Origin of the sequence: Cupriavidus malaysiensis (assembly GCF_001854325.1) — a bacterium.
GTDB classification, from domain to species: domain Bacteria; phylum Pseudomonadota; class Gammaproteobacteria; order Burkholderiales; family Burkholderiaceae; genus Cupriavidus; species Cupriavidus malaysiensis.
Genome location: NZ_CP017754.1, coordinates 1,248,683 through 1,479,368, shown reverse-complemented (window position 1 = coordinate 1,479,368; position 230,686 = coordinate 1,248,683). Strand labels below are relative to the sequence as shown.

The 230,686-nt window shown below is 66.7% G+C and carries 190 protein-coding genes, 1 tRNA gene, 1 other RNA gene and 4 pseudogenes (2 of these 196 cut by a window edge); 87 read left to right on the top strand and 109 right to left on the bottom strand.

Translation table 11 applies throughout. From position 1 onward, the window contains the following. From hisC to gyrA, 5 genes are all read right to left on the bottom strand, one after another. Positions 1 to 798, bottom strand: the 5' portion of a protein-coding gene (gene hisC, locus BKK80_RS06355; RefSeq protein WP_071011636.1) for a histidinol-phosphate transaminase. It extends 324 nt beyond the left edge of the window; 798 of the gene's 1,122 nt are visible here — the first part of the coding sequence; it begins with the start codon at positions 796 to 798; its stop codon lies off the left edge, out of view. Positions 799 to 919: 121 nt separating this feature from the next. Continuing rightward, positions 920 to 2,068, bottom strand: coding sequence for a prephenate dehydratase (pheA, locus tag BKK80_RS06350; RefSeq protein ID WP_071011634.1), 1,149 nt, complete (start codon positions 2,066 to 2,068; stop codon positions 920 to 922). Positions 2,069 to 2,165: 97 nt separating this feature from the next. Continuing rightward, a complete protein-coding gene (serC, locus tag BKK80_RS06345) occupies positions 2,166 to 3,320 on the bottom strand; it encodes a 3-phosphoserine/phosphohydroxythreonine transaminase (RefSeq protein WP_071011632.1) in 1,155 nt (384 codons plus the stop codon). Between the two features lie 120 nt (positions 3,321 to 3,440). Beyond that, on the bottom strand, positions 3,441 to 4,004 hold the full coding sequence (locus BKK80_RS06340; protein WP_071011631.1) for a DUF2059 domain-containing protein: 564 nt from the start codon (positions 4,002 to 4,004) through the stop codon (positions 3,441 to 3,443). Positions 4,005 to 4,120: 116 nt separating this feature from the next. Continuing rightward, positions 4,121 to 6,802 (bottom strand): DNA gyrase subunit A, encoded by a 2,682-nt coding sequence (gyrA, locus tag BKK80_RS06335; RefSeq protein WP_071011629.1) that lies wholly within the window; start codon positions 6,800 to 6,802, stop codon positions 4,121 to 4,123. A gap of 457 nt (positions 6,803 to 7,259) precedes the next feature. Between gyrA and ompA the strand changes: the two genes are divergently transcribed. The 4 genes from ompA to ssrA all read left to right on the top strand — a co-directional run bounded on the left by ompA (position 7,260) and on the right by ssrA (position 9,875). Next, positions 7,260 to 7,919 carry an outer membrane protein OmpA gene (ompA, locus tag BKK80_RS06330; RefSeq protein WP_071011628.1) on the top strand — a complete coding sequence of 220 codons (660 nt, stop codon included), beginning with the start codon at positions 7,260 to 7,262 and terminating at the stop codon, positions 7,917 to 7,919. A gap of 115 nt (positions 7,920 to 8,034) precedes the next feature. After that, a complete protein-coding gene (gene ubiG, locus BKK80_RS06325; protein WP_071011626.1) occupies positions 8,035 to 8,784 on the top strand; it encodes a bifunctional 2-polyprenyl-6-hydroxyphenol methylase/3-demethylubiquinol 3-O-methyltransferase UbiG in 750 nt (249 codons plus the stop codon). Continuing rightward, the gene (gene gph / locus BKK80_RS06320) at positions 8,781 to 9,473 is read left to right on the top strand and encodes a phosphoglycolate phosphatase (RefSeq protein ID WP_071011624.1); all 693 of its coding nucleotides are present in this window, start codon (positions 8,781 to 8,783) and stop codon (positions 9,471 to 9,473) included. Before ubiG ends, gph begins: the two co-directional genes overlap by 4 nt. Positions 9,474 to 9,516: 43 nt before the next feature. Further along, positions 9,517 to 9,875, top strand: a transfer-messenger RNA (tmRNA) gene (gene ssrA / locus BKK80_RS06315). Positions 9,876 to 10,035: 160 nt separating this feature from the next. Here the strand turns inward: ssrA and BKK80_RS06310 are convergent. From BKK80_RS06310 to BKK80_RS06300, 3 genes are all read right to left on the bottom strand, one after another. Continuing rightward, the gene (locus BKK80_RS06310; protein ID WP_071011623.1) at positions 10,036 to 10,365 is read right to left on the bottom strand and encodes an RcnB family protein; all 330 of its coding nucleotides are present in this window, start codon (positions 10,363 to 10,365) and stop codon (positions 10,036 to 10,038) included. Positions 10,366 to 10,723: 358 nt separating this feature from the next. Next, positions 10,724 to 11,194, bottom strand: coding sequence for a cyanophycin metabolism-associated DUF1854 family protein (locus BKK80_RS06305; RefSeq protein ID WP_071011621.1), 471 nt, complete (start codon positions 11,192 to 11,194; stop codon positions 10,724 to 10,726). Positions 11,195 to 11,215: 21 nt separating this feature from the next. Next, positions 11,216 to 13,522: a cyanophycin metabolism-associated ABC transporter gene (locus BKK80_RS06300; protein WP_071068750.1), complete on the bottom strand. Its 2,307-nt coding sequence runs from the start codon at positions 13,520 to 13,522 to the stop codon at positions 11,216 to 11,218. A 252-nt stretch (positions 13,523 to 13,774) separates the two neighbouring features. Between BKK80_RS06300 and cphA (BKK80_RS06295) the strand changes: the two genes are divergently transcribed. Continuing rightward, on the top strand, positions 13,775 to 16,417 hold the full coding sequence (cphA, locus tag BKK80_RS06295; protein ID WP_071037309.1) for a cyanophycin synthetase: 2,643 nt from the start codon (positions 13,775 to 13,777) through the stop codon (positions 16,415 to 16,417). Positions 16,418 to 16,448: 31 nt separating this feature from the next. Continuing rightward, positions 16,449 to 19,025, top strand: a complete 2,577-nt coding sequence (gene cphA / locus BKK80_RS06290) for a cyanophycin synthetase (RefSeq protein WP_071011616.1) — start codon at positions 16,449 to 16,451, stop codon at positions 19,023 to 19,025. 108 nt (positions 19,026 to 19,133) lie between these two features. Here cphA (BKK80_RS06290) and BKK80_RS06285 read toward each other — a convergent pair whose 3' ends face one another. The 3 genes from BKK80_RS06285 to BKK80_RS06275 all read right to left on the bottom strand — a co-directional run bounded on the left by BKK80_RS06285 (position 19,134) and on the right by BKK80_RS06275 (position 21,823). Further along, entirely contained in the window at positions 19,134 to 19,793 is a 660-nt protein-coding gene (locus BKK80_RS06285; RefSeq protein ID WP_071011615.1) for an amino acid ABC transporter permease, read from the bottom strand. A 76-nt stretch (positions 19,794 to 19,869) separates the two neighbouring features. Then, positions 19,870 to 20,676 (bottom strand): transporter substrate-binding domain-containing protein, encoded by an 807-nt coding sequence (locus BKK80_RS06280; protein WP_071037310.1) that lies wholly within the window; start codon positions 20,674 to 20,676, stop codon positions 19,870 to 19,872. 220 nt (positions 20,677 to 20,896) lie between these two features. Next, entirely contained in the window at positions 20,897 to 21,823 is a 927-nt protein-coding gene (locus BKK80_RS06275) for a glutamate/aspartate ABC transporter substrate-binding protein (protein ID WP_418235883.1), read from the bottom strand. Between the two features lie 267 nt (positions 21,824 to 22,090). On the opposite strand from BKK80_RS06275, the gene BKK80_RS06270 reads away from it, so the two are divergent. Then, positions 22,091 to 23,056, top strand: a complete 966-nt coding sequence (locus BKK80_RS06270) for a LysR family transcriptional regulator (RefSeq protein WP_071011611.1) — start codon at positions 22,091 to 22,093, stop codon at positions 23,054 to 23,056. Between the two features lie 55 nt (positions 23,057 to 23,111). Next, positions 23,112 to 24,413 (top strand): polyamine export protein PaeA, encoded by a 1,302-nt coding sequence (paeA, locus tag BKK80_RS06265; RefSeq protein WP_071037311.1) that lies wholly within the window; start codon positions 23,112 to 23,114, stop codon positions 24,411 to 24,413. Between the two features lie 43 nt (positions 24,414 to 24,456). Here the strand turns inward: paeA and BKK80_RS06260 are convergent, their stop codons facing one another. The 7 genes from BKK80_RS06260 to dctP form a co-directional block, all read right to left on the bottom strand. Next, positions 24,457 to 24,855 carry a DUF350 domain-containing protein gene (locus BKK80_RS06260; RefSeq protein ID WP_084084507.1) on the bottom strand — a complete coding sequence of 133 codons (399 nt, stop codon included), beginning with the start codon at positions 24,853 to 24,855 and terminating at the stop codon, positions 24,457 to 24,459. A gap of 103 nt (positions 24,856 to 24,958) precedes the next feature. After that, a complete protein-coding gene (locus BKK80_RS06255) occupies positions 24,959 to 25,723 on the bottom strand; it encodes a hypothetical protein (protein ID WP_071068749.1) in 765 nt (254 codons plus the stop codon). A gap of 5 nt (positions 25,724 to 25,728) precedes the next feature. Beyond that, on the bottom strand, positions 25,729 to 26,901 hold the full coding sequence (locus BKK80_RS06250) for a glutathionylspermidine synthase family protein (RefSeq protein ID WP_071068748.1): 1,173 nt from the start codon (positions 26,899 to 26,901) through the stop codon (positions 25,729 to 25,731). Between the two features lie 558 nt (positions 26,902 to 27,459). Continuing rightward, a tRNA-Ser gene (locus tag BKK80_RS06245) sits at positions 27,460 to 27,549 on the bottom strand. An 88-nt stretch (positions 27,550 to 27,637) separates the two neighbouring features. Continuing rightward, complete coding sequence (serS, locus tag BKK80_RS06240; protein WP_071011606.1) at positions 27,638 to 28,951, bottom strand: serine--tRNA ligase; 1,314 nt, start codon at positions 28,949 to 28,951, stop codon at positions 27,638 to 27,640. Positions 28,952 to 29,055: 104 nt separating this feature from the next. Next, the gene (locus tag BKK80_RS06235; protein ID WP_157128386.1) at positions 29,056 to 30,495 is read right to left on the bottom strand and encodes a replication-associated recombination protein A; all 1,440 of its coding nucleotides are present in this window, start codon (positions 30,493 to 30,495) and stop codon (positions 29,056 to 29,058) included. 95 nt (positions 30,496 to 30,590) lie between these two features. Then, a complete protein-coding gene (gene dctP / locus BKK80_RS06230) occupies positions 30,591 to 31,703 on the bottom strand; it encodes a TRAP transporter substrate-binding protein DctP (protein ID WP_236903728.1) in 1,113 nt (370 codons plus the stop codon). Positions 31,704 to 31,926: 223 nt separating this feature from the next. Here dctP and BKK80_RS06225 point away from each other — a divergent pair, with 223 nt between their 5' ends. Further along, positions 31,927 to 32,610 (top strand): hypothetical protein, encoded by a 684-nt coding sequence (locus BKK80_RS06225; protein WP_231907995.1) that lies wholly within the window; start codon positions 31,927 to 31,929, stop codon positions 32,608 to 32,610. Positions 32,611 to 32,631: 21 nt separating this feature from the next. On the opposite strand, the gene BKK80_RS06220 is transcribed toward BKK80_RS06225, so the two are convergent. The 3 genes from BKK80_RS06220 to BKK80_RS06210 form a co-directional block, all read right to left on the bottom strand. Continuing rightward, complete coding sequence (locus tag BKK80_RS06220) at positions 32,632 to 33,033, bottom strand: hypothetical protein (protein WP_071068747.1); 402 nt, start codon at positions 33,031 to 33,033, stop codon at positions 32,632 to 32,634. A gap of 8 nt (positions 33,034 to 33,041) precedes the next feature. Further along, positions 33,042 to 33,701 carry an outer membrane lipoprotein chaperone LolA gene (gene lolA, locus BKK80_RS06215; protein ID WP_083383988.1) on the bottom strand — a complete coding sequence of 220 codons (660 nt, stop codon included), beginning with the start codon at positions 33,699 to 33,701 and terminating at the stop codon, positions 33,042 to 33,044. A gap of 149 nt (positions 33,702 to 33,850) precedes the next feature. Then, complete coding sequence (locus tag BKK80_RS06210; RefSeq protein ID WP_071011603.1) at positions 33,851 to 36,178, bottom strand: DNA translocase FtsK; 2,328 nt, start codon at positions 36,176 to 36,178, stop codon at positions 33,851 to 33,853. Positions 36,179 to 36,347: 169 nt separating this feature from the next. Here BKK80_RS06210 and trxB point away from each other — a divergent pair, with 169 nt between their 5' ends. The 3 genes from trxB (at position 36,348) to BKK80_RS06195 (ending at position 38,957) form a co-directional block, all read left to right on the top strand. Further along, positions 36,348 to 37,295 (top strand): thioredoxin-disulfide reductase, encoded by a 948-nt coding sequence (gene trxB / locus BKK80_RS06205; RefSeq protein WP_071068746.1) that lies wholly within the window; start codon positions 36,348 to 36,350, stop codon positions 37,293 to 37,295. 278 nt (positions 37,296 to 37,573) lie between these two features. Next, complete coding sequence (locus tag BKK80_RS06200) at positions 37,574 to 38,245, top strand: Smr/MutS family protein (protein ID WP_071011600.1); 672 nt, start codon at positions 37,574 to 37,576, stop codon at positions 38,243 to 38,245. Between the two features lie 124 nt (positions 38,246 to 38,369). Beyond that, positions 38,370 to 38,957: a trimeric intracellular cation channel family protein gene (locus BKK80_RS06195; protein WP_071016173.1), complete on the top strand. Its 588-nt coding sequence runs from the start codon at positions 38,370 to 38,372 to the stop codon at positions 38,955 to 38,957. Positions 38,958 to 38,984: 27 nt separating this feature from the next. Here the strand turns inward: BKK80_RS06195 and glnK are convergent, their stop codons facing one another. After that, a complete protein-coding gene (gene glnK / locus BKK80_RS06190; RefSeq protein WP_071011598.1) occupies positions 38,985 to 39,323 on the bottom strand; it encodes a P-II family nitrogen regulator in 339 nt (112 codons plus the stop codon). A 111-nt stretch (positions 39,324 to 39,434) separates the two neighbouring features. Next, positions 39,435 to 41,507: an NAD(+) synthase gene (locus tag BKK80_RS06185; RefSeq protein ID WP_071068745.1), complete on the bottom strand. Its 2,073-nt coding sequence runs from the start codon at positions 41,505 to 41,507 to the stop codon at positions 39,435 to 39,437. A gap of 197 nt (positions 41,508 to 41,704) precedes the next feature. Between BKK80_RS06185 and BKK80_RS06180 the strand changes: the two genes are divergently transcribed. Next, a complete protein-coding gene (locus BKK80_RS06180) occupies positions 41,705 to 42,955 on the top strand; it encodes a GNAT family N-acetyltransferase (RefSeq protein WP_071068744.1) in 1,251 nt (416 codons plus the stop codon). 37 nt (positions 42,956 to 42,992) lie between these two features. Here BKK80_RS06180 and BKK80_RS06175 read toward each other — a convergent pair whose 3' ends face one another. Both BKK80_RS06175 and ppa read right to left on the bottom strand, forming a co-directional pair. Next, a complete protein-coding gene (locus BKK80_RS06175) occupies positions 42,993 to 43,541 on the bottom strand; it encodes a cytochrome b (RefSeq protein ID WP_071011593.1) in 549 nt (182 codons plus the stop codon). 178 nt (positions 43,542 to 43,719) lie between these two features. Next, on the bottom strand, positions 43,720 to 44,247 hold the full coding sequence (gene ppa / locus BKK80_RS06170) for an inorganic diphosphatase (protein ID WP_071011591.1): 528 nt from the start codon (positions 44,245 to 44,247) through the stop codon (positions 43,720 to 43,722). Between the two features lie 216 nt (positions 44,248 to 44,463). Here ppa and BKK80_RS06165 point away from each other — a divergent pair, with 216 nt between their 5' ends. From BKK80_RS06165 to BKK80_RS06150, 4 genes are all read left to right on the top strand, one after another. Continuing rightward, the gene (locus tag BKK80_RS06165; RefSeq protein WP_071068743.1) at positions 44,464 to 45,900 is read left to right on the top strand and encodes an aldehyde dehydrogenase family protein; all 1,437 of its coding nucleotides are present in this window, start codon (positions 44,464 to 44,466) and stop codon (positions 45,898 to 45,900) included. Positions 45,901 to 45,983: 83 nt separating this feature from the next. Continuing rightward, positions 45,984 to 46,226 (top strand): hypothetical protein, encoded by a 243-nt coding sequence (locus tag BKK80_RS06160; protein ID WP_071011588.1) that lies wholly within the window; start codon positions 45,984 to 45,986, stop codon positions 46,224 to 46,226. Positions 46,227 to 46,384: 158 nt separating this feature from the next. Beyond that, positions 46,385 to 47,143, top strand: a complete 759-nt coding sequence (locus tag BKK80_RS06155; RefSeq protein WP_071011586.1) for an SDR family oxidoreductase — start codon at positions 46,385 to 46,387, stop codon at positions 47,141 to 47,143. Positions 47,144 to 47,286: 143 nt separating this feature from the next. After that, positions 47,287 to 48,591: an MFS transporter gene (locus tag BKK80_RS06150; RefSeq protein ID WP_071037319.1), complete on the top strand. Its 1,305-nt coding sequence runs from the start codon at positions 47,287 to 47,289 to the stop codon at positions 48,589 to 48,591. Between the two features lie 54 nt (positions 48,592 to 48,645). Here the strand turns inward: BKK80_RS06150 and BKK80_RS06145 are convergent, their stop codons facing one another. The 6 genes from BKK80_RS06145 to BKK80_RS06120 all read right to left on the bottom strand — a co-directional run bounded on the left by BKK80_RS06145 (position 48,646) and on the right by BKK80_RS06120 (position 59,114). After that, complete coding sequence (locus tag BKK80_RS06145) at positions 48,646 to 54,810, bottom strand: hybrid sensor histidine kinase/response regulator (RefSeq protein ID WP_071068742.1); 6,165 nt, start codon at positions 54,808 to 54,810, stop codon at positions 48,646 to 48,648. Positions 54,811 to 54,868: 58 nt separating this feature from the next. Continuing rightward, positions 54,869 to 57,058 carry a methyl-accepting chemotaxis protein gene (locus BKK80_RS06140; protein ID WP_071011581.1) on the bottom strand — a complete coding sequence of 730 codons (2,190 nt, stop codon included), beginning with the start codon at positions 57,056 to 57,058 and terminating at the stop codon, positions 54,869 to 54,871. 89 nt (positions 57,059 to 57,147) lie between these two features. Beyond that, the gene (locus BKK80_RS06135) at positions 57,148 to 57,702 is read right to left on the bottom strand and encodes a chemotaxis protein CheW (protein ID WP_071011580.1); all 555 of its coding nucleotides are present in this window, start codon (positions 57,700 to 57,702) and stop codon (positions 57,148 to 57,150) included. A gap of 32 nt (positions 57,703 to 57,734) precedes the next feature. After that, positions 57,735 to 58,103 (bottom strand): response regulator, encoded by a 369-nt coding sequence (locus tag BKK80_RS06130; RefSeq protein ID WP_071011579.1) that lies wholly within the window; start codon positions 58,101 to 58,103, stop codon positions 57,735 to 57,737. A 43-nt stretch (positions 58,104 to 58,146) separates the two neighbouring features. Continuing rightward, positions 58,147 to 58,629, bottom strand: a complete 483-nt coding sequence (locus BKK80_RS06125) for a response regulator (protein WP_071068741.1) — start codon at positions 58,627 to 58,629, stop codon at positions 58,147 to 58,149. 314 nt (positions 58,630 to 58,943) lie between these two features. Beyond that, positions 58,944 to 59,114, bottom strand: coding sequence for a rubredoxin (locus tag BKK80_RS06120; protein WP_010813017.1), 171 nt, complete (start codon positions 59,112 to 59,114; stop codon positions 58,944 to 58,946). 215 nt (positions 59,115 to 59,329) lie between these two features. On the opposite strand from BKK80_RS06120, the gene hemL reads away from it, so the two are divergent. Then, positions 59,330 to 60,619 carry a glutamate-1-semialdehyde 2,1-aminomutase gene (gene hemL, locus BKK80_RS06115; protein ID WP_071068740.1) on the top strand — a complete coding sequence of 430 codons (1,290 nt, stop codon included), beginning with the start codon at positions 59,330 to 59,332 and terminating at the stop codon, positions 60,617 to 60,619. A 66-nt stretch (positions 60,620 to 60,685) separates the two neighbouring features. Here hemL and dapA read toward each other — a convergent pair whose 3' ends face one another. Then, entirely contained in the window at positions 60,686 to 61,570 is an 885-nt protein-coding gene (gene dapA, locus BKK80_RS06110) for a 4-hydroxy-tetrahydrodipicolinate synthase (protein WP_236903727.1), read from the bottom strand. A 555-nt stretch (positions 61,571 to 62,125) separates the two neighbouring features. On the opposite strand from dapA, the gene BKK80_RS06105 reads away from it, so the two are divergent. Genes BKK80_RS06105 through BKK80_RS06095 form a run of 3 tightly spaced genes read left to right on the top strand, consistent with a single transcriptional unit; the run spans position 62,126 to position 64,188 of the window. After that, positions 62,126 to 62,734, top strand: a complete 609-nt coding sequence (locus tag BKK80_RS06105) for a LemA family protein (protein WP_071011572.1) — start codon at positions 62,126 to 62,128, stop codon at positions 62,732 to 62,734. 19 nt (positions 62,735 to 62,753) lie between these two features. After that, complete coding sequence (locus tag BKK80_RS06100) at positions 62,754 to 63,644, top strand: TPM domain-containing protein (RefSeq protein WP_071016172.1); 891 nt, start codon at positions 62,754 to 62,756, stop codon at positions 63,642 to 63,644. Positions 63,645 to 63,684: 40 nt separating this feature from the next. After that, positions 63,685 to 64,188, top strand: coding sequence for a TPM domain-containing protein (locus BKK80_RS06095; RefSeq protein ID WP_071011570.1), 504 nt, complete (start codon positions 63,685 to 63,687; stop codon positions 64,186 to 64,188). Between the two features lie 105 nt (positions 64,189 to 64,293). On the opposite strand, the gene BKK80_RS06090 is transcribed toward BKK80_RS06095, so the two are convergent. Beyond that, a complete protein-coding gene (locus tag BKK80_RS06090) occupies positions 64,294 to 65,595 on the bottom strand; it encodes an MFS transporter (protein WP_071011568.1) in 1,302 nt (433 codons plus the stop codon). A gap of 77 nt (positions 65,596 to 65,672) precedes the next feature. On the opposite strand from BKK80_RS06090, the gene BKK80_RS06085 reads away from it, so the two are divergent. From BKK80_RS06085 to BKK80_RS06075, 3 genes are all read left to right on the top strand, one after another. Beyond that, positions 65,673 to 66,611 carry a LysR substrate-binding domain-containing protein gene (locus tag BKK80_RS06085; RefSeq protein WP_071011566.1) on the top strand — a complete coding sequence of 313 codons (939 nt, stop codon included), beginning with the start codon at positions 65,673 to 65,675 and terminating at the stop codon, positions 66,609 to 66,611. 881 nt (positions 66,612 to 67,492) lie between these two features. Beyond that, positions 67,493 to 68,872: a sigma-54 dependent transcriptional regulator gene (locus BKK80_RS06080; protein WP_071011564.1), complete on the top strand. Its 1,380-nt coding sequence runs from the start codon at positions 67,493 to 67,495 to the stop codon at positions 68,870 to 68,872. Positions 68,873 to 68,927: 55 nt separating this feature from the next. Then, positions 68,928 to 69,323, top strand: coding sequence for a GtrA family protein (locus tag BKK80_RS06075; RefSeq protein ID WP_071011562.1), 396 nt, complete (start codon positions 68,928 to 68,930; stop codon positions 69,321 to 69,323). A 195-nt stretch (positions 69,324 to 69,518) separates the two neighbouring features. Here the strand turns inward: BKK80_RS06075 and BKK80_RS06070 are convergent, their stop codons facing one another. Together BKK80_RS06070 and BKK80_RS06065 are read right to left on the bottom strand one after the other, a co-directional pair. Then, positions 69,519 to 70,547, bottom strand: a complete 1,029-nt coding sequence (locus BKK80_RS06070; protein WP_418235882.1) for a glycosyltransferase family 2 protein — start codon at positions 70,545 to 70,547, stop codon at positions 69,519 to 69,521. Positions 70,548 to 70,665: 118 nt separating this feature from the next. Continuing rightward, the gene (locus BKK80_RS06065) at positions 70,666 to 71,904 is read right to left on the bottom strand and encodes a glycosyltransferase family 87 protein (protein WP_071037323.1); all 1,239 of its coding nucleotides are present in this window, start codon (positions 71,902 to 71,904) and stop codon (positions 70,666 to 70,668) included. A gap of 905 nt (positions 71,905 to 72,809) precedes the next feature. On the opposite strand from BKK80_RS06065, the gene BKK80_RS06055 reads away from it, so the two are divergent. From BKK80_RS06055 to BKK80_RS06000, 12 genes are all read left to right on the top strand, one after another. Beyond that, positions 72,810 to 72,986 carry a Flp family type IVb pilin gene (locus BKK80_RS06055; RefSeq protein WP_071011559.1) on the top strand — a complete coding sequence of 59 codons (177 nt, stop codon included), beginning with the start codon at positions 72,810 to 72,812 and terminating at the stop codon, positions 72,984 to 72,986. A 32-nt stretch (positions 72,987 to 73,018) separates the two neighbouring features. After that, positions 73,019 to 73,195: a Flp family type IVb pilin gene (locus BKK80_RS06050; RefSeq protein ID WP_071011557.1), complete on the top strand. Its 177-nt coding sequence runs from the start codon at positions 73,019 to 73,021 to the stop codon at positions 73,193 to 73,195. A gap of 308 nt (positions 73,196 to 73,503) precedes the next feature. Beyond that, a complete protein-coding gene (locus BKK80_RS06045; RefSeq protein WP_071038437.1) occupies positions 73,504 to 74,046 on the top strand; it encodes an A24 family peptidase in 543 nt (180 codons plus the stop codon). A gap of 33 nt (positions 74,047 to 74,079) precedes the next feature. Then, a complete protein-coding gene (locus BKK80_RS06040; RefSeq protein WP_071068738.1) occupies positions 74,080 to 75,528 on the top strand; it encodes an ATP-binding protein in 1,449 nt (482 codons plus the stop codon). Between the two features lie 41 nt (positions 75,529 to 75,569). Next, on the top strand, positions 75,570 to 76,409 hold the full coding sequence (gene cpaB / locus BKK80_RS06035; RefSeq protein WP_071011554.1) for a Flp pilus assembly protein CpaB: 840 nt from the start codon (positions 75,570 to 75,572) through the stop codon (positions 76,407 to 76,409). 117 nt (positions 76,410 to 76,526) lie between these two features. Next, positions 76,527 to 78,488 (top strand): type II and III secretion system protein family protein, encoded by a 1,962-nt coding sequence (locus BKK80_RS06030; protein ID WP_084545499.1) that lies wholly within the window; start codon positions 76,527 to 76,529, stop codon positions 78,486 to 78,488. 4 nt (positions 78,489 to 78,492) lie between these two features. Continuing rightward, on the top strand, positions 78,493 to 78,843 hold the full coding sequence (locus BKK80_RS06025) for a hypothetical protein (protein ID WP_071011551.1): 351 nt from the start codon (positions 78,493 to 78,495) through the stop codon (positions 78,841 to 78,843). A gap of 39 nt (positions 78,844 to 78,882) precedes the next feature. Continuing rightward, a complete protein-coding gene (locus tag BKK80_RS06020) occupies positions 78,883 to 80,091 on the top strand; it encodes a CpaE/TadZ family protein (RefSeq protein ID WP_071011550.1) in 1,209 nt (402 codons plus the stop codon). A 114-nt stretch (positions 80,092 to 80,205) separates the two neighbouring features. Continuing rightward, positions 80,206 to 81,567, top strand: a complete 1,362-nt coding sequence (locus BKK80_RS06015) for a CpaF family protein (protein ID WP_083383987.1) — start codon at positions 80,206 to 80,208, stop codon at positions 81,565 to 81,567. A 66-nt stretch (positions 81,568 to 81,633) separates the two neighbouring features. Further along, a complete protein-coding gene (locus BKK80_RS06010) occupies positions 81,634 to 82,611 on the top strand; it encodes a type II secretion system F family protein (protein ID WP_071011548.1) in 978 nt (325 codons plus the stop codon). A gap of 110 nt (positions 82,612 to 82,721) precedes the next feature. Continuing rightward, the gene (locus BKK80_RS06005; protein WP_071037330.1) at positions 82,722 to 83,678 is read left to right on the top strand and encodes a type II secretion system F family protein; all 957 of its coding nucleotides are present in this window, start codon (positions 82,722 to 82,724) and stop codon (positions 83,676 to 83,678) included. A gap of 219 nt (positions 83,679 to 83,897) precedes the next feature. Beyond that, positions 83,898 to 84,686, top strand: a complete 789-nt coding sequence (locus tag BKK80_RS06000) for a metallophosphoesterase (protein ID WP_071068737.1) — start codon at positions 83,898 to 83,900, stop codon at positions 84,684 to 84,686. A gap of 148 nt (positions 84,687 to 84,834) precedes the next feature. On the opposite strand, the gene BKK80_RS05995 is transcribed toward BKK80_RS06000, so the two are convergent. From BKK80_RS05995 to BKK80_RS05985, 3 genes are read right to left on the bottom strand one after another with little or no spacing between them, the layout of a single operon-like run. Beyond that, on the bottom strand, positions 84,835 to 85,281 hold the full coding sequence (locus tag BKK80_RS05995; protein WP_071011543.1) for a TadE/TadG family type IV pilus assembly protein: 447 nt from the start codon (positions 85,279 to 85,281) through the stop codon (positions 84,835 to 84,837). Beyond that, positions 85,274 to 85,768 carry a TadE/TadG family type IV pilus assembly protein gene (locus BKK80_RS05990; RefSeq protein ID WP_071011541.1) on the bottom strand — a complete coding sequence of 165 codons (495 nt, stop codon included), beginning with the start codon at positions 85,766 to 85,768 and terminating at the stop codon, positions 85,274 to 85,276. The genes BKK80_RS05995 and BKK80_RS05990 overlap by 8 nt, the downstream gene beginning before the upstream one ends. 8 nt (positions 85,769 to 85,776) lie before the next feature. Continuing rightward, positions 85,777 to 87,018 (bottom strand): pilus assembly protein TadG-related protein, encoded by a 1,242-nt coding sequence (locus tag BKK80_RS05985; protein WP_071068736.1) that lies wholly within the window; start codon positions 87,016 to 87,018, stop codon positions 85,777 to 85,779. A gap of 1,481 nt (positions 87,019 to 88,499) precedes the next feature. On the opposite strand from BKK80_RS05985, the gene BKK80_RS05980 reads away from it, so the two are divergent. From BKK80_RS05980 to BKK80_RS05950, 7 genes are all read left to right on the top strand, one after another. Beyond that, positions 88,500 to 89,789 carry a glycosyltransferase family 2 protein gene (locus BKK80_RS05980; RefSeq protein WP_071068735.1) on the top strand — a complete coding sequence of 430 codons (1,290 nt, stop codon included), beginning with the start codon at positions 88,500 to 88,502 and terminating at the stop codon, positions 89,787 to 89,789. Between the two features lie 7 nt (positions 89,790 to 89,796). Continuing rightward, positions 89,797 to 90,873, top strand: a complete 1,077-nt coding sequence (locus BKK80_RS05975) for a Gfo/Idh/MocA family protein (protein WP_071011535.1) — start codon at positions 89,797 to 89,799, stop codon at positions 90,871 to 90,873. A gap of 22 nt (positions 90,874 to 90,895) precedes the next feature. Continuing rightward, entirely contained in the window at positions 90,896 to 91,729 is an 834-nt protein-coding gene (locus tag BKK80_RS05970) for a class I SAM-dependent methyltransferase (RefSeq protein ID WP_231907993.1), read from the top strand. Between the two features lie 12 nt (positions 91,730 to 91,741). Then, positions 91,742 to 92,149 (top strand): GtrA family protein, encoded by a 408-nt coding sequence (locus tag BKK80_RS05965; RefSeq protein WP_071011532.1) that lies wholly within the window; start codon positions 91,742 to 91,744, stop codon positions 92,147 to 92,149. Positions 92,150 to 92,244: 95 nt separating this feature from the next. After that, entirely contained in the window at positions 92,245 to 93,390 is a 1,146-nt protein-coding gene (locus BKK80_RS05960) for a glycosyltransferase family 4 protein (protein ID WP_071011531.1), read from the top strand. A gap of 16 nt (positions 93,391 to 93,406) precedes the next feature. Next, positions 93,407 to 95,092, top strand: coding sequence for a hypothetical protein (locus BKK80_RS05955; RefSeq protein WP_071011529.1), 1,686 nt, complete (start codon positions 93,407 to 93,409; stop codon positions 95,090 to 95,092). Positions 95,093 to 95,369: 277 nt separating this feature from the next. Beyond that, complete coding sequence (locus tag BKK80_RS05950; protein ID WP_071011528.1) at positions 95,370 to 96,038, top strand: methyltransferase family protein; 669 nt, start codon at positions 95,370 to 95,372, stop codon at positions 96,036 to 96,038. A 199-nt stretch (positions 96,039 to 96,237) separates the two neighbouring features. Here the strand turns inward: BKK80_RS05950 and groL are convergent, their stop codons facing one another. The 3 genes from groL to BKK80_RS05935 all read right to left on the bottom strand — a co-directional run bounded on the left by groL (position 96,238) and on the right by BKK80_RS05935 (position 99,501). After that, complete coding sequence (gene groL, locus BKK80_RS05945; RefSeq protein WP_071011526.1) at positions 96,238 to 97,881, bottom strand: chaperonin GroEL; 1,644 nt, start codon at positions 97,879 to 97,881, stop codon at positions 96,238 to 96,240. Positions 97,882 to 98,018: 137 nt separating this feature from the next. After that, positions 98,019 to 98,309 (bottom strand): co-chaperone GroES, encoded by a 291-nt coding sequence (gene groES / locus BKK80_RS05940; RefSeq protein ID WP_071011525.1) that lies wholly within the window; start codon positions 98,307 to 98,309, stop codon positions 98,019 to 98,021. Positions 98,310 to 98,766: 457 nt separating this feature from the next. Further along, positions 98,767 to 99,501 carry a TetR/AcrR family transcriptional regulator gene (locus BKK80_RS05935; RefSeq protein ID WP_083383986.1) on the bottom strand — a complete coding sequence of 245 codons (735 nt, stop codon included), beginning with the start codon at positions 99,499 to 99,501 and terminating at the stop codon, positions 98,767 to 98,769. 86 nt (positions 99,502 to 99,587) lie between these two features. On the opposite strand from BKK80_RS05935, the gene mhpA reads away from it, so the two are divergent. The 4 genes from mhpA to kce are packed head-to-tail and all read left to right on the top strand — an operon-like array spanning position 99,588 to position 104,002. Further along, the gene (mhpA, locus tag BKK80_RS05930; RefSeq protein ID WP_071068734.1) at positions 99,588 to 101,156 is read left to right on the top strand and encodes a bifunctional 3-(3-hydroxy-phenyl)propionate/3-hydroxycinnamic acid hydroxylase MhpA; all 1,569 of its coding nucleotides are present in this window, start codon (positions 99,588 to 99,590) and stop codon (positions 101,154 to 101,156) included. Between the two features lie 25 nt (positions 101,157 to 101,181). Continuing rightward, positions 101,182 to 102,123, top strand: a complete 942-nt coding sequence (locus tag BKK80_RS05925; RefSeq protein WP_071068733.1) for a VOC family protein — start codon at positions 101,182 to 101,184, stop codon at positions 102,121 to 102,123. Positions 102,124 to 102,179: 56 nt separating this feature from the next. Then, positions 102,180 to 103,049 carry a fumarylacetoacetate hydrolase family protein gene (locus BKK80_RS05920; protein ID WP_071068732.1) on the top strand — a complete coding sequence of 290 codons (870 nt, stop codon included), beginning with the start codon at positions 102,180 to 102,182 and terminating at the stop codon, positions 103,047 to 103,049. Positions 103,050 to 103,072: 23 nt separating this feature from the next. After that, positions 103,073 to 104,002: a 3,5-dioxohexanoate:acetyl-CoA acetone transferase gene (kce, locus tag BKK80_RS05915; protein ID WP_071011517.1), complete on the top strand. Its 930-nt coding sequence runs from the start codon at positions 103,073 to 103,075 to the stop codon at positions 104,000 to 104,002. Positions 104,003 to 104,397: 395 nt separating this feature from the next. Here kce and BKK80_RS05910 read toward each other — a convergent pair whose 3' ends face one another. The 3 genes from BKK80_RS05910 to BKK80_RS05900 all read right to left on the bottom strand — a co-directional run bounded on the left by BKK80_RS05910 (position 104,398) and on the right by BKK80_RS05900 (position 108,200). Continuing rightward, positions 104,398 to 105,519, bottom strand: a complete 1,122-nt coding sequence (locus BKK80_RS05910) for a hypothetical protein (protein WP_071068731.1) — start codon at positions 105,517 to 105,519, stop codon at positions 104,398 to 104,400. Between the two features lie 186 nt (positions 105,520 to 105,705). Next, positions 105,706 to 107,400: a beta strand repeat-containing protein gene (locus BKK80_RS05905; protein ID WP_071011511.1), complete on the bottom strand. Its 1,695-nt coding sequence runs from the start codon at positions 107,398 to 107,400 to the stop codon at positions 105,706 to 105,708. 506 nt (positions 107,401 to 107,906) lie between these two features. Further along, positions 107,907 to 108,200, bottom strand: a complete 294-nt coding sequence (locus tag BKK80_RS05900) for an ArsR/SmtB family transcription factor (RefSeq protein ID WP_071011509.1) — start codon at positions 108,198 to 108,200, stop codon at positions 107,907 to 107,909. Between the two features lie 691 nt (positions 108,201 to 108,891). Between BKK80_RS05900 and BKK80_RS05895 the strand changes: the two genes are divergently transcribed. From BKK80_RS05895 to BKK80_RS05885, 3 genes are read left to right on the top strand one after another with little or no spacing between them, the layout of a single operon-like run. Beyond that, entirely contained in the window at positions 108,892 to 110,370 is a 1,479-nt protein-coding gene (locus BKK80_RS05895; RefSeq protein ID WP_084545633.1) for an efflux transporter outer membrane subunit, read from the top strand. A gap of 44 nt (positions 110,371 to 110,414) precedes the next feature. Beyond that, entirely contained in the window at positions 110,415 to 111,614 is a 1,200-nt protein-coding gene (locus BKK80_RS05890) for an efflux RND transporter periplasmic adaptor subunit (RefSeq protein WP_071068729.1), read from the top strand. Continuing rightward, positions 111,611 to 114,772 carry an efflux RND transporter permease subunit gene (locus BKK80_RS05885; protein WP_071068728.1) on the top strand — a complete coding sequence of 1,054 codons (3,162 nt, stop codon included), beginning with the start codon at positions 111,611 to 111,613 and terminating at the stop codon, positions 114,770 to 114,772. The genes BKK80_RS05890 and BKK80_RS05885 overlap by 4 nt, the downstream gene beginning before the upstream one ends. 96 nt (positions 114,773 to 114,868) lie before the next feature. Here BKK80_RS05885 and BKK80_RS05880 read toward each other — a convergent pair whose 3' ends face one another. Both BKK80_RS05880 and BKK80_RS05875 read right to left on the bottom strand, forming a co-directional pair. Further along, complete coding sequence (locus BKK80_RS05880) at positions 114,869 to 115,261, bottom strand: cupredoxin domain-containing protein (RefSeq protein ID WP_071011502.1); 393 nt, start codon at positions 115,259 to 115,261, stop codon at positions 114,869 to 114,871. A 51-nt stretch (positions 115,262 to 115,312) separates the two neighbouring features. After that, positions 115,313 to 116,215, bottom strand: a complete 903-nt coding sequence (locus BKK80_RS05875) for a metallophosphoesterase family protein (RefSeq protein ID WP_071011500.1) — start codon at positions 116,213 to 116,215, stop codon at positions 115,313 to 115,315. A gap of 246 nt (positions 116,216 to 116,461) precedes the next feature. On the opposite strand from BKK80_RS05875, the gene BKK80_RS05870 reads away from it, so the two are divergent. After that, entirely contained in the window at positions 116,462 to 117,088 is a 627-nt protein-coding gene (locus tag BKK80_RS05870) for an RNA polymerase sigma factor (protein WP_071011498.1), read from the top strand. Beyond that, positions 117,075 to 118,049: an anti-sigma factor family protein gene (locus BKK80_RS05865; protein ID WP_071068727.1), complete on the top strand. Its 975-nt coding sequence runs from the start codon at positions 117,075 to 117,077 to the stop codon at positions 118,047 to 118,049. Before BKK80_RS05870 ends, BKK80_RS05865 begins: the two co-directional genes overlap by 14 nt. Before the next feature lie 22 nt (positions 118,050 to 118,071). On the opposite strand, the gene BKK80_RS05860 is transcribed toward BKK80_RS05865, so the two are convergent. The 3 genes from BKK80_RS05860 to BKK80_RS05850 all read right to left on the bottom strand — a co-directional run bounded on the left by BKK80_RS05860 (position 118,072) and on the right by BKK80_RS05850 (position 122,721). Then, positions 118,072 to 119,439 (bottom strand): GGDEF domain-containing protein, encoded by a 1,368-nt coding sequence (locus tag BKK80_RS05860; RefSeq protein WP_071068726.1) that lies wholly within the window; start codon positions 119,437 to 119,439, stop codon positions 118,072 to 118,074. A 573-nt stretch (positions 119,440 to 120,012) separates the two neighbouring features. Next, entirely contained in the window at positions 120,013 to 122,250 is a 2,238-nt protein-coding gene (locus BKK80_RS05855) for a xanthine dehydrogenase family protein molybdopterin-binding subunit (protein WP_071068725.1), read from the bottom strand. A 12-nt stretch (positions 122,251 to 122,262) separates the two neighbouring features. Next, complete coding sequence (locus BKK80_RS05850) at positions 122,263 to 122,721, bottom strand: (2Fe-2S)-binding protein (protein WP_071037370.1); 459 nt, start codon at positions 122,719 to 122,721, stop codon at positions 122,263 to 122,265. A 489-nt stretch (positions 122,722 to 123,210) separates the two neighbouring features. Here BKK80_RS05850 and BKK80_RS05845 point away from each other — a divergent pair, with 489 nt between their 5' ends. Further along, on the top strand, positions 123,211 to 126,606 hold the full coding sequence (locus BKK80_RS05845; RefSeq protein WP_084545498.1) for a diguanylate cyclase: 3,396 nt from the start codon (positions 123,211 to 123,213) through the stop codon (positions 126,604 to 126,606). 55 nt (positions 126,607 to 126,661) lie between these two features. Here BKK80_RS05845 and BKK80_RS05840 read toward each other — a convergent pair whose 3' ends face one another. Further along, positions 126,662 to 127,750 (bottom strand): acyltransferase family protein, encoded by a 1,089-nt coding sequence (locus tag BKK80_RS05840; RefSeq protein WP_071011490.1) that lies wholly within the window; start codon positions 127,748 to 127,750, stop codon positions 126,662 to 126,664. A gap of 718 nt (positions 127,751 to 128,468) precedes the next feature. Between BKK80_RS05840 and BKK80_RS05835 the strand changes: the two genes are divergently transcribed. The 4 genes from BKK80_RS05835 (at position 128,469) to BKK80_RS05820 (ending at position 135,137) form a co-directional block, all read left to right on the top strand. Continuing rightward, positions 128,469 to 129,773 (top strand): dicarboxylate/amino acid:cation symporter, encoded by a 1,305-nt coding sequence (locus BKK80_RS05835; protein WP_071011488.1) that lies wholly within the window; start codon positions 128,469 to 128,471, stop codon positions 129,771 to 129,773. Positions 129,774 to 129,984: 211 nt separating this feature from the next. Continuing rightward, entirely contained in the window at positions 129,985 to 131,904 is a 1,920-nt protein-coding gene (locus tag BKK80_RS05830) for a sensor histidine kinase (RefSeq protein WP_071037372.1), read from the top strand. 109 nt (positions 131,905 to 132,013) lie between these two features. Further along, positions 132,014 to 133,351 (top strand): sigma-54-dependent transcriptional regulator, encoded by a 1,338-nt coding sequence (locus tag BKK80_RS05825; RefSeq protein ID WP_071011484.1) that lies wholly within the window; start codon positions 132,014 to 132,016, stop codon positions 133,349 to 133,351. A 358-nt stretch (positions 133,352 to 133,709) separates the two neighbouring features. After that, a complete protein-coding gene (locus BKK80_RS05820) occupies positions 133,710 to 135,137 on the top strand; it encodes a mannose-1-phosphate guanylyltransferase/mannose-6-phosphate isomerase (RefSeq protein WP_071011483.1) in 1,428 nt (475 codons plus the stop codon). A gap of 109 nt (positions 135,138 to 135,246) precedes the next feature. On the opposite strand, the gene BKK80_RS05815 is transcribed toward BKK80_RS05820, so the two are convergent. The 4 genes from BKK80_RS05815 to BKK80_RS05800 are packed head-to-tail and all read right to left on the bottom strand — an operon-like array spanning position 135,247 to position 141,381. Beyond that, the gene (locus BKK80_RS05815) at positions 135,247 to 137,589 is read right to left on the bottom strand and encodes an alpha-amylase family protein (protein ID WP_071068724.1); all 2,343 of its coding nucleotides are present in this window, start codon (positions 137,587 to 137,589) and stop codon (positions 135,247 to 135,249) included. Then, a complete protein-coding gene (locus BKK80_RS05810) occupies positions 137,586 to 139,001 on the bottom strand; it encodes an O-antigen ligase family protein (protein WP_071011479.1) in 1,416 nt (471 codons plus the stop codon). Before BKK80_RS05810 ends, BKK80_RS05815 begins: the two co-directional genes overlap by 4 nt. A 5-nt stretch (positions 139,002 to 139,006) precedes the next feature. Continuing rightward, a complete protein-coding gene (locus tag BKK80_RS05805) occupies positions 139,007 to 140,032 on the bottom strand; it encodes a CpsD/CapB family tyrosine-protein kinase (RefSeq protein WP_084545497.1) in 1,026 nt (341 codons plus the stop codon). Next, positions 140,029 to 141,381, bottom strand: a complete 1,353-nt coding sequence (locus BKK80_RS05800) for a GumC family protein (protein ID WP_157903164.1) — start codon at positions 141,379 to 141,381, stop codon at positions 140,029 to 140,031. Before BKK80_RS05800 ends, BKK80_RS05805 begins: the two co-directional genes overlap by 4 nt. A 463-nt stretch (positions 141,382 to 141,844) precedes the next feature. Between BKK80_RS05800 and BKK80_RS05795 the strand changes: the two genes are divergently transcribed. Next, a complete protein-coding gene (locus tag BKK80_RS05795; protein ID WP_084545495.1) occupies positions 141,845 to 143,278 on the top strand; it encodes an undecaprenyl-phosphate glucose phosphotransferase in 1,434 nt (477 codons plus the stop codon). A gap of 82 nt (positions 143,279 to 143,360) precedes the next feature. Here BKK80_RS05795 and BKK80_RS05790 read toward each other — a convergent pair whose 3' ends face one another. Together BKK80_RS05790 and BKK80_RS05785 are read right to left on the bottom strand one after the other, a co-directional pair. After that, positions 143,361 to 144,605, bottom strand: coding sequence for a hypothetical protein (locus tag BKK80_RS05790; RefSeq protein WP_157903163.1), 1,245 nt, complete (start codon positions 144,603 to 144,605; stop codon positions 143,361 to 143,363). Positions 144,606 to 144,652: 47 nt separating this feature from the next. Further along, a complete protein-coding gene (locus BKK80_RS05785) occupies positions 144,653 to 145,447 on the bottom strand; it encodes a WecB/TagA/CpsF family glycosyltransferase (RefSeq protein WP_231907990.1) in 795 nt (264 codons plus the stop codon). Between the two features lie 399 nt (positions 145,448 to 145,846). On the opposite strand from BKK80_RS05785, the gene BKK80_RS05780 reads away from it, so the two are divergent. Genes BKK80_RS05780 through BKK80_RS05765 form a run of 4 tightly spaced genes read left to right on the top strand, consistent with a single transcriptional unit; the run spans position 145,847 to position 150,443 of the window. Next, positions 145,847 to 146,674 (top strand): SLBB domain-containing protein, encoded by an 828-nt coding sequence (locus tag BKK80_RS05780; RefSeq protein WP_162287345.1) that lies wholly within the window; start codon positions 145,847 to 145,849, stop codon positions 146,672 to 146,674. Positions 146,675 to 146,726: 52 nt separating this feature from the next. Then, positions 146,727 to 148,430 carry an FAD-dependent oxidoreductase gene (locus BKK80_RS05775; RefSeq protein ID WP_071068722.1) on the top strand — a complete coding sequence of 568 codons (1,704 nt, stop codon included), beginning with the start codon at positions 146,727 to 146,729 and terminating at the stop codon, positions 148,428 to 148,430. Continuing rightward, the gene (locus BKK80_RS05770; RefSeq protein WP_071037378.1) at positions 148,427 to 149,368 is read left to right on the top strand and encodes an NAD-dependent epimerase/dehydratase family protein; all 942 of its coding nucleotides are present in this window, start codon (positions 148,427 to 148,429) and stop codon (positions 149,366 to 149,368) included. The genes BKK80_RS05775 and BKK80_RS05770 overlap by 4 nt, the downstream gene beginning before the upstream one ends. A gap of 58 nt (positions 149,369 to 149,426) precedes the next feature. Then, the gene (locus tag BKK80_RS05765) at positions 149,427 to 150,443 is read left to right on the top strand and encodes a glycosyltransferase family 2 protein (RefSeq protein WP_071068721.1); all 1,017 of its coding nucleotides are present in this window, start codon (positions 149,427 to 149,429) and stop codon (positions 150,441 to 150,443) included. Here the strand turns inward: BKK80_RS05765 and BKK80_RS05760 are convergent. From BKK80_RS05760 to BKK80_RS05745, 4 genes are all read right to left on the bottom strand, one after another. Next, on the bottom strand, positions 150,415 to 151,518 hold the full coding sequence (locus BKK80_RS05760) for an acyltransferase family protein (protein ID WP_071068720.1): 1,104 nt from the start codon (positions 151,516 to 151,518) through the stop codon (positions 150,415 to 150,417). The genes BKK80_RS05765 and BKK80_RS05760 overlap by 29 nt on opposite strands. Then, the gene (locus BKK80_RS05755; protein WP_071068719.1) at positions 151,515 to 152,810 is read right to left on the bottom strand and encodes a lipopolysaccharide biosynthesis protein; all 1,296 of its coding nucleotides are present in this window, start codon (positions 152,808 to 152,810) and stop codon (positions 151,515 to 151,517) included. Before BKK80_RS05755 ends, BKK80_RS05760 begins: the two co-directional genes overlap by 4 nt. After that, positions 152,807 to 154,015, bottom strand: a complete 1,209-nt coding sequence (locus BKK80_RS05750; RefSeq protein ID WP_071037380.1) for a glycosyltransferase family 2 protein — start codon at positions 154,013 to 154,015, stop codon at positions 152,807 to 152,809. Before BKK80_RS05750 ends, BKK80_RS05755 begins: the two co-directional genes overlap by 4 nt. 62 nt (positions 154,016 to 154,077) lie before the next feature. Continuing rightward, entirely contained in the window at positions 154,078 to 155,001 is a 924-nt protein-coding gene (locus tag BKK80_RS05745; protein WP_231907989.1) for a glycosyltransferase family 2 protein, read from the bottom strand. A gap of 553 nt (positions 155,002 to 155,554) precedes the next feature. On the opposite strand from BKK80_RS05745, the gene BKK80_RS05740 reads away from it, so the two are divergent. The 3 genes from BKK80_RS05740 (at position 155,555) to BKK80_RS05730 (ending at position 157,906) form a co-directional block, all read left to right on the top strand. Further along, positions 155,555 to 155,917 carry a hypothetical protein gene (locus BKK80_RS05740; protein ID WP_071011462.1) on the top strand — a complete coding sequence of 121 codons (363 nt, stop codon included), beginning with the start codon at positions 155,555 to 155,557 and terminating at the stop codon, positions 155,915 to 155,917. 550 nt (positions 155,918 to 156,467) lie between these two features. Further along, complete coding sequence (locus tag BKK80_RS05735) at positions 156,468 to 157,271, top strand: hypothetical protein (RefSeq protein ID WP_071037381.1); 804 nt, start codon at positions 156,468 to 156,470, stop codon at positions 157,269 to 157,271. A gap of 281 nt (positions 157,272 to 157,552) precedes the next feature. After that, positions 157,553 to 157,906, top strand: a complete 354-nt coding sequence (locus tag BKK80_RS05730) for a LexA family protein (protein WP_071016156.1) — start codon at positions 157,553 to 157,555, stop codon at positions 157,904 to 157,906. 210 nt (positions 157,907 to 158,116) lie between these two features. Here BKK80_RS05730 and BKK80_RS05725 read toward each other — a convergent pair whose 3' ends face one another. Further along, on the bottom strand, positions 158,117 to 158,800 hold the full coding sequence (locus tag BKK80_RS05725) for a hypothetical protein (protein WP_071011459.1): 684 nt from the start codon (positions 158,798 to 158,800) through the stop codon (positions 158,117 to 158,119). Positions 158,801 to 159,748: 948 nt separating this feature from the next. Further along, positions 159,749 to 160,258 carry a GDP-mannose mannosyl hydrolase gene (locus tag BKK80_RS05720; protein ID WP_071068718.1) on the bottom strand — a complete coding sequence of 170 codons (510 nt, stop codon included), beginning with the start codon at positions 160,256 to 160,258 and terminating at the stop codon, positions 159,749 to 159,751. 546 nt (positions 160,259 to 160,804) lie between these two features. On the opposite strand from BKK80_RS05720, the gene BKK80_RS05715 reads away from it, so the two are divergent. Further along, positions 160,805 to 161,224, top strand: coding sequence for a hypothetical protein (locus tag BKK80_RS05715; RefSeq protein WP_071068717.1), 420 nt, complete (start codon positions 160,805 to 160,807; stop codon positions 161,222 to 161,224). A 254-nt stretch (positions 161,225 to 161,478) separates the two neighbouring features. Here BKK80_RS05715 and BKK80_RS05710 read toward each other — a convergent pair whose 3' ends face one another. The 3 genes from BKK80_RS05710 to BKK80_RS05700 form a co-directional block, all read right to left on the bottom strand. Further along, positions 161,479 to 162,078 (bottom strand): PAS and helix-turn-helix domain-containing protein, encoded by a 600-nt coding sequence (locus tag BKK80_RS05710; RefSeq protein WP_071037383.1) that lies wholly within the window; start codon positions 162,076 to 162,078, stop codon positions 161,479 to 161,481. Positions 162,079 to 162,428: 350 nt separating this feature from the next. Beyond that, entirely contained in the window at positions 162,429 to 165,068 is a 2,640-nt protein-coding gene (locus BKK80_RS05705) for a bifunctional diguanylate cyclase/phosphodiesterase (RefSeq protein WP_236903726.1), read from the bottom strand. Positions 165,069 to 165,276: 208 nt separating this feature from the next. Further along, entirely contained in the window at positions 165,277 to 166,119 is an 843-nt protein-coding gene (locus BKK80_RS05700) for a transcriptional regulator (RefSeq protein WP_156811155.1), read from the bottom strand. 1,091 nt (positions 166,120 to 167,210) lie between these two features. Here BKK80_RS05700 and BKK80_RS37950 point away from each other — a divergent pair. After that, positions 167,211 to 167,825: a LuxR C-terminal-related transcriptional regulator gene (locus tag BKK80_RS37950; protein ID WP_084545494.1), complete on the top strand. Its 615-nt coding sequence runs from the start codon at positions 167,211 to 167,213 to the stop codon at positions 167,823 to 167,825. 1,038 nt (positions 167,826 to 168,863) lie between these two features. Beyond that, on the top strand, positions 168,864 to 170,876 hold the full coding sequence (locus BKK80_RS05690; RefSeq protein ID WP_071068715.1) for a polysaccharide biosynthesis protein: 2,013 nt from the start codon (positions 168,864 to 168,866) through the stop codon (positions 170,874 to 170,876). Between the two features lie 74 nt (positions 170,877 to 170,950). Here the strand turns inward: BKK80_RS05690 and BKK80_RS38110 are convergent. The 21 genes and pseudogenes from BKK80_RS38110 to BKK80_RS36250 form a co-directional block, all read right to left on the bottom strand. Further along, positions 170,951 to 171,061: pseudogene (locus tag BKK80_RS38110) on the bottom strand (IS30 family transposase); the annotation flags it as partial. 60 nt (positions 171,062 to 171,121) lie between these two features. Beyond that, positions 171,122 to 172,137 (bottom strand): annotated as a pseudogene (locus tag BKK80_RS05685) (helix-turn-helix domain-containing protein). Between the two features lie 141 nt (positions 172,138 to 172,278). After that, positions 172,279 to 172,827, bottom strand: a complete 549-nt coding sequence (gene rfbC, locus BKK80_RS05680) for a dTDP-4-dehydrorhamnose 3,5-epimerase (protein WP_071068714.1) — start codon at positions 172,825 to 172,827, stop codon at positions 172,279 to 172,281. 17 nt (positions 172,828 to 172,844) lie between these two features. Continuing rightward, the gene (rfbA, locus tag BKK80_RS05675; protein WP_071068713.1) at positions 172,845 to 173,723 is read right to left on the bottom strand and encodes a glucose-1-phosphate thymidylyltransferase RfbA; all 879 of its coding nucleotides are present in this window, start codon (positions 173,721 to 173,723) and stop codon (positions 172,845 to 172,847) included. Positions 173,724 to 173,733: 10 nt separating this feature from the next. After that, the gene (gene rfbD, locus BKK80_RS05670; protein WP_071068712.1) at positions 173,734 to 174,651 is read right to left on the bottom strand and encodes a dTDP-4-dehydrorhamnose reductase; all 918 of its coding nucleotides are present in this window, start codon (positions 174,649 to 174,651) and stop codon (positions 173,734 to 173,736) included. Continuing rightward, complete coding sequence (gene rfbB / locus BKK80_RS05665; RefSeq protein ID WP_071014928.1) at positions 174,641 to 175,705, bottom strand: dTDP-glucose 4,6-dehydratase; 1,065 nt, start codon at positions 175,703 to 175,705, stop codon at positions 174,641 to 174,643. The genes rfbD and rfbB overlap by 11 nt, the downstream gene beginning before the upstream one ends. A gap of 306 nt (positions 175,706 to 176,011) precedes the next feature. Further along, positions 176,012 to 177,187 carry a DegT/DnrJ/EryC1/StrS family aminotransferase gene (locus BKK80_RS05660; RefSeq protein ID WP_071068711.1) on the bottom strand — a complete coding sequence of 392 codons (1,176 nt, stop codon included), beginning with the start codon at positions 177,185 to 177,187 and terminating at the stop codon, positions 176,012 to 176,014. Next, a complete protein-coding gene (locus BKK80_RS05655; protein ID WP_071068710.1) occupies positions 177,181 to 177,861 on the bottom strand; it encodes an acetyltransferase in 681 nt (226 codons plus the stop codon). Before BKK80_RS05655 ends, BKK80_RS05660 begins: the two co-directional genes overlap by 7 nt. Beyond that, positions 177,858 to 178,451, bottom strand: a complete 594-nt coding sequence (locus BKK80_RS05650; RefSeq protein WP_071068709.1) for a sugar transferase — start codon at positions 178,449 to 178,451, stop codon at positions 177,858 to 177,860. Before BKK80_RS05650 ends, BKK80_RS05655 begins: the two co-directional genes overlap by 4 nt. Next, a complete protein-coding gene (locus BKK80_RS05645) occupies positions 178,448 to 179,566 on the bottom strand; it encodes a glycosyltransferase family 4 protein (protein ID WP_071068708.1) in 1,119 nt (372 codons plus the stop codon). The genes BKK80_RS05650 and BKK80_RS05645 overlap by 4 nt, the downstream gene beginning before the upstream one ends. Positions 179,567 to 179,674: 108 nt before the next feature. Further along, entirely contained in the window at positions 179,675 to 180,874 is a 1,200-nt protein-coding gene (locus tag BKK80_RS36255; RefSeq protein ID WP_162287344.1) for a hypothetical protein, read from the bottom strand. Positions 180,875 to 181,284: 410 nt separating this feature from the next. Further along, complete coding sequence (locus BKK80_RS05640) at positions 181,285 to 182,379, bottom strand: glycosyltransferase family 4 protein (RefSeq protein ID WP_071068707.1); 1,095 nt, start codon at positions 182,377 to 182,379, stop codon at positions 181,285 to 181,287. Next, a complete protein-coding gene (locus tag BKK80_RS05635) occupies positions 182,376 to 183,326 on the bottom strand; it encodes a glycosyltransferase family 2 protein (protein WP_071068706.1) in 951 nt (316 codons plus the stop codon). The genes BKK80_RS05640 and BKK80_RS05635 overlap by 4 nt, the downstream gene beginning before the upstream one ends. Next, positions 183,323 to 184,297 carry an EpsG family protein gene (locus BKK80_RS35370; RefSeq protein ID WP_084545493.1) on the bottom strand — a complete coding sequence of 325 codons (975 nt, stop codon included), beginning with the start codon at positions 184,295 to 184,297 and terminating at the stop codon, positions 183,323 to 183,325. Before BKK80_RS35370 ends, BKK80_RS05635 begins: the two co-directional genes overlap by 4 nt. Further along, a complete protein-coding gene (locus tag BKK80_RS05630; RefSeq protein ID WP_071068705.1) occupies positions 184,294 to 185,559 on the bottom strand; it encodes an oligosaccharide flippase family protein in 1,266 nt (421 codons plus the stop codon). The genes BKK80_RS35370 and BKK80_RS05630 overlap by 4 nt, the downstream gene beginning before the upstream one ends. 10 nt (positions 185,560 to 185,569) lie before the next feature. Beyond that, positions 185,570 to 186,607: an SDR family oxidoreductase gene (locus BKK80_RS05625; RefSeq protein ID WP_071070713.1), complete on the bottom strand. Its 1,038-nt coding sequence runs from the start codon at positions 186,605 to 186,607 to the stop codon at positions 185,570 to 185,572. 5 nt (positions 186,608 to 186,612) lie between these two features. Continuing rightward, a complete protein-coding gene (locus tag BKK80_RS05620; protein WP_071068704.1) occupies positions 186,613 to 187,896 on the bottom strand; it encodes a nucleotide sugar dehydrogenase in 1,284 nt (427 codons plus the stop codon). Positions 187,897 to 187,978: 82 nt separating this feature from the next. Further along, entirely contained in the window at positions 187,979 to 190,228 is a 2,250-nt protein-coding gene (locus BKK80_RS05615) for a polysaccharide biosynthesis tyrosine autokinase (RefSeq protein ID WP_071068703.1), read from the bottom strand. A 21-nt stretch (positions 190,229 to 190,249) separates the two neighbouring features. Then, positions 190,250 to 190,687: a low molecular weight protein-tyrosine-phosphatase gene (locus BKK80_RS05610; protein WP_071068702.1), complete on the bottom strand. Its 438-nt coding sequence runs from the start codon at positions 190,685 to 190,687 to the stop codon at positions 190,250 to 190,252. Then, the gene (locus BKK80_RS05605; RefSeq protein WP_071070711.1) at positions 190,684 to 191,817 is read right to left on the bottom strand and encodes a polysaccharide biosynthesis/export family protein; all 1,134 of its coding nucleotides are present in this window, start codon (positions 191,815 to 191,817) and stop codon (positions 190,684 to 190,686) included. The genes BKK80_RS05610 and BKK80_RS05605 overlap by 4 nt, the downstream gene beginning before the upstream one ends. Before the next feature lie 319 nt (positions 191,818 to 192,136). Continuing rightward, the gene (locus BKK80_RS36250; RefSeq protein ID WP_157903161.1) at positions 192,137 to 192,469 is read right to left on the bottom strand and encodes a hypothetical protein; all 333 of its coding nucleotides are present in this window, start codon (positions 192,467 to 192,469) and stop codon (positions 192,137 to 192,139) included. Between the two features lie 352 nt (positions 192,470 to 192,821). Here BKK80_RS36250 and BKK80_RS05600 point away from each other — a divergent pair, with 352 nt between their 5' ends. Both BKK80_RS05600 and BKK80_RS05595 read left to right on the top strand, forming a co-directional pair. Continuing rightward, entirely contained in the window at positions 192,822 to 193,025 is a 204-nt protein-coding gene (locus BKK80_RS05600) for a hypothetical protein (protein ID WP_071037399.1), read from the top strand. A 522-nt stretch (positions 193,026 to 193,547) separates the two neighbouring features. After that, positions 193,548 to 194,153 (top strand): helix-turn-helix domain-containing protein, encoded by a 606-nt coding sequence (locus BKK80_RS05595; protein ID WP_071037400.1) that lies wholly within the window; start codon positions 193,548 to 193,550, stop codon positions 194,151 to 194,153. A 139-nt stretch (positions 194,154 to 194,292) separates the two neighbouring features. On the opposite strand, the gene BKK80_RS05590 is transcribed toward BKK80_RS05595, so the two are convergent. The 3 genes from BKK80_RS05590 to BKK80_RS05580 all read right to left on the bottom strand — a co-directional run bounded on the left by BKK80_RS05590 (position 194,293) and on the right by BKK80_RS05580 (position 197,607). Then, entirely contained in the window at positions 194,293 to 195,063 is a 771-nt protein-coding gene (locus BKK80_RS05590) for an SDR family oxidoreductase (protein WP_071068701.1), read from the bottom strand. Between the two features lie 457 nt (positions 195,064 to 195,520). Beyond that, positions 195,521 to 196,654, bottom strand: a complete 1,134-nt coding sequence (locus BKK80_RS05585) for an ornithine cyclodeaminase (protein ID WP_084545492.1) — start codon at positions 196,652 to 196,654, stop codon at positions 195,521 to 195,523. Between the two features lie 56 nt (positions 196,655 to 196,710). Continuing rightward, positions 196,711 to 197,607, bottom strand: a complete 897-nt coding sequence (locus BKK80_RS05580; protein ID WP_071068700.1) for a dimethylarginine dimethylaminohydrolase family protein — start codon at positions 197,605 to 197,607, stop codon at positions 196,711 to 196,713. 243 nt (positions 197,608 to 197,850) lie between these two features. On the opposite strand from BKK80_RS05580, the gene BKK80_RS05575 reads away from it, so the two are divergent. Next, positions 197,851 to 198,273 (top strand): Lrp/AsnC family transcriptional regulator, encoded by a 423-nt coding sequence (locus tag BKK80_RS05575; RefSeq protein ID WP_071011419.1) that lies wholly within the window; start codon positions 197,851 to 197,853, stop codon positions 198,271 to 198,273. 205 nt (positions 198,274 to 198,478) lie between these two features. Here BKK80_RS05575 and BKK80_RS05570 read toward each other — a convergent pair whose 3' ends face one another. Next, positions 198,479 to 198,760: a type II toxin-antitoxin system RelE/ParE family toxin gene (locus BKK80_RS05570; RefSeq protein ID WP_071070708.1), complete on the bottom strand. Its 282-nt coding sequence runs from the start codon at positions 198,758 to 198,760 to the stop codon at positions 198,479 to 198,481. Further along, a complete protein-coding gene (locus tag BKK80_RS35365; protein WP_084545491.1) occupies positions 198,760 to 199,047 on the bottom strand; it encodes a CopG family ribbon-helix-helix protein in 288 nt (95 codons plus the stop codon). Before BKK80_RS35365 ends, BKK80_RS05570 begins: the two co-directional genes overlap by 1 nt. A gap of 795 nt (positions 199,048 to 199,842) precedes the next feature. Here BKK80_RS35365 and BKK80_RS05565 point away from each other — a divergent pair. The 3 genes from BKK80_RS05565 to BKK80_RS05555 all read left to right on the top strand — a co-directional run bounded on the left by BKK80_RS05565 (position 199,843) and on the right by BKK80_RS05555 (position 202,362). Next, positions 199,843 to 200,139, top strand: coding sequence for a hypothetical protein (locus BKK80_RS05565; protein WP_071068699.1), 297 nt, complete (start codon positions 199,843 to 199,845; stop codon positions 200,137 to 200,139). A gap of 325 nt (positions 200,140 to 200,464) precedes the next feature. Beyond that, positions 200,465 to 200,830 (top strand): hypothetical protein, encoded by a 366-nt coding sequence (locus BKK80_RS05560; protein ID WP_071068698.1) that lies wholly within the window; start codon positions 200,465 to 200,467, stop codon positions 200,828 to 200,830. A gap of 146 nt (positions 200,831 to 200,976) precedes the next feature. Further along, positions 200,977 to 202,362, top strand: coding sequence for a phosphomannomutase/phosphoglucomutase (locus BKK80_RS05555; RefSeq protein ID WP_071068697.1), 1,386 nt, complete (start codon positions 200,977 to 200,979; stop codon positions 202,360 to 202,362). Positions 202,363 to 202,450: 88 nt separating this feature from the next. Here BKK80_RS05555 and BKK80_RS05550 read toward each other — a convergent pair whose 3' ends face one another. The 5 genes from BKK80_RS05550 to BKK80_RS05540 form a co-directional block, all read right to left on the bottom strand. Beyond that, positions 202,451 to 202,663 (bottom strand): hypothetical protein, encoded by a 213-nt coding sequence (locus BKK80_RS05550; protein WP_071011411.1) that lies wholly within the window; start codon positions 202,661 to 202,663, stop codon positions 202,451 to 202,453. Between the two features lie 360 nt (positions 202,664 to 203,023). Beyond that, positions 203,024 to 203,827: a hypothetical protein gene (locus BKK80_RS36245; RefSeq protein ID WP_157903160.1), complete on the bottom strand. Its 804-nt coding sequence runs from the start codon at positions 203,825 to 203,827 to the stop codon at positions 203,024 to 203,026. Between the two features lie 321 nt (positions 203,828 to 204,148). After that, positions 204,149 to 205,159 (bottom strand): linear amide C-N hydrolase, encoded by a 1,011-nt coding sequence (locus tag BKK80_RS05545; protein WP_071068696.1) that lies wholly within the window; start codon positions 205,157 to 205,159, stop codon positions 204,149 to 204,151. A gap of 205 nt (positions 205,160 to 205,364) precedes the next feature. Then, the gene (locus BKK80_RS37330) at positions 205,365 to 205,724 is read right to left on the bottom strand and encodes an IS4 family transposase (RefSeq protein WP_236903724.1); all 360 of its coding nucleotides are present in this window, start codon (positions 205,722 to 205,724) and stop codon (positions 205,365 to 205,367) included. 113 nt (positions 205,725 to 205,837) lie between these two features. Continuing rightward, complete coding sequence (locus BKK80_RS05540) at positions 205,838 to 206,917, bottom strand: SDR family oxidoreductase (protein WP_071068695.1); 1,080 nt, start codon at positions 206,915 to 206,917, stop codon at positions 205,838 to 205,840. 73 nt (positions 206,918 to 206,990) lie between these two features. Here BKK80_RS05540 and BKK80_RS05535 point away from each other — a divergent pair, with 73 nt between their 5' ends. After that, positions 206,991 to 207,356: a MerR family transcriptional regulator gene (locus BKK80_RS05535; protein WP_071011407.1), complete on the top strand. Its 366-nt coding sequence runs from the start codon at positions 206,991 to 206,993 to the stop codon at positions 207,354 to 207,356. 247 nt (positions 207,357 to 207,603) lie between these two features. On the opposite strand, the gene BKK80_RS05530 is transcribed toward BKK80_RS05535, so the two are convergent. Then, positions 207,604 to 209,739, bottom strand: a complete 2,136-nt coding sequence (locus BKK80_RS05530; RefSeq protein ID WP_084545490.1) for a sensor histidine kinase — start codon at positions 209,737 to 209,739, stop codon at positions 207,604 to 207,606. On the opposite strand from BKK80_RS05530, the gene BKK80_RS05525 reads away from it, so the two are divergent. The 3 genes from BKK80_RS05525 to BKK80_RS05515 all read left to right on the top strand — a co-directional run bounded on the left by BKK80_RS05525 (position 209,738) and on the right by BKK80_RS05515 (position 211,614). Then, positions 209,738 to 210,424, top strand: a complete 687-nt coding sequence (locus BKK80_RS05525; RefSeq protein WP_071011404.1) for a response regulator transcription factor — start codon at positions 209,738 to 209,740, stop codon at positions 210,422 to 210,424. The genes BKK80_RS05530 and BKK80_RS05525 overlap by 2 nt on opposite strands. A 281-nt stretch (positions 210,425 to 210,705) precedes the next feature. Then, positions 210,706 to 211,089: a hypothetical protein gene (locus BKK80_RS05520; RefSeq protein ID WP_071068693.1), complete on the top strand. Its 384-nt coding sequence runs from the start codon at positions 210,706 to 210,708 to the stop codon at positions 211,087 to 211,089. Between the two features lie 111 nt (positions 211,090 to 211,200). Beyond that, entirely contained in the window at positions 211,201 to 211,614 is a 414-nt protein-coding gene (locus tag BKK80_RS05515) for a YcgJ family protein (RefSeq protein ID WP_071068692.1), read from the top strand. Positions 211,615 to 211,780: 166 nt separating this feature from the next. Here the strand turns inward: BKK80_RS05515 and BKK80_RS05510 are convergent, their stop codons facing one another. Further along, complete coding sequence (locus BKK80_RS05510; RefSeq protein WP_071011401.1) at positions 211,781 to 212,098, bottom strand: DMT family transporter; 318 nt, start codon at positions 212,096 to 212,098, stop codon at positions 211,781 to 211,783. A gap of 252 nt (positions 212,099 to 212,350) precedes the next feature. Here BKK80_RS05510 and BKK80_RS05505 point away from each other — a divergent pair, with 252 nt between their 5' ends. Next, the gene (locus BKK80_RS05505; protein WP_071068691.1) at positions 212,351 to 213,199 is read left to right on the top strand and encodes a hypothetical protein; all 849 of its coding nucleotides are present in this window, start codon (positions 212,351 to 212,353) and stop codon (positions 213,197 to 213,199) included. Between the two features lie 526 nt (positions 213,200 to 213,725). Here BKK80_RS05505 and BKK80_RS05500 read toward each other — a convergent pair. Beyond that, a pseudogene (locus BKK80_RS05500) lies at positions 213,726 to 214,778 on the bottom strand (chitinase); the annotation flags it as partial. Between the two features lie 506 nt (positions 214,779 to 215,284). Between BKK80_RS05500 and BKK80_RS35360 the strand changes: the two are divergent. Both BKK80_RS35360 and BKK80_RS05495 read left to right on the top strand, forming a co-directional pair. After that, positions 215,285 to 215,461 (top strand): annotated as a pseudogene (locus BKK80_RS35360) (type II toxin-antitoxin system HicA family toxin); the annotation flags it as partial. A 16-nt stretch (positions 215,462 to 215,477) separates the two neighbouring features. Then, the gene (locus BKK80_RS05495) at positions 215,478 to 215,870 is read left to right on the top strand and encodes a type II toxin-antitoxin system HicB family antitoxin (RefSeq protein ID WP_071011396.1); all 393 of its coding nucleotides are present in this window, start codon (positions 215,478 to 215,480) and stop codon (positions 215,868 to 215,870) included. A gap of 117 nt (positions 215,871 to 215,987) precedes the next feature. Here the strand turns inward: BKK80_RS05495 and BKK80_RS36235 are convergent, their stop codons facing one another. Together BKK80_RS36235 and BKK80_RS05485 are read right to left on the bottom strand one after the other, a co-directional pair. Next, entirely contained in the window at positions 215,988 to 216,410 is a 423-nt protein-coding gene (locus BKK80_RS36235; RefSeq protein ID WP_157903159.1) for a hypothetical protein, read from the bottom strand. Between the two features lie 132 nt (positions 216,411 to 216,542). After that, positions 216,543 to 217,739, bottom strand: coding sequence for a DUF4382 domain-containing protein (locus tag BKK80_RS05485; protein ID WP_071070707.1), 1,197 nt, complete (start codon positions 217,737 to 217,739; stop codon positions 216,543 to 216,545). A gap of 434 nt (positions 217,740 to 218,173) precedes the next feature. On the opposite strand from BKK80_RS05485, the gene BKK80_RS05480 reads away from it, so the two are divergent. Beyond that, positions 218,174 to 219,160, top strand: a complete 987-nt coding sequence (locus BKK80_RS05480; RefSeq protein ID WP_071068689.1) for a LysR family transcriptional regulator — start codon at positions 218,174 to 218,176, stop codon at positions 219,158 to 219,160. A 120-nt stretch (positions 219,161 to 219,280) separates the two neighbouring features. Here BKK80_RS05480 and mhpD read toward each other — a convergent pair whose 3' ends face one another. The 7 genes from mhpD to BKK80_RS05445 form a co-directional block, all read right to left on the bottom strand. Further along, positions 219,281 to 220,078 (bottom strand): 2-keto-4-pentenoate hydratase, encoded by a 798-nt coding sequence (mhpD, locus tag BKK80_RS05475; RefSeq protein ID WP_071070705.1) that lies wholly within the window; start codon positions 220,076 to 220,078, stop codon positions 219,281 to 219,283. 70 nt (positions 220,079 to 220,148) lie between these two features. Beyond that, entirely contained in the window at positions 220,149 to 220,442 is a 294-nt protein-coding gene (locus BKK80_RS05470; RefSeq protein ID WP_071011393.1) for a YciI family protein, read from the bottom strand. 115 nt (positions 220,443 to 220,557) lie between these two features. Next, positions 220,558 to 222,462, bottom strand: a complete 1,905-nt coding sequence (locus BKK80_RS05465; protein WP_071011391.1) for a TRAP transporter large permease — start codon at positions 222,460 to 222,462, stop codon at positions 220,558 to 220,560. 12 nt (positions 222,463 to 222,474) lie between these two features. Then, positions 222,475 to 222,993 carry a PPC domain-containing DNA-binding protein gene (locus tag BKK80_RS05460; protein ID WP_071011390.1) on the bottom strand — a complete coding sequence of 173 codons (519 nt, stop codon included), beginning with the start codon at positions 222,991 to 222,993 and terminating at the stop codon, positions 222,475 to 222,477. Positions 222,994 to 223,186: 193 nt separating this feature from the next. Continuing rightward, a complete protein-coding gene (locus tag BKK80_RS05455; RefSeq protein WP_071011388.1) occupies positions 223,187 to 224,224 on the bottom strand; it encodes a TRAP transporter substrate-binding protein in 1,038 nt (345 codons plus the stop codon). Positions 224,225 to 224,299: 75 nt separating this feature from the next. After that, a complete protein-coding gene (locus tag BKK80_RS05450) occupies positions 224,300 to 224,635 on the bottom strand; it encodes a hypothetical protein (RefSeq protein ID WP_232346280.1) in 336 nt (111 codons plus the stop codon). Between the two features lie 16 nt (positions 224,636 to 224,651). Continuing rightward, entirely contained in the window at positions 224,652 to 224,975 is a 324-nt protein-coding gene (locus BKK80_RS05445) for a hypothetical protein (RefSeq protein WP_071011384.1), read from the bottom strand. A 573-nt stretch (positions 224,976 to 225,548) separates the two neighbouring features. Here BKK80_RS05445 and BKK80_RS05440 point away from each other — a divergent pair. The 3 genes from BKK80_RS05440 (at position 225,549) to BKK80_RS05430 (ending at position 228,140) form a co-directional block, all read left to right on the top strand. Further along, the gene (locus tag BKK80_RS05440; protein WP_071011383.1) at positions 225,549 to 225,794 is read left to right on the top strand and encodes a type II toxin-antitoxin system Phd/YefM family antitoxin; all 246 of its coding nucleotides are present in this window, start codon (positions 225,549 to 225,551) and stop codon (positions 225,792 to 225,794) included. Further along, the gene (locus BKK80_RS05435; RefSeq protein ID WP_071037417.1) at positions 225,791 to 226,180 is read left to right on the top strand and encodes a type II toxin-antitoxin system VapC family toxin; all 390 of its coding nucleotides are present in this window, start codon (positions 225,791 to 225,793) and stop codon (positions 226,178 to 226,180) included. Before BKK80_RS05440 ends, BKK80_RS05435 begins: the two co-directional genes overlap by 4 nt. Before the next feature lie 376 nt (positions 226,181 to 226,556). Continuing rightward, positions 226,557 to 228,140: a methyl-accepting chemotaxis protein gene (locus tag BKK80_RS05430; RefSeq protein ID WP_084545488.1), complete on the top strand. Its 1,584-nt coding sequence runs from the start codon at positions 226,557 to 226,559 to the stop codon at positions 228,138 to 228,140. A gap of 206 nt (positions 228,141 to 228,346) precedes the next feature. Here BKK80_RS05430 and BKK80_RS05425 read toward each other — a convergent pair whose 3' ends face one another. Next, positions 228,347 to 228,619 (bottom strand): metal/formaldehyde-sensitive transcriptional repressor, encoded by a 273-nt coding sequence (locus BKK80_RS05425; protein ID WP_071011378.1) that lies wholly within the window; start codon positions 228,617 to 228,619, stop codon positions 228,347 to 228,349. Between the two features lie 139 nt (positions 228,620 to 228,758). Here BKK80_RS05425 and BKK80_RS05420 point away from each other — a divergent pair, with 139 nt between their 5' ends. Beyond that, positions 228,759 to 229,937: a nickel/cobalt efflux protein RcnA gene (locus BKK80_RS05420; RefSeq protein ID WP_071068688.1), complete on the top strand. Its 1,179-nt coding sequence runs from the start codon at positions 228,759 to 228,761 to the stop codon at positions 229,935 to 229,937. A gap of 200 nt (positions 229,938 to 230,137) precedes the next feature. After that, positions 230,138 to 230,686, top strand: partial view of an SGNH/GDSL hydrolase family protein gene (locus BKK80_RS05415; RefSeq protein ID WP_071068687.1) — the 5' portion only. 192 nt of this gene lie beyond the right edge of the window; the window shows 549 of its 741 coding nt (coding positions 1–549); the start codon lies at positions 230,138 to 230,140; its stop codon lies off the right edge, out of view.

Genomic DNA, 230,686 nt, shown 5'->3' with positions numbered 1-230,686 from the left:
CAGGCTGTTGACGTTGAACGGCTGCCGGATACGGTTGAGCAGGTCGGTCAGCGCGGGCTGGGCGACCGCGTAGCCGACGCGCAGCCCGGCCAGGCCATAGGCCTTGGAGAAGGTACGCGACACCAGCAGATTCGGATACCGGCGCACCCACTCGATGGAGTCGTACTGCTGCGCAGGCTCCAGGTATTCGTTGTAAGCCTCGTCCAACACCACCACCACATGCGACGGCACCTTGGCCAGGAAGGCGGCAATCTGCCCGGCCGGCAGGAAGGTGCCGGTCGGATTGTTGGGATTGGCAATGAAGACCAGCCGCGTGTCGGCCGTGATGGCGGCTGCCATCGCGTCGAGGTCGTGGCCGTAGTCGCGCGCCCGCACTTCGATGGCGCGCGCGCCGACTTCCTGCGTGGCGAGCGCGTAGACGGCGAAGGAGTATTCCGCGTAGACGATTGCTTCGCCCGGCTGCACCAGGGCGTGCGCCGCCAGCTCAAGAATATCGTTGCTGCCGTTGCCGAGCGTCAGCCAGTCGGCCGGCACGCCGAAGCGAGCCGACAGCGCCGCCTTCAGCTCGAAGCCGTTGGCGTCGGGATAGCGCCCGAGGTCCGCGGCCGCCGCCGCGACGGCGCGGCGCGCCGACTCCGGCATGCCGAGCGGGTTCTCGTTGGAGGCCAGCTTGACGATGCCCGCCTCGTCCAGCCCGAACTCGCGCGCCACCTCGGCGATCGGCTTGCCGGCCACGTAGGGGGAAATCGCCCGCACATAGTCCGGCCCGAATCGCACGTTGCCGCCCTGCTCTGCCATGTCTTCTCCTGGTTCTGTTCTGATCAGTGATGCGTGATGGATCGGCAGCGAAACCGCACATCGCCATGCACTGCGGCCTTCCACCGCGCACGATACCCGCCAGCAGCCGATGCGCCGGCGCCTACTTGCTGGACGGGTAGGAACCCAGCACCTTCAGGTAGGCCGCGTTGCGGCGCAGTTCGTCGATCGCCTGCGCCACGGATGGCTCGCGCTGGTGGCCTTCGACGTCGACGTAGAAGTAATACTCCCAGGCACCGCTGCGTGCGGGTCGGGACTCGAAGCGGCACATCGACACACCGTTCTGGGCCAGCGGCGCCAGCAGCTGGTAGACCGCGCCGGCCTTGTTCGGCACCGACAGGATCAGCGAGGTCTGGTCGCTGCCGGACGGCTCGGTCTCGTAGCGACCGATCACCACGAAGCGCGTGCGATTGTGCGGATCATCCTGGATATGGGAGCGCACGATGTGCAGGTGGTAGCGGTTGGCGGCCTGTTCGCCGGCGATCGCCGCCACGCTCGGATCCTCGCTCGCCATGCGCGCAGCCTCGGCATTGCTCGACACCGCCTGCCGCTCCAGGTGCGGGTAGTTGGCGCTCAGCCAGTGCTGGCACTGTGCCAGCGCCTGCGCATGCGCGCGCACCACGGTCACACCCTTCATGTCGGGCGACGAGGCCATCAGGTTGTGATGCACCTTCAGCGCGATCTCGCCGCTGATCTTCAGCGAGGTCTGCAGGAACAGGTCGAGCGTGCGCGATACCGCGCCCTCGGTCGAATTCTCGACCGGCACCACACCATACTCGACGGTGCCGGCCTCGACCGCGCGGAACACCTCGTCAATGCTCGGGCACGGCACGCCGCTGACCTCGTGGCCGAAGTGCGCGTAGAGCGCCTGCTCGGTAAAGGTGCCGACCGGCCCCAGGAAGGCAACCTCCAGCGGCTTCTCCAGGCCGCGGCATGCCGACATCACTTCGCGCCAGATCGCCGCCACGCTTTCACCCAGCAGCGGTCCGGGATTGGCTCCCTGCACCTTGCGGATCACCTGCAGTTCGCGCTCGGGGCGGAACACCGGCGCACCGTACTTCTTCTTCACCTCACCCACGTCCAGCGCGAGCTGGGCGCGGCGGTTGAGCATGGCGAGCAGTTCGCGATCCACGGTATCGATCTGCTCGCGCAGCGGCGCGAGTTCGACCGACAGGGCCTGTTCGGCCGCACTGGGTTGGCTGCCGGCCGGCTGTGTCTCCTCGGCGGCGTCTTGCTTGTCTTGGCTTGTCATGTGTGGAATCTGCTGGCCCGCCCCCGGCGGGGCGGAACGGGAAAGGCCGCGCGGTCCGGCAGCGTGCCGCGGGCACCCGCCCGCGGCTCAGCGGCACTCAGGCCGCGCTGCGCTCGAATTCGCGCATGAAGTCGATGAGCGCCATCACGCCCTCGAGCGGCATTGCGTTGTAGATGCTCGCCCGCATGCCGCCCACGGACTTGTGGCCCTTGAGCTGCACCAGCCCGGCGGCGCGCGCCTGGGCCAGGAAGGCTTCGTTGCGGGATTCGTCGGCCAGGAAGAACGGCACGTTCATGCGCGAACGGCAGCTCGGATCGATCTCGTTGCGGTAGAACGCGCTCTGGTCGAGGAAATCGTACAGTGCCTTGGCCTTGGCGATATTGCGCTGCTCGACGGCGGGCACACCACCTTGGCGCTTGAGCCACTGGAACACCAGGCCGGCAATATAGATGGCGTAGGTCGGCGGCGTGTTGTACATCGAGCCATGCTCGGCGGCCAGTCGCCAATTGAAGGCGGACGGGCACAGCGGATGCGCATGGCCGAGCAGGTCCTCGCGCACGATGACGATGGTCACGCCGGCGGGGCCGATGTTCTTCTGCGCACCGCCATAGACCACCTGCAGCCGCGACCAGTCGACCGGACGCGACAGGATGTGGCTGGATACATCCGCCACCACCACGCGCCCGTGCTTCTGCCCGACCTCGGGCACCTCCTGGAACTCGACGCCGACGATGGTCTCGTTGGTGCACAGGTGGAGGTAGGCCGAATCGTCGGCCAGCTTCCAGTCCGCCACATCGGGGATGCGCACGAACTTCTGCTCGACGCTGGAAGCCGCGATATTGACCTCGCCGTAGCGGCGCGCCTCCTGCTCGGTCTTGACCGACCAGGTGCCGGTCACGACGAAGTCGGCCTTCGGCCGCTCGGCGTCGAGGCGACGCATCAGGTTCAGCGGCACGATGGCGTTCTCGCCGATGGCGCCGCCCTGCAGGAACAGGATGCGGTAATCCTTGGGCACCTGCAGCAGTTCGCGCAGGTCCGCCTCGGCCTGGGCCAGGATGCTTTCGAACTCGCGGCTGCGGTGGCTCATCTCCATCACGGAAACGCCGGAGCCATGCCAGGACAGCATCTCCTCGGCCGCCTGCTGCAGCACCTCGGCCGGCAGCGCTGCCGGACCGGGAGAGAAATTGTAGACACGCTCTGCCACGGCGCGCTGCATCATGGCGGCAAGGGCTGGATTCTGAGGATCGTTCATGAAAGAAAAATGGCTGCCGGTGTTACCCAAGCAGCCATTATCACTCAAACCCGCCCCGCGTTGCGCGGCGCGGCGCCGGAATCACCTGAACGCAGGCCCGGCTCCGGCATCCGCCAGTGCTTACTTCGCAGCAGCGGCGATTTCCTTCTCGGCGGCGTCACGCATGGCCTTGCCGACCTGCGGACCGTACTTCTGCATGGTCGAGCCCCAGATCTCCTGGGTCGCCTTGCCCTGGTTGGTCATGAACTTCTGGCCGGTCGACGACTTCAGGAAGGTGGTCAGGTCCTTGAGTTCCTGGGTGCTGTAGTACTTGCCGAAAGCCTCGTAGTGGGCCTGGATCGCGTCCTTCTTGAAGGCATCGGTGGTGAAGGCCTGGCCCGCGCCGTCGACCATGCGCTGGACCGCGCCGTTCTTCTTCAGCTTGTCGACCACAGCCTGCTTCTGCTTGTCGTTCAGCGTCTTGTTCTCGATCAGCACCTGCTCCAGCACGGCCGGCGCGTCCTGCTTGGCATTCTGCTGGAACATCTCGCCCTGGTTCTTGACGACCTGGTCGGCCTGCATCACCGTCAGCAGTTCCTTGATCGCGGCCGTCTTGTCCGCATCCTGTGCGTGCGCGTACGGCGCCAGCATGAGCGCGGAGACGGAGGCCGCCAGAACGGCGAATTGACGAGTGGTTTTGAGCATTATGACTCCCTGGTAAATATGTCTCGGTTAGTCCGGACCCCACCGGTCGAGTTCCGGTGAAAAGTCCGATTACTGTTTCAAGTCTTTACAGCGTGAACGATGCGGATCCGGCCCGATCAGCTCGCCGCGCCAGGCTCGTCACCGCCCGGCGTCTCGGCATCCGCGTCGTCGGCCCCGGCCTCATCGCCGGCGCCGGCGTTGTCGCCATCCGTTTCCACGATGCGTTGCAGACCCGACAGCTTGGTACCTTCGTCGACGTTGATCAGCGTCACGCCCTGCGTGGCGCGACCCATCTCGCGGATCTCGGCGACACGGGTGCGGATCAGCACGCCGCCGGTGGTGATCAGCATGATCTCGTCCTCCGGCGCCACGAGTGCCGCGGCCACCACCCGGCCATTGCGCTCGCTCGTCTGGATCGCAATCATGCCCTTAGTACCGCGGCCATGTCGAGTGTATTCGGAGATGGGGGTACGCTTGCCGTAGCCGTTCTCAGTGGCGGTCAGCACGCTGCCCACGGTCACTGCCGGAGCCTCGCCGTCGACAGCGTCGGCGGATTCCGCCGGCGCCACCAGCATGGCGATCACGCTCTGGCCTTCCTCCAGATTCATGCCGCGCACGCCACGTGCCTGGCGCCCCATCGGACGCACGTCGTTCTCGTCGAAGCGCACGGCCTTGCCCGCGTCGGAGAACAGCATCACATCGTGCTGGCCATCGGTTACCGCCGCACCGATCAGGAAATCCCCCTCATCGAGGTCGACCGCGATGATGCCGGCCTTGCGCGGGTTGGAGAAGTCAGTCAGCGCGGTCTTCTTCACGGTACCGCGCGCCGTCGCCATGAAGATGAAGTGCTCGGCGTCGAATTGGCGCACCGGCAGGATCACGTTGATCTTCTCGCCGTCGGACAGCGGGAACATATTGACGATGGGGCGGCCGCGCGAATTGCGCGAACCCTGCGGTACCTCGTAGACCTTCAGCCAGTACAGGCGACCACGATTGGAGAAGCACAGGATGTAGTCGTGGGTATTGGCCACGAACAGGGTATCGATCCAGTCGTCTTCCTTCGTCGCTGCCGCCTGCTTGCCGCGCCCGCCGCGCTTCTGCGCGCGGTATTCGGAGATCGGCTGGCTCTTCATATAGCCGCTGTGCGACAGCGTGACCACCATGTCCTGCGGGGTGATCAGATCCTCCATGTCCAGCTCGGTGGCGTTCAGCTCGATCTGCGAGCGTCGCTCGTCGCCGAACTCGGCGCGGATCGCGCCCAGTTCGTCGGAGATGATGGTCGTGATCCGTTCCGGACGCGCCAGGATGTCGAGCAGATCGGCGATGATCGCCATCACTTCGCGGTATTCCTGGACAATCTTGTCCTGCTCGAGGCCGGTAAGGCGCTGCAGGCGCATCTGCAGGATTTCCTGGGCCTGGGAATCCGACAGGCGATAGAGGCCGTCGGCCTGCATGCCGAACACGGCAGGCAGGCCATCCGGACGGTAGGAAGCGCGGCCGCCCGGCGTGTCGCTTTCGGCACGTGCCAGCATCTCGCGCACCAGGCCCGAGTCCCAGGACTTCGCCATCAGTTCCTGCTTGGCGACCGGCGGCGTGGGCGCTGCCTTGATGATGGCGATGAACTCGTCGATATTGGCCAGCGCCACGGCCAGGCCTTCCAGCACGTGGCCGCGCTCGCGCGCCTTGCGCAGCTCGAACACGGTGCGGCGGGTAACCACTTCGCGCCGGTGCGACAGGAAGCACTCCAGCATCTGGCGCAGGTTCAGCAGGCGCGGCTGGCCGTCGACCAGCGCCACCATGTTCATGCCGAAGGTATCCTGCAGCTGGGTGTTCTTATATAGGTTGTTGAGCACCACCTCGGGCACTTCGTTGCGCTTGAGCTCGATCACCACGCGCATGCCCGACTTGTCGGACTCGTCCCGGATGTCGGAGATGCCCTCGATCTTCTTCTCGGTGACCAGTTCGGCGATGCGCTCGAGCAGCGTGCGCTTGTTCACCTGATAGGGCAGCTCATCGACGATGATCGCCTGGCGCTGCCCGCGGTCGATATCCTCGAAGTGCGTCTTGGCCCGCATGACGACCCGGCCGCGGCCGGTGCGGTAACCCTCGCGCACCCCCTGGATACCGTAGATGATGCCGGCCGTGGGGAAATCGGGTGCCGGCAGCAATTCGATCAGGTCATCGACCGTGGCGTCGGGATTGCGCAGCAGGTGCAGGCAGGCGTCCACCACCTCGTTGAGGTTGTGCGGCGGGATATTCGTCGCCATGCCGACCGCGATGCCCGACGAGCCGTTGATCAGCAGGTTGGGGATGCGTGCCGGCAGGATCAGCGGCTCGCTTTCCGAACCGTCGTAGTTCGGACCGAAATCGACCGTTTCCTTGTCGATATCGTGCAGCATCTCGTGGGCGATCTTCGACAGGCGGATTTCCGTGTAGCGCATCGCTGCAGCGTTGTCGCCATCAACGGAGCCGAAGTTGCCCTGGCCATCCACCAGCATGTAGCGCAGCGAGAAATCCTGCGCCATGCGGACGATGGTGTCGTAGACTGCCGTGTCGCCGTGAGGGTGATATTTACCGATCACATCGCCGACGATACGGGCCGACTTCTTGTAGGCCCGGTTCCAGTCGTTGTTGAGCTCGTGCATCGCATAGAGCACGCGCCGGTGTACCGGCTTCAGGCCGTCCCGCACATCGGGAAGCGCCCGCCCGACGATCACGCTCATGGCGTAATCGAGGTAGGAGCGGCGCATTTCCTCTTCGAGGGAGACCGGAAGGGTTTCTTTCGCGAATTGATCCATTGCGGCGTGGTTTATGCGGCGGGTTTAGGCAAATGATGCCCCCCGAAATGACCTTCCCGGGGGCGGCCCCATGACAGGCGGCCAACATGCCATTCTAGCATGCCAGCCACCCCTTCCCGGCGGCCCCGGCACCACCTGCAGCCCCCTCGGGAACGGCGCTTCGCGACCCTCGACAATCCCCTCCCGACCGGCTGCAACCCTGATGGCACAAGGCTTTGCGGGCACCACAAGGTGCATGTTGCACAAACACCACAGGCCCAAAAGCGCCGGATTGAATCGAATATATTTACTTCTTAGGAAACGAGCCTTGTGGCACAATTCCCCAGCGAAGAGCCAGACATTGTTCGAAGTGGAGCATCCGCCACATCGAGAATGTTATACTCCGAAGAATGTATGACTTGTTTTCGTCCATTTGCTCGCAGTAACCCTGCGGTGATCTCATCCTGAGAGGAGAAATATGAAAAAATTTGCCAAGCTCGCGCTCGTTGCAGCTACCGCAGTAATGGCTGCATCCGCTCAAGCCCAGTCCGTGCCCTATGAAAAGAAGGCAGTGAACGATAACTGGGGCAACGGTACGAGCGAGTACGTGTGGAAGAACGGCACGAACGAGCTCTGCTGGCGCGACAGCTCCTGGACCCCCGCCACCGCAAATGCGCAGTGCGACGGCGCGCTGGCTCCGGCAACCGCCCCCGTGGCACAGCCGCAACCGCCGGTCGCCCCGCCGGTCGTTTCGAGCGAGAAGGTCACCTTCGCTGCTGACACCCTGTTCGACTTCGACAAGGCTGTCCTGAAGCCCGAAGGCAAGGCCAAGCTGGACGACCTGACCTCCAAGCTGTCGGGTATCACCCTGGAAGTGATCATCGCCGTTGGCCACACCGACTCGTTCGGTTCGGACAAGTACAACGATCGCCTGTCGATCCGCCGCGCCGAAGCCGTCAAGGCCTACCTGGTGAGCAAGGGCGTGGAAGCCAACCGCGTCTACACCGAAGGCAAGGGCAAGCGCCAGCTGAAGGTCGATCCGAAGTCCTGCAAGGGCAACCGCAAGGCCCAGATCGCCTGCCAGCAGCCGAACCGCCGCGTGGAAGTGGAAGTGGTCGGCACTCGCAGCGCCCGCTAATCGGAATCTCTCCCGATGAGAAGAAGCCCAGCGCAAGCTGGGCTTTTTTTTTGGTACAGTTGCCCCAGACCTGACTCCCTCCCGGCGCCGCCGCTGGCCGCGCCCCAGTTCCCCGATGTCCAGCCCTTCCTCCTCCCACGACACCACCGCCACGCCAGAGCCCGCCACCAATGCCGACCCGAAGGAGATCGACAAATTCAGCGAGCTGGCGCATCGCTGGTGGGATCCGAACAGCGAATTCAAACCCCTGCATGAAATCAATCCGCTGCGGCTCGGCTGGATCGATGGCATCGCCCCCCTCGCCGGCAAGCAGGTCCTGGACGTAGGCTGCGGCGGCGGCATCCTGTCCGAAAGCATGGCCAGGCTCGGCGCCCAGGTGCGCGGCATCGACCTCGCCCGCAAGGCACTGCGCGTGGCCGACCTGCACAGCCTGGAATCCGGTGTCCGCGTCGACTACGAGGAGATCGCGGTCGAAGCCCTGGCGGCACGCACGCCTGCCGCTTTCGACGTGGTGACCTGCATGGAGATGCTGGAGCACGTGCCGGACCCGGCCTCCATCGTGCGCGCCTGCGCCGCGCTGGTCCGCCCTGGCGGCTACGTCTTCTTCTCGACCATCAACCGCAACCTGAAAGCCTATCTGTTTGCCGTGGTCGGCGCCGAGTACGTGCTGAAGATGATCCCGCAGGGCACGCACGATTACGACAAGTTCATCAAGCCGGCCGAACTGGCGCGCTTCGCCCGCCAGGCGGGGCTCGACCTGCTGGAGATGCGCGGCCTCAGCTACCACCCGCTGTCGCAGACCTACGAACTGGGCCGCGACACCGACGTCAACTACATGATGGCCTTCCGCCGGGAGGCCGCATGATCACGGAACTGCAGGCCGTCTTCTTCGACCTCGACGGCACGCTGGCCGACACCGCGCCCGATCTCGCGGCCGCGGCCAACCGGCTCGCCGTCGAGCACGGCCGCGCGCCGGTGGCCTACGAAAGACTGCGCCCGGTCGCCTCGCACGGTGCGCGCGGCCTGATCGGCGCGGCCTTCGGCAAGACGCCGGACGATCCGGAGTTCCCGGCCCTGCGCGATGCCTTCCTCGACTACTACGAGGCCGACATCGCCGCGCGCACGCAGTTGTTTGATGGCATGGAGGCGGTGCTGCGCGCGCTCGAGGCCGCCGGCATCCCATGGGGCATCGTCACCAACAAGCAGACCCGCTTCACCCGCCCGCTGGTGGAAGCCATCGGCCTGACGCCGCGCGCGGCCGCCGTGGTCAGCGGCGACACCACGGCCCACGCCAAGCCCCACCCTGCCCCGCTGCTGCTCGCCGCCGAACTGAGCCGCGTCGCGCCGGCACGCTGCGCCTACGTCGGCGACGACCTGCGCGACATCCAGGCCGGCAAGGCGGCCGGCATGGTCACCGTCGCCGCCGCCTATGGCTACTGCGGTGAAGAAGACCCGCCGGAAGCATGGGGCGCCGACTACCTGATCCGGCACCCCGAGGAACTGCTGCCGCTGCTCGCCCGGGCCGGCATGGCAAAGCCCGGCGGAACTCCCTGACACAGCGGGCGTCCAACGCGGTACAATCTCTCTTCTTCACACTGGGGCCGACCTGGTTTCGACGTGGGTTGCGAAGCAGTGGAGGGCATACCGAGGACCCGTCACCTCGTTAATCAATGGGAATGTAATAACTGCTAACGACGAACGTTACGCACTGGCCGCTTAATTGCGGCCGTCCTCGCACTGGCTCGCTGACGGGCTAGGGTCGCAAGACCACGCGAGGTCATTTACGTCAGATAAGCCCCGGAAGGGTCACGACTCCGGGGACGAAAACCAAGTGACTCGCCGTCGTAGAGCGTGTTCGTCCGCGATGCGGCGGTTAAATCAAATGACAGAACTAAGTATGTAGAACTCTCTGTGGAGGGCTTGCGGACGCGGGTTCGATTCCCGCCGGCTCCACCAGTTTCCAGGCAATATCCGGTAAACGCCGAACCGAAAGCGAAATCGAATGGCCTGGCCATCCGAGCCACCCGCTGAATGGCGGTGATTTTCCCGATAATGCCATCGCTCAAAAAAAGCCCGCCGAAAGGCGGGCTTTTTTACAGGTATTCCCGGACTGTGCTCAGGGCCCGACCTGCGCAATCACCCCATTACCGTTGACCAGGAAGAATTCCGAGCCGACGCCGACCCAATGATGTCCGCGCTTGGGCGCGGGCAACTGGTATTCGCGATAATCGTCGATCGCGTACTGACGGTCGCGGTACTCGGCCGGCAGGCGATCGCCCGCCTTCCACTGCCCCGGCATGTAGTTGAAGGGACCCGCACCGCCGCCGGCCGGCATGGCCTCCTGCTTCATGGCCTTGTGATGCCCGGACGGCTGGGCCAGGCCTGTGCCGGGCCCGAGGACACCGACCGCCAGCAGCAAGCTCAGCAACGCCTTGGTCTTCTTCATTGCGATCTCCTTGCATCAAATGGTTGGTGCTGCCTAGACAGCCCGGCACGCGGCAACTTCCGCCGCCAGGGCAGGCGCCGGCATTGGAATGTGCGCCTGGGCGTCGCTTGCCCTTGCCCATTTCCCGGGAATCCGCCCGCCGCCGCGTTCCGCGTACTGCGCTTCGCCTCAACCAGTTTAGGCGCTGATAGTGCGTCGGCGTATGTTTCCGCGCCACGGGCCGGAAGCGGGGGACGCGCCGGCAGCCGCGCAAGCGGACAGTGCGAGCAGGCGGTAGCAAATGGGCGGTGCACACAGCACATCGGCGCGCCGGAGCGATGGACCGGACGCGGCGGCGGCAAGCGCCGCCCGCACGGCATTAGAGGAAGCGGTCGAGGATCTTGCGGCTGCCGCGATCGAGTCCGGACAGGTCGCGGATCAGATAGTGGATACCATGGCTGTCGGAGATCATCAGCGTGGCACCGGACAGCCGGCGGATGTCTTCTTCGCCGCGCAGTGTCAGCGTGGTTGCACCACGATCGGTCTGCACCGTCCATTCGCTCGGCGTGGCGAACGTCGATACCGAGACGATGCGGCGGATCTCCGGCATGAACTCGCGGCTGGCCAGTTCTTCCGCCAGCAGCGCCCGCTCATTGGCCGGCAGGGCGTCCAGCCGTGGAATCCAAGCCAGTTCGCGGCCATCGGTACTCATCACGCCGACACCGTCGTCCGGCGCGGAAATCGGGAATGCCCGCACGGGCACCACACCTTCGTGGACAGTGCCGTCGGCCAGCGTCATGACCAGGCGGCCCAGCTGGTTGCGCACGAGCGTGAATCCGGTGCTTACCATCGCTCTCTTCCTTTCCTGTTGCTATTGCGCGCTCAGCGGTTCAGCGGCGCCAGCGCTTGCTTCGTCGGCCGGGGATGCATCCTCGACATCGACATTGCGCGCCTGCGCCTGGTACAGCTTGTAATAGGCGCCTTCACGCGCCATCAACTCGTCATGGTTGCCCACTTCGACAACCTGGCCGCGATCCATCACCACCAGCCGGTCTGCCTTGCGCAGCGTCGACAAGCGGTGCGCGATAGCGATCGTGGTGCGCCCCTGCACGAGGTTGTCCAGGGCCTTCTGGATTTCTTTCTCGGTCGCGGTATCGACCGACGAAGTGGCTTCGTCGAGGATCAGGATGCGTGGGTCGATCAACAGGGCCCGGGCGATCGAGATACGCTGGCGCTCGCCGCCCGACAGCGCCTGGCCGCGCTCGCCGACCAGCGAGTCGTAGCCGTGCGGCAGGCGCAGAATGAACTCATGGGCGTGGGCCGCGCGGGCGGCGGCGATGATCTCCTCGCGCGTGGCGCCGGGCTTGCCGTAGGCGATGTTGTCGGCGATCGTGCCGAAGAACAGGAAGGGCTCCTGCAGCACCAGGCCGATATTGCGGCGGTACTCCGACACCGGCAGCGAGCGGATGTCGATGCCATCGACACGGATCCCGCCCTCCGAAACGTCGTAGAAGCGGCAGATCAGGTTGACCAGCGTGCTCTTGCCGGAACCGCTGTGACCGACCAGCCCGATCATCTCGCCGGGGGCGATCGACAGGTCGAGGCCGCGGATCACCGCGCGATTACCGTAGCGGAAACCCAGGTCGCGCAGTTCGATGGCGCCCCTGACCTGCTCCAGGTGGGTCGGGCGCGCCGGCTCGGGCACGCTCGACACATGGTCGAGGATGTCGAAGATGCGCTTGGCGCCGGCGGCCGCCTTCTGCGTCACCGAGACGATGCGGCTCATCGAATCCAGGCGCGTGTAGAAGCGGCTGATGTAGGTGAGGAAGGCCACCAGCACCCCCACCGTGATGGCGTTCTGCGACACCTGCCAGATACCGAAGATCCACACCACCAGCAGGCCCACCTCGGTCAGCAAGGTGACGGTCGGCGTGAACAGCGACCACACCGCGTTGACGCGGTCATTGATTGCCAGGTTGTGCTTGTTGGCCTCGCGGAAGCGCTCCACCTCGCGTTTCTCCTGCGCGAAGGCCTTGACCACGCGAATGCCCGGAATGGTGTCGGCGAGTACGTTGGTGATCTCCGACCAGATGCGGTCGATCTTCTCGAAACCGTGGCGCAGGCGGTCGCGCACCAGGTGGATCATCCAGGCGATGAAGGGCAGCGGCACCAGCGTCACCAGCGCCAGCCAGGGATTGATCGAGATCAGGATGACCGCCGTCATCACGATCATCAGCACGTCGGTGGCAAAGTCCAGCAGATGCAGCGAAAGAAAGACGCAGATGCGGTCGCTTTCCGAGCCGATACGTGCCATCAGGTCGCCGGTGCGCTTGCCGCCGAAGTACTCGAGCGACAGGCGCAGCAGGTGTTCATAGGTGGTGGTGCGCAGATCGGCGCCGATACGCTCGGACACGCGCGCCAGCAGGTAGGTCCGCGCCCAGCCCAGGCTCCATGCCACCAGCGCGGCACCGAGCAGGCCGCCCAGGTACAGCCGCACCAGGCCGTAGTCGATCGGCTGGCCGTTCTGGTAGGGAATCAGCACCTTGTCCATCAACGGCATGGTCAGGTAAGGCGGTACCAGGGTGGCGCCGGTGGACAACAGTGTCAGCACGAAGCCGGTCAGCAGTTCGAAGCGGTACGGCCGGGCGAAGCGCCACAGCCGCAGCAGTGCCCAGGTGGAGGGCGGCGCCTCCAGCTCGCGGCTGCACTGCGGGCAGGATTCCGCCCCGGGCGGCAGCGGCGCCCTGCAGGAAGGACAGGCCTCGCCTTCTTCCTCGCCCTCCTCCCCGGCCGCGGCGCCGCCCGGAGCGTCCAGCACCGCGTCGAACTGGTCGACCAGGCGCAGGGCGGCCGGGTTGTATCCCAGCGTATAGCGCCAGCTGGCCAGGCGCGCCTGGCCCTGCTGCAACTCCAGCATCCCCACGCCGGCATGGTCGCTGTGCACCAGCCGCATGCCGGGTTCGATGCGCCAGGCCTGGACCGCCGTCTGCCCCGGCGCGCGCGCCAGCAAACGACGATCCGTCACAACCGCCCACCCTTTAGTAAAATGCAGCCTCGCATCCAGGTCGAGCACCACCCCGGCTGCAAGCACCTCGCCAGGCAGCAGGGAAGCGCCGAGTTCGGCGCGCCAGGGATCGTCGGCAGGTTGTTGCGGGTCGGGCAAGGCTGGCTGGGTCATGTGGATGCGGCGTGTTATTTCCGCCGGATGCGGATATAACTTGAAACAATTTAGCGCGGAATCGTACTAGCGGTCCGCAATTTCGCCCGCAAGTATACATAAGGCACGCGCATCAGCGTTTTTTGATGCATAGCACAAACACTTTTTCTCTCCCTTGGTCAACCCGCGACACGCCGTAACGTTATTGAAAGGTTACGCCTCAAATTCTCGGGCGCTCGCCCACTGCCTCAAGCACTGCCTCAAGCTAAATCAATGAAAAAGAAGGACATTGAGATCGTCGATGTCATGTCGCTGCGCGGCCCGAATATGTGGACATATCGGCCCGTGCTGGAGGCGTGGGTCGATATCGGGGAACTGGAGGACTACCCCTCCAACACGATTCCGGGCTTCTACGAACGACTCTCCAGCTGGCTGCCGTCGCTGGTCGAGCACCGCTGCAGCATCGGCGAGCGCGGCGGCTTCCTGCAGCGCCTGAAGGAAGGCACCTGGCCCGGACACATCCTCGAACACGTCACGCTCGAGTTGCAGAACCTCGCGGGCATGCCCGGTGGCTTCGGCAAGGCACGGGAGACCCCGGTACGCGGGGTGTACAAGGTCATTGTGCGCGCCTGGCACGAGGAAGTGACGCGCGCCGCGCTCCAGGCCGCCCGCGACCTCGTGATGGCGGCGATCGAGGACCGCCCCTACGACGTCGGGGCAGCGGTCGAACACCTGCGCAGCCTGGTCGACGAGCACTGCCTGGGCCCGAGCACGGCCTGCATCGTCGATGCGGCGGACGATTTCGACATCCCGTCCGTACGCCTGTCGGACGGCAACCTGGTGCAGCTCGGCTACGGCGCGCGCCAGCGCCGCATCTGGACGGCGGAGACCGACCGTACCAGCGCCATCGGCGAAAGCATCTCGCGCGACAAGGACCTGACCAAGAGCCTGCTCGAATCCTGTGGCGTGCCGGTGCCCGAAGGCCGCATGGTCGACGATGCGGACGACGCCTGGAAAGCCGCCCAGGACATCGGCGTGCCGGTGGTGGTCAAGCCCTACGACGGCAACCACGGGCGCGGCGTGTTCACCAACCTGACCACGCAGGAAGAGGTGCAGACCGCCTACGCGGTCGCCATCGACGAAGGCAACGGGGTCATTGTCGAGCGTTTCGTGCCCGGCAACGAGCACCGCCTGCTGGTGGTCGGCGGCCGCCTGGTCGCGGCGGCCATGGGCGAGACCGCCAGCGTGGTCGGCGACGGCAAGTCCACCGTGGAGGAACTGATCGAACTGCAGATCAATTCCGACCCGCGCCGCGGCAGCACCGAGGACCACCCGCTGAACCGCGTGCGGCTCGACTCCGCAGCCCGCCTGGAGCTCAAGCGCCAGGGCCTGGAAGGCAGCTCGGTGCCACCGGAAGGCAAGACCGTGCTGGTCCAGCGCAACGGCAACGTCGCCTTCGACGTGACCGACCGCGTCCACCCCAGCGTGGCGCGCCACGCCTCGCTGGCCGCCCGCATCGTCGGCCTGGACATCGCCGGCGTCGACCTGGTCGCGACCGACATCAGCCGCCCCCTGGCCGAACAAGGCGGCGCGGTGGTCGAAGTCAATGCCGGCCCCGGCCTGCTGATGCACATCAAGCCGGCCGACGGCCAGCCGCGCCCGGTCGGCCGCGCCATCGTCGAGCACCTGTTCAAGGGCGCCGGCCAGCCCGGCGGCGACAACGGCCGCATCCCGCTGGTCGGCATCACCGGCACCAACGGCAAGACCATCGTCGCCAAGCTGGTGGCGCGGCTGCTGCAACTGGCCGGCAAGCACACCGGCCTGGCCTGCAGCGACGGTCTGTTCCTCGACCGCCGCCAGGTGGAAGGCGGCGACCGCGCCAACTGGGACGCCGCGCACCGCATCCTGATGAACCGCGCCGTCGAGGCCGCGGTGTTCGAGAACGACAGCGGCACCATCCTCTCCGAAGGCCTGGCCTACGACCGCTGCCAGGTCGGCGTGGTCACCAACATCGACGAGCCCGACCACCTGGGCCAGTACTACATCGAAGAGCCGGACCGCATGTACAACGTACTGCGCACCCAGATCGACGTGGTGCTGCCCGAGGGCGCCGCCGTGCTCAACGCGCGCGACCCGATGGTGGTGGAAATGGCCGAGTTGTGCGACGGCGAGGTGATCTTCTTCGGCCTCTCGCCCGACCTGCCCGCCCTGGCTGCCCACCGTGCCGCCGGCAAGCGCTCGGTGTTCGTGCGCGACGGCAAGGTGGTGCTCGCCACCGGCGCCGCGGAGGCGCCGCTGGCCGATGTCTCGGCCATCCCGCTGACCTACGCCGGCCGCGTCTCGTTCCAGATCGAGAACGTGCTGGCGGCCGTGGCCACCGGTTGGGCGCTGGGCATCTCGCACGACCTGATCCGCGCCGGCGTGGTGACCTTCGACGTCGGCCAGGTCGACGTGCCGGGCCGCTTCACCCTGTTCGAGCGCAACGGCACCACCGTGGTGATCGACGACGCGCACAATGCGCCCGCGCTGGAAGCGCTGGTCGCCGCGCTCGACCGCTTCCCGGCCGAGCGCCGCATGGTGGTCTACGGCGCCGGCGCGCCGCGCCGTGAGCAGGACCTGGTCAAGCAGGGCAAGGTGCTCGGCGCCGCCTTCGACCGCGTATTCCTGTGCGAGGACCGCAGCGTAGCCGGCGCGCAGCCCGACAGCGAGGCCCGCGCCCTGCTCAAGCAGGGCCTGTACGAAGGCCGCCGCGTCACCAAGATCATCGACGAGGGGATGCGCCGCGAGGCCATCGAAGCCGCGCTGGCGCAACTGGTGCCGGGCGACCTGCTGGTCCTGCAGTGCGACGAGGCCAGCACCGCCGCCACCGTGGACCACGTCCACCAATGGATGGGCCAGGCGGCCCGCCGCGCCTGAGCGCACGCGCTGCCAAGAGGAAACCGATTTCATGGAAGTCTCACGTATCCGGGCCCTGCGCGGCCCCAACCTGTGGTGCCGCCATACCGCGATCGAGGCGATCGTGGCCTGCTCCGACCAATCGCACATGCTGACCGACCTGCCGGGCTTCGAAGACCGGCTGCGCGCGCGTTTCCCGGACATCGGCCCGCTGCGGCCCGACGACGAGGAAGGCATCGTCTCGCTGGCGCACGTGCTGGAAGTCGCCGCGCTGCGCCTGCAGGCCGCGGCCGGCTGCCCGGTCACCTTCAGCCGCACCGCGCCCACGGTCGAGCCGGGCACCTACCAGGTGGTGGTGCAGTACAGCGAAGAAGAAGTCGGCCGCCTGGCCTTCGACTTGGCCGAGGCCCTGTGCAAGGCGGCCCGCGACGACACCCCGTTCGACCTGGACGACGCCCTGCACCGCCTGCGCGAGCTCGACGAGGACGTGCGCCTGGGCCCCAGCACCGGCTCCATCGTCTATGCGGCGGTGGCACGCGGCATCCCCTACCGGCGCCTGACCCAGGGCAGCATGGTGCAGTTCGGCTGGGGCAGCAAGCAGCGCCGCATCCAGGCCGCCGAGACCGACATGACCAGCGCGGTGGCCGAATCGATCGCGCAGGACAAGGACCTGACCAAGCGCCTGCTGCACGCCGCCGGCGTGCCGGTGCCGCTGGGCCGCTCGGTACGCAGCGCCGAAGAGGCCTGGGCTGCCGCCCAGGAGATCAACGCGCCGGTGGTGGTGAAGCCGCGCGATGGCAACCAGGGCAAGGGCGTGGCGGTGCGCATCCGCACCCGCGAGGAAGTGCTGGCGGCCTACAAGGTGGCCGAGGACATCAGCTCCGACGTGATCGTCGAGCGCTATATCCCGGGCCATGACTTCCGCCTGCTGGTGGTCGGCAAGCACCTGGTGGCGGCGGCGCGGCGCGACCCGCCCCAGGTCACCGGCGATGGCGTGCACACCGTGCGCCAGCTGGTCGAGGAAGTGAACCGCGACCCGCGCCGCGGCGAGGGCCACGCCACCTCGCTGACCAAGATCCGCTTCGACGACATCGCGCTGGCCACCCTGGCCAAGCAGAACCTGAGCGCCGACTCGGTACCCGCCAAGGGCACACGCGTGGTCCTGCGCAACAATGCCAACCTGTCGACCGGCGGCAGCGCCACCGACGTGACGGACGACGTGCACCCGGACATCGCCGCACGCGCAGTGGCCGCCGCGCAGATGGTGGGCCTCGATATCTGCGGCGTCGACGCGGTCTGCGAGACCGTGCTGAAACCCTTCGAGGAGCAGGCCGGCGGCATCGTCGAAGTCAATGCCGCGCCGGGACTGCGCATGCACCTGCAGCCTTCGTACGGCAAGGGCCGCGCGGTCGGCGAGGCCATCGTCTCGACCATGTTCACCGACGGCGACGATGGCCGCATCCCGGTGGTGGCGGTGTCCGGCACCAACGGCAAGACCACCACGGTGCGCCTGATCACCCATATCCTGGCCACCAGCGGCCTGCGCATGGGCATGACCGGCACCGATGGCGTCTACATCCAGGGCGAGCGCATCGACACCGGCGACTGCAGCGGCCCGCGCAGCGCGCGCAGCGTGCTGCTGCACCCGGACGTCGACGCGGCCGTGTTCGAGACCGCGCGCGGCGGCCTGCTGCGTGAAGGCCTGGCCTTCGACCGCTGCGACGTCGCGGTGGTGACCAATGTGGGCGAAGGCGATCACCTGGGCCTGTCCTATATCAGCACGGTGGAAGACCTCGCCGTGCTCAAGAGCGTGATCGTGCAGAACGTGGCGCCGCACGGCATGGCCGTGCTCAATGCCGCCGACCCGATGGTCGCGCGCATGGCCGACGCCTGCCCGGGCAGCGTCACCTTCTTCGCACGCGATCCGCAGGAACCCGCGATGGCCACCCACCGCGCCCAGGGCAAGCGCGTGGTCTTCGTCGACGGACAGGAGATCGTGGCGGCCGAAGGGGACAAGGAAGTCCGCATCGCCTTCTCCGACATGCCGCTCACGCGTGGCGGCAGTATCGGCTTCCAGGTCGAGAACGCGATGGCTTCGGTCGCCGCGGCGTGGGCGCTCGGCGTCGACTGGAACGTGGTGCGCCAGGGCCTGATGCACTTCGACAGCGACGCGCAGACGGCCCCCGGACGCTTCAATGTGTTCGACTACAAGGGTGCCACGCTGATCGCCGACTATGGCCACAACCCGGATGCCATCCAGGCGCTCAGCACCGCGGTGCAGAGCATGCCCGGCAAGCGCCGCGTGGTGGTGATCAGCGGCGCCGGCGACCGCCGCGACGAAGACATCCGCCGCCAGACGCAGATCCTCGGCGGCGTGTTCGACGACGTCATCCTCTACCAGGACCAGTGCCAGCGCGGCCGCGAGGATGGCGAAGTGCTGGCCCTGCTGCGCGAAGGCCTGGAAGGCGCCCAGCGCGCCAGCCACGTGGAAGAGATCCGCGGCGAGTTCGTGGCGATCGACACCGGCCTGGCACGCCTGCAGCCGGGCGACCTGTGCCTGATCCTGGTCGACCAGGTGGAAGAAGCGCTCGACCACATCGCCAAGCGTATCGGCGAAGCCCGGGTCTAGGCTCGAGCCTCGGCGACCGGCACAGGCCGGCCCTCTGCGGGCCGGCCTTTTTCATTGGCGCCTCCCCTTTTCACGCCGTACCACTGCGCCGCAACACCGCGCAGTGCCTCAATGCCGCCCCGGCAGCGCAAGCCGGCGCTCGAGCATGTGCTGCAGCCCGGCCAGCAGCGTGCTGAGCACCCAGTAGATGGCGGCCACTGCCAGGTAGAGCGGCAGCGGCTGGTAGGTGGCGGCGATCACTTCCTGCGCCGTGCGCAGCAGTTCGGTCACCGTGATGACCGACACCAGCGACGTGTCCTTGATCAGGCTGATCAGGCTGTTGGACAGGCTCGGCACCGCCAGCCGCAGGGCCTGCGGGCCGATCACGTAGCGCAGCGCCTGCAGCGGCGTGAAGCCGAGGCTGTAGGCCGCCAGCCATTGGCCGCGCGCCACGCCGACAATGGCACCGCGCATGCTTTCCGACAGGTAGGCGCCGACGTTCAGGCTCAGCGTCAGCACGCCGGCCGGGGTCGGTTCCAGCGCGATGCCGATGCCCGGCAGGCCGTAGTAGACGACGAAGATCTGCACCAGCAGCGGCGTGCCGCGCATGATGCTGACGTAGCCGCGCGCCAGGGCCACCGCCAGGCGCTGGCCGCTGATGCCCATCAGCGCCACCAGCAGGCCCACCAGCAGGCCGAAGCCCATCGACCACACGGCGAATTTCACCGTCAGCAGCATGCCCTGCAACAGCACGGGCAGTGAATCCAGCACCAGCTTCAGAGCAGGCATGGCGGCAGCGCGAAAGCCGGCCGCAGGGGCGCGCCGGCCGGCACGCCCGCATGGGCCGGTGAGTTGGCCGGCGCCGCTAACGGGCCGGGCGTGTCACGTCGACGTCGAACCACTTGGTCGACAGGCGGGCCAGGCTGCCGTCCCGGCGCAGGTCCTCCAGCGCCTGGTCGATGGCTTTGGCGAAGGCGGGATTGCCCTTGCGGAACGGAATGGCCACTTCGGCATTGGCACCCGGCAGCACGGCACCGGGCCGCAACGGCAGCTTGGCGGTCTTGACCAGGTAGCCCACCATCAAGCGGTCGTTGAGCGCGGCATCGATGCGCTGCGCGGCCAGGTCGCGCAGGTACTCGGGCGCGCCGGGATAGGTCTTGAGGTCGATGCCCGGCACCGACTTGGCCATCTCGTTGTAGTTGCTGCCCAGGCTGACGCCCAGCTTGAACCCCTTCAGGTCGGCCAGCGAACGGAAGGCACGCTTGTCGTCCTGGCGCTGGATCAGCTGCGCCGCCGAATAGGCGTAGGGGGTGGAGAAATCGAGCACCTCGCGCCGCTGCGGCGTGATCGCGACCTGGTTGACGATCACGTCGAACTTGCCCGCCTGCAGGCCGGCGATGATGCCGCTCCATTCGGTGGTGACGAATTCCGCCTTGACCCCCAGCCTGGCCGCCACAGCCTTCGCCACGTCGACGTCGAAGCCGTCGAGCTGGTTATCCGGGCCGCGGAAATTGAAAGGCGGGTAGGTCCCTTCCAGCCCGACTTTCAGCGCGCCGGCCTGCCGGACCGCATCGAGCAGGTCGGCCGCCCCGGCCGGCGTGCAGAACAAGCCGGCCACCGAGGCCGTCATCGCGAGCAGGAAAGCGGCCCAGCCCCTTCGAAGCGTTCGCATGGCTCCTCCCATCGTTCTGGCAATCGGTCCGGCTCGGCCCGAGGCAGGCCGGCCGCGCCGCGTCCGCAACGGGCGGCACCGCAGTGATGCATGCGGCGCCGCGCCAGCGCAGGCGTGGTCGCATCCATTCTAGGACGTGCCCGCGCAGGATGCGACCCGGACGCCGCAGCAGGCGAGCCGGCGGGCCGCGCAAGCACCGCCCGGCGCGGCCGCGGCGGCGCTACTGGAAAGCCTTGTCGTTGGGCTGGGCGTAGAGCGACTTCATATCGGCCGACAGCGGGTAGTTCAGGTTGAGGCCGCGCGGCGGGATCGGCGACTGGAACCACTTCTTGTAGAGCAGCTCGGCACGGCCGCTGGTCATCAGGTCGGCGATCACGCCGTCGGCCAGCTTCTTGAAGGCCGGATCGTCCTTGCGCAGCATGCAGGCATAGTTCTCCGTCTGCAGCGGCGTGCCGACCACCACCCAGTCGTCGCGGTTCTTGGCCTTGGTCAGTTCGCCGTAGAGCAAGGGCTCGTCCATCACGAAAGCGACGGCGCGCCCGCTTTCCAGGATCAGGAAGGACTGGCCGTGGTCCTTGGTGCTGATCAGGTTCATGTTCATGGCCTTCTCGCCGTTCATCTTCACCAGCAGGCGCTCGTCGGTGGTGCCGGCGGTGGTCACCACATTGCGGCCGGCGAGGTCGGGGAAGTCCTTGATGCCGGAGTCCTTGCGCGTCAGCATGCGCAGGCCATAGACGAACAGGCTGTTGCTGAAGGCGACCTGCTTCTGCCGCTCCAGGTTGTTGGTCGTGGTGCCGCACTCCAGGTCGATGGTGCCGTTCATCATCAGCGGGATGCGGTTCTGCGAGGTGATCGGCATCAGCTTCACCTGGAGCGCTGGCAGGCTCAGCTGCGCCTTCACCTTGTCGACGATGTGCAGCATGATCTCGTGCGAGTAACCCATCACGTCCTTGCCGTTGGTGTAGGAGAAGGGGATGGAAGACTCGCGGTAGCCCAGCGTGATCACGCCGCTGTCCTTGATCTTGCGCAGCGTGTCGCTATCGCCCTCGGCGGCGCCGGCGGCCGCGGATGCCAGCGCGAACAGGGCCGCGGCGGCCGCGGCGCGCCGGCGGGAGGAGGTTCGCATCGGGCGTACGTTCAGCATCATGGTGAGGCTCTCCTGGTGGGGGGACGATCCGGATCGCACGATGCCAGGCCAGGGCCATGCCGGGCGCGCCGGGGCGCGCGGCGGCCGGGCACCCCGCCGCCTGCCGCCACGCCGGCCCCGGAACCCGGCACGGCCCTGCCTGTCATGCGATCCGCGCAGCGTAGCGGAGCGCGTGCGGCTTGCCCAATGCGAATACGTGCCAGAATATGTCCGAAGGCTATACCCTGGCCCGTCCCGACGTATCCCCTGCCTTTGCGCCCTCCGACCATGCGCCTGCGACAGATCGAAGTCTTCCGTGCCGTCATGCTGACCGGCACCGCCAGCGAGGCGGCGCGCCTGCTGCACGTGTCCCAGCCAGTCGTGACACGCGTGCTGCAGCACGCCGAGGCTTCGCTCGGCTTCCGCCTGTTCGAGCGCGTCAAGGGGAGGCTCCAGGCCACACCCGAGGCCGCTGCCCTGTACGGCGATGTCGAACGGCTATATGGCGAGATCGAACGGGTGCGGCGCGTCTCGGAAAGCCTGCGCCACAGCGGCGCCGGGCGGCTGCGCGTGGCGGCGACGCCCAGCCTGGCCGGCCCCCTGCTGGTGCCGGCGCTGCAGCGCTTCTGCGCGCGCCACCCCGACACCCAGGTCCAGGTACTCACCCACCATACCGGCGAGATCGTGCAGGGCCTGCTGTCCAACCAGATCGACCTGGGCTTCGCCTTCTCGCCGCCACGCCATGAAGCGCTCGCGGCGGCAGCGGTGGCATCGGGACGCATGCTGCTGGCGGTGCCGCGCGGCCTGCCGCTGCCCGCCGGCGGGCGGCGCGGCAGCGTGTCCATGCAGCGGCTCGCCGAGCGGCCTTTCATCGCCTACGACGACAACAGCTCGCTCGGGCTGCTGGTACGCCAGACGCTGGCGCGCAACGGGCTGGAACCGCGCTCCACGCTGGAAGTACAGACCTACTCGCTGGCGCTGGCCATGGTCGAAGCCGGGCTCGGCCTGACCCTGCTCGACCAGTTCACCGCGCTCGACGCCGATCCGGCCCGTATTGCACTGCACCAGATCGAACCTGCCCTGCCCTTCGAGATCCACGCGCTGCGCGCGCGCCACCGTGCCACCTCCAGCCTGGTCGACGACATGCGCGCCCAGTTCGCCCTGGTGGCGCAAGCCACCGCGCAAGCGTTGCCGCAGCGGCTGGAGGCACCGGCCGTGGTGTTCGAGCCGGCGGCCGCCGGCGCCGAGAATTGACAGCCACGCGAGGCGTGCACCATCATCGACACGAGCCAATACGGCGCCCCTCTCCATGTTCGCCCTGATCCTGCTCCTCCTCGTGCTGGCCAGCGCCTTCTTCTCGATCTCCGAGATCGCGTTGACGGCCTCGCGCCGCACCAAGCTGCAGACGCTGTCCGAACGCGGCGACCGCCGCGCGACCAAGGTCATGCTGCTCAAGGAAGAGCCCGGCAACTTCTTCACCATCGTGCAGATCGGCGTCAACAGCGTGGCCATCCTGGCCGGCATCCTGGGCGAAAAGCACGTGTCCGACCTGGTCTTCGCCGCGCTCTCGCCCTATATGGCGCAGGACATGGCGCAGCGCAGCGCCAATATCGGCTCCTTCCTGATCGTGACGCTGCTGTTCATCCAGTTCGCCGACCTGATCCCCAAGCGTATCGCCATGACCTTCCCCGAGACGTGTGCACTGGCGGTGATCGAGCCCATGCTGATGCTGCTCAAGGTGCTGCGTCCGCTGGTCTACGTGTTCAACGCGGCCGCCGACGCCGCGCTGCGGCTGTTCGGGCTGCCCACCAAGCCGGTCGACCAGATCACCTCCGAGGATATCGCCGCCATGGTCGATGCCGGCGCCGAGGCGGGCGTGCTGCACAAGCACGAGATCCACCTGATCGAGAACGTGTTCGAGCTCGACTCCAAGAGCGTGACGGCCATCATGACGCCGCGCGACGAGGTCGTTTACCTGCAACTGGACGAGTCGACCGACAGCGTGCGGCGCAAGCTGGTCAGCGAGCCGCACGCGCAGTATCCGGTGTGCGGCCGCGACCTGGACGACCTGCTCGGCTACATCGACACCAAGGACATCATGCAGCGGCTGCTGTCCGACCAGGCCATGCCGCTGGGCAATATCGGCAAGCATCACGACAAGAACGTGCTCGTGATCCCCGACACCCTGACCCTGTCGGAAGCGCTCACGCGCTTCCGCGAGATGCACCAGGGCTTCGCCGTGGTGATGAACGAATACGGGCTGGTGGTCGGCGTGGTCACGCTCGATGACATCGTCGGCGCCCTGATGGGCGACATCCTCTACTCCAACGAGGACGAGCAGATCGTGCGGCGCGACGACAACTCCTGGCTGGTCGACGGCCTGACGCCGCTGGTCGACCTGAAAAAGGCGCTGGAAGTGGAAACACTGCCGGGCGAAGACTACGTCGACACCGCGGGCGGGCTGGTGATCTACACGCTCAAGCGCATTCCCAAGAAATCCGAGTCCATCGAAGTGGCAGGATACCGGCTGGAGGTGGTGGACATCGACCACCACAAGATCGACCAGTTGCTGGTGTCGCGGCTGCCGCTGGCCGAGCGCACCTCCACTTGAGGCCAGCCTCCCGCCCGTGACACGGGATGCGGTGGCCGGACGGTCAGCTCAGGCAGGCCGCATTCACCACACCCGCAGCCAGCGAAATCATGCCCATCAACAGCCCCATGCCGCGGTTGTCGGCGGCAATGGCCGCGCTGACATTGCGCAAGGCGGCGGCTACGGCCAGGTAGGTCAGCACCTGCACCACGAATGCCGCCAGCGCCCACAGCAGGAACAGGCGGAACGAGGCGTTGTGCTGGATGCTGGACGACAGCGTCAGCGAGAAGCCCAGCACCGCGCCGCCGAGCGATAGCGCGGCGGCTACGTTGCCCGCGCGGATGAGCGCAAACTCGCGATGCGGCGTCACGCGCGTGTAGACCAGCAGGAACAGGCCCAGCAGGCCGAAGCTGGAAAGGATGTAGATCAGGTAGGCAAGCGCCGGAGACAGGAGGCTGGGCATGGGAAGCGACAGGTGGTTGCAACTGTTCGGTTCGGCGGGGGCGACCAGACTTGGAGACCGGGCAGCGAAGGCCGGAGCAGCCATGTACGTCGGTCGGCAAGCCTCAGCCACCACCGGAGCGGCCGGAGGATCCCCCAAAGCGACTGGTAAAGCCGCCGCGCGAGATGACCGGCCCCTGCGTGGCTGCGGTCATAGGCATCGACAGGCCCATGGACCTTCCTCGACCCAGCGCGCTGCGGCGTACGGTGGCCTCCTCGATCATGGCGCTGCGCGGGGCACCCTCGACCCACGTCTTGCGTGAGATCGAGCCGTTGCCGTCATATTCGAGCAGCCAACGCCCGGACGCGCCGGACATATCGTGCCGTGTCTGGGTGCCGTTCGCGTGGTACACGGTCCCGCTTGCCGTGTAGTAAGGGCCATACCAGCGTGCCAGGGGAGTGGAGTAGCCTAGTGAGCCGGCATGTGGGCTGGGCGCCTCGCGAAACGCGGGGGTACCGCCGCCAGCCGTAGCCTGCTGGGCATGGAAGATTGCGCCCGGGCTGTCGATGGGCACATTCTCGCAGTCACCCTGCATCGACCAGTCCGCCTCACAATCCGCCAGCGACGCGTAGCTTGCCCGCCGCACGGTGACGCCGGGGTCGTCATCCGCCTCGTCGCTGCAGGAACCCACCACACTGGCAACCACGGTGAATACGCCAACGATCCACAGCACAGGCACCGCTTGGGAGCGAAGCGTGCTCAATGCGGGCACCGTCGAGAGATCGGAGGAATACAGTGGGCGGCCGGTGCCTTTCAACGAACCGCTCGGCCTGGGTTGGTGAGGACTGCCGTACTTCGACGGCTGCCGCTGGCCGCTCTTCCTCGTCATCGTCCCTAGCCTCGCAAGAAATAGTGTGGCACGAAGAAGCTGGTGTTCTTGATGATGGGACCGGCCTCCTCCCGCACGCACAGGCCGCAGGGCTCATCGTCGACGATCCAGACACCGAGGGTGGTAAAGCGGCCATCGAACTGCCGCGCTGGCGCGTAGGCCTGGTAGACGAAGCCCTCCGCGCCATACTCGCCAGGATTGTCGATGCAGCCATGCGGCGTCACCAGGCTCACGCCCTCCCCTTCGCGCGACAGGAATGGCTTCTTGGCATGCGGCCGGCCGGCGAAGCGGCTCTCTTCGAACGAGGCCTCGAGCAAGTTCGGATGCCCGGGAAACAACTCCCACAGGATGGGCAGGAGAGCCTTGTTGGAAAGCACGGTTTTCCAACAAGGCTCGATCCAGCGCACCGGGCTGTGCAGGAGCAGATCGCGATAATCCGACGTGACCATCCACTCCCACGGGTACAGCTTGAATGCCACCTGTATCGGCACCGCGTCGGCATCATAGAAGCCGCCGCGTCCATCGCTACCGATGTCCTGCATGTCGACCAGCTTGACCGACCAGCCGGCCTGCAATGCAGTATCCATCAGGTACTCCACATTGCCGATGTCTTCCTGGCTGTCGAACATGCAGGCGAAATGCAGCAGGGAGGCGTTGCGATAGTGCTTGCGCAGCCATTGCCAGCGCGCCACCAGCGCCTCGTGCAGGCTGTTGAACTGATCGGCCTGCGGCTGTACCGCCGCCTTCCAGTACCACTGCGCGATGCTCGACTCGATCAGGGAAGTCGGCGTGTCCGCATTGAACTCATACATCTTGGGCACGCCATCGGCATCCAGCGTCATGTCGAAGCGTCCGAACAAGGTCGGATCGTCGCGCTCCCACGAGGCGCGGATCAGCGGCGCGACGTGCGCGGGAATCGCCAGGCGCGCGAACAGGTCATGATCGATCACATGCTGGACGGCCTCCAGGCAGCGCTGGTTAAGATCCAGCGCGGCGGCATAGAGACGCTCGACCTCCTCGGAGTCGAAGGCATAGGCCGCATCCTCTCGCCAATAGAAGAACGCATCGCCGTCCACCGCGCGGCAGACGTTGTGCTCATCGAGCGAATGGAAGTGAAAGCCGATCCGTTCGAGCTCGCGCGGCCAATTGTCACGGGGAAGCTGCGCAACGCGCATCATGATCGGCGGCCCTCTCTGGCCTTGCCCACGCGGTCCCCGGCCGGCATTGACGAAACCCTCGCACCGCTGAGCGAGGCAGGCCGGCAAGTCCTGCTGCTGCTTCCAAGCACCCCCAAGACTTGCCCCTGTGAACTGGAAAGCCCCAATTGGACACCGCCTCCCCTCCAGGCTTCCATCAGCCGAAGCTGAATTTCGCGCGCGCCGGTTCGCAAAGTCAGCGGTAGAGCAAGCTCCCCCGGACAGTACACAGCACCATCGAAGTAGAGCGCTCGGGCAGGATGCGCGAAGGTGCCCTTCCCCTGTTTCCGTGCGCTCATGGCACCGGAGAAGGCCTCGCTTCAACGTTCGAGCTGGCGCGGGGCCGGAACATCGTCCCCCGGAACTGAAACGCGCGCGAACAGTCAGGCGAATGTCGAGGATTCCGTGGCGGGAGTTGGCGAGGGGGTGCGCAGACAGCCTCGGCGGGCGCGCCCACAACGGAGCACTGGACCGAGACGACGACTGAGACGTTGCATGAAGAAAAAAAGCCTGTCGAAAAATCGACAGGCTTTTTCTATTTGGCGGAGAGGGAGGGATTCGAACCCTCGGTACGCTTGCACGTACGCCTGATTTCGAGTCAGGTACAATCGACCACTCTGCCACCTCTCCTGGAACTTGTTCGCCGGTGGCAATCAGCGAAGAACAAGATTATAGCGATAGCCTCGCCCCCGCTGCAAGCCCCTTCCGCAAAAAAGTTTTACGCCTCGGGTTCGAGCCGTTCGATGCCGCCCATGTAGGCGCGCAGCGCGGTCGGCACGGTCACCGAACCGTCGGCGTTCTGGTAGTTCTCCAGGATGGCCACCAGCGTGCGGCCGACTGCCAGCCCGGAACCGTTCAGCGTGTGCAGCAGCTCGGGCTTGCCCTGCGCATTGCGCGTGCGTGCCTGCATGCGGCGCGCCTGGAAGTCGCCCATGTTCGAGCAGGAGCTGATCTCGCGATAGGTGTTCTGCGCGGGGATCCACACTTCGAGGTCATAGGTCTTGGTGCTGCCGAAGCCCATGTCGCCGGTGCACAGCACGATGGTGCGGAACGGCAGTTCCAGCTTCTTCAGGATGGCCTCGGCGTGGCCGGTCATTTCCTCCAGCGCCGCGAAGGACTGCTCGGCCGGCACCACCTGCACCATCTCGACCTTGTCGAACTGGTGCTGGCGGATCATGCCGCGCGTGTCCTTGCCGTAGGAGCCCGCCTCCGAGCGGAAGCACGGCGAATGGGCGACGAAGCGCAGCGGCAGCTTGTCGGCCGCGACGATGGCGTCGCGCACGATATTGGTCAGCGGCACCTCGGCGGTCGGGATCAGGTAGAAGTTCTCGATGCGCTCGCCACCATCCTCGGCCTCGCCGCCGACCTTGCGCGGCACCTTGAACAGGTCTTCCTCGAACTTCGGCAACTGCCCGGTACCGCGCATCGAGGCGGCATTGACGATGTAGGGTACGTAGGTCTCGGTATAACCATGCTCCGTCGCATGGGTGTCGATCATGAACTGCGCCAGCGCACGGTGCAGGCGCGCCACGCCGCCGCGCAGCATCGCGAAGCGTGCGCCGGTGACCTTGGCCGCGGTATCGAAGTCCAGGCCGAGGCGCGCGCCCACGTCGACGTGGTCCTTGATCTCGAAGTCGAAGCTGCGCGGCGTGCCGACGCGGCGCACTTCCACATTGCCGCTCTCGTCGGCGCCGACCGGCACGCTCTCGTGGGGCAGGTTCGGGATCGTCAGCATCAGATCAGACAACTGGGCCTGGATCTCGTCCAGCCGCGCGGCCGAGGCCTTGAGCGTGTCGCCGATGCCACCGACCTCGGCCATCACCGCGGAGGTGTCCTCGCCCTTGCCCTTGAGCATGCCGATCTGCTTGGAGAGGCTGTTGCGGCGCGCCTGCAGTTCCTCGGTCTGGGTCTGCAGTTGCTTGCGTTCGGTCTCGAGGGCCTGGAAGGCGGCCACGTCGAGTTGGAAGCCGCGCGTGGCGAGGCGCTGGGCCACGGCGTCGATGTCTTTGCGGAACAGCTGGATGTCGAGCATGTCGAGGATCGGGGAAGTGCGGAGCCGGCGACATGCCGGCGGACCCGCTATTTTACTGCAGCGGCGACGCCCGTCCGCCGGGAACAGCGAGAACGGGACGCCGCTTATCGGTCGCCCGGCTCCGCCGGGCCGGCGGCGGGATCGGCGGCAGCGCCTGAGGCCCCGCGCGCGGCGCGCTCGGCCGCGGCGGCTTTGGCTGCATTTTCAGCCTTCGCAGCCTTCTGGCGCCGGTGCCAGTCGGCGTCGAGCTCGCGCAGGTGGCGCAGCTTGTCGCCGATCTTGCCCTCCAGGCCGCGTGGCGTCGGCTGGTACCAGCCCTGCGGGCGCAGGTCGTCCGGGAAATAGTGCTCGCCGGCGGCGTAGGCCTCGGGCTCGTCGTGCGCGTAGCGGTAGGCGTGGCCGTAGCCCAGTTCCTTCATCAGCTTGGTGGGCGCATTGCGCAGATGCACGGGCACCGGGCGCGACTTGTCCTTGGCGACGAAGGCGCGCGCCGCGTTGTAGGCGTTGTAGCCGGCATTGGACTTGGGCGCCACGGCCAGGTAGACCAGCGCTTGCGCCAGCGCCAGCTCCCCCTCCGGCGAGCCCAGCCGCTCATAGGTCTCGGCAGCATCCAGGGTGATGCGGGCGGCGCGCGGGTCGGCCAGCCCGATGTCTTCCCACGCCATGCGCACGATGCGCCGGGCCAGGTAGCGCGGATCGGCGCCGCCATCCAGCATGCGGCAGAACCAGTACAGCGCGCCGTCGGGATCGGAGCCACGCACGGACTTGTGCAGGGCGCTGATCTGGTCGTAGAAGGCATCGCCGCCCTTGTCGAAGCGACGCAGGTTCTCCGACAGGGCACTGCCCAGCAGCGCGGTGTCGATGGCCTGCTGGCCGGCGCTGCGCGCCGCGCGCGCGACGATCTCGATATTGTTGAGCAGCTTGCGGCCGTCGCCGTCGGCCGACGCCACGATCAGCTTGAGCGCCTCGTCGTCCCAGCGCAGCCCGCCCAGCTCCGCGCTCGCACGGCCCGCGAGCTGCGCCAGCTCGGCGTCGTCCAGGCTCTTGAGCACGTAGACCGCCGCGCGCGACAGTAATGCGCCGTTGACCTCGAAGGACGGGTTCTCGGTGGTGGCGCCGATAAAGGTGAACAGACCGCTTTCCACGTGCGGCAGGAAGGCATCCTGCTGGCTCTTGTTGAAGCGGTGCACCTCGTCGACGAAGACCAGGGTGCGGCGGCCGTGGGCGCGGTATTGCTCGGCGCGCTCGACCGCCTCGCGGATGTCCTTGACGCCCGACAGCACTGCCGACAAGGCGATGAACTCGGCGTCGAAGGCGTCGGCCATCAGCCTTGCCAGCGTGGTCTTGCCCACACCGGGCGGCCCCCACAGGATCATCGAGTGCGGCTCGCCGGAAGCAAAGGCCACGCGCAGCGGCTTGCCCGGCCCGAGCAGGTGCTGCTGGCCGATGACTTCATCGATGTTGCGCGGGCGCAGCCGCTCCGCGAGCGGCTGGTTGGAACGGTCAGGGGTTTCGGAGAACAGCGTATCCGCCACGGTTGTCATGCCTCGGTATCGGGGCGCGCCGCGTGCGGCGCGCGACCTCACAGTGTAGACCATCCGCGGCGCCACCCCGCCCTTGCCGGCCGTGCCGGCCTTGCCTAGTCGCCGCCGCTGGCGGCGAAGGCGTCGAGGATGGCGCCGGCCGCCCTGCCGGTGCGGGCGCGCCAGGCGGCCACCGGCGCAGAAGCCGCCGCGCGCAGCGCCGCGCGCACGCCCGGCTCCGCCTCGCCGCGCACGGTCACGCCGTTCGCCATCATCTGCGCCGCGTTCTCGGCGATGCGCGTCGACAGCCGCGCCCACTGGCGCTGCTCGGTGGCCTGTGCGGCGGCATCGACCACCTCGCGCTGGGCCGGCGTCAGGGCCGCATAACTGGCATTGCCGACAGTCGTGAAGGACAGCGGCATGGCATAGCCGATCGCGGTGAAGTTGGGCAGGTAGCGCCACAGCTTGCGCGCCGCGCCGTCATCGCCGGAGCACAGCACCGCATTGACAGAGCCCTCGCGCAGGCGGGGCATGGTGTCGGACAGCGGCAGCTCGACCGCACGTGCGCCGGCGGTGCGGATCAGCCCGGTCGAAATCGTGTCGGCAGTGCGCACCGTCAGCGCGCGCAGGTCCGCCAGCGAGGCCAGCGGCGCACGCGACCACAACCCGGTCGGCGGCCACGGCGTGATGTAGAGCAGGTGCTGCCCCTGCGCGGCCAAGGCGCGTGCGTAGTCGGCGCGCGCCAGCCCGGCCAGGCGCCGCGCCGACTCCAGCGAGGTCGCGATGAAGGGCAGCGAGGGCAGCTGGAACAGAGGATCGAGCTGGCCCAGTGCTTCGGCCGGGATGTCGCCGCCGTCGCCGCGCGCGTCCCTCGCCGCTGTCGCCGCGGGTGGCGGCAGCGGGCGGGCGTCCACGCCGGCCTCGAAGGCGGGCGCCACCAGCAGCGTCCCGCCCGAGCGCGCCTTCATCTCCTCGGCAAAGGTCGACAGTCCCTCGCCGGCCATGCCGGCGGCCGGTGCTTCCGTCGTCATGCGCCAGGTCACCGGCGCAGGCGCGCTTGCCGCGGCCGAAGCGGCCGAAGCGGCCGGCGCCGGTGCCGACGCGGGCTGCGCCCGCGCCGGCACGAACGGCGTCATCGACAACAGCGCCAGCACCAGCGGCAACGGCCGTCCGCAGGCCCGCCGGAGGAGGCGGGAAAGCAAGACGTCGCACACGGCGAGACGAAGCATGTCACGGTCCTAGCGTTGTTCGAGCCTGGGTGGAAGGGGCAGCCCGCAGGCCCGGGCCGCACCGCATTATAGGGAGTCGCCATCACCGCCACGGCTTGCGGCGAGGTGATGCCGCACCGCCTTCAGGATCCCGCGCCCCGGCCGATATACGAACTACCGATGCCCTGCATTGACGCCGGCGCGCGCGAGCCGGCGCCATGCCGCCCTGTTGCCAGAGACCCCTATGCTGCTGTCCTACCGCATGTTGCTGTTCAAGATTTCCCGGCTGACGGGCCGCAACCGCATGACCGCTGTCGACGAGATCGCGCTGGCCGGCCAGCTCGCCGAAATGATGCATCGCCCGCATGCAGCGGAGCGCGTGGTGGCGGACCTGATGGATCACGAGCATGCCCAGGTGCGCCGCGTCGCCCTGAACGCGGTGCGGCGCGCACGCTGCTTTGCCTGCCCTAACCTGTTGCCGGCCCTGCTGCGCCGCCTGGCCGATGCCGAACCCTGGTTGCGCCATGACGCGGCCTGGGTGGTCGCCGAGGGCCAGTTCGACGGCGCCGAACTCCGTGCCGCGCTGCGCCGCCTGGCCGGCCGGACGCAGTTGCCGCAGGACGCGGCGCGCGCGCGCGCCTTCCCCGACGATGCCCTGCTCCAGGCCCAGGTCAAGGCACGCACGGCCCTTGACGCACTGTTGAAGAAGAGCGCCGCGGAGGCCAACCGCAGGCTGGGACTGGCCGGGGCCGCAGGCTATGCCAAAGGCACGGTCGGCCACAACAATATGGTCCGGCGGGAAACGAACCGCCGCACGGCCGCGCGGCGCCTGGACAGCAGCGTGCGGCTGACCTACCGCCCGCTGCCACCGCCCGAGGGCGTGCTGCGCATCAATTCGGCGGCCAAGACCAAGACCTCGCCGGGCTGAACCGGACCGGCCGTCCGCCGGCTAGCGCCTGGCCCGCTCCGCAAGCACGCGCATCGGCGCGGCGGGCAGCGGCCCGTGGCAGCTGCGCGAGCCGTCGGCCTGGCCCAGCACCAGCCAGACCCGCGCGGCATCGCCGGCGGGGTGAAGCAGCCAGGCCGGTGCGCGCCCGCCGCCCAGGCTCTCGAGCACGCCGCTGCTGGCCGACTGCAGCATGGCGGCGCAATCAGCCACTGGCGCCTTGGTCGCGGCGAGGAAATCGCGGTTGGCCAGCACCTCGGGCAAGGCCATGTCGGGCGCCCCCAGGAAGGCATCGACGTCGAACTGGCGCGCGCCGGATCCCGGCGCCGCGCAGGCCGCCAGCCCGGCCGCCAGCAGCGCGGCGACAGCCAGGCGGGGCAGGCTGCAGAAGGCGTTCACTCGCATGCCGGTCCTCACTGTTTCATCACGTCGGCACCCTTGGGCACCGTGAAGCGGAACGTATCGGCCGGCAGTGCCGGGTTCTTCTGCATCGCGGTGAAGCTCAGCAGCGTGGTGTTGCCGAAGGCATCGCGCAACTCCATGGCCGCCAGGTTGCCGCCCTTGAAGCCGATGCCGATACGCTCGAACTGCGTGTCCTTGGACTTGGGCGTCAGTTCCAGCCACTCGATGCCGTCACGCGTGGCGCCGTTCCTGACCACGAAATTCTTCTCGAGATCGTTGCTGCCGAACAGGATGGCGGCCGGACTGGAACCGAGCGCGCCATCGAGCTTGCGCTCGGTGACCTGGTTCAGGTCCTTGTCGTAGATGTAGAGGGTCTGGCCGTCCGCCTGCAGCAATTGCTCATAGGGCTTCTCGTAGCGCCAGGTGAACTTGCCCGGCCGCGAGAAGGCGAAGCTGCCGCTCGAGTTGCCGGTCACCTTGAGCGTATCGCCCTGCCCCTTGACCTGGCGCTGCGTGAACTCCCCGCGCGCAGTCTTGACAGTGGTGACGAAGGCCTGCAACTGGTCGGTGGCGGCGGCATGCGCGGCCGTCAGGCCCGAGGCCAGCAGGGCCAGCAGGACGCCGGTCCGTGCGAGCTGGCGCCGTGCCGGCGCAAAACTCCTGATGTGCATGAGGTTGCTTCCTTGCGTTCTTCGGTTTACCTGAGCGGCGGCGCCGCGCCGGCATGTTGCCTGCGGGCCGCCTGTGTGCTTAGAGCCGGTCTCGCGGGAGGGATTCCGGCAGAGAAGTAAGCCGATGTTACGCGTTACGCGTGCGGCGTTCACTCCTCTTCGCGCGCGCCCCCGCCCTGGGCCAGGATGTCGCGGTTGCCGTTGCCGGACATGGCGGACACCAGACCGGCCTTCTCCATGTCCTCCAGCAGCCGCGCGGCGCGGTTGTAGCCGATGCGCAGGTGGCGCTGCACCAGCGAGATCGAGGCGCGCCGGTTCTTCAGCACCACCTCGACGGCCTGGTCGTACAGGGGGTCGGCCTCGCCGCCACCGCCACCGGCGATGCCCGCGCCGCCGCCCATCCCGTCGCCACCGCCCTCCTCGGCCAGTCCGCCCTCGAGGATGCCCTCGATGTAGTTGGGCTCGCCCGCTTCCTTGAGCTTCTCGACCACGCGATGCACCTCGTCATCGGAGACGAAGGCACCGTGCACGCGCACCGGCAGGCCGGTGCCGGGCGCGAGGTAGAGCATATCGCCCATGCCCAGCAGCGCTTCCGCGCCCTGCTGGTCGAGAATGGTGCGCGAGTCGATCTTGCTGCTGACCTGGAAGGCGATGCGGGTCGGCACGTTGGCCTTGATCAGGCCGGTGATGACGTCGACCGACGGACGCTGCGTCGCCAGCACCAGATGCAGGCCGGCCGCGCGTGCCTTCTGCGCGATGCGCGCGATCAGCTCTTCGACCTTCTTGCCGACCACCATCATCAGGTCGGCCAGCTCATCGATGACGATCACGATGACCGGCAGTTTCTCCAGCGGCTCGGGCGCGTCCGGGGTCAGGCTGAAGGGATTGGGGATCTTTTCCTCGCGCGCGGCCGCCTCGTCGATCTTCTTGTTGTAGCCGGCCAGGTTGCGCACGCCCAGCTTGCTCATCAGCTTGTAGCGGCGCTCCATCTCGCCCACCGCCCAGTTGAGCGCGTTGCCGGCCTGCCGCATATCGGTCACGACCGGGCACAGCAGGTGGGGAATGCCCTCGTAGACGCTCATCTCCAGCATCTTGGGGTCGATCAGGATCAGCCGCACCGCATCCGCCTTGGCCTTGTACAGCAGCGACAGGATCATGGCATTGATGCCGACCGACTTGCCCGAGCCGGTGGTGCCGGCCACCATGCAGTGGGGCATGCGCGCCAGGTCGGCCACCACCGGCTTGCCGGCGATGTCCTTGCCCAGCGCCAGCGTGAGCTGCGAGGCGCTCTCGTTGTAGACCTGCGAACCGAGGATCTCGGACAGCCGCACCGCCTGGCGCTTCGGGTTGGGCAGCTCCAGGCCCATGCAGTTCTTGCCGGGGATGGTCTCGACCACGCGGATCGACACCAGCGACAGCGCGCGCGCCAGGTCCTTGGCCAGGTTGACCACCTGGCTGCCCTTGACGCCGGTGGCCGGTTCGATCTCGTAGCGGGTGATGACCGGGCCCGGGTAGGCCGCCACCACCTTGACCTCGACGCCGAAGTCCTTGAGCTTCTTCTCGATCAGGCGCGAGGTGTATTCCAGCGTCTCGGCGCTGACGGTTTCCTGGTGCGGCGGGATCGGGTCGAGCAGTGCCAGCGGCGGCAGGTCGGAGTCGTGGATGTCGGCGAACAGCGGCTGCTGCTTCTCGCGCTCGACGCGCTCGTGCTTGGGCACCGCCTGCGGACGCACGATCTGCACCGGCGCCGCCTCCTCGATCTTCACGCGCTGCACCTCGACGGTCTCGGTGCGCTCCACCTTGGCGGCCTCGCCGATGATGCGGTCCTGCTTGCTCTCGCGGCGCGCCTTGAAGCCGAGGAACAGGCCCTCGACGAAGCCGCCGATGTGCTCGGCCACCGACAGCCAGGAGAAATGGAAGAACAGCGACAGGCCGATGGCGAACAGCATCAGCAGCAGCAGGGTGGCGCCGGTGAAGCCCAGCGCCACCTGCATCCAGCCGCCCAGCAGGTCGCCCAGCACGCCGCCGGGCGCGCGCGGCAGCGCCGCGCGCAGCGGATACATGCGGATCGCTTCCAGCCCCATGCTGGAGACCAGCGTCAGCGCGAAGCCGACCCAGCTGACCACCACGCCCTGGCGTGCCTCGGGCAGCGGCGGCGGCAGTTCCTCGGAGAGCGCGCGCCAGCCGCGCCAGCAGCGCCGCACCAGCAGCACCGCCCACCAGTAGGCGGAAAAGCCAAAGACGAAGAACAGCACGTCGGCCAGCCAGGCGCCCACGCGCCCGCCCAGGTTGTGGACGTCCGCGACCTGGTTGGCATGCGACCAGCCCGGGTCCGATTTGCTGTAGCTCGCCAGCATGCAGACGAAGGCGAGCGTGACCGCAAGCAGCAGGAACCAGCGCACTTCGCCCAGCAGCTTGCCGATACGGGAGGGCAGCGCGGATGGATCGGTACGGGTGGTGGGAGTGGCTCGAGCCATGCGCGATTGGTGGGGTTGAAAAAAATTCGGGATGCCGGGCATTTTAACCTTGGTGCGCACTATCGCTCCCATTGGAAATTGCAACAGTGGGCAAACGCGCCTCCACTTATAATGTCGCTTTTGACCGCTACCGGTGCGCCAGCGCGCGCGCCGGACACAGGATTGCATCATGGCCAAACACGCAAAAGTGCTCATTCTCGGGTCCGGTCCCGCCGGCTACACAGCCGCCGTCTACGCGGCCCGCGCCAACCTGCAGCCGGTGCTGATCACCGGCCTCGCCCAGGGCGGCCAGCTGATGACCACCACTGACGTGGAGAACTGGCCCGCCGACGCCAAGGGCGTGCAGGGCCCCGAGCTGATGCAGCGCTTCCTGGAGCACGCCGAGCGCTTCAACACCGAGATCATCTTCGACCATATCCATACGGCCAAGCTGACGGAGCGCCCGATCCGCCTCATCGGCGATGCCGGCGAGTACACCTGTGACGCGCTGATCATCGCCACCGGCGCCTCGGCCCAGTACCTCGGCCTGCCCTCGGAAGAAAACTTCATGGGCCGCGGCGTCTCGGCCTGCGCCACCTGCGACGGCTTCTTCTACAAGAACCAGGAAGTCGCGGTGGTCGGCGGCGGCAACACCGCGGTCGAGGAAGCACTCTACCTGTCCCATATTGCCAGCAAGGTGACCGTGATCCATCGCCGCGACAAGTTCCGCGCCGAGCCGATCCTGGTCGACCGCCTGCTCGCGCGCGAGAAGGAAGGCCGTGTCGAGATCCGCTGGAACACGGTGCTCGACGAGGTGGTGGGCGACGACTCCGGCGTGACCGGCGTCAAGCTGCGCAACGTGCAGACCGGGCAGAACGAGGAAGTGAAGCTGGCCGGCGTGTTCGTGGCCATCGGCCACAAGCCCAACACCGAACTGTTCGAAGGCCAGCTCGAGATGCACAACGGCTACATCGTCACCAAGAGCGGCCTGCAGGGCGACGCCACCGCCACCAACATCCCGGGCGTGTTCGCCGCCGGCGACGTGCAGGACCACGTCTACCGCCAGGCCATCACCAGCGCCGGCACCGGCTGCATGGCGGCACTGGATGCCCAGCGCTACGTGGAAGCGTTGAAGTAAAGCACACACGCGTCAGCCGACGCGGACAAAGGGGTGCCGGGGAACCGGCACCCCTTTGTGCTTTCTGGCGGCAGGCGGCTGGAGCAAGAGGCCTGCCGCTGCGTCCGGGCAAGCGCCCGCCCCGCCCGCTCCCGCAGGCGGCCTTCAGACCGGAAACATGGGTAACGGGTGTTCGGAGACATGAGTAACAGGTGATCCCGCGCATCGCCTTTGCCCCGCCTACCCCCTGCCCCGGCCGGACTTTCTTATAAAATGACGCCTGCCCCACGGAGACAGCCATGAAGCACGGCGCCAAACCCGACAACGCCCCATCCCGCCTCGGCCTGGCCGACCTCGGCAAGCTGCGCGAGCGGCTCAAGGACGAGACCGAACGCCGCGAAGCCGAACGCCTGGCGGCCGAACAGGCCGCGCAGCGCGCACGCGAGGAAGCGGACGTGTTCCGCAGTTCGGTGGGCCAGGTCAGCGCGCTGCGCGACCGCAACCGGATCGAGCCCGCCGCGGGCAAGCCCTCGCCGCTGCCGGTGCAGACACTGCGCAACGACCAGGAAACGCTGGCGGCCTCGCTGTCCGACGAATTCGACGTCGAGAGCCTGCTGGACACCGATGAGAGCCTCTCCTTCCGCCGCCCCGGTATCGGCATGGACGTGGTCAAGAAGCTGCGGCGCGGCGAATGGGTGCCGCAGGACAAGCTCGACCTGCACGGCCTGCGCAGCGAAGAGGCGCGCGAGGCGCTGTCCGAGTTCCTGCGCCGCGCGGTACGGCGCGGCGTGCGCTGCGTGCGCGTGATCCACGGCAAGGGCAACGGCTCGCCCGACAAGCTGCCGGTGCTCAAGGGCAAGGTGCGCAGCTGGCTGGTGCAGAAGGAGGAAGTGATCGCCTTCGTGCAGGCCCGCGGCGCCGAGGGTGGCGCCGGCGCGCTGATGGTGCTGCTGCGCCAGCCGCGCGCCTGAGGGCCGCGCACCTGAGCCGCCGCCCGGCGTCCCCGCCCCACTCCGACCGCGAGCGCACTTGGCCCCCATCCTTTCTCCGCACTTCGATGCGCTGTTCGGCCGGCTGCCGCTGATCCTCCACGTGATGGAAGTGATCGGCGTGCTGTCCTTCGCGGTGGCGGGCGTCGTCGATGCGCGCAAGCAGCGCTTCGACGCGGTCGGCACCTTCGTGGTGGCATTCGCCACCGCCTTCGGCGGCGGCACGGTGCGCGACGTGCTGCTCGACCGCCGTCCCTTCTACTGGGTCGAGCACGAAGGCTATGTGATCCTGATCTTCGCGATGTCGATCGGCGCGTCGGTGGTGTTCCGCGTGGTGAGCCGCGTGGCGTCGGAGCGCACCATGCTGGTGGCCGATGCGATCGGGCTGGGCCTGTTCGCCGTGACCGGCACCTCGCTCGCGCTGGTGGCGCAGATGCCGGCCTTCGTGGCGGTCATGATGGGCATCATCTCGTCGGTGTTCGGCGGCGTGGTGCGCGACGTGCTATGTAACGAGATGCCGATGATCCTGCGTGACCGGGTGCCCTATGCCACCTGCGCCTTCGCCGGCTGCTGGGTCTACCTCGGCCTGACCTGGCTGGACGCGCAACAGGAAGCGGCCCTGCTGGCCGGCGCGCTGACCACCACGGCCACGCGCCTGGTCTCGGTCTGGCGCGGCTGGAGGCTGCCGGGCTGAACCCGGCGCCGCCGCCGCGCGGCGGCGTCAGACCGCCGCTTCGTCCTGCTCGCCGGTGCGGATGCGGATCACGCGCTCCACCTCGGTCACGAAGATCTTGCCATCACCGATCTTGCCGGTGTGGGCGGCCTTGACCACGGCATCCAGCACGGTGTCGAGCTGGTTCTCGGCCACCACCACTTCGATCTTGATCTTGGGCAGGAAGTCGACCACGTATTCCGCGCCGCGGTACAGCTCGGTATGGCCCTTCTGGCGGCCGAAGCCCTTCACCTCGGTCACCGTCAATCCGGTCACGCCCACGTCGGCCAGCGCTTCACGCACTTCGTCGAGCTTGAACGGTTTGATGATGGCGGTAATCTGCTTCATGTTGGCCCCTGGTTATGGTCATTAGCGAATGCCAGATTCTAGCCCGAAACCCTGACATCCTTGGCAAGGCGGCGCCGCACAGGCCGCCGACACCGCCGTTCAGCCCGTCGTTCAGCCCGCTTGCGCGCTGTCCGGGCCATCCGGAATGCGTGCCAGATCGCGCATCCACACCGCCGATTCGCCATCGCTGGGTGCGCGCCAGTCGCCGCGCGGCGACAGCGAGCCGCCCGAGCCCACCTTGGGCGCGTTCGGGATGCAGGAGCGCTTGAACTGGCTGGTGCGGAAGAAGCGGTCGACGAAGATGCCCAGCACCCGCTTGATCTCCGCCAGCGTGTATTCGTGGCGCGGCACGTGCGGCCCCTCGGGCCATTCGCCGCGTTCCCGGTCGCCCCAGGCCGCCAGCGCCAGGAAGGCCACCTTGGATGGCGTGAAGCCGAAGCGCAGCGTGTAGTACAGGTGGAAATCCTGCAACTCGTAGGGCCCGATCACGGACTCGGTCTTCTGCTCGGGGCCGCTGCTGGAGTTGCCCGGCACCAGTTCCGGGCTGATCTCGGTGTCCAGGATGTCGAGCAGCACGCCTTCGCCGCCGTCGGCCACCTGCCCGGTCTCGGCCACCCAGCGCACCAGGTGGCTGATCAGCGTCTTGGGCACGCTGGCGTTGACGTTGTAGTGCGACATGTGGTCGCCCACGCCGTAGGTGCACCAGCCCAGCGCCAGCTCGCTCAGGTCACCGGTGCCGATGACGATGGCATGCTGGAAGTTGGCCAGCCGGAACAGGTGGTTGGTGCGCTCGCCCGCCTGCACGTTCTCGAAGGTCACGTCGTAGACGGGCTTGCCTTCGGCGTAGGGATGGCCCAGGTCCTTGAGCATCGCCAGGCAGCTCGGGCGGATGTCGATCTCGCTGGCGCTGCAGCCCACCAGCTCCATCAGCCGGCGCGCCTGGCGCAGCGTGCGCTCGCTGGTGGCGAAGCCCGGCATGGTGTAGGCCAGGATATTGGTGCGCGGCAGGCCGAGCCGGTCCATCGCCTTGGCGCACACCAGCAGGGCATGGGTGGAGTCCAGCCCGCCCGACACGCCGATCACCACCTTGGCGATGCCGCTGGACGACAGCCGCTGCACCAGCGCCTGCACCTGGATGTTGTAGACCTCACGGCAGCGCGCGTCGCGGCGGCGCGCATCGGCCGGCACGTAGGGGAAACGCTCCACCTTGCGCACCAGCGGCAGCGGCTGCCCTTCGGGCACGCCGACGCGCAGGCGCACCACCTCGAAACGCGCCACTTCCTCGCGGTGGCGGCGCACCGACTGGCCGAAGGTGGTCTGGTGCATGCGCTCGCGCGACAGCCGCTCCAGATCCACATCGGCCACCAGCAGGTGGGAACTGTCGGCGAAGCGCTCCGATTCGCCCAGCAGCTCGCCGTTCTCGTAGATCAGGGCCTGGCCGTCCCAGGCCAGGTCGGTCGACGACTCGCCCTTGCCGGCCGAGGTGTACAGGTAGGCGGCCAGGCAGCGCGCCGACTGCTGCGCGACCAGTTGATGGCGGTAGCCCGACTTGCCCACCACGATGTTCGAGGCGGACAGGTTCACCAGCACGGTGGCGCCGGCCAGCGCGGCGAAGGAGGACGGCGGCACCGGCACCCACACGTCTTCGCAGATTTCCACATGGAAACGGAAGAAGGGGATGTTCTCGACCTCGAACAGCAGCCCCGCGCCGAACGGCACGGTCTGCCCGGCCAGCGAGACGGAGCCGGCGGCGGCACAGTCGGCGGCGCTGAACTGGCGCGCCTCGTAGAACTCCCAGTAGTTCGGCAGGTAGCTCTTGGGCACCACGCCATGGATACGCCCGCCGGCCACCACCACGGCGCAATTGAAGAGCTGGTGCTCCACGCGCAGCGGCATGCCCACCACCAGCGCCGGCGCCAATTGCGCCGAGGCCGCCACGATCTCCGCCAGCGCGCTCTCGCAGGCGTCGAGCAGCGCACGCTGGTGGAACAGGTCTTCGCAGGTGTAGGCCGACAGGCCCAGTTCGGGGAAGGCCACCAGCGCGGCGCCCTGCTGCGCGGCCTGCCGGGCCAGCGCGATGGTCTGCTGCGCGTTGAAGGCCGGGTCGGCGACGCGGCACTCCGGCACGCCCACCGCCACGCGCGCGAAGCCATGGGAATAGAGGTTGAAGAAGGAGTCGCTCATGTGATGCCTTTGGATACCGTGGGGCCGCGGCCGTGGCGAGTGCGTGATGCCGGGTCGACCCCGGCATTTTACGACGGCCCCGGCCGCCGCGCTGCGCCGCGGCGGCCTTTCCGGTAGACTCGCCCGGTACCCGGGACGCCGCGGCCGAGCGCCGGCGGCAGGCCAGGCGGGGCGCAACTGGAGCGGATCGAAGCGCAATGCGGGCGGAACCTTGCAAGCCGGAGGCACGGCGCGGCAGCAGCACCCATGACGACCACCCGGCGGGCGGCTGCGCTGGCCAGGCGGAGCGCCGCTACGAGGCCCGCATCGCCGAAGGGCTGGCCGATATCGACGCGGCGGCCTGGGATGCCCTGGTGGACGCGCGCCCGGGCGCCAACCCCTTCCTGCGCCACGCCTTCCTGCACGCGCTGCACGCCAGCGGCAGCGCCGGCGACGACAGCGGCTGGTCGCCGCGCTACCTGACACTGTGGGCCGCCGAACCTGGCGGCGAGCGCCTGGCGGCCGCCATGCCCCTGTATGCGAAGGCACACTCCTACGGCGAGTACGTGTTCGACTGGGCCTGGGCCGACGCCTACCAGCGGCACGGCCTGCGCTATTACCCGAAATGGTTGTCGGCAGTGCCCTTCACCCCGGTGCAAGGCAGCCGCCTGCTGGCGGCCGACGAACACGCCGCGCGCCAGCTGCTGGCGCATGCGCTGGCCTTGGCCGAGCAGAGCGGCATGTCCTCGCTGCATGTGCTGTTCCCCACGCCGCAGGAGGCGGGCTGGATGGCCGAGGCCGGCATGATGCTGCGCCAGGGCGTGCAGTTCCACTGGACCAATCCCGGCTACGCCGACTTCGAGGCCTTTCTCGCCACGCTGTCGCAGAAGAAGCGCAAGAACATCCGCGCCGAGCGGCGGCGCGTCGCCGAGGCCGGCATCGGCTTCCGCCACCTGCGTGGCGCCGAGATCAGCGACGAAGACTGGCGCTTCTTCCACCGCTGCTATCGCCAGACCTACCGCGAGCACCATTCCTCGCCCTACCTGAACCTGGACTTCTTCCGCCGCATCGGCGCGTCCATGCCGGGCAACCTGCTGCTGGTGGTGGCCGAGCGGGCCGGAAGCCCGATCGCCAGCGCCCTGCTGGTCTACGACGACGCCCCGGCCATCAGCACCCTGTACGGGCGCTACTGGGGCGCGCTCGAGCACCATCCCTGCCTGCACTTCGAGGCGTCCTACTACCAGCCGCTGGAGTTCTGCATCGCCCATGGCATCCGCACCTTCGAGGGCGGCGCGCAGGGCGAGCACAAGATGGCGCGCGGCTTCCTGCCGGTGGCGACGCAGTCCGCGCACTGGCTGGCGCACCCGGCCTTCGCCGATGCGGTGGAGCGCTTCCTGGCGCAGGAGCGCCAGGGCATCGGCGCCTACCTCGACGAGCTCAACGAGCGCAATCCCTTCGCCCGCACCTGAGCCGGCCGCCGGCCGCGGCCCGCGCCGCGCGCCGGGGCTAGCGCTGGCGCCACATGCGCCGCAGCGTGTTGTCGCCCAGCATGTAGTGGTGGAACAGCGCCGCCACCGCATGCAGGCCGATCACCGCGTAGAAGGCGCTGCCGATGGTCTCGTGCAGTTCCTCGAACAGGTCCTTGAGGCCGTCGTCCGGCGCCGCCAGCGCCAGCTCCAGCCCGGTGCCGGGCACGGCCAGCGGATGGCCGGCCGCCGCCAGGGTCAGCAGGCCCAGCAGCGGCTGGATGAAGATGAACAGATAGAGCAGCAGGTGCATGGCGCCCGCCAGCAGCTGCATCCAGCGCGATCCCTCTTCCGGCGCGGGCGCGCCGCGCACCAGGCGCCACAGCAGGCGGGGCACGGCCAGCACCAGCACCAGCACCCCGGCCCATTCGTGCGTGCCCATCGCCAACGCGCGCGCGGCGCTGCCGCGCGGGGTGAAGCCCTTCAGCTCGATAGCCGCATAGGCCGCCGCCACCAGCAGGAAGACCGCCCAGTGGAAGAAGATGGCCGGGCCGCTGTAGCGCGATCCGGCAAGCGAGGTCTTGGTCATTGCGCCAGGTTCTCGATTGATGTGGGAGTGCCGTCAGCTTAACGCCTCCGGGGGGCGCCATCCTTGGCCGGCGTCAAGCCGGCCCCAGCAAAAAGCCCCGCCGGAGGCGGGGCTGTTCAGCGCCTGTTCATCACACGCCGGATCGCGTGGAAAAACGGGCTTGGCGGTGCTCGGAAAATCACTTCTTGAAATTGGCCACGCCGTCGGTGATTTCCTTGTGGGCTTCCTCGATGCCGGCCCAGCCTTCCACCTTGACCCACTTGCCGGCCTCGAGCGCCTTGTAGTTCTCGAAGAAGTGCTTGATCTGGTCGAGCAGGTTCTGCGGCACGTCGGACAGGCCCTTCATGAAGGCGGTGGCCGGCGACAGCTTGTCCACCGGCACGGCGACCAGCTTGGCATCGACACCCGACTCGTCGGTCATCTTCAGCATGCCAAGCGCGCGGCAGCGCACCACGGCGCCGGCCAGGATCGGGAAGGGGGTGATCACCAGCACGTCGACCGGGTCGCCGTCGCCCGACAGGGTCTGGGGAATGAAGCCGTAGTTGGCCGGGTAGCGCATGCCGGTGCCGATGAAACGGTCGACGAAGAGCAGGCCCGTTTCCTTGTCGGCTTCGTACTTCACCGGATCGCTCTGGGCGGAGATCTCGATGATGACGTTGAAATCGTTCGGAATGTCCTTGCCCGGCGAGACGAGATTGAAGCTCATGCGTGTTCTCCAGAAATGCCTGTGATTACGGATGGCGGGCATTATAGCGGTTCGCGCTGACCGGAATCTGACAGGAACGCAGGCCGGGCCGCGGCGGCGCAGGTGCCTTGCGCGTCCCGCCGGCTGGGCGATAATGCCGGATCGATCCCCGGCGGCGCCCGTCCCCGGGCCTGGCGCGGGACTCCCCCCGTCCGCCCGCCGAACCGGAGCCAATCCATGCATGCCCAGCACTACGTAGCCAACCGCCTGATCGCACCCGATTCGGGCCTGCGCATCAAGGTCTTCGACCCTTCCACCGGCGAGCCCTTCGCCGAGATCGCCCGCGGCAACGCCACCGACGTCAATGTGGCGGTGCACGCCGCCCGCCAGGCTGCCGACGGCGCCTGGGGCGCCATGTCGCCGGCCGAGCGCTCGCGCCTGCTCAACCGCGTGGCGCTGGCCCTGCTCGCCCACGAGAACGAGCTGGCCGCGCTGGAGGCGCGCGATACCGGCAAGCCGCTGCGCCAGGCGCATGGCGACGCGCGTGCGGTGGCCCGCTACTTCGAGTTCTATGCCGGCGCGGCCGACAAGCTGCACGGACAGACCATCCCCTACCAGGCCGGCACCACGGTGCTGACGCTGCGCGAGCCGCACGGCGTGACCGGCCACATCATTCCCTGGAACTATCCGCTGCAGATCTTCGGCCGCAGCGTGGGCGCGGCGCTGGCCGCCGGCAATGCCTGCGTGGTCAAGCCGGCAGAAGACGCCTGCCTGTCGCTGCTGCGCGTGGCCGAGATCGCCGCCGAGGCCGGCCTGCCGGAGGGCGCGCTGAACATCGTCACCGGCTACGGCCACGAGGCCGGCGCGGCGCTGGCGCGCCATCCCGGCATCCAGCACATTTCCTTCACCGGCTCGCCGGCGACGGGCAAGCTGGTGGCCCAGCTGGCCGCCGAGAACCACGTGCCGGTCACGCTGGAACTGGGCGGCAAGTCGCCGCAGATCGTCTTTGCCGACGCCGATGTCGACGCGCTGGTGCCGGTGGTGGTCAACGGCATCGTGCAGAATGCCGGCCAGACCTGCTCGGCCGGCAGCCGCGTGCTGGTGGAGCGCCCGCTCTACGACGCCCTGCTCGACCGGCTCGCCTCGGTGTTCGAGACGCTGCGCGTGGGCCCGTCCGGGCTCGACCTGGAATGCGGGCCGCTGATCAGCCGCAAGCAGCAGCAGCGCGTCTGGGACTTCGTCTCCGACGCCCAGCACGACGGCATCGCCGTGATGGCGCAGGGACACATCGTGCCCGAGGCGCCGGAGTCCGGCTTCTACCAGGTGCCGATGCTGTTCCGCGACGTGCCGCCGCGCCATCGGCTGGCGCAGGAGGAGGTGTTCGGTCCCCTGCTGGCGGCGATGCCCTTCGACAGCGAGGCCGAGGCGGTGGCGTTGGCCAATGGCACGCCCTACGGCCTGGTGGCGGGCGTCTGGACGCGCGACGGCGGCCGCCAGCTGCGGCTGGCACGCAGCCTGCGCGCCGGCCAGGTCTTCATCAACAACTACGGCGCCGGCGGCGGCGTGGAACTGCCCTTCGGCGGCACCGGCCAGTCCGGCTACGGCCGCGAGAAAGGCTTCGAGGCGCTGTACGGCTTCACCACGCTGAAGACGGTCGCCATCCAGCACGGCTGAGCCAGCGCCGCCGGCCGCGGCGGCCATCCATTCATCGGAGTGCCGTCTCCTTCCACACGACGGCCATGCATTTTCGGAGTCACATGGGTAACATCAATTTCCTCTCGGTCGCTTTCGCCATCTTCTTTTTCTGGATGGCCTGGCACGTCAAGAACAAGCGTGCCACCAACCCCTCCGGCATGCCGCGCCTGCAGGTCTTCAAGCGCAAGTGGGGCGAGACCGTGGGCGACCGCGTGCACTGGTGCCTGTATGTGGCCCTGCCCTTCCTGCTGGCGGTGATGATGGTCGCCAACGCGCTGCGCGGGCGGGGACCGTTCTCGCACTGAGGCGCGTTGCGGCGCGCGCCCGGCACCAGCGCGCGCGCCTTGCAGTTTGTTGCACCCGTGTCTGGCGGGGAACGCGGCAGCCGCGGCTCCCCGCAACGAAAACGTCAGGAGGCCTCCCGCACGGCGCGGAGGTCCCGCACAAGCCAAGGAGACAGGCAATGAGACTGGAAGACAAGGTGGCGGTGGTCACCGGGGGCGGATCGGGCTTCGGCGAGGGCATCGCCCACACCTTTGCGCGCGAAGGCGCCAGGGTGCTGGTGGCCGACCTGCGCGCCGACGCGGCCGAGCGGGTGGCGCACGCCATTGCCGCCGCGGGCGGCCAGGCCCGCGCGGTGCGCGCGGACGTGTCGCACGAAGCCGATGTCGAGGCCATGCGCGAGGCGGCGCTGGCGGCCTTCGGCGACGTCCATATCGTCGTCAACAACGCGGGCACCACCCACCGCAACAAACCCATCCTGCAGGTCAGCGAGGAAGAGTTCGACCGCGTCTACGCCGTCAACGTCAAGAGCATCTTCTGGTCGGCCCGCGCCTTCGTTCCGCATTTCCGTGCCCGCGGCGGCGGCGTCTTCGTCAATATCGCCTCCACCGCCGGCATCCGGCCGCGCCCCGGCCTGGTCTGGTACAACGGCAGCAAGGGCGCCGTGATCACCGCCAGCAAGGCCATGGCCGCCGAGCTGGGCCCGGACAATATCCGCGTCAACTGCGTCAACCCGGTGATCGGCGCCACCGGCCTGCTGGAAGAGTTCATGGGCATGCCCGACACGCCCGAGAACCGCGCCAGGTTTCTCGCCACCATCCCGATGGGCCGCATGTCGACCCCGCAGGACGTGGCCAACGCCTGCCTGTACCTGGCCTCCGACGAGGCGGCCTTCATTACGGGCACGTGCATCGAAGTCGACGGGGGACGCTGCGTCTAGCCTCTCCAAGCCCTTCCCGCACACCGGGCCGAAGCGTCGTACCTAACGTCGTACCTAACGTCACACGAATCGTCGTACCCAACGTCGCACCGAACGTCGTACAACAACAAGGCATCGAGCCGATGCCAGGACGAGGAGACAGCATGACAACGACCGCAGTCAACCCCGGCGCCACCAGCGCCGCCTTCGAGGATGCCACCTACCGCAAGGTGAGCTGGCGCCTGGTGCCTTTCCTGCTGCTGTGCTACGTGGTGGCCTACCTGGACCGCGTCAACGTAGGCTTCGCCAAGCTGCAGATGCTCAATGACCTGAAGTTCAGCGAGACCATCTACGGGCTCGGCGCCGGCATCTTCTTCATCGGCTACTTCCTCTTCGAAGTGCCGAGCAACGTGATCCTGCACCGCGTCGGCGCGCGTATCTGGATCGCGCGCATCATGATCACCTGGGGCGCGATCTCGGCGGCGATGATGTTCGTCACCACGCCGACCATGTTCTACGTGCTGCGCTTCCTGCTGGGCGTGGCCGAGGCCGGCTTCTTCCCTGGCATCATCCTCTACCTGACCTACTGGTTCCCGGCCGGCCGGCGCGGCCGCACCACCACCTATTTCATGACGGCGGTAGCCCTGTCCGGCGTGATCGGCGGGCCGCTGTCGGGCTGGGTGATGCAGGCCTTCGACGGCCACAACGGCTGGTCCGGCTGGCAATGGATGTTCCTGATCGAAGGCATCCCCTCCATCCTGGTCGGCCTGTGGGTGATCGCTTACCTCGACGACCGCATCGCCCACGCCAAGTGGCTCAGCGACGAAGAGAAGGCGCTGCTCCAGCGCAATATCGCCGGCGAGGAGGCGCACAAGGAAGACCTGCCGATCGCCCGCGTGCTGTCCAGCCCGCGCGTCTGGCTGATGAGCGCGATCTACTTCAGCTTCGTCATGGGCCTGTACGGCATCAGCTTCTGGCTGCCCACCATCATCAAGCAGACCGGCGTCAAGGGCGCGCTCGACATCGGCCTGCTGACCGCCATTCCCTACGGCTGCGCGGTGATCGGCATGGTGCTGGTGGCCTACAGCGCCGACCGTCGCGGCGAGCGCCGCTGGCACATCGCCCTGCCCGCGCTGGGCGGCGCGCTCGGCCTGGTGCTGTCGGTGCAGTGGCACGGCAACACCACCCTGGCCATGTGCGCGCTGACGCTGGCCACCATCGGCATCCTCACCACGCTGCCGTTGTTCTGGAGCCTGCCGACGGCCTTCCTCGCCGGCACCGGCGCGGCCGCCGGCATCGCCATGATCAACTCGCTGGGCAACCTGGCCGGCTTCATCAGCCCCTACGCGGTGGGCTGGCTGAAGGACCTGACACAGAGCACCGACTCCGGCATGTACCTGCTGGCGGCCTGCATGGTGGCGGGCGCGGCGCTGACGCTGTCGGTGCCGGCACGGATGGTGAACAAGTAGGGAGGGCGCGCGGGGCGGCGGCATCGGCCACCGCCCCGGCAGGCCGGCTCCGTCTCAGGCGTCGCCCAGCATCTCGCCCACCGAGCCGGCGGTACCGGCCGCGCGCGGCCCGATCAACTGGTGCAGCGTGCCCAGCAGCTCATCCTCGTTGTAGGGCTTGCCGAGGTAGACGTTGACGCCGATCTCGGCCGCGTAGCGGCGATGCTTCTCCGCCGTGCGCGAGGTGATCATCACCAGCGGCATGTGGGCGGTGCGGGCGTCGGCGCGCACGTTGCGCGTCAGGTCGAAGCCATCCATGTGCGGCATCTCGATGTCGACCAGCATGGCATCCGGCATGACGTCCTGCAATTGCTTCAGCGCATCCACGCCGTCGCGCGCCAGCACCACCTGGTAGCCGGCGCGGGTCAGCAACCGGTGGGCGGCCTTGCGCACGGTCAGCGAATCGTCGACCACCATCACCGTGGGCTGCGTGCCGAGGCCCGCCACGGCCACCGCGGCAGCGCTGCCGGCGCCCAGCTCGGCCACCGCCCCGGTCAAGCGGGCGGCCTGCGCGGACGGCGCGGCCTCACCGGCCGGCGGCAGCCCGCGCAGCGCTTCGCCGCGCGCCTGGGCATGGCGCTGGGCCAGCACCACCGGGTTGTAGATCAGCACGATCTCGCCGTCCCCGAGCGTGGTGGCGCCGGCAATGCCGTCGAGGCGGGCCAGGTGGGGGCCGATGTGCTTGACCACCACTTCGCGGTTGCCGACCACCTCGTCGACGTGCACCGCCACACGCTCGGCACCGCTGCGCGTGACCACCACCGGGGAATACTTGCTGCCAGCGGCGATGGCGGGGCTCTCCTCCAGCAGGGCGCCGAAGTAGTGGAACGGCACCGGCTCGCCGCCATAGGCGAAGCTGCCCCGGTTGTAGGCCTCGGCCAGCGCCGGCGCGCGCAACTGCTGGACCTGGTCGATCATGCCGCTGGGAATGGCAAAGAGGCGGCCGCCCAGCATCACCAGCAGCACCTGCGTGATCGCCGTGGTCAACGGCAGGTGCAATGTGAAGCGGGTGCCGCGCCCGGCCTCGGTGGTCAGCGCGATGCGCCCGCCCAGCGCCACGGTCTCGGCGCGCACCACGTCCATGCCGACGCCGCGGCCGGCCAGTTCGGAGATGGTGTCGGTGGTGGTGAAGCCGGGCGTGAAGATCAGTTCGGTCAGGCGTGCCTCGCCGGCCTCATCGTCCGGGGCCAGCAACTGGCGCTGCACGGCGCGCGCACGGATGCGCGGCAGGTCGAGGCCGGCGCCGTCGTCGACGAAATGCAGCACGACCTCGTTGCCTTCCTGCTGCAGTTCCAGCGTGAGCGCGCCGGTGGACGGCTTGCCGGCCGCCCGCCTGGCCTCGGCCGGCTCGATGCCGTGCACCACCGCGTTGCGGATCAGATGCTCGATCGGCCCGGCCATGCGGTCGAGCACCGAGCGATCGATCTCCACGGTGCCGCCCTTGATCAGCAGGCGCACCTCCTTGCCGGTTTCGGCGGCCGCCTGCCGCACCACGCGGTAGAGGCGCTCGGCCAGCGCATCGAACTGCACCATGCGGGCCTGCATCAGGCTGCGCTGCAGGCCGCGTGTCAGGCGTGCCTGCGCTTCCAGGTCGCCGGCGGCGCGATCGAAGCCGCGCTGCAGGTTCTGCTCCACGGTGGCCACGTCGTTGACGGACTCGGCCATCATGCGCGTGAGCTCCTGGAAACGCGTGAAGCGGTCGAACTCGAGCGGATCGAATTCCTGCTTCTGGCGCGAGTCGGCGATGCGCGAGGCCATCTGCGACTCGGCCTGGATCTCGATCTCGCGCAACTGCGTGCGCAGGCGCGCCACGTTGTCGTTCAGCTCGCCGAGATAGGTGCGCAGCGCACCCAGCTCGCTGTCCACGCGGGCGCGCGCCACGCTCACTTCACCGGCGTCGTTGATCAGGTTGTCCAGCGTGCGCGCCTGCACCCGCACCAGCGCGCGCTGGCGCTCGGCAGGCTCCGCTGCCGGCATGGCCGGAGCCAGGCCGGGCATGACGCCGGCAGGACCGGGTGCCGCCGGCGGCAGGGCAGCCAGCGCGCCGGCCGGCGGCGCATCGGTGCCGCGGTCCGGCGGCGCACCGGCCACGCCGGCAGCGCCGTCCACGCCTTCCGTCCCGTCCGCCTGCCCGCCTTGCTCGGCGCCGTCACGGCCGTCCCCGCCCTCGCCCGCGGCGCCGATGTCCGCCTGGGCGTGCACCGCCTCCGGGTCGTCCGCTGGCAGCAGGCGGCCCGCCTGCAGTGCCTCCGCATGCGCCAGGATGCGGTCGTACCAGGCATAGAGCCGGGCGAACAGCGCGGGGCCGACGCGGTTGCCACGCAGGCTCGCGTCCAGCAGCGTCTCCATTTCGTGCACCGACTGGCCCAGGGCCATGGCCCCGGCCATGCGGGCGCTGCCCTTGAGGGTGTGCAGCGCGCGCAGCACCAGACCGCCATGGCGCATGTCCTCGACCGGTGCCGCCTCCCAGGTGCGCAGCAGCCGGCCGAGCTCCGGCAGGCTGGCCTGCGCCTCTTCCAGGAAGATCTCGACCAGCTCGCGATCGAGCGCGGGCTCCGGCTCGCCTGCGGCAGCCTCCTCCACCAGCCCCACCGGCCCCACCTGCTCCATCACCGGCGCGGGCCGGGCCTCCACGCCCGGAGCCCGCAGCGCGGGCATGGGAATCACCACCGCCTGGTGGAGCGCCGCCGCGGCGGGCTCGCCGCCTGCGGCGCCCGCCTCGTGCGGCACAACAGGCACGCGCGCGGCGCCGAACAGCATCGACACCGGCATATCCGAAGCATCCGCCAGATCCGATCCATTCGAACCATCCGGCATCGCTCCCAGGCCCAGCACGGATCCCGGCGCCGGCCCGACATGCAGGCGCGGCCGCATCAACATGCGCTCGCGGCACTCCGCCAGGCTGCGGCACAGCGCCGTCTCCGACTGCGGCCAGACGCCCGCGGCGAACTGGTGCAGCATGCCGCGCAGGCGCTCCACGGCCTGCTCCAGCAGGCGGAAGTCACCGGGATGCAGCGCCACCGGATGCGCGGCCAGCTGCAGCAGCAAGCCCTCCAGCGCCTCGGCCACCTCGCGCACCGGCTCCAGCGCCACCGTGGCGGCGCTGCCCTGCAGCGTATGGGCCACGCGCAGCGCCAGCTCGCTCGGGCAGGGGCGGCCTTCATGGCGCCACTCGGACAGGTCGGTGGCGAACTGGCGGATCAGGCCGTCCGCCTCCTGCAGGTAGACGTTGTACAGCGGCAGCCCGATGCGGATCGGGCCGATGACCTTGTAGTGGTCGTCCTCGCCGGAGAGCGCTCCCGCCAGCCGGAAGGGGATGACGTTGGCGTCCTGCGCCGCGTCCGCGCCGGTCTGTGCGGCCTCATCCGGCGCGTCCCGCCCGTCGTCGTCCGCGCGCGGGAATTCCACTTCGCCCGCGCCTGCTGCCGCGTCGGGACCGGCATCGTGCAACGGGATCGGCGCCTCGTCCGCCGGCATGGCCGGCCGCGCATCGGCTGCATCGGCTGCATCGGCTGCATCGGCTGCATCGGCTGCATCGGCTGCATCGGCTGCATCGGCTGCCGCCGGGCGCCCGTCGCGTACGGCCTGGGCCGCCGCCAGCAGCGCGTCGACGTCGCGCTGGCAGGCGGCGTCCTGGCGCAGGCCGGCCAGCCAGGGTTCCAGTTCCGCGTGCGCCTGGCGCAGCAGTTCGAGCAGTTCCGGCCTGGCCTCGCGGGCTTCGGCGATCCACAGGTTGAGCACCTGCTCCACCGCCCATGCCGCCTCCCCGTAGCGGGCCAGGCCGACCATGCGGCTGGAGCCCTTGAGGGTATGGAAGCCGCGCCGCACGCGGCTCAGCGTATCGGCATCCGCCAGCGCCGCCAGCCCGCCATCGAGCGCCCTGGCGATGCTGGCGAGCACATCCTCGGCCTCGTGCAGGAAGATGTCGAGCAGTTCGGCGTCGAGCGCCGCATGGTCGGCCGGCGCGGCGGCGTCAACGAGCGCAGGCGCGGGCGCCGCCGGCGCGGCCGGCGGCAGCGGTTCGGCCAGCACCGCCACCAGCCGCTGGGCGGCATCGGCGCTGCCGGCCAGCCAGGCATTGAGCTGCGTGGTCGCCTCCGCCACCGAACGCCGCAGCGCCGCGTCGTCATCGATCGCGGCCTGCTCGCCGGCCGCCTGCAGCGCCGCGCGCAGGGCATGCACCTCCGGCGCCTCGGCTTCGGCGTGCACGCGCAGCATCGCGGCGGCGGCAGCACGGGCACCCGCCAGCGCGTCCGGCGATGCCGGCGATGCCGGCCGCAACGCTCCCGGCTCCGCCAGGTCCGCGTCCCCGGGCACCTCCAACTCCCCGGCCAGCGGCGCCTTGCCGAACTCCACCGCGTCGACGAAGGCATGCAGCGGGCCGAGTTCACCGGCGACCTCCGCCAGCGCGCCGGCGCGCGCCTGCGCATCGGCGCCGGCGAATCCGGCCAGGCGCGCCTCCACCCGCTCGACGATGGCGGCCGCGCCGCCCGCCTCCGCGGCCAGCGCCGGCGTCAGTGCGCCACCGCTCGCCAGCGTGCGCAGCGTATCGCGCAGGCTGCGGAAGGCCCGGCTCGCATCCTGCAGGTGCGTACCGGCGGCGATTCCACCGCCATCGCGGTCATAGGCATCGAGCCAGGACTCGCCGCTGTCGAGCTGCGCGCGCAACTGCGCCACCGCGGCCCGCCGCACCTCCTGCGCCTGCGCCTGGGCAACCATCTCGACCAGCCAGGACGGCGCCGCCGCACCGGCCGCCAGGCAACTCGCCAGCTCCTCGCAACGTTGTGCGAACTGCAGGCGCGCGGCATGGCCGGACTTGCCATGCACACGCCAGGGCGTGGCCAGCGCGCGCGCGAGGAACAGCGCGAGCGCCTCCGCTGCGGTGCCGGCAGCAGTGCCGGCAGCAGTGCCGGCAGCAACGCCTTCGCCGCCTGCCGCCGCGTCCAGGCAACGCAACAAGGCCGGCTGGGACAACGGCTGGGCGGCCTCGGCCAGCGCCGCCAGGGCGGTGTGCCAGGCCGCGGCGTCGCCGCGCGCGGCGCGCTCCAGGCCGGCCGCAGCCTGCTGCAGGTTGCCGGTGTCGATGCCGTCGAGCCAGCCGTAGTAGCGCTGGCGGAAATCCGCCTCGACGGCCAGGTGCGCGGCGTCCAGGCGGAAGGCCTGCAGGCACTGGCGGATCGCCGCGCGCAAGGCCAGCGCTGGCGCGGAACGCTCGGCGTCCGGCGCCAGGCCGGTGGCGACCAGCAGGAAGATGGCGTCATTGAGCAGCGCCTGCGGCACCCGTACCTGGCCCTGCACGTATTGGCGCAGCAGCAGGTGCGCGCGCGCGGCGAAGCGCTTGGCCAGCAGGTCGGACGGCAGCAGGCCATGCGCGAGCGCCTCGAACACCAGCGACAGCACATGCCACACGCCGCGGTCCGGATGGTCGGCGCTGCGGCGCGCCTCCTGCTCGCCGGCGCGCACGTCCTGCATGGCGCGCACCAGCGGCAGGTACACCTGCTGCAACTGCTCGGCATCGGTACATGGCGTGGGCAGGCGCAGCGCGCCGAGCAGCGCGGCCTCGAAGCGCTGGCGCGCGCGCGCCACCGCCGCCGGCAGGCGCGTGGGCAGCAGGATGCCGGGCAGCATCTGCACGTCGTCCACCCACAGGTCGGCCGGATGCACGCGCTCTTCCGAGAGCAGGGCCAGCACGTCGGCGTAGTTGCGGAACAGGCGCAGCGGGTCATCGGGCTCCCCCGCCAGCAGGTCGTCGACGTACTCCGCCAGTGCCTGCACACCCTGGCGGAATACCTGGTGCGTGTCGGCGCTGGCTGCCGCCGTGCCGGCATCGACGGCCTCGAGCAGGCGGCGCAGCGCCTGGCAGTAGGCATCGATGCCGCGCAGGCCGACGATATGCACGGCGCCGGCGGCCTGGTGCAGTTGCTGGCCGGCGAGGCGCAGCGACGTGGTGTCGCGCGCGCCCAGCGCCTCCGGCGCCTGCTGCACTTCGTCGACATAGCGGCCGAACTCGGCCGCGGCGTCCTCGAGCGCCGTGCGCAGGCTGGGCGCCAGCCAGGCCAGCATCGAGAGGTCGCGCCGCCCGCCTTCCGCGGCGGGTGCGGCGTGCGCCTCGTGCCGCGCGGCGGCCGCGATGGCGTCAGGTTCGGCCGCTGCGCGCGAGACTGGGGAGTTCAGTGACATGACTGCTTCCAAAATGGCCGTGGCGGGCCGCCGTACGCCGCGCCACGCGCCGGATGGCTTAGCCGATCTTGAATCGCGATACGGAGTTGCGCAGCTCTTCGGTCAGCAGTGTGAGCTGGCGCACCGAGGCCGAGGTCTGGCGCGTGCCGGTGGAGGTTTCCTCCGTGACGTGCAGGATGTCGTCGATATTGCGCGCCACCGCGCTGGCCAGGCCGGCTTCGTGCGAGGTGGTCTGCGAAATCTGCTCGATCAGCTCGGCCAGCTGGCGCGACACGCGGCCGATCTCCTGCAGCGCGGCGCCCGCGTTGTCGGACAGCTTGGCGCCTTCGACCACGCCCTGGGTGCTGCGCTCCATCGCGTGCACGGCGTCCTGGGTGTCGGTCTGGATGGTGCGGATCAGCGCACCGATCTGCTTGGTCGCCTCGCCGGAGCGCTCGGCCAGCCGCTGCACTTCCTCGGCCACCACCGAGAAGCCGCGCCCGGCCTCGCCGGCCGAGGCGGCCTGGATGGCGGCGTTCAGCGCCAGCACGTTGGTCTGTTCGGTAATGTCGGAAATCAGCTCGACGATTTCACCGATCTCCTGCGAGGACTCGCCCAGGCGCTTGATGCGCTTGGACGTTTCCTGGATCTGCTCGCGGATATCGTTCATGCCGGCAATGGCATCCTGCACCGCGCGCTGGCCCTGTTCGGCCGCTGTCAGCGAGGTGCGCGCCACGTTGGCGGACTCGGCCGCGCCGCGCGACACCTGGTTGATGCGGTCGGCCATCTCCACCACCGACTCGCCGGTCTGGCGGATCTGGCGCGACTGCTCCTCCGCCGCCGCGGCCAGGTGGGTGGAGGTGTCCTGCATGCGATCCGACGCCTGGCTCACCTCGCCCGCGGTCTGCTGCACGCGGCGCACCAGTTCGCGCAGTTCTTCCACGGTGTAGTTCACCGAGTCGGCGATGGCGCCGGTGATGTCCTCGGTCACCGTGGCCTGGCGCGTCAGGTCGCCGTCGGCGATGTCCTGCAGCTCGTTCATCAACTGCAGAATGGCCTTCTGGGTGGCATCGTTGTTGCGCTTTTCGTCCAGGCGGCGCGCCTCGGCCTCGCGCTCGCGCGCCTCGGCCTCGCTGGCACGCACGCGCGAGTCGCGCAGGTAGAGCGAGACCAGGCCCGCCAGGCACAGCAGCGCCAGCAGCGCCGAGCCGATGGTGGCGGCCAGCGTCACCGGGCGGAAGCGTGCCGCCTGCGCATAGGCGCCCTGCAGCGCCGCCAGGTCGCCACGCAGCGCTTCGTTGTCGTTGAAGATCTGCTGCTGCGCGCGCTTGGCGGCGATCAGGCCGGGCAGGTTGCCCAGGATGGTCTGCGTGGTCTTCTGCACCGCGTCGAAACGCTGCGAAAGCTGCTCCAGGTAGCTGCGCGTCTCGGCGTCGCCGGCCGCCGACAACCGCAGCGCCTCGCTGCCGTTGAGCAGGCCGTCGAGCGTCTCGCGGAAGGTGTTGGTGTCCTTGCCGAGCAGGAAAGCGGTCTCGGGGTTGACGCCTTCGCCGGCGATGAACTCGTTCAGGTTCTTGCCCAGGCGCTGCGTCAGCATCACCAGCTGGGCCGAGGCCGCCACTTCGCGCGCGTTCGCCCCCGACTGCAGCTTGATCGCGGCAACCTGCTCGGCCGATTCCAGCAGTTCCGGGTTGGAGGCGTTGAAGATCTGCAGGGTCTGGCCGATGGTGGTGAGCGTGGGCTGCTGGGCCAGCACGTCGCCCGCGCTCTTCTCGCTGCGCTTCCAGGAGCCCATGGCCGTCTCCAGCAGCGGCTCGGCCGCGCCGGTGGTGGCCCGCACCTTGCGCGCAGCGCTGCCTTCCTGCAGCGCCAGCAAGTCGGCGGCGAGCTGCTCCCTGGACTGCTTGAGCTGGATGAAGGCCTGCGGATTGCCGAGCAGCGCGTTCGGCACCGCCTTGGCCAGGCGCTGCGAGTGCATCAGCGTGTCGCCGGCGATCTCGATCTGCGCCGCGCCGTTGTCGGCCTGCCGGTTGTCGAAGTAGACCGAGCCCAGCAGCGCCGCCAGCGAAGCCACCAGGCCGATCGTCAAGACCCGCTGCCGGCTGGAGAAGGACATGCCGCGCAGCCAGGCCCCGAGCCGGTCCACGGGAGTGGCGCCAAGACCGCCTGGCGCCGCCGGCAGCGGCGCCACCGGCACGCCATCGGCCGCCAGCCCCGCGGCCTGCGCCACCTGCGTGCGGCGACCCAGGCTGAATCTCTTGAAACCCATAGCTCCCCTCAATCCGTTCATTCGATGATTCTTCTGTGCTGCATGCTGTGCAGCGCCGGCGCCTGCCGCACGCTGCCCTGGCGACCGCGCTAGGCCGGTCGGCGCCCGGCCTGCAGGAACGCCGGCGTATCCAGCAGGCGGCGCACGTCCAGCACCTGCCAGCCGCGCCCTTCGCGGTCGACCAGGCTCGCGCCTTCCCACTCGCGGCAGGCCCCGCTGCCGGTTCCGCCCGGCGGCGGGCTCAGTTCGCCGGCGTGGCGCAGCCCCATGACGCGGGTGGCGAGGATGCCGCAGGCGCGCTCGACCTCGCGCGACAGCACGACGATCTTGCTGCCCGGCTGCAGCGGCGTGACACCCTCGCCGCAGAACAGGCCGAAGTCGATCACGCCCAGCAGGTTGCCGCGCGCGCTGACCAGGCCGGTGTACCAGGGCTGGGTCAGCGGCACGCGCGCGGGCTGGCGCATCTCGATCACCTCGCCGGTCTGGGCCAGCGGCAGCAGCCAGTGCCGGGCGCCTACCTGCAGGCCGAGATAACTGTCGACGGCGGGCAGGCTGCGCGCCTCCCGCAAGCGCCGCGCCAGCATCGCCTGGTAGTCCTGCAGGCGGGTGTGGCGCACGCGTAGGTCCTGGCGGGGAGCGTTCATGGCGGGGATGGCGCGGGCGGGTGGCGGATGGCTCAGTGCGACAGGGCGGCGATCTTGGTCAGCAGTTCTTCGCCGTCGACCGGCTTGACGATGTAGTCCGCGGCCCCCTGGCGCATGCCCCAGATGCGGTCGGTGTCCAGGCCCTTGCTGGTGCACATGATCACCGGGATGTCCTTGAAGCGTTCGTCGCGCTTGATCGAGCGCGTGGCCTGGTAGCCGTTCTGGCCGGGCATCACCACGTCCATCAGGATCAGGTCGAAGGCTTCGCTCTCGAGACGGGCGAAGGCCTGCTCGCTGTTGCCTGCGACCGAGACCTTGAAGCCGCGCTTGCCGAGCAGGTCGGACATGAACAGCGCCTCGGTGGGGGAGTCGTCTACGATGAGGATCTTATGGATGGTCATGATCGGATTGGGTTCGCGCAGCGCATGCGTGCGGCGTGCCGTCTTATGCAGGCAAGGCTGCAGACGACACTGCGGACGCTGCGGACGCCAGCGCGGCCGGCGCCGGCGCGCAGGTTTCCAGCACGTGCAGCAGCGCTTCGCGGGTGAACGGTTTGGCGAGATGGTCGCGCGCGCCGACCAGGCGGCCGCGCGAGCGGTCGAACACGCCGTCGCGCGAGGACAGCATGATCACCGGGATGGCGTGGAAGCGCGGGCTCTTCTTGATCAGGGAGCAGGTCTGGTAGCCGTCCAGGCGCGGCATCAGGATGTCGCAGAAAATCAGGTCCGGGTGCAGGTCGCCCACCTTGGCGAGGGCATCGAAACCGTCCTCGGCCAGCATGACCTCGCAACCCGCCTGCGACAGGAAGATCTCCGCCGTGCGGCGGATCGTGCTGGAGTCATCGATGACCAGCACCTTGCGGCGTGCGCATGCCGCGCCCGGCGCGCCGGCGACCCCGTCGTGTTCTGCAATCTGAGCGACCCGCATTTTGTTCCCGCGAACGGCGCCCGTCCATGCGGATGCGCCGGCATTCACTTGAGAACACCCGACCGGATCAGTCTGGCCGACCCGGCGGACCCCGATATCTAGTTTTTTTCCCAAAAAGCCGGCGAGCCGGCTGCTTGCCGGGCGGCGCATGGTTCCCGCGCCTACCCGTGTCCCCGGTGGCAGCGGCCGGCCGGGAACCGTGTTCAAATTTGCAGCAGAGTGTGACAAGACGCCGGGGGGCCGTCAATCGCGGCAATGCGGCCACCTCCGGCGATCTGTCGCTTCGGCGCGACGCGGCTGCGCGCGCCGGTGGCTCAGATAGCCACCATCTCGAAATCTTCCTTGCGGGCACCGCACTCGGGGCAGGTCCAGTTGATGGGCACGTCCTCCCAGCGGGTGCCGGGGGCGATGCCATCCTCGGGCGCGCCGGCGGCCTCATCGTAGATCCATCCGCAGATCAGGCACATCCAGGTCTTGTATTCCATAACGGGCAGGTGACTCTCCATTAAAATTCAGCGCAGATGGTACCGAATCAGCGCAGACGGCGCCAGCCGTGGCAAGCCAGATCCGTGCCAAATACGCCGCGTTCCCGACCGTTGCCGCGCAGTTCGCGCGCGAATCCCCGCAAATCCCTGCGTGTTCGCCGCGAATTGACGGCCGGTTGGACGCCTTTCCCCTGCTTTTGACTTCAGACAAGGCCATGTCCCGCAACCAGCAGCTCTTCGATCGTGCCCAGCAGACCATTCCCGGCGGCGTCAACTCGCCCGTGCGCGCCTTCCGCTCGGTGGGCGGCACGCCGCGCTTCATCTCCCGCGCCGAGGGGGCCTATATGTGGGACGCGGACGGCCAGCGCTATATCGACTACATCGGCTCGTGGGGTCCGATGATCGTCGGCCACACCCATCCGGAGGTGGTGCGCGCGGTGCAGCAGACCGCTGCCCAGGGCTTCTCCTTCGGCGCGCCCACCGAGGCCGAGATCGAAATGGCCGAGGAAATCTGCAAGCTGGTGCCGTCGATCGAGCAGGTGCGCCTGGTCTCGTCGGGCACCGAAGCGACCATGAGCGCACTGCGCCTGGCACGCGGCTTCACCGGGCGCGACCTGATCATCAAGTTCGAGGGCTGCTACCACGGCCACGCCGACAGCCTGCTGGTCAAGGCCGGCTCCGGCCTGCTGACCTTCGCCGACACCACCCGCAACGCGCCCTCCTCGGCCGGCGTGCCGGCCGATGTCGCCAAGCACACCATGGTGCTGGAGTACAACAGCGTGGCCCAGCTGGAACAGGCCTTCGCCAGCCACGGCGACGAGATCGCCGCGGTGATCGTCGAGCCGGTGGCCGGCAATATGAACCTGGTGCGCGCCAGCGACGCCTTCCTGCAGGCCATGCGCGCGCTCTGCACCCGACACGGCGCGGTGCTGATCTTCGACGAGGTGATGACCGGCTTCCGCGTGGCCCTGGGCGGCGCCCAGGCCCACTACGGCATCACCCCCGACATGACCTGCCTGGGCAAGGTGATCGGCGGTGGCATGCCGGCGGCGGCCTTCGGCGGCCGGCGCGACATCATGGCCAAGCTGGCGCCGCTGGGCGGCGTCTACCAGGCCGGCACGCTGTCGGGCAACCCGCTGGCGGTGGCGGCAGGCCTGACCACGCTCAAGCTGATCCAGGCGCCCGGCTTCCACGACCGCCTGGCCGCCCAGACCCGCAAGCTGGCCGACGGCCTGGCCGACGCCGCGCGCGCGGCCGGCGTGCCGTTCGCCGCGGATGCGGTCGGCGGCATGTTCGGCATCTACTTCCGCGAGGGCGTGCCCGCCAGCTTCGCCGAGGTCACCCAGAGCGACACCGCGCGCTTCAACCGCTTCTTCCACGCCATGCTCGACGCCGGCGTCTACCTGGCGCCATCGGCCTTCGAGGCCGGCTTCGTCTCGTCCTGCCATGACGACGCGGTGCTGCAGGCAACGCTGGACGCGGCACGCCAGGCGTTCGCGGCCTGAGCGACTCGGACGGCCCGGGCGGCCGGGGCCGCCCGTCGCGCTGAACGACCGCCGGGGTAGCGCGCGTCAGGCGCCGGCCACCGGCGCGCGCACGCCATCGAGCGCCGCGTACGCCGCCGCCAGCTGCTCCGCCAGGGCGGGCGAGGCCGCGGTCATGGGCGCGCGCAGCTCGTCGCGCAACAGCCCCTGCCGGGCCAGCAGGGCCTTGAGCGGCCCCGGGTTGGTTTCGGCGAACAGCAGCGACAGCACCGGCGCGAGCGCCCGGAACAGGCGCCTCGCCTCGGCCAGCCGGCCGGCCTCCACGGCCCGCCAGAGGCCCACGAACAGGTCGGGCCGGACGTGGGCGGAGGCGATGATGGCGCCGCGGCCGCCCAGGCACAGCGTGCCCAGCACCTGCGCATCCTCCCCCGCCAGCAGCGCCAGGCGGCCATCGTCGATCACGGCCTGGGTGCTGTCGAGGCTGCCGCCGCAGTCCTTGAGCGCGCGGATATTGCCGTGGCCGGCGAGCGCCAGCAGGGTTGCGGTCTCGATCTTGATACCGGTGCGATAGGGAATGTCGTAGAGGACCAGCGGCGCCGCCGCGTGGTCGGCCAGCGTGCTGAAGTAACCCAGCAGCCCCTGCTGCGACGGCCGCACATAGCAGGGCGCCGGCGTCAGCAGGCCGGCCAGCGGCCGCTCGTTCAGGCGTGCCAGCCGCGCCAGCACCTGGCGCTGGTTGAAGCCGGCCAGGCCCATCATCACCGGCAGCCCGCCGGCCTCTTCCAGCACGGCATCCAGCACCGCCAGCTGTTCCGCCTCGTCCAGCGCCGCGGCCTCGCCGGTGCTGCCGCACACCACCAGGCCGGCGATGCCGCTGCCGCGGTAGTGCGCCACCAGCCTGCGCAGCGCGCCATGGTCCACCTCGCCCCCGGCAAAGGGGGTGACCAGCGGCAGCCAGATGCCTGAAAACACCTCCTGCCCGATGTCTTGCCTGGTGTCTTGCCTGGTGTCTTGCCTGGTGTCTTGCCTGGTGTCTTGCCTGGTGTCTTGCCTGGTGTCTTGCCTGGTGTCTTGCCTGGTGTCTTGCCTGGTGTCTTGCCTGATGCCCTGCTGGATCTCTTCTTGCCTCACGTCTTGCATCGAACTCTCCGGATCGACCGATCGGAAAACCGCACAGGTGCGCGCGGAGCGGGAGATGCGGACCAGGGGGGATGAGCGCCCTGCCGTGCGTGCCGTTCCGTCGCTCATCTGACGGAACAGCGCGCCCCGGTCAGATGAGCGGCTGTTTTTTGCTTTTGGCGTGCGCGCGCAGGCCGGCCTGGCCGGGAACGGCAGGGCCGGCGATGGCGGAAACGGGACAGGCGCGGCGCACGAGGGAGAATCCAGGACTGGAAAAATCCGGCGCATCGGCGCGCCGGGAACCGACAATCTACCCGCGCATGCCGCGCCGCGTCAACCGGCTGGCGCCACGCAAGGGGCACCTGCCCGTGCGCTACACTTGAGATTCGCCTGACTTTGGAGCCCTCGATGACCGCTTCCCTGACTTCGCCCCTGACCCTGATCCGCTGGCTCGTGCTGGCCTGGCTTGCGAGCCTGCTGAGCGCGTGCGGCTACAACGACTTCCAGGCCAAGGACGAAGCGGTCAAGGCCGCCTGGAGCGAGGTCATCAACCAGTACCAGCGCCGCGCCGACCTGATCCCCAACCTGGTCAACACGGTCAAGGGCTATGCCACGCACGAGCGCGAGACCCTGGAAGCGGTGACCAAGGCACGCGCCGCCGCCACCAGCATCCAGGTCACACCCGAGACGCTCAACGACCCTGCGGCCTTCCAGCGCTTCCAGCAGGCCCAGGGCGAGCTCACCAGCGCGCTGTCGCGCCTGATGGCGGTGTCGGAGAACTATCCGCAGCTGAAGGCCGACGCCTCCTTCCGCGACCTGCAGTCGCAGCTCGAAGGCACCGAGAACCGCATCACGGTGGCACGCCAGCGCTACATCGTCGCGGTGCAGGCCTACAACGTGCTGGCGCGCAGCTTCCCCACCAATCTCACGGCCATGGTCTTCAAATACCAGGTCAAGCCCGCCTTCACCGTGGACAACGAGAAGGCGATCGCGACGCCGCCGGCCGTGAAGTTCTGACCCCGGGGCGAACGACATGATGCGATCCTGCGCGGCACGTCCCTGGCCGCGGGCCCTGGCACCGCTGCCAGGCTGGCTGGCCTGGCTGGCAGCCCTGGCGCTCGCGCTGCTGCTGGCGGCGCCGGCGGCGCGCGCCGCCGACGACGGCTTCGTCGCCGTGCCGGCGCTGACGCAGCGCGTGACCGACCTCACCGGCACGCTCAGCGCCGACCAGCGCCGCGCGCTGGAGAACGTGCTGGCGGAGTACGAGCAGCAGCACGGCAGCCAGATCTTCGTGCTGATGGTGTCCACCACCGCGCCCGAGCCCATCGACGCCTACAGCATCCGGGTCGCCGACGCCTGGCGCGCCGGCCGCAAAGGCATCGACGACGGCGTGATCGTGCTGATCGCCAAGGACAACCCGCCCGGCCTGCGCAAGATGCGGCTGGAGGTCGGCCGGGGCGTGCAGGGATCGCTGACCGACGCCATGTCCAAGCGCATCCTGCAGGACGTGATGGCGCCCCACTTCCGCCAGAACGACTTCTACGGCGGCCTGGCCGCCGGCGTCTCGGCCATCCAGGCCACCATCGACAAGGAGGGCCTGCCCGGGCCGCAGGCCGCCGGGACGGCCGGCCAGGACGGCTGGAGCACCTGGCTGGCGGTAGGGTTCCCGCTCGCCATCATCCTGTTCTTCTTCATCTCGGCCGCGCTGCGCCCGCGTGCGCCCGACATCGTCACGGGCAGCCGCTACGGCAGCCGCGGCCCGGGCCCTGGCGGGCTGGGCGGCCTCGGAGGACTGGGCGGCCTGGGCGGTCTCGGCGGCCTGGGTGGCGGCGGCTTCGGCGACTCCGACCGTGGCGGCGGCGGTGGCGGCTTCAGCGGCGGTGGCGGAGGCGGCTTCGACGGCGGCGGCGCCTCCGGAAACTGGTAGCGCGACAGCGATACACGGCAGCCATACGGAGACGCCCATCATGCCTTTCATCCGACGCGCCCTGCGCCACCTGAGCCACCGTCCCGGCACCGCCCGGCGCCATTTCCCGCCGGCGGCACAGCAGGCGCTGCAGGAAGCCGTGCGGGCCGGCGAGCAGCGCCATCGCGGCGAGGTACGCGTGGTCATCGAAGCCAGCCTGCCGGTCGGCCACGCCTGGCGCGGCGTCAGCGACCGCCAGCGCGCCCGCGCCCTGTTCGGCGCGCTCGAAGTGTGGAATACCGAAGAGCACACCGGCGTGCTGCTCTACATCAACCTCGCCGACCATGCCGTCGAGCTGCTGGCCGATCGCGGCGTCGATGCCTGTGTCGGCAAGGCGGCCTGGCATGCCGTCTGCACGGCACTGGCCCAGGACCTGGCGCGCGAGCTGTCGGTCCGGCCCGTGCTGGAAGCGGTGGCGCGGATCCATGCCTTGATCGAGGCGCACTTCCCGGCGGATGGGCGGCCGCGCCCCAATGCGCTGGACGACCGGCCTCTGGTGCTGTAGCCGGCCGCGGCGCGGCCTCACCCGCCCAGCCGGCCCTGCCGCCCTGCCCATCGGGCCCACCGCGCCCAGCGGGCCCGCCAGACCCACCGGGCACACCCAGCCAGCTCACGCCTCGCGCAGCGCGGCGCGCCCGCCGCGGCCGGCCCAGGCATACCATGCCGCGGCCGCGAGCTGCAGCAGAACCAGCCCTCCCCAGATCCACAGATGGGCGACGGCCGGATAGCGGCCGCCCACCGCGGGCCAGAAATCGAGCACATAGCCGATGCCGACCTGGCAGGCAAAGGTCGCGAGAAACACCAGCAGCGTCAGCGCGGTGGTGGCGCGACCGATCAGCGACGCCGGGAAACTGCGCGCCAGCACGGCATAGGTCAGGATGCCGCTGGAGCCGCACACGCCATAGCCGGCCCACAGCCAGGGCGCCGGCAGCGGCACGCCCGCCATGATCAGCAGCTGGACCACGATGAAGCCCGTCATGCCCAGGCCGGCGAAGGCATACAGGCTCAGGCCGGCGCGCTCGAGATAGCGCGCCGCCCAGCCCGAGCCGACGCAGCCCGCCATCATGGCGAAGCCGATCACGGACACCAGGCCCGCCGCCGCGGCCTGGCCGGCGCCGGAGACATCGCGCAGGAAGGCACCGACCCACAGCGTCTGCACCGCCAGGAAGATGCCCTGGTTGAGCAGCGTCAATGGCGCCACCCGCCAGAAGGCAGCGCTGCGCAGGATGCGGACGGTGCCGCGCCACTGCTCGCCCAGGGTCTGCTGCCCCTGGCGCCGCGCGTCCGGCACGCCGAACCACAACAGCAGCGCCATCGCCAGCGACAAGCCGGCCAGGCCCAGGCTCACGCCGCGCCAGTCCATGACCGACAACAGCCAGGCCAGCGGCGTGCCCACCACCACCGCGCCGAGGCCGCCGATCGCCATCACCACGCCATTGAGCAAAGGCATGCGCGACAGGGGAAACCACAGCGCCAGGGCCTGGATGGCCGCACCCAGGCAGACCGACACACCCACGCCAACCAGCAGGCGCCCGGCCGCCAGCCCGGCCATGCCGCCCGCCTGGGAGAAGCACCACGCCCCGGCGGCGGCGAACACCAGCATCACGGCCTCGGTGCGGCGCGGGCCGAAGCGGTCGAGCATCAGCCCGGCGGGCAGTTGCGCGCAGGCGAAGCCGAGGAAATAGAAGCTCGTCAGCAGGCCGAGGTCGGCCGCCGACAGGCTCAGCTCGCGCGTCAGGTAGGGCGCGAAGCCCAGGTTGACGCCGCGGAAGATGTAGGACACGAGGAAGCCCAGCGAGAACACCGCCAGCACGCGCCAGCGCACCGGCGAGGCAGGCTGGGTGGCCGTGGCCGTGGGAGGGGCGGACGCGCGTGGCGCGGGCGGCAGGGAGGAGGAAGAGGTCGTCGTCATGCTGGGATTGTCGTCACCAGGGCGGTGCATGACCAACGAAAGATATCGGCGGAGATTGTGAGTAGAATTTGACGGCCATGGCCGAACCTCCCTTCCACCTGCCCGCCCTGCAGGCGCTGCGCGCGCTCGAGGCCGCCGCGCGCCACCGCAGCTTCTCACGCGCCGCCGAAGAGTTATCGCTCACCCACAGCGCCATCAGCCACCATATCCGCGGGCTGGAGGACAAGCTGGGCAGCAAGCTGTTCCAGCGCAGCGGCAGCCTGATGCAGCCCACCAGCGCGGGCCTGCGCCTGTCCGAGCGCGTGCGCGGCGCGCTGGACGAACTCGAAACGGCCCTGCGCGAAGCCTGCGCCAGCAGCGGCCCGCCGGTGGTACGCCTGCAGATGAGCGTGATGGCCGACCTGGCCAACGCCTGGCTGATCCACCGCCTGCCCAGCCTGTACGACGCCGCGCCCGAGATCGACCTGCACCTGCGCCTGCACGCGGAGATCTCGCCACCCGACCCCTACGGCGTCGATCTCGGCATCTGGCACCAGCGCGTCGACCTGCCAGGCTTCGAATGCCGCAGCCTGATCCAAGACCACGTCATCGCCGTGGCCAGCCCCAAGCTGCTGGCGCGCTACCCGGGCTTCACGCTGGCCGACCTGCCGGGGCTGCCGATGCTGCGCTTCGCCCTGCGCCCCTGGCGCGACTGGCTGGAACGCGCCGGGCTGCCGCCCGAGGAGCCGGAGCGCGGGCCGATCTTCCAGGACGCAGGCCTGATGCTGCAGTCGGCGGTGGCCGGTCTCGGTGTGGCCACCGCGCGCGCGCTGCTGGCCCGCGACTACCTGGCCAACGGCCAACTGGTGCAGTTGGGCGAGGTGAGCGTGCCGTCCAGCCTGCACTACTGGGTCGTGTGGCGCGAAGGCAATCCGCGCGAAGCCCACATCCTGCGCCTGATCGGCTGGCTGCGCGAGCAGGTGGCGGCATCGGCACAGCCGACGCGCGGCGCCGGCGACACGGCCTCCGGCAGTTGACGGCACGCCGGATAGGACTGCGGGGCGTCGACGCCGCAGCCGCGCGCTTGCGCCCGGTTTCCGTCCCGGCGGCGGCCGGAAACAACAGCGCTGTAACAGAATTGCAACCAAAGCCGCCCTGTTGCGCGGCGCCCCCTTCAACCAAGATCGCCTCGCCTATTCAGACGGGGCCGGCTCCCCGGCTCGATCAAAACTCAGCCTTTTGACTTAGCATCCGGCCCGTCGAAGCGGCACCGCCTCCTCCGTTCGCGCAGCCCGCAGCGATCACTCCGACCTGGGGCCTGCCTTGGCGCGCAGAGACCATTCTCATTTGCATTCCGGCAAGTTTCATCTCTGCAACCTGTCTGCCACCCGCCTCCTTCCGCGGCCGAATCGGGGCAAATGCGCCAGCCGCCATAAATGCACCGCTTGAACACCGGATTCCGCCCAGGAAATGACGCCGGCTTTCCATGGCGGCTGATTTCGAAGGATCAACGGCAAGGAAAGCCGACGGCACACCAGAAACATCTGGTTACGAATGCCGGAAGACGATTCACTTCTGCAACGCCTCACCTAGCAAAATCAAGGACTTAGCCGATCTGGCACGGACATCGCTAAAGCAGGTCCGACGGGGGTGCTCGGGTCAAGCCCGAGCTGACGACGGCAAGCCAGTTCCGCTAGAGAACAACGCAGCCATCGAGCCAGCAGGAAACTGGTCCGAAACCAGGAGCGCCTCGACGTCGACGCTGGGGAGCGGAAACGCACGGACCGGAAGCAGGCAACGCCTGCATCCTGCAACCCTGTACGGGATGCGCTCGATCGAGGGCCTGCGCCCGATCCCCGATGATGTGCCCAGGCCGCTGCATTCCGGCGGCACAAGAAAAGAAATCGGGGGAATCGCAATGAACGCGTATATACCGCGCCCACTGCTCTATCTGTCGCGGCAGCATGACGGGACTCTGTGCCGCCACCTGGCCCAGCAAGGCTGGAAACCCCACTTCGCCTCCAGCGTCAGCGATCTCGAAGGCATGGACCTGGACAGCCAGCCGATGGCCGGCCTGCTCGACCTGCGCGCTGGCGTGGCCCCGGCCGACCTGCAGGCGGTCGAACCCTGGCTGGCGCTGCGCAACATCGGCTGGATCGGCTTGACGGACGGTGCCAGCGATCTCACCCCGGTCGCGCGCAATATGCTCGGGCTGTATTTCATCGACTACTGCACCGCGCCGTGCGACGATGCGCATGTCGACTATGCGCTGGGCCACGCGGTCGGCATGGCCACGCTGCGCTCGAGCACCGCGCAGGCGTTCCCGCACGCCCCCCGCCCCGACGGCATGATCGGCAACTGCGAGGCCATGCAGGCCTTGTTCCGCAGCATCGCCAAGGTCTCGCGCTGGGATATGCCGGTGCTCATCTCCGGCGAATCCGGCACGGGCAAGGAACTGGCGGCCCGTGCCATCCACCAGGCGTCGGCACGCGCCTCGGGTCCCTTCATCGCGGTGAACTGCGCGGCCATCCCGCCCACGCTGCTGATGTCCGAACTGTTCGGCTATGAACGTGGCGCCTTCACCGGCGCCGCCAAGCGCAAGCCGGGGCGTATCGAGCTGGCCCACGGCGGGACCCTGTTCCTGGACGAGATCGGCGACATGCCGCTCGAGAGCCAGACCAGCTTGCTGCGCTTCCTCGAAACCGGCCATATCGAACGCCTGGGCAGCACCGAATCCATCGCCGTCGACGTGCGGGTGGTGTCGGCAACCCACGTCGACCTCCAGGCAGCGGTCGCTGCCGAACGCTTCCGCGGCGACCTGTACCACCGCCTGTGCGTGCTGCGCGTCAAGCAGCCGCCCTTGCGCGAACGCGAGCGCGACATCGTGCTGCTGGCCGAACACATCCTCAACCAGATCCGCAAGCACTCGCCGGAACGGATCCGCGGCTTTTCTCCGGCGGCGCTGCGCTCGCTCCATGCCCACGACTGGCCTGGCAATGTGCGCGAGCTGATCAACCGGATCCGCAATGCGGCCGCCATGTGCGAAGACGGCGTGATCCGGCCTTGCGACCTGGAACTGCATTCGCCAGCCGAGACCGAACGGCCGCCCACCCTGGCCAAGGTCAGGCATGCGGCCGAACTGCAGGCACTCAAGGAAGCCCTGCAGCGCCACCATGAACGGCTCATCGACGTCGCCGAGGAACTCGGCATCTCGCGTGTCACCTTGTTCCGGATGATGCGGGAACATAAGCTGCAGGTACGCCGGGGCGAGCTCGACGTCGTCGAGCAGCGCGCCTGAGCGCATCAAGCGCATCCTTAGCGCGCTGTCCCGGCATTCACCGCCGCGCCTGCCCATGCATCGCTTGCTGCGCCACCCCTTCCTGCGCTTCGTGCTGGTCGGCCTGAGCAATACGGCGGTCGGCTTCGGCACGACCTGGGCCGCGCTGCGCCTGTTCGGCTGGGGAGACGCGGCGGCCAATGCCATCGGCTATGCCATCGGCTTTCTCTGGGGCTTTACCTGGCACCGCATCTGGACCTTCCGCCACCGCGGCGCCGTCGAACAGGGACTGCTGCGCTACGGCGCCGTCTGCGCGGTAGCCTACGCGGCCAACCTCGCCGTCGTGCTGGAAGTGAGCCGGCTGCTCGGCAGCGGTCAACTGCTGACCCAGGCCTGCGGCATGGTCACGTACACGACGCTCGCCTACGCCGGCGCCCGGCTCTACGCCTTCCGCGCGCCGGCCGCGACTTGATGCCCGGCCCGCGCCGGCCCCTTCCCCGCCCCCGCAACGTTCGACTGTCGGCGCCATTCGCGCCGGCGCCAGCGCCAGCGCCAGCGCAATTTCAGCGCAGGTGACAGTGCGGCGGGAAAGCGGCCGTGGCCGGCCCGCGCGATCGCGCACGCCAGAACGCTGGCCAGACCGCTGCACGCCCGCCGTGCGGCGCCATCAGGGCTGCCGCTTGCCGCCACGCATGCGAGGAAACTCGACGACGCGGCGCCCGGCCGATGCCTGCTCGGAATGCGGCCTGGCGTGGAAACGCTGGCGCACCAGGTAGATGGGCCGTCCCTTGGCCTCGTAGTAGATCCGCCCCACGTACTCGCCGACCACGCCGACGCCGATCAGCTGCAAGCCGCCGAAGAACAGCAGCACGCACAAGAGCGAGGCATAGCCTGGCACGTCCACGCCGAGCACGAGTGTGCGCGCGGCGATGAACAGCCCATACCAGAACGCGAGGAAGGCAAAGGCCGAGCCGATATAGGTCCAGACGCGCAGGGGCAGCGTGCTGAAGCTGGTGATCCCCTCCAGCGCGAAGTTCCACAATCTCCAGCCGGAGAACTTGGAGTCCCCCGCGCAACGCGCCTGGCGCTCGTAGGTCACGATCTCCGTACGGAAGCCGACCCAGGCGAACAAGCCCTTCATGAAGCGCCGGCGCTCCGGCAGCTGCTTCAGCGCGTTGACGACCACGCGATCCATCAGGCGGAAGTCGCCGACGTTCTCCGGCAGCTTGAGTTCCGACAGGCGGTTGTGCACGCGATAGTACGCCGTCGCGGCAATGCGCTTGAGCAGGCTGTCGCAGCGGCGATCGCGGCGCTGCGCCAGCACGACCTCGGCGCCCGCCCGCCATTTCTCCACCAGCAGCGGGATCAGCGCCGGCGGATCCTGCAGGTCGGCATCGATGGGAATCACGGCATCGCCGAGCGCCTCGTCGATGCCGGCCGTCATGGCGGCCTCCTTGCCGAAATTGCGGGTCAGGTCGATGACGCGCACCCGCATGTCACGGCGCGCGACCGCCACCAGGCGCTCGAGCGTATCGTCCGTGCTGCCGTCGTTCACGCAGACGATCTCGAAGCGGACATCCTCCATCGCCTCCAGGATCGGCATCACACTGGCGAAGAACGGCCGGATCGCCGCGCTCTCGTTGTGGCACGGCACCACCAGCGACAGCAATTTCACTTCGGAATAGCGGATCATCATGCCTCCTCCCCGTTCCGGTTCGCCTTGTGGCGGCGCTTCCGGCCGGACACCTCCATTTCCCGCGGCAGCGGCGCCCCGGCCCTGCCATGACAGCGATACCCAGGCACGGCGCCAGGTCTCATGCTGCGCCCCTTCCCGTGCACACCGGCGCGGCACGGGCCCGCCGCAGCACGGCCAGCAGCACCAGCACCAGCACCAGCACACCGCATTGCGGCCAGCGCGTGCCACGGTTGACGAACAGATAGAGCGGCAGCAGCCAGCCCGCCAGCAGCAGCAGCCGCTCGCCACGCAGCCAGCCGCCCTTGCCCATGCCGAGGGCGGCCAGTGCCACCAGGGCGATGCCCAGCCAGCTCAGGTCGTAGTACCAGAGATAGGGCGTCGCCAGCGTCGTGCCGACGCCCAATGCGCCCGCGCGCAGGACCGGCCCGGCCTGCCGGCGCCAGACGTAGGCGACCGCCGCCGCCGCGGCCAGCGCCGAAATCCCTTGGGCCAGGTACGCGGAAGCGGCCGAAGCCCCCAGCAGCCGGGCCAGCGCCAGGGCGGTGGGCATCGCGTACCAGGCCGTGTCGGAATGCTCCAGCATCTCGTGCTTGGCCCGGGCACCGGCGGACAGGAAGGCCGGCAGGGTGTCCCATCCGAACACGCAGGCAGCCAGCAGCGTCATCAGCAGCGCCGTTGCCGCGGCGACGGCCAGCGCCCGCCACTCCCGTGCCGCGAGCAAGGCCAGCGGCAGCAGTACGGCGAGCTGCGGCTTGATGCACAGAGCCCCGGCCAGCATCCCCGCGATCACCGGACGGCGCTCCAGCAGCAGCACGGCCCACAGCGCCAGGGCCGCGGTCAGGAAGGCGTTCTGTCCCATCGCGCCCGTCACCACGAAGCCCGGGCAGGCCACGACGGGCAGCCAGCGCGCCACGCCGGCGGACCATCCGCCCGCCGCCTGCAGGCGCAGCAGACCCGCGACGTAGGCCCAGCCACTGCCGCCGATGAACACCACGTAGGCCAAGGCGAAGGGCAGCGCGGCCAGCGGCGCCATCCACAACAGGAAAGCAGGCGGATAGAGCCACGGCAGGTCGAAGCTGGCGCCGTCGGCCAGCGCGCCGTAGGCGGCGATCACCGGCTGCAGCCTGGTGTAGTCGTAGGCGGCCGCGGCCTCCCCTTGCAGCGCCAGATGACCCGCGCTCCAGAACACCGAGAAGTCGGTGCCCGGCCGCAGCACCGTGCCCAAGGTGAAACCGCGGGTCAGCCAGGCCCAGCTGAGGACGAATGCCGCATAGAGTGCCAGGACGAGCGAGCAGCCCGCGCGCAGGCTCGCGCCGCTGAGCCAATCGCCGGTTCGTATCGGTTGTCCTGCTTGCATGGTCGTCTCGCAGAGGCACACCTCACATGGTCAGCCACGCTCGCGCGTGCGACCCTCCATGCCTGCTGTTTTCTACCAAGCCGCGCGATCAGGCAAGGCCGCCCAAGGTGCCATTCCAGCCGGGCCCGCGCCACGTTTCCAAACTGAAGCGGCCGGCCCGGAGCCGCCGCGGCGACCGCCGCTGCACCACGCTCCCATGGCTTGCACGCCGGAATCGGCGCGGCCCGCCTTGCCTGCGGCACCCGACGTTTCCCGCGTGAAACATGGACCGGCGCGCACTGCATGGCCTGCCTGCTCGGGCGAATGCCGTAGGCGCCCGCGGCAGACGGCGCGGCCGGGCCTGGCAAACGGCTCGTCGGGCGCTGTCATCAGCCGAATGGATGAGTTGGCCGGTGCGCCGGCCATCCATTGGTCTCAGTGCTTCGCCGGCTCGTTCTATTCGGCATGATTCCCGCGCGAAACGATGGCCTGCCCGGCCCGCCCCCCGCATCCCGACGGCACCGGCAGATATCCCGCAAAGCCTTGCCGCACAAGGCATCGAGGGCGGCTGGCCCGCGTTTTGCCTTGCCTTCGTCAGACGGCGATTCCCGGCGTCGACATCCCGGCAAGCGGTGCCCGCGATCCGCGACACCGCCGCCGGCGAGGAACCCACCACTGACCGAAGGCTATGCCCGCTACGCAAACCGCCACCCGCTCCGACACCGGACGCACCGCGACCGGTGGCCACCATGGCATGAAGCCGGGTGACTGCGCCTGCCGGAACGGCAGCGCGAAGCGTGGCCAGCGTGGCAACGACGGCCAGTGGCAGTTCCACGCCTGCGCCGCCTGCGGGCCGCCCGGCTCCTGATGCCGGCTTGAGTTTGATTGGATGTAGAACCCTGCTTTTCCACGCGAAGGAGATTGTCATGCAAGCACTCATCACGCAACTGAAGCAATTCACCCAAGACGACGAAGGCGTCACCGCCATCGAGTACGGCCTGATCGCGGCACTGATTGCCGTGGCCATCATCACCGCCGTCCAGCTGGTCGGGACCAACCTCAACAACGTCTTCAACTACATCGCCGGCAAGCTGGTGACCTGATCCGGCACGCGGCGACCACACAGGAGAACGCGATGGAACCCACGATACTCCACGCGCCTGACTTCGCCCGCGAAGAGGATGGTGTCACAGCCATCGAATATGCCCTGATTGCAATGCTGATCGCGGTCGCCATCATCGCGGCCGTGACCAGCGTCGGCACGAGCCTGCAGGGCATCTTCAACTACATCGCCGGCCAGTTGGTGACCTGAACCGCGCCAGCCCCGCGGCCGGAGCGTCCTCATCGCGCTCCGGCTGCGGGCCAGCGCCGACAGATACCGAGAGCGCATTGACATGGGAGCCCGTGACGCCTGGCGCCACGGCTTCATCCGGGAACATAGCCGTAGCAAGGAGGCACACCATGGACCGCATGCGCGACACCTCGCCGCACCGCGACCAGGCCGCCTGCTGCCGCAATACGCAGCGGCAGCTCGCCTGCCGCGCGTGCAGAGACGACCGTCCACTGCAAGCCACGGCGCAGCCAGGCGCCACGGCCGCAACCGCACCAGGGGAATCTCACATGATCTATCCCTTCGCCATCGGCGCCGTTGTCGGCCCTTGCGTGATCACCGTCGTCACCACCGCCGCCGCCCAGGACCTGCGGCGCCGCCGTATCCCGAACTGGCTGACCTTCGGCGCGTGGCTGCTCGCCTTGCCCGTGCAATGCGCCATGCATGGTGCCGTGTCCGGACTGTTCGAGTGGTCCGGCGGCTGGCTGGCCGGCCTCGGCCTCTTGCTGCCGCTCTACCTGATGCGTGGCATGGCCGCCGGCGACGTCAAGCTGATGGCGGCCGTCGGCGCCTGGCTCGGCGCCCCCATGGCGGTGCAGATCGCCCTGGTTGCCTTCGTGATCGGCGGTGTCTGGGCCATCGTGCAAACCCTCGCGGCGGGGCAATGGGTGCCGCTGCTGCGCAATCTGCGCCTGATGCTCGCCAGCGCCGGGCAGATCCGGCCGCAACGCGACGGCACGGGAGATCCCGCCGCGCTGCGTTCGGTGGGTTCGATTCCATACGGCGTCGCCATCGCGATCGGCACGGTCGGCGTGCTGTTCGCCACCGCCTGAGCACCGGCTGCCGCCACCACAGGGAGAAGCGCCATGCGCCTCGGCAACACCCTCACGATGCCCGAGCGGCAAACGCCGGCATCCCCGCTGCCCCACGACACCAGCGCCGGCTTCGCTTCCCGGCATGCCTGGGAGATCGCGCCGCGCAGCGTGGCCGACACCGGCCTCGAAATGCCCTTGTTGACCGGCCTGCTGCTCAAGGCCGCGCATCGGCAACGCACGGCGATGCTCGCGCAGCTGGTGGACGTGCTCAAGCTGCCCGTCACCGTGGTCCAGGAAGTGGCGGCCTTCGCCGTGCGCGAACGCCAGCTGGAAGTCGCCCATCGCGGCGACAGCGACATCGATGTGCGCTACCACCTCACCGATGCCGGCTATCAACGCGCCAGCGAACTGACTGCACGCTGCAGCTACGTCGGCGCTGCGCCGGTCACGCTGCAGGCCTACTGCGCGGCGGTGCGCCAGCATACGATCGCGCGCGTCACAGTGACCGAGGCCGAACTCCACGCCGCGCTCGGCAGCCTGGTGATCCCTCCCGGCACCCTGGACGGCATCGGCATCGCCCTCAACAGCAGCCGCCCGCTGATGCTGTTCGGCCCTGCCGGCAGCGGCAAGACCTTCCTGGCGCAACGGCTCTGCAAACTCCTGCCCGGCCATATTCCGGTGCCGCATGCCATCACCATCGCCGGGGAAATCATCCAGGTCTTCGATCCGCTGGTGCACGCTCCCGTGGGCGACGACGAACTCGAAACGTCACGCTCGCGCGACCGCCGCTGGGTCGACTGCCACCGCCCGGCCGTACTATCCGGCGGCGAGCTGACGCTGGAGATGCTGGAGCTGCGCTACGAGCCCGCCTCCGGCTTCTACCAGGCGCCGCCGCACTGGAAAGCCAACAACGGCATCTACATCGTCGACGACCTCGGCCGGCAGCGCGTCGCCGTGACAGACCTGCTCAATCGCTGGATCGTGCCCCTCGACCGCGGCGTGGACACGTATGCGCTGCGCAGCGGCCTGCGCTTCTCCGTGCCGTTCGACGTCTGGCCGGTGTTCTCGTCCAACCTCGATCCCCACAAGCTGGCCGACGATGCCTTCCTGCGCCGGCTGGGCAGCAAGATCTACGTCGGTGCACTCGACCCGCAGGCGTATCGGCGCGTGTTCCGGCAAGCGGCCGACGAAGCCGGCCTGGACAGCAGCGATGCGGAGCTGACCTTCCTGATCGAGGCACTGCACGGCGCCACCGGCGTGCCGCTGCTCGCCTGCATTCCCGGCGACCTGCTGCAGCTCATCGGCTCTGCCAACCGGTACCACGGCCTGGCACCGCGCGTGGAAAAGGAAGCCCTGCGGAACGCCTGGCGGCTGTACTTCGGCGCCCACGTCGAGGCAGGCGGAGACCTGCAGGCCAGGCCGGAGATGGATTGGGGGATGCCCGCGCGCGTTCGGGCAGACGCCGCAACAACCGATGAACCAGACGCGGCATCCCGCTGACACCAAGGACAGGGTCATCGACTACCGTAGGGAGGTGCAACATGAAGAACGCTCGTGCCATTCTGATGCTGATCGTGGCGCTCGGTGCCGGCATCGCCGCCGTGGTCTCGGCGTCGCGCTGGCTGATACAGCAGGGCTCCGGCTCGACGCGGCAGGTGATCGTCGCCAATGCCGACATCGACCTGGGGCAACCGCTCGGCCCCGAGCAGTTGCGCGTGGTCAGCTGGCCGACCTCCAGCGTGCCGGCCGGCTCCTTCGAAGACACCCGGGAACTGAGCGGCCGCGTGGTCCGCACCAGCCTGCAGCGCGGCGAGCCGATCCTCGAGGCCAAGCTTTCGCCGCAAGGCACCAAGGGCGGCCTGTCGGCGGTGATCGCCGCAGGCAAGCGTGCCATCACGGTGCGGGTCAACGACGTGGTCGGCGTGGCGGGCTTCGCGCTGCCCGGCAACCTCGTCGACGTGATCGTCAACACCAGCGAAGACACCAAGAGCCAGAACCCGAACGGCGCCAGCATCTCGAAGATCGTGCTGGAAAAGATCCTGGTGCTGGCGGTCGCCCAGCAGGTCAGCCGCGACGATACGCAGCCGAAGGTGGTCAATGCCGTCACCCTGGAAGTCACGCCCGAGCAGGCCGAGAAGCTGGACGTGGCGCGCAGTGTCGGCACGCTCTCGCTGGTCCTGCGCAACCAGGTGGACGTCGCCGCGACCAGCACGGACGGCGCCACCAAGTTGACGCTGCTCGGCGCCGCACCGGTGGTCGCGCCGCCGAAGGTGATCACCGTCAGCGCGCCGCGTGCCCCTGCACGCCCGCGCCCGCCCGCACCGCGCGGCGACTGCATCGGCGTCCTCGCCGGCATGCAAGGCAGCCAGGAGTGCTTCTGAATCTGAATCTGATTCTGTTGGACCTGCGTCGGGCGGCGCCTGCGCCAGCCCGACGCCAGCCGAGGGTATCCGCGTGACCAGTCGGGTGCCAGCTAGCGATCCCGGGGGAGGGAAGACATGAGAACCAAGCAGAACGAAAACAATGCGCCCGCTGGCACCCGTGTGCTGGTGGCGGGCGTCGTCAGCCTGGCACTGGGCGCTCCAAGCCTGGCCACGGCACAGAGCGCTGCCGAAGGCGCGATCATCGGCAGGTCGACCGCGCCGGCCCAGCCGGCGCAGTCGGCTCCGGGCCGCCCCGCCGGCGGGCCCATGCAGATGACCATCAGCATGAATACGGCGCCGCCGGCGACGCCGGTGGCGCCGGAAGGGCGCGGACCGAACTGCACGGGCGCGCTGCGCAATGAGAGCACCGTGGTCGTCTCGGTCGGCAAGTCATCGCTGATTCCACTGCCGGAAGCGGTCAAGAACCGCACGCTGGGCAATCCCGCCATCGTGCAGGCGACCATGGTGTCGCCGCAGACGCTCTACGTGCTCGGACGCAGCGTGGGCACCACCAACATGATCGTGCAAGGCCGCAGCGGCACCTGCAGCGTGATCAATGTGGTGGTCAACGTCGACGCGGCCGGCCTGCAGAACTCGCTGACGCAGCTGATGCCCGGCGAGAGCAAGATCCGCGTGACCACCGCGGCCGACAACCTGGTGCTGACCGGCTCGGTCTCCAACGCACAGGCGGCGCAGCAGGCCATGGAGATCGCCCGCGTCTATGCCAGCGCCGCCCAGGCAGAAGGCGACAAGAAGACCGGCGGCGTGCTGAACATGCTGGCGGTGGATACGCCGCAGCAGGTGATGCTGGAGGTCAAGGTCGCCGAGGTCTCGAAGACCCTGCTCAACCAGATGGGTGCCCAATTGAACCTGCAAGGCGGCTTCGGTACCTGGAGCGGCGGGCTGGCCAGCGCCCTGCTGTCCGGCGCGGCCTCGGCCATCTTCGCCAGCAAGGCGAACCACAGGCCGTTCCAGGTCGAGGTCGACGCGCAGAAGAACGACACCCTGGTCAAGATCCTGGCCGAACCCAACCTGGTCACCTTGAGCGGCCAGGAGGCAAGCTTCCTCGCCGGCGGCAAGATCTTCATCCCGGTCGTGCAGAGCAATACCGGCACCAGCGCCACGATCTCGCTGCAGGAAGAGGAGTTCGGCGTCGGGCTGAAGTTCACGCCCACGGTGATGAGCAACGGCCGGATCAATCTCAAGGTCTCGCCCGAGGTCTCCGAGCTGTCGCCCACCGGCGCTACGGTCAGCGCCACGGTACAGAGCGGCTCGAACGCCCAGACGGTACTGCCGCTGATCACCACGCGGCGGGCCACGACCACCGTGCAGATGCGCGATGGCGAGACGTTCGCCATCGGCGGACTGCTGCAGGACAACGCGCGCGGTGCCATCCAGGCCATTCCGGGCGTCGGCGAAGTCCCGGTGCTGGGTGCCCTGTTCCGCAGCACCTCCTACCAGCGGGACATGACCGAGCTGGTCTTCGTCATCACGCCCCACCTGGTGCAGCCGATGCAGACCGCGTCCATCCCGCTGCCGACGGACAGCTTCACCCGTACCAACGAGCTGCAGGTGCTGATGATGGGCAATATGGAGGGCTCGCCCAAGCGCAACAACAGCGGCAACGGCGGCAATGGACAGTCCCCGTCGCCGATGCCCCAGGCTCCGGCCCCGAGCGCACCGGCCACGCCGGCCGCACCGTCCGCCCCCACCGTGCCGGCGCCGGGCGCCTCCTCCTCGCGCGAGCCCGAAGCCGCCCCGCCGCTGACGCAGTTGCCCCCGCCGGCCACACCCGTGCCACGGCCGGAACTCAGCGCAATGCCGCAAGGCAAGCCGCTCGACGAGCCCGTCGTGGCCGGCACCGCGACGTCGCCCAAGCCGGAAGCTGCCGCACCGCTGCTCCAGATGCCGCCGCCGGCCACGCCCGAGGCGCAGCCGGAACTCAGCGCGATGCCGGAAGGCAAGCCGCTCGACGAGCCCATCGTGACCGGCGCCGCCGCGCAGCCGAGCCAAGCCGACAAGTCCCAAGTGGAGTGATGCCATGACCCAACCGACCAAGACCATGCGGACTCTCCGCCGGCTGGCGCTGCTCGCCCTGTGCAGCCCCCTGCTGAGCGCCTGCGTCACCACCACGCCGATCTGGGACAAGCAGTTCGGCCAGGCGCTCAGCGCCGTCAACCGTGCCCAGATGGTCAACCCCGATGGCCCGGCCGACCAGCCGCCGTTGAGCGGCGTCGACGGCAAGGCCGCCGTGACCGCGATGAACAATTACGACCGCTCGCTGATCCGGATGACACCGGCCGGAGGCGCCTACGGTTCGGGCGCCGCCACGGGCGTCGGCATGGGTACCGGCTACGGCGACGCCAGCATGATGGGCTCGGGCACCCGCTAGCGGCCGCCGGCAGTCGATGCTGACCAAGGAGAAGATGTCATGCTCAAGATCCTGATCGTTTCGGAATCGGCCGAGCGGCTGGGCGAGCTCGCGCGCGTCACCAGCGCGAGCGGGAACTATCTGCCCATGCGCCTGCAGGACGCCGCGTCCAACCTGCCCTCGCATGGCACCCAGATGCGCAGCGCCGATGTCCTGATCCTGGACCAGGCGACCGGCGACAGCGCGCACCTGCGCGCGCTGGAGGCGGTGCGCCAGCAGTATCCCGGCCTGCCCTGCATCCTGGTCAGCGACGACCGCCCCCCCGACCTGCTGATCCGCGCACTGCGCGCCGGCGTCAGCGACGTGCTCGGCTGGCCCCTCGACCGGGCCCAGCTCGCCGAGGCCCTGCAGCGGCTGGAGGCCAACCGTGTCGCGGCGGCGAGGAACGAGGCCCGTGTCATCTCGCTGGTGTCGGGCAAGGGCGGTGCCGGCGCCAGCTTCCTCGCCGGCAACCTCGGCTACGTCCTCAGCGCGCTGGAGCACAAGCGCGTCCTGCTGATCGACCTGAACCTCCAGTTCGGCGACACGCATTTCCTCGTCACCGACAAGGTACCGCCGGCGACCCTGGCGGATGTCTGCGCGCAGATCGACCGCCTCGACGATGCCTTCTTCGAAGCCTGCCTCATCCACGTCTCGCCGAGCTTCGACATCCTGGCCGGCGCCAGCGACCCGGTCAAGGCAGGCGACATCCGCAAGGACCGCGTCGAATACGTGCTCTCGCTGGCCGCGGCCAGCTACGACTTCGTGCTGATCGACGCCGGCCAGGACATCAATCCTGTCTCGGTGGCGGCGCTGGACCTGAGCGACCAGATCCTGCTGGTCACGCAGCCCGGCATTGCCTACGCCCGTACCGGGCGCCGCATGCTGGAAGTCCTGGAGGGGCTGCACTACGGCCCGGAGAAGCTCCTGCTTCTGGTCAATCGCCAGGGCAAGGCGGACGGCCTGCGGCGCGACACGCTCGAAGGCATCTTCGGCACCAAGACGCTGCTGACCCTGCCGGACGATCCGGCCGCGGTCGACGACGCCATCAGCCATGGCGTCCCCGCCGTGCAGCAACAGAAGCGCAGCGCGATCGCCAAGGCCCTCACCGCGCTCGGGCACAACCTGGTGGTGGAGCGCGGCAGCGCGCCGAGTGCCAGCGGGGAGCGCGTCTCGGCGCTGGGCCGCTTCTTCCTGCGCTCCAAGACGTCGGCACCGAACACGGCCTGAAGCCTGAAGCCTGAAGCCCGAAGCCTGAGGACTGAAGCCCCGGGCCCGAGGCCCGCATCCTGACGCGACCAATGCCTGGCGGCCGGCACCGGCAGCCGATACACGGAGTCCATCATGTCGATTCGCGAACACCTGTCTCTTACCGAGGTCGTCCCCGTGCCGACCCTGCGCACGGAACCCCAGTCGGACAAGGTCCACCAGGCCGCCTATCTCCCGCTCAAGAAGACGGTCCATGAAGCTGTGCTCGACAACATCGATCTCGAACGGCTGGCGCGTTTCCCGGCGGACCAGATCCGCCACGAGATCAACACCCTGGTCAACCGCATCGTCGACGAGCAGCGGCTGCTGATGAACGATGCCGAACGCCGCCAGCTGAGCGCCGACATCTACGACGAGATGTTCGGCTTCGGTCCGCTGGAGCCGCTGCTGCACGACCCGACGGTGTCCGACATCCTGGTCAATACCGCCAAGCAGACCTACGTCGAGCGGCGCGGCAAGCTCGAACTGACCGATACGGTGTTCTACGACGATGCCCACCTGATGAAGGTGATCGAGAAGATCGTGTCGCGCGTGGGCCGGCGCATCGACGAGACCAGCCCCATGGTCGATGCCCGCCTGCCGGACGGCTCCCGGGTCAACGCCATCATCCCGCCCTCTGCCATCGACGGTCCGCTGCTCTCGATCCGGCGCTTCTCGGTCAACCCGCTGCAGGTCGAGGACCTCGTCAGCCTCAAGAGCCTGACGCCACCGATGGCACAACTGCTGCAGGCGCTGGCGAAGGCGAAGGTCAACGTGATGGTGTCCGGCGGCACCGGCAGCGGCAAGACCACCTTGCTCAATGTCCTGTCGGGTTTCATTCCCGAAGACGAACGCGTGGTCACCATCGAAGACGCGGCGGAACTCCAGATGCGCCAGCCCCATGTGCTGCGCCTGGAAACGCGCCCGCCCAACATCGAGGGCAAGGGTGAGATCTCCCAGCGTGCCCTGGTGCGCAACGCGCTGCGGATGCGGCCCGACCGCATCATCCTGGGCGAGGTGCGCGGCGGCGAGGCGCTGGACATGCTCAACGCCATGAACACCGGCCACGAAGGCTCGCTGACGACCATCCACGCCAATACGCCGCGCGATGCGCTGACCCGGCTGGAGAACATGGTCAACATGGCCGGGGTCAGCCTGCCCGCCAAGACGATACGCCAGCAGATCGCCTCGGCCATCACGGTGGTGGTCCAGGCCTCGCGCCTGACCGACGGCCGGCGCAAGATCGTCAGCATCCAGGAGATCACCGGAATGGAGGGGGACATGATCAATATGCAGGAGATCTTCACCTTCCAGCGCACCGGCATCGCCCAGGACGGCACGGTCAAGGGCCACTTCCGCGCCACCGGCGTCTACCCCAAGTTCGCCGAGCGCCTGCGCGTCTTCGGCGTCGGACTGCCCGACGAGGCCTACGACCCGGCCCGGCGCATGGAGGTCTGACGACGTGCCGGGCGGTGCTCCTGCCGCACCGGCCCTGGCCCGACTCCCTTCACGAGGAAGAGCAAAATGGACTTCGCCTTCTATGTCTTCGTCATCCTCCTGTTCATCGCCGTGGTGCTGTGTATCGAAGGCGGCTACCTGTGGTGGAACAGCTATCACGGCGCCTCGGCCAAACGGATCGACTCGCGCATCCGCGCCCTCTCCGCGGGCGGCCAGGTGGGGGAGGAGACCCTTTCCATCCTGAAGAAGCGGCTGCTGAGCGAATCGCCGCGCATGCAGCGCTGGTTGATGAGCCTGCCGCGCGTGACCCTGCTGGACCGCTGGCTGCAACAGTCGGGCAGCAACTGGTCGATCGGGCAGTTGCTGGGCTACAGCCTGTCGGTGGTGCTGCTGGCCCTGGCCACCGGTCCCTGGCTGCCGGTTCCCGCCCTGGTGGTGGTGGCGGGCGCCCTGCTGTTCGGCGCGATGCCGCTGCTCCACATCGCCTCGCTGCGGCGCAAGCGGCTGAAGCGGCTCGAGGAGCAACTGCCGGATGCCGTCGACATGATCAGCCGCGCGCTGCGCGCGGGGCATGCCTTCGCCGGTGCGCTGAGCATGGTCGGGCAGGAACTGAACGCGCCGATGGGCCCCGAATTCCGCACCACGTTCGAGGAAATCAACTACGGCGTGTCGCTGGAAGATGCCCTGACCAACCTGGCCATGCGCGTCCCGGTCAACGACCTGCGCTACTTCGTGACTGCCGTGCTGGTGCAGCGCGAAAGCGGCGGCAACCTGGCGGAGATCCTCGACACCATCGGCAACCTCGTGCGCGATCGCCTCAAGCTCTACGGCAAGATCCGCGTGCTGTCGGCCGAGGGCCGGCTGTCCGCGTGGATCCTGGGGCTGCTGCCCTTCGTCACGGCAGGGCTCATCCTGGTGTTGAATCCGGGGTTCATGAAGGTGTTGTGGGAAGACCCCATCGGCGTGAAAACGCTGTGGGTCGCCCTGGGCATGATGATCTCGGGCGTATTCTGGATGCGCAAGATCATCCGCATCCACGTCTAGCCCGCGCCGGCCCGCGCCAGATGCGCCAGACAGGCCCGACGCGGGCCGGCGCGGGCTGACGGGAAGGCAGACTCAAGAAAATGAAGCAAGCCATTGGGGGGAAAGCCATCATGCAAGGCATCTATTCCGAGCAGGGTCTCGTGCTGGCCCTGATATTCATCGCCGCGTTCGGCGCCGCTTTCGGCCTGCTGCAGTTGTTCGCGCCCGGCCGCCCGCGCGGCCGGATCGAGCAGATCGCCAACCCCGGAGGCAGCAGCGACGACACAGGCAATGCCTGGATCGAGCAGCTCGCCCGCCTGGCCCGTCCCGTGTCACAGCTCTCGCTGCCGGCCGAGGGATGGGAAAAGTCCAAGCTGCGGCTGACGTTCATGAACGCAGGCTGGCGGCGCGCCTCGGCGGCCCCGCTCTACTTCGCCGCCAAGACCTTCCTTGCGCTGGCGCTGCCGCTGATCGCGCTGGTGCTCGTGAGCGGGCATCCGCTGGCGCAGAACAAGAACGCGATGCTCACCCTCGTCGCCCTGACGGGCGCCATCGGGTACTACCTGCCGAATATCGTCCTGTCGCGCAAGGCAGCAAAGCGCAAGCAAGCCGTGTTCGAGGAGTTCCCGGATGTGATCGACCTGCTGACGGTCTGCGTCGAGGCCGGCCTGGGCCTCGACGCCGCGCTGCTGCGCGTCACCCAGGAGCTTGCCCTGCGCTGCCCCGTCCTGGCCGAGGAACTGGAACTGATGCTGCTCGAACTGCGCTCCGGCTTCTCCAAGGAGAAGGCGCTGACCAACCTCGCCCTGCGCACCGGCGTGGAGGACGTCGACAAGTTCGCCTCGATGCTGATCCAGGCGGACCGCTTCGGCACCGGCCTGGCCGAATCGCTGCGCGTGCTGTCCGACATGCTGCGCACCAAGCGCAGGATGCTGGCGGAGGAAAAGGCGGCCAAGATCGCCCTCAAGCTGCTCTTCCCGCTGATCTTCCTCATCTTCCCCACCTTGATGCTGGTCCTGCTCGGGCCGGCGTTCATCCAGATCTATAGGGTACTGCTGCCGACCATGAGCGGGCATACGGGCGGTTGACCGGACCCGTACCCGCCAGCGACGGCGTTGGCCCCCGGGCTGCCAACCGGCATTCGATGCCGGGGCGGTGGTCCATTTCCCGGCTTCGTGCCGGGTTTTCTCGTTGCGGCACCGGCCGGCCGCCCGGCGGGCCTGCGCGCGCCCCCTTGACCGATGCCGGCGATTTCTGAAGAATTCCTGCAGACCGTGGTCGCGGCGAACGCGCCGCAAGGAGACCCCATGAAGCTGCGCATCCTCAGCGACCTCCATCTCGAGCATCACACCCCCGCCTCGGTGCCGGCCTGCGAAGCCGACCTCGTGATTCTCGCCGGTGACATCGCCAATGGCCGCGCCGGCGTCGACTGGGCGGCGCGAAGCTTCGCCGGGCCGGTCGTCTACGTGCCGGGCAACCATGAATACTACGAGGGCACTTTCGGCGTGGTCGATGCGCAGCTGGCCGCCGCGGGCAGCCAGCACGAGCGCGTCCACGTGCTGAACCACAGGTCGATCACCCTGGCTCCGGCGGGCGAGGCACCGGTCCGCATCATCGGCGCCACGTGGTGGACCGACTACGAACTGTTCGGCGTCGACCGGCGCGAGTCCTCGATGCAGGCCTGTGCCGGCGTGATGCTCGACCACCGGCTGATCGAAGTCGAAGATGCGGACGGCAGCCGGCGCACCTTTTCGCCGCAGGATGCGCTGGCCCGCCACCGGGCGGCATGCGCGTGGCTGGACGCCGAGTTGAGCGCGCCCTTCGACGGGCGCACCGTCGTGGTCACGCACCACGCCCCCGATCTCGGCAGCCTGGCGCCCCGCTTTTCACACGACCTGGTGTCCGGCGGCTTCATCTCGCGCCGGCCGGACCTGGTGGCCCGCGCCGACCTGTGGGTGCATGGCCATACCCATACGAGCTTCGACTACCGACTCGAGCACAGCCGCGTGGTGTGCAATCCCCGTGGCTATATCGGACGCAAGACAGGAACGCCCGAGAACCCTCAGTTCGACTGGTGCTACACGGTGGAGATCTGAGGCGCCTTGAGGCACCCCGGGCACCCCTGGGCACCCCGGCAGCCCGGCAGCCCGGCAGCCCGGCAGCCTGCAGGTGCCGGGGTGCTGCTGCGAAGGGAAATGGGAAGGCGGGAGCGGCGGCGCGGGACAGAGGGCAGGACAGCGCAGCCTAGGAACAGACCGAGCTGCTGCCCGCATCCTGCCCCATGATCTCGCGCGGCAGGTAGGTGGAGAAGCCCGGCACATTCAGCGTCATGAAGCCGCTCGACTGCAGCGGTGAGATCGTGGTCAGGCTGACGCCCGACACGCTGACCGACACGCCGGCGCAGCTGCTGGCATCGCAGGTCGTACTGACCGCACCACTGCCGTCGTACCACTGCACGGACACATTGGACGTGGTCAGGCTCGGCACGATGAGCTGCATCCGTGCCAGCACGGATGCCGAACCCTGCCCGCAGACCACGGCCTGCCGCGCCCCCCAGCGGGTGGCTTCCGCCACCGCGTTCCATGTGTACAGGACACGGCCGAATTCGAGGATGCCCAGCACCACGCTGAAGAAGATGAGCGACACCAGGGCGAATTCGACCGCGGTCGCACCCCGTTGATGGCTATTCATAGGATTGCCTCATCGTGACCGAGATACTGCCGAACGACAGCGATGTGATCGAGCTCGTTCCCTTGGTGTAGAAACGGGTGAAGGCAAGCATGTCGAGCACCGGACTGAAGGTATAGCCGCTGATCGTCACGGTCACCGTATTGATGGCCGGATTAGTGCCCTGGAAGATGTTCGACGTGCAGGCGACGTTCGACGCGTCGCAGATCGACACCATGCTTGTCGTCAGTCCCGGCACCAGCGGCGCCGGCGATCCGCTGACGACCGGCACGCCATAGACCGCGAGGTTGGTGGCGGTGGTCGCCGCGGAGCTGCTGCCCGCGGCCTGCGTGCTCAGGTAGCGCGCGGCATCGCGCGCCGCCTTGGTCAGGGTGTTGTAGGTATAGATGGCCCGGCCGAACTCCGTGATCGCGAAGGCGATGGCCAGGAGCAGGCACATCGTGAAGCCAAGCTCCACGGCCGCCACGCCTCGTTGTCGCTTCTTGTTCATCGCACCTCCTACTGCACCAGGACCGGCACCAGGGGGCCTGCGCTGCCGCCGGCAAGGCCGGAAGCCGTGCAGGGGCTGTTGGACGCGCTGGCATTGCCGCGATACTCGAACTGCACCGTGACAGTCGGACCGCTGACGGGCTGCAGCATCAGCATGCAGGCGAAATCGACGATCTTGCTGGCCGACACCACCGGCACCAGCACCAGCCGCCGGCTCATGCCATACGTTGCCTGCTGGCCGGTCATGCCACTGGTAGCAAGGCTCTGGTACCCGCCCTTCATGCTCAGGCCGGTGATGTTGTCGCCGGTCTGGACGCTCGTTCCGGTGTTGGCGTAGTTGGCATAGGCCGCGCGCTTGGTGAGGAAGTTGGCGGCGGTCGGATCCGACCCGCTCGCCGGCGTGCCGTTGTAGGCATTCTGGGGCACGCTGTTGGTCCAGTTCTGCGACGTGTAGGCATACCCGGAAAAGTCGGGCCGCATCGAGGCGATATTGCCGTTGTTCTTGTAGATGCCGAAGCGGGAGTTCCACTGGTCGTCGACAGATACCTTGGCGCCCGGCGTGCCCAGCGTATCGCCGACCTTGGAGCCGCAATAGCCCACGTCCATTTCGTTCTTGGTCTCGGAGGCACTGGTGGTCCCGTTGAGGTTGTACCAGCCCATCTCGCCGGGGGTGGGTGCCTGGCTGTTGCTGTAGAGCACACTGACCCATTCCCCGACCTGGAATCCATAGTCGGGGGAGGTGCCCCCGGTCTTGGGGATCAAGCCGATGGGCACCGGACAGGCGCTCTGCGCATGCGAGCGTGTCGCCACGCCGACCGCGGCCACGCTGTTGCTCGACGGGCCGCCGACCATCTTGATCAGCAAGGCGACGATGCCGCTGGTGGTATGGCTGCACTTCGCGTAGGCCGCAGCGGTGGGCGAGAAGCCGGAACTGAACGAGCCGGTCAGCGAGTCGCTGAAGGTGATATCGGCACTCGTCAGCGACGCCGAGACACTCTGGAACTGGACGTTGTTGGCGTTGCCCGCGGTCAGCCCCGCACTCTGTGCGCGAGCCGTCGCGCTCGAGGTGCCGTCCAGTTCCTGCGCCGCGGCCAGGGCGCAGCTATCGACCGCCGACTGCAGCTCCGACTTCGCCACGAAGAGGCTGCCCAGGTCGATGACGAGGCCGGCCATCCCGATCAGCACGGCCAGCATCAGGCCGACCATCGGCAGCACCGCACCTCTTGCCTTCTTGTTCCAGTCGTTCCGCATATCACACCGACCGTTCAATAGAGGCCGCGCCGCCCGGTCGGCAGCGCCATGCCGTGTCTTGTCATCGAGGCCGGCGCCGCTGACGCCCTGCCCCGCCCTTACCGTCATTTGTAGACGTGCACCGCCAAATCGGAAACCGACCGAACGGATGATTCAGGCCTGAAACCGCTCGCGCCGCGCAGCGCGGCCCGCCGCCCTCTCGCATGCGCGCGGACGGGAGGCGATGCGGAAGCCGATGCGCCCGCGCAGCGATGCGCCGTGGCCACCCGGCCGATCCGTGCGAGGGTCCGGAGATGACTTCACATAGAGCGCTCACCCTGCCGGACCGGCAGCGCCTGGCGGCCGGATGCGGCGGGATGCGGCCGGCACGCAGCGGCCAGCCGCATCGCGCGCGACGCGCGCGGCGGGAGCCGGCGTTTCAGCACTGAATCGCCATCCTTGCCACAGCACGCGCCCCGCCTCCCTGCATGCGGTGCGCTGCCGTTCCAGCCCTGGGAACCGGCTCGGCTCGACTTCGCGACGGGCTTCGGCCACCACGCTCCCGACCGGGCCGAGCCTGTCTCCGGCTCGAGTGTTTCACCCTCGAAACGCTGCGCGCCGCAACAGGTTTCGTCCGGTGCGCCTCGGTCATGCCACGCCGCGGCCGGGAGCGGGAAGCCGGGTCAGCACGGCCCTGGCGTTGCAGGCCTGAAACGTTTTCCGTGGCGGCAGCGCACTCGCGCGCACAAGGCCACCCCGCGCCCGGCCTGCAGACTGGCTCCGGGTAGCCGGCAGGCGGGCTCCGGCCAGGTGGCACGCTCCCTGCATGCGCCGTCGCTCAGCCTCGTCGGCCCTGCGCAACCCGCCAGCCAGAAAAGCTGCCTGAGCACTGGGGAGCGCCGGTGAGCGCAGGTCGAGCGATGCACGTAGACGCCATACGCTCAGAAGAACGTTTCGTATTCGGGGGGCATATGAAATCCAGAACGAAAGCCGCATGTCCGGCGAATTCGGGCTTGAGCAGCATGCTGCGCCCATTCCTTTCGGCATTGCGCCATGCTTGCCATCTCGGCAGACATAGCCGGATCCAGCTCGCGCATTCGCGCCGGCGCGACCAGCTGCGCTTCGCAATACCCGGTCTTTTCTCTGCCTCTGTCGGCCCGGCCCGCATCGCCATACGCGCACGCCCTCCGCAGCATCGAACACCGCCGGGTTCGGGATGGTAAGCGGCGCCGGCCGCGCCGGACAGCGGCGCAGCCGGTCATCGCACCCGGCATCGCCCGGATATGCGTCATCGCGCCGCCGCAGGGCGTCTGTAGAGCGGGCATCGAACACCGACCACATTGCGCCCACCGCAGACGATCGGGGCGGCGCGACTCGCGTTTTCGTCCACATCGGCCGCGCTGGCGCTTCCTGACCCGCCGGCGAATCGGGTTCCGGCATCAGGTCCGGCCGGAGGCAAGGCGAGAGCCAGCCAATGCATGTGACAAATCTGGAGATCCAACATGGCGATCGATATTCTTCTGCGCCGGGATTACGGCCACACGCCCTTGCCGAATCGTGTCGCGCCGTCCGCGGGCGGGAATGGTACGGCGGCCGGCCGCATCCGGGTGTCGGCCGTCATGCCTTGCCTCAACGAGGAAATCACGCTGCCCCTGTGTATCGCGAAGGCACAACGCAGTTTCGCGGAGCTGGGCATCGCGGGCCAGGTGGTCGTCGCCGACAACGGCTCCACCGACCGCTCGGTCGAGATCGCGCGCCAGTTCGGCGCGAAGGTGGTGCACGAGCCGGTGCGCGGCTACGGTTCGGCACTGATGGCCGGCATCGCGGCGGCCGACGGCGACATCATCATCATGGGCGACGCGGACGATTCCTATGACTGGTCGAACATCCGCGGCTTCATCGCGAAGATCGAGGAAGGCTACGAGTTCGTGATCGGCAACCGCTTCAAGGGCGGCATCATGCCGCATGCGATGCCGCCGCTGCATCGCTACCTCGGCAACCCGGTGCTGTCGACGATCGCGCGGCTGACCTGCAGCGTCCCGGTCGGCGATTTCCACTGCGGCATGCGCGCGTTCACGCGGGACGCGTTCGCGCGCATGGATCTGCAGACACCCGGGATGGAGTTCGCATCGGAGATGGTGATCAACGCGGCGCGCAACCGTTTGCGCATCGTCGAGATTCCGACCGCGCTCCACCCCGACAAGCGCAACCGTCCGCCACATCTGCGCTCGTTCCGCGATGGCTGGCGGCACCTGCGTTTCATCCTCACCTACGCACCCAACCACGTCTTCGTGATGCCGGGGCTCCTGATGTTCGTGGCCGGCCTGCTGCTGCTCGGCCTGCTGGCGGGCGGCCCGACGCACCTGCTCGGGCACTTCGTGGGCCCGCACTTTCTCGCGCTCGCCAGCCTCCTGACGTTGATCGGCTTCAATTTCATCACGATGGGCGTGCTCGCCAAGGTGATCATGGCCGACAAGCATGCATCGCTGCGAGGACGCATCGTCCGATGGGCTACCGGTCCATTTGCGATGGAAGCGTGTCTGCTGGGCGGCGCGGCCACCGCGGTGCTCGGCCTGGTGCTGGATGCTTGCATGCTGTTCAAATGGCTTGCCAATCCGGCGCTTCCGATGGAAAGCACCGTGCACCTGGCGATCGTCGCCACGACGCTGATCGTACTCGGCATGGACGGGGCGTTCTCCGCCTTCTTCCTCAATCTGCTCGTACGCGAGGGGGAAAGGCATCACGGCCACGCAGGCCACGCAGGCCATGCCGCGCCTTGCGCCAGGAGATAAGCGAACCATGGAAACGATGTCCCCAACTGCCGCCGCCCCGATCCGCGTGGCGTCCATCGGACTGGGATGGGTGACGACTCACCGTCATCTGCCGGTGATGCTGCGCGACCCGGATTTCAAAGTCGTCGGCCTGGTCGATCGCCAGCCGCAGCACGCGCAACGTGTCGCGCAGCGACTCGGCATCCGGCACCACGCCTGCACGGGATCGCTTGCCGATGTGCCGTGGCTCGACGACGTCGATGCGGTAACGATCGGTGCCGGCCCGCAAGCCCACTACCCGCTGATCGCGCAAGCGCTGCGGGCGGGCAAGCACGTGCTGACCGAGAAGCCGTTCACGATGTGCGTGGCGGAAGGCGAAGAACTGGTCAAGCTGGCGAAAGCCCATGAGCGGACCCTTTGCATCGTGCATAACTTTCAGTTCGCCTCTTCGACCAAGCGCCTGCTGCGGGATGTCGAAGCCGGCCGCTACGGCAGGATCCGCTCGATCACCGCGCATCAGTTCGGGAATCCGGAACGCCGCCTGCCAGCCTGGTACGAAGACCTTCCGCTGGGCCTGTTCTATGACGAGAGCCCCCACATGTTCTATCTGCTGCGGCGCCTGGCGCCCGGCTCGCTGGCGCTCGAGCAGGCCACCGTCGTCCCGAGCAGCACTGGCCTCGAAACGCCGTGCCTGATCACCGCACACTACCAATGCGACACACCGCACGGCGCGATTCCGGTCATGTTGAACATGAACTTCGAATCACCGGTCAGCGAATGGCAAGTGGTCGTGTGCGGCGAGCGCTTCATGGGGATCGTCGACGTCTTCCGCGATATCTACATCCGCCTGCCGAACGATGGCGCCCATACGACCGCGACGGTCCTGCGCACCTCGTTGTCCGCCACCTGGCAGCACTGGCAGCAGCATTTCACGAGCGGAATCCGGCATCTCAGAGGCGCACTGTTCTACGGCAACGACGATGTCTTCTCGGGTTTCGCGCGCTCGATCCGCTCCGGCAACGCGCTTGAGTCCATCGGGTCGGACTCGGCGCTCGCGATCCTCGGCATGCAACATCAGATCATCGAACGCGCGGCACGGGCGTGAACGGAGGCGGCACGAAATGACCATGAATTCCGACCTGCTCCGGCGCTTCTTCAGGGAAACGCCATTCCAACCCGCGACCAGCCTGTGGCGGGCCATCGAGATCGACGTCGTGCTGTCCCGGCCGTTTCCGCCCGGTCGCGGCATGGACCTCGGCTGCGGCGACGGCAAGCTGATGAAGACCATCACGGATCACGTCGGCAGGCGCGAACTGGTGGGCGTCGACATCGACCCGCTCGAAACCGGCCAGGCCGGCGCGCTCGGCATCTACGACACCATCCACACAACCTCGGGCGGCCGTATTCCCGAACCGGAAGCCTCGTTCGATTTCGTCTTCTCCAACTCCGTCCTCGAGCATATCGACACCATCGGGGATGTGCTCGATGAAGTCTCGCGCGTCCTCAAGCCGGGCGGCAGATTCGTGTTCACCGTGCCGAGCGAGTATTTCCATGCCTGCCTGAGCGGCCCGTGGCTGCCGGCGGCGAGCCGCTCCGCCTACCTGGACGAGATCGATCGCCGCTGCGCGCACAAGCGCTACTGGAGCGTCGAGCTCTGGCAACGGGAGCTGGCCCGCAGGGGGCTGACGGTCAGCGACCATGTCGAATACCTGAGCGCGAAGGAGGTAAGGCGCTGGGAGACCATCTCCAGGCTGACCGCGGGCGTTCTCTACCTGGTGTTCGGCAAGCGCCGCCAGCCGATCGACATCCAGCGCAGCCTCGGCCTGCGCAAAGCAAAGTCTTCCGTTCCGAACGCGCTGGCCGGCATGGCCAGCAGGATGCTGGCGATCGGCCTGAACCGCTCCTCGCCATCGACAGGCCCCTTCGGTTGCGTGCTCGTCGAATCCGTCAAGATCGCATGAGCCACCAGCCCGATGACTCCGCACCCGGCCTCTCGCGTACTGCCCCTGCCCGGGAAGTTCCTGCGCTTCGTGCTGGTCGGGGGTATCTGCACACTGCTGAACCTGGCGACGATCTGGTTCGTGACGACCCGCCTCGGGTGGCATTACCTGGTCGCCGCTGCCATTTCGTTCTTCGCGGTCAACGGCGTGGGGTTCGTCTTCAACAAATACCTCACCTTCACGCAGGTCTTACGCCCGAGCTTTCGCGAGATCCGGCGCTACTACATCGTGATGTCGGGTTCCCTGGCGTTGAACCTGGGCTTGATGTTCGTCATGGTCGACGCACTGGGCATCCACTACCTGCTGTCCAGCGTCACGATCACCCTGCTGTTCATGATCTTCAATTTCCTGGCCCATCTCCGCTGGACCTTCGCGCCGTGACACACGACCTGCCACCGCAGAACGGTGTATCGGCCCGGGCGCCTGCCTCCCGGCGCGGAGGCGGCGCAGCGCTGCCGCGGGTCGGCGCGCAACGGATGCGCATCCTCCTGGTCACCCATTTCTTCCCCGCCCACCGCGGCGGCATCGAGATCGTCGCGGGTCATCTGGCGGAAGCGCTGGCCCGTGACAGGGCAACGGCCATTACGTGGTTCGCCAGCGACTGCGATCCCGCTCCGGCGCTCGGCGGTGTCGATTGCCTGCCCGTGCGCACGTGGAACCCGCTGGAGCGCCGCTTCCACATGCCTTACCCGATCTGGTCCCCGCTGCGCCTGATACCGCTGTGGAACGCGGTGCGCGAAGCCGACCTCGTGTACCTGCACGACTACATCTACGTCGGCAGCCTGGCGGCCTTCTCGATGGCGAAGATCCTGCGCAAGCCGATTCTCATCACCCAGCACGTCGGCGCGGTGCCGTTCCGCAGCAGGCTGATGTCGCGGATGCTCACCGTGGCGAACCTGACGCTGGGAAGAACCATGCTCAAGTACGCCGACGCCGCCGCCTTCGTCAGCAATACCGTCAGGACATTGTTCCTGCCCGACGGCAGTGCCGGCTGCCGGGGCCGCCTGATTCCCAACGGCCTCGACCTTTCCACGTTCTCCCCGATCGCCGACGCGGCGCGTGCGCAGTTGCGCGCCAGGCTGGACATTCCCGCCGGCCGCCCATGCCTGCTCTTCGTCGGCCGCTTCGTCGAGAAAAAGGGCCTGGCTCTGCTGGAGAAACTGACGGCGCTGCTGCCGGATGCCACCTGGATCTTCGCCGGCAAAGGTGAAATGGATCCGGAGAGGTGGGCACGCGGCAATGTCCGGGTGTTCCGTGATCGTGCCGGCGCCTCGCTGGCCGAACTCTATCGCGCCGCCGACCTGCTGGTGCTGCCGAGTACCGGCGAGGGCTTTCCGCTGGTCGTGCAGGAATCGATGGCCTGCGGCACGCCAGCCATCGTCGGCCGCGACACGGCTTCTGCCCTGCCTGGCCTCGACCAGGTGCTGTTCTCCGAGACCGTCGATGCCGATCACGCATTGCCGGCCTGGCATCGCCACCTGACGGCACTGCTCGCCGACCCGCAGCGGCTCACCGGACGGCGCCGCGAAGTCGCCGACTGGGCCGCCATGCATTGGTCCTGGGAACGCTGTGCCGATGCCTACTGCGAAGTCATCCGCGAAGTCCTCGAGCGTCGGAGATGAATCTCGGAGATGAATCATGGCGACCGCTGAGAATGCCGAACCCGATGCCCGCACCCCGGTGTCTCCTGCGACGCGGCTGGCCGTCTGGACAGGCATCGTCGGTGTCCTCTGCACACTGCTGCTCGCGATCGAGCCGCACGTGCCGGGCCGGATGTCGATCTTCTTCCATCTGCTCTACACCTATGATCGGCCGGTCGCCGAGGCGAGTGTGTTGCTGGTCCCGCTGGCCGCCGCGCTCGCACCGTACTGCGGCCGCATGGCCGCCGTGGCCGCCGCGTGCGGGCGCCACCCGTGGCGCGCCGCAGCCTTGACCGGCATCGTGTTCGCGCTGGGCGCACGCTATGTGTATCACGCGCATCCGCTCTCGATGGACGAGTACGCTGTCTGGTTCCAGAGCCGCCTCTTCGCCAACGGCGCCCTGTCCGCACATTTCCCGCCATCGTGGCTCGACCGCCTCATCTATCAGCCGTTTCAGAATTACTTCCTGGTCGTGTCGCATACCAGCGGCAACGTGATCTCCGCCTACTGGCCCGGCTTCGCCCTTCTGATGGCGCCGTTCAGCCTGGCCGGCGCCGAATGGCTGTGCAATCCGGTGCTGTCGGCACTGACGGTGGTCGCCATCGCGCGCACCTGCCGCCTCGTGTTTCCGGAAAACGAGGCGATAGCCGGCTGGGCGATCCTGTTCACCGTCGCCTCCCCGGTGTTCGCGGGCTCGGGTATTTCGTACTTCGCCATGACCGGCCTGCTGCTGGCCAATCTGGTGTTCACCTGGGGCTTCCTGCAACCGACCACGCGCAGCCTGTTCCTCAGCGGCGTGGTCGGCTCGATCGCGCTGACCTTCCACAATCCGCTGCCTCACACGTTGTTTGCGCTGCCGTGGCTGATCTGGTTCCTCGGCCAGCGGCCGCCGTCGCGACACGCGGCGGCACTCCTCGCCGGCTACTTGCCGCTCACCGTGCTGCTCGGCCTGGGCTGGGTCCTGGTCACGGCTCATGTCGGCGCCGACGTGGCCGGCCCGGCGACACATCCACCGTCCCAGGGCTTCCTGGCCCGGGTCGCGTCGGTGTTTTCCCTACCCGACGCATCGATCCTCATCTCCCGCGTGGCCGGCACCATCAAGCTATGGGTCTGGGCAGTGCCGGGTCTGCTGGTGCTTGCTTGCATGGGCTACGCGCGCTGGCGGGAGAGAGCCGCCGTGCAATTGCTCGCCGCCTCGGCCCTCGTCACCTTCCTGGGCTACTTCTTCGTTCCGTTCGATCAAGGGAACGGCTGGGGATACCGCTATTTCCATCCCGCCTGGGGTACCCTGCCGATCCTCGCGGGCGCCGCGGTCGCCGGGGAATTCCGCCACGACGGCGGCAAAGCGTTTTCGGCCCTTCGGAACCTGGCCGGGGCCTTCGTCGCAGGCAGCGTGCTGATCCTGGTGCCGTGGCAGCTGCGGAACATCGAAACGCACATCAGTGCCCAGCTGGCGCGGCTACCCGACACACCAGCGGACCGGCGCAGCATCGTGTTCCTGTTCGTCGATCGCAACACGGTCCTCGACGACCTCGTGCAGAACGACCCCTTCCTCCGGGGGCGATCGGTCCGCATGATCGGCAGGGGCGAACAGGAAGACGGAAAATTCCTTCGCAACGCACACATCGCGGCAACCCCGCTTCCCGCCACCGAACTCGGGCAAGTCTGGCTGATCGGGCCATGAAGCACGGCGCCGCCACGGCTGCCACGGCCGGGCGCGCGAACGTGAAGGACGGCCGATCGCTTGCACGCGGAATGGCCAGGGCGGGGGCTGAAGCGCCGATACAACGATGCACGGAAGCTGTCCTGTCGGCTTGGCTTCACGACGGTAATATGGAGGCTGTCAGCCCTTGCGACGCCGCAAGTGGAACAAGAACAGAACAGCTTCCGGTGAGATCGGCGGGCAGCGCACGACGCGGTCCCCCAGGCCGGCCCATCGACGGGGAAGGAAACTCCACACCATGCCAGAACGTCCGCCCACGGACGCAGGAACCGTTGCCGTGCCCAGGCCTCTCGGCCTGCGCGACTACGCCGTGGAAGCCGCGCTGCGGCTCGCCACCTCGCTGCTGTTCGCCGCCTTCGCCTATGCCGCCGCGCAGCAATGGCTGGCCGACCCGAGCCGCATCACGCTGCTGCTGATCGTGCTGGCGGAGTTCGTCACCATCGCCATCGCCCTCACGGCGCGGGTACCGGAGAAGCGCGACTGGAGCCCGATCTCCGTCGCCTGCGCGATCGCCGCCACCTACTACTTCCTGTGGATCCAGCTGGCGCCGGGCATCCACCTCGTGCCGGAAATGGTCGGCGTGGCCCTGCAGGCCGCGGGCATCCTGCTGCAGATCGGCGCCAAGCTCACGCTGCGGCGTGCCTTCGGGCTGCTGCCGGCGAACCGGGGCATCGTCTCGGGCGGCCCCTACCGCCTCGTCAGGCACCCGATCTATCTCGGCTACTTCATTTCCTACATCGGCTTCCTGCTGGTCAACTTCGGCCTGCAGAACCTGCTGGTGTACGCCGTGCAGCTGGGGCTGCTGGCGGTGCGCGCGGTGCGCGAGGAACGGCTGCTGAGCGCGGATCCGGCCTACCGCGCCTATCAGGACAAAGTGCGCTACCGCGTCGTGCCTGGACTGTTCTGAGGCGCCGGCCCGGCATCCAAAGGCCGGCGCGGAGCCTCGCGCCCCTGGATGCCGCGCCCGAAGCCGGCCTGCCGCCGCGCGCTCCCCTCTGCCGGCGGCATACGCAGGACGCGGCGGCCGCCCAAACAAAAACCCCCGCGGGTTCGCACCCGCGGGGGTTTTTTTCAGACAGGCTGCCGAAGCCGGCAGTCCGGCAGATTTACATCATGCCGTCCATGCCGCCCATGCCGCCCATGCCGCCCGGCATTGCCGGAGCCGACTCTTCCTTCGGAGCTTCGGCCACGGCGCAGTCGGTGGTCAGCATCAGCGAAGCCACCGAAGCGGCGTTCTGCAGCGCGGTGCGGGTCACCTTGGTCGGGTCCAGCACGCCCATTTCCACCAGGTCGCCGTACTCGCCCGAAGCGGCGTTGTAGCCGTAGTTGCCCTTGCCTTCGATGACCTTGGCAACGACGACCGACGCTTCTTCACCGGCGTTCAGCACGATCTGGCGCAGCGGCTCTTCCATTGCGCGCAGCACGATCTTGATACCGGCGTTCTGGTCGGCGTTGTCGCCGTTCAGGCCAGCGATGGCAGCACGGGCACGCAGCAGGGCCACGCCGCCGCCGGGGACAATGCCTTCTTCCACGGCTGCGCGGGTAGCGTGCAGCGCATCTTCCACGCGTGCCTTCTTTTCCTTCATTTCGACTTCGGTGGCTGCGCCGACCTTGATCACGGCAACACCGCCGGCCAGCTTGGCCACGCGCTCTTGCAGCTTTTCACGGTCGTAGTCCGAGGTCGCTTCTTCGATCTGGGCGCGGATCTGCTTGACGCGCGCTTCGATCGAGGCTGCGTCGCCGGCGCCGTCGATGATGATGGTGTTTTCCTTGCCGATCTCGATGCGCTTGGCTTGGCCCAGGTCTTGCAGGGTCGCCTTTTCCAGCGTCAGGCCGACTTCTTCAGCGATGACGGTGCCGCCGGTCAGGATGGCGATGTCTTCCAGCATGGCCTTGCGGCGGTCGCCGAAGCCCGGAGCCTTGACGGCGGCGGTCTTCAGGATGCCACGGATGTTGTTGACCACCAGGGTCGCCAGGGCTTCGCCTTCGACGTCTTCAGCGATGATCAGCAGCGGGCGGCCGGCCTTGGCCACTTGCTCCAGCACCGGCAGCAGGTCGCGGATGTTCGAGACCTTCTTGTCGAACAGCAGCACGAACGGGGAGTCCAGCTGGACGACTTGCTTGTCCGGGTTGTTGATGAAGTACGGCGACAGGTAGCCGCGGTCGAACTGCATGCCTTCCACGACTTCCAGCTCGTCGGCCAGCGACTTGCCGTCTTCGACGGTGATCACGCCTTCCTTGCCGACCTTGTCCATCGCCTCGGCGATGCGCTCGCCGATCGAGTTGTCGCTGTTGGCGGAGATCGCGCCGACCTGGGCGATTTCCTTGCTGGTGGTGGTGGGCTTGCTCAGCTTCTTCAGCTCTTCCACGGCAGCGCCGACAGCCTTGTCGATGCCGCGCTTCAGGTCCATCGGGTTCATGCCGGCGGCCACGTACTTCATGCCTTCGCGCACGATCGACTGGGCCAGCACGGTTGCGGTGGTGGTACCGTCACCGGCGTTGTCGCTGGTCTTGGAAGCCACTTCCTTGACCATCTGGGCGCCCATGTTCTGCAGCTTGTCCTTCAGCTCGATTTCCTTGGCCACGGACACGCCGTCCTTGGTCACGGTCGGGCCGCCGAAGCTGCGCTCCAGCACCACGTTACGGCCCTTCGGGCCCAGGGTCACCTTCACTGCGTTGGCGAGGATGTTCACGCCTTCGACCATCTTGGCACGGGCGGCGTCGCCGAACACTACGTCTTTAGCTGCCATGTTCTGTTACTCCGAATCTTGGATGGATCCCCCATGCGGGAGACCGGGAATGTTGGATAAGTCTGAGAGACTCAGGCGTCCCGCCGCGGCGGGCGCGTCACAAGCAGGGCCCGGGCGCACGGCGCCCGGCAGCCGCATTACTTGTTGACCACCGCCATGATGTCTTCTTCGCGCATGACCAGCAGTTCCTGGCCATCCACCTTCACGCCCTGGCCGGCATACTTGCCGAACAGCACGCGATCGCCCACCTTGACGTCGAGGGCAATGGAGTTGCCCTTGTCGTCCTTCTTGCCGGGGCCAACGGCCAGCACTTCGCCTTGATCGGGCTTCTCGGCAGCATTGTCGGGAATCACGATGCCGGATGCGGTCTTGGTTTCGTTGTCCAGACGCTTGACGATCACGCGGTCGTGCAAAGGACGCAGATTCATACGGACTCCTTAGTACAAGTGAGTTTTATTTCACAAATTGAGGCCGCCAGCACGGACGGCCAGCAGAATTGGCTCGCCGGATCAAGCTGTTAGCACTCCCACCGGACGAGTGCTAATTATAGGGACGGGGGTTTACGTTTTCAAGACAAGGCCTGAATGGGGGTTTTCCCGGAGAGGCCTTGGATAGGGGTAGGCGGGGGTAGGCAGGTGTCGAGATTCGCTCAGCCTTGAACTTTGTTCACCCGACTTTGAACTGACACGCAGCTTGACCCGCCCCTACCACGGGTTCCATCCATATCCCTTCGATGTCGCCCGGCCTGCCCATCAGACCGGCGCAGGTCACAACCCCGGCCACGGAGGCGGCCAACGCCGACACTGCGGGGCAGACGCGGGCTAGCGGCATTGGCGGGCGGAACTGGCGGCATCAGGTTCACGAGCCCTGGAGATAGGTCAAGGGCTACGGTTTCGCTGCTTCCAACGATTTCAGGCTGTCAGGCAGCTCGATCTCCGGCAGCGGCATGTCGTTGAGCCGCTCGATGGTCGATGGCGCAATGCCCAGTGCGGCCAGTACGAGACGCATCAGGTCTCGCAAGTGCTGGCGCTCCGCCGCGCCGGATAACACCGTCTCGATGCTCTGGTAGATCGCGCCTACCACGAGATCCCTGGCCGCGCGGTCGTGCGTGAAATGCGCCATGCCTCGTTCGCGCGCGCTAACGAGATCGCGCGGCAGGTAGATGTCAGTCAGCCGCCCCGTCGCCTCGCTGCGCCCCCCTGCCCGCGCGATGAACCTGCCCCAGGCCGGATGGCACACGGCCACTTCCATGTAGATCAGGCACCCCACCCAGACCCGCTCGACCGGATCGTCGATCTGTCGCACACAGTCCTCGATGCGGGCGATCACCGCGTCGCTCAATTCCGACGTGACGGCGGAAAGCACTTCGCTGGTGGTCTTGAAGTAGTTGTAGAAGGTGCCGCGCGCGACGCCCGCCGCGGCGAGGAAGTCGTCGATCGACGCTGCGTCCGGCCCCTTGGCCGCGAACACTTCCACTGCCGCGCTGAGCAGCTTGCGCCGCGTCGACTCGCGCCGTGCCGCGCCGGTCCGCACACGATGATCCTCTTTGGCCGCTTCGCTCGCGGCCAGCCCCGCGCTGTCGCCCGACGCCCTCATCGCGACCCCTCGGGTTTCCCCCATTGCGTGAAGCAATTCGTCAAGTTGACAATTAAGTATGAATTGTACTGATTCGTCATTTTAAGATCTTACCTGATCCGGGAGAAGACATGGAGGCAGACCAGTTCGTGGATGTGGCGATCGTCGGTTATGGCCCCACGGCCCAGTTGCTCGCGCTGATGCTGGGGCGCGCGGGGCGCAGCGTGGCCGTCGTCGAGCGTTGGCCCGATCTCTATCCGCTGCCGCGCGCAGTCCACTACGACCACGAGATTGCCCGCCTCTTCCAGGCTTCGGGTGTCATCGATGATATCAAGCGCATTGCCGAGGCCTCCGACCGCTACCAGTGGTGCAACGCCAACCATGAGGTGCTGATGGACTTCCGCTGGGAGGGCCAGGGTCCGAGCGGCTGGCCTGTCGCCAGCACCTTCGCGCAGCCGGAGCTCGAAGCCGTGCTCGACCGCCACGTCAAGCGGCTGCCGAACGTCACGGTACGCCAGGGCTGGTCGGCCACCGCGCTGCGCGAAGAAGCCGAGAGGGTGGAGCTCGATATCGAGGCCGGCGGGCTGGTGGATGGCCGGTGGGTCGGCAGCGGCGAAACCGGCAGGATCCGCGCGCGCTACCTGGTGGGTGCGGACGGCGCGAACTCGATGGTGCGCAACGCTCTCGGCATCGAGTTCGAGGACCTCGGCTTCGCGTTCGATTGGCTGGTGGTCGACGTCAAGCCCCTGCAGCAGCGCGAGTGGATGCCGAGAAGCTGGCAATTGTGCGATCCCGCGCGGCCCACGACGATCGTCTCGGGCGGCCCGGGCCGCCGCCGCTGGGAATTCATGCTGCTGCCCGGCGAGACCCCGGAGCAGATGAACCAGGATACGGTGGCGTGGGAGCTGCTTGCCCGCTGGGACATCACGCCCGACAACGCGCTCCTCGAACGCCACGCCGTCTACACCTTCCGCGGTCGCTGGGCGAAGTCATGGCGCAAGGGCCGCGCATTGCTGGCCGGGGATGCGGCACACCTGATGCCGCCGTTCGCCGGCCAGGGCATGTGCAGCGGCCTGCGCGATGCGGGGGCGCTCGCGTGGCGACTGAATGCGATCCTCGACGGCAAGGCCGGCGACACCCTGCTCGACAGCTACGGCCCCGAGCGGCTGCACCACGTGCGCGAATTGATCGACTTCTCGATCGCGCTGGGCAAGGTCATCTGCATCACCGATCCCGAAGCGGCCGCCGCGCGCGACCGCGAGATGCTGGCCGCGCAGGCCACGCCCGGTTTCCGGCCGCCCGAGGCGCCGCAGCCGCGCCTGGGCGCGGGCCTCTATGACCCGCACGCGCCCGGCAGCGGCTGGCTGGCACCCCAGGGCATGGTCGAGTCCGGCGGCCGCCGCGGCCTCTTCGACGACGTGTTCGGCAACGGCTTCGCCCTGATCGCCAGCAACCGCGAGGTCCTCGACAAGCTCAGTCCGGCCAACCGCGCCGGGCTCGACAAACAGCAGGCGATCATCGCCCATTTCGGTCCCGGCGGCTTCGCCGACCTGCAAGGCGTGTACGCCGATTACTTCGACCGGCATGGCGTGGAAGCCGTGCTCGCGCGCCCCGATTTCTACAGCTTCGGCGCGGCACGCAGCGCGGACGAACTCGACGCGCTCGTCGATACCTGGCGCCACGCACTGCAATGCGCCTGAATTCCATCCCACGACAGGAGACACCATGACGCAACAACGCAGGCGCGACCGCCTCGGCATCCATTCGATCGGCGAGTTCCGCATGACCGTGCCGTCGCTCGACGACGCGAATCGCTTCTACTCGGCATTCGGCCTCGACGTGCAGCCCGACGGCGACACCGGCCTGCTGATCCGCACCTTCGGCTCGCCGCACGTGTGGGGCCGGCTGCGCCAGGGCGCGCGCAAGAAGTTCGAATGGCTCACGCTGCATGCCTTCGAGGACGACCTGGAGGCGCTGCGCGCGCGCACACTGGAGGCCGGCGTCGCGCTGATCGATCCGCCCGCCGGCGCCGATGCTTCCGGCTTCTGGATCCGCAATCCGGACGGCCTGCCGTTGCAGATCCGCGCCGGCGTGAAAACCACCTTGGACGCGGCTGCCCATGCGAACCCTCCGCTGCCGGTGGACGGCACGCGCTGCGCGCCGTACCGGCGCAACACGCCGCGCGTCGAGCCCTCGCGGCTGTCGCACATCGCACTCGCCACCACGAGCGTGCCCGCGCAGATCGACTTCTGCGAGCGCGTGCTGGGCCTGCGTTTGTCCGATCGATCGGGCGACGGCGTGGCATTCATCCATGCGCCGCACGGCGGCGATCACCACTTGCTCGCCTTCGCGGCGAGCCCCGCGCCGGCCCTGCACCACCTGAGCTGGGACGTGCCGACCATCGAGGAAGTGGGGCTCGGCTATATGCAGATGGCCGCCGCCGGCTACCGCAACGGCTGGGGCGTCGGACGTCACGTCCTCGGCTCCAACTATTTCTACTACGTGCAGGACCCGTGGGGCAGCTTCTCCGAATACAGCGCCACGATGGATTACATCCCCGCGTCGGTCGACTGGGTTGCCGCCGACCACGCGCCCGAGGACGGCATGTATCTCTGGGGCCCCGACCTGCCCGCCATCTTCGCCGGGAGCCCGGAAGGCGACGCCTGACGACTCGCCACCCTCCATCCAATCATCCGTCACACCAGGAACACAAGGAGCACAACATGAAGCTCGTCACTTTCCAATGCCGCGGCCATCGCTCGATCGGCAAGGTCGAAGGCCGGCAGGTCATCGACCTGCCCGCCAGCGATCGCGCGCTGCCGTCCACCATGCTCGAACTGCTGCAGGGAGGCCCCGCACTGATGCAGCGCGCCCGCGACGTGCGCCTCGAAGACGCTGTGACCTGGCCGCTCGCCGACGTGCGCCTGGACGCACCGGTGCCGAACCCATCGAAGTTCCTCGCCATCGGCATGAACTACCGCCGCCACGTGGCAGAGGCAATCGCGGCCGGAATCCAGGTGCCCGACAGCCAGGTCTGGTTCAACAAGCAGGTCTCGTGCGTGACGGGGCCGTTCGATCCGGTCCACATGCCGAAGGTGTCGGACAAGCTCGACTATGAAGCCGAACTCGCCGTGGTGATCGGCCGGCGCTGCCGGCATGTGCCGGCGGAAGAGGCCGCGTCGGTGGTCGCCGGCTACACGGTCTGCAACGACGTCTCGGTGCGCGACTGGCAAATGCGCTCGCCGACCATGATGCTCGGCAAGTCCTTCAACACACACGGGCCGTTCGGCCCGTGGCTCGTCACCGCCGACGAAGTGAAGAACCCGCACGACCTGCAGATGCGCATGCTCGTCAACGGCGAATGCCGGCAGGAGGTCAACACCGGCGAAATGATCTACGACATCTGGCAGCAGATCGCCTGCTTGTCCACCGTGATGACGCTCGAGCCCGGCGACGTGCTCGCCACGGGCACCCCGTCCGGCGTCGGCGGTGCGCAGAAGCCGCCGCGCTTCCTCAAGCTCGGCGACGTGATGCGCGTGGAAATCGACGGTATCGGCCACATCGAGAACATCGTCGTCGCCGAACCGGCCTGACCCCTACCAGGAGCACCAGCACCATGGCACGCAAAGTCATCATCACCTGCGCGGTAACCGGCTCGATCCACACGCCGAGCATGTCGCCCTACCTGCCCGCCACACCCGACGACATCGCGCGCGAGGCCATCGCCGCCGCGAAGGCGGGCGCCGCCATCCTGCATCTGCACGCGCGTCATGCCGAGGACGGCCGGCCCGCCTTCGACGCGGCCACCTACCGCCAGTTCCTGCCGCGCATTCACCAGGCGACTGACGCCGTCATCAACATCACCACCGGCGGCGCGGTCAACATGACGCTGGACGAGCGCCTCGCCGGCGCGCTCGACGTATCGGCGGAAATGGCCTCGTGCAACATGGGATCGATGAACTTCGCCATCTTCCCGATCCTCGACAAGATGAAGGCATTCAAGCACGCGTGGGAGCGCGACTTCATCGAAGGCTCGCGCCGCTCGATCTTCCGCAACACGTTCGCGGATATCGAGGAAGTGTTGGAGCGGCTGGGCCAGCGGCACGGCACACGCTTCGAGTTCGAGTGCTACGACGTCGGCCACCTGTACAACCTGAAGCACTTCGTCGATCGCGGATTGGTCAAGGGTCCGATCTTCTTGCAGTTCGTGCTCGGAATCCTGGGCGGCATCGGTCCGGATCCGGAAAACCTGGTGCACATGAAGCGCATCGCCGACAAGCTGTTCGGCGACACCTACCGGTGGTCGGTGCTCGGCGCCGGCAAGCACCAGCTTCCGCTGATCACGCAGGCCGCGCTGATGGGCGGCAACGTGCGCGTGGGCCTGGAAGACTCGCTGTCGCTCGGACCTGGCCGGCCGGCCACGTCGAACGCGGAACAGGTGGAACTGATACGCGACGTGCTGGTGCGCCTCGGCTTCGAAATCGCGACGCCGGCGGAGGCACGCGACATGCTGGGCCTGAAGGGGCGCGACAAAGTCCGCCTGTAAGGCTTCCACTTCCGCCCCGGCGACCAGACAAAGCGCTGCACCGATCGAATGACCTTTCTTGCCCAGTTACCTGACAAGTCAGGTAACTGGGCACCATGCAACACGAGGCCATCATGGATTCACCGGCCGACATCCCTGTCGTCCCCTCACCGGCAGCCAGCCGGCGCTTGGCTCCTTCGCCGTGGCGCTGGCCACGGTCTTGAACGTACTGGACTCCTCGATCGCCAACGTGGCGATTCCCACCATCACCGGCAGCCTGGGCGTGTCGATCGGCGATGGCACCTGGGTAGCGCATTGAGCCGGCCTTCAGCGCGGGCGTGGGCGGGCGGTGCCCACTGGCGGAGCCAGGCGCGCCGCCGCTGCGCGCGGCGGCGGCGGCAAACCCGCGGGCGCGCTCAGAAGCCCGAGAAGCGCACGCCGAAGGAGGCGTAGCCGTAGTAGCGGTCCAGGCGCCCCGCGGTGGCGGCGTTGTACAGCATCGGAATGGTGCCGACGAAGTTGTAGAGGAAGGCCTGGCCGCGCACGAACAGCTCGACGTTCTTCACCACCTTGTAGGACAGCTCCAGGCCCAGCGAATGGTTGGACTTGATCGGCGAGGCGCCGTAGCTGGACATGCGGCTGTCGATGTCGCTGCGCAGCAGGTACTGGAACTGGTAGCCGAGGTGGGCGCCGAAGTCCTTGTAGCGCCAGCGCCACGAGCCGCCCAGCGAGAAGAAGCCGGCGGTGTAGTTGAGGTCCTGGCCGACATTGATGCCGAACTGGGACGCGTCGGTGCTGAAGGAAGCCTGCTGCAGCGTGACCCCGCCGACCGAACAGGGCGCGGCCAGCGCGCCGTTGGCCATGTTGTCGGAGTTGATGCTGACGTTGAAGTTGCAGTTGCCGCGGCGCAGCTGCGCATTGATCGAGCCCACCGTGACGCGGCTGATGCCGGCGCCGACGAAGCCGGTCAGGGTGTTGTAGTCGTTGAGCTGGCCCGAGAACATCATGTCGGCCTGGGCCTGGATGTCGTTCGGGTTGTTGACGGTCAGCTGGTTGAAGGTGGTGCCCTTCACCGTGGTCGGCGAGTTCTTGCTGAGCGCGCCGGCCGTATCGCCCCATAGCGAGAAGCGGAACAGCAACCGATCGCGCGCGCCCGGCTCGGCGAGCGGGTCGAAGTGCAGTGCCACCTGCCAGCTGTCGATGCCGTTGGTGTCCTGGCCGTAGGTGATGTTGCGGCGCCAGTAGGTGGCCGCGCCCGACCAGTACGGGGAAAACTTGTAGCCGACCATCACGCGCCCGCCCTGGTAGTCGCCCGCGCCGTCCGGCAGCGGACCCTGGCGGGTGCGCAGGTTGAACACGTCGAGCGTGCTGTTGACGGCGTCGTAGCTGGCCTCGACGCGGAAGCGGTCGGACTCGCCGGTGGTCGGCTCGGCGAGCAGGAACTCGTCCTCGGACGCGGCGCGGGCGCTGCCGGCGCCGGCCAGGGCAATCAGCGCGATGGCACCGGCGGCATGCCGGCGCGAAACGGACAGGAACATCTCGGACTCCAGGGACATCGCTGCCCCCTAACTGCAGTTGTGCGAACGGGCTGGCGCAGGCCAGCCCGTAAACGAGAAAAACCGGGCGCCCGCTGCACGCCCCCGGTCTACCGTGGCATGCGGGCGCCCGGTGGCGCCATCGCCCCGCGGGGGGGCGATACGACCAACCGGAGCAGGGCTCCCGGCTTAGTTCAGCGACAGCGAGAAGGTCAGGCCGTTGCCAGCGACCGCAGCACCGCTGGCGGTGACCGCAGCCGAGCCGGTGCTCTTGGCCGCAGTACCGGTACCGGTACCGACCACCACCGCGTTGCCGTTGGAACCGACCAGCGCGAAAGTCACGTTGGCGGTGCCACCCGACTTCGGCGTCAGCGAGGCGATCTGCGCAGAGCTCAGCGAGCCGGCGGCCTGCAGCTTGCTCAGGAAGGTCGTCACCGGCAGGTCCAGCGCACCCGCGCTACCGATCGTGCCGTACAGGTTATCGGCAGAATTGTTGGTGGCCTTGACGCTGACGTTGATGCCGCCCGAGATGTTGAAGCTGTAGCTGGTATTGGCCGGCACGGTGGCGCCGGTCAACGCGCCGGTGCCATCGAAGGTCAACGTGACCTTGTCGATGACCAGGTCGACGTTGTTGCCGTTGTAGCTGTAGTGCAGGCCGGCGCGGACGTTCGAGCCGTTGGTGCCGAACGGCGAGCCGACGGTCGTCAGCACCGCCTTGACATCGGCCAGCGTGCCGGTGCCGGTCAGCGACGAAGTGTAGGCAACCGGCGTGCCACCGTTGATCGAGACATTGCCGACCTGGACGTAGTTGCTCAGGGTGATGGCGTTGCTGATCTGGGTGACGACCGAGCCGGACACGTTGGCACCCAGCGCGGAGGCGGCGCTCGACACATCCGCGGGCGAACCCGTTGCCACGGCATTGCCGAGGGCCGACAGCAGCGAAGTCAGCGAGCTGTTGGTCAGCGCGGTCGAGCTGACCGCCGACGCCAGCGTGGTGGCCAGGGTCGAACTGGCGCTGCTGGTCACACTGTTCAGCGCGCCGGAGGTCTGCAGCGCGGTCAGCGTGGCCGACGGCGAGCCGCCCAGGGTGACATTGCTCAGGGCGTTCGACACGCTCGACACGGTGGTGCTGACCAGCGGCGTAGCGATAGCGGCCACGTTGGCGGCGACCGTGTTGATGCTGCTCTGCAGGTTGGCCGGCAGGCTGGACTGGGCATTCACCACAGCGCCCTTGATGGCGTTGGAAACCAGGGTCGGGTCACCCAGGTTGACCGTGCCCGAAGTGTTGTTGATTGCGCTCGCCACGGCCTTGGCTGCGGCGGCGGCGGCAGCGCTGGCGCTGATCGTGCCGCCGGCGTTGGTGACCACGCCGGACAGGGTCTTGGTGATCTGGTCGATCAGTTGCTGCACCACCACCGCGGCCTTGAGCGCGGCGGCGTCGGTCATCGGGTCGACCAGGGTCGGATCGGTGGTCACGCCCAGCTTGGCAGCCAGCGTGCTGGGGCTGACGCCCAGCGCCACGGCCAGCGTGGTCAGCGGCGAGATCACCGGGACCTGGCCTGCCTTGTAGGCCACGGCCGGCGCCTGCAGCACGCCGTTGAATGCCAGCTTGGTACCGATATCGGTGCCGCCGGTCACGGTCAGCGGGCTGCTGGTGCAGCCGGACGGGAAGGCGAAGTTGCCGTTGCCGTCGGTCTTGGTGGTCTGGTTGTTGCAACCGGTGAAGGTCACGGTGGCGCCGGACAGGTAGAAGTCCACAGCCTTGCCGCTGACGCTGGCCGTGGGCGTGGACGGCGAATCGTCGCCGCCGCCGCAGGCGACGACCAGCACGGCTGCGGCAGCCATGGTTGCCAGTACCAGGGGTTTCTTGAGACTCGTTTGCATTACTCGCTCCTGAACGGTTTTCGGGGTGCTTGTTGTGTCTTGGCGGATGCCAGGCCCGGCATCGAGGCCGGTGCCGCGATCACCGCGCGGCGGTCATTTCCGCAGAGGTTATCGGCAGAAATGTAAGAAATTTCAAAAATGATACCGACGACATTAATGCCCGATTTTCCCGGCGAACGTCATCCCACCAATGGGGGGACAAAAGATGGGAAAGATGCCGCAAGGACGACGCAAACGCCGCAGAAAAAGCCGAAATGCTGCTTATCGAGCATATTTGCAGGAAAAATCGCGATGGCACGGCGAAATCCGCCGTTCGCCGGGCGCCGGCGCTATCGCCAAGATGGACTACCCCGGAAGAAGGGAGAACGGCTCCCGCCGGCTACGACGGCAACTCGCCGCCGGCCGGCTGCCTGGCTGGCGGTGGGTACGGCGGGGGAAAACGGGAGGCAGGAGGCGGGAGGCGGGAGGCGGGAGGCGGGAGTGTCGGGCGACACCCTCGCAACGGTTCAGCTCAGCAGCCCGGAACTGCCCAGATAATCCAGCGCCTCGCGCACCGCGTGGCGGGCCTTGAGGACGTAGCTGACCTGCCGCCCGTGCACGGTGACGGCCACCACGTCGGCTTGCAGCAACTCGCGGAAGCAGTGCGTGGCACGCGGCAGCGTCAGCCCCGCGATGGCCGCCAGTTCGGCGGCGGGCAGCCCATGCTCCCCCGCTTCCAGCAAGGCGCGGCAGATGGCCAGGCGCGCGGGCACTGCCAGCAGGGCATAGGGCAGCAATGCGTTGGGCTGTGGGGTCTCCATGGTCGATACCTTGTCGGCTTTCTCGAACGGCGTGGGGCCGGTCTTCTTGTGGTTCCTTTCTACGCGGGCCGGCTGGCAATTGCAACATGACGGATCGGGGGTGCGTGCCGTTTCGTGCAAAAGACGACAAGCGGCGACAAGCGGCGACGAACGAGCACAAGCGGCCCCAAGCGGCCCCAGGCTTCCACGCCCGCAACCGGCCCGGCAGGATCGCGCGCCATCGCCACGCGCGACATATATATATAGTGGGAACAAGGATGGGCGTGGCGCGGTCCGGGCGCTGCCAGCGTGCCGAAACCGGCCGCCAGCCCTGGCCGGTGATTACGGGAGATTTCAGTGACAGCGGGCCGCCGCCCGGGTGCGTGCGCCAGTTGCCACTTGCGGCGGGAATGGCCCCGCCGTGGCGTAATCCATTGAAATATTCGGTAATGCTGTGCACATATCGTGACTCTCTGCCGCGCAGTATTCTTAGCTGCGAGGCGTGCGGCGGGCATGCGCGCGGAGTCGTGCGCCCGCCAGCCACCGGAACGCCGCCGCGGCCCTCCCCCGTCCACGGCAGTCTTGTCCCCCTGCAGGGGCCGCCCCCGGCGGCCCCCCGTCCGGCAGCCAACCAGCCTGCCATTAGGAGTGTTGCCCGATGTCCTGCGCGCGTCCCCCTGACGCACTGCCGCGCCACGCCCGCTGGCGTGGCGTGAGCCTGGCACTCGTGTTCGCCGGCCTGGGCGGCTGCGCGGTCGGCCCCGATTATCAGCGCCCGGCCACCGAGGTACCGGCCGCGTTCAGCGAAGCGGTGATGGACCCCGCCCAGTGGAAGGTGGCCGAACCGCGCACCGTCGAAGCCGGCCTCGACTGGTGGAAGCTGTTCGGCGACCGCCGGCTCGACCAACTGGTCGACCAGGCCAATGCGTCCAACCAGACCCTGCAGCAGGCCCAGGCGCAGTACCGCCAGGCCAGGTCCCTGGTGCAGCAGGCCCGCTCGGCCTTCTTCCCCACCGTGTCAGCCAATGTCGGCACCGGCCGGCAGCGCACCACCACGCTCGGCGTCAGCTCGATCGGCCCCTACTACACGGCGGCGCTGGACGCCAGCTGGGAGCCTGACCTGTGGGGCCTGGTGCGCCGCCAGGCCGAGGCCGCCAGCGACAGCGCCCAGGCCAGCGCCGCGCAGCTCGCCGCGACCCGCCTGCTGATCCAGGCCGAAGTGGCGCAGGACTATATCCAGCTGCGCATCACCGATGTGCAGATCGAGTTGTATGCGCGCACCATCGCCGGCTACCAGGAGTCGCTCAAGCTGAGCCAGAGCCAGTTCCGCGCCGGCATCGTGACCCAGGCCGACGTCTCGCTGGCCACCGTCACGCTGACCGCGGCGCAGGCGCAGGCCACCGACCTGGTGCTGCAGCGCAAGCAGCTCGAGCATGCCTTGGCAGTGCTGGTGGGTCGCCCGCCGTCGGGTTTCAGCATTCCCAGCGAGCCATTCACGATGACGGCGCTGGTGATCCCGCCCGGCCTGCCGTCGACGCTGCTGGAACGCCGCCCCGACATCGCCAGCGCCGAGCGACAGGCGGCGGCGGCCAACGCCAATATCGGCGTCGCGCGCGCGGCCTACTTCCCGCAGCTGCTGCTCAATGCGGCACTCGGCTCCAACAGCGCCAGCCTCGCCAACTGGTTCACGCCGCCGGCGCGGGTGTGGTCGCTCGGTGCCGCCCTGGCCCAGACCCTGTTCGACGGCGGCCTGCGCAGCGCGCGCAGCGACCAGGCGCTGGCCGCCTACGATGCTGCCGTGGCCAACTACAAGCAGACGGTGCTGGCGGCCCTGCAGGACGTGGAGGACAACCTGGCCTCGCTTGCCGTGCTCGACCGCGAAGTGGTGCAGCAGGAGCAGGCGGTCAAGGCGGCGCAGGATGCCGAGCGGGTCACACTGGCCCAGTACCGTGGCGGCACCGCCACCTACCTGTCGGTGATCACCGCGCAGACGCTGGCACTGTCCAACCAGCGCACGGCGATCCAGCTGCGCGGGCGCCAGCTCGCGGCCAGCGTCGGCCTGATCAAGGCGGTCGGCGGCGGCTGGCATGCGGATGCGCTGTCCGCTGCGCCTGCCGCATCCGCTGCGTCCACCGCGTCCGCCAAGGAAACCCTCGCCGGCACGGCCACCCCGCCGTCCGCTCATCCCTGATCCCAGATAGGCGCCACAGGCGCAACAAGACCGAGGCATTTGTCATGGCGTCAAGCCCCAACCGCCGCAAACTCCCGCTGCTCATCCTCGCCGCGCTGATCCTGCTCGCCCTGATCTGGTTCGCCGCCGGCTCGCTGGGCCGCATGCGCGCCCCCCAGCCCGCCGCGGCCGTCCCCGCCGTCAAGGTCACCACCGCGCTGGTGCGCGAGGAAGATGTACCGATCCGCCTGACCGGCGTCGGCACGGTGCAGCCCGTGGCCACCGTCACCGTGCGCTCGCGCGTGGACGGCCAGCTCGACCGCGTGGGCTTCACCGAAGGCCAGGACGTGAAGGCCGGCCAGCTGCTCGCGCAGATCGACCCGCGCACCTTCCAGGCACAGCTGCAGCAGGTCCAGGCACAAAAGGCGCGCGACGAGGCGCAGCTCGCCAACGCGCGCCTGGACCTGCAGCGCTACGAGGGCCTGATCAAGGAAAACGCCACCACCCAGCAGACGCTGGACACCCAGCGCGCCACGGTCAACCAGCTCGCCGCCGCGGTCAAGAACGACGAGGCCCAGGTCAACTACGCCAGCGTGCAGCTCGCCTTCACCACCATCACCGCGCCGATCTCCGGCCGCGTCGGCGCCCGCCTGGTCGACCCCGGCAACATCGTGCACGCGACCGACACCAACGGCCTGGTGGTGATCCGCCAGATCGACCCGATCGACGTGGTCTTCACGCTGCCGGAAGAATCCTTCCAGCGCATCAACCGCGCCATGCGCGCCAGCGGCGACAAGCCGCTGGCCGTGACCGCCAGCGAGCGCGCCTCCGGCGAGGCGCTCGGCAGCGGCGGCCTGATCCTGCTCAACAACACCATCGACACCACCTCGGGCACGATCCAGCTCAAGGCGCGCTTCGCCAATCCGTCCCACCTGCTGTGGCCCGGCCAGTACGTCAACGCCGCGCTGGTGGTCGATACGCGCAAGCAGGCCCTCACCATTCCCGCCGCCGCCGTGCAGCGCAGCCAGAGCGGCCCCTACGTGTTCGTGGTCCAGGCCGACCAGACCGTACGCCAGCAGGACATCGCGCTGGCCACCATCCAGGACGGCAAGGCCATCGTCGACAAGGGCCTGAACGCGGCCGACCGCGTCGTGGTCGACGGCCAGTACAAGCTCAAGCCCGGCTCGCGCGTGGCCGAGGGGCAAGCCCCGTCCAGGACCGCGGCCGACGCTTCGGCCGCGCCCGCCGGAGGCAGGAAGTCATGAGCCTTTCCACCGCCTTCATCAAGCGCCCGATCGGCACCACGCTGCTCGCCATCGCGCTGGCGCTGATCGGCGTGGCGGCCTGGCCGCTGCTGCCGGTGGCGCCGCTGCCCCAGGTGGATTTCCCCACCGTGCAGGTCTCGGCCAACCTGCCGGGGGCCAGTCCGGAAACCATGGCCTCCAACGTGGCACAGCCGCTGGAACGGCAGTTCTCGCTGATCGCGGGGCTCACGCAGATGACCTCGTCGAACTCGCAGGGCACCACGCAGATCACGCTGCAGTTCGACCTGAACCGCAATATCGACGCCGCCGCGGTGGACATCCAGGCGGCCATCAACGCCGCCAGCGGCCAGCTGCCGAGCAACCTGCCCTCGCCGCCGACCTTCCGCAAGGTCAACCCGGCCGATGCGCCGATCCTGGTGCTGGCGGTGCAGTCGGACTCGCTGCCGCTGACCGAGGTCAACGACTACGCCGACAACATCCTGGCGCAGCAGATCTCGCAGATCTCCGGCGTCGGCCTGGTCAATATCGGCGGCCAGCAGAAGCCGGCGGTGCGCATCCAGGTCGATCCGCAGAAGCTGTCCTCGATGGGCATGAGCCTGGAGGACATCCGCGGCGTGATCGCCAGCACGACGGTGAACCAGCCGACCGGCAGCACCGACGGCACGCACAAGGCCTTCAACGTCTACACCAACGACCAGCTCACCAAGGCCTCGCAGTGGAACGACATGGTGCTGGCCTACCGCAACGGCGCACCGGTGCGCGTGCGCGACGTGGGCGTGGCGGTCGATGCCCCCGAGAACATGAAGCTGGCCGCCTGGGCCTTTGCCGGCGCCGGCGTGCCGGAAGGCAACACGATCCACAACGGGCGCGCCATCATCCTGGCCGTCACCAAGCAGCCGGGCGCCAACGTGATCGAGACGGTCGAGCGCGTCAAGGCCGCCCTGCCCCGCCTGCAGGCCTCGATCCCGCCGTCGGTGCGGGTCAACACCATCGCGGACCGCACGCAGAACATCCGCGCCTCGGTGGCCGATGTGCAGTTCACGCTGGTGCTGACCATCGCGCTGGTGGTGATGATCATCTTCGTCTTCCTGCGCAACCTGCCCGCCACGCTGATCCCCAGCGTGACCGTGCCGCTGGCGCTGATGGGCACGGCGGCCGGCATGTACCTGCTCGGCTACAGCCGCGACAACCTGTCGCTGATGGCGATCACCATCGCCGTGGGCTTCGTCGTCGATGACGCCATCGTGGTGCTGGAGAACATCTACCGGCACGTCGAGGAAGGCATGGCGCCGATGGAAGCCGCCATCAAGGGCGCCGCGGAGATCGGCTTCACCGTGGTGTCGATCTCGGTCTCGCTGGTGGCGGTGTTCATCCCGCTGCTGCTGATGGGCGGCATCGTCGGCCGGCTGTTCCGCGAGTTCGCCGTGACAGTGACCATGACCATCCTGGTGTCGGTGGTGGTGTCGCTGACGCTGACGCCGATGCTGTGCTCGCGCTACCTGCGCCACACACCGTCCGAGCGGCACGGCCGCCTCTACCAGCTGTTCGAGCGCGGCTTCGACGCCATGCTGGCAGCCTACCGGCGCGGCCTGGACGTGGTGATGCGCCACCAGTTCCTGACGCTGTGCACCTTCATCGGCACCGTGGCGCTGTCGGCCACGCTGTTCGTGATCATTCCCAAGGGCTTCTTCCCGCAGCAGGACACGGGCTTCCTGTTCGGCTTCGCCGAGTCCGCCCAGGATGCGTCGTTCAAGTCGATGAACGCGCGCATGATCCAGCTCGCCGACATCGTGCGCGCCGATCCCGACGTGGCGGCGGTCGGCATGCTGGGCGGCCAGGAGACCGTCAACACCGGCCGCGTCTTCATCAGCCTGAAGCCCAAGGAAGAAGGCCGCACCGCCACCGCCGACGAGATCATCGCGCGGCTGCGTCCCAAGCTGTCCCGCGTGGAAGGCGCCAACCTGTTCCTGCAGGCCGGCCAGGACATCAACGTGGGTGGCCGGCTGTCGCGCACGCAGTACCAGTACACGCTGATCGACGCCAACCTGGACGAGCTCAACGACTGGGCGCCGCGCATCCTGGAGCGCTTCCGCAAGCTGTCGCAGCTCACCGACGTGGCCTCCGACCAGCAGAACGGCGCCGCCGCCGCGCGCCTGACCATCGACCGCGCACGCGCCTCCAGCTTCGGCATCACACCGGCGCTGATCGACGCCACGCTGTATGACGCCATCGGCCAGCGCCAGGTCGCGCAGTACTTCACGCAGATCAACAGCTACCACGTGGTGCTGGAAGCCACGCCCGCGCTGCAGGAAGACCCGAGCCTGTTCGACAAGCTCTACGTCACCTCGCCGCTCACGGGCCAGCAGATCCCGCTGTCGACCTTCGTCAAGATCGACACCGACCACACCGCCTACCTGTCGATCAGCCACCAGAGCCAGTTCCCGGCCGTGACGATCTCCTTCAACCTGGCCCCCAACGTATCGCTGGGCGAGGCGGTCAAGGCGATCAACGACGCGCTGGCCGGCATGGGCCGCCCGCAGACCCTGACCGGTGCCTTTCAGGGCACGGCGCAGGCCTTCGGTGCCTCGCTGGCCTCGCAGCCCTACCTGATCACGGCGGCGCTGATCGCGGTGTACATCGTGCTGGGCCTGCTCTACGAGAGCTACATCCACCCGCTCACCATCCTCTCCACGCTGCCGTCGGCGGGCGTGGGCGCGCTGCTGATCCTGATGGCGGGCGGCTACGATCTCTCGGTGATCGCGCTGATCGGCATCATCCTGCTGATCGGCATCGTCAAGAAGAACGGCATCATGATGGTGGACTTCGCGCTGGTGGCCGAGCGCGAGAAGGGCATGACGCCGCAGGAAGCCATCTACCAGGCCTGCCTGCTGCGCTTCCGCCCCATCATGATGACCACCATGTGCGCGCTGCTGGCCGGCCTGCCGCTGATGCTCGGCCACGGCGCCGGCTCGGAACTGCGCCGCCCGCTGGGCTACGCCATGGTGGGCGGCCTGCTGCTGTCGCAACTGCTGACGCTGTACACCACGCCGGTGGTCTACCTCTACCTGGACCGCCTGCACTACTGGTACATGCGGCGCAAGGCACGGCGCTCCGGCGGGGCAGGCGATCCGCACGCCCTGGCCGGCAAGGCTGACTGAGGCGGTGCGCGCGGGCGGCGGCGGCTTGCGCCGCCCCTGGCCGCGCCTGCCGGCCTCTCCTCCCCGTCCTCTCCCGCCCTTTCTTCCGCCCCAACCTCAGGCCGTCACCTCGATGAGCCCGTGCATGTCCTCGTGGCCGCTGCCGCAGAACACATCGCACAGGAAGGTGTAGCTGCCCGCCTTGGGCACCATCGCCGGCAGGCGCACGGTACGGCCCGGCACCAGGTCGGCGCGGATGCCCAGCTCGGGCACGGAGAAGCCCATGAAGGTGTCCTGCACGGTCAGCTCGAACACCACCGGCTCGCCCGCGCGCAGGGCAATGCGATCGGGCGTGAAGACGAAGCGGCGGGCATTCACCGCGATCACGCGGGGCGCTGCCGCCGCGCCCCGCACCAGCAGCGGCGTACCGGCCAGCGCCAGCGCCCCGGCCAGCGCACGGCCCACCCAGCGGCGTCGCTGCGGCGACGCGATCTTCGCAGCATCAGGCATGATGATTCCCCCTCTGGTCCGTTCCTCTCGTCCATTCCTCGCGTCCGCTCCTCACGCCCGCTCCGGCGCCGCCGCCAGGATCGGCTTTTCCACCAGCGCCACATCGGCCGCGTCCGGCCCCAGGCTGACGCTGCGCCAGCCCAGCCCGCGGTAGGGCTGCGCCGGATCCCACGGCACCGGCTGGCGCTGCGGCTGCGAGCCCGCCACCGGCAGCGGGAACATCAGCGAGCGCGCCGCATGGTGGGCGATATGCCCGGTCATGTGGTGGTGCTCCTGGTGGATATGGCCGTAGAAGACCGTCACGTTCGCGTGCGGCATCAGGCGCTCGACCACCTGGGCACCGTCGCGCGTGGCCCAGTCCCATTGCGGATAGAGATCGAACAGCGGCCGGTGCGTGAACAGCACGATGCGCGCATCGCGCGGCTGGCGGGCCAGGTCCTGCGACAGCCAGTCGAGCTGCTCCTGCCCGACCCGGCCGGCCGGGTCCGACACATTGTCCAGCACGATGAAGTGCACGCCCTTGTGATCGAAGACATAGTGCGTGGGGCCGAACAGTTCGCGGAAGGCCGCGCCGCCATCCAGCCCGGCGTCGTGCTCGCCCGGCATCAGGTGCAGCGTGTGCGACGCCGCCAGCGGTGCGACCACGCCCTGGAACTCGCGCATGCGGCGGCGCCGCTCGTCCGGATCGTCCACGCTGTGGGTCAGGTCGCCGGTGAAGATGATGAAGTCGGGCTTGGCCGGCAGCGCCTGCACCGCCGCCACGGCCTTGGGCAAGGTGCCGCGCGCATCGGGATTGGCCGGCCCCTGGAAGCCCCAGTGCGCATCCGACAACTGCACGAAGTAGAAATCCTCGTCGCGCGCCGCCGCCCAGCCGGGCAGGGCCGACGCAAACACGGCGCCGCCGGCGGCGCCTGCCAGGCGCAGGAAGTCGCGCCGGTTCCACTGATGGTTCATGGTGACTCCTTCGCAAGAAAAAGGTGCTACACCTGTTGTACCGGCGCGCGCGCCGGCTTATTCCCGCAACGTGCTCCGGCGGCATGCCGCCGCCGCGCCGCGCCGAACGGCACGCAGGCAGGCAGCGTGCCGCCGGGAATAAAGCGGCACGCGGCGCGGTATACCTTGGAAACCCGCCGGCGGACCCGGCCCCGCGTGCCACCGGCACGCGGCCCGGACCGGCGCGGCAAACCCCAAAGGAGGCATGTGGACGCTGCCGAACAGCGCCGTCGCTTCGAGGCCATCGTGCTGCCGCACCTGGACGCCGCCTACAACCTGGCGCGCTGGCTGTGCGGCGGCGGCACGGAGGCCGAGGATGTGCTGCAAGAGGCCATGCTGCGCGCCTACCGCTACTTCGACGCTTTCCACGGCGAGCAGGCGCGCCCGTGGCTGCTCGCCATCGTGCGCAACACCTGCGCCAGCACCTGGGAGCGGCGCGACCCGGCCCAGGCGGGCGACGGCTACGACGAGAACCGCGACGGCGGCGAAGCCCTGCCCGGCTGGCAGGAACCCGCGCTGGCCGGACCGGAACAGTGGCTGCTGCGCGCCGAGGACGTGCGGCTGGTGCGCGAAGCGCTGGCACGCCTGCCGGTACCCTTCCGCGAAGTCATCGTGCTGCGTGAACTGGAGGACCTGCCCTACCGCGACATCGCCCGCATCGCCGACGTGCCGATCGGCACGGTGATGTCGCGCCTGGCGCGCGCGCGCCGCCTGCTGGCGGACACCGTCACCGCACTGCGCACCGGGACACGGCCCGCGACGCGCCAGGCGGAGGCGGCGCGGAAGATCGACGCCGGCCTCGCCGGCAAGGAGACTGGCCATGGAATGCCGTGACGCGCGCGCCCTGCTGCAGGCCGGGGCCGACGACGAACTGGGCGCGGCCGATTCGCTCCGGCTGGAACAGCACCTGGACGGCTGCCCCGGCTGCCGCACCGAGCTGCAAGCCCTGCGCGCGCTGCGCGCCGCGGTGCGCGAGGGCGCGCCCTACTATCGCGCCGATGCCGCGCTGCGCGCGCGGCTGCTGGCGGCCCTGCCGGGCGGCGTGGCGATACCGCAAGCCGTGCCGGCCGCCACGGCCGCGGTGCATACCACCGCGCACGGCGCCACCGAAAACGCCCCCCATGACGCCACCCATGGCATCCCGGAACGGGGCAGCGGCGTGCCGGCCGAGCATGCCCGGCCGGCACCGGCGCCCGCGCGGCAGCCGGCGCGCGCCCGGCCCCGCTGGCTGCACTGGCTGCGCTGGTTCGACTGGCCGCCGGCGGCCAATGCCGCGATGGCCGCACTGACCGTCGCCACGCTGTCGCTCGGGCTGGTGCGCTATGCACAGTTGGGCCCCCAGGCCGACAGCCTCGCCAACGCCCTGGTCGACAGCCATGTGCGCGCCCTGCTGTCCGGCCGCAGCTACGACGTGGCCTCGTCCGACCGCCATACGGTCAAGCCCTGGTTCAACGGCCGCCTCGACTATGCGCCACCGGTCTACGACCTCGCCACGCACGGCTTCCCGCTGGTGGGCGGCCGCCTCGACCACGTGGCCGGACGCACCGTCGCGGTACTGGTCTACCGGCGCAACCTGCACCCGATCGACGTCTTCGTGCTGCCGGCGGACGCCGCCCGGCAGGCCGGCGCCATGCCGGTGCTGCGCGACGGCTACGTGCTGGAAAGCTGGCGCGCCGGCGACATGCGCCTGTGGGCCGTCAGCGATGCCGGCGCGCCGGAGCTGCGCGGACTGCGCGAGGCGTGGCTGCAGGCTTACGAGGCCGACATGGCGGCGTCCGGCGACACCCCGCGCTGACGCGGCCGCCTCGCGCCGGCACTCAGGCCGGCGCCTCCGCAAAGCGGACACAGTTGCGCCCGGCGCTCTTGGCCTCATACAGCGCCGTATCGGCGGCCTGGATGAGCTGCTCGGGAGGATCCGAGGCGCCCACCGCGCGGGTGGCGCATCCCACGCTGACGGTCACGTGGCCGATCCCGGCGGGCACCTCCAGGCGCAGCCGCGCCACCGCCTGCCGCGCGCGCTCGGCGACCGCGAGCGCCGCCTGCTCGTCGGTGGCGGGCAGCACCAGCGCGAACTCCTCGCCGCCGTAGCGGGCAACGAAGTCCGGCCCGCGCCGCACGACCGAGGCCAGCGCATGCGCCACCGCGGCCAGGCACTGGTCGCCCTTCCAGTGCCCGTAGGTATCGTTGTAGCGCTTGAAGTCGTCCACATCGATCATCAGCAGGGAGAGCTGCTGCCCGCCATGCGCGGACCGCTCCAGCTCGCGGCGATACTCGACATCGAAGTAGCTGCGGTTGTACACGCCGGTCAGGGCATCATGCATCGAAGCCTGGAGCAAGGAAGCGTGGGCCGCGAACAGGCGGCCATAGAGCGCGGTGACCTCCCAGACCAGCGCGCAGACCAGCACGCCCGGCGCGAGCATGCTGAACAGGCGCGCCAGGTACCAGCCGAGCGTGAAGCGGGCCGGGCTCAGCAGGTTCAGGGTGGTATCGGTAAAGCACGCCAGCACGGCGATCGCCAGCCACAGATCCAGCACGGCGCGCAGGCGCCCGCCCAGGATAACGATCGTGACCGCCAGCGCGTTGAGCAGCCAGACCACGGTGGCGGTGCGGTAGGCGATCACGCCCGCCACATGGTCCGGCAGCCCGAAGTCCGGCGCCTCCCGGGTATGCACGGCCAGCAGCCCGAGCAGCGCGGCGGCCAGCACCGGACCGCCGACCAGGACCAGCTTCCACCATCCGGCCTGCCGCGCGGCGAACAGTCTCGCCTGCAGCCGGTCGCGCGCCAGCACCGCCACGATGACGAAGAACGGGAAGCCCCCATGCCAGTACACCCACATCCAGGCCGCGCTATGCGGATTGGCGCCGAACAGGCCGGCCGGGGTGAACACGCCGGGGAACATCAGCAGTTGCAGGGCGACCGCCAGCGCGGTGAAGGCGTAGGCACCGCTGAGCGCGCCGAGCATCGGCTGCCGGGTGGCATGGAACTGCGCGCCCAGCAGGTAGGCCGCGATGCCCGCGGTGGTGAACACGGTCAGCGCGCACATCGGCATGAACGGCACGACCGCCGGCAACGGCAAGCTCGCGCGCGGCGACGCCGCCACCAGCGCGAGCAGGATCAGCAACGCGGCGGCGCCGGCGAGCAGAAGCTGCACGCGCGACGCGCGCTGTATCAGCAGGCCATCCATCGCAGTCGTCCCACTTCGCCTCCCCCCGCGCCCGGGTGTCGCGCAGCCGTTTCGAACCCGCCGTCGCCTGGGCACGCCCGGTCGAGCGGCGCAGCCCTGCCCGCAAGGCATCTCCAAAGCAGGCGATTACGAATGCATCCAACGTCACCTGCGGCAACCGTGCCGACCGCCATCGGGACGAAAGGCCGCCCGCCGGCTTCATGGTCAATCTTGGCGCGGGTTTCCCGCGTGACCACCCTACTTTAGTTGGGTGTCCGGCGCAAACCCTATCGCGCTGGACGAAGCCGGCAGGATGCGCCAACACCAATCGCCAAGCACGAGGTCTTGGCTCCCTCTCCCCGCACGGGGAGGGTGGGGGTGAGGGGTGGTTTAGCAAGGTGCCACGCATGACGAAGCCGTCGGTGTGGTCCGGCACGCGAGCGCAGAGACGAAGCCGACGGTGTGATCCAAGCCGCTGCGGTCAGCCAGCGCCTGCCCTCACCCCCAGCCCCTCTCCCGCAAGCGGGAGAGGGGAGCGAACCGAAGCCGATGGCCTACTCCAGACCGCCACGGCCAGCTGGCGCCTGCCCCCCTTCAAGCCAGCACGAACGGCAGTTGCCGCTGCCGCTTGCCGGTGAGCCGGTACAGCGCGTTGGCCATGGCCGGCGCGATGGCCGGCACGCCGGGCTCGCCCAGGCCGGAGGGGTTGTCCTGCGAGGGCACGAAGAACACGTCGACCACCGGTGCGTCGGTGATGCGCGGCGGCGGGTAGTCGGGGAAATTGCTGTTCTTCACCACGCCGTTCTCGATCTCGATGGCGAAGCCGGGCTTGGTCATGGCCAGGCCGAACACGCAGGCGCCCTGGATCTGGGCCTCGGCGCTCATCGGGTTGACCACGCGGTTGGCATGCACGCCGGCCGTGACGCGGTGCACGCGCGGTTCGCCCTTGTCCAGCGAAACCTCGGCCACATAGGCCACCACCGAGCCGAACGACTCGTGTACCGCCACGCCCCAGGCCTGGCCCTTGGGCAGCTTGCGCTTGCCGTAGCCGGACTTCTGCACGGCGAGCTGCAGCGCCGCGCGCTGGCGCGCGTGCTTGGCCTCGTCGTAGTGCGCGAGGCGGTAGGCCACCGGGTCCTGGCCGGCCGCCTCGGCCAGTTCGTCCACCAGCGTTTCCTTGACGTAGGCGGTATGCGTATTGCCCACCGAGCGCCACCACAGCACCGGCACATCCACCTGCGGATGGTGCACAGAGAGCTGCAGCGGCAGGCCGTACTCGTTCTCGACCAGCCCTTCGGTCATGGTCGAGTCGACGCCCCCCTTGACCATGAAGGCCTCGAAGGGCGTGCCCTTGAGGATCGACTGCCCGACGATCACGTGGCGCCAGCCCAGCACCTTGCCCTGGGCGTCCAGGCCGATGCGCGCCTTGTGCACATGCAGCGGCCGGTAGTAGCCGCCATGGATGTCGTCCTCGCGGCTCCACATCACCTTGATCGGCTCGGTATGCCCGTTGGCGATCCATGCCCGCATCACCTGCGCGGCCTCGACCAGGTAGTCGGAGGTCGGCACCGCGCGGCGGCCGAAGCCGCCGCCGGCCATCATGGTGTTGAGCGTGACCCCGGCGGGCGCCAGCCCGAACACGCGCGCCACCGCGGCCTGGTCCACAGTCTGGAACTGCGAGCCGACCCAGACCTTGAGCGCGGTGGCCTTCTTGCCGGACACCTCGGCCTGCAGCGTGCAGTTGAGCGGCTCCATCGGGGCGTGCGCCAGGTAGGGGAAGCGGTACTCGGCCTCGATGGTGCGGGCCGCGCTGCCCATCGCGCCCAGGTCCGCTTCGCGCGCCACCGTGCCGGGCTGGTCGGCGAGCTTGCCGTACTCATCGAACAGGGCCTTGCTGGAGACCTTGGAGCCGCTGTCCTCCCAGTCGATCTGCAGCGCGTCGCGCGCCTGGCGCGCCTGCCAGTAGCCGTCGGCCACCACCGCCACGCCGGTGCCGCCGCGGTCCACCGGCACCAGCAGCACATCGCGCACGCCCGGCATGGCGCGCGCCTTGTCGGCGTTGAAGGTCTTGACCTTGCCGCCGAAGCGCGGCGGCCGCGCCACCATCGCCACGCGCAGGTTGTCGAGATGGGTGTCGATGCCGAACAGCGTCGCGCCGCTCAGCTTGCCGCGCGCGTCCAGGCGCGGCACCGGCTTGCCCACCAGGCGGAAGCGCGCGGGATCCTTGAGCGTCACCTGCTGCGGCACCGGCAGCGCCATCGCCGCCTGCGCCAGTTCGCCGAAGGTGGCGCGGTGGCTGCCGGCGCTGACCACGCCCAGCTCGACTTTGCAGGCGGACGGATCCACCTGCCACTGCTTGGCCGCCGCGGCCACCAGCATGGCGCGGGCGCGCGCGCCCAGTTCGCGGTACTGCTGGAAGGAATGGTTCAGCGCGGTCGAGCCACCCGTCATCTGCATGCCGAACATCGGGTCCTTGTACGGGTCGCCGGCCGGCGCCAGCACGGCGCGCACGTTGCGCCAGTCGGCATCGAGTTCCTCGGCCAGCGCCATCGGCAGCGCGGTGTGCACGCCCTGGCCGAATTCCAGCCGGTTGACGGCCACGGTGACGGTGTTGTCCGGCGCGATGGTAAGGAAAGCCTGCGGCGGTGCCGGCGGGGCCTTGGGGGCACCGCCTGCCTGCGCCGTGGCCAGGGCCGGCGCCACGCCCAGGGCGAGGCCGCCGCCGGCAAGGCCGGTCAGCTTGAGGAAGCCACGGCGGTTCAGGGTGGCGGTGCCGGCCTCGCCGGCGGGACGGTTGCCGCCCGCCAGCGCTTCGAGTTCGCGGATGCGCATGTTTCCCTCCCCTCAGCCCAGCGTCCGGGCCGCGTCCTTGATGGCGGCACGGATGCGTTGATAGGTACCGCAGCGGCACACATTGCCCGCCATGGCCTGGTCGATGTCGGCATCGGTCGGATGCCGCTTGCTGCGCAGCAGGCTCACCGCGCTCATCACCTGCCCGTTCTGGCAGTAGCCGCACTGGGCCACATCGTGCTTGACCCAGGCGTCGAGCACCGCGCGCCCGACCTTGTCGCCGCCGACTTCCTCGATGGTGGTGATGCGCGCGCCGGCCACCGCCGACACCGGCGTCACGCAGCTGCGCGTGGCCTGGCCGTTGATATGCACGGTGCAGGCGCCGCAGGACGCGATGCCGCAGCCGAACTTGGTGCCGGTCAGGTGCAGGTTCTCGCGCAGCGCCCACAGCAGCGGCGTGGCGGGGTCCACGTTCAGCTCCTGCGGCTTGCCGTTGATCTCTAGGGTGGTCATGGGGACACTCCTTGGTGATGTGCAGGGTGCCGGCCGCTGGCATGGCGGCCGGTCTTGTTATCGAATCCAGCCCGGTCGATGGCTGCCGGGCACTGCCGCGCGCATGGCCGGCCCGTGCCTGGCAAAGCCTTCCGAGGATAGTGCAAATTCCCTCGTGACGTGCGCCAGCGTTCTCCTGCCCCCGCGCGGCCCCGCAGGCCGGGCCGCGGCCGCCTTGCCGGCACTACATTGGTGCGCGCGGGGACCTCCCGGGTGGCGGCGCCGGCACCGCCCATAGCGCAAAACCGCCGCGAGCGCCAGCCCTGAAAGCGGCCGGCCAACCCCACCAAATCTGGGCTATCCCGCCTCCCCCATATGGCTACACTTGCCGGCTAGCCTCAGGGGAATTGCGCGCGCCGCCGGCCTCGGGGCGCCGGCGGCGCGACCCCGGCCCGCCGGCAAGCCAGAAGGTTTCCCAGCTCCCGCTCTACCAGACCAGGCAAGACTCGAATGCAGCCCGACCCGGCTTACCGCCAGCCCTCCACTGCCCAGCATCCACGCCTGGCGATGCTGTTGACCGCCATCGGCACGCTAGCCTTCGGTGCGGGCAGCATCGCGGTCTCGCGGAACCCCGGCGAGCCAGCCACGATCTGGCTGGCCAGTGCCTTCGCGCTCGGGCTCCTGCTGCGCCGGCCCCGCGCCGAAACACGCGGCCTGCTGGCGTCCGTGCTGGCGGGCATCCTGCTCGCCAACTGGCTGATGGGCGACAGCTTCGGCGCCGCCCTGCTGCTGGCCGGCGCCAACACCGCCGAGATCGGCCTGTCGGCCTGGCTGGCGCGCCAGCTGCTGGCCAGCACGCGCCAGGCCAGCACCGGCCCGCTGGCCGGCTTCGCCATCGTGATGGGCACGGGCAGCACGATCGGGCCGGCGGTGGGCGCCACGCTCGGCGCGGCCGTGATCAGCACCGTCTACCAGGGCCTTTACACCTCGGCGTGGTGGACCTGGTGGACATCCGACGCGCTGGGCGCGGTGCTGCTGCTGCCGCTGATGGCCACGCTGACCCGCGAGCGCATCCTGACCACGCTGGCGCCGCGCCGGCGCTGGCGCCTGGCGGGCCTGTCCCTGCTGTGCCTGGCCACCAGCTGCGCCACCGTCTGGCTCGGCCACGAGCACTTCATCGTGCTATCGATGCCGCTGCTGCTGACGGCGCTCGGCTCCAACCCGCTCGTCACGGCGCTGCTGGCGCTGCTCTCGGTCACCGTCACCGTGCTGCTGGACCTGTACTCCGCCCATGCCGGCTGGCACGCCGCGCCGACCGCGCTGCTGCAATCCGGGCAGATCTCGGCGGCGCTGATCGTGATCTTCCCGATCTGCATCGCCTTCGTGGTGGAGCAGAACCGCCACGACCGCAATGAACTGCGCGGCAGCGAGCAGCGCTTCCGCCAGGCCATGGAGCACTCGGCGATCGGCATGGCGCTGGTGAGCCTGGACGGCCGCTGGCATACCGTCAACCGCGCCATCTGCGAGCTGTTCGGCTACTCCGCGGACGAGATGGCCGAGCTGCCCTTCCAGACCATCACCCACCCGGACGACCTCGCCTCCGACCTGCGCCAGCTGGAGCAGCTGCTGACCGGCGAGATCGAGTCCTACCGCATGGAAAAGCGCTACCTGCGCAAGAACGGCGAGTATGTGTGGGCGCTGCTGGCGGTCTCCCTGATGCACGACGAGGCCAGCGGCGAGCCGCTGCATTTCATCGCCCAGGTGGAGAGCATCCACGAGCGCAAGACCGCGCAGGAGGCGCTCGAACGCCTGTCGCGCCGCACCCAGCTCGCCGTCGAGGCCGGCGGGGTGGGCATCTGGGAGTGGGACTTCGTCACCTCCACCATCACCTGGGACGCGCGCATGCACGCGCTGCACGGCCTGCCCGCGCGCGAGGCCGACGGCAGCGGCGTGCTGGCGCTGGAGCAATGGATCGCCATGCTGCATCCGGACGACCTGCAGCGCGCCAGCGACGAGATGCGCCATGCCATCAAGGGCACGCGCCCCTTCGACACCGAATACCGGATCCGCCTGCCCGGCGGCGAGGTGCGCCACATCCGCGCCATGGCCATGGTGTCGCGCCAGCAGGACGGCCGCGCCAGCGCCATGGTCGGCACCAACTGGGACATCACCGAGCAGCGCCATCTCACCGAAGCGCTGTTCGAGGAAAAGGAACGCCTGCACATCACGCTGCGCTCGATCGGCGACGCGGTGATCTGCACGGACGCGCAGATGGGCGTCACCTTCATGAACCCCATCGCCGAGCAGCTCACCGGCTGGACCCTGCCCGCCGCCATGGGGCAGCCGCTGGAGCAGATCTTCCGCGTGGTCGACGAGAACAGCGGCGACGTCATCCCCAATCCCGTGGCCACCTGCCTGCAGACGCTGCGCCCGGTCTACCTGCAGGACGGCGCGGTGCTGCTGGGCCTGAACGGCGACCGCCACGACGTGCAGGACTCGGCCGCGCCGGTGCTGACCGCCGCCGGCGAGGTGCTGGGCGCGGTGCTGGTGTTCCAGGACATCACGCAGGCACGCGCGCTGCAGCGCGAACTGGCGCACTCGGCCACGCACGACGCGCTGACCGGGCTGCCCAACCGCAACTGGTTCGAGAAGCGCCTGCGCGAAGCCTGCGAAGCGGCGCGCCAGCAGCTGCAGCGCCATGCGCTGTGCTTCATCGACCTGGACCGCTTCAAGATCGTCAACGACACCGCCGGCCACGCCGCCGGCGACGTGCTGCTGCGCGAGCTCAGCCACGTGATCCGCCACCACGTGCGCACCGACGACGTGCTGGCCCGGCTCGGCGGCGACGAATTCGGGCTGCTGCTGCACAACTGCACCGTCGAGCATGCCGAGGCCGTGTGCCAGAAGGTGATCGACGCCATCCGCGGCCAGCGCTTCCCGTGGGAGGGGCGGGTCTACGACCTGGGCGCCAGCATCGGCATCACCGCCATCGACGCCGAGGCGCCGCCCGTGGGCGAGCTGATGAGCCGCGCCGACGTGGCCTGCTATGCCGCCAAGGCGGCCGGCCGCAACCGCGTCTCGGTCTACCGCAGCGACGAGAGCGACGCCCAGCGCCACCACCAGGAACTGCAGGTGGCGGCCGGCATCCACTCGGCGCTGGAGGCGAACCGTTTCCGCCTGTTCGCGCAGGAGATCCGGCCGCTGCAGGTGGCCTGCGCCGACGCCCACCACATCGAGATCCTGGTGCGCATGATCGACGAAGGCGGCCAGCTGGTGATGCCGGGCGCCTTCATCCCGGCGGCCGAGCGCTACGACCTGATGGGCCACGTCGACCGCTGGGTGATCCGTCACGTGCTGCGCAGCTATGGCGCGCGCCTGCTCGCCGTGCCCGGGCTGACGGTCGGCATCAACCTGTCGGCCAACTCGCTGGGCGAGCCGTTCCTGCTGCCCTTCCTGCACGCCGAACTGCACGACTCGGTGCTGCCCGCCAGCCGCATCCAGCTGGAGATCACCGAGACCGCGCTGATCAACAACATGGCGGCGGCCAACCGGCTGGTGTCCGAGATGCGGCGCGCCGGCTGCACGGTGGCGCTGGACGACTTCGGTACCGGCCTGTCCTCCTTCGCCTACCTGAAGCAGTTCCCGGTCGACTGCCTGAAGATCGACGGCAGCTTCATCCGCCACCTGGCCAGCAACGCGGTGGACCGCGAGATCGTCAGTTCCATCAACGATATCGGCCACCGCCTCGGCGTCAGCACGGTAGCAGAATCGGTGGAGGACGAGCAGACGCTGCACGTGCTGCGCACCATCGGCGTCGACTTCGCGCAGGGCTATGTGATCGGACGGCCCATGCCGCTCGACCTGTTCCTCGACAGCCGCACCGCGCGCGCCTCGCAGGACAGCTGAGGTCCCGGCGGGGCGGCATTGCGGGGCATCACTGCGCGGCATCACCCCGCCGGCATCACTCCGCGGAAGCCGGCGCGGCCCGCCGCGCGGCGCCCACCTTGCCCAGCAGGGCGCGCGCCGCCGGCTCGTAATAGCGCGCCAGCCACCAGGACAGGAGCACGATGCCCGCCAGCATGGCCACGCCCAGCGCCATGCCGGCGCGCCCGATCAGCGACGGCGCGAACTTGAGCAGCGCGCCGTAGAGCAGCTGGTAGGTCGGCTTGTGGATGGCATACAGCACATAGCTGATGCTGCCCAGCTTGACGAACAGCCAGGCCAGGCCGGCATGCGACGGGTTGTAGCGCGCGCCGAACCACACCACCAGCGGAAACACCACCACCACCATCACCGACTCGTAGATCAGGCCGGTATGGGAAGCGTAGAGCGCCGCCCCCGTCACCACCGCCAGCAGCACACCGACCAGGTTGGAGCTGGACATGCGGCGGTCGGCGGCCAGGAAGATGTTCACGCCGACCAGGAAAGACGCGGCCGTGCGCAGGAAGCCCGGCAGGAAGTCGCCCCAGCCGAAGCCGAAGTCGAAGCCGCCGCTGCCCAGCACGAAGGGCGCCAGCAGAAGATAGAGGAACGGCGGCAGGCACAGCACCAGCAGGCGGAAGCGCAACAGCGGAATCAGCAGGAAGAAGGCGATGTTGACCAGGAACTCGTGGAACACCGACCACATCGGGGGGTTGAAGGGGAAGATCAGGTTGTCCACGCCGCAGCCGAAGGCCGGCAGCATCAGCAGGTTCGGCAGCACGGCACAGCCGAAGGCGCGCCCCGACCACGACACGGACATGCCGGCGCCGCCGAAGGCCAGGGCCGCCACGGCCACCGCGACGCCCAGCAGGATGCCGACCAGGAAGATGGGGTAGAGGCGGTTGACGCGGGCCCGCACGAAGGTGCCCAGGCTCATCCCCTCCTCGATCTTCTTCAAGTAGGCGAAGGCAATGACGAAGCCGCTCAGCTGAAAGAAGAAATCGACGGCGAGGTGGGCATTCGGCACCGTCACGCCATCGAAGACCCGCGGCATGTGCGTCACCGCCACGCCCAGGGCGGCAATCCCGCGCAGCGCGTCCAGCGTGACAAAGGCGTGCTTCGAACTCATGTCCGGCCCCCATCCCTGCGCCCCGCGGCCGGGCGCCAGCCCCTCCGACCCGTGTCGGGTCCGTATCCGACCGGCCGGATGGCTTCATTCTAGGAGCCGGGCCACGGCGATTGGTATGCGCCAGAAGACGGAGAGGCAGGCTTAGTCTCCTCCCATCCCGGACCATCCCGGACCATCCCGGACCATCCCGGACCATCCCGGACCATCCCGGTCCATGCTGCTCCAGCCCCCGTCCAGCATCCGGCACCTCGCCCGGCGCCGCCGCGACGCACATGCCGCCACCGCCACCCATCGCCCGGCCACGCATTCGGTAATCCGAACGGCCATCCGGCACCAACACACGGAAAACCGAACAAAGCGCCCGCATCACATTTTTTTCCGCAGCGAAATCAACATCTTAGGCATGCATGCGCGCGCATGCAGCGCTGGCACGGCTCGTGCGATAGAAGGCGCCACCAAGCATGGCGGACGCCGAGGCCCCCCCAGGCCCCGGCCGCACCCAACAACAGAGGAAAAGAGGAGGACAAGTGACCCATCCCGCATCGCGCCCCACGCGCCGTGCGCCCGTCGACGCACGGCGGCTGCCGCAGCGCTGACGCTCCTGGCCGAACGAGCCAGCGCGTCGCCAGACCGGACACCGGTCCCGCGCCAGCCAGCCGGCCCCCCTTGCAATACAGCCGCCCGTCGTCCCGCGCCGGGCGCATCGTTCCGATCCACGATGAAACTGAATCGACTGCCCACCCTGATTTTCATTGCAATGCTGCTAGGCGTGCTGGCCGGCACCGCCGCGCACAACATGGCGCCGGACGCCGCCACCGCCAAGTCCATCGCGGACCACCTGTCCATCCTGACCGACGTGTTCCTGCGCATGATCAAGATGATCATCGGGCCGCTGGTGTTCGCCACGCTGGTGGCGGGCATCGCCGGCATGGGTGACGGGCGCGCCGTCGGCCGCATCGGCATGAAGGCGATGGCGTGGTTCATCGGCGCCTCGATCACTTCGCTGCTGCTGGGCCTGGTGATGGCCAACCTGCTGACCCCGGGCCACGGCATGAACCTGGCGATCCCGGCGGCGGACGCCACCTCCAGCGTGAAGACGGCGTCGCTGAACCTGCGCGACTTCATCGCCCACATGTTCCCCAAGAGCTTCGTGGAAGCGATGGCCACCAACGAGATCCTGCAGATCGTGGTGTTCTCGCTGTTCTTCGGCTTCGCGCTGGGCACGGTCAAGGACGGCGCCGGCAAGCCGGTGCTGGCCGCCATCGAAGGCCTGGGCCAGGTGATGCTGAAGGTCACCAACTACGTGATGGCCTTCGCCCCGGTGGGCGTGTTCGGCGCCATCTCGGCCGTCATCACGGCCGAGGGCCTGGGCGTGCTGGGCGTGTACGCCAAGCTGCTGGGCAGCCTGTACCTGGCGCTGGCACTGCTGTGGGTGGCGCTGATCACCGGCGGCTACTTCTTCCTGGGCCGCGACGTGTTCCGCCTGCTCAAGCTGATGCGCGCGCCGCTGATGATCGGCTTCGCCACCGCCAGCAGCGAGTCGGCCTACCCGAAGGTCATCGACGCGCTGACCCGCTTCGGCGTCAAGGAGCGCATCACCGGCTTCGTGCTGCCGCTGGGCTACTCGTTCAACCTGGACGGCTCGATCATGTACACCTCCTTCGCCGCGCTGTTCGTGGCCCAGGTGTACGGCATCCATCTGTCGCTGACCCAGCAGATCACCATGCTGCTGGTGCTGCTGGTCACCAGCAAGGGCATCGCCGGCGTGCCGCGCGCCTCGCTGGTGGTGGTGGCCGCCGTGCTGCCGATGTTCGGCCTGCCCGAGGCCGGCATCCTGCTGGTACTGGGCATCGACCACGTGCTGGACATGGGCCGTACCGTGACCAATGTCCTGGGCAATGCGATTGCAACCAGCGTCGTCGCCAAGAGCGAAGGCGCCATCGGCGCGCCGGTGCTGTCGGCAGAGGATGAACCCTCGGCCGACGCCGACCTGACACCCGTTCAGGTCCTGTCGGGCAAGTAAGCTTCCCGCAGCCGTGCCAGGGCCCGGCCGCCGACCAGGCGGGCGGGCCCTTATTCATTCCGCGGTGCGGGATGTGGTAAAACGGGGCACCGCGTCGCCGACGCCCGTGCCGGAACCTGCGCTTCGCGCGCCTCGACCCGCCAGCGCCGCTGCGCCGATTCCACCCATCCCGAATCCAGCCCCGATTCCACCCACCCTCCCCCGCCAGCCCATGACCGGCCAGCCCTCCTCCTCCGGCCTCTCCGCAGGCGCCAGCGCCTCGACGGAACCCGTCCGCCGCCCGCGCCTGTTCGCGCCCGCGCTGGCGATGGTGGTGCTGGCGGCGCTGATCGGCGTGGCCAGCTGGCTGGGCTACCGCCTCAGCTACGACACCGCGCTGACGCGCCAGGCCGAGCGCGGCCAGGTGCAGATGCGCCTGTACACGCAGGCCCTGGCCAGCGAGCTGGCGCGCTACGACCACGTGCCCGGCCTGCTGTCGCTCGACGAGCGCATCGAGGCGCTGCTGGCCCACCCGCGCGACGCGGCACGGGTGGCGGCCGCCAACGCCTACCTGGTCGCGCTCAATGCGCGCGCCGGCACGCGCGTGGTCTATGTGCTGGATGCGCACGGCAACGTGCTCGCCGCCAGCAACTGGCAGCGCCCGGACAGCTACCTGGGCGAAGACCTCAGTTTCCGCCCCTACTTCCACGCCGCCATGGAGGGCCAGCTCGGCCGCTTCTACGGTGTCGGCACCACGCGCAGCGAATCGGGCTACTACCTGTCGGCGCCGATCGGCCCGCGCGACAGCCCGATCGGCGTGGCCGTGGTCAAGATCGGCCTGGAGGCGGTCGAGCAGCACTGGCAAGGCACCGGCATCCCCGACATGCAGATGCTGCTGGCCGACGAGAACGGCGTGGTCATCCTCGCCTCCGAGCCCTCGTGGCGGCTGCTGGCGCTCAAGCCGATGTCGGACGAGCAGCGCCAGCGCCTGATCCACAGCCTGCAGTACAACCGCGCCCCGCTGGCGCCGCTGGCGTTCCAGCCGGTGCGCAAGCTGCGCAACGGCGACACCCTGGTCAGCCTGCGCGGCGGCCCGCCGATGCTGGCCCAGAGCGCGGCGCTGCCCGGCACCGACTGGCACCTCGAACTGCTCTCCAACACCATGCAGGCGCGCGTGGCGGCGCTCAACACGGCCGCCCTCAGCGGCGTGGTGGCGGCCTTCGTGCTGCTGCTCGGCGCGGCCTGGAACGTGCGCCGCCGCATCATCGGCGAGCGCCTGGCCGCGCGTGCCGCGCTGGAGGCCGCCAACAGCGAGCTGGAACGCAAGGTGGCCGAGCGCACCGCCGACCTGTCGCAGGCCAATGCCCAGCTGCAGGCCGAGGTGGCGGAGCGCACCCGCACCGAGGCGGTGCTGCGCCAGACCCAGGACGGCCTGCTGCAGGCCGGCAAGCTGGCCACCGTGGGCCAGATGTCCACCGGCATCGCGCACGAGCTCAACCAGCCGCTGGCCGCGCTGCGCACGCTGTCCGGCAACACACAGAAATTCCTCGAGCGCGGCGACTACGAGACCGCGCGCACCAACCTGAGCACCATCATCGGCCTGGTCGAGCGCATGGGCCGCATCACCGGCGCGCTCAAGTCCTTCGCGCGCAAGCCCGGCAACGGCAGGCGCGGCGCGCGGCTGGACGAAGCCGTGGACAACGCGCTGTTCCTGCTCGATACGCGCGTGCAGGCGCTGCAGCCCGACATCGTGCGCGACATCGAGCCCGGCCTGGCGGTGGTCTGCGAGCCGAACCGGCTCGAACAGGTGCTGGTCAACCTGATCGGCAACGCGCTCGACGCCAGCGAAAGCCCCGGCGCCCAGGGCACGCCCCGGCTCGAGCTGCGCGCCACGGTGAGCGGCGGCAAGGCTCACCTGACCGTGCGCGACAGCGGCCCGGGCCTGTCCGAGGACGCCTTCGCGCGGCTGTTCGAGCCCTTCTTCACCACCAAGCCTGCCGGGCAGGGGCTTGGGCTCGGCCTGACGCTGTCGGCCGGCATCCTGAACGAGTACGGCGGCAGCCTGCGCGCCAGCAACCACCCCGACGGCGGGGCCTGCTTCACGCTGACGCTGCCGTTGGCCGAGCCGGAGGCCGAAGCGAATTCCGCCTGAATCCAGGCAGAATCCCGGTTTCCGGTTTGCAGTCGATCCCAGTTGAATCCGAGTGTCCGAGTTGAACCCGAGTAGCCCGAGTACCCTGAGTACCCCGAGTAGCCCGAGCATGGCGGCCGATCCCTCTCCCCTTACCGTCCTGATCGTCGAGGACGACCCCGACGTCCGCCTCGGCTGCGAGCAGGCGCTCAAGCTCGAAGGCATCGCCACGCGCGGCGTGGGCAGCGCCGAGGCCGCGCTGCGCGAGGTCCAGGCCGGCTACCCCGGCATCGTCGTGTCCGACATCCGCCTGCCGGGCAGCGACGGCATGTCCCTGCTGGACGCGCTCAAGGCGCGCGACCCCGCCCTGCCGGTGGTGATGATCACCGGCCACGGCGACGTCACGCTGGCGGTCCAGGCCATGAAGCGCGGCGCCTACGATTTCCTCGAGAAGCCGTTCTCGCCCGAGCACCTGGTCGACGTGGCGCGGCGCGCCCTGGAGCAGCGCCGGCTGACGCGCGAGGTGGCAGAACTGCGCGCGCGCCTGTCCGGCCGCGAGAAGCTGGAAGCCCGGCTGATCGGCGTCTCGCCCGCCATCGAGCGGCTGCGCCGCCTGATCGCCGACGTGGCCGACACGGCCGCCAACGTGCTGATCCACGGCGAGACCGGCACCGGCAAGGAGCTGGTGGCGCGCTGCCTGCACGAGGCCAGCGCGCGCCACAGCAAGCATTTCGTCGCCATCAACTGCGGCGGCCTGCCCGAGCAACTGTTCGAGAGCGAGATCTTCGGCCACGAGGCCGGCTCCTTCACCGGCGCGGCGCGGCGCCGCATCGGCAAGATCGAGCACGCCGAGGGCGGCACGCTCTTCCTCGACGAGATCGAGAGCATGCCGATGCCGCTGCAGATCAAGCTGCTGCGCGTGCTGCAGGAACGCGTGGTGGAGCGGCTGGGCTCGAACCAGCCGGTCTCGGTCAACACCCGCGTGGTGGCCGCCACCAAGGCCGACCTGCGCGCGCTGGCCGATGCCGGCCAGTTCCGCGCCGACCTCTACTACCGGCTCAACGTGGTCACGCTGGAACTGCCGCCGCTGCGCGAACGGCGCGAAGACATCCCGCTGCTGTTCGAGCACTTCGTCGCCCAGGCCGCGCTGCGCTTCGAGCGCGAGGCCGTGCCGGCCACGCCGGCGGAACAGGCCGCGCTGGTGGCCTATCCCTGGCCCGGCAATGTGCGCGAACTGCGCAACCTGGCCGAGCGCCACGTGCTCGGCCTGGGCTGCCAGCCCGGCCAGGACGCGCCGCCGCCGGCGGCATTGCCGCTGGCGCAGGCCGTGGAGCAATTCGAGCGTGCCCTGATCGCCGACGCGCTGCGCCGCCACGACGGCAGCCTCAGCCGCGCCAGCGAGGCGCTCGGCGTGGCCAAGACCACACTGTTCGACAAGATCCGCAAGTACGGGCTGCAGCAGGGGTAAGCGCGAGGCTGGGAACGGGGCCAAGAGGCGAACGCGCCATCGGCGCCGGCACCCGGCCTGACCAGGCGCGCCAGCCCACTCGCCGCTGGCGTGTTGTGAGATGATCTCCCTCAGCGCGTGCAAGGCATCGAGGATGGCGCGCGCGAGCGGGTATCTGCCAACGGTTCGACACCGGCTGCGGAACTCCGCCGGCAGTCGCCAGGGCCGCCGGAGCCGCCGCAGCGACCCGCCGCATGCCGGCCAGGATGCGGTGGCGCCATGCATGAAGCCGTCCCGAGATACCCGCTGGCCGCGCTGACCGCGCTGGCCGTGCCGACCGGCTTGCCGGATGGATCCACTGGGCGTCCCGAGGAAAACAATGCACATACAACCCGTCATCCTGTGTGGCGGCAGCGGTACGCGGCTATGGCCGATGTCCCGCAGCGGCCATCCCAAGCAATACCTGCGGCTCACCGGCGACGACTCGCTGGCACAGCAGACGGCGCTGCGCCTGCAGCATCTGCCAGGCGCCGCCGCGCCCATCGTGGTCACCAACAACGAGCAGCGCTTCCTGATCGCGGAGCAGCTGCGCCAGGTCGGCGTGACACCCGCCTCGATCGTGCTTGAGCCGGTCGGCCGCAATACCGCGCCCGCCATCGCCGTCGCGGCGCTGCTCGCCATGCGCGCAGCGCCCGATGCGCTGCTGCTCGTGCTGCCGTCCGATCACGCGATCGCGCATGACGCGGCCTTTGCGGCTGCCGTGCAGCATGCCTTGCCGGTGGCTGCCGACGACTACCTCGTCACCTTCGGCATCGCGCCGACGCAGCCGCACACGGGCTACGGCTATATCCGGCGCGGCAGCCCGCTGGCCGGCCGGCCCAAGGCCTACGCGGTCGACGCCTTCGTCGAGAAGCCGGATGCGCCGACCGCGCAGGGCTTCCTCGCCGCAGGCGGCTATTACTGGAACAGCGGCATGTTCCTGCTGAAGGCCTCGGCCTACCTGGAGGAACTGCGCCGCCATGCGCCGGAGATCGCGCGCCAGGCGGCGCTCGCATTCGAGCAGGCGAAGCAGGACCACGATTTCCTCCGCCTCGATGCGCAAGCCTTCCGCGCCTGCCCCGACATCTCGATCGACTATGCCGTGATGGAGAAGACCGGCCGCGCGGCGGTGGTGGAGGCGGCCGACCTGGGCTGGAACGATATCGGCTCGTGGAGCGCGCTCGCCGACATCGCCGCCAAGGACGCGCACGGCAACGCGCTGATCGGCGACGTCTACGCCGAAGCGGTGACGAATGCCTACATCCGCGCCGAACACCGCATGGTCGCGGCGCTCGGCGTCGAGAACGTGGTGATCGTGGAAACCGGCGACGCGGTGCTGGTCGCGCATCGCGACAAGGTGCAGGACGTGAAGAAGGTCGTCGAATGGCTGAACAAGTCGGGCCGGCGCGAATCGCTCACGCACCGGCGCGTGGTCCGCCCCTGGGGCTCGTACGAAGGCGTCGACCAGGGCGAGCGCTTCCAGGTCAAGCGCATCGTCGTCAATCCCGGCCAGCAGCTCAGCCTGCAGATGCACCACCACCGCGCCGAGCACTGGATCATCGTGAAGGGCACCGCGCTGGTGACCATCGGCGACAAGGAATGCATGCTGACGGAGAACCAGTCGACGTACATTCCGCTCGGCACGGTGCACCGCCTGGCCAACCCCGGCAAGATCCCCCTCGAGATGATCGAAGTGCAGTCCGGCGCCTATCTCGGCGAAGACGACATCGTGCGCTTCGAGGACACCTACGGCCGCGCGGCAGAGTAAGCCGGCACGCCGGTCCGCTTCCGCCAGCCCGGGCAGTCCGGCCAGCGCGGCCAGTCCGGCTGGTCGGCTGGTCGGCTGGTCGGCTGGTCGGCTAGTCCGGCCAGTCCGGCTAGTTCGGCGTGATCTCGATCTCATACCAGGGGCTGGACGTCGCCGCGTCGCGCTGCAAGGCGATGGTCCAGCCCGACGGCCCGCTGCTGACCTCGGGCAGGCGCGGCCCGCTGCGCCGCTGCCCGGTGCCATCGAGCGGGTAGATCCTGAGCACGCCCGGACGCGCGCCCAAACCCAGCGTGACGGGCAGGCGCGCCATCCAGGTGGGCGGCTCGGTCGCGCGCGGCGGCGCGTCACCGCCGGCCACGCCGGACGCCAAGGTCAGCCAGCGGAGGTCGCCGTCATAGGGCACGATCCTGGCCGGCCGGCCAGGATCGGCACCAGCGGCGGCACCAGCGGCGGCACTAGCAGCAGTACCGGCAGCGGCGCCAGGTGAGGCCCCCAAGGTAAGCGTTCCCATCGATAGCAGCATATGCCGCGACCGGCCCAGGTCGGCGCCATCCAGGGAGGCCAGCCACACGCTGGCGCTACCCTGCCCGCCCGCGTCGAACTGCATCCAGGCCGCCTCCGTGCCGAGGCGGGCGGAGGCGGTGGTGCCGAACAAGCCCCACAGGCGCGGCGTGTCGACCAGCAGACGACCGGCCACGGGATCGAAGCGGACCGCGCCGTCGGGCGTCGCATAGGGGCCCTGGCCCGGCGCGGGCAGGCGCACCGAAGCCGCCGCCGGCGCCAGGTCCGCGGCGACCCGGCCGCGCCAGGCCAGCTCGGGGGTGGCGCCTAGCCGCTCGTGCAGATCGTGCTCGAGCGCATCGGCCCGCTCGCTCAGGCCGATCCGGAGGCGGTCGGCCGGCGCCAGCGGCAGGTCGATCCGATCCGGCAGCGGCGCCAGGCCGAAAGTGCGGAACAGGCGGGCGCTGGGCCCGGCCAGCACATACTTGCCCCAGTCGCCGGCCAGGTTGAAACGGGCCGGCGCGCGCGGCGGCGTGGCGCTGTCGCTGTACTCGAAGAAGAAGATGCCGTCCCAGTCCTGCTGCGCCGCGAGCAGGCTCATGATCGGGATGATCTCGCTGCCGCGCGGATTGGGGAACGGTTCGTTGTACTCGCTGACGACGAAGGGACGCCGGCGGTCGCGCCGCTGGCCCAGCGCCAGCAGCCGGTTCATCTCGTCCGCGCTGGCCGACAGCACCGGGATGCGCCAGCGCCCCGCGTCGCCCCGCCCGCCGGGATAGTTCGGATGCGCGACGTAGATATGCTCGTCGATAAAATCCATCGACGCCTGCGCGTCGAAATTCATCGCGCCGCCAAAGGTCATCTGCGTACCCGTGACGGGCACCAGCGGATCGCCGGCCTCATGCACGGCGGCGCGCAGGCGGTCGAAGTAGGCCTTGTCGGTGGCGGCCAGGAACTCCAGGAAATCGCTCAGGCGCCGCTGCGCGCCCTGGCCGCGGGCCCGGCCCGGCTCGGGCAGGCGGGCCGCGCTGTCGGGACCGTCGTCGCAGCCGCCCCAGGCGTCGCATGCCGCCGCCAGCGTCGCATAGCGCTGCTGGAGCCAGCCGCGCCAGCGCCGCCTGAGCTCGGGCGCGTAGGCCGACGGGATGGCCTCGCTCCAGTGGCCGTTGTGCCAGGCGTTGAGCAGCGACGATTCATTGTCGATCTCGACCAGCGCGAGCGCCGGGTTGCGCCGCAGGCCGAGGCCGTCGATCAGTCCGCGCGCGTAGCCGATCTGCCGCGCGATCAGGCGCTCGTCGTAGACGTGGATCGGCGCGTCCAGCGGCGGCATGGTCATGCCGTCGTCCAGTGCCGGCAGGTCGTCGACGGCCGGCCGGAAGCGGTAGCCGACGTGCAGGTTCAGGTCGATATAGATGCCTTCGCTCGCCAGCGCATCGATCAGGTGGCGCAGGCGCGCGACGGCCACCGGATTGAAACTCGGATAGGGGCCGCTCGACAGGATGCTGAGCGGCGCCTCGCGCTCGTCGGAGGGCAGCGAATCGAGATGATGCAGGCGCACCGCATTGACGCCGAGCTTGCGCAAGCGCCTGGCCAGCGCCACCGCGCCCGCCGCATCGGGGAAATTGCCGCCGAAGGTCAGGTTGACGCCGAACAGCCGGACACGCCGGTCGTCGGCCGTGCCAGGCGCCAGGTCGGCGCCCACCTGGTAGAAGTGCCCGTCGCGCACGAACAGGCGGGAAGCGGCATCGAGCGGCGTGTTCAGCGCGGATTGATCCGGCGCGCCGCGCAGCGCATCCTCGTCGATCTCGAAGCGGAAGTAGCTGGCCTCGCGCGGCACCATGCCGCGCCAGGCGCGTTCGGCGATCTGGCCGGAAGCCGGCAGCATCAGCGAGGCCGCCAGGGCGAGCGGCAGCAGGAGCCGCGGCAGCAGGCCGCGCCGGGGGCGCGTCATCCCGCCGCGAGCCCGGGACGGCGCCGCGCTTGCGGCAAGGCCTTCCGGCTCGTCGCGAGCCTGGCACTGACCACCATCGCGGAGTAGAGGAAGATGATGTTCTGGAACGCGGTATTGGCGAGCAACTGCGTCTCGGAGAAATTGCTGATCAGGATCGATACGAACAGCGCCATATGCATGGCGGCGTCCTCGCTGTCGATGAAATACAGGCGGACCAGGCTGACGGCATGCCAGAGCAAGGCGCCCAGGAACAGGCCCAGGCCGACCAGGCCCAGCTCGTTGAGGACGTCCAGGTAGCCATTGTGCGCATGCGGCGGCATCCAGCCGAGTGCCTGCTCGACGTACTGGGCCGGCCCGCCCTCCCCCGTCCAGAACGCACCGTAGCCGCCGCCCAGCAACTGGTGCTTGCTGATCGACAGCCAGACCATGGCCCAGATCTGGTCGCGCCCGGTCAGGTCGCTGCTCTTGTTGAACAGCCCCGTCACCAGGCCGCGCACATCCTCGACCCCGGGCATGCGTCCGGCCACGACGAAGAAGAGCAGCAAGGCGTACATGACGAAGAGCCCGCCGCCGAGCAGCAGCATCGAGCCGGTGCGGCCGTCCGTCAGCTTGCGGCGCGTCGTCAGGTAGATCAGGAAGGAAATGCCGGTGATCAGCTGCGCGGTCGCGCTCTTGGCCATGGCCAGCATGAACAGGCTGAACAGCAGGCCGGCGGTCGTCGCGCGCACGTTCGCGTCCGGCGCCAGGCGCTCGCGCAGCCACAGCAGCGCGGCCACCGCGGCAACGCTGCCGAGCATGTTCTTCTGCCACATGATGCCGCGCCAGGCGCCGCCGAGCAGGTAGTCGACGCCGACCGCCGGCCACAGCACCGCGACCAAGGCCGAAACCGCCAGCAGGATGGTCAGCGTGCCCAGCGCCACGCGGAACAGCTGGCGCGGTTCGCTGAACGGCGGCGACAAGGCGAAACCGGTCAGCATCATGCCGGCGAACATCACCGCGCGCTTGAGCGTGAGGACGGGGAACGGCGACCAGAGCGCGGTCGCCGCGCAGTACAACAGCAACGCCACCAGGAACGGATTGATGCCGCGCAGCCGCGCCAGCGTGTCCTGCGGACGGCGCCAGGCCAGCCAGGCGCAGACCGCATAGATGGAGCCGAACTCGACCTGCCGGAGCGCCGAGCCGCCGGTGATGGTGTGATCCGCCGCCGGCCCGATCTCGCTCATCGACAGCGTATCCGGGACCAGCGCGCACACGAAGCTGAAGCCGATCAGCAGCCGCATCAGCCAGCGCTGGCGCACCTCCCAGCGCGCCGCCTCTTGCGACTGGGCAGCGCCGTCACCGGCAGCACCCGCCGTACCCGCCGCGCCATCCGGCCGGGCCGGCGAGGCGAATCGCGTCGGCTCGCTCGCCATGCCGCTCAGCGTCCGCGGCCCGCCGGCGGCCAGGGCAGCCAGCTGCGCAGCAAGCCACGCAGCCGCCCGGCCAGCCCGTCGGCGCGCGGCTCGGGCGGCGCGTACTCGTTGTAGACCGTGCCCAGCACCTTGACGTTGGCGCTCTCCAGCAGGCGCGCCGTCTCCTCCAGCTCCGACATCAGCGTGACATCCTTGCGCGCCACCAGCAGGCAGGCATCGACCTGCCGGGCGATCGACAGCGCATCGCCCGAGGTGTTCGCCGCCGGCGTCTTCACGATGAAGATCTCGAAGGCATCGACGTAGCTGTCCAGGATGCGCCGCAACGCGGCGTCGCGCAGCAGCTCGGCGGGATTCGGCGGCTGCGGCCCGGCGTCCAGGATGCCGAGCGCGGCAATGCCGGGAATGGTGCGATAGGCACCGGGCGGCTGGCGCCCGGCCAGCATGCTCGACAGCCCCGTCGGCTGCGCCGGCCCCATCATCTCGCGCTGCCCGCTGGCATGCAGGTCGGCATTCACGAGCAGGGCATTGCGGCCGATCTGCGCGAACGCCACCACCAGGCTCGATGCCAGGTAGGCACAGCCCGCCTCTGCGCTGGGGCTGACCAGCGCAAGCGAGAAATGCCGCTGCCCCTCCATCCCCATCGAGATCCGCGCGCGCAGCTGCCGGATGGCCTCGGCCTCCTGGCCGAACGGATCGGCGGCGATCGCCAGGGGCAGCTCGATCGGGCGGGTCAGCGTGGAGACTTCATACTGGTATTGCTCGGCGAGGACGGCCGACACCATCTGGTCGGAGACGAAGCCGAGCTGCACGGCGGCCTGGCCGAAGCGCAGGTTCCGCGCCGCCTGGAACTCGACCACGCGCTGGACCTGGGCCTGCGTCAACAGGCCGGCCCGCACGAAGCGATCCCCCATGCGCTCCATCGCCATGGGCGCGGCGGCGGCCATGTCTTGCTCGCCGCGCACCTGCTCGTCGCGCACTTGCTCGTCGTGCTCCTGCTCCTCGGGCGCCAGCTTCGCGGAAGTATCGTTCATGTCTTCGTGGCCACAGGGCGACCGATATGGCCGATCATGTTCAGGGCCGGGTTGCGCGACAGGTCTTGCGCGCAGCGCACCCGGCGCTTGCCCAGCTCCAGCAGCAGGGCCAGGCCGATCCCGCCGAGCACGCCGACCAGCATCCCGGCCAACAGGCTGCGGGTCACCTTCGGGCTCGACGGCTTGACCGGCGTGCCCGCCACGTGCAGCACGACCATGCGCGGCAGCGTCACGCTGCTGGCCATCAGCACACTGCCGTACTTCTGCAGGACGTCGTTGTACACCCGCTCGGCGCCATCGAGCTGCCGCTGGTAGGCGGCAATGCGGTCGCGCTCGCCCAACTGCTGCAGCACGTGCTTGCGCTGCGCCTCGATATCGCTGTCGAGTGCGGCCGCCTGGGCCTGGAGACGGGCGAGATCGTCGCGCTGCGCCGACAGCGCGGCCTGCGCCGCAACCGCCACACGCGACTGCAGGCGCTGCCGTTCCGCCAGCAGCCCGCGCACGGTCGGATGGTTCCGCCCCAGCGCGCCATCGACCGTGCCGATCTGCCGGTTGACCTGGGTCAGGCCCTCGCGCAGTTCGTTGAGCGAGGCCAGCGTTGCCAGTTGCGGCAAGTCCTCCGGACGGGTCCCGGCCGCCAGCAGCTTGCCGGTGGCCTCGTTGCGCGCGCGCGCATCGCGGATCTGCGCCTGCAGCGTCTGCTGCTCGCTCAGCATGTCGTGCAGGCGCCGCGTCGACTCCATATTGTCGGGCTGCTGGTCGATGTTGCCGGTCTGCTCCCGGTACTTGGTCAGGTCGGACTGGATCGTGTTGACTTCACGCCGCAACTGCTCGAGCTGGGCGTTGTATTGCTGGCTGACCGAGCGTGCCGACGACTGCGAAACCTCCTGGCTGAGCGCAAGGTAGGCATTGACGATCGCATTGGCGCCGTCGCGGGCCCGGGTCGGCGAGTCGCCGGCAAACGACACCTGCAGGATCCGGCTGCCATGGCCCCCCGTCACGGTCAGGTTCCTGGCCACGCTCTGCACCAGCAGGTCGCGCGCCTTGGCATCGTTGGTGCCATTGGCGCCATCGGACACCAGCAGCCCTTGTGTCTTGAGCATGCGCTCGATCACGGCAGGGCTCTGGATCATGTCGATCTGCGTCTGGATGTAGTTGTCATCCGACGTCGCCGACAGCGACGAGTACATGGTGCCGTCGAGCGGGTTGTTCGCCTTGAAATCGACGTAGACATCCGACGAGGCGGTCCACAGGCGCGGCCGCACGGCCAGCAGCAATGCGGTCGCCAGCAGGGTGGCCAGGGCCACGCCGACGATGACGCGACGGCGTGCGAAAAGAATCGCACCCAACTGGTTCGCATTGACCGACAAAAGACCCGCATCAGACGGTCTTGAATTCACCACGCAACACCCTCTCTGATATCGCCCAGCCGACGGGGGCAGATTTTAACCCAGGAGCACCGTCCGCCCGCGGCGGAATAGCGGGCGGCAAACCCCCGCAATATGCGCGGAACAGACGCTTGGTGAATGCGCACCGGAATACGCCACGATAGTCGTTGACAGTCCATTTTGCTATCCACCATCATACGGGCTGCCTGGCACACCAACTGCGCCAACTGCATATAGCACCAAGTACACCAACCGCACCAACTGCACCAACCGCACCAACCGCACCAACCGCAACAACTGTGTCATATGTGCCATGGCATTCCGTATTTGCCATATCGGCGCCATGTGCTATAGAAAGTTTATGACTCCCCCGCAGCAGCCCCCAGGGGATCCGAGCATCGGCTGATCAGACCAAGAAATCGCCATGTTTTTGCAACCGTGGCTGCCCAGTCACCATCTCCGATCGTTCCTGGTCCTGGCCGGCATGGTCAGCGCCCTGGTCAATGCCGCCTCCTTCGCGGTACTGCTCCTCTCTCAAGGCGTCGACGCCAATCTCGAACCGTACGCCCTGATCATGATCGCGCTGATCGCCCTCAGCGCCTTCGCGTCCTATGCCAGTTTCCCGCTGCTGATCAGCGCGCGCAGTGCATCGTGGATGCTGGGCCACGGCATCCTGCGCTGGTTCCGCGTGCCGCTGACGCTGTCCTTCGGCCTGGTCCTGATGGCCCACGGCGTCGGCAACTGGCTGGCCCATTCGCACAGCCTGCTGCTCACCTGGGGCTTCGTCGCCCTGGGGCTGCAGATCGCCAGCCTGATGCTCCTGCGCAAGGTTGCCGGCTACGTCAACAACCTGCCGGGCAGCCGGCGCCGGGCCGTCTTCCTGGGCAACATCGCCCCCGACGCCCGCGAACTGAACCTGCGGCTGCAGCGTTCGCCGATCCTCGGCATGCACGTGACGGGCTTCTATGCCGGAACACCCCCCTCGAGTGGGGAGTCGATCGATTCCCTGCCCTACCTGGGCAACTACGACGATGCCGTCCAGCATCTGATGGCGGGCCGCTTCGAGGCGGCCATCCTGACCCAGCACATCCATGACGACCGCACCGGCATCGCGCGCATCGTCGACCACCTCTACGACTCCACCGCCTCCATCTACCTGATGCCGATGCCGCAGTTCCTCGGGCCGGTCATGCCCAGGCTGACGGAAATCGCCGGCATCCCGCTGCTGACGGTCCACTCGAGCAAGATCCTGGGCCTGTCGCGGCTGCTCAAGCGCGCCATGGACGTGGTGGTCGCCGCCGCGGCGCTGCTCGTGCTGTGGCCGCTGCTGCTGGCCATCGCGTGCATCATCCGGCTGGACTCGCCGGGCCCGATCCTGTTCCGCCAGACCCGCTACGGCGAACGCGGCACCCCCATCACCATCCTCAAGTTCCGCTCGATGAAGGTCGAGGGCAGCGCAGCCACCGACGGCGTGCTGCGCCAGGCAACGATGCACGACGACCGCGTGACGCGGGTCGGCCGCATCCTGCGCCGCTCGTCGCTCGATGAATTGCCGCAGCTTTTCAACGTGCTGAGCGGCTCCATGAGCGTGGTGGGCCCGCGCCCGCACGCGGCCCAGCACAATGAGCTGTACCGCGCCCGGATCCCCGGCTACATGCTGCGCCACAGCGTCAAGCCGGGCATGACCGGCTGGGCGCAGATCCACGGGCTGCGCGGCGAAACCGATACGCTCGACAAGATGGAGCGCCGCATCGAGTTCGACCGCTACTACATCATGAACTGGTCGCTGCTGCTCGACCTGAAGATCCTGCTGCGCACGGTCCCGGCCGTGCTCGCGCAGGTGCGGGCGACGTATTGAGCGGCCGGCCGCGCAAGCGATCGGGCGGCCATGCCGAAGCCCTTCGGCATGGCACCGCCGGTCACGCCGCCCGTCAGCCCCGTCAGCAGAGCGTCAGCGCTGGATAGGCTTCACCGCAGAGGCTGGGCTTCAGCAGGCTGCGCACCGCCTGGTTGCCACGGCTGCCGAAGGTGTATTCGAAACCGAGCCGCACATAGCGCCGGTTGTAATCGTCGTAGGCATAGCTGCCCCGCTGCAGCGTGCTGACGAAATCGAGCATCCAGCGCATATTGTCCGTGGGCGACCACTGAAGCCGCGCGCCGTAGGCCGGCAGGCGAAGCTGGTCGGATCCGGAAATCGCCGCCGAACTGGTGTAGTCCTTCTGCAAGGCGTGCTGATAGAACAGGGACAGCGTCGTCTTGCTGGTCGCCTTCCAGGCCAGCCCGATCAAGCCCCCCGTCTGCGTCGAGTAAATCACCTGCGGCTGCGTATTGTTCGCATACGGCCGGCGCCAGAGGCGGATATCGAATTGCAGCTTGGGCGAGAAATCATATAAGGCGCGCACATTGAAGGTCACGAGCCGGGTATCGCGCGCCGACAGGTTCGCGTAGGTCCGCTGCAACAGGCTGGCGCGGGCGCCGATCCAGGTCTTGGGACTCACGTACCACTGCGCCCCGGAGAACCATTCGGTATCGCTGTAGGCATTGTCGATGATCGCGACCTGCTCATCGGAGCGCCAGGGATAGGCCGCATTGGTGCGGCGATACCCCAGTTCCACCGCCGAGCTGTCGGCACGGTCCGGATCCGCCGCATAGCGCGTGGAGACCTGCCAGCCGTTCTGGTTGCTGTTGTACAACTGGCGGCTGTAGGGCACGTCGTAACGCGCGGTGGCGTGGAACACCCGCAGGGCCGGCAAGGTCAACTCGTCGGTCACGCGCAGCCCGAGCTCCGCGCTGGCGTCCTGGTTCACCTGCATGTCGCGCGCGGGCCAGACCTGGTTCAGCGCGCCGTTGAGCTGGCTGAAGTAGCCGTAGTGAAGGTTGCCGGCCAGCAGCCGGCCCGCCCGCCAGTAGAAGGTGGAGTTAACGAAGGCAGGCTGGTGGTCGAGCTGCCGGCTGCTGCTGTAGCGCACATCGGAAGCACTGGCGGCCAGGTCCAGGCGCGTTTCCGGCGAGGCGAGCGGCCAGCTCAGGCCCAGTCCCAGCGTATTGGCCACCACCGCGGCCCCATGGATATCGCCGGCCATCGACTCGGGCAGGCCGCCCGGGTTGCCCTGATACTGGACCGAGCTGCCGAGCTGGATCGCGTACTCCGGCGGTACGCCCCAGCCCGACAAGGGGGAAGACATCAGCGCCACCAGTGCAGCCTGCGCCCAGCGTCGCGATCCAGTGCCCCTCATGCCTCCCCATGGCGCATCCGCGCACGCCACTCTCGCCAGCACAGGCGCAGGAACTTGGGATCGTCGACCAGATAGCGGCGCCACAGCCGCCGCGGATTGTTGACCAGCCGCCACAGCCACTCCAGCCCGGCGGACTGCATCCACTGCGGTGCGCGCCGCTGCATGCCGATGGCGAACTCCATCGCCGCGCCGACGCAAAGCACGATGCCGCCGGGCAGCTGGCTGGCGTAGTGCAGGGCCCACTGCTCCTGCTTCGGCATGCCCACGCACAGGAACACGATGTCGGGCGCCCGCTCGCGCGCGAGCCGGGCAAAGGACTCGCCCTCCGGACCGGTGGGATCGAACTGCATCGAGGGGCTGACGATCTCGATGTCGAGCCCCGCATAGGTATGGGAAAAACTCTCCAGCAGCTGGGGTTCGGACCCCGGCTGGCCGCCGAGCAGCAGGATCTTCAGGTGGCGCTGCTGCGCCTCGCGGCACAAGGCGTCGAACAGATCGGCGCCCGTCACGCGCTCGGGCAGCGGGCGTCCCAGCAGGCGGCTCGCCCACACCACCGGCATGCCGTCGGCGAAGATGAAATCGGCCTGGCTGTAGCGCTCACGGAATTCGGGCGCGCCGTCCAGCCGGACCAGGTGATCGACATTGGGCGTCACCACCACGCGCGCGGCGCCGCCGCGCTGCATGGCAGCCGTCACGAGCTGCTCCACCGCCTGGTCGAACGATGCCGCATCGACCGCGAGGCCGAACAGGCGGACCTTGACCTGCTCGAGCAGTGAATCTACCTGCGACACGGTACGATTCCCGGGCGACTGAGAACCCATCACATAGCCTCCGTGGCAAAAGGTTGGAGTCCGGCGACGCTTCCATCCGCGGATCCCCGGCCGGCGGCGGCGCCCTGATAAGATGGCGCCCGCATGGCCGAGAAACCGCATGACTGAAACACCTCGTCGACTTAGCTCTCGGACTTGGCCCTCGTCGACCTGGCTGTCGTAAAGTACCTTTGTACTTTAGTACCTTTGCCGATTCTCGTACTTTCGCCGACTATCGTTTTTTCGTTAACTTTGCTTGCTCAGCTTCGTTAACTCACTTACGTTGGCTTACGCATACGCGGCAACTCACAAAGGATGGAACATACCGTGTCGGCATTTGGATGGCAACTCAAAATTTCGCTGCTTGTTGCGGCGGCGTCGGTGGCGGCACTGATCGCCGGCACTGCAGGCGCGCAAGGCCTCCCGGCGACCGATATCAACCAGGCGATCACCACCCCGGGACCGCTGCCTGACTCGTCCGGCAGCATCGCCAGCGTCGGGCCGGGCGACACGCTGGCCATTTCCATCATGGGCCCGGGCGGCGCCAACGCCAATGTGACGGTCGATGCCGACGGCAAGATCGTCGTGCCCTTCGTCGGCACCATGCAGGCGGCCGGCAAGACACCTGCGGCGATCGGGCAACAGATCGCCGACGCCTTGCGCACCCGCGGCTACCTGGAACACGCGCAGGTCGCCGTCGAAGTGCTCGCGGTACGCAGCCGCGTGGTGTCCATCCTCGGCAGCGTCGCGCGCCCGGGCCGCTACGCGCTCACCAATCACCTGAGCCTGCTCGAACTGCTGGCACTGGCGGGCGGCTCGACCGCCGATGCGGGCAACACCGCCGTGCTGATCCGCCGCGTCGACGACAAGCAGGAGCGCATCCCGCTCTACCTCGACAACAGCCAGCACCCCAGCCGGGACATCCAGGACACCGACCTGAAGGCGAACGACATCGTGTTCGTGCCGAAGGTGCAGAAGTTCTACGTCTACGGCGAAGTCGGCAAGCCGGGAGCCTATCCGGTCGAAGACCGCCTGAACGTGATGCGGGCCATCGCCATCGCCGGCGGCCTCACGCCGCGCAGCTCCGACCGCCGCATCCAGCTGGAACACATGGACGAAGCCACCGGCAAGCTTGGCAGCGAGCAAGCCAACCTCACCGATCCCGTGCGTCCCGGCGACGTCGTGCGCGTCGGCGAACGGATCTTCTGATTCCGACGCAGCAAGCCGTGAACCGCCGAGCCACGCGCGCACAGCCCGCCACATGATCGAAGACGCCAACCACATTCCCGCCGGCTCGCTGCTCAAGGCAGACGTCTGCATCGTCGGGGCCGGTGCCGCCGGCATCACCCTCGCGCTGGCCCTGCGCGACAGCGGCCTCGATATCGTGCTGCTCGAAAGCGGCGGCGACAGCGACGATGCCGCCACCCAGCAGCTCTACGCCGGCAGCGTGGCCGATGCGCGCCTGCATCCGCCGGCCGACCACTACCGCGTGCGCCGCTTCGGCGGCTCGACCACGCTGTGGGGCGGACGCTGCATGCCGCTCGACGCCATCGACTTCGAAGCGCGCGACTACATCGCGCACAGCGGCTGGCCCATCGCCCTGAGCGATCTGCTGCCCTATTACCCGCGCGCCAACCAGCTGTGCGAGGCCGGCGATTTCGCCTACAGCGCCGCGGCCGTGCCCGGCATGCGCCCGATGATCGAAGGGTTCGACAGCGGACTGTTCTCCACCGACGCGCTGGAACGCTTCAGCTGCCCGACCGATTTCGGCCAGCGCTACCGGCACCGCCTCGCCACCGCCGCGCTGCGCGTGATCCAGCACGCGAACCTGCGCGCGCTGCCCCTCGACGGCAGCGGGCAACGGGTCGGCCCGGCCCAGGTGCGCACCCTGGCAGGCAATCATTTCACCGTCGATGCGCGCGCCTTCGTGCTCGCCACCGGCGGGCTGGAAGTGCCGCGCCTGCTGCTGGCCAATCCCGGGCGCAGCGGCCGCGGACTGGGCAACGCGCACGACGTGGTCGGCCGCTACTACATGTCCCACCTGGCCGGCACCATCGGCACGGTCGACCTGTCGGCCGCGCGCTCGGTCTGGCATGGCTACGAGGTCTCCGACGAGGGCATCTACTGCCGCCGCCGGCTGGCCCTGCTGCCGCAGGCGCAGCGCGCGCTGCACGCCGGCAATTTCATCGCGCGCCTGCATCACCCGCGCATCCCGGACCCCGGCCACGGCAATGGCGCGCTGTCCCTGCTCTACCTCGCCCGGCCGTTCATCCCGCGCGAATACGCCAAGCGGCTGGACGCCGACGAGCCGATGTCGGCCGGCGCGGCGCTCGGCCACCTGCGCAACGTCATCGTCGGCGCGCCCGCCACCGCGCGCTTTCTCGCGCACTGGATCCGGCGCCGCAACCTGGCGGCGCGCAAGTTCCCGTCGATCATCATCCGCCCGGACAACCTGCGCTTCAGCCTGGATTTCCATGCCGAGCAGGAGCCCAACCCGGACAGCCGGGTGAGGCTCGGCACGGACACCGATGCCCTCGGCATGCCGCGCCTGCATATCGACTGGCGCTACAGCCAGCAGGACACCGACACCGTCAGCCGCTCGCTCGCGGCGCTCGCGCGGGAACTGCGCGCCAGCGGCGCCGGCACCTTCGACTACGACCCGCAGCAGGTCGAGGCGGAGATGACCCGCTATGGCGCCTACGGCGGCCATCACATCGGCACCGCCCGCATGGGCGTCGATGCCCGCACCAGCGTGGTCGACCCCGACTGCCGCGTGCATGAAGCCGGCAATCTCTACATTGCCGGCGCCGCGGTGTTCCCCACCTCCGGGCAGGCCAATCCCACCCTGACCATCGTCGCACTGGCGCTGCGCCTGGCCGATCACCTGCGCAAGACCTATGCGCGGACGCCAGAGGCGGCCAGCGGCATCACCACCCGGCGAGCACAAGAGGAAGACGTGGCATGACGATCCGTGTACTGGTACTCGGCGCAACGGGTTTCCTCGGCCGGCGGCTGGTCGGCGCGCTGGCCGCGAGCGACTGGGCGCAACCGCTTGCCGCCTCGCGCGGCGCAGGCCGGGCCGGCCTGCCGGGCGCGCTGGCGCTCGATGCGACCGACGCCGCCGCCCTGGGCACGGCCCTGCAACAGGTCGACGCGGTCATCAATGCCGTCGCCGGGCAGCCGGCCACCATCGCCGCCAGCGCGCAAGCCTTGCGCAGCGCGCTGGACCGGCGCGGCCAGCCCGCCCTGCCGCTGGTCCATTTCAGCTCGATGGCCGTCTACGGTTCCGCCGCGGGCACCATCGACGAATCCTGCCCGTTCGGCAGCGATACCAGCCCCTATGGCCAGGCCAAGGTGGCCGCCGAGCAACGGCTCGGCGACTACGCCGGCTGCGTCACGCTGCGCCCCGGCTGTATCTACGGCGGCGGCAGCCCGCAATGGTCGACACGCATCGCGCAACTGCTGCGCGCCCATCGCATCGGCGACCTCGGCGCTGCCGGCGACGGCTGCAGCAACCTGGTGCACGTCGACGACGTGGTCCAGGCCACGCTGGCCGCGCTGCGCCTGCCGGCGGCGGCCGGGCAGGCCTACAACCTGGCGATGGCGCAGGCGCCGAGCTGGAACGAGTACTTCATCGCCTATGCGCGGGCGCTGCGCGCCACGCCGGTGCAGCGCATCGGCGCGCGCCGGCTGGCACTGGAAACGCGCCTGCTCGCGCCGGCGCTGAAGATCGCGGAAATCGCCGGCCGCAGGATCGGCCTGCGCACGCCGCCCCCGGTGCCGCCATCGCTGGCGCGCCTGTGGCAGGACAGCCCCCGGCTCGACTCCACGCGCGCGCAGCGCACCTTCGCACTGCGCTGGACACCGCTGCAGGCCGCCCTGGACAGGGAAGCCAGCACCTGAACCACGCCGCCGCAGCGCCCACGCACCCGAACGCCAAAGAGACCCCGGGGAACCCAGCATGACCTACCGCTACCGGACCGCCGCCCAGATCAGCACCTACCCGCTGGACTATCCGCATGCCGCGCACCTGCTCGCGCACCAGATCCGCGTCTGGGCGCCGATGGTCGAGCGTGTCGTGGTCACGATCGACACCTACCGCAGCCGCTCGGGCCGCTACCGCGGCAATCGCTATGACGAGAACCTGCGCGCCCTGCGCGAACTCGCGCTGAGCCTGCGCGGGGCGGGCCGGCAGGTGGACGTGATCGAGGTCGACTACAGCCCCGAGGCGCGGCGCGAGGTGGCGCGCGCCTTCTTCGGCCAGGACGACATGCCCGCCAAGGCCTGGGACGGCGGTCCGTTCTATGCCTACTTCTACGGCCTGCACCATGCCGAGGCGCGCTATGTCGCCCACTTCGACGGCGACATGCTGTTCGGCGGCGGCAGCCGGACCTGGATGGACGATGCGATCCGCTGCATGGAAGCGGATCCCGACGTGCTGCTCACCGGCCCGTTTCCCGGGCCGCCCCGCCCCGACTTCGCCGTCTTCGGCCATGGCGACACCCCGCCCCGGCGCGAACAGGTCGCGGGCAACGCGGCCTATCGCTTCCAGTTCGTCAGCACCCGGATCTTCATGATGGACATGGCACGCCTGCGCGAGCGCGTGGGCACGCTGCCGCTGTACCGGCCGAACGCGCGGAGCCGCCTCAAGTCCATCCTGCTGGGCAACCCGCCGGACGTCATCGAGGCGGAACGCCTGCTCGGCAGGATCCTGCGCGAGCGCGGCCTGTACCGCGTCGACATGCTGGGCGCGGCGCCAGGGCTCTGGTCACTGCACCCGCCGTATCGCGGCCCCAACTTCTATGGCGGACTGCCCCGCCTGGTCGAGGCGGTCGAGAGCGGCCACGTGCCCGCCGAGCAGCGTGGCCACTACGATGTGCACGACAGCCTGGTCGACTGGTCTTCCGAGCGCCTGCGCACACGCCGCCACAAGCGCCTGCTGCGCCTGCTCAAGGACCGGCTGGGCGGGTTCGCGTGACAGGCCGCAGGCGCCGGCTCAAGATCCGCGTGAGCGGCTGCTCGAGCCCCCGGTAGCAGATCAGCGCGGCCACGATCACCGCCGCCAGCGCCAGGGCCGAATAGGCCAGCTGCGCGCCGAGCCCGTTCACCCAGCCACCGCGGCGCCAGAGCTGCACCGTGGCCGACAGCACCATGGGATGCAGCAGGTAGAGCGAGTAGGACGCATCGCCGAGCCGCTGCAGCCACGGCCACTGCGGCACGGCGCGCGCGCGTTCCAGCGCCAGCGCGCCAGCCAGGATGGCGGCGGCCGGCAGCCCCATGGTGAGCAGGCGCGACATGCCGAGACCACCGCACACCGCCAGCGCCACACCGCCGCCCGCGAGCAGGCACCAGCCGGCGGCACGTCCGGGATTCAGGCGGCCGTGCGCGTAGGCACAGCCGAGCGCCATGCCGAGCACGAACTCCAGCACGATATCCGAGGTGTAGAACAGCCAGATGCCGCCGGCCTTCCCGGTCCAGGCCTGCCACAGCACCGGCGCGCCCAGTGCCAGCGCGCTGGCCGCCAGGCGCCAGCCCTCGCGCCAGCGCAGGGTCAGGCCGAACAGCAGGTAGAAGAACATCTCGTAGTTCAAGGTCCAGCCCGGAATCACCACGGGTTCGATCTGGCCGGTGCCGGCATTCACCGAAGGCAGGAACAGGAACGAGGCCACCGTGTGCCAGCCGTCGTAGCGCGAACTCTGGACCGCCTGCGGGGCAACCAGCATGATGGTCACGGTCAAGACCGTCAGCAGCCAGTAGAGCGGCACGATCCTGACGATGCGGCGCACGTAGAAATCGGTGGGAGTGGTCGGCCGGGCCGCCGTCGTGGTCCACATGATGAAGCCGCTGATCACGAAGAACACGTCCACGCCGCCGGCAAGCCATCCCGGCCACGCGCCCTGGTAACCCAGGCGCTGCCATTGCACGCCCAGGTGCAGCAGCACCACCATCAGCGCGGCGATCGCGCGCAGGTACTGGATCGACACCATGGCCTTGTCCGCGCGCGCGGCCTCCTTGGCCGCCACGCCCGCCGCCGTACCGGCTGCCGCACTCATCGTCCGCCTCCATCACGCACGTCGGCACCTGCGTTGGCACGCGCATCGGCACGTACCTCGCGCCAGGCCAGCACGCCGACCGCCACGCAGCAACCGACCTCACCCACCAGGATGCCGATCACCGCGCCCATCGGGCCCAGCCGCAGCATGCCGAGATAGCTGCACGCCAGGGACAGGACCGCGCAGACCAGCGTGGTCATGGTCAGCAGCCGGAAGCGCTGGCGCAGCACCACCACCAGCGTGGGCGGCTCGCGCATCACCATCAGCAGGAACAGCACGCTCCACAGCAGCAGCAGCATGTCGCGCTGGGGGAAGTCCTTGTGCATCAGGCTCAGGAAGATCCAGTCGCGCATCAGCCAGGCCAGGCCGGCATAGACAACCGTCAGCGCCCCGATGCCGGCGGAGAACGCCAGCAGGCGGCGCAGGGTCCGGCGCGCGCCGTGCTCGTACAGCCAGGAAGAAGCCAGCGGCGTGAGCTGGCGCTGCACCCCGGCGGACAGCAGGTTGACCGGCATCATGATCAGGCGCGAGGCGCCCAGCGCGGCCACCGCGGCCAGGTCCAGCGTCGCCGCGGCCACCATGTTGTAGCCCTGGTTGAAGCACCAGTAGATGACACCGCCCGACGCGGCCCAGAAACCGACGCGCGCGATCTCGTACAGGCGCCCGCCGCGGCTCGACCAATCGATCTCGTCGCCGAGATGGGCACCCAGGCCACGCCCGCTCAGGATAGCGCCGACCGTCGACGCCACCAGCACGATGGCGGCCGCGAACGGCGAGTGGATGGCCAGCCAGCATCCCGCCAGCAGCACCGCCACATAGCAGGTATCGGCCAGCAGCACGGCGTGCGGCCGGTGATACATCATCAGCACGCCGCGGAAATACTCGCGGTACAGCGCCGCCAGCACGAAGGGGATCGCCACGAACAGCAGGATCGGCTGTTCGAGCCGGCCCCAGGCCCACAGCCCGCCCGCCACCAGCAGCGCCAGCAGGCCGGCGGCGATGCCCAGGCGGCGCTGGTCGCGCCACAAGCTGCCCAGCCATTGGCGCCGCTCAACCTCCGACAGCCCCGGCAGCCGGATCACCAGCGGCGTACCGATGAAGGTGCCCTGCAGCGTCGTCAGCAGCATCATCGTGTTGAAGGCGAGGATGTAGTAGCCGTACTGCACCTCGGACGCATAGCGGATCAGGCTCAGCCCCGCGGCGAAGTTGGCCGCCGACAGCAGCGCCTGGTCGACCACCGAACTGCCGAACAGCTTGGCCAGCGGCAGCGCCGGCAAACGCGCGGTGCTCATCGGGACTCCCGGTCGGTCTTGATCCAGCGGGCATTGCCGCGATGCCTGAGCAGCGCCCACAGCTTCCAGAGAATGAAGGCCGGCGCGCGCAGCAGGTCCCACAGCGCACGCGCGCCCAGGCCCGACAACTGCCAGCCGCGCAGCACATGCAGCGTCAGCACGGCCAGCAGCGCGACGGCCAGCACGCTCCAGCGATAGAAGCCGGCACCCGGCAGCCAGAGCTGGACGGCCACGCTGGCGCCCAGCAGCAGCACGATCTGCAGGCCGATATAGCCGAGCGGCAGGGTCAGCAGATCGAAGGCCAGTTCGAGGGAGATCCAGCTGCGGCGGCGCAAGGCATCGGCGAGCAGGCGTCCGGTATAGGCACGGACCACGGCCAGGCGGCCGCCCTCCCAGCGCTGGCGCTGGGTCGTCGCGGCACGGCCGCCGCTGATCAGCTCCGCATCCGCGCTGGCCTCGTCCACATAGCCCACGCGCACGCCCGCCAGGCCCAGCAGGATCCCGTACTCGAGATCCTCGACCAGCGAATACACCTGGAACGGATGCCGGCGCAGCAGCGCGTGCGTCAGGCACATGCCGTTGCCGCGCAAGCCGCAGGAGGCGCGCAGGCGCTCGCGCGCGCGCGAGCGGACATCGTGGAAGGCGGCGTAGGCAATCGTGATCAGGCGCGTGCGGACCGAATCGTCGGGATTGAGCACGCCATAACGTACCTGCAGCGCTTCGGCCCCGGCCTCGATGCGCGCCGCGCAGGCCGCCAGCAGATTGGGCGTCACGACGGTGTCGGCATCGACCACCACCACCGCATCCGCCACGCCATCCGCGGCGCTGCGCGCAATACCGAACTCCAGCGCATAACCCTTGCCGCGCCGCACGTCATCGCTGCGCTCGATCACCCACGCGCCGGCATCGCGGGCCAGCTGCGCGGTGGTGTCGGTGCAGTTGTCGGCGATCACCATCACGCGGAAGCCTTCGCGCGGCCAATCCAGCGCGACCAGGCTGCGTACCGTGCGCTCGATCACGGCCGCCTCGTCATGCGCGGGCACCAGGACATCGAAGCGCAGGCTGCGCCGGCGCGGCTGCGGGCGCGCGAGCCGGGCCGACAGCAGGGTCAGCGTGCCCAGGTAGACCGTCGCCAGCGTCACCGGCAGGGCAAGGCATGCGAGCAGGGCATGGAGCAACAGCGGGACCAGGAGCGTCAGCGTCATGGGGAACGGTTCAAAAGGGAGTCGGGCACCGACGGGCTACGCACATGCGCACGCATACACCGCTACGCATACTCACGATAGTGCCAACCGCCCAGCACCGACAGCTTGCCCACGTTGGCGCTGCAGCGCGCGAGCCAGTAGACAGCATGATGGCGGCCGAAGGGCAGCGTGAGCAAGGCCAAACCCGCGGAGAGGGCGGCCTGCGCGCCGGCGCGGGCATAGAACAGCAGGCTGCGCAAGGCACCCGGCCGGCCGCCCAGCTTGCCGGCGCGGAAGTGCCGGGCGAAATCCTGGCCGCCGCGCATGGCGCGCTTCAGGATCCAATCCACCTGCATGCGCGCGTCGGCCACCGGTTCGGTCACCGCCGCCTCCTCCGACCAGACGATGCGTGCGCCACCATTGACCAGGCGCATCAGCATATCGCCGTCTTCCCCGCCGGTCAGGCCGAACGCCGGGTCGAAGACCGGGTCGATGCGCTTCAGCCAGGCGGCCGCCAGCAGCGCATTGCCGATGCGCATCACGTTGTGCGGCACGATGGTGCCGCTCGCCATATGCGGATCGTCGTAGAGCTTGCCGCGCCGCACCCAGGCCGGCGCGTGCGGCGGCAGCTCGGGCACCACCGGCGCCAGGATGCCGTCGGCCTGGTACTGGTCGCGCGCCGCCTCCAGCGCCTCGAGCCAGCGCGGCGGGGCACGTTCATCGTCGTCGATGAAGGCAAGCCAGGCGCCATCGGCCAGGGCGACGGCGCAATTGCGCGTGAGGGAGATATTCTTCTGGGGCTGGATCTGATAGACCCAGGCAACTTCGGGCCAGCGGCGCTGCCAGGCCGCCACCACGTCGGCGGCGCTGCCGAGCGGATCGTTGTCCACCACCACGATCTGCTGCGGCGCATGCGTCTGGGCGGCCAGATCCCCGAGCAGGGCATCGAGCAAGGCAGCGCGCCGATAGGTAGCGATGCACACGCTCAACCGTGGCCGGTCCATCATCGCAAGCCCTCCATAACTGTGCCCCGCGCCCGTGTTCCCCGAGCCCGCTTCCTGCGGTCTCCCGCGTGGAACCATCCGCCCCGTGCGTCGAATCCGCGTAATGTAGCATGGCGCCTGCGCCGGCAGCGCATACCAGGCCTCGCCCCAGGGGATGGGAAATGCGCCACTGCCAGGAGGCGCCTCGTGCCAGCGGGCGGCCCGGAGACACGGCGGCGCCGCGATACCGCTGTACGGAAGCGGCGCACAAAAAAACAGTGCCCGCATCACTGCGGGCACAAGGAAAGTGTCCAAGCACGCGCAGCCGCCAGGCCGCGCACTATGTCTAACGGCAAAACCGGAACAGACTTGAGGACCGTGCCGGGCCAGCCGGCGAGTGCCGCCACGGCCGCACGGCCGGCGCACCGCCAGCCAGCACACGCGCCTTCCGCCCTCGCCCCCCCTACTTCGCGGCATTTCCGCGCGCGACACCGATGCACTACACTCGATTCACTGTGCCGCGCGGCAAGCGCCGCCCGTCCGTCGCCATGGCGGACCCGACTCTGTGGAGGGCCAGATGAAGCACGCACCGGTAATCCTGGGCATGTTGTGCATGGCAGCCGGACTGGCGTACGCGGACGACTCCGCGCACGCCATCGATGGCGCGATCGCCGAGGCCATCGTACGCGGCGGCGCGGGCTACGCCCCGCACCCGCCGAGCGCGCCGGAGACCTCGCCTGCCGCGCTGCGCGAGCCGCCTCCCCTCTCCGATGCCACCTGCGAAAGCCTGCGCGCCCGGCTCGCCCACGGCAGCGCCGCCGCGCCGCATGGCACGGGCCATTCGCTGGTGATGCCGGACGGCCGGTCGCTCACCGACGCAGCCAGCCGGCAGGAACGCGAGGAACTCGAGCATACGGTGCAGGCGCGCTGCCGCTCTTGATCCCTGGTCCTTGATCCTCGGCCCTTGATCCGCGCAGGCGGAGTCCTGCACCACGATCCTGCGCCGCGTACCGCGCGGCTTATTGCTCGGCTTGTTGCTCGGCTTGTTGCTCCGCTCTTATTGCGCCGCCCTGATTGCGCGGCGCATCGCGCGCCAGCCCTGCACCGGCCCTGACGTGCGCCGTGCAGTCAAGGCACGGACTGCGCGGACGCGGACGTCCTGCTTCCCGTCCCGCCCGGCACGGCACCAGCCCCCAGGCTCGCCTGCGTAGCGCGCCCTGCCCGCCGGTGGTGCGACAGCGCCAACCGCTTGGCAGGATTGCCCTCGATCCTTCCACCTGCCCCTACGATGCTGCGGGAGCTGGCATCCACACGCCATAATCTGCCAACTTGAGTGTTATAATTTTTATAACAGATTTATCGAAATTTAAGCATGCACTCCATCCATGCGCGGTCCGTGGACACGATGCGATGGAGGCGACATCGGGAAGAACAAAAAGGCCAGGTGCCAGCCCCAAGGCGATGCGGGCAGGAAGGCCAAGGAGAATGGTGTGACGAAGGAAGATCTGGAGGCGTATTTCGCCTCATTCGTTGGCATGACCGGCAACACCGCAGCCGCGGTCTGGTTCTGCGAGGAATCCCCCCACAACCTGCCGCCGGCTTTCGTGCCGCCGTACCGCGCGCCGCAGCATCCGCAGGCATGGAATGCGGCCTTCCTCAGGGAGAACCGCGAGCGGCTGCCGCAATGGCAGAACCACCAGAAAATCGCGCGCATCCTGGCGGCGGCCACCGAGGTGGTGCGCGAGCTTCCCACCGGCGCCATCGATCCCGTCGACTACTTCTTCCGCGATCTCTACGCCGAGCAAGGCAACGCATTCTGCCTCAGCCTGTTCCCGCTGCCGGCCCGCGGCAACCACAAGGCACTGTGGGACGCCTACCAGCAGTGCGTCCCGCTCTCGCCGCGCCAGCGCTACCGGGACCTGTGCAGCCAAGGCGCCCGCTTCCGCTTCATCGCGGCCCTGCGCCGGCGGATGCGCCCCAAGCTGGTGGTCTGCACCGGCTCGCGCGTGCCGGAGCTGTTCCTGCAGGCGTTCGGCTTCCACGGCGTCAGCGGTGAAGATGCGGTCATCCAGCCGGCCGACCAGGCCCGATCGCTGCGCGTGTACCGCCATGAAGGCACCACGCTGGTGCTGGCGCCGCCGCTGGCCGGCGTCAGCGGCCTGAGCTCGAACGTCCTGCTCGAAGCCCTGGGCCGCTACCTGGCACGTTCGCTCGACGCAACGGACCTGGACCTGTCCACCGAACCGGCCCTCCAGCCGTTAGACGACTATGCGCTGCTGCTCAAGGCGGCCTGAGTCCTGCCTGGCCGCCAGTCGAGGCGACATGCCCGGCGTCACAACAGGCGACCGCGCGGCGCCGGCACGCTGACGAAGCCGCCCGAGGCGATGCCCTCGCGCGGGCGCATCAGTGCATCAGCAGCACGCCTCTGAACCTTACGCACGATGACGTAGAATGCGGCCCGCCCGCGCAAGTCGACTGGCCAGCCACCTTCCTGCATGCAGGCAATGCAGCCCGGATGCAGGCCAAGCGCACGCAGCGGATTGCCGTGTCGGTGGCCGATAAGGACGACGACATCTTGACCCGACCAGCAGACATCTACCTCCGCTTCCTCCAGCTCGCCGACACGCTGCGCAGCCTGCCCTCGCTGCCGGCGCTGGATCCGCTGGAGGAACGCATCCTCTCGCAGGTCGCGCGCGCGCAGCAGCAGCGCACGCGCCTGTCCGTGCGCGACATCATGGCCACGGCGGGACTGGGCTCGCCGGCCACCGTGCATACACGGCTGAAGTCGATGCGGCACAAAGGCTGGGTGACCCTGAGCGATACGGAAGATGCGCGACGCAAGCAGGTCGAGCTGACACAGGACGCGCTGCGCTATTTCGACAAGCTGTCCGATTGCCTGGTGGCGGCGGCCGGCACCGGCACGCCGTGAGCGCCGGCGCCCCGAGCGGGGAACGCGGCTGCCAAGGCAGCCGCTACCGAAGAAGCCACTGAAGGGGCCGCAGGATAGGCCACAGAAGAGGCCGCCCACCCCGACGGAGGAATGCCAGACAGGCGCGGACGGTGTGCGAGCTCGCTCGAGCCCGCACACCGTCCGCGCCCCACCCCTGCACCCGGCAGCGCCCGGCGGCGCCGCGCCGGCTCAGGCCACGGCCAGCGGAAGGGCGCGCGCCGCGCTGTGGCCGTGCGATGCGGTCCTGACCACCAGCCGATCGAGCGCCGTGGTGCCGGAGGCGGCAGCGGCGTCCAGGGTCACGCCCCGGCAGGCCGGGAAGTCCTCCGCACGCATCCACTGCGACAGCATGGTGCCCAGCGCGTCGAGCAGCACATCGGAACTCAGGCCATTGGCGCCGCCGAAGGACGGCGTCAGCACCAGTGCCGTCCCCTCGTGCTGGTAGACCTGCAATCGCCACGGCCTGTCGGCCGGCTGCAGGATGGCCTCCTGCGGCAGGATGCCCCAGAAGCCGAAGGCGCGCAGGTAATCGCGCTGGTAGCGCTCACCCAGGCAGAGCAGCACGCGCGGCTGGTACTTGCGGCGCAGCGCGCCCAGGAAGCGGAAACGTCCGCCCTCGCGGCACAGGCGCACGTATGCCGCCTTGGAACGCAACTCCGGCTGCTCGCCGAAGGTCCTGGTCCAGGGCTGCGCGGCGTCCGGCCGATCCGGCAAGGGATAGAGATTCAGCTTGAAATCCCAGCCATGCGGCGCATAAAGATGGCGCGCGAAATACTCCTGCGCGTCGATCGGGCTGCGCCCCGGTGGCAACGTCGACGCCCGTGCCGCCGCCATGACGCGCGCGATACGGTAATGCGTCTGCCAGCGCGACATCGTCCGCGCGTGACGCTGTCGGAATTCCGCGTCCCACGCCGGCGCTGTCAGGCGCGACTGGAAGGTATCCGCCAATGGCATACCGGTGGACAGGGGCGCGCCATCGCACACCCATAGGGCAGCCTCTGGGTTACCACCTTCCATCCCCGTGAATGATGCAAATGCGCTGTCTAGCTCCGCACGGCTAAACACCGGAAATTGATTTTGCTGCATGCGACCCAACCTTTGCATGACCCTCATTCGAGCGCTGTCGGCCAGCGTCCCGTAGCCTCTTTTCTCTTTTATGCAGTTCCCAACTTCTTGTGGACCGCGGCCTCTTCTACAGCAGCTTTACCTGGTGTCCTGAATCCCGAATCCGTTGACACAATCCGCCCCGAGTCCGTCGATCGGGCCATGCGATGCATCGTCACGATGCGCTCGCAAGGCTCCAGCCTTGCTGCGCTTCGTTCCCAGCCTCGCACGTCCTCTCGACAGACCAAGTGCTTCAACGAATGCAAGAATCAGGACACCAGCCCCGCGCTGCTGCGTCGGACCGCTGGTCCCGAGCTTGACTTTCGCTCCCCCTGACTTCATTTCGACTTTGTCCCGCCTTTGTCCAGGCTGTGTTCTGACGCGGTCGACATGCTGCCGGGCTTTTCCTTCCACCTTCCTGCTTGTTGCTGCTTGTTGTCTCCACCTGGCGCGCCGGTCATCGCCGGCTCTCCCACGCGCGGGTACTCCCTCGCACTCGCGCTTGCCGCCCCTCCCTCCTCCTTGTCCTTTCATCCCGGCGCGCGGCCTTGCCGCCGCCGGGATCGGCGCCTGTCATCGTCGGGCGGCATGGCCGCGAGCCCCTGCATGATTGCGCAAGTGCTCCGCAGGCACCATAGCCCGCTTGGACTACCCGGCACGGCGACCAGCCCGACCAAGCTGACAAACCCAGCTGACCTGATCGACCTGCTCGACCAATCAACCCGGCTGGTCCGACGCGCCCGGCTCCGCGAAATACGCCTTCACATACGCATGCACACCGTCATCCGCCAGCACCTGCTCTGCGGTCAGCCAGCGATAGGCGCCATGCTGCGCCAGCGGCAGCGCGGCATCCCCGCCCGGCCAGCGCAAGGCATAGGCCAGCACCACGTAATGCGTCGGATTACCGGCCTCGCCGGCAAAGTTAATGTCGTAGAAGTGCTCGTAGACGCCGCGGAATTCCAACTCCTGCGCCGGCACCGCGTCCGGTGCCAGGCCCAGTTCCTCCTGCAGCAGGCGCCGCAGCGCCTCCAGCCTACGCTCGCCCTTGCGGATGCGTCCGCCCGGCACGAACCAGCTGCCCTGGGCCGGCGGATTGCTGCGGCGGCCCAGCAGGAAGCGGCCCAGATGGTCCTCGACCAGCAGGTCGATGGAAACCAGCGGCAGGGCCGCCACGGCCTGGCGGAACACCTCGGCCGCGAGCCACGGTTCGTTCTTGTTCTTGTTCATGACATCCGATACCTTCGCTTGGCACCTTTCGCCTTGGCACCTTTCGCCTTGGCACCTTTCGCCTTGGCAACCTACGCGCGGCCGCCCCGCGCATGCCCCACGTATCCCCGGCACGGCGCGCCGATCCTGTCTTGAATTTATGACATTGCTGGCATTGTTGCCACGGCTCGCACATTGCGCAGCCCCCAAATGGGGGCTCCCCCAACGCCACGCCAGGCGTGCCGAGCCCGCCCGCCACGCCGCACCAGAATGGCGCAGGGCCGCCGCGGGCGTCGACCGCAGCCGGCGACCGAGCATAGCGTAGGCGGGGTCCACCCACACCCCACTAATCAGAGGGGCGACAGCCGCGCGCGGTTCGGGCACGATGGCCGGCCAGGCCCGCGATGCCACCCGGCGGTTCCAATTCACACCAAGGTGGGGATGTGTCTTGTGCAGCTCGACACGAGAATGCAGCCCTGTCACACATTGCCTTGAAAACGGAAGATGGTTCCTTACCGGTTGGACAGCCGACAAGCGGCGCACGCGAATGCCAGGACGGCTGTCCTGTTGAATCAATACGCCGAGCAGTTCAAGGACTTCCTCGAGAAGGCGCTCGCCGACCCCGAACTGGCTGCCGTGGCGCAGCCCGGGCAGGACTTCGAAGCGGACAGCTTCCGCTGCTTCGCGCTGCAGACGGTGTACGGCACGGTGCTGATCGACACGTCCTACGGCTTCGTCAACAGCCGCTTCGTCTCCATCGTCACGTTCTCGTGGCTGCGCAAGCTGGGCGAAGGCGACCTGCAGAAGGCGGTCGTGCTCACGGTCTACCTCAACCAGCACGGCGCCATGACGATCGACTCGGACGGCAGTTTCCAATTGGCCTTCGGCCGCGACGATGCGCAGGACAAGGAACTGGCCTGGCGCGTGCTGGGCCACCTGTTCATGGGTATCGAAGCGCAGCTCAGCCGCCTCACCACCTCGTTCTAGGCGATGGCCGGGAAGCCGCCGGCAACGCGAGCGCTGCGGAGCGCCCGCCAACCACGTCGCCAGTCGAGACGGCACAATGCTTTCCAATCTCCCCTCCCTGATCTGGCTGCGGTTGTTTCGTTGACGGGAACGCCGCGGCGCGGCCTCCCTCCTCTGCATGTGCCACGGCGGCACGGCGGCGCCCGCCGGCAAGCCTGGCACCACGGACACTGCGCACACGACTGACACTGCGCACACTGCGCACACTGCGGCCACTACGATACGGCCGCGTCCTGCTGCAGCCACAGACTCATCAGCCCCGCGCGTCCCCGCACACCGAACTTGCGGAAGATGGCGGTGATATACGAATGCGTGGTCGAGAACGCCAGGCCGAGCTGGTCGGCGATCTGCTTCTCGGTGGCCTCCGTGAGCAGCAAGGCCAGGATCTCCCGCTCGCGCGGCGCCAAGGGCTTGCCCTCGGCCAACCGCCCGAGCCGCTCCAGCGGCCCGGCGCGCCGCAGCGCGCTGATATCGCGCGCCACGCCCAAGCGTAGGCGGTCCGCCTCCAGCCAGCGGGCCGACCATGACAGATGGACATCGCCGCCGCGCTTGTGCGCATAGCAGTTCTCGAAGCCCACGCGCAGCTTGCCCGCCATCACCTCGCCGGCCTCGCGGCGCGTCTTGTCGCGGTCGCGCGCCACCACCAGGTCGATCACGCGCTGGCCGACCAGTTCCGCCGGCTCATAACCGAGCACCGTCCTGCTGGCGGCGCTGACGTACGCGATGCGGCCGGTCTCTTCCACCAGGAAGACGGCATCGGGCAGAAGATCCGCCAGGTCCGGGATGATGCTGCTGCGGCACTCAAGCAGGCTCATGGTCGTGTCGTGGTCGTGTCGTGGTCAAAGTCGCGCGCAAGCATACGGCCAAGACATCACGGCCTTCCGGCCCGGGTAACGCCTCTCTTGTTGCGCACATTCTGTGCGGAACCGATGCTGCGTCGCAACGCTTCCGAACCCTCCGGCAGGAGGGTAGAGTGAGAATTTTCGCAGGGGATGTCGGGGGTATGGCAATAGATGCCCACCCCATGGCCGGGCCGGCGCGAATGGTCCGCGGCAGGTCAGGCCAGGTCGGACCGGGTCAGACCAAGCGAGCCCGGACCATCCCATCAGGCGATCGAATCAGGCCGTCGAATCAGGCCATCAGGTCAGGCCATCAGGTCAGGCCATCAGGTCAGCGCAGCGGCGAAGGCCTCGAAGGTGCCCACCTCGACCGGCGGGCAGAAGTAATTGCCCTGTCCGTAGTCGCAGCCCGCCGCCAGCAGGATGTCGCGCTGCTGCGCGGTCTCGATGCCCTCGGCGATCACGCGGATGCGCAGCGCGTGCGCCATGCCGATGATGGCGCGGCACAGCGCCACGTCGTCCGGCCCGCGCGTCAGCGCGCGCACGAATGACTTGTCGATCTTGATGTAGTCGATGTCGAGCCGGCGCAGGTAGGACAGCGAGGAGTAGCCGGTACCGAAATCATCGAGGGCGATCTCGATGCCCGCCGCCTGGAAGCGCGAGAGCTGGTCCATGACATCGGCATCCTGGGACATCAGCGAGCCCTCGGTGATCTCGATGACGAGGCCGCCGACCGGCACCTGCCGCTGCGCGATCATGTCGGACCAGGTATCGGGCGCGCCGGGCGGCGCGAGGAACTCCACCGGCGACTTGTTCACCGAGATCTGGAAGCCGCGCCCCAGCAGCGCCTGCCAGCGCGGCAGCTGGTCCAGCGCCTGCCCCAGCACCCATTGGCCGATCTCGATGATGAGCCCGGTCTCCTCGGCCACGGGAATGAAATCGGCCGGCTCGATCGGCCCGCGCAGCGGATGGTTCCAGCGGATCAGCGCCTCGGCCTTGCAGACCCTGCCGGTGCGCAGGTCGACGACGGGCTGGTAGTGCAGCAGGAACTGCTTCTCCGCCAGCGCCACGCGCAGGTCGCCGGTCACGCGCAGGCGCTCTTTCTCCGCCTGCAGCAGCGCGCGCGTAAAGACCTTCCAGCGGTTGCGGCCCTCGGCCTTGGCGGCGAACATGGCCTGGTCGGCGCGCACCACCAGGGTCTCGGCGCTCTCGCCATCGCGCGGATAGGTGGCCACGCCGATGCTGGCCGAGACCATCACCAGTTCGCCCGCCAGCGGATAGGGCGCGGCAATGCGCTCCAGGATCGCCTGGGCAATGCGATCGACCACGGCCGGATCGCTCACGTTGGGCAGGATCACGGTGAACTCGTCGCCGCCGAGGCGCGCCACCGTGTCACTCGCCCGCACCGCCTGCGCGATGCGGCGCGCGGCCTCCTGCAGCAGCAGGTCGCCGTGGTCGTGCCCGAGGGTATCGTTGACCTCCTTGAAGCGGTCCAGGTCGATGAACAGCAGCGCTAGCGCCTCGCGTGCCTGGCGCGCCTGGCGGATCTCCTGCTCGAGCCGCTCGAAGAACAGCCGGCGGTTCGGCAGGTCGGTCAGCGCATCGAAGTTCGCCTGGTGCCGGATCACCTCCTCGGCATGGCGCTTGTCGGTCATGTCATGGATCAGGGCCACGCGGCGGCGCTCGCCCTCGGCATGGGCCAGGAAGGTGTCGATGGCCAGGTAGGCCGGAAACTCGCTGCCATCCTTGCGGCGGATCGCCACCTCGCCGCTCCAGCGCCCGCGCGCCGCGACCGTCTCGCGCAGGCGCTCCAGCATGCCGGCATCGTTGCCGGCGCCGGCCAGGATGCGGCCGGGCTGGCCCTTGACCTCGGCGGCGGCATAGCCGGTGGCCGAGGCAAAGGCGGGATTGACGTCGACGATGGAGCCGTCGAGCGCGGTCACCACCATGGCCTCGCTGCTCGAGGCGTAGACCAGCGACGCCAGCCGCATCTCCTCGAGGTGGCGCCGGCGCTCCGCCATGGAGCGGCGCAGGCTCCAGTACAGCAGGGCCAGCAGCAGCGTCGAGGCCAGCGCGCCCGCCAGCGCCACGCGGCGATAGACGCGGTAGGGTGCCAGCACCGCTTCGATGGACTGGCCCACGACGAAATTCAGGCCGAACTCGGGCGCACGGTAGTAGCCGAAGATCCGTTCCACGCCCTCCGACCCGGATACGGCCCGGTAGTTGCCCGCCAGCGGCGCATCGCTGGCAGAGAACGGCCGGCCCCGCACCGGCCTGGAATAGCTGCCCTCGATGGCCGGCGCCCGGGCCAGCACCTGGCCCGAATTCTTGATGATGGCAGCCACCTCGTCCTGGCGGATGCTCAAGGTCTGCGCGAAGCCGGCGAACTGCTCGGGGCTGACCGAGACCACGATGACACCGTCGAAGGCGCCGTCGCGCAAGATCGGCCGGGTGAACTGGATCGACCACTTGCCCGACACCTTGCCCTTCACCGGGTCGCTGATATGCAGTTCGTCACGCCCGCCGGCGTCCCGATGCACGCGGAAGTGCTCGCGGTCGCTCAGGTCCACCCGGCCGGTGACTGGCGCCATGGATGAATAGAGCAGCAGCCCCTGCCGGTCGATCACCGACACCTGGAAGGACAAGTCGCTTACCAGGTTCTGCCGCTCGCGCACCACCTGGACAAATACGCCGGGGCCGGCCGCCCAGCTGGCGCGCAGGTCGAGCAGGAATTCGGACAGGCGCAGGATGCTGGAATTCGAGTAGACGCCGAAGGCCCGCGCCTCCGCGCTGGTACGTATGGCCGCGCTCTGAAGCAGGCGCTCACGTTCGGCATCGAGCTGGAAGGTCGCGAACGCCCAGGTGACGGCCAGCCACGCCGCCGCCGCCACGTTCAATGGCGGGAAGCGCCGGCGCAGGGACTGCAGCGCCGCACCGCTAAGAAAGATCGGACGGTATCGCGTCAAGTCAGGTTCGCAGCGGTGAAATGAGAGGAAGGAAGGAGGAAGGCTCTGCAAAGAGGCTAGCCGAGGTCGGCGCCGCGAACAAGCGTTGCCGTCACCGCGAGCGTGCGCACAACACGCGCGGTGCTGCAAAGGTCATGCGCCATGCCGCGCCCGCGCTGTCCGGGGGGCCGTGGCAACCGCGGTGCCCGGCCCCTCGGCGACCGGCGACCTAGGTTCCGGCCGGCCCCGTCGGCCCGGCCGGCAACCTTCCCGCCCCGCTGCCGTCCGCGCCCGCCAGCGCCGGAAAGTCCTCCGGCCGCAGCCACCTGGCCAGGAAGGTGCCCAGCGCATCGAGCAGGACATCGGAACTCAAGCCCTGCGGTCCGCCGAACGGCGGGCTCAAGACCAGGGCCGTCTGCCCGTGCTCGTACACATCGAGGCGCCGCATCGTGTCAGCCGGCTGCAGCCAGGCCTCGGCGCGCTCGCAGCCCTCGAAACCGAAGGCGCGCAGATAGTCGCGCGCATGCCGCTGCCCCAGGCACAGCACCAGGCGCGGCCGGTACTGCTCCCGCAGCGAGGCAATGAAGCGGAAACGCCCGCCCAGCCGGCACAGGCGCGCATAGTCGGACTTAACGCGCAGCCAGGGCTGGTCGCGGAAGGTCTTGCTCCACGACTGCACCGGGTCCGGCCGCTCCGGCAGCGGGAACAGGTTCAGCTTGAAGTCCCAGCCACCGGGCCGGTAGAGGTAGTGCTCGAAATACGCCTGCGCGCTGACGTGGCTGCGCCCCGGGTGCAGGGCCGCCGCCCGCGCGGCGGCCAGCACGCGCGCCACGCGCAGATGCGTCTGCCAGCGGGGCAGCCAACGCGCATGGCGCCGCCGGAACGCCAAGTCCCAAGCCCCCGGTTCCGGCTGCGGCCGCAACGCAACCTCGAGCGGGACGGAAGCGATCAGCGGCGCCACATCGCAGATCCAGATGGCGGCGGCCGGATTGCCACCCTCCATGCCCACGAACGACGCGAACGCCCTGTCCAACTCCTCCCGCTCGCGGGCTGCGAGTTGAGTCTCTTGCATCTATTCCATCTTGTTGTTATTGCGTGCACGCGGAACATCGACGCGGCAATCGCTTTATTGTTGTCTGCGCGGGCCCCAACCGGCACTGAATATGCCCCGCGCATCACCCCGTACCTCGCGCCTGCCCTTCTTTCCGGTGGGTACGCGCCACTGCGCGTCCGCACCGGCCTGAAGGCTTCGCCATTGCTGCACCGCACCTGTGCCAGAAATGGGACTCCGCCATGGCGCAAGCTGAATGTCCCTCCCCCGGCAGGGAAACCAAAACCCCTCCTATAGGGGAAAGCGCCGAATATATAGACATTTGCCCACCTGAATGGCGGCCCACCGCACGGACAGGCGCCATCCATGCCCTGTCCATCCGGGAAAGCGCCTGTGGGAAACACGCATCGATCCAGCGGAAACATGGCCACCACGCGCGGGCAAGGCATCCGCGAAATGCCCGGAAGCACCGGGCAAGACGGCATGCACCAGGACCGGGGAAGCACCGCCCAGTCGCGTCATCCGACTGCGCCCGGCAATGCGCCCGGAACCGCATCCAGCGGTGCGGCAGCCCGGCGAGCGTTGCATTGGATGCCACGTCAACGCGCATTGGCTGTCATTGCGCAGCGCAGCAATCCCCCATTACAATCCAGGGTTAATACCTATGCGCAGCGGGGCATCGCCACACCAGCCGGCGACACCCTGGCGAACGACAGTTCAGAGGCAGCGCCCATCTGGCCGGCCGAAAGGCAGCGGGTCGGCGACAATTTGCCGCTCACACCATCCGTTTCCGTCCCCGGCGCATCACGCCGATGGCACGGAATACCTTCGCCGAACATAAGCGCGGGGAAACGGTAAGAAACGTCGGCTGCTCAATCGGAAAACCAGAACAAAGCAGCAAGATAAGCATAGGCCACTATCTACACATCAACCCAGTCATTCAGCACGACCATAATTGTATTAACATAAATACATAAACTCAGAAACGCAGCCCCCTGATATACGCCGGCTTCATGCCGAAAACGACAAGCCATCCGTCGGAACCGCCCCCTGCCATTTCCTATCCGCAATGATCGGAGACAGGCCCCGACGAGAATGGCGCACGCAGGCAGATGAATCCGAACGACCCGCCAGGCAACACCCTTTCCTACCCAGCTACCGGTTCCAGCCCGCCCGTCCCGGCACCTGCCGTGCCTGCCGTGCCTACGGCGCCTACCGCACCCACCGCATCCGCCATCGCCAAGCTGACGCCACGCCAACGCGCCGTGCTGGCACTGCTGCTCACCGGGCAATCGAACAAGCTGATCGGCCGCCAGCTCGGACTGACCGCCAACACCACCAAGGACCACGTCGCCGCCACGCTGAAGCGGCTGGGCCTGCGCAAGCGCGGCGATGCACTGCGCCACGCGCAGCAGCTGATGGCCCTGCTGACGAATGAAGGCAGCAGTGCCACACCAGGCGCGGCAGCACACGATCCGGCGCCAACGCCGCCCGTGCCCACACCCGCGCACGACGGCAAGCTGCCGGAGTTCGGCCTCACCGGCCGCCAGCTGGCCGTACTGGTCCGGCTCATCGATGGCCTGCCGAACAAGCAGATCGCCGAGCAGATGGGGCTGTCCATCTACACAGTGAAGGAATACGTGTCGGAGATCCTGAAGCGGCTCGGGGTGAAGACGCGGTTCGAGGTGATTTCGCTGGTGCAGCGGATGGACAAGACCCAACCGTAGCAACAGCCGGGCCATTCGATGGCGCGCGCTACTGCTACCAGCTGCACTACGGCCCGACCGCAGTGCCTGCGGCCTGCCCGCGACCGCCGCGCGCCCCCGCAATCCCTCGCGGCCCCGCACGCGATCGTCCCGTCCCATGGCCGATCCGCGCGTCGCACGCACATCAGATGCACATTTAACACGCGTCTGACACACATCCCACAAGCACGGCAGGCACCGCGGGCACGCACCGCGTAGCAGGCGAGCCGGCGCCCCACGTGGACGCGAATCACGCGTTGGCAGTCGACATGCGCCGCCCCGCTATTCCCCCCCGAATTCTTTAAAAAAATCCTTGCCATTTGCGCAGGCCTCGATATGCGTCGCTCGCTATCGCAGCCGAGCCGCCAACGCCCGCGCGCCTGGCCTCGCCCGGCTCAGCACGGCTGCCCGCACCCGGCGCCGGCCCTCAACTCCGGCCCTGCGCCGGCGATACCAGGGCACACCCGCCGCCCCGAATCCCGCCCCCACGCCCAAGCCGCCAACCGCGGCATCTCGGGGCAAAAGCTGCCCAGCACGCCATCGCAAACGATCCGCCAGCCCCGGAACCACTGCAGACCATCGCGGAAAGCCGCCCAACACTGCGCCAATTCGACAAGGCGCAGCGACTTGCCCGCCCTCCGAATCGGAATCCTCCGAGCCCCCGCAGCGCAAAACCTAGCGGAAACCCATCCCATGTGGGGTACGGGAACGCCAACGCCTGATTGCGTGATGTACCCCTGTTCTCTATGATTCGGAATCTGATAAAAATGACATTATTGTCTTATCGCCATCAGAAAGAGCGGTATGACAGATCGGGCAAAGAAGTTGACTTCTCGCCCTTTTCTTAAACGGGGGGTTTTATCCACCAGCTGCCGCCGGGTCAAGCGGCAGCAGGGACGTTTAGGAGCTCGCAATGAACCTTGAACTCGGTAACACAGCGGACCAGACCACCGCCCGGGTTCCCAGCCGGCAACCGCATGGCGTCCTGGCGTCTTCCCAGGCCAAAGCGGAGTGACTGGTATGCTACATATGCTGATTTCGCGACTGATCAACCTGCCACGGCCCCAGAAGATGGCGCTGATGGTGGCCACCGATGTGATAGCGCTGCCGCTGTGCTTCATGCTGGCGCTCGTGCTGCGCCGTGGCAATTTTGACCTCGTCCAGCAGTACGGCCTGATGCCACCGCTCATCATCGCCGCCCTCACGCTGCCGGTCTTCTACCTCAGCGGCCTCTACCGTTCCGTGGTGCGGTACATGGACCTCAAGGTCCTGTGGGTGACCGGCGTCAGCCTGGGCACGCTGCTGCTCAGCACCTACAGCCTGTCCTTCCTGATCAGCAGCGAAGCGCTGCCGCGCACCGGCCTGCTGATCTACTGGTTCGTCGCCTTCGCCTACGTGGTGGCCTCGCGCCTGCTCGCCCGCTCGCTGCTGCGCCTGCAACCGGCCAGCGCCCGCGACGCCGGTGCCGCCAAGCGCATCGCCATCTTCGGCGCCGGTGAAGCCGGTTTCCAGCTGGCCATCGCCATGCGCGCCAGCAGCGACTACACCCCGGTCTGCTTCTTCGACCACGATCCCAGCCTCAACAACAAGATCGTGGCCGGCCTGCCCGTGCACTTCGCCGGCAAGCTGGCCGAGCAGATCGACCGGCGCAGCATCGACGAAGTCGTGCTCGCCCTGCCCTCCAGCTCGCCCGGCCGCCGCCGCCAGATCGTCGACTCGCTGCGCGCGCTCCACATCAAGGTCCGCACGCTGCCCACGCTGCTCGAACTGGTGGACGGCCGCATCACCACCCAGTCCATCCGCGACATCAAGGTCGAAGACCTGCTCGGCCGCGAGCCGGTACCGCCCGAGCACCGCCTGTTCGCCAAGTGCACGCACGCCAAGACCGTCATGGTGACCGGCGCCGGCGGCTCCATCGGCAGCGAACTGTGCCGCCAGATCGCCAGCCAGGGCCCACGCAGGCTGGTGCTGTTCGACCACTCCGAGTACGCGCTGTACACCATCGAGCAGGAACTGCGCCACAGCTTCCCCAACCTGCGCCTGGTCGCCAAGATCGGCTCCGTCTGCGACAGCGAAGCGGTGGAATCGGCGGTGCAAGGCAACTGCGTCGACACCATCTACCACGCCGCCGCCTACAAGCACGTGCCCCTGGTCGAAAGCAATATGGCCGAAGGCATCCGCAACAACGTGCTGGGCACCGCCGTCGTGGCCGAAATCGCCGACCGCTACAGCGTGGAAACCTGCGTGCTGGTCTCGACCGACAAGGCCGTGCGCCCCACCAATGTGATGGGCGCCAGCAAGCGCATCGCCGAACTGGTGTTCCAGGCCGCCGCTGCGCGCCGCAACACCCGCACCGTCTTCTCCATGGTGCGCTTCGGCAACGTGCTCGGCTCCTCCGGCTCGGTGGTACCGCTGTTCCGCCAGCAGATCCAGAACGGCGGGCCGATCACCATCACCCACCAGGACGTGATCCGCTACTTCATGCTGATCCCCGAAGCCGCCCAGCTTGTCATCCAGGCCGGCGCTATGGCCAAGGGCGGCGAAGTCTTCGTGCTGGACATGGGCGAACCGGTGCGCATCGTCGACCTGGCACGCACCATGATCGAAATGTCCGGGCTGCGCGAAAAGACGGAAAACAACCCGCACGGCGACATCGAGATCAAGGTGGTGGGCCTGCGTCCCGGCGAGAAACTCTATGAAGAACTGCTGATCGGTGGAGAGGTCACGCCGAGCTCGCATGAACGGATCATGTGTTCGCGCGAACATCGCTTGTCTGAGACGGAACTGCAGGACAAGCTGGCGGCGCTGTTTGCGGCGTGCGATAGTCGGGATCAGTTGAAGATCCAGACGATGGTGCAGGCGCTGGTGACTGAGTATGCGCCGTATTCGTCGCTGGAAGGTCGCCTAGCCAAGCCGGTGCGGAGCAAGCCTTCGCATGCGCTCGCGCCCCTGCCAATCGGATTGAACAGATTCGATAATCAGGCTAGCAATGGTCACCCGGCACAAGCAGTCGAAGCGAACCAAGCAGCCTAGGGTTCTTTGTTAAAAAGAAAAGGCCATCCCTAAGGGATGGCTTTTTCATTGGTGTGAGCCGGCGGTCTCAAGAATCAAGTGCAACGCTTAGCAAATCCATTGAGTTCCGGCTCCTTGGCCATTGCTTCCTCGGGCGTATCCCAGCCGAGGGTCTGACGAGGTCGGCCGTTGAGCAATTTGGCGATGTGTATTAGCTATGACTCGATCTGACATGTGGCTGGACTGCTGAATCGGCATCCACCGATTCAATGAGGGACGAGCTTTTCCTTGGCGAGTTCTAGCGAGTCAAGAAAGGTGCGCATTGGTGTCTTGCCATAGCACCATCGTCCTTGATGTTCGGGCTCGTTGTTGTACTGGTCAAGCTAGGTGTCGAGGTCTTCCTGCAAGGCTGGGATCGATTCATAGACCTTCCTGCGAAAGGCAACCCGGTAGACTCGTTGAGCATGGTCTTGTGCAATCGCTCCACGATGCCCCTGGTCTGTGGTGACCTGGCCCGCGTGCGGGTATTGTCGATGTTCTCCACGGCCAGATAGAGCTCGTACTCGTGGTGCTCCGGATTGCCGCACGGTCAGCACCCGCGCGAGCGGAATGCCGTGACCGTCGAAGAATGGCAGCACACGATCGTTGAGCAGGTCGGCCGCCGGCAGCGGTGTCTTGCGGTCATAGAGCTTGGCGAAGGCCACCTTCGAATAGGTGTCGACGAAGGTCTGCTGGTAGACGCGGCCAACGCCCTTGAGGGTGCCCACGTAGAAGGGGTCCTGGGCACCGCAGTAACTGGGGCACTCGGACTCGAATTCACCGCTAGTTTCCTTCTCCAGCCTGGCGCGCTCGAGCGCGGCCAACTGCGCCTCGGTCAGTACCAGCCCTTCCTGGGCCGACTTGGCTTCCAGCGCCTTCAGGCGCTTTTTCATGGTCTCGAGGTCGTGGCGTAGCCAGATGCTGCGAACTCCCTGTGGCGAGACATGCAAGGCATGCCGAGAACTTCGTTGGCAATTCGGACCTGACCGCAGGCGGGCAATTCCAACGCCAGATTCACCACTGCGCTCTCTACTTCGGGATCGACGCGGTTCTTGAGCAACGGGCGACGCCGTGAGATCTCCTGCAGTGCCGCCCCACCGCCCCGATCGTACAACTCCTTGAAGCGGTAGAAGCTGTCGCGCGAATAGACCATCACACGGAAGGCCTGGCGGACATTGCCCAATTGCCGAGCCAGTTCGAGTATGCCGACCTTGGCGCGGATGACTTTCTGTTCCTGAATCATGGCGGACTCCTTGCGAATCCCGCTGCACCGCGACGCTTCGGGCTACGCCCTCGGCGTCGCGGTGCAGCGGCTCGAGAAACCAACCGAGAAACCAACCACTGTCAGATTAAATCTAGTCTTTCACAGCAGATTGTACCCACCTCACTCAAAACAAGTGCATTCGGAAAATTTCACACCTTTCTGATCTTTGCTCGACAAAGATGGCGCATCGGTAGGCCATTCGATGCCCAGTTCGGGATCGTTCCAATGCAAACTACACTCATATTCTGGATACCAATAGTCTGTAGTTTTATACAGAAACTCCGCCGCTTCAGAGATCACTACAAAGCCGTGCGCAAAACCCTCCGGCACCCATAACTGCCGTTTGTTCTCATCCGACAGCGTTACGCCTACCCATTTTCTGAAAGTCGGCGAGCTCTTCCGCAGGTCGACTGCCACATCGAAGACTTCGCCAGCCACCACGCGCACCAACTTGCCCTGCGGATGCTGAATCTGGTAGTGTAAGCCCCGAAGCACATTGCGGGCCGAACGGGAGTGGTTATCCTGAACGAACTCTCGCTTTAGGCCGGTGGCCTGCTCGAACTGGCGCGCGTTGAAGCTCTCCATAAAGAAGCCGCGTGCATCGCCAAATACCTTCGGCTCAAAGATCAACACATCAGGAATCGCCGTCGGAATGATGGTCAAGTTCATAACAGTCTTCCTGCCTATTATCTAACCACTTCCGAAACGATGCGCTGCAGATATCGGCCGTACCCGTTTTTGGCCAGCGGCCGAGCCAGTGTCTCCACCTGCTCAGCACTGATCCACTTAGACCGATACGCAATCTCCTCTGGACAAGCCACCATCAGGCCTTGCCGATTCTGCAGTGTCGCAATGAAGCTGGCCGCCTCGAGCAGGGAATCGTGCGTACCCGTATCCAGCCAAGCATAGCCACGACCCATGATTTCGACGTTGAGCTGCCCCATCTCTAAGTAGCACTTGTTAACGTCGGTGATCTCCAACTCTCCACGCGCCGACGGCTGAATGTCGGCTGCGATATCACATACTTGCTTGTCGTAGAAGTACAGACCTGTGACCGCGTAGTTCGAGCGCGGCTTGACCGGCTTCTCCTCCAGCGACAGAGCACGAAAGCCGGCATCGAACTCCACGACGCCATAACGCTCCGGATCGTGCACGTGATAGGCGAACACCGTGGCGCCGCTTTGCTGGCCAGCGGCGCTCTCCAGTTGGCGCACTAGATCGTGACCATGGAAGATGTTATCGCCCAGGATCAGCGTGGACGGATCGTTGCCGATGAAGTCACGGCCGATGATGAAGGCCTGCGCCAGCCCGTCGGGACTGGGCTGCACCGCGTACTGCAGGTTGATGCCCCACTTGCTGCCATCGCCCAGCATGTCCGCAAAGCGCGGCGTGTCTTCCGGCGTGGAAATCACCAGGATGTCGCGGATCCCTGCCAGCATCAGCGTGGACAGCGGATAGTAGATCATCGGCTTGTCGTACACTGGCAGCAGTTGCTTGGAGACAGACCGCGTGATGGGGTAAAGCCGGGTGCCGGAGCCACCGGCCAGGATAATGCCTTTGCGCATGGTGTTCTGTTTAGGTAAGAATCTGATCGAGCAGGAGATGGACACCCTGCTGCCAATCCGGAAGATAGATGCCGAAGGTCTCGCGCAGCTTGCCCGTATCCAGCCGCGAGTTGGACGGGCGCGGCGCCGGCAGCGGGTAGGCGGTCGCCGGGATCGCCTCGATGGCCGCCGGGTCCACCTTGAGTTCGACGCCCTTGGCGGCGGCATAGCGGACCACCTCGCTGGCGTAGCCATGCCAGCTCGTCTCTCCGGCCGCGGCCAGGTGGTAGATGCCGCCGGCAAACTCTGCGCGCTCGCCGAACAGCCAGTGCCGCGCGATGATCTGCGCGGTCACGTCGGCAATCAATGCGGCCGTGGTGGGCGCGCCGAACTGGTCGGCGATCACGCGCAGGCTGTCGCGCTCGCGCGCCAGCTTGAGCATGGTCTTGGCGAAGTTGCCGCCATGCGCGCCGGCCACCCAGCAGGTGCGCAGCACCAGCGCCGCCGCGCCGGTCGCCGCGACGGCCAGTTCACCGGCCAGCTTGCTCTTGCCGTAGACGGACTGCGGCGCTACCGCATCGGTCTCGACGTAGGGGCCTTCCTTGCGGCCGTCGAAGACGTAGTCGGTCGAGTAGTGCACCAGCAGGCTGCCGAGCACCTTGGCTTCCTCGGCCAGCACGCCGGCCGCGGTCGCATTGATGGCGAAGGCTGTCTCGGCGTCGGCTTCGGCCTTGTCCACCGCCGTGTAGGCCGCCGGGTTGACGATCACGTCCGGCCGCAGTTCGCGCACGCGCCGGCGGATCTCGTCCGGACGCGACAGGTCGCAGCCGGAGCGGTCCAGTGCGACCACCCGGCCCAGCGGCGCGAGGCTGCGGCGCAGCTCGAATCCGACCTGGCCGTTACAACCGGTGACAAGGAGTGTGGGGATGCGGGAAGCCTTAAGCTGCATATTGCTTGGCTACCCAGTTGCGGTATTCCCCCGACATCACATCCTGCACCCAGGCCTGGTTGTCCAGATACCACTGCACGGTCTTGCGCAGGCCGGTCTCGAAGGTCTCGGCCGGCTTCCAGCCCAGTTCGCGCTCGAGCTTGCGGGCGTCGATGGCGTAGCGCCGGTCATGGCCCGGGCGGTCCTTGACGAAGGTGATCTGATCCCGGTAGGAGCCGGCCGCGCGCGGCTTGAGCTCGTCCAGCAGGTCGCACAGGGTGTGCACCACGTCGAGGTTGGTCTTCTCGTTCCAGCCGCCGACGTTGTAGGTCTCGCCCAGGCGGCCGCGTGCCAGCACTTCGCGGATGGCCGCGCAGTGGTCGCCCACATAGAGCCAGTCGCGCACGTTGAGCCCGTCGCCGTACACCGGCAGGGGCTTGCCCGCGAGCGCGTTGGCGATCATCAGCGGGATCAGCTTCTCGGGGAAGTGGTACGGGCCGTAGTTGTTCGAGCAGTTGGTTGTCAGCACCGGCAGCCCGTAGGTGTGGTGGTAGGCGCGCACCAGATGGTCTGAGGCCGCCTTGGAGGCCGAGTACGGGCTGTTGGGTGCGTAAGCCGTGGTCTCCGAGAACTGCGGGTCGGTAGGGCTCAGCGAGCCGAACACCTCGTCGGTGGAGACATGCAGGAAGCGGAAGGCCGCCTTGGCATCGGCGTCGAGCGCGCCCCAGTAGGCGCGCGTGGCCTCCAGCAGCGTGAAGGTGCCGACGATATTGGTCTGGATGAACTCGGCCGGGCCATGGATGGAGCGGTCCACATGGCTCTCGGCGGCGAAATGCACGACCGCGCGCGGACGGTAGGCAGCAAACAGGCGGTCGATCGCCTCGCGATCGCAGATATCGGTCTGCGAGAACACATGGCGTGCGTCGCCTTCCAGCGAGGCGAGCGTCTTGCGGTTGCCTGCGTAGGTCAGCTTGTCGATGTTGACGACGGCATCCGCGCCTGTGTCACGCAGCCAGCCGAGCACGAAGTTCGCACCGATGAACCCCGCCCCGCCCGTTACGAAGATATAGGACAACTCTTTGCTCCTACTATTTGAAATATTTAAGAGATGCTTGCTCTCGTCTACCACAGTCAGCCTCTATAACTTGTGAACCGCGAGGTTACTTCCATCACAAGCGAATTCCTATCCAACGAAAGGAGTGTAATTAGGAATCTGTCACAACTCCGTAAAGTGCTAGCGACCTCTAGACAAATCCGCCCGCACACAGTGGGAACCGCGCTTAAGGGGAAGTATTCGCGATGTCTACATGGATGTGACCATGCTCAGATCTCCCAACCACATCTCACCTCTCAATACTCCAAACATCGCTCAGCGAACGAGCTACCGCATGGCGGAATTCAAAACCTTCCGCGCGACCTCGCCGGCCCGACCAATCTCAGCCTCCGTCAGCGTTGGGTGAATCAGAAACATTAGGCTCGTCTCTCCTAATTCCCTCGCAACGGCCAAGCGCTCAGACGGTCGCCAACCTGTACCATCAAATGCCTTCTCAAGATAAACTTCTGAGCAAGAACCCGAATAACATGGAACACCCTGATTATTAATTTCGGCCATAATCCTATCTCGGCTCCAGTCAGAGGCCAACACATCGGGCTCAACAAATGCATAAAACTTGTACCAAGCGTGCTGCATTTGCACCGGAGGAAGTGGGACTCTCACTGCGGGACATTCCAAAAGGCTATGGGCCAGCGATATCGCATTGCTTGTGCGCAGACTTGTCCACTCCGCCATTCGCCTCAACTGGATACGACCAATCGTCGCCTGCATCTCCATCATGCGCCAGTTTGTGCCGAACGAATCGTGAACCCATCGGAAGCCAGCTGGATGCTCCCGCTCATAAACAGCCTCCCAGCTTTTCCCGTGATCCTTAAAGGACCACATACTGGCCCATAGCTCTTTGTCATTAGTCGTAACCATGCCACCCTCGCCTCCGGTAGTCATGATTTTGTCCTGACAAAAAGACCAGGCTCCGATATCCCCAATGGAGCCCACCGATCGCCCTTTGTACTTTGCACCGTGCGCCTGAGCACAATCCTCGATCACTTTGAGGCCGCGCTCTCGTGCCAAACTCATAATCGGGTCCATGTCGCATGGCCAACCGGCGAGATGAACACATATCACTGCTTTCGTCCGTTCCGTGATAACGCGAGAAATTGTTTCCGCCGTTATATTCTGACTATCAGCATCAACATCTGCAAAAACTGGAACCGCGCCTGCAAGCACGATGCTTGACACCGATGCTAGGAATGTCCTGCTTGTTACAATAACCTCATCGCCTTCGCCAATACCGAGGGCTCTGAGAGCGACGTCCAAAGCGAGAGTCCCGTTTGCGAGCGCAACAGAATAGGCGACACCGACCCATTCAGCGAACTCCCTTTCAAAATCACGACAAATACTTCCCGTCCAATAGTTGACTCTATTCGAAACCAGAACATCCTTGACAGCGTCTGCTTCCTCTTGAGTAAAACTTGGCCAAGGCGAGAAACTCGTATTCAGCATTTTGACTCTCTTTTCAACGAAGGTGACAAATCGCCACAACTCCCACTTTTCGAAAACTGTAGTGGCGAAGCAGGACAACCTACGGCGATCACATGATCTGATATATTGCTAACAACTACGGCTCCAGCTCCAACAACAACATCTGCCCCGATAGTTACACCCTGCTTGACCGCCGCGCCGATTCCAATCCAACTGCATCTACCGACAATCACATTGCCCGCCAGATGTGCTCCAGGACTAATATGCACACCATCATCAAGTAGACAATCGTGATCAACGGTCGCACCAGAATTTATAATCGTAGCGGTGCCCGCCGTTACATCTGCATTTACGATCGCCCCGGCCATAACCACACTGCCGTCACCGAGAGATGCAAACTTGCTTACACAAGCGTGCGGATGAATCACTGTCAGCAATCGCCCGCCCGCCTTCCGAATTGCCGCCGTTTTGGCAAGTCGAATAGAACAATCGCCGATCGTTACGATCACACCATCAAAATCGCTCAATGCATCCAGCAGAATCTCCGTATCTCCGGAAATCGCCCAATGCCCGTTTCTTACTCGATCAGGCCAAGCATCATCGAAGAATTCGATTGATGAGTATCCGGCAGCCAACGCGGAGTCTGCCACCACCTTTCCGTGTCCGCTCGCTCCTAGTAAGGCTAGTTTTCTCATTTTCGCTCACCGGTGAACTTCGCCGCAGTAGCTTCACCTTTCGCGCTGATGCCATCCCGAATAAGTACCTTACGTACTGTCAACCATAAGATTCTTAGGTCTAAGAACATCGACCGATGATCGACATACCAAACGTCCATATCAAACTTCTCATCCCAACTAACACTATTCCTACCGTTTATTTGGGCCCAACCAGTAATTCCTGGCCTTACTTCATGCCGGCGAGCCTGAACTTTGGAGTACAGTGGCAAGTATTCCATCAAAAGAGGCCTCGGCCCTACTAAACTCATATCCCCCTTCAAAACATTCCAAAGTTCAGGGAGTTCATCCAGACTCGTTGAACGGAGAAGGCGACCAAAATCAGTGAGACGCTCAGCATCCGAAAGCAATTCCCCATTCTTCCCGCGCGCGTTCGACATTGAGCGAAACTTAATCATCTCGAACGGATGACCATTCATCCCTGGTCGAATTTGCCTAAAGAAGATTGGGCTCCCAAGCTTGCTCCGGATCAAAGCCATCAGCAAGAGCAGTGGGACTGAGAGAAGCACCAGCAATAAAGAAGCCACACATACATCAAAAAATCTCTTCATAGAATCCCCATCTGGCGGAGCATTGCCTCATTAACCTTCCGCACGTCATACTTATTCTCAGCCATCTCCCTAGCACGCGCTCCCATCTCTCCAATTAAATGGGGCGTAGCTGCAAACTTCATCATCGCCTCATATAATCCATCAACTGATCTCACCGGCACCATAAAACCCGTTACTCCATCCTGTACCGTCTCGCGGCAACCCGGCGCATCCGTGGTGATAATTGGCCGCCCCATAGCCATCGCTTCCAAAACGGTTCTCGGAGTGCCCTCTCTATATGAAGGCAGCACGTATACGCTGGATTCTGCGATCGCAGGGCGCACATCAGATAACTTGCCCAGGTACTCCACACTGCCTTCAGCTATCCAGCTACTCAGCTCACTGTGTCCAATTGAATTCGGGTTCTCATCAATCCACCCCACCAAACCAAATTTAACATCTGGCCTTATTTCGCGTACTCGCTTGGCTGCCTGCACATACTCCCTCACTCCCTTGTCACCCAGGAGTCGAGCGATAAGCAGGAAACGAGGAGGACCCGGTGGCAGCGGGGCAGGAAGAAAGCTGGAAATATCGATCCCCGAGCCGTTCACGACACATGATGAAACTTTTGGACTTAAAATTCCCAATTCACGAAAAAGATTTTCGTCATCAGGATTTTGAAAAAAAACGAGACGCACCCGCGCGAGGGAGAATCGATATAGTCGACGGACTAGTGCCAACAAGCGCCCCCGCTCTCCCTCTCCTTGAAATGAATACCCAAGGCCAGTTACGAGGGCGAAGCGAAAAGGTACACGCGACAGCCATGCTGCCAACGAGCCATATATCACTGGCTTGATGGTATAACTCATTACATACGTTGGCTTCACGCGAGCCATCACACGAAGCAACCCGATCACGGTTACCAAATCGGAAACAATACTCTTACTTGTACGTCGCAACGGCAAATCATGCACCTTCAATCCCATGGCCTCCAGTCGCCCACGCAAAGGGCTGCCTTGTCCTAGGGATGGCGCAGCGACATGCACTTCAAGGTTCCGCGATTGTAGCGCCGCAATCAAAGGACCACGGAAATTCAGCAATGAATCCGCTAGACCTGCAATTAAGAGAAACTTCATGACTCCGTCACCCAACCAAGCTCTAAAGAGGGATTTCCTCTCTCTTTCAGAGCTTGATCCAGAAAATAGCGAATGATAATCGAGAATATCGCCTCGACACCAATTTACTCACTTGACCGGTAGCTGAGCAGGAAGCAAACCTATTCTTGGACTGACCATCTTACTTGTAGCCAAGTCGAGGTCATTCCGTGCATCCCTTTGCACCGCAACTAGCGTCCTTCCAGTCGGAGAAGTAACTTCCAAGCTATCCAGAACGATACGTTCCGAGAGGCCGCGTGCGAGTCCAATTACCATTGCTCCACCTGGCTTTCCATTCCCACAGTCAGCCAACTTATCTCGCAACGATCGAACGTTCGAAGCATAGCCGATGGAAATGCCTCCGCCTCTAGCGTATCCACATCGTACAAAGCGGTTATCCACTGACTCGATATCTCGCACTCCTCGTTTCGCTTCGTTGTATCCCAATATTGCCGCCCTCGAGAAATCAGTGAACATGTTCTGCTTTATCAAGCCTCTCTTTGCACCGAGAATTTGATATGGCATGCAACCATTCGCCGCAACATTATTGGATAGACGAAAATTCGTATCATCTTGTGTAGGCGCCGGCTCTCGATTGGTGCACAGCGAGAACATCGCACCCGTACCGGAGTAGCCGTCTGATTTGCAGTATTCCACTGTCAAATTCTGAGGCATCTTCGTCACTGCTGCAGGGATCATTACGCCAACCTCACCGAGATTCCCGCCGTTATTTTTAAAAACCGACTGTCTAATCGTAACATTTCGAATAGTCGCCCATGAATTTGCATTCGGCTCCATATCAATGGGTCCAGGCATATCCGAGCGAGTGCAGTTCAGAAACTGACAATCTTCGACCACGACTCCGTCGATATCAATAAATGTTAAAGCATTCCGATTATTATTATTTACACCATCGAATCGCACTCGTCGCGCCGAAAAACTAAAATTGTGACGTTCTGTAGCCCTATCATTCGAACTCCCGCAGTAGATTCCATCGCCCTGAAATCCACTGATAAGCAGATTCTCGACCTCTAGGTGAGAAAAGCCATTCAGATTTAGCAAATGGCAATGCTCAGAAAACCCAGCAGCCGAGACTTGCCCCTTCAGGGCAAATCCGCGGAACGCCACGTTCTTAGCATTTGCGGCGCCCAGATTATCGCCAGAGACACCGGAGTTCAGACTGATGCCATAGCATCCCGCTTTAACGCTCAGTACAGCGGACCAGTCTTCGCCGATGGTCTGAATATTCTCATACGTTCTCAGGTTTCCCCACCAAGATGGTCGTTCCATGAGGGACAATGACAGTCCCTCCGCCCCTATTACGAAGAAGGTCGTAGACTCTTTGAACATATTCTGTATAGTCAACCGATCCATCGGTCACGAAATTACCTGGGAGCGCAGCAGCCAAATTGACTGGCGATGACCGCACCACAAGGTCCACTCGACCTATAGGAGAACTACCCGCAGGAGCAACCGGGGCAGCGCGCGCCTCCCAGCTACTGATTCCTTTCTCTAAAAGACAACCGGCTGAGGGGGTTTCATTTCGAATGAGATAACCAAGCCCAAAGCCACCGATGGCGGCGAGAGCCGTTCTTCGAGATTTCCTCATGAGCTCCCCCTTCCTAGGAATGCCTTGATATCGCAAGGCTGACATGAACTGATCAATAGACGTGGAGCTCTTGTCAATTCATGGATTCAATCTAGTGATACGAAACAGCCGAAACCAATGACTTGATCAATCGAGGGGCGGCAGACTGAAGCGAATAGTATTTCTCCACGCGCCGCCGGCCATTCTCGCCTAACATGGCCCTCATCGCATCATCGCTCAGAAGTCGATCGAGGCTTTCAACCCATTCTTCTGATGAACTCGCGAAAAAGCCAGTCTCGTCAGCAACGACTACGTCAACGTTCGCGCCAACCGGCGACGATACCGTCGGCAATCCGCTTGCCATATACTGGATTAGCTTATAGGCACATTTTCCTCGTTCCCAAGGACTATCCAGCAGGGGCATTATTCCGATATCGCAATCCCTAATCGCCTTTGCTTCAGTTTCCGCAGACCAATTTACGTTCTCGACCTGAACTCCAGGAATAACGACCTCGCCACCCCCAATCACCCTCAAAACAAACCGTCGTTTCTTTGCAAGTATTGCGAGGCTAGGACCGATGCCGGTCAAATAGCGTACTGTCGACGGGGAACCGATCCAAACAACACGGGGAATAGATTCAGCATCACTTCGATTCCATTCTTGAACTGCCTCTGACCGTTCCTTTCCTCTATACCGATCTAGATCCACAACAGTAGGGAAAACTTCAACACGTCGAGCGCCTGCTTTCTCCGCCCGCTCAGCAAGATACCTGTTTCCTGCAACAACGAGGCGTGCCCTTGCCATCAAATGATCGATTCGATTTCCATAGGTTCTCCGCACCCAGGACATGCGATGAAGATCATATTTGTGGAAGATCGCATCATCAAAATCTAGCACATATGGAACATCTTTCAACATCCATGACTCAAAACCCGCTGGCAGCCATGGCAGCGCCTCCTTCTCGATCCATAAAAAATCGAACTCAGCGCGGCGCAGCAAAAAACGAAGACGCTCGATGTAAGACGAAATAACTGCTGACAGTCGATAACTACCTTCTCTATATCGAGTCGACAATCGAGCATCATCGAACAACGGCGCGATGGTCAGTTCCCAACCATTCCCTTGCATTACGGGGAAGAATTGAAATGAGCGCATGCGAGACGACGCACCCTGCTGGCCATACCGAGTCAATGCAAGCACCTTCACGATACCCTCGCCTCTTTCAGGATAATCTTCAGGTCACCAAAGAGCATTGAATATGCAGCCCACGTATTTTTCGCATCATCAAATCTGCCACGGCACAGGGCAGAGAGTGTCCGCGTACACGGCTCTAGAAGAAGAGTGATGGCTGCAAGTATCCAACCCCGCTTGCAGCCAAAATGCTTGAATCCGTAAAAGAGCCTGCTCCGCAAGGAATAGAACGTCCTATGCGCCTTCACCTTTCTTGACGTACCGCCGCCAGCGTGAAAGGCTTTCGCGTCAGCGAGATATAGACTATCGTATCCGGCCTGCTTAGCTCGCAGCGACAGATCGAGATCTTCCAAATATACGAAGAATCGTTCATCAAATCCGGCAAGATTCTCAAATAAGGATCGCCGCATTAAATAGAATGCCCCGATTACGTGATCGACCTTCTTTGTTTCCGAGTGGTCCCAGTCCGCCATATGCATGCTAGACGACCGAAGAACCGGAAAATGATTTAATCCCAGTGCCTGAATAAAGAACGACCATAGACTGGGAAATCGAGCGCAGCTTCGCGACACCCGCCCATTCTCATCAAGCAACTGAATACCCACTATACCTACCTCACGGTTCGCGGGATCAACCATGTGCGAAAGCGAAACACTAAGAGAGTCCGCATACAGATGAGCATCGGGATTTAAGAAGAGAATAAATTCACCCACCCCCTTTCTAGCACCTTGATTACATGCCGCCCCGAAACCTCGATTTTCAGCATTTCTCTCAATCACAAGACGGAACGGAAACTCTCTCCCGCCCTCGATCCGAGCGATGGAGTCATCGGTAGATCCGTTATCGACAACAATCACTGAATCGACCAATCCCGAATTATTTTCAGCTATGCTCAGGAGAGCTTTCTCCAATTGCTGATCGGAATTCCAATTTACAATGACAACATCTATCGAACGTTTCATGTCAGCAACGGATCGTAGAAATAAGTTACATATACGTGAAGTACACCAGTCGCGAGCACGAACATAGAGGAGATAGACTTCACTAGTGGCGACCTACAACTAAACGCCCGCAACACATATATCAACACAAAAACTGAGAGCAGCTCTCGAAATCGACCAGCGAATACCGAGTTATCGAGCAACGCAAAATGAAAAGAGGCGCTAAGAGCAATCCCAAGCGCACAATATCGCATCGGCAAGTCACATGCCTGCCAAGTCAGAAGGATGAAAATCAACAACAGCAAGTCAAGCATAAACAACACCGGAAATGTTGTAGCAGTCTTTCCGGCATCAGAATAATTCGAGAGAGCATTAAGATACCCTTGCAAGTATGAAAGCAAAACACCCTTCGATACCATAATCGCGAGGAATGCAACGACGGCTATGAGGACCACCCGCAACCGTGTCACGCGTTTGATCGAATAGATAAATAGGAAGACAATCGCAGAATAATGAAAGAGCACGCCCCCCAGAAGCAGCACCAGATCCTTGACTCGATATTCCGGAGTCTCCCGCCTGACAAAAACCAGGAAAGCAAGTGCAAATGCACAGTTAGCCCGCAGCACCGTCATCTCGAAGAGGGCGAGATAGCGAGTTAGCAGATAAAATACAAATACTGCAAAAACAAAAACATATCTTCTTGAATGGGGAACAGCACAACACTTCACGAAGACTGCAACCCCTGCTATGACCGCATAGACCACCGGATTATTCAAGCCAATCTTCACCAGTGCATAAACCACCGCTGAAAAACCCGGCTCAAAGCGATACGATATATCATTGAAGTTCGCCGAAACCCTAACTGCATCGAAAAACTGAAGATAATTATCGTAATCTCGACTTTCCCCAAAAGCCTGGTATCCGGAGAGAACTCTTAGAAGCGTGGCGATACTGACGGCCCAAAATATAGTTTTTAGGGTCCGTGTTTTCATTTCTTCCCCCCCAGGATTCCCAAAGCTATTGCGTCAAAAGTCATTCTCCCGGTCCAGGCCCACGCCGCGCCAACAACCCCGAACTGATGTAAAAGAAAGAGCAAGGCTCCCACAAAAATTGGCAATTCAATCATATGCAACAGAGCCGTTATGTTTGCACGTCCCTTAGCATGCAGTAGCGCATAGAACATTACGCCAAGCGAGTTCGAAAAAACTCCCAAGCAGAGAATTTTCCCAACGGTAATTGATTCCGGATGCAATCCTTGTCCAACCCAGAGAGTCAGGATCTTCGGGAGAAAGAAGAACATCGCGATACAGACTACAAGCATCATTCCAGCCACTATCAGCAGCCAGCGCAAAAAATAGCGCTGCCATTGCGTAGGATGTGAACGCATCATTGCGCTCAGGCTTGGAAATAGGACGGATGAAACCGAGCCAACAAGCACTAAGCTTTGAACAACCATCTCGTAGGGTAGAACATAAATAGTCACCGCGGCCGCAGATATTGCCGATGAGATCACAAAACGATCCGCCTGGACTAGCATCGGACTTACAATACTGCTTACGGTGACCCAGCCACCAAATGAGAAAAGACTTCGTGCGATTCGTGATGAGTACTCGCCTGTTCGCCCGACAGCACGCTGACCGGAAATGCATGTCATTGCGAGCCGACGATAGATAAGCAAAGAAAATAGTCTACTAAGCACTAGAGTTGCAACCAGCCAAGGTAGGCTGCTGGTCCAAAGGGAGACTAGATACGGCCCTCCAAAATTGACCATGCCTAAAAGGGCTCGTACAACGCTTATGCCACGAAAATTCAGGTAAGCTTCGTTGACTCCACGATACGTCGCACTCATCGCTTGGGCGGGTAGCGCTAGAGCGAGAAGCAAGATGGAAAGCTCAATTTCCCCAGTCGCGGTCTGGCGCGCGTGTATCAATGACCCGCCACCAGCGATAGCGAAGATGGCTATGATCACACCGCCAAAAGCACCCGTGAGCAATGTGATTCTGCCTGCTGTTGCCAAAGCATCGGGAATTGATGAAAAATCTCCCTCGCCTCTTAGGCGGGCCACCATCTGTGTAAGAGCTCGACCAATACCGAGATCTAATGCTCCTGCATAACCGACTAGGCCCCAAGCGAGCGCCAGCACCCCGAACCTTTCATTGCCGAGGCGATGAATTAATTGCGGCACGGTGACTGCCGCTACCAGCAACGGCAGAGTAAGTCCGGCTAGATTCCAAGAAACCGAAGAAACACGCATAGGGAAGCATTTACGCTTGTTTCGTAGTTCCTAGATTTCTCACATACCACGGCATGGCTAGAGCGAGCCCATCGCGAATCCGAAACTCCGGCGAATATCCGAGCAGATTACAAGCTTTCGTGATATCAGCCTGACTGTGTCGCACATCACCGGCTCGGAAGTCGCGGTATCTCGGGGACTTGGTATATGCGATGCCGTTTTCCTTGAGAGCCTCTTTTAGTGCAATAAACAGTTCGTTAAGAGTGGTTCGATCGCCAAGGGCCACGTTGTACACTTGGTTACCAGCGCCGCTATGTGCTAAGGCTGCAAGCAGATTGGCTTGAATCACATTTTCAACGAAACAAAAATCGCGACTAGTCTCCCCGTCGCCGTTTATGAGTACCTCATCACCGCTGATCATGGCCGAGATCCACCTCGGAATTACAGCCGCATAAGCTCCGAATGGATCCTGCCTCGGACCAAAGACATTAAAATATCTCAGTCCGATCGTGTCTAGGCCATAGCTTCTGGCAAAGACATTCGCATACATCTCATTCACAAGCTTCGTAACTGCGTATGGCGATAATGGCTTGCCAATTTTATCCTCGACCTTCGGCAAGCCAGGGTGATCACCATATGTGGAACTCGACGCGGCGTAAACGACTCGCTTGACTCCCGCATCTCGCGCCGCGACGAGAACGTTAAGAGAGCCAGAGATATTTACACTGTTCGTGAGAATAGGATCCTCCAAGCTGCGGGGGACACTACCAAGCGCTGCTTGATGCAGCACGAAGTCGACTCCTTCACTTACTAGTCTGCAGTCAACAACGTTGCGAATATCACCTTCGTGGAAGACGAAATTCTTCCACAAATTCTCCGGCACTACTCGGCGTACCTCTTCAAGATTCGCCTTGGAGCCGGTCGCGAAGTTATCGATACCAACGACCCTTTGCTTGCGAAGAAGCAAGGCTTCGAGCAAGTTGCTGCCGATAAAGCCCGCTACACCCGTAACCAACCAGAGATACGACTCTTGGGCGAATCGTTCCGACAGATTTTCGAAGTTCAGCATATAGCTCACAGCCTCCAAGAATTGAAGCCGAGAGCGTGGATCTTCGACTCTTCATAGGCCGATTTAATATCGATAAAGATGCCACCCGGCCTGAGATTTTCAACCAAGTCGCTCAAAGATCTTTTTGTATATGCATCATGAGACACGGCAGCAACGATAGCATCAGCTTCAGACGGCAAATCGCTCCAATCCGACAATCGAATACCATACTCATGGTACGCCTCCTCGGATTCAGCCAGCGGGTCATGCACACTAACGTCGCAGCCAAATTCTCCGAGCTCCCTTATTAGGTCTGCGACTTTACTGTTACGCAGATCGGGGCAATTTTCCTTAAAGGTCAAGCCGAGAACAATGATTTTTGCTCCCTTTACCGATCGTCCAGTTTTTATGAGGGTTTTGATTGTCTCCTGAGCAACATATGCTGCCATGCCGTCATTAATGCGACGACCAGCCAAGATTACTTGGGGATGGTAACCTAGCATCTCGGCCTTGTGAGTTAAGTAGTAGGGATCTACGCCAATGCAGTGCCCGCCCACCAATCCCGGCCGAAATGGTAGGAAATTCCATTTAGTGCCAGCAGCCCTAAGCACCTCGAGAGTATCAATGTCAAGTCTCTTGAAGATAATCGCCAACTCATTCATCAACGCAATATTCAAATCGCGCTGAGTATTCTCGATGACCTTTGCTGCCTCAGCCACTTTAATACTCGATGCTCGATATATGCCAGCATCAATGATTGAGCCGTAGGTATTCGCCACGACTTCCAGTGTTTTCTCCGTATCGCCGGAAACAACTTTGACAATTTTAGTTAGCGTGCGCTCTTTATCCCCGGGATTAATCCGTTCCGGACTATATCCCACAAAAAAATCCTTCTTCCACTTCAGGCCGGATTGCTTCTCGAGAATGGGAATACAGACCTCTTCGGTAGCGCCCGGATAAACTGTCGACTCATAAACAACGATCGCACCTGGCTTAAGGTAGCGTCCTACCGTCTCCGAACTCTTGATAAGTGGAGTTAGATCCGGTTGATGGGCTAGATCGACCGGAGTAGGTACCGCAACAATGATGAAATCTGCATCTGCAAGAACGCTGGCATCAGTATGACAGTCGAGTTGTGCCGCCTTTCGCAGATCTTCGCTACTCACCTCACCGGTCGGATCAATGCAATTCCGGTACGCAGAAACTTTATCCGACGAAAGATCGAACCCAATTGTCCGTCTTTTCTTCCCAAACTCCACAGCAAGAGGAAGACCGACATAACCTAGACCGACGACAGCGACTGTTCTCATTCTGCGATCCCTACGCTCAGTAATATATGCTGGACGGCAGTTCGCGACTGCCTCGCCCATCCCTGATTATTGCTTCTTGTTACTAATTCTTTTGTGCGGTATGGTCAACATTGTAGGAATACGAGGCGTATCGATATCGGCCATACTTTGAACCATATCCATAACGGAAAGCATTTGGATCCAGACCGTTGAAAATGGCCCCCTTTACCTCAACATTGCTTTGACGCAACTGCTTAACCGATTCTGTGACCTCTCCAATGGTGGTCCGCTCGAATCGAGTGACCAAGAATACCGTCGAGCAACGCGCTGCGAGAACCCCGGTATCCGCAACAGCCAAGACGGGCGGGGTGTCAATCAATACCAAATCATATTGCTCACTAAAGGCATCTAGGAGCTGAACCATGCGCTCGCTCAATAGCAATTCGGCTGGATTTGGAGGGAGAGTCCCGGTCGACACGAAGTCAAGATTCTCTGTCACATTTCGCTGGATCGCCGAGTCGAGAGTGACTCTCCCGGCAAGCACATCCGACAAACCCGGTTGGCACCCCTTCCCAAAATACTGATTCAAGTATCCTTTTCGCAAATCGGCATCGACAAGGAGCACCTTCTTTCCTCCGGACGCCATAATTGCGGCGAGATTCACGGAGATGAATGATTTACCAACACCTGGTGTCGGCCCCGTCAACAAGACACGGTTGTTACCCGCATCCAGCATGGCGAACTGGAGCGCTGTGCGCAAGCTACGGAGACTCTCGACTGAAAGATCACCCGGATATAGACTCGACAACAAATGAAGTCCGGGATTCCGCAGTCGTATTTCTTCGGCCAGCGGTAATTGCGCCTGCGAAAGCGGAACAGTTGCATACACGCTAAGCCCAGTATGCTGCTCGATGTCTTGAGGATCGGTAATCCCGCCATAAAGCACATTTCGAATGAAGGCAATGGCAACACCCAGCGCCCCCCCCAAAAGAACTGCCAGCGCCAATACTAGCGCCTTCTTCGGCTTTACAGGCTCCTCGGGTACTGCGGCAACATCAATCAGTCGGACGTTCCCCACCTTACCCGCACGGACCAATTTAAGCTGCTGCATGTTGTTCAGCAACCCAACGTACAGGTCGTTGTTAACCTGTACATCTCGCATAAGTCTTAGTGTGTCCTGTTCGAGATTTGGAAGCCCCTTCATCCGGCCGTTAAGCTTCTCGGACTTAGCTGCCAGAGTGTTAATCTGCTGCTCGATAGCCAACAACGATGGATGGTCCGGACGGAAGCGAGTAAGCAGTTCAGCACGCTTCTGCTTCAGATCCTGAAGATTGGTATCAACCGCCACGCTTTCTTGCAGATAAGCTTTACCCTCTTCGCTTAAATCGAAAGTACCTCGCTTATTGCGCATCTCATTATATTTTACCTCTGCCCGATCCAACTCTTGTTTGAGTTGAGGTAGTAGATCACCAAGAAACGCCAATGACTTCTCTGCCTCTGCTGATTTACGACGAATGTTTTGAGCGACGTACTCTTCGCCAATCTCATTGAGGATTTGCGCCGTCAGAAGACGATCACGGCCATCAAGCGACGCACCGATAATCCCGCTTTGCTTACCCTTTTCAGCGATCGTAAGTTGATCTTGAAGCAACTCTAGCGTTTTCAGACGAGAGTTGCGTACGAGCTTAAACACCGCCCCAGGTTTCGCCTTAAGCTGATTCACCAAGAGATTGATAGTGCCCACAGTCTGTTTCAGCTCGACTGGCTCGCCGACCCTTCCGGTAATGGAGGTGTCTAAACTATCTTGCTCAAGTCGATAGCGACCATCGCCCAATGCGGTCAGGCGGAAGACTTCCCCCTCAAGTTCTTCAGGTACATCAAAAAGGGGAACCTTGATCGATTCGCTCCCCCAAACATAACCACCCAGGCCCAAAAACCCTGGCTCCGATAGACCCTTCGAGTGCCCCGCTATCCATTCACCGATCAGCGGAAAGTAGCGGGGCTTTGCTTCAATGTACAAGCGAAGATTATCGACCGCCTTACCGACGACCATGCGCGACTGCAAAATCTCGATTTCAGCAGCAGCCTGGGTCTTGACATCGAACAGACTCGACACATCCCCGAGTAGGCTCTTTGCATCTCCGGGGGTATCCTCTACTTGCACAAGGATATCCGCACGGTAAACTGGAGGCGCGAGAAATGCGTAAGCCGTTCCGAATAGAACAACTGCAACGGCAACTGCGGCAATAAGCCATCGATTCCCGATCAATACATCGAGATACTTGACGATATCAACCTCGTCTTCCGGTGGCTGCTGTGAAGCAACTGGAATATATGGAGGATTATGATTCATATTGGTCACTGCAAATTCCATTTAAGCCAGGGCACGAATACGAGGCACCCAGTCGTCCACACCGCGCTGAATCAACTGCAACGCTTCTACGAAAGCCTCATGTGGCTGACGGTATGGATCCGGAATATCGTATTTACCGGGTTCACCCAAACGAAATACCTTGCCAGTTGCGGATGGATGACGACGCTGCACTTCTAGCTTTTGCTCGCTGTCCATAACTAGGATCAGATCTGCCTGGGTAGCCAGCACATTGCTAATTTGCTGTGCTCGATGGCCTCGAATGTCGACCCCAATAGCACTCATCAGTTCAATAGAATTGGAGTCGGCTGGTTTTCCGATCAGTGCACCGAGACCTGATGAGTAGACGTTCAAATCTGGCAACGCGCTACGTAGCAACCCCTCTGCCATTGGGCTTCTGCAAATATTGCCGATACAGACGATCATGACGCTTTTGATCATTTCAAGACATTGGCAGTAGAAGTGAACCACGAACCGATCGGAAGTAACTGATTGACCACGCGACTCCAACGGGTCACACCGGCGGTATCCACGTAGACAATATCCTTCGGCCGCATTTCAAAGCCCTCCGCCAGCGCCAATGACACAGGGGACTTGCCATCCAAGTGATACACGGCGGCCTCGCCGTCAGGCTGCTTGCGGATGACGTAGATTTCCTTTGCGTTGGCTGTATTGGGATTCACGCCCCCCGCCTCACCCAACGCCTCGCTCAGCGTCAGACGGCCATTGCGTGGGTACACGGACATCGGCTTCAGTACTTCGCCTGCGACGAATACCTTGCTGTCCTCTCGCTGCTCCACACGCACGATGTCGCCATTGCGCAGCAGAAGGCGAGTGGGATCGATACCCTTCGCCAACAACCCGGGCAGGCTGACTATGTAGTTCTTACCGCCGCGTGTAACACGGATGCGGCTGTTATCCCCTGTGGAAACATTGATGCCGCCTGCGCGGTTGATAGCCTCCATCAGAGTCATCGGCACGTCGTCGATGTTCTGCGGGCCGGGGGTTTTTACTTCGCCATCGATATAGACGCGCTTGCTGCGATAGGCCAGCACACGCACCGTCACCTGGGGCATGGTCACGACCTTGTCGAGCTTCTTACTGAGTTCGCCACGCACGTCATCTGCGGTCTTGCCAACGACTTCTACAACGCCAGCATACGGAAACTGGATAGTGCCTTTAGGGCCCACGACATACCCCGGTACGTTGGTCGCACCGCTGTAATTGGGGATGTCATAGGCGTTGCCAATGGAATATGTCTGAGTAGGGAACACAAGTTCAGGGTGATCCCAGACAACGATGGAGAGGATGTCGCTGGCACCGATACGGTAAGGCTGAGCCTCCCCAAAGAGTTCCTCCACATTCTGATTCACCGCCGGCGTCTCCCCCTTCAGCGCACGCACAAGGTCGAGGGTGATCGGCGTCACCTTCGGTACGGTATTGGGATCGTCGGGGTTCAGCGGCCGCTGCGGGTCGAACCGCATGCCAGGTGCGAGGGCACAACTTGCCAGCAGGGGGACTGCGACCAGGGCGGCGAGCCCTTTGCGAGCGCTCGAGATTCTTGACAGCATGAATACGTCTTCAGAGTTGACATGACGCCGAGCACGCGCGAGGCGCACGGAGACACCGGCCGACCAGCCGTACCCATGCTTCATCCACTTTGCACGTTCCCTGCCGACACCTTGCCGGACAACTCGGCAACCACACACCCCTGGCCTGGCGGCGAGCCGGAAAGCCCGGCCTGCCTGCGCGTTGGCCGGCGTGTGCATCTATGTTTATCGCCTATGGATGGCGATTTTTTAGCAACTGTTGATTTTAGCAGTTTTGCGAGGGGGAGTTCCCCAAGAAGGGGCCTCCTTCTAGCGCAAAATTGCCATCTTTCAGCGGCAATCACGTCACATTCTTTTCGCCTATCCCATCGCCCGGAAACCCCCGCCGGGCCTGCGGATCCGGCTGTTGCTGCTTGGCTGAATCCACCCCCATCCGGGTGAGAATTCGGCACTCGTAATCAGCAAAAAAAGCGGATATATGCCGGAAATACCACTGTGGGCATTGCACCAATTTTTTGCCAGCCCGAAAGGTATCAAGCATTCCAAAGCTGCCCCACCCCACACGCAGGGGGATCAACCCATTTTCGGTTTGTGCAAACGTGGAGGGGAACGGGCCGTACGGGTCAGCGACCGCCAGTTCGTGGAGCCGCGTGCCGATGCCGAGTGCCGCCACCTCGACTCCGCCCCTCCCCACGCAAGGGAGGACCCGCACACTGGTAGCAGCCACTCATGGCGATGTCATGACATCCGACCCGCGCTCAGGTTGTCTGAGATGTCGCTGCAACACTGTGCCGCGTGGCGGCGCGGCGGGGGCCGAGGCAGGGCGGCGCGCCTTGCCTGAGGCCGATGCGGACACCCAGGCGCGGTGCCGGTTATCGGCAGTTTGGAGGGACTTCTCTACCCCAATTTGGCGGTAACCCTCCTCTGGAAGGGGTGCAGCACAAGGGGACGCTTTCGATAATCAATCGCAACCAAACACGAAACCGCGCCCTGACGCAATACCCAATGTCGAGAGCCTCCACACAATGAGCATCGCCTTTCTTCTAGCCTTTGTGGTCTTCGAACTGGCCTGGTTCCTGCCGTTCCGAAGCGTGTTCAAGCAGGCCCACTTCCAGCCGGGCTATGCACTCATCTCGCTGGTGCCGGTGTTCGGGCCGCTGATCTGCATCTGGATCCTGGCGTCCAAGCGCTGGCCACTGAAGAACAAGTTGGTCAAGACCTACGCCTGACCTCGGGCGCGTTGTTTGCCATGGCGCCGCTCCCGGCGCCATGGATTGCCTCTGCCATCTGCGCCTGCCAAAGCGGCCGGCTTCGTCTCACTTCCCCTGCGTTCCAGCGAAACAGTCTCGCCACACTTGCCCCGCACGCCTGCCACAAGATGCTCCATGCTGATGGCGTGCTTCGGCCATTCCGCGCATTCCGGACATTCCTCCAGCGCCCTGCCAGATTTGGCATTGGTGGTCTTTCGTACAGAAGATTCCCAAACCCACATGTAAGGATTCTTTGCGGGAACTCCCTTTTTCTCGGAGATGTCATATCATTCGGACCAACCCCTCCTATGGGGGGTTGATCCTTGAATGGCTATGCAGACATGCACGCACCAAAAGAGTGCCGACACGACGGGCGGAGGAATCCAACCAGAGTGAGCAATCCTGGCCGTGAGTGCTTCCCATCTCTCATGAATCAAGGCATGGCGCCGTTAACCAGCGCGGTGGGAGCATCGGATTTCCGGATTCCTTGGGGTAAGTTTGATGACGATCGACTCTGATGTGGCTGAAAAGCCCTATTACAGTACCCGGACGGCGGCGAAGTTGCTGAACGTCTCGCTGGGCACCGTCCAGAAGATGGTGGAACGCGGCGAGCTGGGTGCCTGGAAAACCAACGGCGGTCATCGCCGCATCCATAAGGAGACAGTGCACAACCTGCTCGCCACGCGCGTGGGCAAGGAAGTGCCGGCGTCTGTGCACGAACTGGATCTGGTGGTCTTCCACCCGAACCACCAAGAGGCGCAGAGGATTCACACCCAGCTTAGCAAGTGGGGCCTGCCGCTGAAGAGCGTGGTGGTGGAGGATGTGATCGACACCATCATCGCGTCGGTCAGCAGCCATCCGCGCGTGGTCCTCTATTACGTAGAGGAAGTGAACCCCGAGGAAATGGCCCGCATCGAGAAGCTGCAGCAGTTCTTTGCCAGCCAGCGCGTCGTGTTCGCCGTGATCACCAGCCGGCGCAGCTTCGAGGGTGTGACGGATGCGCTGCAGCACCGGGGCATCATGGTCTTCCTGAAGACCCCGACGCTGGAAGAAGTGAAGGGTTTCCTGCGCGCGCAGTTGATGATGAACGGACGCACGGCCGGCTGATTGCCGGGGCCCCGGGCACTTCGCGCCACCATGACGGGCCGCCCGGCCCGTTCCGGCGCACGCCCCCCAGGCACGAGGCGGCCAGCGCGGCCGCCTGCCCCCTGCCCTGCTCGTCCAGGCCCGCCTTGGGGCCCGCGCTTCAGCCGCGCCCGACGAACGGCATATTGGTTGCCATCACCGTCATATTCAGCACATTGGCCGACAGCGGCAGGCTTGCCATATAGCCGACCGCATCCGCCACGTGCTTGACGTCGACCATGGGTTCCGGCGCCACCGTGCCGTTGGCCTGCAGCACGCCTTTCTGCATCCGCGCCGACAGTTCGGTCAGGGCATTGCCGATGTCGATCTGGCTGCAGGCGATCTGGAACGGGCGGCCGTCGAGCGCGATGCTCTTGGTCAGGCCCAGCACCGCGTGCTTGCTGGCGGTGTACGGCGAGGAGAACGGCCGCGGCGCGTGGGCCGAGATGGAGCCATTGTTGATGATGCGCCCGCCCTGCGGCGATTGCCGCCGCATCAGCCGGAAGGCGGCGCGCGCGCACAGGAAGACGCCGGTGAGGTTGGTGTCGATCACGTTGCGCCACACCTCGACATCGAGTTCGTCCATCGGCACCGCCGGTGCATTGACCCCCGCATTGTTGAACAGCACGTCGAGGCGGCCATAGCGCTGCTCGATGGTGGTGAACAAGGCATCGACGCTGGCGGACTCGCGCACATCGGTTTCCACGGCCAGCGCCTCGCGCCCGCGTGCCTTGGCTTCCTCGACCAGTGCGCCCAGCGGTTCGGGGCGGCGCCCTGCCACCACCACGGTAAAGCCGTCTTCCAGCAGGCGGTTGGCCGTGGCACGGCCGATGCCGCTGCCGGCGCCCGTTACCAGCGCCACGCGCCTGGTTTGCGATGCTGTCGATTCCATTGCGTTGTCTTTGTCCAGTTGGCTGTCTGTCGATGAGGGGAAGCCGCCAGGCGGCGGGCGGCCCGCTGCGAAAGCGTGATCCGATTCTTACTGGCAAACCGGCGCAGCAGGTTGCGGATGGCGCATTGCTGGTATGCGAGTTTGCCATGCCTGAGGCGGCAGCGACGGCAGTGACGGCGCCCCGGCGGCCGCGCGGAGGCGGCACGGGCGCCCGCGCGACAGCGTGAGGCGCTTGTGGCACCACGATTGCGATCCGGAAATCGGGGAAGAGAAAACGCAGAAGAACGGCGGACCGCCAGAAAGGCGCCGGGCCAGCCGAGCGATGCTGCTGCCCGGCCGGCCCATTGCCCCCGTTCCCACCCCTGGGTTCCGTTGTGCGGCGGCCCCGGATGGAGAGGGGCGCCACCAGTCCTTGATCTTTCTTGGTCCTTGCTGGTCCTTCCGGCTCCGGTGCCCGTCAAGCAGCCAGCGCGTGGGCCGTCCCCAACAACGCCGCTGCGCCCGTATCGCCCCCCTTCTCCGCCGCCGTCTCCGCCGCCTTTCCAGCCTCGCCGCCTTCCCCTGCCATCACCCACCCGAACAGGTCGCGCGGGTCAGGCGCATTGGCCACCAGTTCCACATAGCGCCCGATATGCAGGGCATGCGTCTTGGCATGCAGCCAGCGCAGCGCCGAGTAGTCTTCCAGCGCAAACCCCACCGAGTCGAACACGGTCACGTCGTCGGCCGACTCGCGCCCGCGCGCCTGGCGGTTGACCAGTTGCCACAGTTCGGTCACCGGGGTGTCGGCCGGCAACTGCTGGATCTCGCCTTCGATGCGTGTCTGCGCGGCGTACTCCACCGTAATGCGCGCGCGGCGCAGGATGTCCGGGTGCAGTTCGGTCTTGCCGGGGCAGTCGCCGCCGACGGCGTTCAGGTGCATGCCCGGCCGGATCATGTCCGGCAGCAGGATGGTGGCGTGCGTCTTGTCGGCCGTCACCGTGGTGACGATGTCGGCGCCCTGCACCGCTTCGCGCACCGAGTCCATCCGCACGATGGTCAGGCCCGGCACGCCGGCAAGATTGCGCATCAGCTTGGCGGTGGCGTCCGGGTCGATGTCGTAGGCGTGGATGGTGCGCACGCCCAGCATGCCGTGGAAGGCCAGCGACTGGAACTCGGCTTGCGCGCCGTTGCCGATCAGCGCCATGGTGGTGGCGCCCGGGCGCGCCAGCAGGCGGGCCGCCAGCGCCGAGGCGGCGGCGGTGCGCAGCGCGGTAGCCAGCGTCATGTCGGCCAGCAGCAGCGGGAAGCCGGTCGACACCTCGGCCAGCACGCCGAAGGCCATCACCGTGGGCAGGCCCGCCAGGCCGTTGCGCGGATGGCCGTTCACATACTTGAAGCTGTATTGCACACCGTCCGTCACCGGCATCAGCTCGATCACGCCTTCGCGCGAATGGCTGGCCAGCCGGGCAGACTTATCGAAGGCGTCCCAGCGCAGCAGGTCCTGCTGGAGATGGCCGGCCAATTCGACAATGGCCTGGCCCACGCCGACATGGCGCACCAGGCGCGCGGCATCGCCGGCGTCCAGGAAGCGGGTCAAGGCGGTTTCCTTCATGGTTGGCTCCTGTGGGGTCCCGTTCCGTTCGTATTCTTTGGCTTGGCGCCTGCCGCTCAGGCCGCCGCCTGCTCCCCGCCCTCTTCCCCGGCCGTGCTGACGCCCGCGCTGCTGCGGTCCAGCCGCAGCGTCATGCAGTAGGCGCCGCCGCCGGACAGCATGAAGGGGGTCAGGTCCACCTCATGCAGGCGGTAGCCGCGCTGTCCCAGTTCGCTGCGCAGGTGCGGGGTGGTGCGGGTCATGACCACCTGGTCGTGCAGGTTGACCGCGTTCACGCTGAAGTGGCGCAGGTCGGCTTCGGTGGCCTCGATGCGCTGGCTGGCCGGCACGCGGCGGCGCAACGCCACCAGCGACTCGGCGGTGAAGGCCGGCGGGTAGTAGAGGATCTCGCCGCCCGACAGCGGGCAGAAGCACACATCGAGGTGGTAGCTCTGTTCGGTGGCCAGCTCCAGCGCCACCACCGGCCGGTCGAAGTAGGCCGACACCGCATCGGCCGCGGCGCGCGTGGAGCGCGGGCCGAAGCCGGCCCAGAAGTGGCCGCGCGTGGCGTCCCAGATGCAGTCGCCCGCGCCTTCCTGGTAGCAGCCTTCCGGCAGCAGGCTCACCTCGCTGAGCAGGCCGCGCAGGCGCAGGTCTTCGAAGATGCGGGCAAAGGGCGCTTCCTCGCCGCGGCGCTGCGGGTAGCGGAAGCGCGCCAGCAGCGCGCGGCCGTCCAGCACCACGGCGGCATTGGCCGGAAACACCATGTCCGGCTGGCCGGCCGTGCCCTGCGCCACTTCCACGGCGAAGCCCGCCGCCAGCAGCGCCGTGCGCAGCGACTCGAAGGCGGTCACGGCGCTGCGGTGCATGCCCAGCGGATCGCTGGCCCACCGCGCCGGGTCCATCCACGGATTGATGCTGTAGGACACATCGTAGTGGGTGGGATCGATCAGCAGGATGGTGGGTTGGCGCATGGCTCGGCTCCTATCTATAGAGATGGCGTGTCAGGGGTCGGGATAGCGGCTGGGAAGTCCTGGGGCGCCCTGGAAGGTGGTCGGGCGCACCGGCGGCTCCGTTTTGCCTGACTGAATTCTGCGCAATGGCGACGTTAGCCAAAAGGGAGCAGAATGAGCAAAACGTCTCACCGTCTTAGCAAAACGTCAGTGCTTTCTGGCACTTTGCCAAGTGCCGTCTGAAATACACCGGAAACCGGCCAGATGGACGACACCGACCGCCAACTCCTCTCCCTGCTGCGCGACGACGCGCGCACCCCCGTCACCGCGCTGGCCAAGGCGCTGCGCGTCTCGCGCGCGACCGTGCAGAACCGCATCGCCAAGCTGGAACAGGAGGGCGTGATCGTGGGCTACACGGTGCGCCTGAAGCCCGAAGCCGAACCGCACCGCATCCGCGCCTGGATGACGGTGGCGGTGGAAGGCAACAAATCCCGTGAGGTATTGCAGGCCCTGCGCGGCGAGCCCAATGTGCAGGCCCTGCACACCACCAACGGGCGCTGGGACATCATCGCGGAACTGCGCGCCGATTCGCTCGAAGCCTTCGACCGGACGCTGGACCGGGTGCGGATGATTGAGGGGATTTCGGCGACGGAGACGAGTATTTTGCTGAGTACTTACAAACTGTAGCCCGGCGCGAACGTAGTACCGGCCGGCCTTCGCCGTGCCATCGGTTTGCTCCCCTCTCCCACTTGTGGGAGAGGGGCCGGGGGAGAGGGTGGGCGCCGGCACGAGGTGAATGTCATCGTGCTGGCGAATGCCGGCCCTCACCCTCCCACATCGGTGCAGTGCTTGCCAACGCAAGCTCGCTACCTCCAGAGGCTTGCCCTTGGCGCTACGCTTGCGGCGGCCACCTACGAGATGCGTGCATCACGCGAAGCACCCGCACTTGCCCGCCAACGATGTCATAGATCAGAAGATAATTCTCGTGTGCTATGAGTTCGCGAGTGCCGCCCACACGGCCAGGCCGGCCAAGCGCTGGGTGCTCGGCTAAACGGCCGGCCTTCTCTGCAATCATTGCGTCGAGTCCCAGCGCAGCGGCCGGGTTTTCGACTTCGATATAGTCGTAGATGTCTTCACGGTCCTGGAGAGCCTCGGGGGTCCAGAACAGCGTCATCAAGACTCACCCTTGAGCCGGCGGCGAGTCGCCTCTCTCCTTGCTTCGAACTTGGCTTCGACCTCCGATGCTGGAATTAGATTGCCAGCGTCGGCCGAGGCGCGGCCGATTTCCACCTGATGGCGAAACCAAGCATCATGCTCGGCCGCTTCCTGCTGCTGCCGCACGAAATCACGCATGAAGTCGCGCAGAAGTTGCGCACCACTGCGATCACGCGCCTTTGCGGCTGCCGAGAATGCATCTTTCAACCCATCATCGACCCGGAAAGTGAAGGTTGCATCGCTCACAAGAACCTCCCTGTGTTACATAGCACGTCAACAGTAACACTGTATCTTGTCTTAGCGGCACGTCAACAGGCGTCATGCAACATGTTGTAGCGCGGCGCATCCGCTGGCCGCGGCCACCCAAGCGCGCCTATTGACCCGACCTCGGCTGATTTTTCCCTTGCTTCTTCCATTAAGGACATTGTGACCACGTTGCGCACGACGGTACTGCGTCCACGTTTTATGCCATGGAGATAGCTATGACCGTCGATCAACATGAGCGAAGCGGGAACCTTGAATGCGGTCAGTAGGCGTGGCTCAGAACGTTGTACTCGGAAGCCTGCGCACACTAGCGCTCGCATGGCGCGAAGGCTGCCAAACACGATGGGGATCCACAGAGCCCCCTGCCTCCTGCCAGCCATCGAGTCCGCAGTATTTACAAGCTGCAATGCTTTGCCCGGATCGCCTCATTAAGCTGGACGGGTCGCTGCTTCCGCAGCGACCGGGTTTAGCAGCCCGGTAGAAAAGGATGGACGATCGCCAAACGGCGGTATCCTTTCGTCCGTCGCGCCTTCGCGCGTCCATGCTTCCCATGGGCGGGCCTTGGTGGGGGAGCCTCCGGGCTCGCCGGTCCTTTTCGCCGGTCTGCTAACCCTGCCTTGCGTCCGCCCACCCCGATTAGCAGCGGGGAGCGGCACCCAACCGCACGAAAAGGAGGCATCGCCATGCTTCGCATCTTGCTTGCCCTCACCGGGCTATCGGTCCTACCACGGCAGACCAGATCGCCAAGCGCATTCGCGCTGACAAGGAAGCCCTGCCATGACTGAAACCACCCACGGCAACATCACCGTCAGCCACAGCGGCAGCGCCGTCTGTGTCACCACCTGGTACGCACTGGAAACCCCGCGTGAGGTCGCCGCCGACAAGGCCGCGCAACTGCACAGCCTGCTCTTCTTCCTGCGCGACTACGCCGCCAGCAACCCGCAATTCGGCGAACTGCTGCCCGCCATGCACGAGGGCATTCTCTCCGTGGCGGAGGGGCTGGCGCTGGAGGCGCGGTTGTTGAGCGAATTGGCGGCTGTGGCAGCCGACGACAACGCATCCGCATCCTTATAGCGTTGACGATAAGGCGCCCTCTCCTGCTGGTGGAAGAGGGCATCGCAACACGCCCGAACCCTTCGTACGCAGGGAACAGGTTTCTGCTGTCATGCAGCAAAATCCTGCCTGCAACTTGGCATGGGGTAGGTCCGGTTGCCAACCCGGGCATAGGCGCCCCCGCGCCTATGCCCACCGCTACGCCTCCCAAGCCAACGCTTGGCTGTCGGAGCCACTCTGCGATCAACGGGACCGAACGCATTCAGCGACCAGGCCGCCGACCGGATCGCGCTCGCAGTGCAATACGACACAGATTGACATCCACAGACCTCGATTCGATTCACCGATGGGCCGCCTGACTACCAATACGGACGAAGCTCGACACGTGCTCAAGATCACGCAGGGCATGCCGCTGTTCGGGATCGTGTTGATCCGCATGAAGGATGGCACGGTCCTGGATGGCGTGATCCGGCGGTCGGACATACGGCACGGCGCCGCAAGCGAAACTGATCAAGCGCCCGCTGGATATTCGGCCAGTTTCACAGTGGAAACCCGTGCCCGGGAACTGGTCACGATCGACGTCCTGGATGTGCACGCAGTCGCCAATGCGTGGTCTGAATTCAAGGGCGAGTATGCCCGTCTCGGCATGGTGAGTATCGCCGACCTTCCCCCTCCCAGCGCAAACGGGTGGAGCACGGCGCGCTGGAAGTAGATCCCCGTCGGGGTATCTTCCCCCATCTTCTCCGCAGCTACTGGCTGCAGCGGCAATCGTACACGCAGCACTGCGCAGCGCCACGACCCTGTCGCCGCGGTGACCTGCCGCATCCCCTGCATCCACTCATCGCATCGTAAAACGCCATGCAACTCGATCCCACCATCTTCAAAGCCTATGACATCCGCGGCATCGTCGGCAAGATGCTGACCCGCGAGGTGGCCCGCGCCGTCGGCCTCGCCTTCGGTTCCACCGCCGTCGAGAAGGGCGAGCGGGCCGTGGTGGTCGGCCGCGACGGCCGCCTGTCCGGCCCTGACCTGCTCGGCGGCCTGGTCGAGGGCCTGCGCGCGGCAGGTCTCGATGTCATCGACCTGGGCATGGTCGCCACGCCGATGGTCTACTTCGGTACCTATGTCGAGCTCGATGGCCAGCGCGCCACGTCCGGCATCATGGTCACCGGCAGCCACAACCCGCCCGACTACAACGGCCTGAAGATGGTGCTGGCCGGCGAGGCCATCTACGGCGACGCCATCCAGGGCCTGCGCCAGCGCATCGAGGCCGGCACCTTCACCAGCGGCGCCGGCGGTTACCGGCAGATCGACATCCGCCGTCAGTACATTGACCGCATCCTGGCCGACGTCAAGCTGGCGCGGCCGATGAAGATCGCGCTGGACGCCGGCAACGGCGTGGCCGGCGCCTTCGTCGGCGAGCTTTTCCGCGGCCTTGGCTGCGAGGTGACCGAGCTGTTCTGCGAGGTCGACGGCAGCTTCCCCAACCACCACCCGGACCCGGCCCACGTCGAGAACCTGCAGGACCTGATGCGCAGCCTGCGCGAGACCGACTGCGAGCTGGGCCTGGCCTTCGACGGCGACGGCGACCGCCTCGGCGTGGTGACCAAGGACGGCCAGGTCATCTTCCCCGACCGCCAGCTGATGCTGTTCGCCGAGGAGATCCTGGCGCGCAACCCGGGCCAGCAGGTGATCTACGACGTCAAGTGCACCGGCAAGCTGGCGCCCTGGATCCGCCAGCACGGCGGCGAGCCGCTGATGTGGAAGACCGGCCATTCGCTGATCAAGGCCAAGCTGCGCGAGACCGGTGCGCCGATCGCCGGCGAGATGAGCGGCCACGTCTTCTTCAAGGACCGCTGGTACGGCTTCGACGACGGCCTCTACACCGGCGCGCGCCTGCTGGAGATCCTGTCGCGCCATGCCGACCCCAGCGCGGTGCTCAACGCGCTGCCGAATTCCAACAGCACGCCGGAGCTGCAGCTCAAGTGCGCCGAGGGCGAACCCTTCGCGCTGCTCGACAAGATCCGCGCCAACGCGACGTTCGAAGGCGCACGCGAGGTCAACAAGATCGACGGCGTGCGCGTCGAGTACGCCGATGGTTTCGGCCTGGCGCGCCCGTCCAACACCACGCCGGTGGTGGTGATGCGTTTCGAAGCCGATAACGATGCCGCGCTGGCGCGCATCCAGGCCCAGTTCAAGCGCGCGATCCTGGCCGAGAAGCCGGACGCGCAACTGCCCTTCTGAGATTCTGAGCGGATGCGAGTGAATTCCCGGCCCGAGACGGGCTCGCCCCGCTGACAGCCCGCTGCCGTTCGCCGTGACTCAGGGCGGCTCAGTGTCCTGCGCTCATCTCATCGGCACGGCGCTGTGCCCACGAAAGACCTCGGGATTGGGCATCCGCAAACTGCTCGAAATGTCCGAGCTCATCGGATTCCTCGACGGTGAAATCCCCCAACCGCACGCGCCCGAGTGCAGCGAATTTGCCACCGCCGACGGGCTTCCCAAAGCCCTCGATGATGTAATGACCGTATCGTTGGATGGACATTGGCGTGGCTCCGGGTCTTCGTGCCGCATGCGCGGCTCGGTTACGTCAGACACGTGGTTAAGCCTAGTACAGTACCGCCCACACCGGCGTCCACTCGCGCACCCTCGGTTCGTGGGGATTCGAACCCGATGCCAAGCTTTTCCTGGGTTCTCTGGGGAATCCGCGAGAGCTTGCTCCGCATTTGCAGGCGATGGGTAGAAGACGGTCAGACTGCGGTGCTTGCCGAAGCGCCGTTGGTAAGGCGCGGGCGCGCCATGGCGGCGCCAATTGGCCTTCTACTCGGGCAGCAACTTCTTGTGACGAAACCGGACGATCACTGCATCGGGCTGACCGATCACGATGGCGGCAGCGTAAGACGGTCTATCGAGGAAAAACAAAACTCACATTGAGCCTTACCTGCCAATCGGGAGAATCCGTCGGCCTGATGACATTGCGGTAGAGCCCGATCGATGCTGACATCGCCTGCCCGGAAAGATTGAAGACCTTGCCGATTTCCCCGCCTACCGGCACAGTCCATCGCGCATTGGACTTTGCTGCCCAGTCCGCGGCGATGATTGGCGTGGAAGACAGGAACCAGCCACTCGGGAAGTTGTAGATGACGAAGTACTGGGCTGCGGTTCGATCGATGCGTGCGCCGGCGCTGGAGCCAGAGAAGGATCTCAAGTGACTGACCAGCAGACCGAACACCCAGGGGTCCGGCATGGTAAGTACCACGGCGGCGGGCCCCGCGGCCCATCGGTTTGCGCCAAGGCTGCTGCTGGTTGCGGTGGGAATCGAGAACGTCGCACCGAGCCCCCATGTCACATTGGATGCGGTGCTGGGTGATAGCACGGCCATGGGGACAATGTCACCAAGCCCGAATGTTGCCGGATCGGACGGGGAAAGGCGGGGTTGCGAGATCAACGGCACCGTGGTGCGCGTGACGAGATTCCAGTCACTGTTCAGCCGGAATGGAATCACAGGCTGGATGTTCAGCACATTGCCTGCTCGTCGATCCGGGCCAAGAGGAAAGTTGGTGTCGTTGGCAAAGGGGAGGCTGATCGTGTCCGCGAGAGGATTCTGAAGCAGCTTGGCAATGTCATGCGCCGAAAGATCAGACGTCTCAGCGATGCTGGCTTGATTGGCAGCGCAGGAAATCAGGATAAGCAGCACGAATCGCTTCATGTGTTCGTGTGTTCGTGTGTTCGCGAGAAGATTGGAGACGGGTTGCCATGGCCGGGCAGGAAATCTGCACGGTTTCCCATCGATGGAAACTCAGGTCCAAGCGGAACGCTGCCGCCCCTGCCGGTCGAGCATGCCGAGCACGGAGCGCGGAGCGTGGCGTTGCGGTTCCGAGTCCTCGGCGCACCGGGAAGGAAGCCGCAAAGCCCCCCTCACCGACATCGACGCGCTTTCGCTACCCGGCAGGTTGCCCGCTCAGTCTGAGCGCGCATCGCCGCGCCTGGCTGGCCTGCCGAGGGGCTTTCCGATTCCGTGCAGAGCGGACTAGCTCTTGGCTGGCAGGAAGCGGAAGACATCGGCGGCCTTGAAACTGCCCGCGACGTCCCCGGCCCACACCGGACCGTCATCAACGGGAAGCCGCATCGCTGGTCCGCCAGGTTTGATATCGACCTTGTCGAAGGAGACCCAGAAGACGTTGGGCGACGTGGTGGCCTCGAAATAGTAGATCCGGTTCTTATGATCGGCGACGGTGCGCCAGAGCGTTGGCGCCACGTTCGGGGCACCGGGCCGTTGCGCGCCCATCGGCACCGAGACATTACGCACGATGGAGAACATGGCGGCCACCGACAGCACGGGATCGGCGGTCTTCGGGGCTTCGCCCAGGTAGTAGGAAGCGCGGACGAAACGGTCGGCGGGCCTTTCCGTGCCGGGCAGCATCGCGGTACCGCCGATTTCCTGCCAATACGTGTTCAGCGCCAGCTGCTGATCGTAGCTGGGCTCGTTGGTCATGACGGCATATTGATGGCCATGATGAATGACCAGCTTGCCGCTCAGGTACTCGAAGATCGCCGAGTCGCCGGTTGCATCGGAGATCGCGAGGTGGAGGGCCGGCTTGAAGCCCCCAGGCAACTCCGGAAGCACCAGTTGGAACGGCTCGGCGCGCAACGCGTTAACGGCTTCGTCAACCGTCGCGAAGTTGTCGAGCACGTACTGCGCCCAGCCCGCGATCGACAGCCCCGGTTGCGCCTTGTTGCGTACCCCGTAGTCGGCAGTGCCGAGGTACAGGAGGTTGGCGACCAGGCCCTTCTCATTGATGCCATCGGTCGTCGCGGCATCATAGGCTGCGGCGATGACGCTGCTGTACTTCGATGTCCAGGTGAGCGAATGATCCACGGCGGCGCCATCGCGAGCCGTTCCCGCCGGAAATGCCCACAGGTTGGTATGTACCGGCACCATCCAATCCATGGAACGGCCCGTGACGATCATATGATCCGGGCCGGTATAAGTAATGCGAGAGCAGGCCAGAGACGGCGGCGCGCCAGTCAGGGTCGCCATGAAAACCGCCAATGCGAACTTTGACAAGGGTTTCAAGATGCGTATCCTCGAATGGAATAGGAAAGTGGCTTTATATTCAGTCTATTTCCAGACCGGTTGAGGGCATCATAGCCGAGAATCTCGGCCGGAAACTGAGGAAAACTGATTTCAATCGAGATCGTGTACGCAGGAATCGTCTGTTACTATCTTCCGTTATGACCTTCTGTCACGATCCTCTTTCACGATCCTCTTTCACGGGCCGAGCCATTGGACCTTTAGATAATGCGCGGGAGAGCGATGGATCATGATCTCGATACCCGCCCGTACCCCCCGTCAGGGCTATTTCCCCATACGGAAGCCATGACGCTTCCCGCCGTGCTCGATTGGTGAGCGCGGCGTCAATGGTCCGTTGTATGCCGATCCGGATCGTCTTAGCGCCGGGCTCGCCAGCGCGCTTCCGCCCAAGGAACCCACCCGGGGAAGCAAGCAACCGAATCTTCTGATTGCGTGTGGCCGGTGTCTTCGGGCGGGCAATGCGCCACGCCCCTCCCTTCCATCCGGCGCGCGCCTGCCTTGATCCCGCCACGGATCACCAGGATCCAGGCGCTCGAACTTGAATCGGGGCTGACGGGGCTGACGGGGCTGACGGGGCTGACGGGGCTGACGGGGCTGACGGCTTTGTCGCGCCCAGGGGAGAAATCAGCGGGACTTCCCCTTGGCCAGGCAATAGGCGTTGACGAAGGTTGCCGTGTGCTGCAAAGACTGACGTATATCCGGTTTGGCTATGCCATGCCTGCCGGCAAATTGCTCGAGCGCCGCTGTATCAAAACGAGTGGTCTGGATAAAGTCCAGGGCTTCGGCCTTGGTATTCAAAAATCGCGCGAGGGGAGGAATACCCAGCAGCAACTTCAGCAAGCGGAGCGGAATGTAATGCCTGGGAGGCTTTACGCCAACGGGTTGCGCCGCCTCAGCCAGGAGTTCCCGCAAGCCGGGAGTCTGGCTATCGAGCGCCAGCAGTTCCTGGCCCGCCATGGCAGGATCCAAGGCACAAGCCGCCACCAGCTCGACCAGGTAATCCACGGTGACCAGTGGCAGCCAGTGCTTGGCCGTACCGGGCACTGCCGTCAGCTTTCCCTGCAACAGGTTGCGTATCAACTCCACCAGCGGCTGGCCGTCAAGGATGTGCCCCGTGCGGCTGTGGCCGCAAACCGTCGCGGGGTGGACAACGGTCATCTCTCCGCCCTTGGCGGACATGAGCTCCAGGGTGGCAAAATGCGCCTCGATCTTGCTCCCCTCGTAAGCACCGACACGCCGGTAGACGGCAGGCCAATCCGTCAGCCCCGGATAACGCGGATCGATGCCGATACGTTGCAGATGTTCATGATTCTTCAGCATGTAGCCGCCGATCATCACTAAGCGGCTGTTCTGCTCGGCCGCCAACAGCGCCACGCGCTTTGCCCCTTCCACATTCACCGCACGAGAATGCGCCAATGAAAGCCCCCAAGCGAAGTGGGCGCCCAAGTGGAATACGACTTTCGCCTGCCTTAGCGTTTCTCGGTCAGCAAGACTCAGCCCGAGGTTGTCCTGTTCCAGATCGCCAGCTACGGCAAATACCCGGGTGGCGTTCCCGCCCAGCTTGTCGACTTGCTCCCGCAGTGCGGCGAGTCGCTCCGGGCGACGCATCAGCACCCGGATGGTGTGACCTTTTGCACTCAGGGTCGCCAGCAAATGTTGACCGATGAAGCCGGTCCCCCCCGTGACAAAGCACTCCACGCTCATTTCCCTGCTCCTTGGTAAGGCGAGAAATCGAGTGTAAACTGTCGACCCAACTCTATAGTCAAGCGGTGTTTTCATGAAAATCAGCGAACTCGAGGCCCGCAGCGGCGCCAGCCGCCATACGCTGCGTTACTACGAGCAAATCGGCCTGATCTCACCGCTACGGCAAACCAACAATTATCGCGTTTATTCAGCGCAGACCCTGCAGGACCTGGACTTTATCCAGCGCGCGCAGAGCATGGGTTTCTCCCTGAAGGAAATAGGCGAGATTCTGGATGCGCAGCGGAACAAGCTGATCGATTGCGCTGACGGTGCCAAGGTAATTGAAAAGAAGATGGCGGAAATCAGACAGAAAATCACCGACCTGCAAAGCATTTATCGGTATCTGGATGAAGAGCGCGCAAACCTCGAAGCCAGTGCTGCCAGGCAACTTGAGCGTTGATTTGCCCCTTGATTTGCACCAGGCCCTGACCCAGGATCGGCATCGAAAACCGATCCACCGCAAAGCATCGGCTCATACACCGTTCTCAGCGAGCCCGCCGGCCCGCAACTTCTGCAGGGTCTTGGCCGCCATTCCACCGTTTCCTGCCGCGTCGTGGCTTCGCGGTGGCTCGGCAATTGCCATGCGATCGGCTTGACGCCGCCTGGCGCGCCCAGCTCCGCGCCACCCGGCTCTGCCCTGCCCCATGTCAGCCTGAAGTGAGCAGCAAGTTGTCGGCAGCGGCGGATGGGCGCGCAGGGTCCGCTGTGGCATGCGGCAGTGAGATGACGAACGTCGTGCCGTGTCCGAGCTGGCTATCGACGCGGATACTCCCTTGATGCAGGTCGATGACGCGCTTGACCAGGTACAGGCCCAATCCCGTGCCTGGCTTGCCCGCGGCGCGGCGGCCGCGGAAGTACTTCTGGAAGAGTTTGGGCAGCTCATCGCTTGGAATCCCATGGCCTCGATCCGTGATCGAGATGGCGATGCCGTTGTCCCCGCCAACCGCGCCGAGATGAACGGGTGAATCCTGGGGAGAGTGCCGGATGGCATTGGACAGCAGGTTGCGCAGGGCGAGGCGCATCAGTTCCGGGTCACAAGGAAACGTCCCGGGTAGCGCGCTGCAGGTGACAACCACGGTGTCACCATCCCATTCCCTTGCGACGCTGCGAAGCAAAGGCTCCGGGTCGACACTGGCCAGCGCGAAGGCGCGCAGGGCGTTGTCGAGGGGATCCAGGGAAAGCAGCGCATCCATCAGCGAGGTCATGCGCCGCACCGCCTGGCGAATATTGCCACTGCGATCCCTGGTGAGCTGAGGCGTGCCTGCGCTCCCGGCAATGCGCTGGGCGCTGGTATCGATGATCGACAACGGGGTGCGGAATTCGTGCGAGACCATGGCCACGAAATCGCATTGCTCCTGCCGTGCCCGCTTCTCGGCTTCCAGCGCAAGCCGCAGTTCTCCCTCGACCGCTTCGCGGCGGCGAATCTCCGCGACCAGCGAAGCAGTCCGGCTCGTCACCGTCGATTCCAGTGACAGTGCATAGTCAGTCTGCACGCGCAGCGCCTCGGCCTGCACCCGGGCGTTCTCCTGCTTCAAGGCGTTGTAGCGCCAGGTGATGGCAAGGCTCATGACCGCCATATGCGCGATGGCGCCGACCTGGTAGCAGTTGTCGGTAAGGAGGTTTGGCGGGAGAACGGTCAGGTTGCGCAGGATGCGCAGGACGATGCCGGCAAAGTAGATGCCGAAGGCGAGCAGGAAGAAGCCAGCGTGCCGGTGCCCGCGGAGCCAAAGGCGCAGGCCGATCGCCGTCAGGATGCCGATCAGCACGAGGATCGACATCTGCGCTGGCGCAACGCCTGCGGCGTAGCCGACATCGACCGCGAGGAACGAGGTGACCACGGCAAGCACCAGTGCCAGCGCCGGAAGGATACGGGCGAGGCGGGGCATCAATGCGGCAAGCCCCAGGAACTGCACGCACAGCTTGACGCCAAACCAGATCGAGCTGCAGATCAGCAGCGCCAGCAGCCTGTCGCCGAGCGGCCCCGGCATGCCGGTGTACTGCTGCAGATGCCCGAAGTTCAGCAGCATCTGTCCAATGCTGCAGGCCACGTAGCCGGCGTACCATCGGTTCACTTCTTCGCGCGTCCACGTCCAGAAGAGGAGATGGAAGATGAAGATTGCGGCGTAGGCACCGAAGAGAATCCCGTAGGCCAGCGATTCGGTGTTCGCGCGCGCCTGGAATGCCGCCGGCTGCCAGAGAACGACCTGCGCTGAAATCGAGGTTCGGGAGCGGATTCTCAGCCAGAAGGTATGTGGACCCGGCTCGTCCACATGCAGGCGGAAGACCGGAACACGGAAATCCCAGTCCCATTCGCTGCGCGGCACGTCGCCGCCCGCGCGGCGTTCGCGCCAGCCAGCGCCGGCGCTGCCTTGATAGAGCCGGACTTCGGCAAACACCGCGTTGTTGATTTCGAGCAGCCAGTCGCGCGGTCCGTCGGCGGGCCGATCGATGGCGACACGCAGCCAGATCGCGTCGTGCGTGAACCCCATGTTGAGATTGCCGGGAAGCGCCTGCCAGGCGGGGGAAGCCGCCACCTGCTCGATGGTCATGGCGCCCGTGGTATCGCGCAGCCATGCCATATGGGGGGCGAGATCGATCGGGTCGGCAGTGGCGGTGAGCTTGCGTGGCGTCTGTGCGCCAGCGCCATGGCAGAGCAGCAAGAGGAGAATCAGCAGCCAGGCGCGACAGGCGCGACAGGCCATGGATCCCGGCGAACGAGGGGAACAGAAGGGACCGGATTTCCTCAGAATGGGCGAATAGCGAGCACAGTACACTACGTCCATGGTGAGCGTGATCCTTCTTGAAGATGAGCCTGTCCTGCGCAGCGAACTGGCGGGCTACTTGACCGAGTGCGGGCACCGCACCGACGCCGTCGGCACCCTCGCCGAGTTTCGCCAGGTGTTCTCTCCGTGCGACCATGCCATTGCCGTGATCGACCTTGGCTTGCCGGACGGCGACGGCATCGATCTGATCGACTGGCTGCGTGCGCATGGACGACGGTTGGGCATCATCGTTGTCTCGGCGCGCAGCAGTACCGCTGAGAGAGTTCGCGGCCTCATGATCGGAGCGGATCACTATCTTGGCAAGCCCTTCGACCTGGAAGAACTTGCCGCAACGGTGGCCGCGCTGGGCCGCCGGCTGGCGGCGGGGGGCGTCAGCACGCGCTGGATCCTGGATGTCGGGCGGCGCCAGATTCTCCCGCCTGGTGAGGCCCCTATCTGCCTTACCGCACAAGCGTTCATTATCTTGCGCGCCATTGCCGCAGGACGCGGGGCGCCCGTCAACCGGCGCGAGATCGTCAACGCCCTCTCCGAAGACTACGATCAGTATGACCAGCGCCGCCTGGATACGCATGTGTATCAATTGCGCAAGGCGGTACAAGCGGCCTCAGGCATGGAACTCCCCATCCGCTCGGCTCGCGGGCGAGGGTATCAGTTTCTCGGCGAGGTCGACATCCAGCAGCCATGACGTTGACAGCTGTCCGCTGTCCGCTGTCCGCTGTCAGCCTTCAGCTGTCCGCCGCCAGCCACAGTCCGGGCGGATCTCAGAATTCCTCAGAATCGCGTGGACTTCCCGGCATTATCATGCAATGCAAATGCCGTGATGGTGCATCGCACATCGTTGTCGCGACGATATGCCGGGCTGCAGGTGACCGAGGCACGCCCGCTGCAGCGCGGTGCAGCGGTCGAACGCGGCCATGGCCGATGCGATGACGCGGGCGCGATAACTTCTGGACTGTCAGGATCGCTATGCTTGCTCGAACTCCCTACCGCTGCATGTTGGCCGGCATCGTGCTGGCATCGTTCGCCGCCGGCGCCCAGGCACAGGGCAATTTCGGTTTTCTATCGGATACGCCGCTGTCTCACCTGAGCACGGAGGATCTGTCCCGGCTGGAGGCCGAGGTGTACCGGGTGCGCGACGAAGAGCGCGACGCCAAGGTAACGCACTGGAAAAGCCAGACCTCCATGCCGATCGTCGAGGCAAACGTTACGCCGCGGACCTTGCGCCGCAAAGGGACGCCTTGCCGCCGGATCACCGTGGAGATGCGGGGAAGGGGTCCGGTGCTGATCCTTGAGCCCCTCTATTGCAGGAATGCCCAGAATGCGTGGGAACTGCAGAAGATCGACTTTTGAGGCGGTGCCAGTCGGCTATCGCGCGGGATTGTCCTGCCGTGGAGCCCTGGTGCGCACGTGCTCACGGCGGCGGTGCGCCATGGCCCGCCCGGCGCATCGGATGAGGTGGCGATGAGTGGATCGCGATGGCCGTTGGCATTTGGGGCATTTGGGGCATTTGCGGCATTTGCGCTGTTCCTTGCCGCAGGCACGGTGTCGGCACGTGCGGTGGATGTGCATTCACCGGCCGCTGGTGTCCTCTGCGACGGCTATATCTGTGCGGACAAGGATGGCGTCTCGCAGGGGCTGACGGAACGCTATCTCGGCAAGAAAATCGCTGCGCGGACCTTTTCGCGCGGGCCGTTCGACCACTCGGCGTTCACCTTTTCGAACGGCGTCTTCTGTGACGTCAAGGAATGCCTGTGTCGAGAAGACCGCTATTTCAACGCCAAGGGCCAGCGCAGCCCCGTATCCGCGAAGTACACGCGACTGTTGTTCGGCAAGCCAGCGGCAGGGGCGTCCTGCCAGGCGGCGCGCGGCCAATGACGTCTTCCGCGGGGAGGACCGGCAAACGGCATGACCCGGCATGACCCGGCATGACCCGGCATGACCCGGCATCACGCGGCATGCCAGACCCGCCGGACTGTGCGTGAGGCTGGAGACCGGTACTTGGCTGCTCGCAGCCGGCTTTGCCCGCGGATTGCCGGAGGGATTACGCGAGCTTCAGGCCGATGATGCCGGCCGTGATCAGGCAGACAGACGCCCACCGCATCGCGGTATTGGCGTCGCCGAAGACAAAGATCCCGGCCAGGAACGCGCCCACGGCCCCGATCCCGGTCCACGTGGCATAGGCGGTTCCCATGGGGATCTCGCGCTGGGCGAGCAAGAGGAGGAAGCCGCTGACCGCCATGCAGGCAATGGCAAAGACGATCCACAGCATGCGTTGCAGGGAGTCTACGCCGCCGAGCTTCAGGCCGATCGGCCAGCCGATTTCGCACAAGCCAGCCAGAATCAGGTAGGTCCAGGCCATAGGCTCAATACCCTTTTGTGATGTTGTGTCGAAAACAGGGAGCTGGCGATCGCCGATGGCCAAGAGACATGACATCCCGGCCATTATCCGTGTGCATCGTCGCTACGGCGAAGGCAGCCACTGTGTCAGGAGGCATTGATTGTGGAGGACAACGAAAGCTGCCGCAAGAATGATGTTTCTTGTGCGGTTTCTTGTGCGCGTACCACTTCACCACGTCGTCGGACGCGGCCGGTTGCTGGCATCGGTCTCAGCATGGCATTGACCTATGGCCACTGGCGGCTTGCCGCTACCGTGGCCTTTTGCCTTGCCGGCGCTTTGCCGGTTCAATACGTGGCCGCGCAGCCCATGCAGGCAGGCGGGCAGCCCGCCTCGCTATGCGACATGCCGTGGTTTCGGGCCGGCACCCGCGTGCAGATGGAGGCCGACGGTGAAATGCCGATGTCGATCACCTTCCGGCTGCGCCAGGCTGCCATCCAGCCGGGCGGTTGCGAGGCAAGTTTCGAAATCCATTCGAAGTCGGCGATGGCCGCCCTGAAGGGTCCGCCTGTCGTGGTAGACCAGGTGCATGCTGTACGCATCGTGCCTGCGGAAAGCGGTAGCGAAGGCAATGTGGAAAGTATCAGCGCCGTTGTCAATGCGCGCGCCCGCTATGCCCGTATGTTCGGCGAAGCGGCGTTCCGGGGCCGGGGCGTGCTGGATTACGCATCGATGGCGCTTCAGGAAGGCAAGGTGCTCGAAGGCGAGACGTTCGAGTCGGGCCTCTCCGTCAAGATCTATCGGCTGGCGACGGGCGAGGAGGTGGGTACGATGCGCGCGGAGCATGCCTCGGTAGCCGTGGGGCCTCGTAAGGTGGGGCGTCTGCAGACCATTGCCACCGCGCTGGGTCCGCAGAAATGCCTCCCCATTAGCTACGAGAAGCGTACCTCGCTCGGCACCTTGGAGTTTGCCGGTGAACGGCTGGAGTCGATACCGACGGTAATGAACGTCACCGACTGGTATTGTCCGTCCGTCTTCTTCGTATTGCGTACCGAGGTGCGGCAGATGGGCAAGGTCCAGCGCGTCGACGTCACGGCATTCGAGCGGGAGGAGCCGCTGGAGTGACCCTGCGGGATATGCGCAAAGCAGGATACTGGCGAAACGGTGGAACCCTGTCCAGCGTTTTGCACTGCGATGCGGCGAAGCCCGCAGGCTGTCCCAGGAGAGCGCGCGGGGCTGCGGAAACGCCCGCATCGGCTGCCTGGACGGGCTCTCCCTCCGATAGCCGAGCACCGTGGCCCCGGGTGTAGCGGGTGCTCTGCCGAGCCGGCAGGTACCCCACCCGCCCACGCCATTCCTTTACCCCTCTTAAGACGGTAACCCACCCTCTGCGGGGTAACGACTTTGATGCAATGCACCACAATAGCTACTGGCAACGCAATTTGACCCCGTTGCTGCAGTCCTCAGGGCATAGGAGCTCCCCGCGCCTATGCCCTCTTTTTTTTCATGCGACTGACATCCTGCCGCATTATGCTCTGCTGGCTCGCAAGCCATGGCACGAAGCATGGATACCGGCCGCTTCATGCTGCGCGGCCGGCTGCATTGCGCTCGGGTGAGTTCAGGGGCGGTTTGAATTCCCGCTGCTGCCTCAGTAATTCGGGTCCTGCGTCACGCCCGTGCCCCAATGGCCGTTGAACGGCTTGAACACGGTAGCAAAGTCATACGGATTCTGCGTAATGCCTGAGCAGCTCAGCGAAACCTGGGTGCCGCCGTTCGGGCACGATTGATCGCGGCTGATCGACCAGTTGCTGAGCAGGCCGTAGCCATTGGTGCTGGCGACATTCAGCACGCTCTGCGCATTGGCCACCGTGAAGATCTCGCCCGGCGTGTCGTTCACGCCGATCATCGGCGTGACGCCGACCATCTGCCACAGCTGCGCATTGGTCTTGACCTGGCCGACGGCCTTGTACGCCGTGTCGAGCTGCGAGTACAGCCCCTGCGCCGCGCTGACGGCCGCCGCGCCCATGTCGGTATCGGCGGTGCCGTAGTCCATCGTCATCAGGTTCACGGCGTCGAACGTCACCTTGTTCTGGATGGCCACGTTGACGGCGTTGACGGCATCCGACGTGAGACCGTACGGCATGGCCGGCAGCGTGAGTGTGACATGCAGCGTCTTGCCCTTGCTTGCCAGGCTGGATTGCAGTTGCGCGAGCGCCCTGAAGTGGCGCGACACCGCCGCCGTGTCCTGCAGCGGCGTGCCTTCGAGGTCGAAGTCGACGTGCGTGAGGTTGTAGGTGTTGATGACGGTCTGGTAGGCGCTCTTCAAGGTCGACACGGAACTGCATGCCTGCATCAGCGGCGTACCGGCCGCGCCACCGAACGACACGGCCACCTCGCCGCCTTTGGCGCGGAAGTTGGCGATCGACGTGGCGATGGTGCTCAGCAGCGAGCCGCTGGCGTTCGCGCCGATCGGCTGCACGCCGCCCCAGGAAGGCTGGCATCCGCTGCCGGCCACCACGAAGGCAAGATTGAACTGCTGGATTCCTTGGTGCACGCCGATCTGGTCGATCAGCGGCACCGGGGTCATGGGGAGATAGACAAAGGGCGCGTAGATGCCTTGTGCCTGCGCCGCGCCGGCGGCAGTGGCGAGACATGCCGCCGCAAGCGTTGCCGTGACTGCGCGAGATAAGACCCCGATTTTCATTCTTGTTCTCTCTGGTTAGCGTTGTATTCACATGTACGCCGGCCCTGTCCCGACAGCATAGCCGGCCGCAATGCGTACGAGGGTGCGTTCCGCCACATTCCACCCCCACGGGAGTATAGCGGCGCGTTCGGTTGCTATCTGAGCATGGAAAGATGACGACCATGACGCAGATGACGCAGGTCGCTTGTGTTGGGCAGGCACGTGCTCGCGCGCGGAATTGACAGCGTGCAACGTTTCGCTCGGCTTGCCAGGGGCATCCTTTCGAAAGGTCTCGCCTGTGTGCTGCGGTTGATGGTTCGATGCGGTGCATCGGCTTCGCGCCGGCATTCGTGTGTACGACGGCGCTCGCTTCTTGCTGGCGCCCGCCCTCTCCCCCGGCCCCTCTCCCACGAGTGGGAGAGGAGAGCGAACCGGTGGCGTAGTGAAGGCCGTTGCCTACTCAACGCACCTCGCGGTCAACCCAGCCAGATTACACATTCTTGTGTAAGATATAAAACACGACATCGATGCATAGCGCAGACCTGATCCGGCAACTCAAGGCGGATGGCTGGCAACTCGTCTACACCGTGGGTTCCCACTATCAGTTCAGGCACCCGACGAAGCCGGGAAAGGTAACGGTCCCGCATCCGGACAAGGATCTCCCGATAGGCACGGTGCGCAGTATCCAGAAACAAGGCTGGCTTGAGGTAAGGAAGAAGGATGCTCTATCCCCTGTATGTCCACGTGGGAGACGCCAGGCACGCGCACGGCGTCTCATTCCCCGACTTCCCGGGCTGCTTTGCCGCGGCAGACGACTGGGAAGATCTGCCCGCCGCCGTGCAGGAGGCCGCCGAAGCCCATTTCGCCGGCAGCGAGACACCCATTCCCCGACCAACGCCGTTGGAATCCCTGACCGCATCGCCCGAGTTCGAAGGCGGCGTCTGGATGCTGTTCGACATCGATCTGTCCAAGCTGAGATCCAAGGCGGTGCGGCTGAATATCAGCCTGCCGGAACGGCTTCTTCAGCAGATCGACGCGGCCGCCAGGCAGCGGCGCCTGTCGCGCTCGGCCTTCCTCGCCCTGGCGGCGGAGCACGAGATGGAGCGAGCCTAGTCCGCTGCGTCATTCGAAAGCCCCCCGATCGACTGCGCCTCCAGGCCGTGCGTGTCGTGGCAAAGCCTGCGACCTGGATGTGCCGCCGCTCGGGAGCGCCTTGCCTGACGCAATGGATTAGCGCTTGTCTTGCCGAGGCGCCAGCGGCTTTTTCGAGTGATGGTCGCGATCCGTGTCGCGGTCCGTGTCGCGATCTGCCTTGTCGCGATCTGCCTTGTCGCGATCTGCCTTGTCGCGGTCTGCCTTGTCGCGGTCCATGTCGCCACGGTCCATGTCCCTGCGGTCTTCCGCGCGCGCCCTGCCCTTGTCGCGGTCGGTGGATTCCGGCCCATTGGTGTTGAGCTGGCCGGAACTGCTCATGTGGCTGCCGGATTGACCACCGGACTCACTGCCCATCCTGCCCGGTGCCCCCATGCCGCCTCCCATGCCGCCTCCCATTGCCCCACCCCCGCCGCCACCTTTGTCCCGGCCGTACGCGGCAATTGACAGGCAAGCCACCAGGACAGTGGCGGCCAAGACTGCAGTGCGATGTTTGCTCATGGCAAGTCTCCTGACGTCTGACAATTCTCGATGCGCTGCACGACGGGCAGAGCGATGGAGGTCATCGCCCCCCCGCGGCCATGGCCTTCGCTGGCCTGGCCGTGTGGACGGAAGCCCGTTCTGCGCCGCTGCCTAGAAAGCAAAGTTCTGCACGACGCTAGTGCTGCTGACATTCACCTGTTGCGTGCTGACCGCGCCGGTGGCGCTGGTGGCCTGGATGCTGTATTTGCCGGCGGCGGTGCCGTCCGCTTGGAGCGGGATGGGTAGCATCGCCTGGAAGCTGCCCACCATGGGCGCGCTCGCGGGCAGCGCCGGCTGGGTTGGGAACAGGCTGTATGCGCCGGTATCGGACGCCGCGGCAGTCGCAGCGATTTCGAACGTCGCGCCGCCAGTCTGCTGCAGCGCGCGAATGGTTGCCTGCGCGCTGGCTGGCGTGACCGTCCCGGAAACCGTGCGGAACAACGATTGCGGCAGCGCGATCGGCGTGGCCGCGGTAGCGACCGCCGTGCTGCCGCCCGCCACGACGGGAACCCCCTTGATGATGCCCGTGCTCAGGCCATTCGATGCGATGGGCACGATGACGACGTCGACATTGCCTGCCGTGCTGCTTTGCTCGATCGGCGACAGCGTGAAGCTGCCACTGCCGTCTGCCACCGTCGCCTTGACGACGACGCCATGGCGTTCCGCGTAGACGTTGGCGCCCGGACCGCCGCTCACCACGCCTGTCACGGCGCCGCTGACACTGGTCGGCAGGGCCGTCACGACCGGCTTGAGGGTGAACGAGCCGTTGCCCCGTGCCACGATGGACTTGCACGCGTCGAAGTCGAGGATAAGATCGGTCAGCGTGTTGGGCGCGACGGTGAACGGACGAATGATCTTGATGCCGGACTGCACGGCGCTTGGCGTGTCGAGCGCCTGTTCGCTGCCATTCGTCGGCACCACGGAATTTGCCGGCGCCCCGCCGGCGTTCGGAACCAGTACGAGCCGGATCTGCTGGAAGTCGCCGGCAGGCAACGCAGCTTGGCCGAGTGTGGTGAGTACGCCATTGGTCAGGCTCAACAGATCGATGCGGCGCGCCGGATTCAGCGTGATGTCCGTCCAGCCACTGCCCTTCACGTCGGCATTCGGATCCGCATGCACCCGCACCCGGTCGACCGTGACGAACACGTGATCGAAACCGCAACTGGGCGCGTCGGTCATGGCGACGCTGAGGGTTCCCGTGCCGCCGCCGGAGCCGCCGTCTCCTCCGCCTCCACAGGCGGCAAGCAGCACGGCGCCGGACAATGCGATCAAGGTCAAGCCGGGCAGGTTGATATGGTTTGCTGACATGGCCTTCTTCTCCAACCGATCTCGTAGTTTGAGCATAGGTTTCCGCTTGCCGGCAGATGTAATGCTTTGTAAGAAAGCCAGCCGGACCCGGAAGAGCGGCAGCAGAGCGGCAGGTTGCGGTGTGGGCGGCTCAGGGTGCCTGCTGGCGCCATTCGCTTCGGCACACGCATCGGGATACGCTTCGGGATACGCTTCGGGATACGCTTCGGCGCGCCTTCTCCATCCAACGGCTTGCGCGAGGGGAAGAGCCCGGGGCATGGGACCTCTCCCGTGCATGAGTCTGGTGTGCGCGCCGGCAAGTGCCGCACACCCCTTCCCCGCCAGGGAATCTCGCTACAATCTGGCCACCGTGCGGCCGCGCACGCAGGCGCGGGCCATGCCCTGCCAGCCGGTGCGGCAGCGCACGCTTCTGTTTCTCCTGGCGCGGACAGGCGATGGACATCAAGCACCTGCAACTGTTATCCGACATCGTCGAGGCGGGCAGCCTCAGCAAGGTCTGCGCCGCGCGGGGCATGGCCCAGTCGGCCTTGAGCAAGCACATTGCCTCGATGGAGAGCGAGTTCGGCGCAAAGCTGTTCTACCGCACCGGGCGGGGCGTGGTGCTGACGGAGTTCGGGCAGTCGATCATGCCGCGGGTGAAGTCGCTGCTGGGCGAGTTCGAGCAGCTGAAGAACGAGGTCAGGGATCGGGCCGACGTGCCCAGCGGGCCGGTGCGGCTGGCGCTGCAGGCGTCCATCACCCAGCAGATCGTCGGGCCGCTGTTCCAGCGGGTGCGGGCGGATTTCCCGAAGATCGACCTGCGCCTGATGGAGGGCTTCGCCGGCAATATCGAAGAGGCGCTGGCGAGCGGGCGCGCCGACGTGGGCGTGTTCTCGCGCTATGGCGACCGCCTGCACAAGACGGACGAACCGCTTGCCACGGATGAGCTCTACCTGATCGCCCCGGCGGGCGACCCGCGCGTGGCCGGGCCGAGCTGCCGCTTTGCCGAGGCCGCCGCCTTGCCGCTGGTGCTGCCGGGCGCGCCGGACGGCTTCCACATGATGCTGCTGGACGAGGCGAAGAAAGCGGGCGTGCCGCTGAACACGCAGATCGAGGTGGATTCGCTGACGGCCATGCGCGAGATCGTGGCCAATCACGCGGCCTATACCATCCTGACGCGGCAGGCGGTGGACGTCGACATGCGGCTCGGGCGCATCGGCGTCAGCCGCATCGTGGAGCCGGTGCTGACGCGCACGCTGGTGCTGGCCATCAGCACGCAGCGGCCGCTGACCCATGCCAGCCGCACCGTGATCGACCTGATCCGCAAGCTGACGCGGGCCGCCACGGCCCAAGGCACGCCGCAAGCCGCACCGCAGGCCACATCACAGGCCACGACGGCCAGCGCGCCGGCCAAGGGCAAGCGCCCCGGCAAGGAAACATAGGGCTGCCGGCCCGCGCGAATGCGCAGGCCGTGCCCCACGCCATCCAGGCACGCCGTCCAGGCACGCTATCAAGTCACGCCATCAAGTCACGCCATCAAGTCACGCCATCAAGCTGCGCAATCAAGCCGCCGAGAAAGCAGTACGCACCGTGCCCAGTCCGGCGATGGTGGTGTCAATGACATCGCCCGGCGATACCGTGACCATGGGCCCGAGGGCGCCGCTCATGATGACGTCGCCGGCCAGCAGCGGCCTGCCGACGTCGGCCATCTTGCGGGCCAGCCACAGCGCGGCATGGAGCGGATGGCCCAGGCAGGCCGCGCCCACGCCGAGCGACACCACCTCGCCCCGGCGCTCCATCAGCATGCCGCAGGTGCGCAGGTCCACCTCCGACAGCTTGCGCGGCCGGGTGCCGAGGGCATAGAGGCCGGACGAGGCGTTGTCGGCCACCGTGTCCAGCAGGCGGATGTCCCAGTGGCGGATGCGGCTGCCGACGATCTCGACGGCGGGCAGCACATAGGCGATGGCCGAGATCAAGCGCGCCAGCGTGACCGGCCCGTCGCCGGTGTCGCCCAGGTCGCGCTCCAGCACGACGGCCACTTCGGCCTCGACCTTCGGCTGCAGCACGCGCCCGAGGACCACCGGCTCATCCGGGGCGAGTTCCATGTCGGCGAACAGCATGCCGAAATCCGGCGCGTCGACGCCGAGCTGCTGCTGCACGGCCTTGGAGGTCAGGCCGATCTTGCGGCCGGACAGGCGGCGCCCGGCGGCCAGCGCGTGCTGCGTGTTGATGTCTTGCACGGCATAGGCGCCCGCCTCGCCCATGGCCGCGAGGTCATCCCGCAGCGGCGGCACCGGCTGGCCGTCCAGGGCGGCCTGGCGCAGCGATGCGGCCAGCCGTTGCAGCACGGCAGTGTCCATGCCCGCGTGGGTCGTCTTGGTCGTCGCTTGGGTCATCGCCTGGGTCATCGTCTCGGTCATCGGCGGCACCTCACAGCGGCGGGTTGAGGTTGTCGGGACTCGCGAAGACGAGCTTCCACGGCTTCATGACGACGGCGCGGAACAGCGCGGCCTTGGCGAAGGGATCGTTGGCGGCAAGCTTTGCCGCCTCGCTCTCGTTGGCGACTTCGTAGACGAACAGCGCGCCGCTGCCGTCGGCGAACGGACCGGCGACCACCAGCCGCCCTTGTTGCAGCAGGTCCTGCAGGTAGGCCCGATGAAGCGGGCGGAGCTGGGCAAGCCGCTCGGGCTCGTTGGCGTACTCGACGAAGGCTGCGAATTTCATGGTTGTGCTCGATGCGTCGGGAGATCAGTCAGTGGATGCATGGATGCGTCGCTGAAGGGATCGCCACATCCATGCACCGGGGCGCGGCGCCCCGGTGCTTCAGTGCTTCAGTGCTTCAGTGCGGAAGGAAGCCGGTGGAAATCCACGGCACGGCAGCCACCAGCACCGTGCCGGCCGCCAGCGATGCCATGTAGCGCCAGATGTGCCGCACGCCCCGGCTCGGCGGGGTGCGGCTGATGGCGCAGGCGGCGTAGTAGCCGACCCCGAACGGCGGCGCGAACAGGCCGATGCCCATGGCCAGCACGACGACGATGGCGTAGTGCACATCGTGGATGCCGAGCTGCCGCGCGATGGGGAACAGCAGCGGCCCGAACAGGACGATGGCGGGAATGCCCTCCAGCACGCTGCCGAGCAGCACGAAGGCCACGATCGACACCGCCATGAAGGCCGCCGCGCCGCCCGGCAGGCGCGCCATGGCCGCGGCCAGGTCGCTGGAGAAACCCGATTGCGTCAGCGACCAGGCCATGCCGGTGGCGGCGCCGATGATCAGCAGGATGGCGCCCGACAGCGCCGCCGTGTCCACCAGCGCGGGCCAGATCCGGCGCAGGTCGAAGCGGCGGTACACCAGCAGGCCGGCGAGCATGGCGTACACGATGCCGATGGTGGACACCTCCGTCGCCGTCGCCACGCCCTCCACCACCGCCGCGCGGATGACGAAGGGCAAGGCCAGCGCCGGCAGCGCCACCAGCAGGCTCTTGCCCACCGCCGCGCGGCTGGCGCGCGGGGTGCAGGGCGCGCAGGTCTTGCGCGCGCGCCACCACACCAGCAGCCCGAGCATCAGGGCCAGCACCACGCCCGGCAGCAGGCCGGCGGTGAACAGGTCGGCGATCGAGATGCCGGTGACCGAGCCGATGGTGATCAGCACCAGGCTCGGCGGCACGGTCTCGGTCTGCGCGCCGGTGGCGGCCAGCAGCGCCAGCATGTCGCCTTCGTCGGCGCCGCGCTGCTTCATCTCCGGGAACAGCGCCGGCGCGACCGCCGCCATGTCCGCCGCCTTGGCGCCCGAGATGCCGGACACCAGGTACATGGCGCCGATCAGCACGTACGACAGGCCGCCGCGGAGTTGGCCGAGCAGGTTGGACAGGAACTGCACCATGGCGCGCGCCATCGACGTCATCTCGATCAGCATGCCGAGAAAGACGAACAGCGGCACCGCCAGCAGGATCAGGTGCGACATGCCTTCATCCATGCGCCCGATCACGACGATGGTCGGCGTCGAGGTGGTCAGCGAGAGATAGCCCACCGTGGCCAGGCCGAAGGAGAAGGCGATGGGCACCCCGCCCAGGATCAGCAGGCCGACGAAGCCGACGAAGAACAGCAGCAGGTTGGCATTGCCCAGGTCTTGCAGCACCGGCTGCAGCGCGACCAGGCCACCGGCCACCGCGCCGCAGGCCAGCAGCGCCACCACCACCGCGCGCCGGCTGGCGGTGGACAGCAGCCGCACCACGCCCATCAGCAGGATCAGCACGATGCCGGCCGGCAGCGCGGCGGCGCGCCAGGCATTGGAGATGTCCAGCGCGGGCAAGGTGACGAGCGCCTCCTCGCTGGCGAAGGCGTAGGCCGGATAGGCCACCAGCGCCAGCCACGCCAGCGCGGCCACCGTCGCCACCAGCTCGAACACGCCGCGCCACTGCGGGCCTGCCTTGTCGACCAGCGCCGTCATGCGCATGTGGCTGCCGCGCCGGAATGCGATCGCCGAGCCGAGCATGATGAGCCAGATGAACAGCAGCGACGCCACTTCATCGACCCACACCAGCGGCGTGTGCAGCACGTAGCGGCTCAGCACGCCGCAGAACAGCACGGCGACCTCGGCCACCACCAGCAAGGCGGCCGGCACCTCCGACAGCACGCCGAGCACTTTGTCCGCCAGCTGCAGCGCGCGTGCCGGCGCCCCGCTCGCCGGCGCGTTGGCGGGACTCTCCATGGCGCGCGGGTCGCCTTCGACCATTCGGGTGGACATGACGCACCTCCCCTACTGTTGCGGCAGGCCGAGGACATTGGCCTGGATCTCGGGATCGGTGAAACGCTCCAGGCGCTGCGGATACACCGTGACGGTGATCTCGCACGAGCCGGTGCCGACGGTCAGGCCCAGCAGGTGGCCGCCGGCGCCGTTGAAGCTGCCGTCGGTCACGGTGCCGTGGGCATGGATGGACGGCTTGCCTTCCTTCCAGGCGATGGAGCCGGTCATATTGGCCATCTCGACGCTGCGGAAGGTCTTCGGATCGAACTGCTTGCGCTGGAAGTCGTAGAAGCCGAAGGTGGCCTCCGACATGAAGCCGATGCCGACGAAGCTGGCGCTGGGGATCTGCTCGTCGCGCGCCAGTTGCTCCAGGCTCTGCAGCACGTTGTCGCCGTGGCGCAGCACCACCAGGTAGCCGGTGGGGGTCTTCATGACCTTGCCTTTCAGGTCAGCGGCGGCGGCGGCCTGCGTTCCCATCACGGAGAGCGTGAGGGTCAGCGTCAGCAGCGAGAGGGCTTGCTTGAGGATCATGATCGGGTCTCTTGGTAGGTTGGGGGTGAGTGCGCCCACGGCGGTGGCGCGTGGCCACCGGCCATCGGGGAGCGGCGTTCAAGGGGGAACGCCCAAGGGGGAACGCTCAAGGGAGAACGGGCATCGCGGCGCAGCCATCGGTGAGAGACCGCCGGTGGCAACAGCGCGATGGCGCGATGGCGCGGCGGCGCGGCTAGGCCAGCTTGCCCGCGTACTTCTCCAGCAGCGCCCAGCTCTCGGCCGGGAATTTCTGCTGCCAGCCCTTGTAGAAACCGGCCTGGCTCAGGTAGTTGCGGAAGGCCTTCACGTCGGGCTGGTTGAAGGCCATGCCGCGCCCCTTCAGCTCCTCGCGCAGGCGGGTGTTCAAGGCATCCACCGCCTGGCGCTGCTTGACGGCGCAGGCATCGAAGGTGGTGGCGGCGAGCTGCCGCAGGTCTTCCGGCAGCGCATTCCAGGCGCGCTGGTTGGCCACCAGCCAGAAGCCATCCCACACGTGCGAGGTCAGCGAGCAGTACTTCTGCACCTCGTACAGCTTCTGCGTCTGCAGGATGGTCAGCGGGTTCTCCTGCCCGTCGACGACCTTGGTCTGCAGTGCCGTGTAGGTCTCGGCCATGTTGATGCCGGCCGGCGCCGCGCCGAAGGCCTTGAACATCGAAGTCAGCGCCGGGCTCAGCGGCACCCGGATCTTGAAGCCGTTGAGGTCTTGCGGCACATGGATCTGCCGGTTGCTGCTGGTGACCTGGCGGAAGCCGTGGTCCCAGATCTTCGGCAGGGGCATCAGGTTGACCTTGGCGAAGGCCGCGCGGATATGCGCGCCCAGCTCGCCGTCCATGGCCGCCCAGACCTGCTCGTAGCCCGGGAAGGCGAAGCCGATGCCGCTGATGGAGGCCACCGGCACCAGCGTGCCCCAGATCAGGCCCGCGGTACTGACGAAGTCGATGGCGCCGGCGCGGACCTGCGAGATCATGTCGGTGTCGTTGCCGAGCTGGCTGCTCGGGAAGACGCGGATCTCCAGCCGCCCGTTCGAGGCGCGGGCGATCTCGGCCGCCGCCGCGCTCAGGTTGACCGTGGTCGGATGCGTGGCGTCGAGCGCGATGCCGAGCTTGTAGCGGAACGCCTGCCCCGCCGCGCGCGCCGGCGTGCCGATCATGAGGCCGGAGGCGGCGGACGCGGCCGCCATGGCAAACCCCTGCTTGAGCGCCAGGCGGCGCCCGCTGTTGAACCCGCTCATCACTTGTCTCCTGTGGTCTGTTTTATTGGTGTCCAGCGGCATGGCGATGGTGGCCGGTGCGGCCACCCGGGCGGATCAGGCCGCCTCGCCCTGCCGGCTGGAGAGATACCGCGAGAAGCGCCGCGCGCCATCCCAGTCCTGGATCAGCGTCAGGCGACGCTTGAGGAACAAGCCGTCGGCGACGCGCTCGGCGAACGCCTCGAAGGTCTCGGTGGGGTCGTCGATCTCGAATACGAAATAGACCTTGGCCTCCTCGTTCGAGAGCCACGGTCCGGCCAGCAGCTTGAGGTCGCCCGGCAGGTTGTGCGGCCGCACGCCCTGGCGCAGCTTGCCGAGGAAATCCACCACGCCCTGCATGGTGTTCGGGGACATATCGCGCAACCAGACTTCGTTGAAGAACTTCGGCATCATCTTTCTCCCTGCTTGCTCAAGCTTGATCGGCCGACACGCGGTCGGTGTAGGCTTTCATCTGGTCCCAGCCCGACAGCAGCGTCAGCTTGCGGCGCGCGAACAGTCCACTGACCACGCGCTCGGCGTAGGCGTCGAACATGGTCGAGGGATCGTCGATCTCGAAGATGAACATCACCTTGGCTTCCTCGGCGGACAGCCAGGGGCCGGCGACCATGCGCAGGTCGGGTGGCAGGTTGCCGGGCTTGGTGCCGACGCTCAGGTTGCCGAAGAACGCGACCGCGTCTTCCATCACCTTGGGCTGGATGTCGCCAAGCCAGACTTCATTGAGAAACAGGGGCATCGATGTCTCCAGGTCAGTATTCGGGCTGCGGGAGAATGCAGCGCGATGACCGAAGCTTAGAAAAGCGGCGCCCTGCGTCATATCCCTGAAACGAGATATCAGACTTTCCTTGGCGGGAAGGGGTGACGCGGTGGTGGTTGGTGGTGGTTGGTGATGCAGGGGCATGCGATGTCTCGGCTGCTGCGGGCGCCTGCCCTCTCCCCCGGCCCCTCTCCCACAAGTGGGAGAGGGGAGCAAACCGGTGGCATAGCGAAGGCGAAGGCCAGCGTTCGCCATGACGACAACACCCGCCACGCGGCAACCGGGTTCCCCTCTTCCGCCTGCGGGAGAGGGGAGCAAACCCATGGCATGGCGATCGCCGGCAGGCGAGGCCAGGCCGGCCGCAATCGTCACCGATGGCAACGTTCTGCGGCCGTCTCACCGGATACGCTTCGAAGCCATGACGCCAAGACGCGAGTGTCTCCGCCCGCGGTGCCTTCGTCGCCCGACCGCCGCTCAGAGTGGTGGATCAGGCTCCCAACAACCCGCCAATATGGACTAGACTAAGCAAACTTAGTCCAGTTGGTGAAACCCATGCAAACCGTGAACATCCACGAAGCCAAGACCCATCTCTCGCGCCTGGTCGACCAGGCGGCGCGCGGCGAGCCGTTCGTGATCGCCAAGGCGGGCAAGCCCCTGGTCAAGGTGGTGCCCCTGTCCGCCCCGGATGCCGGCCAGGTCCGGCGGCTCGGCTTCCTGGCCGGCGAGATCGCGGTGCCGGAGGACTTCGACACCCTGGGCGCCGGCGAGATCGAAGCCCTGTTCGGCGGCAACGCATGAAGCTGCTGCTCGACACGCACCTGCTGCTGTGGGCCGCCGGGCTGCCGGAACGCCTTCCCCTGCCGGCCCGCGAGCTGATCGCTTCTCCCGACTCGGAACTGTTCTTCAGCGCAGCCAGCCTGTGGGAGATCGCCATCAAGCGCGGACTTGGCCGGAGCGACTTCCGCGTCGATCCGCGCGTACTGCGACGCGGGCTGCTCGACAACGGCTACAGCGAACTGCCGGTCACCAGCGAGCACACGGTGACGGTCGACAGCCTGCCGCCGCTGCACAGGGACCCGTTCGACCGCCTGCTGGTGGCGCAGGCCAACGTAGAAGGCATCACGCTGCTGACGTCGGATGGCATGGTGGCGCGGTACCCCGGTCCGATACGGTTGGTGCCATAGTCGGCGGCGCAGGCGCGGCCGGGCTGTTCATCGCCCGCCAGCCTGTCGCATCGCCCATCCTTCGCACCTCCCTGCAGCCACCTGCAGCCACCCTGCAGCCACCCTCGTCACCCATCCTCGTCACCCGTCCTCGTCACCCCGCCTCGGCATGCGCCCTCGCACTGCAGCGAGGGCCGACACGCCGTCCGTCGCCAGCCGCAAGGCCTGCTGACTGCCCCCAAGATGCCTTTGCGCCGCTTCTGCCGCGCTGCCAGTGAAGTCGCCCGCGCCGCTGCTCAAGTTCCTCCGGCCGGCCGTCGTTAAACCCCCGCGTGCCTGCCGACGTGGCCGGCATGCCTCGCTCTGCGCAGGCGAAGTACCTTGGAGCCCCCACATCATGAGCACGCTTACGTTTCGCCAGAAGCTCTGGCTACCGCTTGTTTTCTGCCTTGTCGCCCTCGCCTTGCTGTCTGTGGTCAATGCCTACCAGGCGCGGCAGATCCGCATCGAGGAACGCAAGCACAACCTGGTCAGCGTGACGACCCAGGCCGTCAACCTGGCCAGGCAATACGACGATCTCGCCCGCAGCGGCGCCATCAGCCCGGAGGAGGCGAAGAAGCAGGCGCTGGACCGTTTCCGCGCGATGCGCTACGACAAGGACGGCTACTTCACCGTCACCGACTCCGAGGAGCGGGTCGTGATGCACCCGATCAAGGCGGACCTGGTCGGCAAGAAGCAGACCGATTTCAAGGACGCCGCCGGCACGCGCCTGTACGTGGAAATCACGGCGGCGGCGAAGCAGCCGGATGGCGGCTTCGTGTCCTATGTCTGGCCGCATGTGGGCGGCACCGAGCCGGTGGCGAAGCTGTCCTATGTGCTGCGCTACGAGCCTTGGGACTGGATCCTGTCCACCGGCGCCTACATGGACGATATCAATGCCGCCTTCCTGCACTCGCTGTACCAGACCGGCGGCCTGCTGCTGGCGGTGGGCGTGGTGCTGGCACTGCTGGCGGCGATGGCCAACCGCAGCCTGGAGCGCACGCTCGGCGGCGATCCCGCCTACGCGGCGGATGTGGTCAATCGGATCGCCGCCGGCGACCTGACGGTGCGCATCGAGACCCGGGGCGATGACCAGCACAGCCTGCTGGCGGCGGTGAGCCGCATGCGCAGCGAACTGGCGCAGACCATCGGGCAGATCGGCGAGGCCTCGCACACCATCGGCAACGCGGCCCGCGAGATCGCCAGCGGCAACCTGGACCTGTCGAGCCGCACCGAGGAGCAGGCCAGCTCGCTGGAAGAGACCGCGGCCTCGATGGAACAGATGACCGCCACCGTCAAGCAGAACGCCGACAATGCCCGCCAGGCGCACACGCTGGTCGCCAGCGCCTCCGACATCGCCGCCAAGGGCGGCGAAGTGGTGTCGCGCGTGGTCGCGACCATGGACGCGATCAGCGCTTCCGCCAGCAAGATCACCGACATCATCGGCGTGATCGACGGCATCGCCTTCCAGACCAATATCCTGGCGCTCAACGCCGCGGTGGAAGCTGCCCGCGCCGGCGAGCAGGGACGCGGCTTTGCCGTGGTGGCGGGCGAGGTGCGCAGCCTGGCGCAACGCAGCGCCGGCGCGGCCAAGGAAATCAAGACACTGATCGAGGCTTCGGTCGGCCAGGTCGATGCCGGCAACGTGCTGGTGGGCGAAGCGGGCAGCACCATGGCCGACGTGGTGGGCGCGGTCAAGCGCGTGGCCGACCTGATGGGCGAGATCACGGCGGCCAGCGACGAGCAGAGCACCGGCATCCAGCAGGTCAATGGCGCGGTGGCGCAGATGGACCAGGTGACGCAGCAGAACGCCGCCCTGGTCGAGCAGGCCGCCGCCGCGGCGGAATCGATGCAGGAGCGCGCCGCCGAGCTGGCCACGGCGATTGCATTCTTCCGGATCGGGGGTAGCAACGCGGGCACCTCGCGCCTGGCGCCGGCCTGAGCCCGCCCCCCCTCGCCTGCCCTGCCCAGCGCCCCTGCCTCGACAGGGGCGCGCTCTTTGGGCTGGCCCCGCACAGCCCCCGCGCGGCCTTGCCCCCCCCCGCCTGTCGCGGCGTCGCCGTGTACAGGGGCGCCGCATCGCACCGGATGCGGATGTGCATGCGGGAGCGGAAGCGGGAGCGGATACCCTCCGCCGCGCAGACCGCCCTACTTCAGATAGGACTTGATGACCTGCAGCACGGCATCCAGGTCCTGCTGCCGACGCCCCTCGTCAGGTTCCTTGACCACGTGGTCGGTCAGGTGACCCTCGATGACGGCGGCCATCAGTCCGTTGACGGCGCCCCGGATGGCGGCGATCTGTTGCAGCACGTCCACGCATTCCGCCTCTTCCGTGAGTTGTTTCTCCAGCGCTGCGGCTTGCCCCTGGATGCGCTTGACGCGCGCCAGCAGCTTGGCTTTGTCGCGGATGGTATGGGGCATGGCGTCGGCGGCTCCGGGGCGGGATCGGGGGCTTCGGGAAGGCCTGAGGGTAGCATGACTATACTGGGGGGGAGTATAATGCGCCCACCCCGAAACCGATCCATTCAGCGCGTATCGCGCGCGCCGCCCATCCGCCGCCATGACCGAGTTCTCCACCCTCCTGCAGCAAGGCAACGCCTGGCTGTTCATCCCCAGCGCCATCCTGCTGGGCGCCCTGCATGGCCTGGAGCCGGGCCATTCGAAGACGATGATGGCAGCCTTCATCGTGGCCATCCGCGGCACGCTGTCGCAGGCGGTGCTGCTCGGGCTGTCGGCCACGATTTCCCATACGGCGGTGGTCTGGGCGGTGGCCATGGCCGGGCTGTACTTCGGCCGCAACTGGAGCGCCGAGGCGACCGAGCCCTATTTCCAGGTGGCCTCGGCGGTGCTGATCGTGGCGGTGGCAGCATGGATGCTGTGGCGTACCTGGCAGGGACAGCGGCATGCGCACGATCACGATCACGATCACGATCACGATCATGGGCATGACCATGATCACGGCCACGATCACGGCGATGGTCACGGCCATCACCATGCCGCGGCCCGCTTCATCGACACCGGCCACCACGGCACCCTGCGGCTGGAGATCTTCGAGGACGGCGTGCCGCCGTGCTTCCGCCTCTATGCCGAGGGCCGCCACCCGCACGCCTGGCCGGCCAGCCAGGTCGAGCTGGAGACGGAGCGTGCCGATGGCTCGCGGCAGTTCTTCCCCTTCGTGCAGCGCGACGGCTTCCTCGAGTCAGCCGAGCCCATCCCCGAGCCGCATGAATTCATTGCCCGCCTGCGCCTGGGCGAGCCGCATCACCGGCATGACTACGACGTGGAGTTCGTGGAGCACGACGATCACCACCACGTGGTCAAGGACTACGAAGGGCTGGACATTTCCGCGCCAGGCTACCAGGACGCGCACGAGCTGGCGCACGCCAACGACATCCGCCGCCGCTTCGCCAACCGCGAGGTGACCACCGGCCAGATCATCGTGTTCGGGCTGACCGGCGGCCTGATTCCCTGCCCGGCGTCGATCACCGTGCTGCTGCTGTGCCTGCAGTTGAAGAAGATCACGCTCGGCGCGACGCTGGTGCTGTGCTTCAGCATCGGCCTGGCGCTGACGATGGTGGCCTCGGGGGCGCTGGCGGCGCTCAGCGTGAAGCACGTTTCCCGGCGCTGGGGCGGCTTTGGCGAGTTCGCGCGCAAGGCCCCCTACTTCTCCGGCGCGCTGATCGTGCTGGTGGGACTGTACGTCGGCTGGCAGGGGATGCAGGGACTGGCGCGGCTGTGAGGGCGGCTCTGAGGGCGGCTCTGAGGGTGGCTCTGAGGGTGGCTCTGACGGTGGCTGTGAGGGTGGCTCAGGGCAGCACGCACGGCGCTGTCCCCCGCCCCGGGATGCGCGGGTGCGCCGGGTAGAATACGGGCCACTTCCGCGCACCACGACAGGCTGCCGCGACCATCCGGGCAAGGACGCCACTCACCTTCACTGCCATGCTGCTGCTCTACAAAGGGGTGCTGGGCCCCATCCTGCTGAGGCAGGCACACCAGCTGCGCAAGACGGCGCTGCGCCTGCCGGAAGCGGCGGGGCCGCGCATGGGCCAGGAGAACGCAGCAGCGCCGGAAGCAGCGCCGCTGCGCCTGCTGGTGGTCGGCGATTCGTCGGCCGCCGGCGTGGGCGTCGATCAGCAGCACGAGGCCCTGGCACAGCCGCTGGCGCGCCTGCTGGCGGCGCGCACCGGACGCGCGGTGACCTGGCAGCTGGTGGCCAGATCCGGCGTGAATACGGTCGAGGCGATCGAGCTGGTCCAGGCCAGCGAGATCGCGCCCGCCGACTTCATCGTCACCGCGCTGGGCACCAATGACGTCACCTCGCAACGCCGGCCCGGCCGTTTCCTGAAGGACTACCAGGCCCTGGTCGAAGCGCTGTTCCGCCGCAGCGGCGCCGCCGGCCTCGTGGTCACCGGCCTGCCCCCGCTGCACATCCTGCCCGCCGCGCCGCATCCGCTGCGCTGGTACCTGGGCCGCTACGCCGCGCGCCTC

Bases quoted from the DNA above. Each gene is read 5' to 3' on its own strand.
- pheA (WP_071011634.1), bottom strand. From the start codon at position 2,068: ATGACAAGCCAAGACAAGCAAGACGCCGCCGAGGAGACACAGCCGGCC.
- serC (WP_071011632.1), bottom strand. From the start codon at position 3,320: ATGAACGATCCTCAGAATCCAGCCCTTGCCGCCATGATGCAGCGCGCC.
- BKK80_RS06340 (WP_071011631.1), bottom strand. From the start codon at position 4,004: ATGCTCAAAACCACTCGTCAATTCGCCGTTCTGGCGGCCTCCGTCTCC.
- gyrA (WP_071011629.1), bottom strand. From the start codon at position 6,802: ATGGATCAATTCGCGAAAGAAACCCTTCCGGTCTCCCTCGAAGAGGAA.
- ompA (WP_071011628.1), top strand. From the start codon at position 7,260: ATGAAAAAATTTGCCAAGCTCGCGCTCGTTGCAGCTACCGCAGTAATG.
- ubiG (WP_071011626.1), top strand. From the start codon at position 8,035: ATGTCCAGCCCTTCCTCCTCCCACGACACCACCGCCACGCCAGAGCCC.
- gph (WP_071011624.1), top strand. From the start codon at position 8,781: ATGATCACGGAACTGCAGGCCGTCTTCTTCGACCTCGACGGCACGCTG.
- BKK80_RS06310 (WP_071011623.1), bottom strand. From the start codon at position 10,365: ATGAAGAAGACCAAGGCGTTGCTGAGCTTGCTGCTGGCGGTCGGTGTC.
- BKK80_RS06305 (WP_071011621.1), bottom strand. From the start codon at position 11,194: ATGGTAAGCACCGGATTCACGCTCGTGCGCAACCAGCTGGGCCGCCTG.
- BKK80_RS06300 (WP_071068750.1), bottom strand. From the start codon at position 13,522: ATGACCCAGCCAGCCTTGCCCGACCCGCAACAACCTGCCGACGATCCC.
- cphA (WP_071037309.1), top strand. From the start codon at position 13,775: ATGAAAAAGAAGGACATTGAGATCGTCGATGTCATGTCGCTGCGCGGC.
- cphA (WP_071011616.1), top strand. From the start codon at position 16,449: ATGGAAGTCTCACGTATCCGGGCCCTGCGCGGCCCCAACCTGTGGTGC.
- BKK80_RS06285 (WP_071011615.1), bottom strand. From the start codon at position 19,793: ATGCCTGCTCTGAAGCTGGTGCTGGATTCACTGCCCGTGCTGTTGCAG.
- BKK80_RS06280 (WP_071037310.1), bottom strand. From the start codon at position 20,676: ATGCGAACGCTTCGAAGGGGCTGGGCCGCTTTCCTGCTCGCGATGACG.
- BKK80_RS06275 (WP_418235883.1), bottom strand. From the start codon at position 21,823: ATGATGCTGAACGTACGCCCGATGCGAACCTCCTCCCGCCGGCGCGCC.
- BKK80_RS06270 (WP_071011611.1), top strand. From the start codon at position 22,091: ATGCGCCTGCGACAGATCGAAGTCTTCCGTGCCGTCATGCTGACCGGC.
- paeA (WP_071037311.1), top strand. From the start codon at position 23,112: ATGTTCGCCCTGATCCTGCTCCTCCTCGTGCTGGCCAGCGCCTTCTTC.
- BKK80_RS06260 (WP_084084507.1), bottom strand. From the start codon at position 24,855: ATGCCCAGCCTCCTGTCTCCGGCGCTTGCCTACCTGATCTACATCCTT.
- BKK80_RS06255 (WP_071068749.1), bottom strand. From the start codon at position 25,723: ATGACGAGGAAGAGCGGCCAGCGGCAGCCGTCGAAGTACGGCAGTCCT.
- BKK80_RS06250 (WP_071068748.1), bottom strand. From the start codon at position 26,901: ATGATGCGCGTTGCGCAGCTTCCCCGTGACAATTGGCCGCGCGAGCTC.
- serS (WP_071011606.1), bottom strand. From the start codon at position 28,951: ATGCTCGACATCCAGCTGTTCCGCAAAGACATCGACGCCGTGGCCCAG.
- BKK80_RS06235 (WP_157128386.1), bottom strand. From the start codon at position 30,495: ATGACAACCGTGGCGGATACGCTGTTCTCCGAAACCCCTGACCGTTCC.
- dctP (WP_236903728.1), bottom strand. From the start codon at position 31,703: ATGCTTCGTCTCGCCGTGTGCGACGTCTTGCTTTCCCGCCTCCTCCGG.
- BKK80_RS06225 (WP_231907995.1), top strand. From the start codon at position 31,927: ATGCTGCTGTCCTACCGCATGTTGCTGTTCAAGATTTCCCGGCTGACG.
- BKK80_RS06220 (WP_071068747.1), bottom strand. From the start codon at position 33,033: ATGCGAGTGAACGCCTTCTGCAGCCTGCCCCGCCTGGCTGTCGCCGCG.
- lolA (WP_083383988.1), bottom strand. From the start codon at position 33,701: ATGCACATCAGGAGTTTTGCGCCGGCACGGCGCCAGCTCGCACGGACC.
- BKK80_RS06210 (WP_071011603.1), bottom strand. From the start codon at position 36,178: ATGGCTCGAGCCACTCCCACCACCCGTACCGATCCATCCGCGCTGCCC.
- trxB (WP_071068746.1), top strand. From the start codon at position 36,348: ATGGCCAAACACGCAAAAGTGCTCATTCTCGGGTCCGGTCCCGCCGGC.
- BKK80_RS06200 (WP_071011600.1), top strand. From the start codon at position 37,574: ATGAAGCACGGCGCCAAACCCGACAACGCCCCATCCCGCCTCGGCCTG.
- BKK80_RS06195 (WP_071016173.1), top strand. From the start codon at position 38,370: ATGGAAGTGATCGGCGTGCTGTCCTTCGCGGTGGCGGGCGTCGTCGAT.
- glnK (WP_071011598.1), bottom strand. From the start codon at position 39,323: ATGAAGCAGATTACCGCCATCATCAAACCGTTCAAGCTCGACGAAGTG.
- BKK80_RS06185 (WP_071068745.1), bottom strand. From the start codon at position 41,507: ATGAGCGACTCCTTCTTCAACCTCTATTCCCATGGCTTCGCGCGCGTG.
- BKK80_RS06180 (WP_071068744.1), top strand. From the start codon at position 41,705: ATGCGGGCGGAACCTTGCAAGCCGGAGGCACGGCGCGGCAGCAGCACC.
- BKK80_RS06175 (WP_071011593.1), bottom strand. From the start codon at position 43,541: ATGACCAAGACCTCGCTTGCCGGATCGCGCTACAGCGGCCCGGCCATC.
- ppa (WP_071011591.1), bottom strand. From the start codon at position 44,247: ATGAGCTTCAATCTCGTCTCGCCGGGCAAGGACATTCCGAACGATTTC.
- BKK80_RS06165 (WP_071068743.1), top strand. From the start codon at position 44,464: ATGCATGCCCAGCACTACGTAGCCAACCGCCTGATCGCACCCGATTCG.
- BKK80_RS06160 (WP_071011588.1), top strand. From the start codon at position 45,984: ATGGGTAACATCAATTTCCTCTCGGTCGCTTTCGCCATCTTCTTTTTC.
- BKK80_RS06155 (WP_071011586.1), top strand. From the start codon at position 46,385: ATGAGACTGGAAGACAAGGTGGCGGTGGTCACCGGGGGCGGATCGGGC.
- BKK80_RS06150 (WP_071037319.1), top strand. From the start codon at position 47,287: ATGACAACGACCGCAGTCAACCCCGGCGCCACCAGCGCCGCCTTCGAG.
- BKK80_RS06145 (WP_071068742.1), bottom strand. From the start codon at position 54,810: ATGTCACTGAACTCCCCAGTCTCGCGCGCAGCGGCCGAACCTGACGCC.
- BKK80_RS06140 (WP_071011581.1), bottom strand. From the start codon at position 57,058: ATGGGTTTCAAGAGATTCAGCCTGGGTCGCCGCACGCAGGTGGCGCAG.
- BKK80_RS06135 (WP_071011580.1), bottom strand. From the start codon at position 57,702: ATGAACGCTCCCCGCCAGGACCTACGCGTGCGCCACACCCGCCTGCAG.
- BKK80_RS06130 (WP_071011579.1), bottom strand. From the start codon at position 58,103: ATGACCATCCATAAGATCCTCATCGTAGACGACTCCCCCACCGAGGCG.
- BKK80_RS06125 (WP_071068741.1), bottom strand. From the start codon at position 58,629: ATGCGGGTCGCTCAGATTGCAGAACACGACGGGGTCGCCGGCGCGCCG.
- BKK80_RS06120 (WP_010813017.1), bottom strand. From the start codon at position 59,114: ATGGAATACAAGACCTGGATGTGCCTGATCTGCGGATGGATCTACGAT.
- hemL (WP_071068740.1), top strand. From the start codon at position 59,330: ATGTCCCGCAACCAGCAGCTCTTCGATCGTGCCCAGCAGACCATTCCC.
- BKK80_RS06105 (WP_071011572.1), top strand. From the start codon at position 62,126: ATGACCGCTTCCCTGACTTCGCCCCTGACCCTGATCCGCTGGCTCGTG.
- BKK80_RS06100 (WP_071016172.1), top strand. From the start codon at position 62,754: ATGCGATCCTGCGCGGCACGTCCCTGGCCGCGGGCCCTGGCACCGCTG.
- BKK80_RS06095 (WP_071011570.1), top strand. From the start codon at position 63,685: ATGCCTTTCATCCGACGCGCCCTGCGCCACCTGAGCCACCGTCCCGGC.
- BKK80_RS06090 (WP_071011568.1), bottom strand. From the start codon at position 65,595: ATGACGACGACCTCTTCCTCCTCCCTGCCGCCCGCGCCACGCGCGTCC.
- BKK80_RS06085 (WP_071011566.1), top strand. From the start codon at position 65,673: ATGGCCGAACCTCCCTTCCACCTGCCCGCCCTGCAGGCGCTGCGCGCG.
- BKK80_RS06080 (WP_071011564.1), top strand. From the start codon at position 67,493: ATGAACGCGTATATACCGCGCCCACTGCTCTATCTGTCGCGGCAGCAT.
- BKK80_RS06075 (WP_071011562.1), top strand. From the start codon at position 68,928: ATGCATCGCTTGCTGCGCCACCCCTTCCTGCGCTTCGTGCTGGTCGGC.
- BKK80_RS06070 (WP_418235882.1), bottom strand. From the start codon at position 70,547: ATGATGATCCGCTATTCCGAAGTGAAATTGCTGTCGCTGGTGGTGCCG.
- BKK80_RS06065 (WP_071037323.1), bottom strand. From the start codon at position 71,904: ATGCAAGCAGGACAACCGATACGAACCGGCGATTGGCTCAGCGGCGCG.
- BKK80_RS06055 (WP_071011559.1), top strand. From the start codon at position 72,810: ATGCAAGCACTCATCACGCAACTGAAGCAATTCACCCAAGACGACGAA.
- BKK80_RS06050 (WP_071011557.1), top strand. From the start codon at position 73,019: ATGGAACCCACGATACTCCACGCGCCTGACTTCGCCCGCGAAGAGGAT.
- BKK80_RS06045 (WP_071038437.1), top strand. From the start codon at position 73,504: ATGATCTATCCCTTCGCCATCGGCGCCGTTGTCGGCCCTTGCGTGATC.
- BKK80_RS06040 (WP_071068738.1), top strand. From the start codon at position 74,080: ATGCGCCTCGGCAACACCCTCACGATGCCCGAGCGGCAAACGCCGGCA.
- cpaB (WP_071011554.1), top strand. From the start codon at position 75,570: ATGAAGAACGCTCGTGCCATTCTGATGCTGATCGTGGCGCTCGGTGCC.
- BKK80_RS06030 (WP_084545499.1), top strand. From the start codon at position 76,527: ATGAGAACCAAGCAGAACGAAAACAATGCGCCCGCTGGCACCCGTGTG.
- BKK80_RS06025 (WP_071011551.1), top strand. From the start codon at position 78,493: ATGACCCAACCGACCAAGACCATGCGGACTCTCCGCCGGCTGGCGCTG.
- BKK80_RS06020 (WP_071011550.1), top strand. From the start codon at position 78,883: ATGCTCAAGATCCTGATCGTTTCGGAATCGGCCGAGCGGCTGGGCGAG.
- BKK80_RS06015 (WP_083383987.1), top strand. From the start codon at position 80,206: ATGTCGATTCGCGAACACCTGTCTCTTACCGAGGTCGTCCCCGTGCCG.
- BKK80_RS06010 (WP_071011548.1), top strand. From the start codon at position 81,634: ATGGACTTCGCCTTCTATGTCTTCGTCATCCTCCTGTTCATCGCCGTG.
- BKK80_RS06005 (WP_071037330.1), top strand. From the start codon at position 82,722: ATGCAAGGCATCTATTCCGAGCAGGGTCTCGTGCTGGCCCTGATATTC.
- BKK80_RS06000 (WP_071068737.1), top strand. From the start codon at position 83,898: ATGAAGCTGCGCATCCTCAGCGACCTCCATCTCGAGCATCACACCCCC.
- BKK80_RS05995 (WP_071011543.1), bottom strand. From the start codon at position 85,281: ATGAATAGCCATCAACGGGGTGCGACCGCGGTCGAATTCGCCCTGGTG.
- BKK80_RS05990 (WP_071011541.1), bottom strand. From the start codon at position 85,768: ATGAACAAGAAGCGACAACGAGGCGTGGCGGCCGTGGAGCTTGGCTTC.
- BKK80_RS05985 (WP_071068736.1), bottom strand. From the start codon at position 87,018: ATGCGGAACGACTGGAACAAGAAGGCAAGAGGTGCGGTGCTGCCGATG.
- BKK80_RS05980 (WP_071068735.1), top strand. From the start codon at position 88,500: ATGGCGATCGATATTCTTCTGCGCCGGGATTACGGCCACACGCCCTTG.
- BKK80_RS05975 (WP_071011535.1), top strand. From the start codon at position 89,797: ATGGAAACGATGTCCCCAACTGCCGCCGCCCCGATCCGCGTGGCGTCC.
- BKK80_RS05970 (WP_231907993.1), top strand. From the start codon at position 90,896: ATGAATTCCGACCTGCTCCGGCGCTTCTTCAGGGAAACGCCATTCCAA.
- BKK80_RS05965 (WP_071011532.1), top strand. From the start codon at position 91,742: ATGACTCCGCACCCGGCCTCTCGCGTACTGCCCCTGCCCGGGAAGTTC.
- BKK80_RS05960 (WP_071011531.1), top strand. From the start codon at position 92,245: ATGCGCATCCTCCTGGTCACCCATTTCTTCCCCGCCCACCGCGGCGGC.
- BKK80_RS05955 (WP_071011529.1), top strand. From the start codon at position 93,407: ATGGCGACCGCTGAGAATGCCGAACCCGATGCCCGCACCCCGGTGTCT.
- BKK80_RS05950 (WP_071011528.1), top strand. From the start codon at position 95,370: ATGCCAGAACGTCCGCCCACGGACGCAGGAACCGTTGCCGTGCCCAGG.
- groL (WP_071011526.1), bottom strand. From the start codon at position 97,881: ATGGCAGCTAAAGACGTAGTGTTCGGCGACGCCGCCCGTGCCAAGATG.
- groES (WP_071011525.1), bottom strand. From the start codon at position 98,309: ATGAATCTGCGTCCTTTGCACGACCGCGTGATCGTCAAGCGTCTGGAC.
- BKK80_RS05935 (WP_083383986.1), bottom strand. From the start codon at position 99,501: ATGGGGGAAACCCGAGGGGTCGCGATGAGGGCGTCGGGCGACAGCGCG.
- mhpA (WP_071068734.1), top strand. From the start codon at position 99,588: ATGGAGGCAGACCAGTTCGTGGATGTGGCGATCGTCGGTTATGGCCCC.
- BKK80_RS05925 (WP_071068733.1), top strand. From the start codon at position 101,182: ATGACGCAACAACGCAGGCGCGACCGCCTCGGCATCCATTCGATCGGC.
- BKK80_RS05920 (WP_071068732.1), top strand. From the start codon at position 102,180: ATGAAGCTCGTCACTTTCCAATGCCGCGGCCATCGCTCGATCGGCAAG.
- kce (WP_071011517.1), top strand. From the start codon at position 103,073: ATGGCACGCAAAGTCATCATCACCTGCGCGGTAACCGGCTCGATCCAC.
- BKK80_RS05910 (WP_071068731.1), bottom strand. From the start codon at position 105,519: ATGTTCCTGTCCGTTTCGCGCCGGCATGCCGCCGGTGCCATCGCGCTG.
- BKK80_RS05905 (WP_071011511.1), bottom strand. From the start codon at position 107,400: ATGCAAACGAGTCTCAAGAAACCCCTGGTACTGGCAACCATGGCTGCC.
- BKK80_RS05900 (WP_071011509.1), bottom strand. From the start codon at position 108,200: ATGGAGACCCCACAGCCCAACGCATTGCTGCCCTATGCCCTGCTGGCA.
- BKK80_RS05890 (WP_071068729.1), top strand. From the start codon at position 110,415: ATGGCGTCAAGCCCCAACCGCCGCAAACTCCCGCTGCTCATCCTCGCC.
- BKK80_RS05885 (WP_071068728.1), top strand. From the start codon at position 111,611: ATGAGCCTTTCCACCGCCTTCATCAAGCGCCCGATCGGCACCACGCTG.
- BKK80_RS05880 (WP_071011502.1), bottom strand. From the start codon at position 115,261: ATGCCTGATGCTGCGAAGATCGCGTCGCCGCAGCGACGCCGCTGGGTG.
- BKK80_RS05875 (WP_071011500.1), bottom strand. From the start codon at position 116,215: ATGAACCATCAGTGGAACCGGCGCGACTTCCTGCGCCTGGCAGGCGCC.
- BKK80_RS05865 (WP_071068727.1), top strand. From the start codon at position 117,075: ATGGAATGCCGTGACGCGCGCGCCCTGCTGCAGGCCGGGGCCGACGAC.
- BKK80_RS05860 (WP_071068726.1), bottom strand. From the start codon at position 119,439: ATGGATGGCCTGCTGATACAGCGCGCGTCGCGCGTGCAGCTTCTGCTC.
- BKK80_RS05855 (WP_071068725.1), bottom strand. From the start codon at position 122,250: ATGCGCATCCGCGAACTCGAAGCGCTGGCGGGCGGCAACCGTCCCGCC.
- BKK80_RS05850 (WP_071037370.1), bottom strand. From the start codon at position 122,721: ATGACCACCCTAGAGATCAACGGCAAGCCGCAGGAGCTGAACGTGGAC.
- BKK80_RS05845 (WP_084545498.1), top strand. From the start codon at position 123,211: ATGCAGCCCGACCCGGCTTACCGCCAGCCCTCCACTGCCCAGCATCCA.
- BKK80_RS05840 (WP_071011490.1), bottom strand. From the start codon at position 127,750: ATGAGTTCGAAGCACGCCTTTGTCACGCTGGACGCGCTGCGCGGGATT.
- BKK80_RS05835 (WP_071011488.1), top strand. From the start codon at position 128,469: ATGAAACTGAATCGACTGCCCACCCTGATTTTCATTGCAATGCTGCTA.
- BKK80_RS05830 (WP_071037372.1), top strand. From the start codon at position 129,985: ATGACCGGCCAGCCCTCCTCCTCCGGCCTCTCCGCAGGCGCCAGCGCC.
- BKK80_RS05825 (WP_071011484.1), top strand. From the start codon at position 132,014: ATGGCGGCCGATCCCTCTCCCCTTACCGTCCTGATCGTCGAGGACGAC.
- BKK80_RS05820 (WP_071011483.1), top strand. From the start codon at position 133,710: ATGCACATACAACCCGTCATCCTGTGTGGCGGCAGCGGTACGCGGCTA.
- BKK80_RS05815 (WP_071068724.1), bottom strand. From the start codon at position 137,589: ATGACGCGCCCCCGGCGCGGCCTGCTGCCGCGGCTCCTGCTGCCGCTC.
- BKK80_RS05810 (WP_071011479.1), bottom strand. From the start codon at position 139,001: ATGGCGAGCGAGCCGACGCGATTCGCCTCGCCGGCCCGGCCGGATGGC.
- BKK80_RS05805 (WP_084545497.1), bottom strand. From the start codon at position 140,032: ATGAACGATACTTCCGCGAAGCTGGCGCCCGAGGAGCAGGAGCACGAC.
- BKK80_RS05795 (WP_084545495.1), top strand. From the start codon at position 141,845: ATGTTTTTGCAACCGTGGCTGCCCAGTCACCATCTCCGATCGTTCCTG.
- BKK80_RS05790 (WP_157903163.1), bottom strand. From the start codon at position 144,605: ATGTCTTCCCCCTTGTCGGGCTGGGGCGTACCGCCGGAGTACGCGATC.
- BKK80_RS05775 (WP_071068722.1), top strand. From the start codon at position 146,727: ATGATCGAAGACGCCAACCACATTCCCGCCGGCTCGCTGCTCAAGGCA.
- BKK80_RS05770 (WP_071037378.1), top strand. From the start codon at position 148,427: ATGACGATCCGTGTACTGGTACTCGGCGCAACGGGTTTCCTCGGCCGG.
- BKK80_RS05765 (WP_071068721.1), top strand. From the start codon at position 149,427: ATGACCTACCGCTACCGGACCGCCGCCCAGATCAGCACCTACCCGCTG.
- BKK80_RS05760 (WP_071068720.1), bottom strand. From the start codon at position 151,518: ATGAGTGCGGCAGCCGGTACGGCGGCGGGCGTGGCGGCCAAGGAGGCC.
- BKK80_RS05755 (WP_071068719.1), bottom strand. From the start codon at position 152,810: ATGAGCACCGCGCGTTTGCCGGCGCTGCCGCTGGCCAAGCTGTTCGGC.
- BKK80_RS05750 (WP_071037380.1), bottom strand. From the start codon at position 154,015: ATGACGCTGACGCTCCTGGTCCCGCTGTTGCTCCATGCCCTGCTCGCA.
- BKK80_RS05745 (WP_231907989.1), bottom strand. From the start codon at position 155,001: ATGATGGACCGGCCACGGTTGAGCGTGTGCATCGCTACCTATCGGCGC.
- BKK80_RS05740 (WP_071011462.1), top strand. From the start codon at position 155,555: ATGAAGCACGCACCGGTAATCCTGGGCATGTTGTGCATGGCAGCCGGA.
- BKK80_RS05725 (WP_071011459.1), bottom strand. From the start codon at position 158,800: ATGTCGCGCTGGCAGACGCATTACCGTATCGCGCGCGTCATGGCGGCG.
- BKK80_RS05720 (WP_071068718.1), bottom strand. From the start codon at position 160,258: ATGAACAAGAACAAGAACGAACCGTGGCTCGCGGCCGAGGTGTTCCGC.
- BKK80_RS05710 (WP_071037383.1), bottom strand. From the start codon at position 162,078: ATGAGCCTGCTTGAGTGCCGCAGCAGCATCATCCCGGACCTGGCGGAT.
- BKK80_RS05700 (WP_156811155.1), bottom strand. From the start codon at position 166,119: ATGCAAGAGACTCAACTCGCAGCCCGCGAGCGGGAGGAGTTGGACAGG.
- BKK80_RS37950 (WP_084545494.1), top strand. From the start codon at position 167,211: ATGAATCCGAACGACCCGCCAGGCAACACCCTTTCCTACCCAGCTACC.
- BKK80_RS05690 (WP_071068715.1), top strand. From the start codon at position 168,864: ATGCTACATATGCTGATTTCGCGACTGATCAACCTGCCACGGCCCCAG.
- rfbC (WP_071068714.1), bottom strand. From the start codon at position 172,827: ATGAACTTGACCATCATTCCGACGGCGATTCCTGATGTGTTGATCTTT.
- rfbA (WP_071068713.1), bottom strand. From the start codon at position 173,723: ATGCGCAAAGGCATTATCCTGGCCGGTGGCTCCGGCACCCGGCTTTAC.
- rfbD (WP_071068712.1), bottom strand. From the start codon at position 174,651: ATGCAGCTTAAGGCTTCCCGCATCCCCACACTCCTTGTCACCGGTTGT.
- BKK80_RS05660 (WP_071068711.1), bottom strand. From the start codon at position 177,187: ATGCTGAATACGAGTTTCTCGCCTTGGCCAAGTTTTACTCAAGAGGAA.
- BKK80_RS05655 (WP_071068710.1), bottom strand. From the start codon at position 177,861: ATGAGAAAACTAGCCTTACTAGGAGCGAGCGGACACGGAAAGGTGGTG.
- BKK80_RS05650 (WP_071068709.1), bottom strand. From the start codon at position 178,451: ATGAAGAGATTTTTTGATGTATGTGTGGCTTCTTTATTGCTGGTGCTT.
- BKK80_RS05645 (WP_071068708.1), bottom strand. From the start codon at position 179,566: ATGAAGTTTCTCTTAATTGCAGGTCTAGCGGATTCATTGCTGAATTTC.
- BKK80_RS36255 (WP_162287344.1), bottom strand. From the start codon at position 180,874: ATGGAACGACCATCTTGGTGGGGAAACCTGAGAACGTATGAGAATATT.
- BKK80_RS05635 (WP_071068706.1), bottom strand. From the start codon at position 183,326: ATGAAACGTTCGATAGATGTTGTCATTGTAAATTGGAATTCCGATCAG.
- BKK80_RS35370 (WP_084545493.1), bottom strand. From the start codon at position 184,297: ATGAAAACACGGACCCTAAAAACTATATTTTGGGCCGTCAGTATCGCC.
- BKK80_RS05630 (WP_071068705.1), bottom strand. From the start codon at position 185,559: ATGCGTGTTTCTTCGGTTTCTTGGAATCTAGCCGGACTTACTCTGCCG.
- BKK80_RS05625 (WP_071070713.1), bottom strand. From the start codon at position 186,607: ATGCTGAACTTCGAAAATCTGTCGGAACGATTCGCCCAAGAGTCGTAT.
- BKK80_RS05620 (WP_071068704.1), bottom strand. From the start codon at position 187,896: ATGAGAACAGTCGCTGTCGTCGGTCTAGGTTATGTCGGTCTTCCTCTT.
- BKK80_RS05615 (WP_071068703.1), bottom strand. From the start codon at position 190,228: ATGAATCATAATCCTCCATATATTCCAGTTGCTTCACAGCAGCCACCG.
- BKK80_RS05610 (WP_071068702.1), bottom strand. From the start codon at position 190,687: ATGATCAAAAGCGTCATGATCGTCTGTATCGGCAATATTTGCAGAAGC.
- BKK80_RS05605 (WP_071070711.1), bottom strand. From the start codon at position 191,817: ATGCTGTCAAGAATCTCGAGCGCTCGCAAAGGGCTCGCCGCCCTGGTC.
- BKK80_RS05600 (WP_071037399.1), top strand. From the start codon at position 192,822: ATGAGCATCGCCTTTCTTCTAGCCTTTGTGGTCTTCGAACTGGCCTGG.
- BKK80_RS05595 (WP_071037400.1), top strand. From the start codon at position 193,548: ATGACGATCGACTCTGATGTGGCTGAAAAGCCCTATTACAGTACCCGG.
- BKK80_RS05590 (WP_071068701.1), bottom strand. From the start codon at position 195,063: ATGGAATCGACAGCATCGCAAACCAGGCGCGTGGCGCTGGTAACGGGC.
- BKK80_RS05585 (WP_084545492.1), bottom strand. From the start codon at position 196,654: ATGAAGGAAACCGCCTTGACCCGCTTCCTGGACGCCGGCGATGCCGCG.
- BKK80_RS05580 (WP_071068700.1), bottom strand. From the start codon at position 197,607: ATGCGCCAACCCACCATCCTGCTGATCGATCCCACCCACTACGATGTG.
- BKK80_RS05575 (WP_071011419.1), top strand. From the start codon at position 197,851: ATGGACGACACCGACCGCCAACTCCTCTCCCTGCTGCGCGACGACGCG.
- BKK80_RS05570 (WP_071070708.1), bottom strand. From the start codon at position 198,760: ATGACGCTGTTCTGGACCCCCGAGGCTCTCCAGGACCGTGAAGACATC.
- BKK80_RS05565 (WP_071068699.1), top strand. From the start codon at position 199,843: ATGACTGAAACCACCCACGGCAACATCACCGTCAGCCACAGCGGCAGC.
- BKK80_RS05560 (WP_071068698.1), top strand. From the start codon at position 200,465: ATGGGCCGCCTGACTACCAATACGGACGAAGCTCGACACGTGCTCAAG.
- BKK80_RS05555 (WP_071068697.1), top strand. From the start codon at position 200,977: ATGCAACTCGATCCCACCATCTTCAAAGCCTATGACATCCGCGGCATC.
- BKK80_RS05550 (WP_071011411.1), bottom strand. From the start codon at position 202,663: ATGTCCATCCAACGATACGGTCATTACATCATCGAGGGCTTTGGGAAG.
- BKK80_RS36245 (WP_157903160.1), bottom strand. From the start codon at position 203,827: ATGAAGCGATTCGTGCTGCTTATCCTGATTTCCTGCGCTGCCAATCAA.
- BKK80_RS05545 (WP_071068696.1), bottom strand. From the start codon at position 205,159: ATGGCGACCCTGACTGGCGCGCCGCCGTCTCTGGCCTGCTCTCGCATT.
- BKK80_RS05540 (WP_071068695.1), bottom strand. From the start codon at position 206,917: ATGAGCGTGGAGTGCTTTGTCACGGGGGGGACCGGCTTCATCGGTCAA.
- BKK80_RS05535 (WP_071011407.1), top strand. From the start codon at position 206,991: ATGAAAATCAGCGAACTCGAGGCCCGCAGCGGCGCCAGCCGCCATACG.
- BKK80_RS05525 (WP_071011404.1), top strand. From the start codon at position 209,738: ATGGTGAGCGTGATCCTTCTTGAAGATGAGCCTGTCCTGCGCAGCGAA.
- BKK80_RS05530 (WP_084545490.1), bottom strand. From the start codon at position 209,739: ATGGACGTAGTGTACTGTGCTCGCTATTCGCCCATTCTGAGGAAATCC.
- BKK80_RS05520 (WP_071068693.1), top strand. From the start codon at position 210,706: ATGCTTGCTCGAACTCCCTACCGCTGCATGTTGGCCGGCATCGTGCTG.
- BKK80_RS05515 (WP_071068692.1), top strand. From the start codon at position 211,201: ATGAGTGGATCGCGATGGCCGTTGGCATTTGGGGCATTTGGGGCATTT.
- BKK80_RS05510 (WP_071011401.1), bottom strand. From the start codon at position 212,098: ATGGCCTGGACCTACCTGATTCTGGCTGGCTTGTGCGAAATCGGCTGG.
- BKK80_RS05505 (WP_071068691.1), top strand. From the start codon at position 212,351: ATGGCATTGACCTATGGCCACTGGCGGCTTGCCGCTACCGTGGCCTTT.
- BKK80_RS05495 (WP_071011396.1), top strand. From the start codon at position 215,478: ATGCTCTATCCCCTGTATGTCCACGTGGGAGACGCCAGGCACGCGCAC.
- BKK80_RS36235 (WP_157903159.1), bottom strand. From the start codon at position 216,410: ATGAGCAAACATCGCACTGCAGTCTTGGCCGCCACTGTCCTGGTGGCT.
- BKK80_RS05485 (WP_071070707.1), bottom strand. From the start codon at position 217,739: ATGTCAGCAAACCATATCAACCTGCCCGGCTTGACCTTGATCGCATTG.
- BKK80_RS05480 (WP_071068689.1), top strand. From the start codon at position 218,174: ATGGACATCAAGCACCTGCAACTGTTATCCGACATCGTCGAGGCGGGC.
- mhpD (WP_071070705.1), bottom strand. From the start codon at position 220,078: ATGGACACTGCCGTGCTGCAACGGCTGGCCGCATCGCTGCGCCAGGCC.
- BKK80_RS05470 (WP_071011393.1), bottom strand. From the start codon at position 220,442: ATGAAATTCGCAGCCTTCGTCGAGTACGCCAACGAGCCCGAGCGGCTT.
- BKK80_RS05465 (WP_071011391.1), bottom strand. From the start codon at position 222,462: ATGTCCACCCGAATGGTCGAAGGCGACCCGCGCGCCATGGAGAGTCCC.
- BKK80_RS05460 (WP_071011390.1), bottom strand. From the start codon at position 222,993: ATGATCCTCAAGCAAGCCCTCTCGCTGCTGACGCTGACCCTCACGCTC.
- BKK80_RS05455 (WP_071011388.1), bottom strand. From the start codon at position 224,224: ATGAGCGGGTTCAACAGCGGGCGCCGCCTGGCGCTCAAGCAGGGGTTT.
- BKK80_RS05450 (WP_232346280.1), bottom strand. From the start codon at position 224,635: ATGATGCCGAAGTTCTTCAACGAAGTCTGGTTGCGCGATATGTCCCCG.
- BKK80_RS05445 (WP_071011384.1), bottom strand. From the start codon at position 224,975: ATGCCCCTGTTTCTCAATGAAGTCTGGCTTGGCGACATCCAGCCCAAG.
- BKK80_RS05440 (WP_071011383.1), top strand. From the start codon at position 225,549: ATGCAAACCGTGAACATCCACGAAGCCAAGACCCATCTCTCGCGCCTG.
- BKK80_RS05435 (WP_071037417.1), top strand. From the start codon at position 225,791: ATGAAGCTGCTGCTCGACACGCACCTGCTGCTGTGGGCCGCCGGGCTG.
- BKK80_RS05430 (WP_084545488.1), top strand. From the start codon at position 226,557: ATGAGCACGCTTACGTTTCGCCAGAAGCTCTGGCTACCGCTTGTTTTC.
- BKK80_RS05425 (WP_071011378.1), bottom strand. From the start codon at position 228,619: ATGCCCCATACCATCCGCGACAAAGCCAAGCTGCTGGCGCGCGTCAAG.
- BKK80_RS05420 (WP_071068688.1), top strand. From the start codon at position 228,759: ATGACCGAGTTCTCCACCCTCCTGCAGCAAGGCAACGCCTGGCTGTTC.